This is a genomic window from Duganella sp. CT11-25, from assembly GCF_047302815.1.
Taxonomy (GTDB): Bacteria; Pseudomonadota; Gammaproteobacteria; order Burkholderiales; family Burkholderiaceae_D; genus Rugamonas.
Genome location: NZ_JBKBFD010000001.1, coordinates 3,590,849 through 3,821,534, shown reverse-complemented (window position 1 = coordinate 3,821,534; position 230,686 = coordinate 3,590,849). Strand labels below are relative to the sequence as shown.

Here is a 230,686-nt window from a genome sequence, read left to right as displayed (position 1 = left end):
TGCGCGGTGCGCTTGGACCAGGCCAGCGAGAACAGCGCGCCGAACTGGCCGGCCGGGGTCTTCCAGCGGTCCGAATACAGCGCCGTCATGCGCGGCTCGGTCTTCTTCGACAGCGAGTTGTTCAGCGCCTGGCCGCCGAGGCTGAAGGTGCGGTCCTTGAAGTCGAACGGGCGCGCGGTGCGCAGGTCGACGGTGGCGCCGAGCGAGCCTTCCTCGACCGCCGCCTCGGACGTCTTGCGCACCTCCAGGCTGTTGAACAGTTCCGAGGCGAACACGCTGAAGTCGAAACCGCGCCCGCGGTTGGTGCTGCCGTTGATGTCGGAGGCGCCGGTGGCGGTAACACCTTCGATGCCGTTGATGCGCACGCGGGTGAAGCCGGCGTTCAGGCCGCGCACGGTGATCTGCTTGCCCTCGCCGCCGTCGCCGCGCGTCAGCGACACGCCCGGCACGCGCTGCAGCGACTCGGCCAGGTTGGCGTCGGGGAACTTGGCGATGTCTTCGGCCTTGATGACGTCGACGATGCCGTCGCTGGAGCGCTTGATGTTGAGCGCGCTGTTCAGACTGGCGCGGAAGCCGGTCACAAAGATCACATTCGGGTCGTCGGCGGCGGGCGCCTGCGGCGGCGCCGGGGTCTGGGCTTGCGCGCCCATGACGGCCAGCGCGCCCATGATGGCGAGGACGGACGGCTTGAGCGGACTGCGGGTGTTCCGGTTTTTCATGCTGATCCTTTATAGTTTTTACGCACTGATTGGACGTCTCTCCCTGAGGGAAAGCCGATCATAAGCGCGATCGCCGCGCGTAAAACCGGGCCGCCGGAAACACTCAACGAGTTGATTTTCTGGCAGCGCGAACGTTGCTGGCGTACTACAGCGGAATGGGCGGCAGAGCGATGTAGCACGTTTGTGCTACATACAACTTTCCTGCTAGGAAATATGATCCGCGCTTTCACACAATAACAATCGGCCGCCCCCCTGCGCGCCGCCACAGTCCACACCCGTCCATACCCAACCAAGGAAGCGACCTCCATGAAGCTCTACACGCGCGCGCTTTGCAGCGCCCTGCTGGCATCCACGTTCTGCCTCGCGGCCCACGCCGCGGCGCCGGCCAAGCCGTCCCGGCCGGCCACCGCCCTGACCCCGGCGCAGATCGAAACCATCGTCCACGACTACCTGTTGAAAAACCCCGGCATCCTGCGCCAGGCCAGCGATCTGCTGCAGCGCGAAGACATGGCGCGCGCGCAGCAGCAGGCGGCGCAGTCGGTCGAGGTGTTGAGCAAGGAACTGCTGGCGGGCGCCGCCTCGCCGGTGGCCGGCAATCCGCAGGGCGACGTCACCGTGGTGGAGTTCTTCGATTACCACTGCGGCTATTGCAAGCGCGTGGCGCCGGCCGTCAAGGCGCTGTTGGACAGCGACCCGAACGTGCGCCTGGTCTACAAGGAACTGCCGATCCTCGGCCCGGACTCGATCGTCGCCGCGCGCGCCGCGCTGGCCGCCGACCGCCAGGGCAAGTACCAGGGTTTCCATGACGCGCTGTTCGCGGCCGACTCGCTGGCCGAGCCCGCCGTGCTGGCGCTGGCCGCCGCGCAGGGGCTGGATGTCGAGCGGCTGCGCGCCGACATGGCCGACCCGGCCGTCACCGCCGAGCTGGAAAAAAATGTCGCGATGAGCACGCCGCTGGGCATCAACGGCACGCCGGGCTTCGTCGTCGGCAACACCGTCGCACCCGGCGCGCTGGACCTGAACGGCCTGCGCCAGATGGTCGAGGCCGCCCGCAAGGCGCAGCAGCGCCAGGCTTCCGTGGCGCCCTAAGCCGCTCACTCTTCGATAGGAACCACCATGTTGAAACGATGGATATTGACGGCCTGCGCGCCGGTGCTGGCCCTGGCCCTGATGCTGACGCTGCTGCCGACGACGGCCAGCGCGCAGACGCCGGAATTCTGCTGGAAAGACAGCTATGGACGCGGCGTCGGCACCATACCGCCGAGCTGCAACTCGGACCGCGTCAAGCAGACCGGCATGTGCTACACGCCGTGCCGCGACGGCTACGAGGGCACCGTCACGATGTGCCTGCGCAGCTGCCCTTCGGGCTACAGCAACTGGGGCATGACCTGCCACATCGATAAGGCGCTGCTGGTGCCGGCCAAGGTCGACTTGTGCAACGCCTCGACCAGCTGCCCGAGCGGCTACACCAACGCCGGCCTGTTGTGCGGCCTGAACACGCCGGGCGTGCCGGCCGGCTGGAAAGCAGCCGTCAGCGGCCCGGCCGGCTCCGGCCTGGACCTGTCGCGCGAACTGTACGACCGCGGCATCGGCCTGGCGCCGTCGGTATGCGACGGCGACAAGGTCAATAGCGGCGGCCTGTGCTATCCGAGCTGCAAGCCCAACTTCTCCGGCATCGGCCCGGTGTGCTGGGGCACCTGCCCGGCGGGCTGGACCGACTGCGGCGCCGGCTGCGCGGAAAACGCCGGCCAGTGCGTCAAGGTGATCGGCAACCAGGTGTATGGCGTGATCAGCGCCGCCAAGGACATCGCCAAGCTGGTGGCGACGCTGGGCGCGGCGGCGGCCACCAAGCCGGCCGAGAACTCGTCGGCCATCGCCAAGGCGGTCGCGGACCTGAAGAAGCTGTACGAACAGAACAAGGCCTACCTGGAGGCGACCATGGGCGCGGCCACCTACGCCGCCGCCAACTACCAGCTGGCGACGGCGGTGACGCCGGAGGAAATGGCCCAGGCCTCGCTGCGCATCGCCGGCCTGGTGGATCCGACCGGCCTGGCCGCGGCGACCGCCAATTTCGTGTATCCGAAGTGCGACAAGGTCTCGCCGCGATGAACACGTCCAACCCACAGGAGATCCACAGCATGCCTTACTTCTCATTTTCCCGCCTGTTCGCGCTGCTGGCCCTGCTGCTGGCCAGCGCGGCCGGCATGGCCCAGAGCCTGCAGGTCAACGCGGCCTGGTATGGCACGGAAAGCAAAAACACCGGCGCCGTCAACAACGCGGCGATCGTCGACAAGCTGCGCGCCAGCGTCGTCAACGGCGTGCTGTCGGTGCCGTCCAACATCAATGTGTTCCTCGGCGGCGACCCGTATCCGGGCGTGAAGAAGGTGCTGGCGGTGCAGGTCGTGCATAACGGCCGCGTCTACAACATCCGCCAGGAAGAGGGCCGCAACCTGGTGTTCCCGGGCACGCTGGGCGACACCTGGCTGCCGGCGCCGGCCGACGCGCCGGTCGAGGTGGCGGGCGCCTGGTACGGCATTGAAGGCGGCGCCATTTCCAACGGCACGATGGCGCTGGACAAGGTGCGCAAGGGCATGGTCAACGGCAACGTCTACGTGCCGGCCGACATGAACGTGTTCTTCGGCAGCGATCCGGCGTCGGGCAAGGTCAAGCGCGTGGCGGTCGCGGTGCGCTACAAGGGCCAGTCGCTGAACCTGCGCCAGACCGAAGGCAAGGCGCTGGTGTTCCCCGGCGTCGAGGGCGTCGACTACATGGTCAAGAAGGAAGTGCCGCTGGCCGAGATCCAGAAATACTTCAAGCCGGACTTCTACGTGCTGAAGAATCCTGACCTGCAGGAAGCGTTCGGCAACAACGCCGGCGCCGCGTGGGACCACTACATCAAGTTCGGCGCGCGCGAAGGCCGCGACCCGGCGCCGGACATCAGCATCGCCGCGCTGAAGATGCGCTACCCTTACCTGGCCGAACTGTACGGCGACGACAACGCCGGCTACATCCACCATTTCGTGGCGTCGCCGAACCAGTTCAACGCCGATCCGTCGGCCACCGGCTTTGCCGACAGGGGCATGTTCTCCAGCCCGAAACTGGCGTACCTGGACGCCGACTACTACTTCCGCAAGAACCAGGAAGTGTGCTCGGACCCGGAGATGAGCATCCCGCGCGGCAGCAGCAACTGCAACGGCGGCAACGGCGTGCTGCTGATGAACGTGGTGCGCGTGACCGAGCACTTCCTGCTCAAGGGCGCGGCGGCCGGCTACAAGCCGAACAATATCGCCAGCGCCAACGCGCCGCAGTCGGCCAACGGCAAGGAAACCATGCGCGCCGGCGACTGGCTCGGCGTCAACGAGTACCTGATCTCGCGCAACGGCACCTTCATCGCGATCATGCAGGCCAACGGCGACTTCGCCGTCTACCACCGCAAGCCGGGCTCGAATCCGCCGACCAACGGTAACTACGCCGACGTCCACACCGGCGTCAACCTGCCGGCCAGCGCCGACAGCTATTTCGTCACCATGCAGGCCGACGGCCGCCTGTGCACCTACAGGGGCACCAGCCCGAGCAACAACAAGGGCTATGTGGCGTGCTCGGCGCCGGAGCAGGCCAAGGGCGAGTACTACCTGCACCTGCAGAGCGACCACAACCTGGTGATCCGCGCCGGCACCTCGATGTTCAACGACCGCGGCTATGTGTGGGACTTCATCTCGACCCGGCCGTCGAAGAGCATCTGGTCCAAGATCATCAATCCGATCAAGGTGCTGGTCGGCTGTAACTAAGGCAGCGCCGCCAACCGGCCCAGGCCGGTTGGCATTTCTTTTGCAACTCTGGACAAGACTATGGCTTCCCCTCTACAGAAGCGTCTGCGCCCCTGGGCCCGGACGCTTTGCTGCATTCTGATCGTGGCGCTTCCCGTCCACGCGCAAACCCAGATGGCGGTGGCGCCGCCGGCCGCCGCGCCGCTGCACGGGCCGGCGCTCGGCAGCAGCGGCCGCACGATCCCGCTGGCGCGCATCCCGGAAAGCCAGATCCGCGAACTGATCGGCGACCTGGTGACGTATTTCGAAACCAACCAGAGCCTGTACCGCATGGCCGGCAGCGGCAGTCCGCTGTCGGCGCCGCCGGTGCCGGAACCGGTCAAGGGCCTGGTCAACCTGGCCGCCGACGCGGCGCCGGGCGTGCCGGCGCTGCGCATCGGCTACGTCACCATGCCGCGCCGCATCCCGCAGCTGTGGGTGGACGGCGCCAGCGCCGCGCTGTTCGACGACGGCCTGCGCAAGGTGCTGGAAGAGCGCGGCCAGACCCGCTCCAACCTGCGCCTGCGCGAGCTCGAGTCGCAGATCATCCACCTGAGCTATATCGACGCCGACGACGCGCTGTTCGCGCTGCGCGCGATGGGCTATTCGGCCATCACCGACGAGAACTCGCCGCTGGCCGACGAGGTCAACAGCCCGGACGTGGTCGAGGTGCCCGGCTATGCGCCGGCCGCCGGCGCCGGCGGCGGCTGGAGCAACGGCAACGCCAGCATGAGCAACGGCGCCCAGGGGTTCAACGGCGGCGGCGGGCCGGCGTATCCGTCGTCGGCCGACCAGTCCTCGTCCAAGTTCAAATCGCTCAAGAGCCTGCCCAAGAGCATCGGCATGGACAAGCTGCCGCTGGTGATACGCATGCCCAATCCGGAACGCAAGGAGGTCGGCCTGGTCGGCGGCGTCGAGGGCGCCGGCAACCAGGTCCAGCGCGACCAGCTGGGCATGACCAACATCCTGCCGAACGCGGCCTCCGACCTGTCGCAGACGGTGGCCAACGGCACCAATGAATTGCTGGTGCTGTACCACCCGGATTCGCCGGAGCAGTTCCAGCGCCTGCGCCACCTGGTGGAAACCACCATCGACCGGCCGGCGCGCCAGGTCTACATCGAAGGCCTGGTGCTGGAGATTAACAGCGATACGCTGCGCGACCTCGGTGTGCAATGGTCCGGCAAGCGCGGCAGCTACGGCCTGACGCTGGGGACGCTGACCGCGCTGGGGCCGGGCGGCACGGCGATGACGGCCAGCCGCAACACGCTGCAAAGCATCAGCCCGATCGAGGTGCTCAACCGCATCAACGCGCTGGTCGAGACCAACAAGGCCGAGGTGCTGTCGCGCCCGAGCGTAATGACCATCGACAACCGCCAGGCCACGATCCGCATCGGCACCGATATCCCGATCGCCACCAGCATCGATTCCGGCACCGGCGGCACCGGCGGCCGCGTCTCGTTCAGCTTCCAGTACATCCCGACCGGCATCCTGCTGAACGTGCGCCCGCGCATCAACGAGGATGGCAGCGAGGTCAGCATGCTGATCGACGCCAGCGTCTCCGCCTCGGTGCCCAACCAGGACCTGAAGGTGCTGGACTCGACCACCAACGCGGTGCTGGCCTCGGCGCCGACGATCTCGACCCGCCGGGTGCAGACCTATGCCCGCATCCGCGACAACATGCCGCTGATTATCGGCGGCCTGGTCAGCCGCAACGCCAGCAGCAGCAGCGACAAGGTGCCGGGCGTCGGCGAGGTGCCGCTGCTGGGCAAGCTGTTCGGCCACGAAAGCAAGGAGGAAAACAAGCGCGAGGTGATCGTGGTGCTGACGCCGTCGGTGGTGACCGAGGACACGCACCAGACCAAGTCGCAGTATCCGAAGGACGACAACCGCTTCGACCTGACCGACACCGCGCTGATGCGCGAGCACTTCCGGATCCAGGCCGAGGACATCGTCGACGCCCAGTTCATCCTCGGCAACCCGCGCTTCGCCAAGTACCAGCAAGTGGTCAAGCAGGTGATACGGCGCCAGCCCGGCCTGGCGCAGCAACTGCCGTTTTCCGCCTTCGTCGACGACCACGTGCCGGCCGAGTTCATTTTCGTCTCCGGCCTGATCGACCGCCTGCTGATGCGCCACAAGGAGGGCGGCGACAACCTGGACATCAACCGCATGATCTTCTTCGAGGGCTTGCGCGGCGCCGATTTCCATCCGCAATCGCTGGGCGGCCTGATGGCCAGCATGGGCGACGGCAAGGACCCGATGAGCTTTTTCGCGCGCAACAAGGGGCGGGCGCTGGCGCTGACCTTCCGGCCGCTGGCCGGGGCGGCGCACGACCTGTCGGACATGTTTGCCGAGCCGGTGCCGGAAATCAGCCTGATCGATTGTCCCGACCGCGCCACCTGGCGCCGCAAGCTGTGGGAGCTGAACCACCCGGCCTCCGGCACCCGCTTCACCATCCTGATCCAGGACGAGACCGACCTGGCGCGGGTCAGGCTGGCGCTGGCGCTGAAGAACACCATCACCGTCAACGGCAAGGAGCCGGCCATCACCTTCCACAACTTCCAGCCGGGGCGCATGGTGCAGATCCAGCGCTCGCAGCCGAACTGGGAACAATCGCTGGAAGGCACGGTGGCGCGCAACTTCTTCATCGGCGAATACTTCTATCCGTATTTCATCGAGGAGCACGAGCGCATGCTGCGCGAGCTGGACGCGGCCCTGCGGCGGCCGGAGCTGAAGCCCTACCTGGACGGGCTGCAGCTGCCCTAGACCGGCGCGGACCCGCTACAGTTCGCCGTAGCGGTTGCGGATATGGGCCAGCACGCCCTGGCGCTCCAGGCGGACGATGGCGGCGTCGATGCGCGCCAGCTCGGCCTGGCTGGTGCTGCGCTGGTTGAGCATCAGGTGCACCGGCGCCCGCCGCACCACCAGCGGCAGCGGGCTGATGGCCACGCCCTGTTCCCTGGCTTCGTGGCGCAGCGCGGCGCGGTCGCCCATGATCAGGTCGGCGCGCCCGGCGTCCAGCATGCGCATGCCCTGCTGGAAGCTGGTGAAGGTGCTGAGCTGGCCGGCCGCCGCCAGCGCCGGCTGCAGGCGCGCGTAGGCGGGGCCGTACCAGCCGAGCTTGGGCGCCAGCAGCGGCAGCTTGCGCTTGAGCAGCGCGTCCAGGCTGGCGATGTTCTGGTACTGCGGCAACAGGTTGCTGCGGGTGAACAGGCCGACCGACTCGTGGCGGTAGGCGATGCTGAAGCGCGCGTTGCGGCGCCGCTCCGGCGTGGCCGACGCGGCCAGCAGCAGGTCGATGCCGCCCTGCTCGAACAGCACCTGGCGGCGCGCGGCCGGCAGTTCGGGCAACAGCTGCAGCGTGCAGCCGGCTTCCTTGAGGATGGCTTGCGCCAGTTCCAGGTCCAGCCCGGACGGCGCGCCCTGGGGCGGGCTGAAAATATAGGGCGGCCATTGCTCCAGCGCCATGCTCAGCCGGCAGGCCTGGGCCTGCGCGGCAAGTGCCATCAACGCCATGGCGGTTACAACGTGACGCGCTTGCATGGCGAAATCCCTTCTTGATCTATGGCTACAATTTGCCAGATATGCGGGGAATGTCAAGCGTGCGCAAAACGCGCTGCTATTGTGCGCCGCGATACGTTACAGTTGCTACTATTTGTCTTTCTGGTCACGGACTCCTTATGCCGGCTCACTCCCTCACGTCTCTTCCCTGTCCGGCGCGCGAAAGCGGCTGGCGTTTCATCGGCGCCGGCACGCCCATGCGCGACCTGGTGCGGGCGTTCCGCTGGGAGGACACGCCGCTGGGCGCCATCGCCGATTGGCCGGTGTCGCTGCGCACCAGCGTCGGCGTGGTCATGCACTCGGTGCATCCGATGTTCCTGTGGTGGGGCGAGCAACTGACGCAGATCTACAACGACGCCTATGTGCCGTGCTTCGGCGAGGGCAAGCATCCGGCCGCGCTGGGGCAGGCCGGGCGCGCATGCTGGCCGGAGATCTGGTCCATCATCGGTCCGCAGATCGACGAGGTGCGCAACGGCGGCGAGCCGCGCTGGTATGCGGACAACCTGGTGCCGATCTGGCGCAACGGCCGCATCGAGGACGTCTACTGGAGCTATACCTATACCCCGGTGTTCGACGAGGACGACCGGGTCGGCGGCGTGCTGGTGGTGTGCACCGAGACCACGGCCCAGGTGTTGGCCGAGCGCCGCCGCCATGCGCTGGACTTGCTGGCGCGCCGGCTGCTGGGTTGCCGCAGCGAGCAGGACGTGCGCGACAGCGTGGCGCAGTCGGCGCGCGACCATCCCGGCGACCTGCTGGCGGCGGAACTGCGGCGCGGCGAGGCCGGCGGCGGCGAGACCGGGGACGGCGTGGTGCTGATACGCGGCGCCGAGCTGCAGCTGTGCGCCGAGCTGGCGCTGGCGTTCCGCGTGTCGCCGCGGCTGCCGCTCGACAGCGCTTATCGCCAGTTCCTGGAGCAGTTCACCGCCGCCGTGTGCGCCACGCTGAGCCGGCTCGAAAGCGACCGCGCGCTGGCCGAGGCGATGGCCGAGAGCGAGCGCCTGAACCTCGACCTGAACCTGTCCTCGCGCATCAAGGATGAATTCCTGGCGATGCTGGGCCACGAGCTGCGCAATCCGCTGGCGCCCATCGTCACCGCGCTCAAGCTGATGAAGCTGCGCGGCGACAGCGGCGACACCGTGCACGAGCAGGCCGTGATCCAGCGCCAGGTCGACCACCTGGTGCGGCTGGTGGACGACCTGCTGGACGTGTCGCGCATCGCCAGCGGCAAGGTCGAGCTGCGCAAGGAAACCGTGCCGCTGGCCGAGGTGCTGGACAAGGCGATCGAGATGGCCAGCCCGCTGCTGGAGCAAAAGCAGCACCGGCTGCTGGTCGACGTGCCGGCCGTGCGCTGGCACGGCGATCCGGCGCGGCTGGCGCAAGTGGTGTCCAACCTGCTGAGCAACGCGGCGCGCTACACGCCGGCCGGCGGCCACGTCACGCTGGCCACCCGCGTCAAGGGCGCGGCGGTGCAGATCCAGGTCACCGACGACGGCAACGGCATTGCTCCGGCCTTGCTGCCGCATATCTTCGACCTGTTCGTGCAGGGCAACCGCCAACTGGACCGCGCCAAGGGCGGGCTGGGCATCGGCCTGGCGCTGGTGCGCAACCTGGTGCAGATGCACGGCGGCGAGGTCAGCGCCTACAGCGCCGGCGAGGGCCGCGGCAGCACCTTCACCATCACGCTGCCCGGCGCCGTGGCGGACGAGGCCGACACGCCGGCCGCGGTGCTTGCCGCGCCGGCGCCGGCCAGCGGCACCCGCGTGCTGGTGGTGGACGACAACCAGGACGCCGCCGATTCGCTGGGCGACCTGCTGGGGGCGCTGGGCTACCGCGCCGAGGTGGCCTACGATCCGGTCCAGGCGATCGCGCAGGCGTCGGCGGCGATGCCGGAAGTGGCCATCCTCGATATCGGCCTGCCGGGCATGGACGGCTTCGAGCTGGCCGGCCATTTGCGTCGCTTGCCGGGCGGCGCCGGACTGAAGCTGGTGGCCCTGTCCGGCTACGGCCAGGAGAACGACAAGACGCGCAGCCGCGAGGCCGGCTTCGCCGCCCACCTGGTCAAACCCATCAATATCGCCGATCTGCAGGTTTCGTTATCATAAAGAGTTGCTTTTATTTTAAACAATCCAGTAAAATAGCCCCGGGGAAACTTTTATCGCATCGGGAGCTGTATGGAATTGGTTTATAAGAATGAGAAGACCTTGTTCGGCATCATGCTGGCCGGTTCCATCCTGATCTGGGCGGTGCTGGTGATCGGCACCGTCGGCATGGCGCTGCTGTATGTGCTGCTGTTCTTCATTTCCTACTGCTTCGCGCAATCGGCGCTGGTGTCCTACCTGAAGGGCACGGCGGTGCGCATCACGCCGCAGCAATTCCCCGACCTGCACCAGCGCATCGAGGTGTGCTGCCAGCGGCTGGGGCTGGAGGTGGCGCCGGAAGCCTATCTGCTGCAGATGGGCGGCATGTTCAACGCCTTCGCCACGCGCTTCCTCGGCAACAACTTCATCGTGCTGTATTCCGACGTGGTCGACGCGCTGGAGGACAAGCCGGACGCGATCAACTTCTACATCGGCCACGAGATCGGCCACATCAAGCGCAACCACCTGCGCTGGTCGGCGCTGCTGGCGCCGGCGGCGCTGGTGCCGCTGCTGGGCGCGGCTTATGCGCGGGCCCGCGAATACACCTGCGACCGCCATGGCTTCCACGCCTGCGACGACTTGAAAAGCGCGCAGCTCGGGCTGGCGGCGCTGGCCGCCGGCGGCAAGCGCTGGCGCCACCTGAGCGCGAGCAACTATGCGGCGCAGGCGCAGCAGACCTCGGGCTTCTGGATGTCGTTCCACGAGCTGGTCGGCGACTATCCGTGGCTGGTCAAGCGCATGGCGGTGGTCAAGGGGCTGGCGCAGGGCGCCGAGACCGTGCAGCCGGGCCGGCACGGCCTGGCCTACCTGCTGGCGCTGTTCGTGCCGCGGCTGGGCGTGGGCGGCGCCGGTTCGGTGCTGGCGGTGGTGGCGCTGGCCGGCGTGCTGGCGGCGGTGGCGATTCCGGCTTACCACGACTACACGGCCAAGGCCCGCATGGCGCAGGCGGTCAATGTCGGCAAGGAAGCGACCGACGTCGTCGAGCGCTACATCTACGCCAACGGCAGCGCCCCGGACACCCTGGGCCAGGCCGGCTATGCGATGGACGATCCCAGCCACGCGGTGCTGACCATCGACATGATCGAGGGCAACGGCGTGGTGCGCGTGTTTCCAGCCGACCTGAACTATCGGGGCAAGGCTATTGTGTTCACGCCGCGCGTGGACGAGAATAAGCGCGTCGTCTGGCGCTGCGCCAGCGACGAGATCCCGGCCCGGCTGCTGCCGCCGGAGTGCCGCCACTAGCCTGCAAGGACGCCGTGTTGACCTCAGCCCTGGAAATCGCCGCCAACGCCGTCATGGCCATTTCCATTGTTTTATCCGGGCGCAACAACCTGCATTCCTGGTGGATGGGCATCATCGGCTGCGCCATGTTTGCCGCGCTGTTCTACAGCGTCAACCTGTACGCCGACGTCGCGCTGCAGCTGTTCTTCATCTCCACCTGCATCGTCGGCTGGCTGCAGTGGCGGCGCGGGGCCGGCGGCGCGCCGCTGCCGATCGCGCGCGCGCGGCTGACGGCGCTGGCGTGGATGGCCGGCATCGGCGTGCTCGCCACCGCCGCCTACGGCTTGATGCTGCAGGCCTGGACCAACGCCTACGCGCCCTTCATCGATTCCGCCGTGCTGATGTTCAGCATCGTCGCCCAGCTGTTGCTGATGGGGCGGCGGCTGGAAACCTGGCCGTTCTGGCTGCTGGTCAACACCATCTCGGTGCCGCTGTACGCCAGCCGCGGCCTGCACCTGACCGCCGTGCTGTACGCCGGCTACTGGCTCAACGCGCTGCTGTCGTGGTTCTTCTGGCGCCGGCAGATGCGGGCGCGGCCGGCCGTCTAGCCGGGGCTGGTCTTTTTCTGCTGCTGGATCGCCTGGCGGAAGGCGCTGGGGGTGACGCCCATGCGCTCGCGGAAGGCGGTGGCGAAATTGCCGGCGTTGTTGAAGCCGATCAGCAGGGCGATGTCCTGGACGTCGATATCGGTATCCCTCAGCAATTCCTCGCCGCGCCGGATGCGCTCCTCGCGGATAAAGCCGAACACCGTCATGCCGGTCTGCTCGCGGAACACCTGCGACAGTTTTTCGCGGTAGGTGCCGACGCTGCGGGCGATGTCCGCCAGCCCCGGCAGCGTGGCCAGGTTGTCGGCGATCAGGCGCTTGACGGCGCTGACGATGACGGCGTCCGGGTCGCTGTCGGGTTCGGCCTGGCCGTCGTCATCGGCCTCCGGCGGCGGCTGGTGGCGCCGCGCCAGGTTCAGGTGGACCTGGATGCGGGCCGCCAGTTCGCCCGACGAGAACGGCTTGGAAACGTAGTCGACGCCGCCGATCGACAGGCCCATGATGCGCTCTTCGTCGGCGTCGGCGCCGCTGAGGAAAATCACGGGGATGTCCTCGGTCGCGGGATTGGCCTTGAGCAGGCGGCAGGCGGTGTAGCCGTCCATATTCGGCATGCGCACGTCGAGCAGGATCAGGTCGGGGCGCTGGGCCAGCGCCAGCTGGTAGCCCTGCAGGCCGTTGAACGCCACCGACACCTTGTACGGCAGTTCGCTCAGCAGATCGACCAGCATGCGCTGCTCGAACGCGGAATCATCCACGATCAAGATCTTGCGCTGCTTGCGGTCGAGGGTGGTCGGCATGGCCCAGCCTTAAAACATGGTTGATAAAGTTTTATCACGCCCTGTTGCGTATTATGCCTATCTTTTAAATATTTTTAATAGTTTTCTACTCGTACAGAACTTCTGTCTCTTGTAGCAAAAGCATGGATTTTTTAGATCATTAATAATGGAATCGAGTGTTGTATGGGAGCAATGTTGAGCATTCCCGATGGATTCCTGGAGGCTGAATGGCTGGCATGCGGGCGCGGATAACGAGGTGGATCGTGGGCGCCGCGCTGGCGCTGGCGGGCATGCCGCTGCCGGCGGCCAACCTGCAGATTTCGCCTGTCATGATCAACCTGCGCGCGGGGCAGGGCGCCACTGGCATCAATATGCAGAACCTGGGCGAGGCCCCGGTCTACGGCCAGGTGCGCGTCTACCAGTGGGAGCAGGCGGGCGGCGACGACGTGCTGACGCCGACCCAGGACGTGGTGGCCAGCCCGCCCATCATCCAGATCGGACCGAAAAGCAGCCAGGTGATACGGCTGGTGCGGCGCAGCGAGCAATTGCCCAGCAGCGAGCTGTGCTACCGCATCCTGATCGATGAAATCCCCGGCGACGGCAACGGCCCGGCCAGCGGCGTCGATATCCGCCTGCGCTATTCGGTGCCGATGTTCGTGCTGCCGGCCGACGAGCGCGGCGCGCCGGCGCTGGCCTGGTCGGTGAGCAAGAAAGAGGGCCATTGGACGTTGCGGGTCCGCAACAGCGGCACGCAGCGCGCGCAGATCGGCGCGCTGGAGTTGAGCAACGCCGCCGGCCAGCAGTTTGTCATCGCGAGCGGGCTGTTCGGCTACGTGCTGGCGGGGCGGGTGCGCGAGTGGCGCTTGCCGACGCCGGCCGAAGCGGATTTGAGCGGGGCGCTGGCGGTCAAGGCCAACATCAATTCCCGGCCCTTGAGCGCCAGTACCGTCGCCAGGGTGGAATAGGCCGGCATGTGGCGCCGGCTGATCTGTCTGACGCTGCTGGCATGGATGGCCGTGGGCGAGGTCGGTGCGCAAACGCCGGCGGCGCCACCGCCGCAGGAGGAAGAGCTTTTTCTGGAGGTAAGCTTGAACGGTGAAGTGACCGGCCTGATACTGCGATTTACCCGAGGCAAGACCTCGGGGCTGCGCAGCAGCGTGCAGAATCTGCGCGACCTGGAACTGGACCCGAAGCTGTTCGGCGTCGAGGGCTGGGACGCGTTCGATCTCGACCAGGTCAAGGGCCTCGGCTATGCCTACGACGCCGCGCGCCAGAGCATCGCGCTGCGCGTGGCCGACGCGCTGCGGGCGCCGGTGGCGCTGTCCGGGCGCGCGGTGCGGCAGACCAGTCCGGCCGTGGTCACGCCCGGCGCGGTGATCAACTACGACGCCTTCACCCGCCTGGGCCAGGACGCCAGCCTGTCGCTGGCCAACGAGGTGCGCTACTTCAACGCCGGCGGCGTGCTCACCAGCACCGGCGTGTTCAACTACAGCCGCCAGCTGCGCCAGTTCATCCGCTTCGACACGGCCTGGGTGCATGCGGATCCGGAAACACTGGAAACCTGGCAGGTGGGCGACCTGATTTCCTCGTCGCTGACCTGGAGCCGTTCGCTGCGCATGGGCGGCGTGCAATGGCGCAAGAGCTTCGACCTGCGGCCGGACCTGCTGACCTTCCCGGCCGCCACGCTGGCCGGTTCGGCGGTGGTGCCCAGCGCGGTCAGCCTGTACATCAACGGCGTGCGCCAGGTCGAGACGGCGGTGCCGTCCGGTCCCTTCGTCATCAACCAAGTGTCCAGCATCAACGGCGCCGGCCAGGCCACGCTGGTGACGCGCGACAGCGCCGGCCGCGCCGTCTCGACCACGGTGCCGCTGTATGTCGACACCCGCATGCTGGCCGAAGACCTGACCGATTACTCGGTCGAGCTGGGCGTGCTGCGGCGCCGCTACACCACCGATTCCTTCGGCTATGCGCGCACGCCGGCGTTGAGCGCGTCGCTGCGGCGCGGCATCAGCGACAGCTTCACGCTGGAGGCGCACGGCGAAGCGGGACAGGGCGTGGTCAACGGCGGCGTCGGCGCGCTGCTGCGGCTGGGACAGGCCGGGGTGGTCAGCGCCGCGCTGGCCGGCAGCGGCGGCGACGGCCGGGGCGGCCAGGCCACGGTCGGCTATCAATACCTGAGCCCGCGCTTCAGCATCGATGTGTCCAGCCAGCGCGCGTCGCCGCGCTACAGCGACCTCGGCACGCGCGAGAGCGGCGGCGGCACGCTGGCCAGCGACCGCGTCAACTTCAACCTGTCGCTGTGGGGCGGCCAGGGCGTGGGACTGAGCCTGGTGAACTTCCGCGCGCCGCTGCTGCCGCCGGCCCGCATCGCCGCGCTGTCGTACACGGCCAGCCTGGGGCTGGGACTGTACCTGAGCGCCAGCGCCTTCCGCGACATGCGCGACGACCACGCGCGCGGCGTGTTCTTCAGCCTGAGCGGCTCGTTCGGCGACCGCATTTCCGCCAATGCCAGCCGCGGCCGCCAGAACGGCGTGCAGACCACCAGCATGACCTTGCAGCGTTCGGCCGATTACGGCGGCGGCTTCGGCTGGGGCCTGCAATCGGTGGACACCAACGGCTCGCCGTTGCGCCAGGCCCAGGCCACCTACCTGGGCAACTATGGCCAGCTCACCGCGCTGACGCAGGAAAACGCCAGCACCCGCAGCACCTCGCTCGACGCCGCCGGCGCGCTGGTGCTGATGGACGGCAGCGTGCACGCGGCGCGCCAGGTCGGCGCCGGCTTTGCGCTGGTGTCGACCGACGGCGTCGGCGGCGTGCCGGTGCTGCAGGAAAACCGCGTCATCGGCAAGACCGGCGGCAGCGGCTACCTGCTGGTGCCCAACCTGAATCCCTACCTGGCCAACCAGGTCGCCATCGACACCAGCGCGTTGCCGCTCGATGCGCGCATCGCCAGCACCCGCCAGACGGTGGTGCCGGCGCGCCTGTCCGGCGTGCTGGCGCACTTCCCCGTGGAGCAATACCAGGCCGCCAGCGTGATCCTGCACGGCGCCGACGGCAAGCCGCTGGCGGCCGGCACCGAGGTGCTGCATGTCGAGAGCGGCGCCGTCACCGTGGTCGGTTTCGACGGCGTCGCGTTTATCGACCATCTGGCGCCGTTGAACCACCTGCGGCTGAATGTGGGCGGCGCGCGCTGCATGGTGGAGTTCCCGTATGTGCAGGCCAGGGGGCAGGCGATGTCGACCATCGGCCCCTTCGTTTGCCGGAGCGTGCAATGATGGGCGCGCCGTTTTCCGGCATGGCGCGGCGCTGGCTGCCGGCGCCGGGTTTGCTGCTGGCGCTGCTGTGCGGCCAGGCCCGCGCCGACAGCTGCTCGGTGGCGCAGAGCGACATCGTGTTCCCCACGGTCAGCTCGATTTCCGCCACCCATGTCTACGCCAGCGCCAACTTCAAGGTCACCTGCACCTGGACCAGTTTTGCCGCCAGCCTGCTGTTCCCGAACGCCACGGTGTGCCTGTACCTGGGCGCGGGATCGAATTCGTCGGCGACGGTGACGGCGCCGCGGCAGCTGGCCAACGGCGCCAGGGCGGTCAACTACAACATCTACACCGACGCCAGCTATGCGGCGGCGAAGGTCTGGGGCGGCTGGGCCGGCACCAGCACGCCCGCCAATCTAATCACCTTCACGCTGACCAAGACCGGCGGCGTCGGCACGCTGACGCAGGACGTCAACCTGTTCGCCAGGCTGAACGCCGACAGCACGCTGTCCGGGCTCGATGTCGGGCCGGACAATCTGGTGCTGAATTCGAATTTCGGCGCCGGCAGCGTGCTGATGCGCTATATGTTTTTCCTGACCGGCCTGGGCGACTGCACGCTGGGCACGTCGGTGGCGATGCCGTTCCAGGTGAGCGCCAATGTGATCAATGACTGCAATTTCAATGTCGGCAACCTGGTCTTCCCCAACAGCAACCTGCTGACCAGCGCCTTGCGCACCACCTCGAGCCTGGCGATCCAATGCAGCAAGAACACGGCGTATCGGATTGTGTTCTCGGCCGGCGTCAACGGCGGCGGCATGAACGCGCGCAAGATGAAAAATACCGGGACCACGGAAATGGTGTCTTACCAGCTATCGAACACGCTGGACGGCGCCAGCCTGGGCGATGGCAGCGGCGGCACGGTGATGTTGAGCGGAACGGGGGACGGCGGCACCAGCAGCCAGACCGTGTATGGCCTGGTGCCATCGCAGAATACGCCGTCGCCGGGAGATTACAAGGACACCATTACGGCCACGGTGTCGTTCTGAGAGAGGGCGCCGTTGCGGCTTAGAAGGTGATGGTCCAGTCCTGGGCGCCGGCTTCAGGGCGGATCGCCATGCCGGTGTCGCTGGAGGTGCTGGCCGCGGCGGCCTTGTCGGCGCCGCGGGTGATTTGGTAAGGCGTGTTCAGCTGGCAGGTGACGGCCGGGGTTTTGGCGGCGGCGGTCGTGGTCGATTGCACGGTGCACGCTTCCTTGACCACGAAGCTCACCTGCATGGTGCTGGTCGCGACCTTGCCGGCGGCGCTGGCCAATAGGGGCAGGCTGAGTAGAACGAGGGCAAATGTTTTAACAGGAGTTTTCATTTTTCACACACGTTTTTAAGGTGCGCAGCAATCAGGCGATGGCTACGGGAAGTCCGGGGGAGATCGCATTCCGGGTTCCTGCGGGGTAGCCAGCAAGTTCGCGGGATGAATCTACAGGAAGAATTTTACCGTAGGTCAACATTCTCGCGAATGTTCACATATTACACGTAAATTGACGTGCGGAAATATGGTGATTTTTGGAGAGTTTTTAGTGTCGTTTTTTGGCCTATTTTTGAAGGTGGATCTCTGGCCGGGAAACAGATTTTTTCATAGGGGAAATAACGCTTAACGCAACGGAAAAAAGGAGACGAAATTGGCACGCCAATATACACACATTGTCACAGCTGTTCCATCACCTAAAAAAGTCACACTTTCTTGCATCTAACATGCAAGTCGCCCTAACTGGATAACCCTGGAACCGAGGAGTTGAAAATGAAACATACCGATTTTGGCCGCATGCCTTGCCCGATCGCCCGCAGCCTGGGCAAGGTGGGTGAATGGTGGAGCATCCTGATCCTGCGCGACGCCTTCTACGGCCTGTCGCGCTTCGACGAGTTTGAAAAGAGCCTGAAGATCGCCCCCAACATGCTGACCCGCCGCCTGGCCGGGCTGGTCGAGGGCGGCCTGATGGAGCGGCGCCAGTACAGCACCCGTCCGCCGCGCTATGAATACGTGCTGACCAAGTCCGGCCGCGACTTCAAGCCGGTGCTGCTGGCCTTCATCGCCTGGGGCAACGATCACCTGGCGCCGGAAGGGGCCAGCCTGCTGGTGGTGAGCCGCGAAACCGGCAAGCCGGCCGACCAGGTGCTGGTCGACGCCAACAGCGGCCTGGCCATCAACGACGAGGACTATATGTTCGCGCCGGGCCCGGCCGCCAGCGAGGTGATGCGCTCGCGCCTGATCGAGATCAGCAAGCACGCCTAGCCCTCAGGCGGCCGGTTCCAGCTGGGCATAGACGGCGTTGGCCAGGGCGGCCAGCGCCGCCTTGTCCAGGCTGCCGGAAAGGGCGTAGCCGAACTTGCCGTCTATCCAGTAGAACACGCCCACCTCCCCCTCCTGCGCAAAGCGGAAGCCGGTCTCGCGGTTGCGCGTCTGCTCGGTCGAGACGTACAGCGTCAGGCGCGCGCCGCCGGCGTCGCGGTACATGAATTGCGCCACCGGCCCGCTCTGGCCGGGCAGCAGGCGCCCCCCTTCCAGTGCATAGCCCTGCGCTTCCAGCCGCGGCGGCTTGAGTTGCGCGCCCAGCCGTTTCGACAGCCAGGCCACCAGGTGCGCCTGCTGGTCGGCGCCCACTTCCACCGGGTGCCGGATTTCCGGCGTGTAGACCGCATGCGCCAGCGCGGCGCGGGCCGGCAGGGCGGCCTGCCCGTCCATGGCGGAAGGCTCGGCGGCGTCGCGCGCCAGCCAGCCGGCGGCGCCGCCGGCCAGGGCCAGCGCCAGCATGGCGGCGGCGCGCAGCGAATTGGCGCGCCAGCGCGGCGGCAGGCGGCGCAGCGCCAGCGCCGGCGGCACGGGCTCGTCCAGCACCGGGCTGTAGCGCGCGCGCAGGGCCACCGCCTGTTCGCGGTAGGCCCGCAGGCGCGCCGCTTCGGCCGGGTGCAGCGCCAGGTAATCGTCGATGGCGGCGCGGCGCGGCGGCGGCAGTTGGCCGTCGACCCAGGCTTGCAGTTCGGCTTCGGTTACGGGGGCGCTCATTTGATCACCTTCAACGGCGAGGGCAGCGGCTGGCCCTCCATCAGCAGGCGCAGCCGTTCCCGGCCGCGCGACAGGCGCGACATCACCGTGCCCAGCGGAATATCCAGCGCGGCGGCCACCTCGTCGTAGCGCATTTCCTCCAGCGCCACCAGCAGCAGCACGGCGCGCTGCTCGGGCGGCAGCAGGCGCAGCGCGCTGTCCATGTCGCGCAGCGCCAGGCGGGCGCCGGCGACGTCGCCGCCGGGCGCGGCCAGCGGCAGTTCCTCGTCCAGCGGCTCGGTCGCCAGCGCGGGCCGGCGCTGCTGGTCCACATGCAGGTTGTGCATGATGCCGAACAGCCAGGCCCGCATGTCGCTGCCGCGCCGCCACGAGGCCAGCTTGTCCCAGCCGCGCTCGACGGTGTCCTGCACCAGGTCGTCGGCATCGGCGCGACCGCCCAGCAGCGCCCGCGCGTAGCGGCGCAGGCGCGGGATGCAGGCGATCAGGCGTTCGCTGTCTTGCATGGGATGCGCCGAACCTTGCGCTTAGTCCTTGACCACGTGCCAGATGTCCTTGAAGTTGTCGCCGTTGCGGTCGCCGGGCTTGACGTCCTTCTTGAACAGGTACAAAGGCTTGCCCTGGTAGGCCAGCTGCCTGGCGCCGTCGTCGCGGGTGACCACGGAGTAGGGCGCGGCGACCGTGGCCGGCGCCGCCACGGCCGGCCAGGCTTCGGCGCAGCCGCCGTTGCACACGCTCTTGCCGCTGTTGGCGCTGTCCTTGTCGAAGGTATAGACGGTCATGCCGGCGGCGTTGACCAGCACGCCGTCCTTCTTCATGACGTCGTCGGCCAGGGCGGCGCCGGACAACAGCAGGGCGGCGGCGCCGAATGCGATCAGTTGTTTCATGGTCAGTCTCCTTGAGGGTGGGTGGTACTTGCGTAAACGTAAGGTGTGTCCGGTTTATTCCATCGTCCGTAAAATTTATCGCATTTCGACGGGAGACTCACATGCATCACAAGACACTGCGCATCGCGGCCGCGTGCCTGGCCCTGCTGGCCGCCACCGCATCCTACGCCCAAACCCTGAGCAAGGGCGATCAGCGCATCCTCAAGCAGCTGGCCCAGGCCAATATGGCGGAAGTGGCGGCGGCCAATATCGCGCTGAAGAAATCGCCGACGCCGGAAGTGAAGAGTTTCGCCCAGCAGATGGTCGACGACCACACCAAGGACTTGCAGGCGGTGCAGCAGGTGGCGCACAGCAAGAACGTCACGCTGCCGACCGAGCCCGACGCCCGGCACAAGAAGATGGCGGCCCGCCTGGACAAGCTGAGCGGCGCGGCCTTCGACAAGGCTTACCTGGCCAACGCCGGCGTGAGCGACCACAAGGCGGCGTTCAAGGCGGTGGTCGAGGCGCAGAAAAAAGCCAGCGATCCCGACGTCAAGGCGCTGGCCGCCAAATTGCAGCCGACCATCGACGCGCACCTGCAAAGAGTGCAGGTGCTGACCACCGAATAGCATTGGTTGCAATATTTCATTCACTATATTAATTTCCTTGAGGGACTAAAATCGCTTTGATTTCAGCCACTTAAAGTGGGTATATAGTGCCGTCCGTAAACTGTGGAATAATGCTGCAACAGCACACAACGGTGCTGGGGCAATGACGCCTACCGGACCGATATGGAACGGGCAGTACACAGCAGAAGGATTCATTTGGTGGACATGTTTGCGCTCGACGAAGAGCTGGCGCGGTGGGACGCGGCGTTGCCGGAAGTGCAAGGCGCGGCGCGCATGCCATTGCTGGCGGCGCTGGCCTGGCATGCGCGCCAGCGCGACCCCGCACGCGCGCGGCAACTGTCATCCGAGATCGTGCCGCTGCTGGCGTTGCTGCCGGCCGCCGAGGCCGATCTGCTGCGCGCCCGCCTGCTGCTCATTTCCGCCGAGTCCGAATGGCTGCACGGCGAACTCGATACCGCCCAACACCAGGCCGAACAGGCGCTGCAGCTTTGCCTGCAGGCCGCCGCCTTGCCGGCCGACGCCGCCGGCTGCCGCGCCGACGCCTGCTGGGTGCTGGCCTGGGTGTCCAACGACCGCGGCAGCAGCGCCGCCGGCGACCGCTGGCTGGAGCAGGCGGCCGCCGCCGCGCGCGATGCCGCCGACCCGGTGCGCATCGACGTCATCGACGCCGCCGCCGGCATCTGCGACGCCTTCGGCGACTGGCAGGCCGCGCAGCGGCAATGGAGCGGCCGCTTCGGCACCGACCTGGGCGAGGTGCCGCTGATCGCCGCCGGCTGGATCAGCGACTACTTCGGCACCTGCGCCTTCCAGCGCAGCGAATACGGCCGCGCCATCGGCCACCTGATGCTCAGTTTTGAAACGGCGCTGGCCACCGGCCAGATCCGCCGCGCCATCATCGTCGCCACCAATATCGGCAACGGCTTCACCAGCCTGAATGCGCACGAGGCGGCGCTGGACTGGATGCAGCGCGGCCTGGACCTGGCGCGCCCGACCGGCTGGCCCCTGAGCATCGGCATGTGCCTGATGCAGACCGCCGAAACGCTGCGCCAGCTGGGCCAGCGCGAAGCGGCGCAAAGCCTGCTGCGCGAAGCGCTGGCGACGCTGTCGCCGCTGTCCGGCTCGCGCGCCTACGCGGTGGCGCTGGAATACCAGGGCGACCTGGCGCTGGACCTCGGCAACCACGCCGCCGCGCTGGACAGCTTCACCCGCCTGGCCTCGCGCGGCGACGCCTTGTGCCAGAAGGACTTCCAGAGCAGTGCGCGGCGCGGCCAGGCGCACGCGCTGTCGCACCTGGCGCGGCCGGACGACGCGCTGGCCGCAGCGCAAGGCGCGCTGGCGCTGGCGCGCGAGCACGGCGACGCCTCGAGCCAGATCGCCGCGCTCAACGTGCTGGCCGACATCCATGCGCGCCACGCGCTGCCCGGCCCGGAGCTGATGGTGGCGCCGAACCCGGTGCTGCATTACCTGCTGCTGGCGCTGGAGATCGCCGCCACCATCGAGGGCTATACCGTGCCGGGCGCGCTGCTCGACGCGGCCGCGCGCGAGTACGCCGCCATCGGCGACTACGAGCGCGCCTATTCGATCGCGCTGCGCGCCGGCGCCTCGCGCGACCTGACGCACAGCCAGCAGGCCACCAACCGCGCCATCGCGATGCAGGTGCAATACCAGACCGAGCGCGCGCAGACCGAGGGCGAGCATCATCGCCAGCTGGCCGCCGCCGAGGCGCAGCGCGCCGAAGTACTGCAGCAGACCAGCGGCACGCTGGAGCACCTGAGCGCGATCGGCCAGGAGATCACCGCCCACCTGGACGCGGCGGCGGTGTTCCGCGCGCTGGACCGCCACGTGCACGGACTGCTCGACGCCACCCACTTCTCGGTGTTCCTGCTGGAGCCGGACGGCGAGACGCTGGTGTGCGCCTTCGGCATCGAGGCGGGCAAGCCGCTGCCGGCGGTGCGCGTATCGGCCGCCGACCCCAACGCCAATTCGGCGCGCTGCGTGCGCGAGCGCCGCGAGATTTTTATCGAGCTCGATGAGGAGGGCGTGACGCCCAACCTGATCCCCGGCACCTTGCCGACATTGAGCCTGCTGTTTGCGCCGCTGCGCGTGGGCCAGCGCGTGCTGGGCGTGATGACGGTGCAGTCGCTGCACGCCTGCGCCTACGGCGAGCGCGAACGGCTGATCTTCCGCACCCTGTGCGCCTACGGCGCGATCGCGCTGGACAACGCCAGCGCCTACCGCCAGGTGGCGGCGACGCAGAACCAGCTGCTGGAGAAAAACCTGGAACTGGAGCGCGCCTACAAGGCGCTGGAGGACGTCAGCCTGACCGACCAGCTGACCGGCTTGCGCAACCGCCGCTTCTTCCTGCAGAACGTCGACGCCGACGTGGCCATGAGCCTGCGCGGCTACGACGCCGGCCAGCATCGCGAGTTGACCGAGTGCGACCTGATCGCGGCCAAGGACCTGGTGTTCTTCATGGTCGACCTGGACCACTTCAAGGAAGTCAACGACCGCTATGGCCACGCGGCCGGCGACTCGATCCTGGTGCAGATGCAGGAGCGCTTGCGCGAAGTGTTCCGCGAGTCCGACTACGTGATCCGCTGGGGCGGCGAGGAATTCCTGGTGCTGGCGCGCGCCACCCACCGCGATGAAGCGCGCGCGGTGGCCGAGCGCATGCGCCGCGCCGTGGCGGAACGCGACTTCGAACTGCCGGACGGCATACGGCTGGCCAAGACCTGTTCGATCGGCTTTGCCTGCTTCCCCTTCATCCCGGAGCAGCCGCGGTTGCTGTCCTGGTCGCAGGTGGTGGAGCTGGCCGACCAGGGCCTGTACATCGCCAAGCGCTCCGGCCGCAATGCCTGGGCGGCGCTGTACAGCACCGAGGCCACGCGCCCGGACGGCATCTTCCCGCGCCTGATGCAGCAGCTGGACCAGGCGGTGGCCGACGGCGAGGTGCGGCTGCTGACCAATCTGACAGGACCGCTGGTGCTGGGCGGCGAACGGCGCCGCGTCGGTTTGTCCAGCGATCTGGAACTCGGCTAGACCATGACGAAAACACGCTGCGGCTGGGCCAATCCGGCCAATCCCCTGTACCTGGAATATCACGACACCGAGTGGGGCGTGCCCTGCCACGACGAGCGCCGCCTGTTCGAGATGCTGAACCTGGAGGGCGCGCAGGCGGGCCTGAGCTGGGAGACGATACTCAACAAGCGCGAGAACTACCGCGCCGCCTTCGACCAGTGGGACGCGAAGAAGATCGCGGCCTACGACGCGGACAAGGTGGCCGAGTTGCTGGGCAATGCCGGCATCGTGCGCAACCGGCTCAAGGTGGCGGCGGCGATCACCAATGCGCAGGCTTACCTGCGCCTGGTCGACAGCGGCGGCAGCCTGGACCAGCTGCTGTGGTCCTACGTGGGCGGCAAGCCTATCGTCAACGGCAAGGGGCCGCGTCCGGCCAAGACGGAATTGTCGGACCGGATCTCCAAGGACCTGGCCAAGCTGGGTTTCAAGTTCGTCGGCTCGACGATCGTCTATGCCTACATGCAGGGCGTCGGCATGGTCGACGACCATGATCCGGCCTGCTTCTGCAAGAAGGCGCGCAAGTGAATGCAAGGCGTGTCGTGCTCGACACTGGTTTCGGTGTCGAGCGGTTCATGGCCGAGCGCGCGCGCGGCGGACGCCTGCATTACCTGGCTGTCGCGCCGCAGGTGCCGGCGGTCGACGATCCCGGGCTGCGCGCCTTATGGCCGCTGAATGTCCCTGGTTTTCATCGCATCGTGCTGGACGACGGCCGCGTGCTGCTGGATCTGCTGGTCGGCGCGCCCGATGCGGTGCTGCCGCAGATCGATGCGCGCGTGGACCACTTCCATATCCCCGACGCCGCCCCGGCAGCGTTGGCGCGCGCGCTGGCGAAACTGGCGCTGCATGGCGCTACGCTGCACGCGCAGGCGCCTGACGAGGCCTTGGTCTGGGCGCTGACGGCGGCGGGTTTCGTCTGCAAGACGCTCGAAGGCACGCGGGATGTCGCCGCGGTGTATCAAAGCCGCCGGCCGCAGCCCGTCGTGCCGCCGGCGCCCGACCGCCGCGCAGTCGTGATCGGCGCGGGGCTGGCCGGCTCCGCCGCCGCGCATCGCCTGTGCGCGAACGGCTGGCAGGTGACGCTGATCGAACGTCACGCGCAGCCGGCGCAGGAGGCTTCCGGCAATCTGGCGGGCATCTTCATGCCGCTGCTGTCCAAGGACGACAATATCCCGACGCGCCTGAGCCGCGCGGCATATCTGTTCGCGCTGCGCGAATGGCGGCGGCTGGGCGGCGTCGGCAGCGCGTTCGATGGCGCCAGCTGCGGCGTGCTGCAATTGGCGCGCGATGGCGGGCACGCGCAGGTTCAGCAGGATGTGGTCGCGGCCTGGGATTATCCACAGGAGTATGTGCGATGGCTGGATGCGGATGCGGCCAGCGCGCGCATCGGCGCACCGACGCCACATGGCGGATGGCTGTTCGAACAGGGTGGGTGGGCGCGCCCGGCTTCGTTGTGCGAGGCCATGCTTGGTGCCTGCGGCGAGCGCTTGCGGCGTGTGTTCGCCACCGAGGCGGTGGTTTTGCAACGTGCCGATGGCGAGTGGCAGGTGCGCGGCGAAGATGGCGCCCTGATCGCGCAGGCGCCGACCGTGGTGCTGGCCAGTGGCGCCAGCGCGGTCAGGATCGCGCAGGCGGCGGAGCTGCCGCTGTCCGCGTTGCGCGGGCAGGTGACGCATCTGGCGGTCGCCGGCAGCGCCGACGGCCACGGCGCGGCACCGCCGCAGCTGTCGCTGGTGGTGTGCCGCGAGGCCTACGTGACGCCGCCGTCGAACGGCATCGTCTCCGCCGGCGCGACCTACGACGACGACGACGACCCCGCGCTGCGCGCCGCCAGCCAGCTGGAAAACCTGACCCGCCTGGCCGGGATCATCCCCGGCGACGAAGTGGCCGCGCTGGCCTCGAGTGCGCCGCTGGCGGGCCGTGTCGGCTTCCGCTGCGCCGCGCCGGACCGCTTGCCGCTGGCCGGCGCGCTGCCCGACTATCCATCCGCAGGCCGCCTTGAACGGCTGCGCGACGTGCCGCGCCATCCCGGCCTCCACGGCTTGCTGGGCTACGCCTCGCGGGGCCTGATCTGGGCGCCGTTGATGGCCGAACTGCTGGTCTCCCAGCTGGAAAACACGCCGCCGCCGCTGGAAACCACGCTGGTCGAAGCGCTGGATCCCGGCCGCTTCCTGCTGAAGCAGCGCAGGCGCAGCCAATAGGCAGACCATCGGTTTGTTGCGTTCGCGCAAACGCTTGGCGTTGGCCTTGCCATGGTCAACAGGCTATAATCCATACCTGACAACAATCCAAGCGCGCCAGGCGCCGTCCACGGAGAACAGTACGATGGATGAAGAAGAAGCGCAGCAGCACGAAGGCTCCCCGGAGCTGTTCATGTTCCTGGCGTCGACCGTTCATGACATGAAGAATTCGATCAGCGTCCTCAGTGGCACGCTGGAGAATCTGCTGGCCGCACCACAAGCGGCGGCACCGGAATCGCCCCAGTACGGCGAGATGGCGCAAATGCTGTACCAGACCAAACGCCTCAACGACAACCTGATCCAGCTGCTGGCGCTGTACAAGGAAGTCGGCAAGCCCGGCTATCCTTTCGATCCGATGCCGCGCAGCGTGCGCGAACTGGTCGAGCAGGCGGCGGGGCAGGCGCGCATCCTGCTGCAATCGCGCGGCATCACGCTCGATCTCGATTTCCCGCAGCACGCCATCTGGACGCTGGACGAAGACCTGATCATCGGCGTGCTGGTTCACGCCATCAACAACGCCATCCGCTACACGCGCGACCGCATCCTGCTGTCGGTCAGGATCGACGGCGACTACCTCGAACTGCGGGTTGAAGACAACGGCGCCGGCTTCCCGCCTTCCATGCTGGAAGCCGGCGTCAGCGCGATGGCGGCGCAGCGCAAGAACGTCAATTTCATCAGCAACAGCAGCGGCCTCGGACTGTACTTCTCCAGCGAGGTGGCCAAGATGCACAAACACCGCCAGCGCAGCGGCGGCATCGCGCTGGAAAACGGTGGCACGCTGGGTGGCGGCTGCTTCGTGTTGCGGCTCCCATGACGGCGAACGGAGCGATCGACATGAACACCGCCGTCTCCACGCATCCAGCCGCCGAAGGCGATATCGACTGGGCGGAAAAGCGCTATCTGCTGGTCGACGATTTCGTCGGCATCCGCCAGCTGCTGCGCGAATCGCTGCGCAATCTCGGCGCCAAGCATATCGACCAGGCGGCCAGCGGCGGCGAGGCGATGGTGCTGTTGTCGAAGACCCGCTACGACGTGGTGCTGTGCGACTACAACCTGGGCGACGGCAAGAACGGCCAGCAGGTGCTGGAGGAGGCGCGCATCCGCAACCTGATGCTGCCCAGCAGCGTGTGGCTGATGGTGTCGGCCGAAAAGAGCGTGGAGTCGGTGATGGGCGCGGCCGAGCACCAGCCGGACGCCTACATCATCAAGCCGATCACCGAGGGCGTGCTGTTGACGCGCCTGAACCGCGTGTGGCACAAGAAGCAGATCTTCCGCGAAATCGACCAGGCCTTTGCGGACAAGGATTACCTGCGCGCCGCCCGGCTGTGCGAAGAGCAGATCGCCCACAATCCGCTGCACGCGATCGACCTGCTGCGGATGAAGGCCACGCTGCTGATCAAGAGCGGCGAGCCGGTTCAGGCCAGCACCGTCTACGAGAAAGTGCTGGAGGAGCGCGACTACAACTGGGCGCGCTGCGGCCTCGCCAAGATCCGCATGGCCAACGGCGAGCTGGAATCGGCGCGGCTGATGTTCCAGGCGGTGATCGCCGACAACCGCTTTTATATCGACGCCTTCGACCAACTGGCGCAATCCTATCAGCTGCAGGGCAAGACCGAGGAAGCCTTCGACGTACTGGAGAAGGCCGCCAAGCTGTCGCCCAATTCGGTGCCGCGCCAGCGCGCGCTGGGGCAGACCGCGCTCAAGCTGGGCAACATCCCGGTGGCGGAAAAGGCCTTCCGCAAATGCATCGAGATCGGCGAGTTCTCGGTGATGAAGACGGTGGACGCCTATCTCGGCCTGGCGCGCGTGTGCGGCCAGAAGAACGACACCAAGGAAGCCATACGCCTGCTCAACGCGGCGGTCCACCAGTTCGGCGGCGACCAGGTCGAGCTGCGCGCCAAGATCACCGAGGGACTGGTGTATCACGAGAGCGGCGACTACCGGCGCGCGCGCAAATCCGGCGACGAGCTGGAGGTGATGCTGGCCGACGAAAGCAAGCAGCGCCCGGACGCCGGCACCTGCCTCGACATGGCCACGCTGCTGTTCGCGGTCGGCGTCAAGGAAGCGCCGGTCGGCCTGCTGTGCTACGTCACCCGCAACAACCATGATAATTTGCCGCTGCTGGAGGACGTGCAGAAGATCTTCGACAAGGCGCGCATGGGCGACGAGGGCATGGAGCTGATCAAGGCTTCGCGCCAGGAAGCGGCCGACATGATGAACAAGGGCGTGCTGCTGTGGAAGACCGGTAAGCTGGTCGAGGCGGTCGAGTGGATGCGCGTGGCGCGCAAGGCGCTGCCGCACAATATGCGCATCCTCTTCAATTCGGCGCAGATCTTGATCTCCCAGTTGCAGCAGACCGGCTATGTGCGCGAGCTGGCGGAGGAGGCGATCGGGGTGCTGATGCATGTCGATGCGATCGCGCCGGGGCAGCAGCGTTTCGCCCAGTTGATGGAGCAACTGGCCTTGCTAGCGCCGGTGTCCGGCGTGGTGGCCGCGGCCGCGGCCAGCGAGTACGAGGCGGCCAATGGCGCCATACCAGGGTAGGTGAGGAACAGGCGCGGAATCAGCGCGCGGCAGGTGCGGTGACGGTTGGGCGCAACAGCGCGCTTGTTTCCGGATCGGCAAATGATTACACTGAATCGCGGTGCAGCCCCGTCTGCGCCTTGATTCGCTGTCAATATTGAGGGCAAGTAAAGGGCACAAAAAATATGCGCGATATCGCCAAGGAAGTGTACGTGAAGATGAAGGTGGGCAGCGTGGCCTGGATACGGCCGGTCGCTGCCAAAGGAGATACCCTGGACAGTTTCCAGTCCGCCCACGACGGCGCCAAGCTGCTCGAAGAAGAGGGCCTGATCGATATCGAAAAGGTGCAGCGCCAGGCTGATGGCCTGATCGACGCCATCCGCATCCAGCGGCTGGCGTAGCTCCCGTTACGGTTTTTCCGCGGCCGGCCTGGCTGGCTTGGATGGCGCGCGCTTGGCAGCGGCTTTTTTCGCCGCCGGGCCGGCGTCCGGCTGGTCCTTGGCGGCCGGCGTCGCCGCCGCCGTGGATTTGGCGCCCGCCGCCGCCGCCGTCGCGAACTTGACCGCGGCGTCGGTCATCATCGACTCGGACGCCATCGCGGTCGATACCGCCTGCTTGAACTGGTCCTGCAGCATGTTCCACCAGACGGCCGGATTGGTCATCTGGGCGGCGGCGTCCGCGCCCGGCTTGGCTTCGGGCTTGGCGTCGGCCTGCGGCTTGGGCGCTTCGGCGGCCGGCGCCGCCGCTGCCGGCTCCGCCTCGCGCGCGTGGTGGAAGAAGGCCGAGGCGTAGGGATTGGCGTCGAAGATCGACTTGTCGTTGGCGCCCTGGTTGACGGCAGCCGCCAGGCTGGCGCCGACCGATTTCAGCGTGGCGATGGTGCCGCGCTGCACTTCCAGCGCCTGGATACTGCCGCGCAGCATGCTCATGTTGAGGTTGAGCCAGGCTTCGACGGCCTTCAGGTCGTTGATCTTCTTGTCCAACTCTTCGACCGACAGCGTGGGCGCCGTCAGCCCGGGCACGCTCATGCTGCCCCACAGGTTCTTGACGAAGTCCAGCGTATCGGTCATCACTGCGGCGCCCGGCATTTGCGTATTGGCCATGAAAGTCTCCTCTAGGAACAACGTTCAGCGTAGCAGATATCGGCTGGTCATTCAAAAGGTTTTGACAACATTTCTGCGGTGGCGCAGCCGATTTCCTTGAACACGTTAAACTAGCGGCCATGACGATTGTTTCCTACCTCTTCCAGCGCCGGCGTTTGCTCGTCTTGTGTGCCGCCACGCTGGCGTTGCACTATGCGACGATAGACTGGGTCGGTGGGCGGCTGAGTTCTCAATCGCAGCGACCGTCGCCGTTGCCGGCCTCGCTGATGACCGCGCAGCTGCGGCTGACGCTGCCCAAGCGCGTCGACAGCGCGCCGCTGGCCGAGGTGGCGCCGCTGGTCCAGGCCCGCACCTCGGCAAGAAAGCCGATCGCGCCACGGCCGGCCGCGCAGGCCGGGTCGGTGCTGGCGCCGGTGGCCGACGGCGCCGACGACGCGGCTGCCGCGATGTCGGTCGCGGTGGCGGCCGCCATGGCAAAAACCGAGGTGGCCGTGGCCTTGGCCGAGCAGTCCGGCGCCGCGCAGGCGCAGAGCGGCACGCCCCCGGTGCCGGCGGCAAGCGAGGCGCCGGCGCGGGCGGCGCCGGTCGAAGTCGTGCCGGGCGAGGCCATGCGCCGCTACCGGGTCAACCTGCCGCCCTCGGCCGCCTTCGACATGACCGTGGCCCGCGTCGACGCCGACGGCACCAAATGGACGGGGGCCGCGGCGATGACGTGGCATACTGACGGCAGCCGCTATCGGGCATCGGTGGAGGCGGGCGTCAGCCTGCTGATCACCCGCCTGAACCTGCTGGTGATGCGCAGCGAAGGCACGATCGACGACTACGGCATCGCGCCGGACATCGCCACCGAAAAGCGCGCGCGCCGTTCGGAGACCGCGACCCACTTCAACCGCGACACGCGCACCATCAGCTTCTCCGCGTCCGAGCGCCGCTATCCGCTGCTGGTGGGCGCGCAGGACAAGGCCACGGTGCCGTTCCAGCTGGGCGGCATCGGCCGGGCCGACCCCAACCAGTTCGGCAGCGATATCGACATCCAGGTCGGCGAGGAAAAGGAAGCCACGGTGTTCCGCTTCCAGCTGGTCGGCGAGGAAGAACTTGACACCAGGCTGGGCAAGCTGGCGACGTGGCACCTGACCCGGCCGCCGAAGCCGGGCAGCTACTCGTCGCGGCTGGACATCTGGCTGGCGCCGGGCCTGAACTGGTACCCGGTCCAGATCCGCAACACCGAAGCGAACGGCGCGCTGACGACGCAAACCGTCTCCCACATCACCATGACACCATCCGGACAATAAGATGAAAAATATGATCACCCTGAGCGCCGCGGTCCTGCTGGCATGCTCGTCCCTGGCGCAGGCCGGCGAGACCGCCGTCGAGCATCCGAGCGTCAAGCGCCCGGCCAGCATGCCGCCGTCCGCCGACCTGAACTACAGCATCAAGGCCAGGCAGCACGGCCTGTCGATCAACGGCACGGCCAGCGTGCAGTGGCGCGCCGGCGACGGCAAGTACTCGATCGCCACCGAAAGCCGCGCCGCGATCTTCGGCAAGATCCTGGAGCAGCGCAGCGAAGGCGCGCTCGACGATTTCGGCCTGGCGCCGTCCACGTTCTACGAAAAGCGCTTCCGCAAGGACCCCAGCACCACCACCTTCGGCCGCGACGCCAAGACCATCAGCTTCAGCGAGGGCGACGCCAGCTATCCGATCAAGGGCGGCGAGCAGGACCGCAGCAGCGCGCAGTGGCAGCTGGCCGCGCAGGCGCGCGCCGCGCCGGACAAGTTCAAGCCGGGCAGCGAATGGCAATACTTCGTGGCCGGCCGCCGCGACGCCGAGCCGTGGAGCTTCAAGGTGGTCAAGACCGAGGCGGTGCAGATCGGCGGCGGCGAGGTCCAGGCCGTGCACCTGGTCAAGGCGCCGCCGGCCGACAAAGAGGGCCAGCAGGTCGACCTGTGGCTGGCGCCGTCGCTGGACTGGTACCCGGTGCGGGTGCGCTTCAACGACGCCGACGGCGACTTCGTCGACCAGACACTGGAAAAGGTCGTGAAAAAGTAGGCTCCTGCTATACTGACGCCCCCGCGATGATGATGCTTTGTTGCAATATTTGCAATCGTGTTGCGTACAGAATGGTAGAGAATGATTGATCCTATAATAAGTGACCCGGTGCCCGAGCAGGCGCTGGATCAAGAACAGCAGCAAGACAGCCTGCAGGCGCACTTCCAGCCGAATATCTCGGCCGACGAGATCGAACAGGTGTATCACCTGAAGCGCGCGCAGCCGCTGTTGCAAGTGTTCACGGCGCTGTTCCACGGCGGCTTCGACGGCGTCCTGGTGCGCCTGCTGGTGCTGCGCGAGCTGGCGGCCGACACCGCCTCGTCCAGCTTCACCCGCGCCGACATCAATACCCGCCTGGCCTATCTGCTGCCCGAATCGCTGGAGACGGTGCTGATGCGGCTGCGCTCCAACCAGCTGCTGGCCTGGGATGCGCAGCAAGCCGTGTACCGCGTCACGCCGATGGCGCGCAACGTGCTGTCGGCGATCGACGGCCTGCTGACGCTGGGCAAGGAAGAGGACGAGGCCGACATGGGCTTCCTGCTGTCGCAGGTGGCCGGCGCCCAGGTCATGGGCGGCGTCACCGTCGACCAGCTGAACCACCTGCTGGGCCGCCTGGTCGATCTGACCGAGGAGTTTTCGGACGCCATCGCCTCCGGTTCCGAGTTCCGCCTGCGCACTTCGCAAGCGAAATGGCATATGGCCTGCGACTGGGTCGAGAAGGGCTCGGAGATCCTGCGCGCCATCACCACCGATGAAAACGCCGACAGCGCCACCCACCGCGCGGCGCAGGCCATCGGCCGCGCGCAATCGGCGCTGCTGAACATGCAGGGCATGTTCTCGCGCGCGCTGAACCAGATCGAACGCCAGCGCGTGCACCTGGGCCAGTCCGGCCTGTCGACCACCGACATCAAGCGCTGGCTGCTGGAACACGACAACCTGGCCTCGCTCGCCGAGGGCGCGATCGACCAGCCGGTGGTGCCGCTGTTCATCACGCCGGCCGAGATGATCGACGTCGCCGAGACCGAGCTGCTGGCCGACCGCGCCAGCAACGTCGTCGCCAACGGCCTGCCGGCCGGCACCGACGCGCCGACCACCATCAACGACGGTCCCGCCATGCAGCAGGAGCTGGACGACTGGCTGGCGCGGCTGTCCGACTTCGCCGCGCTGGGCAACTTCCCCAGCATCGCCGACGAGGGCCCGAAATCGATTCCGGTCCAGGATTCGCTGCTGCCGGCCACGTTCGCCGTGGCCTCGTACCGCGCCTCGCTGCTGCCGCTCTTGGGCGACGCCGACGAAGCGCGCCTGCAGGGCGCGACCGCCGAACTGGCGCGCCTGCCGGTCAAGTTCACGCCGAGCGACGAAATGATCCAACTGCCCGATCTGCATGTGGCCGCGATGTCCCTTGCCTCCCTCTCACTTTCTTTGAATCCGGAAGGCGACAAGTCCGATGAATGACGATTCCCAAATCCTGATCGCGCGCCTGCTGACGCATCAGCACCTGCGCCGCGACGACAAACTGGTCAAGCGCGTGCTGTCGGACGAATTGTTCCGCGCCGAAGTCGACGCGCGCCTGCAGGCCACCGGCCTCAAACTGCTGGACAACGTCTATGCCGACCACGTGACGCTGGCGCTGCACCGCGCCATCGAACCGAAGGTGTTCGGCGCGCGCGACGTCTGGCAAAACAATAACTTCGGCCTGTCGCGCGACGGCGTGGCCCTGCTGGTCGTGCTGTGGGCGCAGATCATCCTGCCCAAGCGCGAGCGCCAGGAAACCCACCAGCACGCGGAGGACGACCAGAACGATATGTTCGGCGTAGAGAAGCCGCTGCCGCGCGCGGAAGACACCTCGATCGGCATCGCCTACAAGGCGCTGCTGGCCGACTTCGGCGACAAGCTGGGCAAGAAGACCCGTCTCGACATGAACCTCGGCATCCTGGCCAAGCTGGGCTTCATCGAGCGCCGCGGCGACATCATCGTCGAGGGCCCGCTGCTGGACCTGATGATGGATACCGACCAGCTGAAGGAACGCATCATCAACGGCGCGCTGGCCGACGTCTTCAAGCGCTCGCCGGCGCAGATCATCCCGGTGCCGCGCAGTTCGCCGCCGATCGCCGCCAATGACGAGGAGCCGCTGCCCGAAGCCGGCATCGAAGACCCGGAGATCGACGCCATTCCGGCCTTCGACATCCCGGTCGACGCCTTGCCGCCGGCCGACGCCGGCGACACCGAACTTCCAGCCAAGGACTAAGCCATGTTTCACATCAAATCGTTAGAGCTGGTCCACTGGGATTACTGGCAGCGCATCAAGAACATCCCGCTGGACGCCAAGATCATCACCATCGCGGGCCAGAACGGCTCCGGCAAGACCACCTTGCTGGACGCGCTGCGCACGCTGTTCGGCCTCGATTGCTCGATGGGCCGCACCTACAAGCACTACGCGCGCCACAGCGGCCAGCAGACCGCCTGGCTGCGCGCCGTGGTCGACAACAAGAACGTCGGCAAGCAGCTGTCCAACCGTCCGTTCCGCAGCTCCGGCTTCTTCAGCGACGACGAGGTCACGCTGTTCTGCCAGATCCAGAAGAACGGCGGCGACTGGAAGCGCCAGTACCTGATGCGTCCCGGTAACGTGCAGATCGAAGACATCGGCGAAGCCGGCAACGACTGGCTCGGCGTCGAGAACTACCGCAAGCGCCTGGCCAACGCCGGCCTGTCGCCGGCGATGGCGAAAGTGCTGGCGCTGGAGCAGGGCGAAACCGACAAGCTGTGCGAATACGCGCCGCGCCAGTTGCTGGACCTGGTGTTCCAGGTCTTCGGCGACAAGGAAGTGCTGGACGCCTACGACGAAGCCAAGCGCCACCAGCGCGACACCGAAGTCGAACTGAAACGCTTCGAGTCCGAGCTGGAAGCCTCCAAGACCAACCTGGAGGGCTTGCGCCTGCGCGTGGCCAACTACCACCAGTGGGAAGACCTGAACAAGGAACGCCGCAACCTGCAGGAAGAAGTGCTGCCGACGCTGGAGTACAACGAGGCGCGCGAGAAGCACGCCAACATCAGCCGCCAGCTGCGCGAGGCGCGCAAGCCGCTGATGCAGGCCGACCAGCAGCTGACCGACAAGCGCAACGCGCTGGCCGCGCAAGCCAAGGCGCTGACCGACGCGCAGCAGCACGAGACGGTGCTGGAGCAGGAATCGACGTCGCTGCAAACGCGCCTGACGCACATCAACGGCAAACTCAAGCCGCTGGACAGCCTGCTGGAACAGAAGGCGCGCCTGCAAAAGCTGGCCGCCGACTCCGGCGAGGACCTGGCCGAAGTGGCGCGCCAGCTGCAGGAAAAAGAAATCGAACTGGCGCGCCAGCGCCAGGCGCGCGATGCCGTCGCGGCCAAGATCGCCGGCGAGCTGTCGACCATCGCCGCCTTGCAGGGCAAGACCGCGATGCCGGAACCGGAAGCCCAGCGCACCATGCGCCGCGCGCTGAACGACGCCGGCATCGGCCACGCCATGCTGTCCGACATCGTCGAAGTGACCGATGCGCGCTGGCAGGGCGCGATCGAAGGCGTGCTGGGCGGCTATGCCTCGGTGGTGCTGCTGGATAAATCGTCCGACGCCTCGGCGGCCTACCGCCTGGCGGAGAAGGAACGCTATCGCCACTTCATCGTGCCGGACCTGGTGCATGCGCCGTCGGTCAAGGACGACTCCTTGATGTCGGTGGTGAAGTTCTCGGCCAAGGTGCCGTCCTGGCTGGTGGAGCAGCTGTCGCGCATCACCCGCGTGGACACCGTCGACGCCGGCGCGAAGCTGGGCAGCCACGAAGAGTGGATCACGCCGGAAGCCTACCACCGCGAACGCCGCGGCGGCCGCTCGCTGTTCGTCGAAGTGTCGCGCTACCGCTTCGGCTCCGCCGGCCGCACGCAGCGTATGGAAGCGATCCAGAAATCGCTGCCGGCGCTGGAAGCGCAGGAAGACGGCCTGACCTTGATCGTGTCGAAGCTGGCGACGGAAATCAGTTCGCTGAAGACGCGCCTGGCCGGCGTCGACGCCGCCAAGGAACTGGCCGCGCGCCAGGAGGAATTCGACGAGGCGGCGCGCAACGCCGTGCCGTTGAAGGAAGAGCGTACCGAAGTCGGTTCGCGCCTGGGCGAGCTGCAGACGCTGATCAAGAACGCCGTCGTCACGCGCACCCGCGCCGACACGACCTGGCAGAACGCGCGCTTCGCCTTGTCCGAGGCGGAAGCGGGCTTGCGCCTGAATAACAAGCGCCAGATCGAGCAGCGCGGCGATCACGCGACCGCCTTGCTGGCGCTGCGCAAGACCTGGCGCCACCTGCCGAAGAGCTGGCGCCGTCCGGCGCGCCGTTCGGCGCTGGTGAAGGAGCATCAGAACTCGCACCAGGTGGTGCTGCGCATCCACTCGCTCGAAGCCAGCCTGGCCCGCAGCGACTGGGAACTGGACGCCACCGTGATCGACCAGTACCAGCGCCTGAACGACCAGCTGCACGGCCGCCAGTCGGAAACCGAAGAGCGCCGCTACCAGAACAACCGCGCGATCGAAGCGACCGGCAACGCGCGCGGCGCCTACATCGAGCGGCTGCGCTACACCATCAAGACCTACTCCAAGAACATCAAGGAGCTGGGCGAGCTGGCGGGCATCGAGGTGCACTCCGATCCGGTGCGCCTGGAGAACGACGATACGCAGCTGTCGCAGGCGGGCCTGCACGTGCGCTTCAAGTTCGACGGCAAGGGCATCATCGGCATGAACGACGGCGAAGCGTCCGGCGGCCAGCAGGTGATGAAGTCGCTGGTGCTGCTGATCGGCCTGCTGAAGTCGGAAGACGGTTCCGGCGGTTTCGTGTTCATCGACGAACCGTTCGCCCACCTGGATATCCGCAACATCCAGCTGGTCGGCGAGTTCCTGAAGAACACCGAGGCGCAGTACCTGATGACGACGCCGCTGACGCACAACACCGACGTCTACGATCCTTCCGAACTGACGCTCATCACGAGTAAAAAGAAGAAGGATACGGAGTGGGCCGCGCCCATCTTCGTGCTGCAGCGCCGTCCGGTGGAGGTCGCCGAGAAGGCGGCCTGAGAAGCGGCCTAGGCGGCCGAGTCGCCGCCCAGCAGATGATCCAGTTGCTGGGCGAGCTGGATCGCGGTGTCGCGGCCCTTGGCCTTCTGCACCGCTTCCAGGTAGGGATCGCGCAGTTCGCGCAGCTCGTCGACCGAGCCGGCTTTTTCCACCTTCAGCTGCAGGGTGAAGCCGCGCAGGCCCATGGTGCTCTTGATGGTCTTGTTGTAGAAATCATAAACCGATTGAAACTGCTGGACTTGCGACACGGTGGGAACGCTGGTCGTTTCGACCGGTGCCGGTTCGGCCACCGGCGCTGGCGCCGCCACCGGTTCCGGCAGCGCGGCGTAGCTGGTCGCCAGCACGATAAACTCCTGCGCCAGCAGCTCCTGCATGGCGCTCGCCGTCAAGCCCAGGCCCGCCACATTGCGCAGCAGTTCCTCTTCCGGCTTGTTGCCGTCCACCAACACCAACAGGGTGCGCAAACGCGGGGCAAGCTGGTACTTGCGGGTCGCGATCTCTTCCCTGCCTTTAACGGTCTTGTCGTAAATGGACGTATTCATGGAAGCGCACTTTAGTTGCCGTATGGATATACCCAGCATACCACCAAATGCGGCTTATTTTATATCGAAGATGTCTATCGGACGCGGCACCGGCTTTTGTGTGCGGCGCCACTGGATCAGCAGGCAGGAATAGGCGCCGTAGAAGCCGCCCAGCAGGCCGAACAGCACCGAGCTGACCGGATTGCCCAGGAAGTCGGGATCCAGCGGGATCTGGTTGTGCATATGCAAATATGCCTCGAACAGGCGGTAGATCAGGCGGCTGATGAACAACATCACCACCAGCAGGCCCAGATTGCGGTTCGGCGTGTAGAAAAAACCGTCCGGCCGGTTTTCCAGGCGGGTCAGCTTCATGTTGCGATGGCCCAGGATCACGCCGACGACGGTGCCGGCGAGCAACGCGCCGAAGGCCGGCCAGTTGCCCAGCAGCTTGACCACCAGAAACAGCACGACGCCGATGGTGACCACGGCGGTAGCATAGTGGCGCCACAGTTCGGACTTGGTCCGGGTCATCATGCGCTTCAGGCGCGAATAGATACGCCACACCGCCAGCGGCACCAGCAACAGCAGTGTGAGAGTGGTCATTTCCATAATCTGTCCAAAACGGCGGAATTCAAAGAACAGCGATTGTACGCCAGACCGCAGCGTTACAGAATGTCACGGAATAAGCGGCATTGATTGACAATCACGGATAGCATAAGCAAACTGAACCGCAGCAGCCCCGCTTCTGGACCGAAAGGATATCCATGAACAAACCGTTACCGATGCTGCCCCTGAATCTTGGCCTGATGGCGGCCTCGCCGCAGGCCGGCGCGCAGGAGGGCGGATACCGTCTCCCGCCCGCCGCCCTGCAAGCCATCGTCGACGCGCCGCGTGCGCCTGCCCTTAGCCTGAGCCCCCAACGCAACCTGGTCGCCGTGGTGCAAACGCCGCCGCTGCCCGGCATCGCCGAGGTGGCGCAGCCGGAGCTGAAACTGGCCGGCCTGCGCATCAATCCGCGCACCTGTTCCTCGTCGCGCTTTTCGTTCGGCACCGATCTCAGCCTGATGGAGATCGCCACCCGCAAGCAGATCCGCCTGCGCGGCCTGCCGCGCAACCTGCGCCTGGCGGACCTGAGCTGGTCGCCGGACCAGCGTCACCTGGCGTTCACGCACATGAGCTTCAAGGGCGAGCGCGGCGCGGTGGAACTGTGGCTGGTCGATATCGCGTCGCGCAAGGCCGGCAAGCTGTCGGCCCAGCCCTTGTCGGCGGTGCTCACGCGCGGCTTCAACTGGCTGCCGGACAGCAGCGGGCTGCTGGTGCACTGGCGTCCTGCCGGCATCGGCAAGCCGCCGCTGTCGACCGGGATTCCGTCCGGTCCGATCCAGCAGGACAGCGAGCCGGGCGGCAATGTGCGCCAGCTGCGCACCTACCAGGACCTGCTGAAGAACGAGGACGACGCGCGCCTGTTCGAGTACTACGTCACGGTGCAGATGGTGCTGCTCGACCTGCACGGCAAGGCGCGGCCTATCGGCGCGCCGGACCAGTTTTCGCGCACCTCGGTGGCGCCGGGCGGCGCCTACCTGCTCACGCAAAGCATCACGCGGCCGTATTCGTACATCGTGCCGGCGTCCAGCTTCGGCGAGCGGGTCGACGTGCGCGACTTCGACGGCAAGGTGCTGCACACGGTGGCCACGCTGCCGCTGGAAGAGGGCCTGCCGCCGGGGAACGACGCGGTGTCGGAAGGCGTGCGCCATGTGTCGTGGCGCGCCGACGCGCCGGCCAGCCTGGTGTGGACCGAGGCGCAGGACGGCGGCGATCCCGCGCGTCCGGTGATCGACGGCATCCGCGACCTGGTCTACCTGCATGCGGCGCCGTTCGCCGAACCGCCGCTGGTGCTGGCGCGGCTGACGATGCGCTATGCGGGCATCGCCTGGGGCAGGGAAGATGTCGCGCTGATCAACGAGCGCTGGCACAAGACGCGCGACTACAAGCAGTGGATGATCGCGCCGGGGCATTTGTCGACGCCGCCGGAGCTGATCTACGCCGGTTCGTACGAGGACCGCTACAGCAGTCCCGGCTCGCCGGTGATGCGCGCCGACGCCAGCGGCTTCCCGCGCCTGCTGATCGGCCCCGGCACGACGATCCTGCTGGACGGCGCCGGCGCCACGCCGGAAGGCGACCGGCCCTTCATCGACCGCCTGAGCCTGACCACCGGGCAGAAGGAGCGCTTGTTCCAGAGCCAGGCGCCGTATTTTGAAAACGTCGCGGCGGTGCTCAACGACGAGGGCACGCTGCTGCTGACGACGCGCGAATCGCCGACCGAGCGGCCGAACTACTATCTGCGCGACCTGGCGCAGCCGGAGCACAGTCAGCTGCGCGCGCTGACCGACTATCCGCATCCGACGCCGCAGTTGAAGGATGTGCGGAAGGAGCAGATCCGCTATCCGCGCCACGACGGCATCGAGCTGACGGCCACGCTGATGCTGCCGCCGGGGTACGACCCGGCGCGCGACGGCCGCCTGCCTTTGCTGATGTGGGCGTACCCGCAGGAGTTCAAGTCGGCCAACGCGGCCAGCCAGACCACGGGATCGCCGTACCGGTTCAACTCGGTCAGCTACTGGGGGCCGGCGGCCTTCCTGGCGATGGGCTATGCGGTGCTGGACAATCCGTCGTTCCCGATCATCGGCAGCGGCGAGGATGAGCCGAACGATACCTATCTGCCGCAGCTGGTGGCCGATGCCGAGGCGGCGGTGGACGAGGTGGTGCGGCGCGGCGTCGCGGACCGGCATCGGATCGCGATCGGCGGGCATTCCTACGGCGCCTTCATGACGGGGAACCTGCTGGCGCATACGCGCCTGTTCCGCGCCGGGATCGCGCGCAGCGGCGCGTACAACCGCACGCTGACGCCGTTCGGCTTCCAGTCCGAGGAGCGGCAGTATTGGCAGGCGCAGGCGGTGTACCAGGCGATGTCGCCGTTCAATAACGCCGACAAGATCAAGGATGCGATGCTGTTGATCCATGGTGAGCAGGACAGCAACTCGGGAACTTTCCCCTTGCAGAGCGAGCGCATGTTCCAGGCGATCAAGGGGCTGGGCGGCACGGCGCGGCTGGTGATGCTGCCGAACGAATCGCACGCCTACCGCGCGCGCGAGTCGATCCTGCACATGCTGTACGAGACCAATGCGTGGCTGGATAAATACGTCAGGCACGCTACAATGTCGGTAAGCCATCCACCGGAGTGATCGCCATGAACACCTCCCACCGCGCCCCCGATCCCAAGCCGGTCGACGATCCATCGCCGCCGGATGCGCCGCATCCGGTGCCGCAGGACGATCCGGTGCCGGACCATAATCCCAGCTAGTCGAACGCCCAGGTGTACAGCACGTCCAGCGCGTTGTTGGTGCCGGTCTGGAACTGCAGCGTGATGCGCGGGTTCAGCTTGTATTTGAGCTTGACCAGGCTGGTCGCCGTGCCCGCACCCTGTTCAAAACTCAGGTAGGCGCGCGACGAAATCCGCTTGCCCACCGTGACCACCGTGGTCTGCAAACCGGTCGCCGCACCGGCGGTGCTGCCGGCGGCCTGGCTCACGCCCAGTTCATCCACGCCCAGCGCGCTGGCCAGCTTGCCCTGGCCGCCGCCGAACAGCGCGCCCGCCGCGGTGCTGAGCAGCGCCATGTCATTGCCCGCCGTGTTGTCGATGCCATGCCCCAGCACCAGCCACGCCAGCTTGTCGCTGTCCGACACCGACGGCGTCGAGACCAGCTTGGCCGACGGCGCCAGCGCGGTGCCACGCACTTCCACGCCCGCTTCCACATTGGTTTCGCTCAGCGCCTCGCCTTCGGGGCGGCGGCGCACCGCGAGGATGTTCAGGCCGGGGTTGTCGTAGGCGCCGGTGAAGTTGATCACGCCGCGGTCGATCGCCAGCTTCTGTCCATACGCCGCATAGGTGCCGCTGACCACGCGGATGCTGCCGTTGACGCGCGGCGGCCGGCGGTCGGCGATGCGGATGCGCAGCGCGCCGGCCAGTTGCGCGTCCAGCCCCTTGCCCTTGAGCGTGAAGTTGTCGCCCAGGTCGGCCTCCACATCGACGTTCAGTGGCATGCCTTGCGCGGCCTTGACCGGCGGCGCACCCTTGCCGACGATGACCACGTCGTCGCTGAGCGTCGGCGTGTCGGCGCCGGCCAGTTCGATGTTGGCGCGGTCGGCGCGGAACTTGCCGTCCAGCGCGAAGCGCTTGGCGTCGCGCGTCAGCGTGCTCTGGCCGCTGACCACCAGGATGCGGTCCGGCCGCGACAGCACTTCCAGCTTGTCGGCCGCCAGCTTGAGCTGCATGGTCGCCTCATTGCCGGCGTAGCGTATCCAGCCGTCGGCCTGTGCATGGCCCTGAGTGCCGTCGAAGGCCAGTTTTTGCAGCTGCAGCTGGTCGCCGGTCAGGCGCGCCTGCAACTGGCCGTTGCGCAGCTTGATGCCCTGGTCGACCCAGTTGACCACCAGCTTGTCGCCGGTGATGTCGCCGTTCAGCTGCGGCGCACCGATGGTGCCGCTGCCGTTGACGGCCAGCTTGAGCGTGCCGTCGATTTCCAGGCCCGGTTGGCCGGCCAATGGCGCCAGCCAGGCCAGCGAGCCCATATTGGCGTTGCCGTTCAGCGTGAAGGGGCTGTCGCCCGCGAGGCGGCCGTCGTGTAGTTGCGCACTGCCTTCGATGCGGGCCTGGCCGGCCCGCGTACCGTCTACGTTGAGCTGGACGCGCAATGTGCCGTCGTTGACGTCGGCGCGCGCATCCAGCGTGCTGAGGCCGAGCGGCTGCGGCAGGTCGGCGCCGACGATGGTGAGGTCGCCCTGTTCGCGGAACACGTGCACCATGCCGCCCAGGACCGGAGGCGTGGTCTTGCTGGCCGCCTGCAGGTTCATGCCCCATTCTGCGCCGATGGTCATGTTGCTGCGGACGTTGTCGCGCCAGGCGTCGGAGAGCTGGGCCAGGTAGTTGACCGGGACGCCGGCGGCCTGGCCCTTGCTGCGCCATGCGGCGCCGGCTTTTTCCAGGCTGTCGATGCGGATGCTGCCTCGCGGCAGGTTGATGGTGGCGTTGCCCAGGACGATCTGCTCCGGCTTGGCCAGCCCGGCGACGCCGGTGCCGTCGGGCGCCGTCAGCTTGAGCGGCGCCGGTGCCGCCAGCGTGAGGGCGAAGCGGCCACGGTTTTGCAGCGTGTCGATGGCGCCGGTCCAGGTGTCGTCGCTCCAGCTGCCCTTGACGCGCAACGCGGCGTCGAAGTCGGGATTGCTGGCGCTGGCCTGCAGCACATGCGCGCTGCGCGTGCCGCTGGTTTGCAGCCGCGCCTTGTCGAGCGAGAGGGCGGAGGAGATGTAGCGCGTGATCTCGATGTCGCTGACCAGCGGCACATCGGCCATCGATTCCGTCGCGGTGCCGCCACGCGCAGCCTTGCGGCGGGCCGCGGCGCTATCGATTGCCGCCGCGCCGGCGCTCGCCATCGCGACCGTGTTGCCCAGCGTGGCGCTGCCGCGTATCGTGCCGATCTGCTGCTGGCCCGGCATGCGCAGGTTGGAGCCATCGAGCGTGAGCGCAACGGCCGGCCGAACGGTGGTGCCGGACAAAGTGCCGCTGGCGCGCAGCACGCCGGCGAACTGCGGCCCGAGCGAGCCCAGTTGCGGCGCATCGAGCTTCCACTCCAGCTTGTCGAGCGCGCTGCCGAAACTGCCCTTGGCCTGCAGGCTGTTGGCCGCCAGATGCAGATCGATATCGGCGTTGCTGATTTCGTTCTTGCTGGCGGAGAGCCTGGCGTAGCCGGACAGCGGCGCGTTGGCCAGCGTGGACGGCTGCAGCGCGAGATTCAGCCCGGCGCGCCAATCGCTCGCCAGCCGTGCATCGGCGGTGAAGGTGGCGTTGACGGAGCCCGCCTGCGCCGCGCCGAATGCGGCGGGATTAAGGCGCTGTATGCTGCCGTTCATGGTCAGCTCCGGCGTGCCCTTGGTCATCACGACGTCGCCGCTGGCGTGTATCAGGCTGTCCGGGGCGGGGCGTTTGGCCGAGGCCAGCGCCAGGCCCTTGGCGTCCGCCTCGAAGCTGCTGCGCGGCGCCGCCATGGTGCCGGTGACGACGCCGCCGGCGGCGACCGCGCCCAGCAGGTCGCCGCTGACGGCGGACAGCTGGCGCGCGTCGACCTTCCATTGCAGGCGCTCGCCGGGCGCGCCGAAGCTGCCGCTGGCGTCGATGTTGTTCTGCGCCAGCGACAGGTGCGCATCGACGCCGCTGATATGCTGGGCGTCGGCGCGCAGCTTGCCGTTGCCGGTGAGCGGCTGGCCGAACAATTTGCTGGCCTTGATCTGGAAGCCCGCCGCGACCTGCCATGCCGGTGCGACGACGCCGTCGGCGGTGATGTCCGCATTCAGGTCGGCGATCGGGTAGCCGCTGCCTAGTGCCGATGGATCGAAATGGTCGGCGCGCAGCTTGGCGCTGAAGGCCTGCTTGTCTTTCAGGCTAAGCTGGCCGGTGGCGCTGATGCTGCCTTTCTTCGCTTGCAGGCGCGCCTGGTGCAGTCGCAGCAGCGCGTCCGCCAGCGTGGCTTGCAGGTCGAGTCGCATGCCCTTGTCCACCAGCGCGGCGCTGAGCGCCTGCTGCTTCGGCGTGCTGGTGAGCGAGATGTCTCCGGCCACGGCAGTCTTGTTGATGCTGCTGTGGATGGCCTTGAGGTCGATGCGGTCGGTGTGCAGCTTGAAGTCGGCGGCGTCGATGCCGGCGTCCGGGCCGCTGCGCTGGACCTTGCCGCCGCCGGTGAACTTGCCCGCCGCGCCGAGATCCAGCAGGACGTTATCCAATATCGAAGCGGTGAGGGTGCCGTCCAGGCGGCCGCTGAAGCCTTGCAGCGGCAAGCCTTCCTGGTCCAGCGCTGCGGCCTTGCCCTGGTTGAGCAGCGCGAATTGGCCGGACAGCTTCTGGTCCCTGGCGATGGCGGCGCTGAGCTTGAGGCTGAACTTCGCTTGCGGCAGGCCGGTGCTGAAACCGGCGGGATCGAGATCGCGGCCGGTCAGGTCGATGCTGCGCAGGATGATGGGATCGAACGGCGCCAGCGCCACGACGGCTTCGCCGCTGGCGCCGTTGGCCGAGCCTTGCGCCTTCAGGTTCAGCAGCGCCAGGTTGCCGCCGGCTTGCGCCGCCAGCCGCGCGCCACCATCGGCGCCTTGCGCCAGCGAGGCCTTGCCTTGCAGCGCGAACGGCTTGTCGCCGGCGATGGTCAGGTCGGCCTTGATGTCGCCGAACGCCGTATGCGCGGACGCGTCCTGCAGGTCCCAGCGCTGCTTGTCGCCATCGAGCTTGAAGCGCAGGCGCTCGATCACGTTGCTGCCCGTATCGCTCAGCAGCGTCAGTTTGTCGAGCCGTCCGGAGGAGATACTGAGCTTGATCGGCGACGCCAGCGAGTCCGGCATCTTGGCCGGCTCCGACGGGCCGCTGCTGTGCACCGTCAGGCTGGCCGCATGCAGTTCGCTGATGGTCAGCCCTTCCGAGAAATACTGCAGCGGCGACCAGTTGATGTCGATGTTCTCGGCCGTGACCACGCTGTCCTTGCCGCGGTACACCAGCCTGTCGATGTGCATGCGGTGGTACAGCGAGCCGCTGACGCCGGTGACGGCGATCTGTCCGCCGCTGGCGCTGGAGATGCGCTGCACCAGCTGCTGCAAGGTCGATTCGCGGCCCAGCAGCCAGAACGCGCCGGCCAGCAGCGCCACCAGCACCGCCAGCGCAATCAGCACGCGGCGCGGCCACTTGCGGCGCCGCGCCGCCGGTGCGGCTGCTTGAGGAGTGTCGTTGTGGTCGGCCATCAGAAGGTGAATCCCAGCGAGAAGTGCAATCGATATTTATGCACCGCGTGTCCATAGGCGACATCGACGTTGATCGGTCCCACGGGGCTCTTCCAGCGCGCGCCGACGCCATAGCCGGACTTCGGATGCAGCGCGCTCACGGTGTCGCCCGCGTTACCGGCGTCGTAGAACACCGCCGCGCCCCATGTCGGCTTGAACCAGTACTGGTACTCGGCGCTGGCGGTGGCCAGGTAACGGCCGCCGATGGTGGCGTCGCCCTGCTGCACGCCCAGCTCCTGGTAGGCATAGCCGCGCACCGACTGGTCGCCGCCGGCGCGGAACTGGTACACGGCCGGCACGCCGTTCTTGTCGCGCGAGGCCAGCGCGCCGGCCTCGCCGCGGAAGATCGCGTTCGTGCTGGTCCCCAGCGGCAGGTACAGCACGCCGCGCAGGTAGCCGCGCACGAATGATTCGTCGGTCAGCAGCGGCGCCACGGCGCCGCCCAGTTGCGCGTTGAGCGCGTAGCCCTTGGTCGGGAACAGCAGGTTGTCCAGCTTGCGCCAGGTGACGCCATACGTCAGCGGCAAGCTCTTGCTGGTGCTGGACGGCGTGCCGTTGACGGTCTTGGTCTCGCTCAGCAGTTCCAGCGTCAGGCTGCGTTCCAGCAGCGGCGTGCCCCAGGCGCGCTTGGCGGCGATGCTCGATACGCTGGTCACCTCGCCCGAGATGTCGCTGCGCTCGAACGACGCGCCTATGCTGTCGTTGTAGCCTTCCGGCGTGACGGGAAAATAGAAATTGCTGCTGGCGGTCTGCTTCTTGGTCTCCAGCGTCAGCGCGCTCTTCATGCGCAGGCCGAAGATCGCCAGGTCGTCATACGTCAGCGACGCGCGGTTGCCGGTGTTGGTGCTGTAACCCAGGCCGGCGCTGACGTTCTTGCGCTTGTTCTCGGCCACCTTGACCAGCAGCGGCAGCGGCGCCATCGGCGCGGCCGCGTTCTGCTCCGGCGTCAGGGCGGCGGCGTCCAGCTGCTCGTTGAGGATGGCGCTCATGTCGGCGCTCACTTCCACGCTGGCGAAGTAGCCGGTGTCCTGCAGGCGCGATTGATAGGATTGCAGCGCCGCCTCGCTGTAGTAGTCGCCGGGATGGATCTGATTCAGGTTGCTGACGATGCTGGGCGGGTAGCGCTTCAAGCCCTCGATGCGCAGTTCGCCGAAGCGCATCTCCGGGCCGCTGTCGAGCGCCACGCGCAGGTTGGCCAGGTGCGCCTCCGGATCCACCGTGGCCTGGCTCTCGGTCAGCTGCGCGCGCGGATAGCGCGTCTGCACCACCTGGCGCAGGATGGCGCGCTTGGCCGACTCCCATTCGTCCTGGCGGAACACCGCGCCCTTCTTCAGCGGCCAATTGTTTTTCAGCGCATTCAGGTCGAACTGGCGGTCGGCCGGCAGCTCGGGATTGGGGGCGAAGCCCTGGAACACCAGGTCGACCTCAGCCACCCGTACCGGCTCGCCCGGCTCCACCTTGACCTGCACCACCGGTGTGGCGGCCTCGCGGTCGTAGGTCGCGCTGACCACCGGCGAGTAATAGCCGTCGGTCGCCACCAGGGTCTTGATCTGCGCGGGCGCCACCCGCACCAGCCGTTGCAGCTGTTCGCGGTCGATGCGGTCGTTGCCGCGAAAGCGCACCAGGTCCAGGTTCTGTTCCAGCAGCTCGCGCAAGGGGCCGGGGGCATCGATGCGCACCTCGTATTTGACGCCGTCGGCCGCGTATGCGCCGGCCGCCAGCATGAACGTGGCGAGGCAGGCGGATACTTTTGCCACAACTTGTGCCAAAATTCGTGATCCTGCCCGTTTTTTTGCTGGCAATGCCGGTAACATGAGACTCCATCTAGGTGTACTTTAGTGTACGTTAGCAGCATGTTACCGGATTGCCCCAAAAGATGGCGTACTAATAATATTGCAACATCTGGAAAGAAAAGTAATGCTGCCTACCGATTCCGCTCTGGTCCTGTTTAGCGGTGGACAAGACTCCACCACCTGCCTGGCCTGGGCGCTGAAAAACTATGCGCGCGTCGAGACCATCGGCTTCGACTACGGCCAGCGCCACGCCGTCGAGCTGACCGTGCGTCCGACCGTGATCGAGCGCCTGCGCGCCCACTCGCCCGAGTGGAACGCCAAGCTGGGCGAAGACCACATGATCGACCTGTCGCTGATTTCCGAAATCTCGCAGACCGCGATGACCCACGATATCGCCATCGAGACCCAGGCCAACGGCCTGCCGAACACCTTCGTCCCCGGCCGCAACCTGCTGTTCATGACGGTGGCCGCCACCGTGGCCTATCGCCGCGGCCTGACGGTGCTGGTGGGCGGCATGTGCGAGACCGATTTCTCCGGCTATCCGGACTGCCGCGACGACACCATGAAGGCGCTGCAGGTGGCGCTCAACCTCGGCATGGACACCCGCGTCAAGCTGGAAACGCCGCTCATGTGGCGCGACAAGAAGCAGACCTGGGAGCTGGCGCGGGAACTGGGCGGCCAGCCGCTGGTGGACCTGATCCGCGACGGCACCCACACCTGCTACCTGGGCGAGCGCGGCGCGCTGCACGATTGGGGTTATGGCTGCGGGACCTGTCCCGCCTGCGCGCTGCGCGCGCGCGGCTACCGGCAGTTCGTGGGCGCCGAGGTGTAGATGGCTCCCCACGCCCAGGCACGGCTGCGCCGGCTGCTGCAGGACCTGCTCTCGCCGGGCGTCCTGCCCGCGCTGGTGCTGTGCGGATGCCTGGGCGTGACCGCCGTCCTGTGGCAAGGCGCGCGCGCCGACGCCGAGCTGGACGCGCAAGCGGACTTCGATACCCGGGTGCGCGAGCTGGTCAACAATCTCGACCAGCGCATGCAAACCTATGTGCAGGTGCTGTACGGCACGCAGGGGTTGTTCGCCAGTTCGCAGGCGGTCGAGCGCGACGAGTTCCGCACCTACATCGCCGGCCAGGACCTGAACCTGCATTTCCCCGGCATCCACGGCGTCGGCTATATGCGCCTGGTCCATCGCGGCCAGATCGACGCCCTCAATGCGCTCGTGCGGCGCCAGGGCTATCCCGACTACCATGTGTTCCCGGCCGGCGAGCGCGACTGGTATTCGCCCATCGTCTACCTGGAGCCGTTCAACGACAGCAACCGCCGCGCGCTGGGCTTCGATCCCGCATCCGAACCGACCCGGCGCGCCGCGCTGGAGCTGGCGCGCGATTCCGGCCGGCCCGCCATGAGCGGCAGGATCCGGCTGGTGCAGGAAGCCGGCGAGGTGACGGAGCAGGCCGGCTTCCTGATCGTGCTGCCGGTGTATAACCAGCCGCAGCCGCTGCGCACGCTGGCCGAGCGGCGCGCCGCCATCGATGGCTGGGTCTACGCGCCGTTCCGCGTCGGCGACCTGATGGCGGGACTGGGCGGCCCGCGCGCCGCCGCGCTGGACGTGGAAATCTACGACGGCGACAGCATCGTGCCGGCGGCGCGCATCTACGACAGCGCACCCGGCGCGGGCGGCCTGCGCTCGACGCGGCAGCAGATCAGCATCGCCGGCCACCGCTGGACGCTGCGCATCGCCATGCTGCCCGGGGCGCCGGCGGCGCGCGCCGACAAGGCGCTGCAACTGGCCTGGTCGGGCGCCGCCCTCAGCGCGCTGCTGGCCTGCCTGACCTGGCTGCTGGCGCGCGGCCGGGTGCGCGCGCGCCAGGCGCTGGCCCGTTCCCGCACGCTGGCCGACGAGTTGAAGGATGGCCAGACCACGCTGATGGTGCTGGCCGACAGCGCCCAGCGCAGCCAGGCGGTGTTGCGCAGCATCCTCGATTCCACCATCGACGGCATCCTGGTCGACAACCTCAAGGGCTCGGTGCTGAACTCCAACCGCCGCTTCCGCGAGCTGTGGAACGTGCCCGAGTACCTGGACTGGCAGAGCGACGGCGCGGTGCTGATGACGCATATGTGCGCGCAGCTGCAGCATCCCGAATGCGGGCTGCGGCTGGACGAGCCGCCGCAGCTGGTCCTGCCCGGACTGCAGCGCGGCACGCCGCTGGCCGAGGAGCATGAAGTGCTGCACCTGAAGGACGGCCGCGTGATCGAGAAGCATACGCGCGGCCTGCAGCTGGGCAGCGAGCCGGCCCGGCTGTGGTCGTTCCGCGACATCACCGAGCGCACCCAGATCGAGCAGCGCGAGCAGACCCGGCGCCACGTGCTGGAACTGCTGGCCACCGGCGCGCCGCTGCAAACCATCCTGGAAAGCGTGGTGCAGGGTGTCGAGGCCGACAACGAGGAAATGTTGTGCAGCATCCTGCTGCTGGACGAGCAGGGCGACCACCTGCTGGTGGGCGCCGCGCCCAGCCTGCCGGCCTTCTTCAACGCCGCCGTGCACGGCAAGTCCATCCACAGCGGCCTGGGCGCCTGCGGCCAGGCGGTGATCACGCGCAGCCGCGTGATCGTCGAGGATATCCGCAGCGCGCCGTCGTGGGCCGAGTACCGCGACCTGGCCTTGCAGGCGCGGCTGGGGTCGTGCTGGTCCGATCCGATCTACGGCGCCAACGGCAATGTGCTGGGCACCTTCGCCATCTACCACCGCGACGCGCGCCGGCCGAGCCTGGCCAATATCGCGCTGATCGAGCAGGCCGCGCGGCTGGCCGGCATCGCCATCGAGCAGGCGCAGGCGGCCGTGGCGCTGCGCGCCGGCGAGGCGCGCTTCCGCAGCCTGTACGACCACGCGCCGGTGGCGCTGTGGGAGCAGGACTGGTCGGCCGTGCGCGCCGCGCTGGCCGAGCTGGAGCTGTCCGGCATCGAGGACCTGGCGCGCTACCTGCAGGCCAATCCGAGCCAGCTGCGCCGGCTGGCCTCGCTGGTGCGCATCCTCGACGTCAACGCCGCCGCGCTGGAGCAGGTCGGCGCGCCGCCGGGCCGCAAGGATCTCGCCGCGCTGAGCCTGGCGCAAAACTTCGACGCCGCCGCCATGCCGAATTTCGCGCTGGCGGTGACGGCGCTGGCGCAGGGCAGCCACTTCTTTGCCTGCGAGGGCAGCTTCGAGCGGCTCGACGGCGTGGCCCGCCTCAACGAACTGACCTTGCTGGTGATGCCGGGCCATACACACAGCCTGGACTTCGTCATCGTCTCGACCCTGGACATCACCGAACGGCGCCGCATGAACGACGAGCTGCGCGTGCTGGCCACCACCGATTTCCTGACCGGCCTGCCGAACCGGCGCGAGTTCATGGGCCGGCTGGCGGACGAGCAGGGCCGGCTGCAGCGCGACATCGGCGCCTGCGCCGCCGTGCTGCTGCTGGACATCGACCACTTCAAGCGCATCAACGACGAGCACGGCCACGCGGCCGGCGACGCCGTGCTGCGCCAGTTGGCCGAGCTGATGCGCGACGGCCAGCGCAAGATCGACATGCTGGGCCGCATCGGCGGCGAGGAGTTTGCGATTTTGCTGCCGGGGACCGAGCTCGATGCGGCGGCGGTGTTTGCCGAACGGCTGCGCCTGCGGGTGGCCGAGACGCCGATGCTGCTCGATGGCGGCGCCAGCCTGCATGTCACGGTGAGTATCGGCCTGGCGGCGATGGGCGGCAAGCATCCGGGCGGCGACGCGGCCCTGATACGGGCCGACCAGGCTTTGTATTGCGCCAAGCGCGGCGGCCGCAACCGGGTGGAACTGATGGATGTCGAGGCGGATCGGCCGGGAGTTCAGGTCCCGGCCGCTTCCGGTTGAAACTGGTCGTAACGTTTTAGACGGCGTGTTCCATCATGGCGCGCTCGCGCTGCTTGCGGGAGCGGGCCGAGAAGAACCAGTAGATGCCGATGGGGATCAGCAGCGGCAGCAGCAGGGGCGACACCGCCGCCACCACCAGCACGGCCGCCAGCGCCATGCCGCCCACCATCAGGATGCCGAGGCCGGCGAACAGCAGGCACAGGAAGATCGCCACGCAGACCACCACCACGCCGCCGATCAGCATGCCGGCGCCGCCGAACAGCACCGCCAGCACCGCGCCCAGCGGGCCGTCGATCTCGTCGCCGTCGATGTTGATGTTCAGGCTGTCACCGAAGATCGACTGCCACGCCATCACGGCCAGCAGGAAGATGAGGGCGGCGAGTATCAGTTTTTTAGCTTTGGTGTTCATGGCTTACCTCGGTCGGTGGTGGTTGTCGTTGTTCGTTTGCCGTTTGGCATGGTTGAACTGTACCGAGGCCGCCGCGCAGCGGCCAGCGGATTGCGACAGACCGGCTGATTTGCGGGATGGAATGACATTCAGCGGCGACGAGCGGCACGAAGCGGGGGCAATTGTTCCTTGATTTAAAGTTATCACGACCTATACTGATAACCTGACTTGCGCAGGGAGGGTTCTAACATGGCTTGGCTAGAAATGAGCGAGGGTCAATCGATATCCTCGGTATGCAACAGAAGCAAGCGCCAGCGTAGCGCTCAGCACCTTACTGGCGGGGGACAAAAGGGCCCGCCATCGGCGCCGCCTGCGATACCGCCTATCATCATTACGCCATTCAGCTACCAGATGCCGGAACCGGCCATCGATCCGCGTATCACGCCGCTGAAGCCGCCGATCACCGAACGTCGGCCTTGCATCACTTGTTAATGCCCGGTGAGCGCCGGAAAAAGCCCGCTGGATGGCGGGCTTTTGCGCTGTGCCGCACGCATTAAATGTCAATTAATCAATATTTCATCAGAACGCGTGGCGCATGCCCACCGCCATGCCCTTGAGCGTGGCGCCGGGCGGCGGCGTCAGGCTGTTGATGGCGAAATCCACCACGCCGTTGCGCTGGTTGGCCAAGTGCGTGTAATACGCAAACACGCTGGTGCGCCGGGAAAAACTGTAGTCGTAGCCGGCCGTGTAGTGGGTGGCGCCGGTGTCCGCGCCCTTGACGATATAGCCGATGCGCGTGCCGTCCGGCGCGCTGCCGCCGCCGTCGCCGGCGCGCGCCGCACCCAGCTTCAGCCCGTGCGGACCGATCTGATGCGTCAAGGAAAGATACGCGCCATGGCGCTCCAGCGTGCCGGCGGCGGTCTCGTACCGGAGACGCTCGGCGACCAGCGCCACGCGCGTGTCGCCGAAGCGGTAGGCCGCCGCCAGCTTGGCGCCGCTGTCGTTTAACCCCGCCCCCTGGTATTCGTGATGGCGCTCATAGCTGGCGGCCGCGTACCACGGTCCCTGCTCGTAGACGGCGGCGGCCGAGGTCAATGACGGCCGGGCGCCGCCGGCCGGCCGTTCCTCGTTCACGCCCTGTGCGACGCGCAACTGCAGGCCGCGCCACGGCGGCGTCCAGTAGTGCACGCTGTTTTGCTGGCGGCGGTCGAAGGACGCGGTATCGCTGGTGTTGCCGGCGGTGGCGGCGGCGCCGTTGCCCATGATGCTCATGTAGCCGGCGGTGGTCGGATACCAGGGATCGAGGCCGGCGGTGGCGCCGTTGTAGGGCGTGACCCAGTTGCCGGCGAACAGCGTGCCGGCCGCGCCTTCGAGGCCGATGCGGGTGTCGCGCGCGGCCGGGCTGCCGGCGCCGGTGTCGGGCGACAGCGTGCCTTCGACCTGGAAGATGGCCTTCAGGCCGCCGCCCAGGTCCTCGCTGCCGCGAAAGCCCAGCACCGAACGGTAGTTGCTCAGGCGTGTGACGCGGACATCGTCGCCGCGCAGGCTCTCCAGGCCGAGGTTCAGGCGGCCGTACACCTGGACATTGCCGCCGTCGGCTTGGGCGGCGCCGCAGGCGGCAAGGAGGGCGAGGCAGAGATTGCGCATGATTGCAGACTTTCTATTGTTGTTACGGTGCTTGCCGCTTATTATTCCACCCCGACCTTTTTTTCGACACGAGCCATAAGCATGAGTAACGACTACCCCGATCAGGATGAAGCCCAGGACGACGACGCACCGATCCAGGAGGCGCGCGTATGGCAGGGGAACGGCTGGACCGCGCGCGTCATCAAGAACGATGACGACGAAGGCTGGGCGGTGGCGATGATCAAGGATGGCGAGCCGGAACCGGCGCTGGTCGGGCCATGGACCATGGGCCGCGACAAGAAGAACCCGAAGCCGCTGGACGTCAACGCCTTCAACACGCTGGTCAAGACCGCCAACGAGGTGATCCGCCGCCACGAGCAGCAGCTGCACGCGCAGCTGCACAAGAACGTCTTCGTCAATACCGACGACGGCGGCCAGGTCAAGGTCAACCTGGACATCGTGCCGGACGAGGACGACGCCTACGCCACGCTGACCGCCTTCGACCAGTACGGCGAAGAGCTGGCGCAGGTGCGCGTGGCGCCGACCTTCAAGCTGAGCGTGGCCAGCGCGTCGGCGTGGATCGAGAACGGCTACAGGAAGCCGTAGTCAGCTTTCCCAAAAGCCGCGCCGCACGGCCAGCGTGACCGCATGGGTGCGGTCGCGGGCGCCGAGCTTGGCCAGGATGGTCTTCATGTGGGCCTTGACGGTGTCCTCCTTCAGGCCCAGGCGCTCGGCGGTGCGCTGGTTGCTATTGCCTTCCGCCACCACTTTCAGCACCTCGATTTCCCGCTTCGACAGCGTGTCGGCCGGCAGGTTGTAGGCGACGGCGCGCGCCATCTCCGCCGGAATGCGGCGCTCGCCGCCGTGCACGGCCAGCACATAGTCGATCAGCTCGGTCCGCGCCATGTTCTTCAGCAGGTAGCCGGCCGCGCCGGCCTTCAGCGCGCGCATCACCTGCATGTCGCCGCTGAAGGTGGTCAGGACGATGATGCGGGCCTGCGGCGCGATCGCCAGGATGGCGCCGATGGCCTCGATGCCGCCCAGGCCCGGCATCTGCAGGTCCATCAGCGTGATGTCCGGCCGCTGCTGGCGGAACAGCTCGACGGCCATGTCGCCGCTCTCGGCCTCGGCCACCAGCGCCACGCGCTCGCTGCAGGCCAGCACGGCGGCGATGCCGCTGCGCAGCAGGGGGTGATCGTCGGCGATCATCACGCGGATAACGCCCTCGTCCTTCTCCAGCATGTACGGCTCCCGATCCATTGTGCTTGATGAAACACCCATAGTAACCGATGCAGGCGGCGCTCCGGCCCTCTCCCTAAAGTCCCATACACACGATAGGGTGTATGGATGCGGCGGCCCAGCTTGTAGTCTGGGGATTTCTTTCACCAGGAGGATTTGTCCCATGAAACACTACTTCACATCCCTGTGCCGCGCGCTGTGCGCCGGCTTGCTGCTGCTGGGCGCCATGCAGGCGCAGGCGCAGGCGCCCGCCAGCAACTACGCCGAGGTCAACGGCGTGCGCCTGCACTACCTGTCGGCCGGCAAGGGCGATCCTGTGATCTTGCTGCATGGCTACACCCAGTCCAGCCATATGTGGCTGCCGCTGATCGCCGAGCTGGCCAAGGACCATCTGGTGATCGCGCCGGACCTGCGCGGTTTCGGCAAGTCGGGCACGCCGTCCGGTCCGTACACCAAGTCGGTGATGGCGCAGGACGTGCACGCGCTGGCGGCCAGCCTGGGCATCAAGTCGGCCAAGGTGGTCGGCCACGACATCGGCCTGATGGTGGCCTACGCCTACGCCGCGCAGTATCCTGCGGAAGTCGGCAAGATCGCGCTGCTGGATGCCTTCCTGCCGGGCGTGGGCAACTGGAAGGATGTCTGGCTGCTGCGCGACCTGTGGCATTTCCATTTCTACGGCGAGACGCCGCTGGCGCTGGTCAAGGGCCGCGAACGCACCTACTTCGAGCACTTCTGGAATGACTTCGCGGCCGACAAGACCAAGTCGCTGAGCGAGGCGGACCGCAAGTTCTACACCGCCGAATACGCCCGTCCCGACCATATGCGCGCCGGCTTCGAAGTGTTCCGCGCGTTTGAAAAGGACGCCGCCGAATTCGCCGTCTACGCCAAGACCCCGCTGCCGATGCCGATGCTGGTGCTGACCGGCGAAAAGGCCTCGGGCGATTTCCTGATCCAGCAGGGACGGCTGGCGGCCACCAACGTCGAAGGCGTCGTCATCAAGGGCAGCGGCCACTGGCTGATGGAAGAGGCGACCGCCCAGGTGGTGCCGAAGCTGGCCGCCTTCCTCAAGTAAGCGTCAGTCCGGCGCGCCGGACGGCCGGCGCCAGGACCAGCGCGGCGGCGCCTGCTGGTAGGCCAGGTCGGCCGCCAGCGTCAACTGCCATTCGGTGCCCGCGCCGGGCGTGCTGTGCAGCGCCAGTCTGGCCTTGATGCCGGCGGCGCGTTCGCGCATGCCCTGCATGCCCCAGTGGCCGCCGCGGCCGCCGGCCGCCAGCACGTCGGCCGGCACGCCGGCGCCGTCGTCGCGCACCACCAGCCGCAGCTCGCGGGCGCCGTAGCTCAGTTCCACCGTGATGTGTTGCGCGCCGCTGTGCTGCAGGGCGTTGGCCAGCGCCTCGCGCGCGATGGCCAGGATTTCCTCGCAGGCGATCGGATGCAGGCAGCGCGGCCCGCCGCTGGTCCGCACCTCGACCGGGACCGGCGCGGCGCCGGCGCCCTCCATGCCGGCCGCCAGCGCCGCCGCGACCGCCGTCAGGCGTCCCGCCAGGTCCTGGCCGGCGCTGCCGCTGGCGCGCAGGTCGCGCACCTTGTCGCGGCCTTCCTCCAGGATGTCGTCGGCGCGCTGCAGCGCCGTCTCCACCATCACCCGCACCGGCTCCTGGCGCGGCACGCGCAGCACGGCGGCCTGGATGTGCAGCATCATGCCTTGCACCGCCTGCAGCAGCGTGTCGTGCAGTTCGCGCGCGATGCGTTCGCGCTCGACGACCCGCTCGTCGAGCCGGGCGTGGATCTGGCGCGCCATCTGGCGCAGCCGCAGCCGGTACAGCGACCACAGCAGCATGGCGGCCGCCGCCGCGCACAGCAGCCGGAACCACAAGGTCTGGACCATGGTCGGTTCGATGCGGAAGGCCAGCTCGGCGCCGCTGTCGTTCCACACGCCGTCGTTGTTGCTGGCCTTGACGCGGAAGCGGTAGTCGCCGGCCCCCAGGTTGGTGTAGTAGGCGCTGCGCTGCGGGCCGCCGGTTTTCCAGTCGCTGTCGACGCCGTCGAGCCGGTAGGAGAACTGCATCCGTTCGGCCATGGTCAGGCTGAAGGCGGTGTAGTCGAGCTGCAGGTTCCGGGTGCCGGCGCGCAGCGCCATGCCCGGCTGCGGCGCCAGCGCCTGCCCCTCGGCGCGCAAGGCGGTGATGGCCACCGGCGGCGCCAGGCCGTTGCGCTCGATGTGCGCCGGATCGATCCAGTGCACGCTGCTGCTGGTGCTGAACCACAGCTTGCCGTCGGCGCCGCCCAGCATCGACGGCCGCGGCAGCAATTGCGCCGCCGTCCCGGCCAGGCCGTCCTGGAAATCCAGGCGCTCGTAGCGCACCCGGTGTTGCGGGTTGCGGTAGAACTGGTCGAGTTCGGCCGCGCTGATGCGGGCGATGCCCAGCGCGCCATGCACCCACAGGTCGCCGTTGGCGGTGTCGACGATGCCGGAGGCGCCGGCCAGCGCGTCGTCGTCGGTGGTGCGCAGCGGTACGAAGCGGGTGCCGTCGTAGCGGACCAGGCCGCGTTCGCCGCCGGCCCAGACCTGGCCGCCGCTGCTGCGGATGTCCAGCACCGCGCCCAGCCGCAGTTGCTGTTCGACGCCGAAGTGGCGCACCTTGCCGTTGTCTATCAGCGTGATCTTGTTGACGGCGTAGCCGAACCAGACGCGCCCGGCGTTGTCGGCGGTGATCACCATCGGTACGCTTTGCGGGCCGTCGGCATAGGGCGAGCCCTTGTGCCACTGGCCATCCTGGTAGCGGAAGATGCCCTTGATGCGGACCGACACCCACAGCGTGCCGCCGGGTTCGCGCGCGATGGCGAAGATGACGTTGCCCTCCGCTTCGGGCGGCAGGGGGAAGGGCTCCCATTTGCCGCCGACGCGGCGCAGCAGTTTACCGCGGTCGGCCATCCACACCGTGCCGCCGGGGTCGGTGTACAGGACGTCGACGAACTGCTCGCTCATGTGCGGCACCACGCTGGCGGCCAGCGAGGCGGTGTACGGCGCCGGCAGGTACAGGCCGTTGAGCCACAGGCCGCCGCTACCGTCGAGCGTCATGGCGCGCGCCTCGCCCTGGAACTTCGGCAGCTCCAGCGTGTGCAGCTTGTTGGGACGGAAGCGGTCGACGCCCTTGTCGGTGCCGATCCAGATGTTGCCTTCGCGATCCTGCAGCAGGCTGTTGACGGACGATCCGGAAAAGCCCTGCGCCGGCGTCAGCGCGCGCGTGACGTGGGCGCCGGCCGCGCCGCTGACCTGCTCGATGCCATCCTTGCCGGCGCGCCACATGGCGCCCAGGCGGTCGAACATGAAGTCGCCGCCGCTCGGGTCGCCTTCCGACCACCACTTTGGCGGCGCGCCGGACGCCGCGCCGTCCAGCAGGATCAGGCGATTGTCCGGGACGTCGAAATCCGAGGTCCACAGCGTGCCGTCGGGCGCCGGCACCAAGGGGCCGCGGCCGATGGCGCGCGCCAGCCGGCGAAACTTTTTCTCGCCGCGCGGCAGGTACCAGGCCCCGGCCGGCGTCCGCATCCACAGCGTGCCGCGCTGGTCCAGCAGGGCCGAGGTGATGTTCTCCGGCGGCTCCCAGCTGGCGGGCACGGCCTGCCAGCGCTGCTGCCCGGCTTCCATGAAGTACAGGCCGCGCGCGGTGCCGGCCCACATGCGTCCCTCCGCGTCCAGCGTCAGGTTCCAGACGGTGGTCATCGGCAGGCCCTGCTCCGGCCCGTAGTTGTGCAGCACGTTGTCCTTCCACAGGCTGGCCGTGCCGAGGCGGTAGCCGATCCACAGGCCGCCGTCGGGCAGCGCGGTCAGGGTCGAGATGTTGGACGAGGGCAGGCCGTCCGGTCCGGGAGAGAAGCGTTCGAAGCGCACGCCGTCAAAGCGGACCAGGCCGGTGGGCGAGGCCAGCCACAGCCAGCCGTCGCGGGTCTGCTCGATGGCGAGGATGAAGCCGGGCACGCCGTCCTTGGCGGTCCAGCTGGTGTGGTGCATATCGATCGCCGGCAGGGCGGCCTCGGCGGCCAGCACGGTGGGGGTGGGCACGCTGGCGCAGCAGATGGCCAGCAGCAGGCAGGAAAGTAGGGTTCGCATGTTGCCGAATGCTACACGAATGGCGGCCGTTGTCCGGCCTAAATTTTTGCCGGCGGCGGTTTCTGCGAGAAGCGCTGGCCCGGAAGGGGCATGACCTGCTAGTATTTCCCATGCGCATGTACCCACTATAGGAAACCTGATGGAAAGTCGTCTCTCCCGGCTGGAAGCCGTTCAAACCATGCTGCTCGAAATCGGCCAGAAATCGAGCAGCTGTACCGATATCAGCGAATTCCTGCAGGCCGTGCATGCGGCGCTGGGACGCATCATGTACGCGGCCAACTTCTTCGTGGCGCTGAGCGACCGCGACGGCGCCGCCAACAAGGTGCGCTTCGTGTATTTCGTCGACGAGGTGGACGAGGCGCCCGGCCGCGACGAGCTGTTCGAGCTGGCCGAGGGCGAGTCGCCGACGGCGACCGTGATCCTGAGCCGCAAGAGCATGGTGATGACGGCGGCCGAGCACGTCTCCAAGCGCGAGGACAACGCCGACTTCGGCATCGGCACCATCGCCGAGCACTGGATGGGCAGCCCGCTGCTGGACCAGAACCACCAGGCGCTGGGCGCCATCGTGATCCAGAGCTACGACAAGGAACACACCTTCAGCGAGGAAGACCATGCGTTGTTCGAGCTGATCGCCAACCACGTCTCCAGCGCGCTGCAAGGCTTGCAGAGCATGGACCGGCTGGAACGCGCGGTGCTGGAGCGCACCGCCCAGCTGCAGCACGAGGTGGCCGAGCGCCGCCGCGCCGAGAACATCCAGCGCGCGCTGTACGAGCTGGCCAACCTGTCGGCCACGGCCACCGGCGGCAGCCGCCTGAACATGCGGCTGCACCAGATCATCAGCGAGCTGGTGCCGGCGCAGAATTTCCTGATGGCGCTGTATCACGCCGACACCAAGGAAATCAGCATCCCGTACTTCGTCGATGAAAAGGACGAGCATGCGCCGGTCAAGCGCTTCGACTACGGCGTCGGCATGTCCTCGTACATCCTGCAGCGCAAGCAGGCCATGTTGCTGGACAAGGCGGGCTTCCAGGCGCTGGTCGACAGCGGCGAGATGGAGCATCCGCTGGGCAATGTCGACATCGCCAGCTGGATGGGCGCGCCGATGCTGCTGGGCGACCAGGCCTACGGCGTCATCATCGTGCAAAGCTACGACGACGCGGTGCTGTACTCGCAGGCCGACCTCGAGATCCTGGCCTTCATGGCCAGCCACGTCGCCGTGGCGATCGCGCGCATGCAGGCGGACCGCGAGATCCGCCGCGCCAAGGAAGCGCTGGAGGAGCAGAACGCGGCGCTGGAGAGCGCGCTGACCTCGCTCAAGGATGCGCAGGGCGAACTGGTGCGGCAGGAGAAGCTGGCTTCGCTGGGCCGGCTGGTGGCCGGCGTGGCGCACGAGATCAACACGCCGCTGGGCATTTGCGTGACGGCCACCAGCCACCTGGTGGAAGAGCTGAAGCTGACGCGCGAGGACATGGCGGCCGGCACGCTGGACGAGGACGGCTTGAACCAGTTCTTCGACATCATCGACCAGTCGCTGCGCATCATGACCACCAACACGCAGCGGGCGGCGGCGCTGGTGCGCAGCTTCAAGCAGGTGGCGGTGGACCAGTCGTCGGACGATATCCGCAGCTTCAACCTGCGCAAATACCTGGACGAGGTGCTGCTGTCGCTGCAGCCCAAGCTGAAGGGCAAGCCGGTCACCATCGACATCGATTGCGACCAGCACATCAACCTCGCCAGCTTCCCCGGCGCGGTCTCGCAGATCGTCACCAACATGGTGGTGAACTCGCTGGTGCACGGCTTCGAGGAAGGGCAGTCGGGCAAGATCAGGATCACCGGCAAGGTGGACGGCGACTTCGTCGAGTTCGACTACAGCGACGACGGCATCGGCATGGACAGCGCCACGCTGGCGCAGCTGTTCGATCCCTTCTTCACCACCAAGCGCGGCTCGGGCGGCAGCGGGCTGGGCGCGCACATCCTGTACAACCTGGTGACGGGCGCGCTGGGCGGCACCGTCAAGGTGGTCAGCGCGCCGGGCATGGGCCTGCACTACAAGCTGCGCTTCCCCAAGGTGCGCCGCAAGTAAGTATGGCATCCTCGGGGCGGGAACCAAATGGCGGGGCCTGGTGACTCAGGATAGGTCTTCATACATCCTATCCCATCAACAAGCCGATTGCCGACATGCCTATCCCTCATAACTTTACCGCACATGCGGTACCGGTCTTTCAACAGCCCGACGTGCCTGTCGACCCCTCTGCTTCACCGGTCGCCGACACGGCCAGGGAGGCGGTATCGCGTCCTTCAACACCGGCCACGCCGCCCCGCGTCATCCGGTCGGCGCTACAAAAATCACTCACCGAGCAGCTGCAGTCCCAGCGAAAGGCTGAGGCTGACGACGCCGGCTTGCCTGCGGAGCTGTGGTTGAAAGTCGCCGACCATGCCGCTGCATCGCCCAAATCCCTGGCTCAGCTCAGCAGCACAAGCAAGGCTTTTCGCGGATTGCTGGCAAACCACGTCAAACTGGCGTCGATCCTGGGCAATGCCGATAAGTTACGCGACGTGAGTCATTTCAAGGCATTGCTCACCGGGGAAGACAAGGCAGGGCAAGGCGTGACCTACTGCGTCCACGATCTCCAGACCGACGCGGAGAAAACGGAAGCGCTTGAGGTGCTGGGTTCCCATTTGATCAACCTGAGTCACGATTGGGCGCTGGTTGAAGCGATCGATGCATTCAATGAGGCGATGCAGAGTTACCAGGGACCGCGCTCCACGCTGCTGGACGAACTGGAAAAGGCCGGAAAAAAAGCCGTACTACCAGGGAAAATGACTCCCGACATGAAAGATATTCTCCAGATGAGGCAGACCGTACACTTTACGGAAATAATCGAGCGCGCCAAAAAAGGGGAGCCGTTGGAGGCGCTGATGAAGGAGTTTGGCATCGCCACTGATTCCGCCCAAAGATTCCTGGCGGCGGAAGCGCAAAAATAATCGGACTCAGGCCGTGCACTGGCGAATCGCGCTGAATTCGGCGCCGTGATGTCGATGGCTGGCGTCATGGCGCGTTCCTTGGTAAGTTGAGGCATGCTGTATCCTACGGTTGTCGGCATTGCCAGTGGTAGCGCCATCCTCGTAACCTGATGCCGGCTATCAAAGCCCGTCGCATTTCAGCCGCGTGTACGGGCTGCCGCCGCAGCGCGACGTGGAGCGGCTGCGAACGGCGGCGTGACGCCTTCCTCTGCCTTATTGCAGAGCAAACGCCGGCCGGATGGCAGTATCATTTTGTCAGCCGCGCCGCCACTTTCATTTTTGACGGGATTCTCATTTTGGGTAGTACTTTGACGAGCGGGGCCGGTCGCTTCGCCATGTGGCTCGCGCTCGTCACGGGTTCGCTGGCAGGCGTGTCCCACGGCGCCGCCATGCCGCCGCCGCTGCCTTCCTGGCAGCCCAGCCTGTATCACAAAGGCTGGACCAGGCGCGACGGTGCGCCGTCGGCCGTTTTTTCGATGACGCAGGATCGCTTCGGCAAGCTCTGGTTTACCTCCAACAGCGGCCTGTACGGCTTCGACGGCGTCAAGTTCGAGCGTACCGATGAGATCGACGGCAATAAGCTGTCGTCGCCCACGACGTCCGCCGTCACCGCCATCGGCGATGCGCTGTGGGTCGGCTACAGCTTCGGCGGACTCAGTGTGTTTCAGAACGGCGAGGTGCGTCACTATGGCGCGGCGCAAGGCTTGCCGGAGCACACTGTGTTTCAGGTAGGCGAGGCCAAGGATGGGACCATATGGGCGACCTGTGCCGAGGGACTCTACTGGAAGGATGGCGATGACTGGCGCAAGGTGCCGGCGTCGGATGGCTTGCCGGCCGCCGGCCTGTTCCGGTATTTCACCGTCTTGCGCGATGGTAGCCTGCTGGCATATCACCAGCAGGGCGTGTATCGCAACGCCGCCGGGACGCGGCGGTTCCGGCGGGTGCTGGCCCATCTGGATGTGGAAAACGGCATGCTGCGCCGGGATGGCAAGGTGCTGGTCTTCACTTCGCAACATCAAATGCTGCTGTTCGATCCAGACAACGGCCGCGCCGAGCCGCTGCCGCTGCCCAAGGGGAGCGCCACCCCCATCAATGTGACGCTGGACAGCCGCGACGCGATCTGGATCAACACTGAACAGGGCTTGCAATTGCTGGGGCCCGACCTGCGGCCGATACGGACCTTCCTGGCGCCCGACCGGCTCACCGGCAAGCTGGTCTACCTGGACTTGAGCGATCGCGAAGGCAATGTGTGGTTTGTCACCGAGAATGGCGTCGACCAGATCCGCGAAGCACGACTGGGCACGGTCGAACTGCCGCCGCGCATGATTGGTGGACTCAGCGTGGTGGCGGCGAAGGATGGCACCGTATGGATCGGCAATCACCCCACCACCGGCAATTACAACGACACCAGTTTCGGCCTGGCCGGCGATGGGCGCCGTATCGCCACCGATATGCAGGATGTCACCAGCACGCTGCGCGACCCGGATGGCAGCAGCTGGTTTGCCAGCGACCAGTTCCTGTGGCATCAGCAGGGGATGCGGCGGCGCCGGTGGCGCCTGCCGGCAGCGGTCGGCAGGGACCAGGCGCAAGCCATGGCCATGGGGCGCGACGGCAGGCTGTGGGTGGGGATGGCGCGTCACGGACTGTACACCTTCAAGGACGGTGTCTGGGTGGCCGGCGGCGGCGAACCGGCGCTGGTGGGACGACGTGCCGTTGCGCTGCATGCGGATGCGGCTGGCGGTATCTGGTTCGGCTACCCCGGCAATCGCGTCGAGGTGTTGAAAGATGGCTTGCTCAGGCGCTTCGGAGCCGATGCCGGTCTCGCGGTGGGCATCGTGAAAGTCATCTGCATGTCGGCCGGACGGCTGTGGATCGGCGGCGACCAGGGCATAGCTTATATGCAAGGACAACGGTTCATCAAGCTGGGTGGCGATGGCGGCGTGCCATTGGGCGGCATCACCGGCATGGTGATGACCGCGGGCGGCGAGTTGTGGTTGCATGGAAACGATGGCCTGATGCGGATCGGCGCGCCCCAGCTTGCCGCCGCCGTGCGACCTGGCGCGTCCGCGGTCCACCTTGAGCGCTTCGACTACCTGGATGGCCATGAGGGGCAGCCCAGTGCGATACGTCCGCTCAACAGTTTGGCGGAGGGCGCCGACGGACGGCTGTGGTACGCGACCAGCAGCAGCGTCGGCTGGATCGACCCGGCCCGCATAGCCCGCAATCCGCTGGCGCCGGCGCCACGGGTGACCGCGCTCAAGACCGACCGCGGCGCCTACCAGCTGCGCGACGGGCTGCGCTTGCCCGAGCACTCGGCCGATGTGCAGATCGATTTCACGGCGGCCGCCCTATCGATGCCGGAGCGGGTACGTTTCCGCTATCGCCTGATCGGCCTGGACGCGGGATGGCGCGAGGTCGGCGCGCGGCGCCAGGCTTTCTATACCAATCTCGGCCCCGGCGACTACCGCTTCGAGGTGATCGCGGCCAACGAGGATGGCGTGTGGAGCAAGGAGGCGGCGCACCTGGCTTTCCATATCGAACCATCCATCACCCAGACGCTCTGGTTCAAGCTGCTGTGCGTGGCGCTGGCGCTGGGTGCGTTGTATCTGCTGTATCTGCTGCGGGTGGCGCAGATCACCGCCCGCGTCGCCGAGCGCTCGCGCGGGCGGCTGCTGGAGCGCGAGCGCATCGCCCGCACCTTGCACGATACGTTCCTGCAGAGCGTGCAGGCGCTGATCATGCGCTTCGATCTGATCAGGAACACGCTGCCCGCCGGCGATCCGGCGCAGCAGCGGATCGACGCCGCGCTGGACATGGCGCAGATGGTGGTCGACGAAGGCCGCGAGCAGGTACTGGATCTGCGCGTCGGCGATATGCATCCCGGCGACTTGCGCGACGCGCTCGACGCGGTGGGGCGGGCCACGGGCGAGCAATACGGCCTGGCTTTTTCGCTGGCGCTGCAGGGCGCCGCGCGGCCGCTTTCAGCGGCGGTCAAGGCCGAGGTGCTGGCCATCGGCAAGGAAGCGATCTACAACGCCGCCCGCCATGGCGGCGGCGCCGACGTGATGGTCGAGCTGGCGTATTCGCCCGGTGAGTTCCGGATGACGGTCCGCGATCATGGACCGGGCCTGGACGCCAGCGTGCGGGAGACCGGGAAACGCCCCGGGCATTGGGGACTGGAGGGCATGCGCGAACGCGCGCAGCGGATCGGCGGCAAGCTGTCGATAGACAGTGCGCCGGGCGCCGGCGTCACCGTCTCGTTTGCGATCGCGGCCAGGCGGGCCTTCGGCTAGCGCCTGATGGCGGCGCAGAGTTTGGTTGCTGGAATGGTGACTCAACTCTGCGTTCGCGGTACGCTTACTTCTTGCTGATCTCGACTTCCCAATCGACGCCGGAATCGATCTTGTGTTTGGCGGCGTAGTTGCCCTGGCTGATGGCCACGGCCACTTCCAGCAGGCTGTTGAGGTAGACCAGCGGCTGGCCCTTCGCCACACCGCCGAAGGTATGCTCGAACGGCGCAACAACTTTATTCACCAGTTTTCCCTTGTGCAGGATGCGCACCTGCACCTTGTCGTGCAGGCCGATGTTCAGCTCGTTGAACAGCGGCTTCGGAATATTGGTCCAGACGTTGCCGTACTTGACGTCCAGCACCGGCACGATGCCCTTGATGACGTTGCCGCTGCGGACCGCCTTCTGGTAAGGGATCTTGACCACCGACTCGCTCGGCAGCAGCGGGCCGACCTGCTCGAAGCTGATCGCGCCCGACGCCAGGCGGGCGCCGACATAGGCGTACACGTCGCGGCCGTGGAAGGTGTAGGACTCGCCGGAGCCGGCCAGGCGGTTGACCTTCTCGTCGATCTCGCGCAGCTCGGCCACGCCGTCGCGCTCGGCGATCAGCGTGAACAGGCCGTTGTCTGGGCCGACGAAGTAGCGGCCTTCCTTGGTCTTCAGCACCACCGACTTGCGCTCGGTGCCCACGCCCGGATCGATGACCGAGACGAACACGCTGCCCTTCGGCCAGTAGTTGGCGGTCTGGTACAGGCGGTAGGCGCCGAGCCAGATGTCGTAGTCGGGGATGTTGTGCGTCAGGTCGGAAACCTGCAGCGCCGGATCGACGCCGAAGGCCACGCCGTGCATCGCGGAGACCGCGCCGTCGGAGGTGCCGAAGTCGGTCATCAGCACCAGCGCGTTCTTGTCGGCGGCACAGGCTTGCGCGGCCAGCAGCGTGCTGAGGCAGGCGGCTGCGAATAATCTCGTTACATGCTTCATGGTGTCCTTGTTGGTAGTGGGCGGGCTCAGAAAGTGTAGCGCAGGCGGCCGTAGAAATATGCGCCGTTGACGCCGATCGGATTAATAAAATTGTAGGGCAGCGCGCCGCCGTAGGTGGCGTTGTTGGTCTGCCGTACGCGCTGCGGGTAGCGGTCGAGGAGGTTGTCGGCGCCGGCGGCCAGCGTCAGCTGCCTGGTCAGCTTGTATTGCGCTTCCAGGTCCAGCGTCCAGACGGCGCCGAAGCGCTGCGCGTGCACGCCGTCGATGACTTCCGCTTCGTCGTCGTAGGAAAAGTCTTTCAGCGGGCCGAAGCGGGTGGCGCGGGCCAGCAGGCTCCAGCGCGCGGCTTGCCAGTCGGCGCTCAGCACCAGCTTGCTTTTCGGCGAGGCGTTGCGGATACGGAACAGGCTGGTGTCGGTCAGCAGCGTGAGGTCGGGATCGATCCTGGCCAGCGCGGCGGAACGCTGGCGCACGCCGTCGATGCGGGTCTGGTTCAGGTTCAGCGCCGCGTTCAGGTCCAGCTTGCCGCCGGCGAAGCCCAGGTCGTGGTTCAGCACCGCGTCGAGGCCGGTGGTGCCGGTGTCGAGCAGGTTGGCGAGGTAGGCCACCGACTGGATGTCGCTGCGGCCGGTGCCGGCCAGGTAGGCGGTGGCGGCGTCGCTTTGCAGGTCGCTGGTGCGGGTGATGCGGTCGCGGATCTTGATGCGGTAGGCGTCCAGCGTGAAGCTGGTGTTGCGTTCGGGACGCCACGCCAGGCCCAGCGACAGGTTGGTGGATTTCTCCGGCTTCAGCGCCTCGGCGCCGAAGGCGCGCGCCAGCGCATCGCTGGCCGGCAGCAGCGACGCCGTTTGCAGGCCGCTGCCGTCGCTGTTGAAGTTCAGCGTCGAGAAGCGGAAGCCGGTTTGCACCAGCGCCGGTGCGCGGAAGCTGTTGGACAGGGAGCCGCGCAGCAGGAAGCCGTCGCTCAGCTTGTAGCGCGCCGACAGCTTGCCGGTGCTGGCGTTGCCAAAGTCGCTGTAGTCGGCATAGCGGGCGGCGGCGCCCAGCAGCAGGCGGCTGGTGACGTCGCTTTCGATGTCGGCGTACAGCGAGCGGATCGAACGGCTGCCGTCGAACGCATCCTGCGGACGCAGGCCCGGACCGGCCTGGGCGCCCGGCGGGGCGTCGGTCACCGGGCCGGCCGCGTACGAGGCGGCGTCGCCCGGCGTGCTTCGATACGTCTCGCGGATGTATTCCGCGCCCAGCGCCAGGTTGACCGGCGCACCGATGCCGAGGTCCAGCGCGCGCGTGAGGTCGGCGTTGACCGCATTCTGGCGGAAATCGAAGGAGGCCAGGTGGAAGCTGGTCGGGCTTGGCGCGCCCAGCGAGGCGTTGAGCGAGTTGACCAGGTCGTAGCGGAAGAGGTTGCCGCCGTGGCGGGCGCCGAGGTCCCAGTTCCAGCCCGCGCCGGCCAGGCGCACGCCGGCCACCACGCTGGTGTCGGTCATGTCGCCCTGGGTGCTGGGCCGGTAGCCGTTCGGGTAGATCGCTTCCACATTGGATGGATCGCCCGGATAGCGGAAGTAGGCGCTGCCGTCGGACTTGCGCTGGTTGACGGTGGCGAACGAGTAGGCGTCGACGCCGGACGCCAGCGGCAGCATGGCGTTGTAGAACAGGTAGTTGTTGTGCGACTGTGAGTCGCCGGACTTGAAGACCACCTTGCCGTCCAGCGCCTGGTCGGCCGGCGTGAAGTTCCACGAGGTCCAGCCGGCGTCGCTGAAGCCGGCGCGCTGGGTCGGGTTGCGGCTGCGCGTTTCGGCGCCGAAGCGCAGGAAGCCGGCGTCGCCCAGCGGCACGCCGTAGTCGGCGCTGGCGATCCTGGTCTGGCCGTCGGTCTTGGTGTCGTCGGTCGGCTTGAAGTCGGTGTGGTTGGCGCCGTAGCTGACCGAGGCCGAGCCGCCTGTGCGGTTCTGCTTCAGCACGATGTTGATGACGCCGGCCACGGCGTCGCTGCCGTACTGGGCGCCGGCGCCGTCGCGCAGGATCTCGATGTGGTCGATGGCGCCCGGCGGGATCGCGTTGACGTCGACCGGCACCGTGCCGGCGTAGCTGCTTTCGGTGTCGAGCACGGCGCTGGCGTGGCGGCGCTTGCCGTTGATGAGCACCAGCACCTGGTCCGGCGCCAGGCCGCGCAGCTGCACGCCGCGCACCGAGTCCGAGGCGCCGCTCGATTCGATGCGCGGGAAGTTGATCGATGGCGACAGCGCCTGCAGGGCGGCGCCCACTTCGCCACTGGACAGGGCGTTCTCCACCTCGCGCTGGCCGAAGCGGTCGATCGGCACGGCGCTGTCGAACACGGTGCGGTTGCGCGCGCGCGAGCCGACCACGGTGACCTGGTCGATGGCGGCGGTGTCGCCTTCAGGCTGCGCTTGCTGTGCTTGCGCGGCCGGCAGCGAGGCCAGCATCAGCGCGCAGGCGATCACGCTGCGGCGCAGCGGCAAATCAGGTAGGGCGTGAGGCATCGTGCATTCCTTGCATGGTCCGGGGCGGACCATGATCTTACTGGCAAGGAATTCTCTCTAACAACGACCGATTGCGAATATGCTTATGAGGCGGTCAGTCCGGGAAGCGCTCGTTGATGGCGACGGCCTTGTCGATGTTCTTGATCAGCAGGTCGACGTAGACCGGGTCCAGGTGCTGGCCCGATACTTCGCGCAGGTGCTCGACCACCTTGCCGATCGGCCAGGCGTCCTTGTAGCAGCGCTTGTGCATCAGCGCGTCGAACACGTCGGCCACGGCGACGATGCGCGCGTACAGGTGGATGTCGTAGCCCTTCAAGCCTTGCGGATAGCCGCTGCCGTCGAATTTTTCGTGGTGCTGGTGGGCGATCACGGCGGCGGCCTTCAGGATCGGGCGCTGCGAGCCGTCGAGGATGGACAGGCCGACGGTCGGGTGCTGCTTCATGATTTCCCATTCGGCGGCGTCGAGCTTGCCCGGCTTGAGCAGCACCGCGTCCGGCGTGGCGATCTTGCCGATGTCGTGCATCGGCGCGGCGTGGCGCAGCACGGCCGTTTCATCGTCCGGCATGCCCGATTCCCGGGCCAGCAGGTAGCACACTTCCGACATGCGGCGCACGTGGTTGCCCGCTTCGTTGGAGCGCGACTCGACCACGTCGCCCAGGCGCAGGATCAGCTCGGCCTGGGTGTCGGTGATTTCCTGGGTCAGCAGGATGTTGTCGAAGGCGATGGCGACGCCGGAGCAGAACACTTCCAGCAGCTTGGTGTCGATCTCCGAGATTTCTTCCACGCCCTTGAGCACCAGCAGCGAAGCCTTGCCGCTGTTGTTGGGGAAGTAGCCGATGTAGGTGTCGCCTTCGACGCGCGAAATCTTGTTGCTCTTGGCGGCGTCGAGCTGGGCCATGACGTCGGGCGTCAGCAGGGAGCCGTCCTCGTCGCCGATCTGGGCCAGGATCTCATAATCGTTCTCGCCGCTGATGGCGGTGGCGCCGCGCAGGCGCAGCAGCATGCTGTGCTCCAGGCGCAGCAGCGCGACCACCTGCTGCAGCAGGCCGTTGGCGAAGTCTTTCAGGTTGCGTTGCTGGAAGATGTGGGCCGAGGCGGCGATCACCCGTTCCAGGCCTTCGCGGTAGTTCAGTTGCGCGCGGCGGGCTTCTTCCACCTTCATGATGTCGCGGTAGGCGCGCAGCGCGGCGAAGGTGGTGGTGAACAGCTTGGTACGGTCGAGCTCGGTCTTTTCCTTGTAGTCGTTGATGTCGTAGTTGACGATCACGCGCTCTTCGGGGGCCTGGCCGGGCTGGCCGGTGCGCAGCACGATGCGGGTGAACTGGTTGTCGAGGTCTTCGCGCATCCAGCGCGCCACTTCGAGGCCGCTGTCTTCCTTTTCCATCACCACGTCGAGGAACACCAGGGCGACATCGGTCTCGCGCGCCAGCACTTGCTTGGCTTCGGCGCCGCTGTAGGCGTGCACGAAGCTCAGCGCGCGGCCGTCGAGGCGGAAGCGGCTCAGCGTCAGTTTTGTGATGTCGTGGATGTCCGGCTCGTCGTCAACCAGCAGGACTTTCCAAGGTGCTAGCTTGGGCGAAGCAGAAGACAAAAAAGACATAAGGGCGAGTTCCGCAAAATGGCACTACTGAGTGAATTTTTTCGATTGTAGTCTTACACACAGCTATTAACAACAGGCAATAAAAATTCCTGCTGCTCTGCACAACACTCCCCGGTTTTTGCCGGGCTGATCTTTATTGTACGTCGCGATTCCAGGCGACGGCGCGGCGTTAGTCTTCTGTAACGCCGATATGCACTCACAACAATACTTCGTTTTTAGCAATATTGCTATCATTAAACAAAGATTTTTGTAAAATTGCCATACCGGCGTTGCCGGGCGGCTTCAGGGCGCGGGGGCGCTCAAGAGGCGGTCGTCGCCGGACCGCGGTGTGCCCCGGCCGTCGGTGTTGTTGGTGAGGATGTACAGCCGGCCGTCGGGGGCTGCCACGACATCGCGCAGGCGGCCGTATTGCCCGACGTAGAACTCGGTCGAGGTGGCGCTGGCCGACAGCGGCACCTTGCGCAGGCGCTCGCCGCGCAGGTTGGCGATGTAGAGGTTGCCGCCGCTGATGGCGATGCCGCTGGGGCTGGCATCGGCGGTCGGCCATTGCTGGAGCGGATCGATGTAGCTGGCGTTGCCCGCCTTGCCTTCCACCGCCGGCCAGCCGTAGTTGCCGCCAGCCCTGATGAGGTTCAGCTCGTCCCAGGTGTTCTCGCCGAACTCGGACGCGTACAGCGTGCCGTCGGCCGCCCACGCCAGGCCCTGCACATTGCGGTGGCCATAGCTGTACACGTAGGAGGCGCCGAAGGGATTGTCGGCCGGGATGCGTCCATCGGGCGTCATGCGCAGGATCTTGCCGGCCAGCGAGCCGAGATCCTGCGCGCGGCTGGAGGTTCCCGCGTCGCCGGTGGTCGCATACAGCATGCCGTCGGGGCCGAAGGCGATGCGTCCGCCGTTGTGGTTGCTGCGCGACGGAATGCCGCCGAGCAGAAACTGGGCGGCGCCCAGGCGCGCGTTCGCGCCCTGGCCGGTGAGCGGATAGCGTTCGATGCGGTTCTCGGCGCCGGCGGTAAAGTAGGCGTACAGGTAGCCGTCGCGGACGGCGATCCCCAGCAGGCCGCCTTCGCCGGCGCCGTTCACCCCGGCGATGGTGGCGATGCTGGTGAGGTTGCCATTCGCGCCCACCGCGAGGATGCGCGCCGAGCCGCGCTCGCTCACCAGCGGCGTCGTCCCATGAAAGGTGATGGACCAGGGCGCCTGCAGGCCGGTGGCCAGCACCGTCGGGCTGGCGGACGGCGTTGTCGGCGTTGCCGGCAGCGACGGCGTCGCGCCGCCGCCATCCCAAGCGCCGCCGCAGCCGGCGGGGCCGAAGACCAACACGGCGGCACAAACGGCCGCTGCCGAACCGGCTCCTTTCCACATGATAGCTCTCCCCGGAAAACTCGCTCGACCATTGCGGCATGGCTGCGCAAGTGTGCATTATCGGCCGCATCGGACGGCAAGCGCCGCACGGTAGGCAGGCATGTGCATAAAAAAACCCGCAAGGAGCATGGGCTCGTTGCGGGTTGAGGGAGTGATACGGTGTTAGCTGAAGCTCAGTGCCGGGAAGCCGGTCAGGTAGCCGACGGCGGCGCCGTAGCGGTCGCGGTAGTTGGCGCGGATCAGCGGATCGAGCGTGGTCTGCACCTTGGCGTGCAGCGTCGCATCCCAGTCGCCCGCGTGCTGGAAGTTGCTCATGATGTAGGCGAAGCCGTTGATGTCATCGACCGCGTGCAGGCCGGTCGATTCTGCGCCCGACGGCGTCGACAGCAGACGGGTCAGCACCTTGGTGTCGACGTTGTAGGCCCACAGGAAGTTGTTGACGTGGGTGCCGCTGTCCTCGCCGACGAACAAGGTGCGCAGCTTTTCCGAGAACTTGATGTTGTCCGGATTGGCGACCTTGTCCGGGTTGGCCAGGTTGCCCAGCGCATCGGCGGTCTTCAAGTCTTCGCTGACCAGCGCAGGCACGGCGGCCATGTCGACCGGCACCCATTCGCTGTTGATCGCGGCGCCGGTCTCGTCGACCTGGCCGGCCTTCATGTTCAGCGCGTACACGGCGCCGGCGCTCGGGCCCTTGATCGCGATGCCGCCCGAACCGTTGGTCATGGCCGAGCCGATCGCGGCGATCGCCGAGTAGGCGATCTTGTCCTTGGCGTTGACGGTCGTGCCTTCCATCTTGGTGAAGCCCATGCTGCCGCCCTTGAACGCGGCGTAGCGGTGGGTTTCCAGGAAGGCGGCGGCCTTCTCCATGCCCGGCACGATCTTGATCCAGTTGAACTTGCCGTTGAAGGCGATCTTGGTGTAGCTGGCGTCCGCCGGATCGGTGGTCTTCACGTCCATGATGTCGGCGGCCTTCAGCTTGTCGGCCAGGGCCTTGATCTCGGCGCTGGTGGCGCTGCCCAGCTTGATCCACGACAGCGTGGCCGAGCCGCCGTTGTCGGTGGTCTTCTGGTTCCACTTGGCGATGTACAGCGTGCCGCTCGACAGGTCCTTGGCCTTGTCGGCCACGAACATGAACAGGCCGCCGTTGGTGGCGTCGTCGCCCATCAGCGCGGTGCGCTCGTCCGGCATCACCTGCACCAGCTCGTGCGAGATGCGGCCCATGCAGTAGTGCTTCTTGGCGCTGCCGGTGCCGTCCGGGTTGACGGTGATTTCCGGCATGTGGCCATAGTGGTAGGGGTTGGCCTTGGTGGCGTCGCCGTACAGGTTGGTGCTGAAGGCGGCGAACTGGGTGTTGCTGGCGATGGTGGTCGCGTCCGGCTCGTACTCTTCGCTCGACAGGTGGGTGTTCCACGGCGAGCGGCTGGCGCCGCAGGTGATCCACAGGCCGTTGGCCGGGCTGGTGTCGACGTTGTGGTATTTCACCAGCGTCAGCGCGCCGGTGGTCTTGTCCTGGTCCAACGTCAGGATCGCGATCGGCGACGGCAGCATGCCGTACACCGAGTCGCCCTTGACGTTGCGGCTGGTGTATTCGAACTGCACCACGGCGAACACGGCGTTGCCCTTGATGCCGGACACGGTCGGCGCGGCCAGCTTCAGCAGCGAGGTGCCGTCCGGCGCGTCGGAGAAGAACTGGCGCGAGTTCGCATCGGTCTTGTCCAGGATGGGCTTGTTGTTGATGTCGTAGTAGCCGCCGGCCAGGATGGTGCCGCCGTTGCCGTTGGAGACCATGGCACCGGTGATGAAGAAGGTCTGGTAGGCCAGCGAGTACGGCACGTTCTTGCCGTCGGAGTAGGTCGCGACCATCGCCGACGAGACCGAGGTGGTGGCCATTTTCGGTGCGTCCGCCAGCGACGGCGCGGCCATGCCGGAGAAGCTCACGGACATCAGCTGCGGCGCAGGGTTGGCCGTGTCGCCGCCGCCGCAGGCGGCCAGCAGGGCGGCGGTGGCGCTGCCGCCGGCCAGCGGCAGCAGCGGCGCGCCGGACAGGAACTTCAGAATGCTGCGGCGGGACAGATCGAGGGACTCGGTCATGATAAATCCTGTTGTAGTTGTGGCCATTCCATGTGCCTGGCAGGTGCGGCGGCATCATGCGAAGCGGTGGCGTCGCTTCGACGGGCGCAATATTAGCTATTCGATATGACAAGGGCGTGACATTAAGATACAAAGCGATACAAACGCGGGGCTGGCCGGCGACGGCGTAAGTTTGGTAACAAACTTATTCAGCGCGGGCGCGCTGTGGGGAAAAGGTCTATATTGTTTCCATGAACTGACTGGAATGAAGGAGTAGCACATGCGCCTGATGACCCGAACCATGCTGGCCGCCGCCGTGGCGCTGCTGGCCACCAGTGCCGCCTGGGCGGAAGTGAGCGTCACTTACGTCAAGCCGGACGACTACACCGATGTGCCGCGCAGCGTGATCGAGCGCGACCGCGTGCTGAAGGATTTCAGCGAGTACTTCGCCAAGCTGGACAAGAAGCTGCCGGCCGGCCAGTCGCTGAAGATCGAGGTGCTGGACATCGACCTGGCGGGGCGGCTGTACCCGCGCTACAGCGGCGGCGACGATATCCGCGTCTTGAAGGGCGGCGCCGACTGGCCGCGCATGCACCTGCGCTACACGCTGACCCAGGACGGCCAGACGCTGCGCAGCGGCGACGAGCAGCTGTCGAACATGAATTACCAGATGAGTATGACCCGCTATGCCGACAGCGAGCCGCTGCGCTACGAAAAGCAGATGCTCGACGACTGGTTCAAGAAGACCATCGCGCCGACGGTGGCCTCGCGCTAGACGCGTCTAGTCGATGCGGTTGACCTTGGGGAACTTGGCCAGGAACTCCGGCGCCATCGGGGTGACCTGGCTGCTCTTGTAGTTGAAGAAGACAAAGCCGGACTTGGCCATCGCGATCAGCTTGCCGTCGCGCGGCCGCGTGACGCGGAAGGTGATGTCGCCGCCGTACTGGTTGAAATCCATCACGCCCACTTCGAACACCAGCTGGTCGCGCGCATGGGCTTCGGCCTTGTAAGTGGTGGCCAGGTCGGTGACGATGATGCCGACGCCGTCGGCGCCGGTTTCCTGCACGCCGAACTCGAACAGGAAGCGCGCCCGCGCTTCCGAGATCATCGAAATCATCGAATCGTTGCCCAGGTGGTTGGCGCCGTTGATGTCGGTCACGCGCACGGTCAGCTGGGTGGAAAAATACAGTTGGTCTTCGGGGAAATCCAGGTGCAGACGGGCCATGATGAGCTTACCTCGTGAGTGATGCCGACATTTTACAATAGCCCTTTAGTGGTAAGACCGAGGCCAGGATTGTGTGTACTATCAAAGTATCAACTTTGAAAGGACATGTCATGTATGGACTGACTCAGCTGGGCGTTATCCACACCTTGATCAGCCTGGTTGCTGTGTTTGCCGCCCTGATCGCCTTTGTGCGCGACAAGGGCATCAATCCGGCCAGCACGCTCGGCAAGGTGTACATCTGGACCACCATCCTGACCTGCCTGACGGGCTTCGGCATCTTCGAGCACGGCGGCTTCGGCAAGCCGCACGTGCTGGGCATCGTCACGCTGCTGACCTTGGGCGTGGCGTGGTGGGCCGACCAGGGCCGGTTCGGCGCCAGGTCGCCGTATGTGTCCACGCTGAGCTATTCGCTCACCTTCTTCTTCCACATGATACCGGCGGTGACCGAGTCGACCACCCGCCTGCCGCTGGGCGCGCCGCTGCTGCCCGGCCACGAGGCGCCGGAGCTGAAGGCCATCACCGGCGCGATGTTCGTGCTGTACGTGATCGGCGCGACGCTGCAGGTGCGGCGCCTGAAGGCGCAGGGCAAATAGCCGCCGGCGTTGCGCGGACGCCTCCCCGAGGATGCAACAATTGCATTTCTATGTCACCATGCAAGTTAAGCTATATGGTCACTTCATCGGGGCGGGAAGGGCAGTCAAGCATGGACAGCAGCGCGTTACAGCAAGAGCCCGAGGCCGATGCCGAACATCGCCGCCTGGCCGAACTATCCCGCTACGCCATCACGCTGGATGAATCCGATCCCAAGCTGGACCTGATCACCAGCCTGGCGATCAAATCGGTGGGCGCCGACATCGGCGGCGTCAGCATCGTCTATCAGTCGCAGATCTGGCTGCCGTCGCGGGTCGGGCTGGAGGCGCGCCATGTGCCGCGCGCCGGCTCGTTCTGCACCTGGGTGGTGGGCGCCGCCACCGAGGCCGATTTCTTCGAGGTCGAGGATGCCGGCAAGGATGCCCGCTTCCGCGGCAATCCGCTGGTGGTGCACGCGCCCCACTACCATCACTACGCCGCCGTGCCGCTGCACGGCGCGCGCGGCTACCTGCTCGGCACGCTGTGGGTGATGGGCACGGACCCGCGCCGGCTCGACGCCGGCGAGGTGCTGATGTTGCAGGGCATGGCCAGGCTGGTGGTCGACACGCTGGAGCTGCGCTATTGCAACGACGTCACGGGCATGTCCAACCGCAGCGTGTTCCTGCACCATCTGCAGCTGGGGCTGGAGCAGACGCTGCGGCCGCACGTGGTGGTGGGCTTTGTCGACCTGGCCGGCTTCCGCCGCCTGAACGACGTGTTCGGGCGCGAGCAGGGCGACCTGGTGCTGCGCGAGATGGGCGAGCGGCTGGCGGGCTGGGCCGGCGCCGACAACCTGGTCGGCCACCTGGGCGGCGACCGCTTCGCGTTTGCGCTGTTCGGCGAGCGCGAGCCGCACGCGGCCATGCTGGAGCGGCTCACGGAGTGCATCAGCCGGCCGTTCATGCTGGGGCAGGGCGGCGCGCACGTGCTGCACGCGCGGGTCGGCGTCGAGCACCGCGACACGCCGTACGGCGGCTCGGCGGTGGCGCTGCTGGACGCGGCCGACACGGCGGCCTCGTCGATCGCCGGCAATCTGCTGCGCACCACCGTCAAGCAGTATGGCTCGGAGCTGCTGGCGCGCTCGCACATGGTGTTCGAGCTGCAGGCGGCGCTGGACGGCGACGCCCGCCACGGCGCGCTGGCGGTGCATTACCAGCCGCAAGTCAACTACGCGCAGGGCACGCTGATCGGGCTGGAGGCGCTGGTGCGCTGGCAGCATCCGCAGCGCGGCATGGTTTTCCCCAACAGCTTCATTCCGCTGGCCGAGAGCACCGACAAGATCTACCAGCTCGACCTGCTGGTGCTGGCGCAGGTGTGCCGCGACATGCGCGGCTGGCTGGACGCCGGCCTGCCGGTGGCGCCGGTATCGCTGAATTTTTCGCGCCGCTCGCTGCTGCATCCGCAGGTGATCGACGAGCTGCGGCGGGTGCTGGAATGCTACGGCATCCCCGGCCACATGCTGGAGCTGGAGGTGACCGAGAGCCAGCTGCTGGAAACGGTGGAGCTGGTGGCGCCGCGCGTGGCCGAGTTCCGCGCGCTGGGCGCGCGCATCGCGGTCGACGATTTCGGCACCGGCTATTCCAACCTGGATGCGATCAGCAGCTTTCCCTTCGACCGGCTCAAGGTGGACCGCCAGTTCGTCAACGGCGTGGCCGGCAGCGACAAGGTGGCGGGCTTGTTCCACCTGATCCAGGGCATCGCGGAATTGTTCAAGGCCGAGCTGCTGTGCGAGGGCCTGGAGGAGGAGGCCGACCTGGCCTGGCTGGCGCAGCGCGGCGCCGTGTGCGCGCAGGGCTGGTACTTCAGCGCGGCGCGCACGCCGGACGCCATCGTGCGCATCCTGACGGCGCTGCGCGACCGCGCCGCCGACGCGCCGCCGTTGACGGTGCGGCAGTTGCGCGATCTGCTGAAGGCTTAGAGCTGCTCGCCGAGGAAGACCAGCGAGTTGCCGTGCGCCTGCGCGGCGGCGCGCTGGTGGTAGCTGGCGCGGTGGTTGCAGTTGAAGCCGTGCTCGGCGCCGTCGTAGACGTGGATCTCGACCTGCTCGTTGGATTCGAATTTTTCCGCGATGCTCTTCACGGCGTCCAGCGGGATATGGCTGTCGGCGGCGCCGAAGTGCATCACCACCGGCACCTTGATTTCCGCTGCGCGGTCCAGCGCGTTCTGGATGCCGCCGCCGTAGTAGCACAGCGCCGCGTCGACCAGGCCGTTGGCGGCCGTATGGTAGGACAGGCGGCCGCCGAAGCAGTAGCCGATCGAGGCGATCTTGTCGCCGACGCCGTCTTGTGCGCGCAGCACCTTGATGGTGGCGGCGATGTCGGCCTGCGCCTTGGCGAAGTCGGTCGCCTGCATCAGTTCGACGGCGCGCTTCCAGCCGGCGTCGTCGTAGCCCAGTTCGATGCGGGCGCCGTCACGCCAGAACAGGTCCGGCGCCAGCACCACGTAGCCGTCGGCCGCGTACTGGTCGGCGACGTTGCGGATATGCTGGTTGACGCCGAAGATCTCCTGCAACAGCACGATGCCCGGGCCCTTGCCGCCGCGCGGCAGCGACAGGTAGGCGCCGAAAGTGCCGTCGGCGGTTTCGATATCGATCCACTGGGAATTGGTTTCCATGATGTTCCTTATGCGCTGGTTCAGAAAGCGGCCATCGTACTCCGTTTTGCGCCGCCGTGCAGAGCCGCCCGGCCCGGCTTCAGTTATGCACTTCGCGCGTGTAGATCACCGGGCCGGAGCGGTAGATGCCGAAGGTCTCGCGGCCGGTGCTGCTCGGTAGGTAGTCAAAGATCAGGCCGAGCGATACATTGGCCGAGCCGATCCCGGTCAGCGTCGGCGTCGGCGCCGCCATCCGGAATGTGCCCTTGCCCTTGTCCAGGGTAAGAACGTCGTTGGGGTTGGCGACCTTCAGCGATGCCGGGCAGATCAGGCCGCCGTTGCCGCTGATGTCCAGCGCCTTCTGGCATTTGCTGAACGTGATCTTGCTGGCGACGGTGGCGGCGCTGACGGCGTTGACCTGTGAATTGAACACGTAGCCGGATGGCATGTAGTACTGGGCGCTGGCGTCGATCGGCAGTGGCGAGTTCTGCGAGCCGTAGGCGTTGGCCACCAGCAGGCGGCCGCTGACCACGGTCAGCGGCGCTTCCACCGAATTGGCGCTGACGCTGCGCAGGGAACTGACGTTGTCGGTGTCGATGGCGCGCAGGTAGATCGTGGCGGGCAGGATGTCGCTGGCCGGATAGGCCGAGGTGAAGGTGAAACGCGGCAGGTTGGTGCTCGACGGGCCGGGGGCGGCCGGCGTCCCGCTACCGGCGGTGAAGCTGAACTTGGGGTCGGCCCCGCTCCAGGCCAGGGCGCCGGAGGCCGCAACGGCGCCGCCGGCGGCAGTCCAGGCGGTGGTGGTGATCGGCTTGGCCAGCGATCCGGCATAGTTGCTGGTCAGCCCGGGCGTGGGCGACGCGCCATTGTAGGCCAGCACTTTCAGGAAGAAAGGCTGTCCGGAATGGATGAAGCCGGTGCTGGTGCCCGTGCACGGATTGACGCCGGCCACCAGGCCGCTGCAGTTCATGGTGCGGCCGCCGGTCTGCGTGGGCGCCAATGTGGAGATTTCGTTGTCGGTCATCAGGACCGTGTCGAAGTGGTCCGGGATGAAGCGGGCGATGGTCAGCGTGCCCTTGGTGACGAAGCCGGTGAGCGGGGTGTAGCCCATGTAGTAGGTGCTGGCGTTGGTCAGCCTGGCGTCCAGCTTGATGGCGCCGACATCGCTGAAATTCCACTGGCCGGCGCTGCCGCTCTTGCTGTCGGCGACGCCGTTGCTGAATGCGTTGAACTGGCCCTGGCTGATGGTGCCGCTGTTGCCGGCGTCGACGGGGTTAACCACCGTGGGCGGCAGGAAGGTGACACTCTCCGGCGTCGCCTCGCGGCCGAAGTTCCTGGTGACGTTGCCCAGCGCGTTGACGGCGCTGACCTTGACCGTGAACGGCTCGCTGGCCTTGGCGAAGATGTCATGCGTGACCGCCGTGCTGACGCCGGTGACGGCGTTGGTGGCGACGATCAGGAACTCCTTGGGCGCGGCGATGAAGCTGTTGTTGCCGGTCGCGCTGAAGGCGGTGCCGCCGCTATAGGTGTAGCCGGCCGCCAGGTTCACCTTGCCGGCGTCGGCGTATTCCAGCGCGGCGGAGGCGATGCCGCTGGCGTTAAAGCTCATCTGCACGCCGGTGGTGCCGCCGCCGCAACTCAGGCTGGTCGAGCCTATCTTGGGCTGGATCGTGCCGCTGACCGGGTCGGAGTAGGTGCAAGCCATATCGATGCTGACCGTCTTGCTGGCGACCAGCGGCACGCAGCTCTGGTTGTTGCCCGATGCGGTCAGCGCCTGGATGGTGACGGTGGCGCCCGCCATCGAGACGTGGTTGGGGGCGGTGACGGTCAAGCCGGACGTCGTGAATTTCATCTCGCAGGGATGGGCGGGATCGCCGCTGTTGACGCAGCTGTAGGCATGGCTGCTGGACGACAGCAGGGCGGTGCCCTGCGCGCCCTGCTCCACCGTGGCGGCGCTGTTGACGCCGCCGGTGACGGTGAACACCTTGCCGCCCGGCTGCAGCGTGACGGCGGTGGCGGCGGTGTAGTGCGGCGCGGTGCAGTTGGCGTTGGCGCAGGCGGTCAGCGTCACGGTCTGCGGCTGGCAGGTCAGCGCGCTGCCGCTGTGGCTGATCTGTATGTGGTGCGGGCCGGCCACCGGCGGCGCGCCGCAGGTCGGCTGGTAGCTGCTGTCGGCCTTGGTCACGCAGCTGCAGACCGGGGCGCCGGGGGCGGCGCCGGTGCAGGTGATGGTCTTGCTGACGCTGGCGCCCCAGTCCAGGTAGATGGCGTTGACGGCGGCGTTGCCGTTGATGGTGGCGCCGCTGGAGTGGGTGGTGACGTTGTGCGCCGATAGGTCGCCGTTGATGGTGTCGCCCGAGCCCATGTCGACGTCGCCGGTGAACGTGACATTGCCGTTGACGGTGACGCCGGAGGCGCGCAGGTTCAGCGAGCCGCCCGTCAGGTTGCCGGTGACGGTGGTGCCGCTGCCGATGTCGAGCGAGCTGGAGGCGGCGATGTCGCCCTTGACCGTGACGCCCGAGGCGTTCAGCTTGACGGTGGGCGAGGTGATGTTGCCGGTCACCGTGCTGCCCGACGACAGCGTGAACGAGGTGCTGGCGCTGACGTTGCCGGTGATGTTGACCGGCGAGTTGGTGGTGATGGTGGTGCCGCTGACATTGCCGCCGACGGTGACGCCGGAGCCGAGATCGACGGTGCCGGCGGCGGTGATGGCGCCGCCGATCTGCGCCGGCGAGTTGGTCTTGACCGAACCGGCGCTGACGCTGCCGCTGATCTTGATGCCCGAGCCCAGGTCGGCCAGGCCGCTGACGCTGACCGAGCCGCTGACGACCAGGCTGGAATTGGTCTTGATGTTGTTGGCGCTGATCGAGCCGTTGATGGTGTTGGACGAGCCCAGGTCCACCGTGCCGGTGATGCTCAGCGGCCCCATGGTGACGCTGGAATTGGTGCTGATCGAGGCGCCGCTGACGGCGCCGTTGATGGTGTTGCTGGAGCCGAGGTCGATCGCGCCGGTGATGGTCAGCGGTCCCAGGATGACGTCGGAGTTGGTCTTGATCGAGCCGCCGCTGACGGCGCCGGTGATGGTGGTGCTGGAACCGAGGTCGATCAGGCCGGTGGCGGCCACGGTGCCGGTGATCTTGGCCGACGAGCCGCCCGTGGTGACGCTGGCGGCGGTGACGTTGGCGGTGATGGCCTGGGCGTTGGAGCCGAGCTTGAAATTGCCGCCGGCCGCCAGCGAGCCGCCGCTGACGTTGAGATTCTGGGAGCCGGACAGGTCGAGCGCGTTGCTGCCGCTGGTCTGCAGCCTGGCGCTGCCGCTCATCTGCAGGCCCTGGCCGGAACTGAACGAGACGCCGTTGTTGACCACCACCGTGTAGCCGCTGGCGATGACGGCGCTGTCGTTGGCGCCCAGCGCCAGGGTGCTACAGGTGTAGGTCTGGCTGGCGCTGGCGTAGGTGCAGGAGGCGACGGCGCCGCCGTTGAAGCCGAGGTTGGCCGCCTGCGCGGCGCCGGCCAGCATCAGCAGCGCCGGCACGGCCCGCAACATGGTCAAAACGATAAGCCATACGGAATTGAAATTCATAATCACACCTGAACACGCCTGCCTGAATTATAGGCGGTTCGGGTGAGTTTCCGTGTGGCAGTTTTTTAACGTTGAGCCTGGCGCTTGACCTTGCCGAAGGCGTCGCCCGCTTTCCAGGTCTGCATTTTCGGCGCATTGGCCACCGCGTAGCCCAGGTTCAGCGTGAATTGCGCCTGCTGCACCATGCCCGACAGGTCCCAGTCGGCGTGGTATTCGTCGCTCGGCTGGTGGTAATCCTGCTTGAACGCCACCAGGCGCGCGCGCGATTGTTCATGGTTCTTGATGAAGTCGAAATAGCCGTCGCCCGAGAACACCGCCGAGCCGACGTTGAACGCCGGCACGCCGGCCTTGGCAAAGCTGAAGTGGTCGGCGCGGAAGTAAGCGCCCGACAGGTCGGGGATGGCCGGCGCCAGGGTCAGGCCCATCTGCTTTGCCACCGCGCCGGCGGCGGCGTACAGGCTGCTGCGCTCGGCGCCGGCGACGCCGATGTCGCGGGTCTTGCCGACGAAGTTCATGCTGTCCAGATTCAGGTCGGCCGTGGTCTTGTCCAGCGGCCAGGCCGGGTTGCGGATGTAGGCGATGCTGCCGAGAAAGCCGGTTTCCTCGCCGGCCGGCCACAGGAAGACCTGCGCGCGCCTGGCCGGATGCTTGACCGCTTCCTGCGCCATCGCCAGCAAGGCGGCGACGCCGGAGGCGTTGTCGATGGCGCCGTTCCAGATGTTGTCGCCCGGCTTGCCCTCGTCGATGCCCAGGTGGTCCCAGTGGGCGGAGTAGACCACCGCCTCGGCCTTCAGCTTGGGATCGGTGCCGGGCACGATGCCGACCACGTTGAACTGTTCGATCTGGCGGATCTTGCTCTTCACCTCGGCGTGCATCGTGACCTTCAGGTCGACCGGGCGGAAGTCGCCGCGCTCGGCGTCCGCGCGCAGCTTGTCGAGGTCGAAGCCGCCGGCGGCGAACAGCGCGCGCGCCGTGTCTTCCTGCAGCCAGCCTTCGAGCGGGTTGCCGCTGCCGGCCAGGTGGAAGCGCTCGTGCGAGAAGCTGGTGGCCGGCACGCTCCAGCCGTAGGAGGCGGAAGGCGTGGTGTGGATCAGCAGCGCGCCGGCCGCGCCCTGGCGCAACGCTTCCTCATACTTGTACATCCAGCGGCCATAGTAGGTGTAGGCCTTGCCGGCAAAGCGCTCCGGTTCCTCGGCGGTCGGCTGCGGATCGTTGACCATCATGACCAGGATCTTGCCCTTGACGTCCACGCCCTTGTAGTCGTCCCACTTCTCTTCCGGGGCGACGGCGCCGTAGCCGACGAACACCAGCGGCGCGTCGACGGTGAGGTTTTCCTTGCCGCTCATGGTGCCGAACAGGATCTCGGCGCCGGTGGCAGGGCTGAGCGTCTTGCCGCCCTCGGCGGTGAAGCGGGCGACGCTGCCCGGCAGCAGCTTGGTGCCTTCGGCCTTGACCGACTGGCGATAGGTGCCGTCGGCCAGCGGCTTGAGGCCGAGCACCGCGGCTTGCGTTTCCAGGTAGCGCACGGTGAGGTCGCCGCCGCGCTGGCCGGTGCCGCGGCCTTCGAACAGGTCGTCGGCCAGCAAGGACAGGTGGGCGCGCAGCGGCGCCTCGGCGACGACGGCTTGCTGGGCGTGCGCCTGCAGGGCGAGGCCGGCGGCGAGGGCGAATACGGGAAGACGCATATTTACTCCGTGTGGATGGTGGTTCCGGGGCTGAAGCCGGTTATCTTACTGTAATTCGACAAAAATACAGGGAGACATATGAAAGTCATCATCATCACCGGCGCGTCGGACGGCATCGGCGCGGAGATGGCGCGACAGCTGGCGCGCCGCCACGGCGCCGGCGTGGCGCTGGTGCTGGCGGCGCGCAACCGGGCCGCGCTGGAGCTGGTGGCCGCCGACTGCAGCGCCGCCGGTGCGCAGGCGCTGGTGGCGCCGACCGACGTTTCCGAGCAGGCCCAGTGCCTGGCGCTGGTGGCCGCCAGCGTGGCGCGCTTCGGCCGCATCGATGCGCTGGTCAACAACGCCGGCCGCTCGGCCCATGCGCTGCTGGAGGAGGTCGCGGACCTGGGCTGGTACGAGGAGCTGATGAAGATCAACCTGTGGGGCAGCGTGTGGTGCACGCACGCGGCGCTGCCCCACCTGAAGCGGTCGCGCGGCAGCATCGTCGCGGTGTCGTCGCTGGCGGGGCTGGTCGGGGTGCCGGGGCGCACCGCCTACAGCGCCACCAAGTTCGCCATGGGCGGCTTCTTCGAGGCCCTGCGCGCGGAGGTGAAGGCGGCCGGCGTCAGCGTCACCGTCGCCTACCCCGGCGTGGTGGCGACCCGGATACGCCACTGCGGCTTCAACGCCGCCGGCGGGGCGCTGGGCAGCAGCAGCCTGAAAGAGGACAAGGCGATGCCGGTCGAGGAATGCGCGGCGCTGATCGTCGCCGGCATGGAGCGGCGCCGGCGCGAGGTGGTGATGTCGGCCAAGGGCAAGCTGGGACGCTGGCTCAAGCTGATCGCGCCGGGCGTGGTGGAGCGGATCGCGCTGGCGGCGCTGAAGGACGATGTGCGGCCTTGATTGTAAGCAAGTGTAAATGCCGTCAACCCGGTGCTCACGGGCCGCGTTTTTTGCTCATGCGACACGGGATTGTCCCGGCGCCGAAACCCGAAAAGGAAATACATCATGACCAAAATTATCGCTACTCTGATCGCCGGCCTGTTCGCAACCGCAGCATTCGCACAAGCGCCTGCAGCATCGGCCTCCGCATCGGCCTCCGTGCCTGCGGCATCGGCAGCAGCGTCGGCGCCAGCCGCCAGCGCACCGGCAGCCAAGAAAGCGCATCACACCAAGAAAGCAAAACCAGCCAGCGCATCGGCTTCGGCATCGGCGGCTGCTTCGACTCCTGCCGCAGCGGCACCAGCCGCCAGCAAGTAATCAGTCAGCTAGCGCTTGACGTGCCGCCCCGGACCCTCAGGGCCTGGGCGGCGCAAGAAGAGAGACGGCCTCCAAACCGTCTCTTTTTCTATGGGCGCGCCAGTTCTTCCAGCAGCGCGCGGTGGAAGGCGTCCGGGTCTTCCATCTGCGGCGCGTGGCCCAGCCCCTTGAATTCCACCAGCCGGCCGTGCGGGATCAGCTTGACCGTCTGCTTGCCCAGCACCGCGTACTTGCCGATTGCCGCCTTGACTTCCGGCGGCGCGATGTCGCTACCGATGGCGGTGGTGTCGGCGTCGCCGATCATCAGCGTGGCCGGCACCTTCAGCAGCGGGAACTCGTAGATCACCGGCTGCGTGAAGATCATGTCGTAGATCAGCGCCGAATTCCACGCCACGGCCTTCTTGCCCGGACCCGCGTTCAGGCCGGCCAGCATGTCGACCCACTTTTCGTATTCCGGCTTCCAGCGGTTGACGTAGTAGGTCGATTTTTCATACGCGCGCACGCCGTCGGCCGACAGCTTCAGCTCACGCTCATACCATTGGTCGACGCTGCGCGACGGCACGCCCAGCGCTTTCCAGTCTTCCAGTCCGATCGGATTGACCAGCACCAGCCGCGACACGGCGTCCGGATACATCAGCGCGTAACGGGTGGCCAGCATGCCGCCGGTCGAGTGGCCGACCATGGCGGCCTGCTTGACGCCGAGGTGCTTGAGCAGCGCGTCGGTATTGGCCGCCAGCTGCTGGAAGGTGTATTGATAGCGTTCCGGCTTGGTCGAGGCGCAGAACCCGATCTGGTCCGGCGCCACCACGCGGTAGCCGGCCGCGCTCAGGGCTGTAATGCTCTGGTCCCAGGTCGCGCCGCAGAAATTCTTGCCGTGCAGGAGAACGGCGGTCCTGCCGTTGGCCGCGCCGGTGGGTGCCACGTCCATATAGGCCATCTGCAGGTTCTGGCCCTGCGAGCTGAAAGAGAAATGGCGCAGCGGGTGCGGGTAGGCGAAGCCTTCCAGTTCGGGGCCGTAGGTGGCGGCGGAGACCGGGCCGGCGAGGGCGGCGATGGTGTAGAGCAGGGCGCGCATTGAGAGGTTCACTCCATGACAGGAAAGACGTCAATATAGTGGAAAACCGCAAAAATCGTCGCTGTTCGGCGATAAAGAGTAAACTACGCACAAATTTCTTTCGCAATTAGGCGATTCGAACATACTTGTGAGTGACGCCATGTCTGAAACCCCATCCTCCCCCATCACCCTTTTTACCGACCTGAATCTCAGCGCACCGCTGATCAAGGCCCTGAAAGAGGTGGGCTACGAGTCGCCATCGCCGATCCAGGCCGCGACCATCCCTTCGCTGCTGGATAACCAGGACGTGCTGGGCCAGGCCCAGACCGGCACCGGCAAGACCGCCGCCTTCGCGCTGCCCATCCTGTCGCGCATCGATATCAAACAGACCACGCCGCAGGCGCTGGTGCTGGCGCCGACGCGCGAACTGGCGATCCAGGTCGCCGAAGCCTTCCAGACCTACGCCGCGCACATTCCCGGCTTCCACGTGCTGCCGATCTACGGCGGCCAAAGCTACGGCCCGCAGCTGTCGGCCTTGCGCCGCGGCGTGCACGTGGTGGTCGGCACCCCGGGCCGCGTCATCGATCACCTGGACAAGGGGTCGCTCGACCTGTCCAAGCTGAAGACGCTGGTGCTGGACGAAGCCGACGAGATGCTGCGCATGGGCTTTATCGACGACGTCGAGCGCATCCTGCAGGAGACCCCGGACTCGCGCCAGACCGCGCTGTTCTCGGCCACCATGCCGTCGGCCATCCGCCGCATCGCCAATACCTACCTGCGCAATCCGAAGGAAATCACGGTGGCGGCCAAGACCGGCACCAATGAAAACATCCGCCAGCGCTACTGGCTGGTGTCCGGCATGCACAAGCTGGACGCGCTGACCCGCATCCTGGAAGCGGAAAACTTCGACGGCATGATCATCTTCTCGCGCACCAAGCTCGGTACCGAGGAACTGGCGCAGAAGCTGCAGGCGCGCGGCTTCTCGGCCGCCGCCATCAACGGCGACATCCAGCAGGCGCAGCGCGAGCGCACCATCCAGCAGCTCAAGGACGGCAAGATCGACATCCTGGTGGCGACCGACGTCGCCGCGCGCGGCCTGGACGTGGAGCGCATCAGCCACGTGGTCAACTACGACGTGCCGCACGATCCGGAAAGCTATACCCACCGCATCGGCCGCACCGGCCGCGCCGGCCGCAGCGGCGAGGCGATCCTGTTCATCACCCCGCGCGAGAAGAACCTGCTCAAATCGATCGAGCGCGCCACCCGCCAGCCGATCGGCATGCTGGAGCTGCCGACCATCCAGGCGGTCAACGATGTCCGCATCGCCAAGTTCAAGTCGCAGATCAGCGAGACCCTGGCGCAGGGCGAGCTGGAACAGTTCCAGTCGCTGATCGAGGACTTCGAGCGCGAACAGAATATCCCGGCGATCGAGATCGCCGCCGCGCTGGCCAAGATGGCGCGCGGCGACGTGCCGCTGCTGCTGGACAAGAAGCAGCAGGCGGCCGCCGCGACCTGGGACGAGCGCCCGGGCCGCCAGGTCGGCTTCGAGCGCCATGGCGGCCAGGATCGCGGCGACCGCGGCGACCGTTTCGAGCGCGGCGACCGTCCGGACCGCGGCGAACGCAGCGAGCGCTTCCCGAAAAAGGAACGCATCGTGCGCGCGCCGGACGCCGGCATGCAGACCTTCCGCATTGAAGTGGGCTACCAGCACGGCGTCAAGCCGGGCAACATCGTCGGCGCCATCGCCAACGAGGGCGGCATCGACTCCAAGAACATCGGCCGCATCGAGATCTACGACGACTACAGCGTGCTCGACATGCCGGACAACCTGGGCGCCGACGTGCTGAGCCACCTGGCCGGCATCAAGGTCGCGGGCCAGCAGCTGCGCATCAGCGCCGACAAGGGCGACGGCGCGCCGGCTGCCGCGTTCGCCCCGGCGCCGGCGGCCCGTCCCGCATCCGCCCCCGCCCCGGCCCGCGCGCCGGCGGCCGCGCCTTCCGCCTCGCCGCTGGAAAAGGTCGCGCGCGTCAGCGCCGCCGACCTGGACGACGCCGCGCCGAAGAAGAAAAAGGAAAAGCCGAACAAGGTCACCCTGCCGATGAGCGCCTTCCGCATCGAGGTGGGGAGCAACCACTCGGCCACGCCGTCCAACATCGTCGGCGCCATCGCCAACGAGGCCGGCCTGGAAGCCAAGCATATCGGCCGCATCGAAATCTTCGACACCTACAGCATGGTTGAGCTGCCGGACGGCATGCCGCCCGAGCTGTTCAAGCATCTGGGCAAGGTGTGGGTAGGCGGCGCGCAGCTGAAGATCAGCCACGCCGACCGCATGCCGCCGGAGTCGGGCAAGTCGACGCCGCCGAAAAAACCGATGCCGGGCGCCAAGCCGAAATCCAGGAAGTACTAATACCACGGGGCCGCAAGGCCCCGTTTTCATCCGGCCACCGTGCACGCGCCCGGTGCGCATCGCTGCTGCGCCGCACCAAAACAAAGCTTGGCGATACTGAAATAGTGATCGCAAGAAATCCCATATGAATCGCTCTCATAGGAGAAGCCGCTGTCCTTGAGCGCTGGCCCGCTTATTGCATATGTGACAGTACATCCTTATAAAAGACGCGTCGTCGAGCGTCTCCAACCTGGAGACAAGTCGTTATGCATTGGAGCATTGAAATGACATCATTCAGGAAGCTGTGGGCCACGTTTGTCGATTCGATCAAGCCGCAAATGCTGCGCGAGCCGGATCAAGTCGGGTTGCATTCGATCGTAGTGAATACCCGTCCGTTCAACGTTTCTTCCTTCTCGAACAAGGGGCGCTGATGCTACTGCGGAACGACCTGCTGCACTACACGCATCCGTCTCCGCGCACCGTCCGCATCCTGTGGATCGCTCCCGAGCAAAGCCACGCCTATATCTTCGACGTGGCGGCCCGCTCGGCCGATGTCGAGTTAATCCAACTGTCGGTGCTGCATGCCGACATCCGGTCCGGCCACGCCAGCGTGCTGCCGGCCGACCCTTACCTGCTGGTCGTCAGCCAGGACCTGCTGCCGCCCAAGCACCTGCAACTGCGCGCCCGCGCGTGGGAGATCATCGAGCCGCTGGTGGCGCTGGAACCGGGCATCTACGAAGCGCGCCAGCGCGGCCAGCTGATCGCCCAGGCGACGGCGGCGCACGGCGTCTCGCATCCGACCATCTACCGCTACCTGCGCCGCTACTGGCAGCGCGGGCAGACGCCCAACGCGCTGCTGCCGGACTACGGCAACTCGGGCGCCAGGGGCAAGGTGCGCCAGGCCTCGGCCGGCGTCAAGCGCGGCCGCCCGCGCAAGAACGGTGCCGGCGACGGCCCGGGCCTGAACGCCGACGAGGAAATCCGCCGCACCTTCCGTGTCGCCACCGCGCACTACGCGGCCGGCCATGGCAAGTTCTCGCGGCTTGGCGCCTACCAGCAGATGCTGGCCGAGTTCTTCGTCGAGCGCCGCATCGACGCCGAATCGGGCCGCGTGCTGACCACGCCGTCCAGCCAGAAGATCGAGCTGCCGACCTTTGGCCAGTTCAACTACTGGCTCGACCACGACGACGACCGCCCGCCGGAAGTGGCGCGCCGCAGCGCCCTGGCCTTCACGCCGCCCGAGTCGCCGCCGCTGGCGGCCGGCGCGCTGCCGCCGGGACGGCCCGGCGCCGGCTTCTACCTGGACGCGGTGCGCGCCGAGGTGCAGCTGGTTTCGCGCGCCGACCGCAATCAAGCCATCGGCCGCCCGCTGATCTATCTGGTGCTGGATTCCTTCAGCCGCCTGGTGACCGGCATGTATGTCGGCATGGGCGAGGCCAGCTGGCCGCAAGCGATGCTGGCGCTGGCCAACTGCAGCGCCGACAAGCAGCGCTACAGCCAGCAGTTCGGCCGCCGCATCGAAGCCGAGCAGTGGCCCTGCCGCCACCTGCCGGAAACCCTGTTCACCAATGCCGCGCTGACCTGCGGCTGGAGCGGCGAGACGCTGCTGAATAACTTCAACCTGCGCTGCGTCGCCGTCGACGACGGTCCCGACGATTGCCGAGCCGTGCTGGAAAAACGCTTCCGCCTGCTGGCGCCGGCCGCCGAAGGCGCGGCCTGCCGCCTGGACGGCGTGCTCGACCTGGAGCAGTTCACCCGCATCGTCATCGACTGCGTCCTGTACTACAACAGCCGCCAGGCGCTGCCCCACGCCGGCGGCGCCACGCCGCGCCGGCTGTGGGACTGGGGCGTGACCCATCGCGGCGGCGGCTTGAAGATCTACCCGGAGCACCTGATCCGCTGCAGCCTGATGCCGGTGGCGCCGGCCAGCGTGACCGGCGACGGCATCGCGCTGTTCGAAAGTCTTTACACCTGCGCCCGCGCCATCAACGAACGCTGGTTCGAACGCGCGCGCCTGCGCGGCCAATGGAGCGTCAGGGTCGCCTACGATCCGTCCAACCTGGACATGATTTATTTGCTGGATCCGGCCGCGCCGATGCAGTTCCACGCCTGCCACATGGCGGACGCCAGCGCCGCCCATCGCCACCTGTCGGCGGCGGAGATCGGGCGCATGCCGCGCGGCCAGGCCGCCGCGCCGGCGCTGCCCCTGCGTACCACTACGCACAGCCTGGCCAGCTTCGCCGGCTGATTCCCTTCTGCGATAGCGCGCGGCGCGATCCAGCGTCGTGCATACCACTCCTGCCTTTTCCGGTGCGTGCATCTTAACGGTGCGATGCGCGTAAACGCGCGTGGAAGCGCTTGCGCGGAACGCTCCCGGGCATCGCAAATCGTCCGTAAATAAAGTCTGTTCCGCGCAAATAAAGTTTGTCGCCCGCGCCGCTTGCTTACCTGTATGGACAATGTTTTCGAGGCTTATGAGCGGACATTGTTTTATATCGTTTAGCCTGATTCCATAAGGCTTCCTTGCTCCACGAAGCATGTTTATTTTCTTTCAATCCGTGGCACGCGGATTGCTAGATGGGAACTATGGGATAGCAAGTCTCCCAAGGATCTTTCAGCAGACTGGTGAGGAAGCAGATGGATAGTAAAACAGTAAAACCGTTTAAATCGTTTAGTTCATTTACCCGCAGGGATTTCCTGTACCGGGCCGCCGCCGTTGGCGGCACCGGATTGCTGTTAAATACCATGAACGCCTGGGGCATGGGCATCGCCTCCACGGCGTCCGCGCCGCCCGCGCTCAGCGGCAGCGGCAAGGGCAAGAAGGTATTGATCCTGGGCGCCGGCCTGGCCGGCATGACCGCCGCCTACGAGCTGGGCAAGCTGGGATACCAGTGCCAGATCCTGGAAGCGCGCGCCTTCGCCGGCGGCCGCTGCCAGACTGCGCGCAAGGGTTTCAGCCTGACGGAACTGGGCGGCGAAAAACAGACTTGCACCTTCGACGAGGGCCACTACATCAACCACGGTCCGTGGCGCATCCCGCTGCACCATCAATCGACGCTGCACTACACCCGCTTGTTCGAGGTGCCGCTGGAGGTGATGGTCAACGATAACGACCACGGTTACGTGTATTCGGAGAACGCCGGCCCGTTCGCCGGCAAGCGCATGCGCATCAAGGAGATCAAGTCCGACATGCGCGGCCACGTCTCCGAGCTGCTGGCCAAGTCGGTCAAGAACAAGCAGCTGGACCAGGAACTGACGGCGGACGACCAGCGTTTGCTGCTGGACTACCTGGCGCACGAAGGCCACCTGGCCGGCGCGGACCTGCAATACAAGGGCCGCAGCGGCCGCGGCTTCGCCGTCAATCCGGGCGCGGGCCTGTCGCCGGGACCGGGTGCCTTGTCCGATCCGCTGGGCTTCAAGGACCTGCTGGCCTCCAAGCTGGGCAACGTCTACAGCGCGGTGCAGGACTTCCCGATGCAGAACACCATGTTCCAGCCGGTGGGCGGCATGGACGCCATCGCCAAGGCGTTTGAAAAACGGGTCGGCAAGAATATCCGCTACAAGTCGGAAGTGCAGACCATACGCCAGAACGACAAGGGTGTGACGGTGACCTACAAGGACACCGGCACCAACAAGGTCGGCACCATCAGCGCCGACTACTGCCTGTGCGCGATACCGCTGTCGGTGCTGCGCCAGATCGACACCGATTTCACGGACAAGTTCAAGCAGGCCGTCGCCACCGTGGCGTATGCGCCGGTCGGCAAGATCGGCCTGCAGATGAAGCGCCGCTTCTGGGAAGAGGACGACCATATCTACGGCGGCCATATCCTGACCGACCTGAAAGGCATCAACACCATCTCCATGCCTTCGTATAACTGGCAGAAGAAGAAGGGCGTGCTGCTCGGCTACTACCAGTACCAGACGGCCGCGATTGAAATCAGCGCGCTGTCGCCGAAGGAACGCGCCGAGTTCGCGCTGGCCGCCGGCCAGAAGATCTTCCCGCAGTACCAGGAATCGTTCGAGAGCTCGTTCTCGGTGGCCTGGCACCGCGTGCAGTACAACCTGGGCGGCTGGGCCGAGTGGACCGACAAGACCCGCGCCGCGGCCTATCCGACGTTGGTCGAGGGCGAGGGCCGCATCCTGCTGGCCGGCGAGCACCTGAGCTACCTGACCGGCTGGCAGGCCGGCGCCATCGAATCGGCGTGGCAGCAGATCGCCAAGATCCATGAAAGGGCCAGCGCATGAAGGAGACCCTGATCAAGGCGGCGATGGTGGTGGTGGCGGCATTCGCGGCGGCCGCCAGCGCGCCGTCGCGCGCCCAGGAGATGGACGGCAAGGCGCTGTTCCTGAAGAACTGCGCGGCCTGCCACCAGGCCAGCGGCAAGGGCATACCGGGCGCCTTCCCGCCGCTGGCCGGCAGCAAGTTCGTGCAGGGAAAAAGCGTCGATGTGGCCACCGTGCTGCTGAAAGGGCGGGGCGGCATGCCCGACTTCAGCGACAGCCTGAACGACCGCGATATCGCCACCGTGCTCACTTTTGTACGCAGCAACTGGGGTAACAAGGCCGACGGCTTGAGCGAGGCCGAGGTGCTGGCCCTGCGCTCCTCGCTCGGCCTCGACGCCTTCGGCAATACCACGATGTCCAACAAACACTGAGAGATAAGAGACCATGAAAAAAGCACTCGCAACCCTGCTGATCCCGGCCGCACTGGGCCTGCTGTCCGGCGCCGCCGCCGCCGCGCCGAAAGCGCCGGCCAAGGCCGACATTGTGCGCCACAAGATCCCCGGTTCCGACTTCCCGATCGCGCTGGCCGTGACCATCCCGCCGACCGCCACCATCCACTTCATCAGCGGCCAGGTGCCGGCGGTGGTCGACGCCGCCGCCGCGCCGGACTCGCTGGCCGCCTTCGGCGACACCAAGACCCAGTCCGAAACGGTGCTCAAGAAGATCAAGGAGATCCTGGCCGGCATGAAGCTGGAGATGTCCGACGTGGTCAAGATGCAGGTGTTCCTGGTCGGCGATCCGGCCAAGGGCGGCAAGGCCGACACCAAGGGCTTCATGGAAGCCTACACCCAGCACTTCGGCGGCGCCCAGCCCAACCTGCCGGCGCGCGCCGTGGTGCAGGTCGCGGGCCTGAGCAACCCGGGCTGGCTGGTCGAGATCGAGGTGGTCGCCGCCACCAAATAAGCCGTCGTGAAGGAAGGCGGCACACCAGGTTTTTTGTTTCGGGTCTTACTTTCTATGTTATTCAAAAATGGGGATTTAAATATGCATAAGGCCACACTCAAGATCGGCGTCGCAGCCGTGCTGTCCACACTGGCAATCGGCGTCTACGCCGCTCCCGCGGCGGCCGACGACGCCGCCGCCGTCGCGGACGCGGCGGCCGATGCCGGCGCCACGCCGGTCGGCTCGGTCATCGTCACCGGCACCCGTTCCAGCGGCATCAAGGCCGAGAACAGCGCCTCGCCGATCCAGGTGCTCGATGCGGCCTCGCTGCAGCGCACCGGCCAGCCGGACCTGATCCAGGCGCTGGCGCAGAACCTGCCTTCCTTCACGGCGCAAGCTTTCGGCGGCGACACCGCCAACCTGACGCTGTCGGCCCGCCTGCGCGGCCTGAGCCCGAACAACACGCTGGTGCTGATCAACGGCAAACGCCGCCACGGCACCGCCAACCTGGCCGTGCTGGGCGGACCGTACCAGGGCGGCGCGGCGGCCGACCTGAACTTCATTCCGGTGGCGGCGATCGACCACATCGAAGTGCTGCAGGACGGCGCGGCGGCCCAATACGGCTCCGACGCCATCGCCGGCGTGGTCAACATCATCCTCAAATCGAACAACCACGGCGGCACCGCCACCGTCACCGGCGGCGGCTACTGGGACGGCGGCGGCCGCACCGGCGACGGCGCCGCCAACATCGGCCTGGAGCCGTTCAAGGACGCCTACCTGAGCCTGACGGCGGAATCGAAATACCACGGCTACAGCGACCGCGGCGGCATCGACCCGCGCGTGATCAACCCGGCCAACTTCCCGGCCAATAACGGCATGCTGCAGCAGCCGGGCTACCCGCACGTCAACAAGATCGCCGGCGACGCCCAGTACCACCTGCACGTGTTCGCGGCCAACTTCGGTTGGGACATCACGCCGGACAGCCAACTGTACGCCATCGCCACCTACGGCAAGAAGAAGGCCAGCGCGTTCGAGAACTACCGCCTGCCGACCCGCCTGCCGGTGCTCTACCCGACCGGCTTCTCGCCGCGCGAAACCATGAAGGAGGACGACTTCGCCTTCACCGGCGGCATCAAGGGCAAGCTGGGCGACTGGAACCTGGACCTGAGCTCGACCTACGGCCGCGACAAGGCGGAAATCGGCGTCGCCGATTCCGGCAACGTCTCGCTGTTCAACGACACCGGCGCCACGCCGACCGTGTTCCGCGCCGGCGCCTTCATCGCCAGCCAGTTCACCACCTCGCTCGAAGCCAGCCGCGAAGTCAACATCGGCTGGGCCAAGCCGCTCAACATCGCCGCCGGCATCGAGCACCGCACCGACAAGTACGAGATCGAAGCGGGCGACGCCGCCTCGCGCTACAAGGAAGGCTCGCAGTCGTATCCGGGCTTCTCGCTGACCGACGCCGGCAGCCACAGCCGCAACAACAAGGCCGCCTACCTCGACGTCGCCGGCACCCCGCTGGCCGACTGGACGGTGGACCTGGCCGGCCGCTACGAGAAGTTCAGCGACTTCGGCAACGCCAAGGTCGGCAAGCTGACCTCGCGCTACGACTTCTCGCCGGCCTTCGCGCTGCGCGGCACGGTGTCCAACGGCTTCCGCGCGCCGACGCTGGCCGAGGAATACTACTCGGCCACCAACGTCGGCCCGACCACCGCCTTCGTGCAGCTGGCGCCGAATTCGGCCGGCGCCAAGCTGGTGGGCGTGGACGGCCTGAAGCCTGAACGCTCGAACAACCTGAGCCTCGGCATCGTGCTGAATCCGGCCAACAACCTGTCGATCACGCTGGACGCCTACCAGATCAAGATCCGCGACCGCATCGTCGGTTCCGGCTCGCTGTACGGTTCCGGCGGCTCGGTCAACTCGCCGGCGGTGACGGCCGCCATCAAGGCCAACGGCAATGTGCTGGACAGCACCGTCAGCCAGACCGGTATCAACATCTTCTCGAACGCGGTCAACACCCGCAGCCGCGGCCTGGAATTCGTCGCCACGCTGAACGAGAACTACGGTACCGCGGGCCGGGTCGACTGGTCGGCCGCCGCCAACTACAACAAGGTTGAAGTCACCAAGATCAACCAGGCGCCGACCCAGCTGCTGCCGCAGACGCTGCTCGACAAGACCGCCATCGCCGACCTGGAAACCGCGTCGCCCAAGCTGCGCGTCAACCTGGGCGCGCTGTGGAAGATCGGCAACTGGACCGTCAACCTGCGCGAAGCGATCTACGGCAAGTCGACCGGCTACGGCAGCGAAGACGGCGCGGTCTATCACAAGACCGAGATCTCGACCAAGGCTTTGACGGACCTCGAGATCGGCTACAAGGTCAGCCCGGCGCTGTCGCTGGCGGTCGGCGCCAACAACCTGTTCAACACCTATCCGAACGGCGTCAATCCCGCGCTGCTGGCCGACCAGCGCGCGGCGGGCGACAACGCGGCGGTGAACGTGCTGCCATCGTTCTCGCCGTTCGGCATCAACGGCGGCTACTACTACGTGCGCGCCAATTACAAGTTCTAAGCGGGGGCTTGGTGGTAAGTGTAGTAAATGCAGTAAATGCAGCAAGCGGGGCCGCCCTTCGGGGCGGCCTTTTTTTTTATCGCACGGTGCGCGGGTCGGCGCGCCATTCCTGCAGCGCGTCCTGGATCATGCGCTCCGGCGCGCCGGTCTTGACCAGCTGCGCCAGGCGGCGGTCGAACTCCTTGTAGTAGCGCATGCAGGGGCTCTTGCTGTAGAAGGCGATATGGTTTTCGGAGTCGTTGACCGGCGGCTGCAGCGCGGTGAACTGCTCCTGCTGCCGGTGCGCCTCCAGGTAGGCGATGCCGTTGTAGTAGCCGGTGATCAGGTAATCAATGCGGCCGACGGCCAGCTTCTTGAAATTCGATTCCAGGCTGCTGCTGGTTTCGATGCGCAGCTTCTGCTGCAGGAAGGTGTCGAACGGCTCGCCGAAGCGGGTGCCGCTGGCGATGCCGCCGGTGTGGCCCTGCAAGTCGTCCCAGCCGGCGTAGCGGAAGCTGTGGTTGCGCGGGACGAACACCGACACCGGGTTGGAAAACGCCGGCACGGTGGTGAAGGTCAGGAAGGCGTCGCGTTCGGGCGTGCGCTTCAGCGTCGCCACGACGTCGATCTGGCCGCGCTGCGCGTTGGCCATCAGGCGCGGGAAGGGGCCGACATAGCGCAGCTCGACCGGCACGCCCATGTCGGCGAAGATCTTCCGCGCCAGCTGCACGCTGGCGCCGCGCAGGGCGGTGCCGTCGTACCAGTGCAGCGGCGGATAGTCCGGGCCCGCACCCAGCACGACCTTGGGGCATGCGGCCGGCGGCTCGGCCGCGCGCAGCGGGCCGGCCAGGGCGAGGCCAGCCGCCAGGCAAAGCCGGAGGTAGAGGTTTGTCTTCATCTGTCTTTTGAGTGTAGCATGCGCCATCGGCCGATCTGGTTAGACTAGCTTCATGGGAGCGTACAAGCATGCTGAAAAAAATGGGCGGGACTCTGCTGGCCGCGGCCATCGCGGGCAATGTGGGCGCGGCGGCCGGTGGGGCCGGAATCGCGCCGATGACCTTGCAGGATTACCTGGCCCTGAACGGCCCGGCGCCCAGCCGGCACGTGGCCTACGGCGCGGCGCCGTCGCAGTTCGCCGAACTGTTCCAGCCGGCCGGCGACGGCCCGTTCCCGGTCGCGGTGATCATCCACGGCGGTTGCTGGACCAGGGAATTCGGCGGCATCACGCAGATGCGCAACATGGCGGGCGACCTGGCCGGGCAGGGCATCGCGGTATGGAACGTCGAATACCGTCGTTACGATGAGGCGGGCGGCGGCTATCCGGGCATGTACCACGACGTGGCGGCGGCCATGGACCGCCTGCGCGTACTGGCGCCCGAGCACCAGCTGGATTTGTCGCGCATCGTGCTGGTCGGGCACTCGGCCGGCGGCCACCTGGCGCAATGGGCCGGTGCGCGCGCGCGGCTGCCGCGCAGCAGCCCCCTGTTCGTCGCCGATCCGCTGCCGGTGCCGACGGTGATCAGCCTGGGCGGCCTGGCCGACCTGCGCAACGAAGCGGCGCTGATCAAAAGCAGCTGCGACCGCGACACCGCGCAACTGGCGGGCGTGGCCAGCGCCGAGCGTCCCGACGTCTATGCCGACACCTCGCCGGCCGAGATGCTGCCGTCGGGCGTGCGCACGGTGCTGATCCATGGCGAGCTGGACACGATCTCGCCGTTGCGCGCGGGCCGGGACTACGCGCGCCGCGCGCAGGCCGCCGGCGACGCCGCCGAAGTCATCGTCCTGCCGGGCGGCAGCCACTACGACGAAGTCGCCGCCACCTCGCCCTCGTGGAGCATCGTCTCGGCCCAGATCCGCAAGGCGCTGGGCCTCTGAACTCCGGGGTCAGGTCTAAAACCTGGACACGAGCTCTGCCGCTAGCAGTTGAGTCCGTGTCCAGGTTTTGGACCTGACCCCGGAGTTGGGTATTTGATGGCGTTGAGGCGCATTTTTTCCAGCGCGGCGGCGTGCAGGTCGACGCCGTGCTTGTCGGCCAGCTGCACCAGGTAGAGCAGCACGTCGGCCAGCTCGTGGCGGATGCCGGTCCGGCTTGCGTCGCTGAGCTCGGACTCGGCGCCGGTCGGCAGCCATTGGTAGTGCTCGGCCAGTTCGGCCACTTCCACCGAGAGCGCCATCGCCAGGTTCTTCGGCGTGTGGAACTGCTCCCAGTCGCGGTCACGGGCAAACCGGCGCGTCAGGTCGCGCAGTTCGGTCAGGCTGTCGGGGCGGGTAGAGGTCGTCATGGCCGCTATGGTAGCACCGCTGATTCTGCGTTTCATCCCCCTTTTTCGACCGTTTGTCGCATCGGCCGGGCGCCGGCCGGGGCCGCTGACTATAGTGGCGACACTATAACTTCCAACAGGACACCCCATCATGCGCCGTTCCGCCCTCGCCCTCGCCGCCATCACCGCTTTCGCCACCCTGGCCGGCTGCGCCATCATCGTCGTGCCGGACGACGCCAACGGCAACGTGCAGTTCAAGTCGGCCTTCGGCGGCAATGCCGTGCAGGGCAACGGCCAGACCGCCGTGGAGCGCCGTGAGATCGGCAGCCTGGACGGCATCGACATCAACGGCCCGATGCAGGTCGAGGTGCGGGTCGGCGCGGCGCCGTCGCTGCAGGTCGAGGGCGACAGCAACCTGCTGCCGCTGCTGCGCACCGACGCCAGCGGCGGCACGCTGCGCGTGTGGGTCGAAGGCAGCATCAGCACCCACAATCCGCTGCGCGTGACCTACACCACGCCGCAGCTGCGCCAGATCAATTCCAATGGTTCAGGACGCCTGACCGTCAGCGGCTTGAACGGCGGCCCGCTGAACGTGTCGCAGAACGGTTCGCGCTCGCTGCAGCTGGCCGGCAACGTCAGCCGCCTCGACGCCCGCCTGAACGGTTCCGGCAGCCTGTCGGCCGCCGGCCTCGAGAGCGGCACCACCGTGGCCAGCCTGAACGGTTCCGGACGGCTGGACCTGGGCCGCGTCAACGGCGACACCCTGAGCCTGGAGTTGCACGGCTCCGGCGGCGTCAACGCCAGCGGCAATGTGCGCAGCATGAACGTGCGCCTGCACGGTTCCGGCAGCGCCGACCTGGCCGGCCTGACCAGCCAGAGCGCGGAACTGAGCGCCAACGGCTCCGGCAGCATCTCGGCCGCCGTCACCCAGTCGCTGGTGGCCGACGCCAACGGCTCCGGCCGCGTGACCGTCTACGGCAACCCGGCGCAACGCAATATCAGCGGCAAGCGCGTGACCGTGCTGCAGTAAGCGCCGCCGCGATCAGCGCACCCTGAAGAAGGCCATCGAGCTTTGCAGCTGCTCGGCCTGGCCGCTCATCTCTTCGGCGGTCGCGGCCAGCTGCTCGGAGCTGGAGGCGTTCATCTGCGTGGTCTGGCTGAGCTGGCTCATGGCCGAGTTGATCTGCCCGGCACCGGCCGACTGCTCTTCCGACGCCGCCGTGATTTCCTGCACCAGGTCCGAGGTGCGCTTGATATTCGGCAGCATGGTGTCGAGCAGCGCACCGGCCTTTTCGGCCAGGTTGACGCTGCCCGACGCCACCTGTTCGATTTCCTGCGCCGCCACCTGGCTGCGTTCGGCCAGCTTGCGCACCTCGGCCGCCACCACCGCGAAGCCCTTGCCATGCTCGCCGGCGCGCGCCGCTTCGATCGCCGCGTTCAGCGCCAGCAGGTTGGTCTGATACGCGATGTCGTCGATGATACCGATCTTCTTGGCGATTTCGCGCATCGCCATCACCGTCGAGCGCACCGCTTCGCCGCCTTCGCCCGCCTCCTGCGCGGCCTTGCCGGCCATGCCGTCTGTGACCTTGGCGTTCTCCGTGTTCTGCGCGATCGAGGCCGACATCTGCTCGATGGCGGCGCTCGACTCCTCGGCCGCCGCGGCCTGCTCGCTGGCGCCTTGCGACAGCGACTGCGCAGTGGCGCTGACTTCGCCCGAGGCGCTGGCCAAGGCCTCGGCGCCGTCATTGACTTCGCCGACCACGCGCGACAGGTTGCCGACCATGGTGTTCATCGCCGCCAGCAGGCTGGTGGTGTCGCCCGGCTTGATCCGCACCTGAACGGTGAGGTCGCCGTTGGCCACGCGGTTGACGATGTCGGCGGCGTAATCCGGTTCACCGCCCAGCTGGCGCAGCAGCGCGCGCGTGATGACGGCGCTGATCGCCGCCACCGCCAGCAGCGTGCAGACCGCGATGATGATGGAATTGCGGGCGGCCTTTTTCTTCAGTGCCGCCGCCGCGTCGGCGCCTTGCTTGCCCAGTTCGACGTTGTAGTCGAAGTGCTGGTCCATCAGCGCCTGCATCACCTGGATTTCGGCGCGCGCCTGTTCCAGCAGCACGCGCGCCTTGTCGTTGCGGTTGGCGCGGGATTCGACCAGCACCGCCTCGATCTGCGGTTGTACCTTGACCCACGATTCCTTTTCCTTGTTCAGGATGGCCTTGTCCTTGTCGTCGGCCAGCAGCGCCTCGTATTTTTTCAGGCTGTCGTCGACCAGCTTGCGCATGTCGACGATGGAGCTGTCGATCTCGCCCAGCTTCTTCTCGTCGGTGTTGAGCACGTGCTGGTTGACGCGGATGCGCATGCGCAGGAAGCTGTCGCGCAGCTTGTCCAGCACCACCAGGCTGGGCACCGTGTTGATGGTGGAGTAGTTGGCCGAATCGTAGACTTCTTCCATCTGGTATTGACTCAGGCCCGCCAACAGCACGATGCCCGCCAGCGCGGCGCCGGCCAACGCCAGCATTTTTTGTGTGACGCTCAGTTTCATTGCATGCTCCCCAGTCAAAGGTGCTGTCATGTGGCTTAAACGACGGCTGCCACTGCCGTGCTGCTGCTTTGTAAGCGTTCGATCAGCGCCGCCAGCGGCATCGGCCGCGCGTACAGGTAGCCCTGCATGCAGGCGCAGTCGTTGGCGATCAGGAAGTCGGCCTGGGCTTGGGTCTCCACGCCCTCGGCCACTACGCGCAGGCCCAGGTGGCCGGCCATCGCCAGGATGGATTGCACCAGCGCCGTGCTGTTGGCGTCTTCCGGCGTGTCCATGATGAAGCTGCGGTCTATCTTCAATTCGTACAGCGGCATCTTCTTCAGGTAGGCCAGGCTGGAATAGCCGGTGCCGAAATCGTCGATCGAGAAGCGCAGTCCCAGCGCCGCCAGCTGGTGCATGCGGGCGATGGTGTCCTCCATCTTGTCGATCAGCAGGCCTTCGGTCACTTCCAGCACCAGCATGGCGGCCGGCGCGCCGGTCTCGCTCAAGGTGCGCTGCACCTGCGCGACGAAATCGGCCTGGCGGAACTGGGTCGGGCTGACGTTGACCGAGAGCGGCATCGCCAGCCCGGCCGCGTCCAGCCGCAGCACCGCCACGCAGGCCTGGCGCAGGGCCCACGCGCCCAGTTCGACGATCAGCCCCGATTCCTCGGCCACCGGGATGAAGACATTGGGCGGCACCATGCCGCCGCCCGCCTGCGGCCAGCGCATCAGCAGTTCGCCGCCGACCGCGCGGCCGCCGCGGTCGACCTGCGCCTGCACGTGCATCTGCAGCTCGCCGGCGGCCAGCGCGGCGGCCAGGTCGCGTTCCATGGTCAGGCGCCGTTCGACTTCGGCCTGCATCGCGGTCTCGAAGAAGGCGATGCCGTTGCGGCCGTCCGACTTGGCGCGGTACATCGCGGTGTCGGCTTCGCGCAGCAAATCCTGCGCGGTCTGGCCGGTCTTCGGCAGCATGGTCACGCCGATGCTGGCGGTGGAGTTGTAGCTCTGGCCTTCGATCTCGAAATCCTGGCCGATGGCGCGGCGGATCTTTTCCGCCACCGTCGACGCGGCGTGGGTCGCGCCTTGCAGCTCGTGCGACAGATGCCCCAGCAGCACGACGAATTCGTCGCCGCCGATGCGGGCCACGGTGTCGGCCTTGCGCATCAACTGGCTGAGGCGGTCGGCGGCGTTGCACAGCAGGGCGTCGCCGATGGCGTGGCCGCGCGCGTCGTTGATGGTCTTGAAGCGATCGAGGTCGATGAACATCACCGCGCTGTAGGTGGCGCCACGCTCGGAGCTGGCCAGCAGCTTGTCGATGCGGTCCATCAGCAGGCGGCGGTTGGGCAGGCCGGTCAGCACGTCGAAGAAGGCCAGGCGGTGGATGTCGTCCTGCGATTTCTTGCGCTCCGTGATGTCGCGCTCGACCGCCACCCAGTGCGTGTTGACGCCGCCCTCGTCGGCGAACGGCACCAGCTCCGTCTCCACCCAGTACGGTTCGCCGGCCTTGGTGTAGTTGAGCAGCTCGGCGCGCACGGTCTCGCTGCGCGCCATCGCCCGCTCGATGTGGTCGACCACCGCCTGTTCGGTGTCCGGCCCGCGCAGCATGCGCAGGTTCTGGCCGAGCACTTCCTGGCGACGGTAGCCGGTGCGGCGCTCGAACGCTTCGTTGACGAAGATGATGTGCTGCGCTTCCTGCGGCGATCCGGCGCCCCGGTCCACCTGCGCGATCAGCACCATGTCGTTCAGGCGCGACACGGCGGCCGAGGTCAGGCGCAGTTCGGCGTTGAGGGTCGACAGTTCTTCCTGCCGCAGTTCGAGCTTGTCGGCGGTGTCGCGCAGCCGGTCGAGCGAGCGCTCCAGATGCTGCAGCAGCACCGCGCACGACAGCGTCAGCACCGCCGTCATGAACATGAAGTTGAGCGAGATGATGGCGGCCTTGAGGAAGCCGTAGTCCGGCATGCCTTCGATGTGCAGCCTGGAGTTTTCCTCGAAGCCCAGCACCATCACCACCAGCCCGGCCAGGGCCAGCGTCCACAGCGCCGGGCGCAGCCCGAGCAGCAGCGCGGCCAGCACCGGGATCGCCATCAGGTAGATCTGGCTGACCGGCCCGACCTTGAGCAGCAGGGCGATGCCGACCATGAAGGCGATCGCCAGGAAGTTGGCCACGCGGGCCGTGTAGGAGAGGCGGCGCCAGCGCCAGATGAGGCCCAGCCAGGCCAGCGCCAGGGTGTCGACGATGACGATCGACCACATGCCTTCGCTGGCCGCCAGCAAGACGCTGGGGATGGCCGTGGCCAGCCCGAGCAGGAACACGACCAGCAGCAGCTTCGCAAAGATCTGCGCGCGCCAGTGCGCTATGTCGTTTGCCACTGCCACTATGGAGGCCTCCGGAGTGCGTTGCGGTGCTTCAATTCGTTATGAATCTGATAGTAACCGCAATCGCATCCGGTGTCACCGGGGCAAGTAGTTCAGGAATTAATCACCGGCGCGCACGTTGCCGATGCCGGCCACCGATTTGTTGATGGTCTTCGGATGGCCGTAGTAGGTCAGGCCGCCGATGCCCTTGGCGACCGCGTTCAGCAGGTCGGTGGCATGGACGCTGACATTGCCCACGCCTTCGAAGTTGACGTCGACCCGTTCGGCCACCAGCGCCTTGGCGTCGACCTCGCCCACGCCCTTGGCGTTCAGGCGCAGGTACTTGATCTTGCCGTTGGCGACCAGGTGGCCGGCGCCGAGGTAGCTGATGTCGAGGCGGTCGCTGTTGACCTTGTTGATCACGGTTTCGCCGGCGCCCTCCACCTTGACCCGGCTCAGCGACGGCAGGGTGATGGTGATGTGCGGATCGCTCTTGCTGGACTTGAAGCTCTTGTCCGGCATGGTGATCTGCAGTTCGTTGTCGATCACTTCGGTGCGCAGCGCGGCGACGAATCTGTCGTCGCCGCTGACCGTCACCGACTGCGCCTTGCCCACTTCCACGGTCATCAGGAACGCGCCCTTGGCGTTGACGGCGATGAACGAGGGCAGCTGGCGCACCGATTCGGCGGCCGGCGCGGCGGCGCTGACGGCGAACAGGGCGGGGATCAGGACGGCAACAACGGAACGGCGCATGATAATTCCTTGGTAAGTTAACAATTGTGACAACGTTAATTTTACTGAACTTAGGCGCATGCGCCGACAAGTTTGCGACGAACTGCAAAAAACCGTGCTTGTGTTGCGTGGCGGCTACGCCCGCAGCCGCGCGAACAAGCGTTCGATGCAGATTTCCTGGATCAGCACCTCGCCCTGGTTGGCCTTGATCAAGCGCGGCGCCAGCGCCGACCCGCCCGCGCCCAGCGGCGACTCGGTCATGTCGGCGGCGTCGAACTGCTGCACCGAATGCAGGTCGTCGACCAGCAGGCCGATGGTGCTGTCGCCCAGGCGCACCAGCATCACCTGGCTGTTTCCGCTCACCACGCCCGGCTGGCCGGTGGCCAGCAGCGCCAGGTCGAACACCCAGACGAAATGCTGCTTGCCGCCGGCCAGTGGCACGTCCAGCATGCCGATGCGGGCCGGGTTGTTGCCGGCCGCTTTTTGCACCTTGGCGAACGGCACCGCCTCCTGGATCCGCGCCGCGCGCAGCGCCATCAGCGTGCGGCCGGCGTAGAAGATGGCGAAGTCGGGGCCGGTGTCGCCGCTGCGCTCGATGCGCACGGCGGGCTGGGCCTGCCGCAGGCCCTCGCGCACCGGGCCGAACGATTGCAGCAGCACCGCCAGCACCGGCTCCTCGACGCCGTCGGCGGCGCGGAACTCGCGGTAGCCGGCCGCGCGCGTGCAGGCGGCGATCACGTACTGGCCGCCATGCTGCAGGATGCGCGCCACGCTGGCCTGGGCGCCGGTCCCGGCCGCCGCCAGCAGGCCGGGGTCCAGCGCCAGCTGGCTGCCCGGCGCGCAGGCGGCGTCGGTGCTGGCCAGCACGCGGCCGGACGGCGTGACGAAACAGGCTTGCATGCTGGGCCGCGCCGCCACGCCGCTGAGCAGCATGTTGAGCAGCTCGGGCCGCGCGTCGAAGACGATGCCGATGCCGCCGATCACGGTCGCGCCTTGCTCGGGATGGCGGATCGCCGCGTGGTAGATGAAGGTCGCTTCGCCGCCGTACAGCGGGGACGGCGCGAACGGTTCCGGGTAGTGGTCCAGCTCGCTGCGCAGCGCGCACACGCGGCCCAGCGTCTCGGCGGCGATGCTGCCGCCGACCGCGTCCTGGCCGCCGGTGCTGGCGATGATGCGGCCGCCGCGGTCGTAGACGAACAGGCGCGCGTACACGGTGTACAGGCTGTTGATGTAGGAGAGCACCTCGCCGATGGCGGCGGCCTGCGCGGCCGAGGGCTGGGCCAGGCCGCGCCGCAGTTGCGCGCTCAGGGCCCACCAGCGGCAGTCGTTGGCGCGCTCGTACAGGTTGCGGTCCAGCATGTCGACCAGCAGCTGCGAGGTCAGCTCGGCCTCGCTGATGCTGGAGGTCAGCACGGTCTGGTACAGGTCCTGGATCGAGTGCGAGAACAGCGCGTCGCTGCGCTCGCCGGTTTCGGTGATCTGGTCGAGCACGGTGTTCAGCTTGTTGACGCCGCCGCTGTGGCTGCCATCGGCGGCGGCCGGGGCGTTGGCGGCGCTGGTGACCTTGCCGTTCCAGACGATGCGCTCGATGGTGCGGGTGGTGCGGGTCACTGAGCTCATCAGCTCGTGCAGTTGCGGGCTGAACGCTTCGGCGTGCGACAACAGGCCCTGCATCAGCCGCGGCTCGGCGCCGGCCAGCGTGGCCGAGCCGGCGCCGTGGCCGCGGAAGGCCAGGTCGACCGGGATCATCAGCTGGCCCTTCCAGCCGGCCGGGCCGGGATAGCCCTGGTAGCCGCCGGAGCTGAAGGTGCGCACCAGGTATTCGCGGCCGCCGAACATCAGCAGCCGCGGGGCGCCGTCGGCGTTGGTCGGCACGTGCACGCCGGCCGGTATCCACAGCGGATCGGCGCTGCTGATGACGCGGTCCTGGGCGTCGAGCAGCAGCATGTTGGCGCGCTGCGACGGATCGCGGTAGGCGCGGAAGATGGCGTCCATCTCCTGCTCGAAGTTGAAGCACAGGCACAGCACGCCGGCCGGCTCGCCGGTCGCCGGATGCAGCATGCGGTGCGAATAGACCAGCGCGCGCGACTTGCCGGGCCGCAGGTCGGTGGCGCGGAAGGTTTCGACATAGCCGCCGGCCTCCAGCGTCTTCTGCAGCAGCGGATCGGCGCTGCGCGCCACCGGCGCCGACGGATCGGCCTGCACCAGCACGCGGCCGTCCAGGTCCAGCAGCAGGATCTCGTCGTAGACGGTGTACTTGTCGCGGTAGTCGGACAGGCGCCGGCGCGCGGCGTCGCCATCGCCGTCGAGGCCGGCGACAAAGCGGCACAGGTCGGCGTCGGTGGCGAGGAAGCCGACATCGGCGGTACGCTCGAACAGGTTGCGCACCAGGATGTCGATCGCGTAGCGCGCCTGGGTGCCGAGGTTGGCCAGCACGTGGCGCAGCTTTTCCTGCACCAGGTTGGACACCAGCGCCTGTTCCAGGTGCGCGAAACCGGTGCGGGTGGCCACCATCGCCGGCAACAGCAGGCGCGCTTCGGTGGGGCAATTCATCTTCGCGGACGACTCGATCAGTCGCCACATCTGATTCAGTTCCCGCAGTGATTGTTCACAGCGGGCGACGTCGGGCATATGGGGTAGGAATATGTCCGAGCTGGCTTCATGATGGGTGGTCATTGGCATTCAGTGGTCACAAAAAGAATATTCTTAAAGCAATAAATGTGCCATGGAAATATTTCGTGCCCATAAAAAACGCCATCCGCATGGGGATGGCGTGTTCGGGGGTGTTGCCGGCCTTATTTGTTGCTCAGGCACTCCTTCATGAAGGCCTTGCGGTCGTCGCCTTTCTTGCCGGTGGCGTCCGCATTACATTTTTTCATCTTGTCCTGCTGGGTCAACTTCGGCGCCGCCGCCGGCTTGGCGCTCAGGCATTCCTTCATGAAGGCCTTGCGCTCATCGCCTTTCTTGCCGGTGGCATCGGCATTACAGGTTTTCATCTTGCTTTGCTGGGCGGTCGGCTCGGCGGCAAACACCGCGCCACTCAGGGAAAGGATCAGGCTGGCAACGAACAGTTTTTTCATTTTCATTTCCTTGAAAGTTGAAGGCATGCTGACTATACGTGAGTTGTCCGCCGCCAGCTACTGTCCGCGATATTGATTGACAGCATGTTGCGGCGACGCCAGACTGGCCGCTGATTGTGTGGACAGCCTCGCGGCCTGATGAACGATGATAGCTAAAGCTTTCCTTGCCGCCGGCGCGCTGCGCCTGGGCGCCGTCGCCTGCCTGCTGGCGCTGGCCGGTCCGGCGCTGGCCGCGCCGACCTCCGAGCTGCGCTTCCGCAAGCTGGTGGCGCCGGGCGCCGACGACAAGACCATCGCCGCGCTGCTGCAGGACCGTCAATCGTTCATCTGGGTCGGCGCGCTGAACGGCGGCCTGTACCGCTACGACGGCTACCGCGCCGTCAAGTACGCCTACGATCCGGACAACCCGCGCAGCCTGCCCAGCGACCGCGTCTCCATCGTCTACGAGGACCAGCGCGGCCGGATCTGGATCGGCACCTACGACGGCCTGGCGCGCTTCGACCCGGCCACCAACGATTTCACCCGCTTCAACATCGGCACCCTGGTCGGCGTGCCGCGCCTGGTGCGCAACATCATCTCCGACGGCAAGGACGGCCTGTGGCTGGGCACCTGGGCCGGCATCCAGCACTTCGATCCCGACACCGGCAAGTTCACCCAGTACCTGCACAAGGATGGCGATCCCGACAGCCCGGCCAGCAGCGGTGCCGATTCGATGGCGCTCGACGCGCGCGGCGGCCTGTGGTTTGAAACCTGGCCGCGCGGGCTCGACTACCTGCCGCCCGGCGCCAAGGCCTTCCAGCACTTCCGCGTCGACAGCGAGGCGGCGCCGGACGAGCAGTCCAACGCCGTGCACGCGCTGCGCATGGACAGCGCGCAGCGGCTGTGGATAGGCACCGGCAACGGCGTCTACCGCTGGACCGACGGCAGCGACTGGGGCACGCGGGTGCGGGTCGAATCGCCGGACAGCCGGGTCAGCAACTTCTTCGAGGACAAGGAGGGCACGATGTGGGCCGGCACCTGGACCGCCGGCCTGCTGCGCTGGCGCGCCGGCAGCGACCGGCTGGTGCAGTTCACCACCCGGGGCGGCGATCCGCACAGCCTGCACATACCGGGCGTGGCGGCGGTGATGCGCGACCGCGCCGATACGCTGTGGGTCGGCACCTTCAATGCCGGCATCAGCGTGTCCAATCTCGGCAGCCAGGGCTTTGCGCGCTTTGTGCTGCCGCTGGAGAATACCCCCGATCCGCAACCCAACGTCACCACGCAGGCGATCGCGCCGGCCGGCGGCGGCCGCATCTGGATGGGCGGGCTGAACGGCTTGTCGCTCAGCGACATCGCCAGCGGCACCATGCTGCGCAACTTCCGCATGCAGGCGGGCAAGCCGGGCGCGCTGGCGTCGGACCGCATCAACCACCTGTACCAGCAGCCCGGCGGGCCGCTGTGGGTCAGCACCAGCGCCGGGCTGGCGCGGCTGGACAGTCCCGACGGGCCGTTCAAGGTGATCCATTTCGGCAGCGGCGCGGCCGACCTGGTGGCGGTGGTCGCGCCCGGCAGCGACGGCATGCTGTGGATAGGCACGGACGCCAGCGCCATCCACTACGATCCGCGCACCGGCAAGCGCCGCGTCTACGCCGTCGACAAGGCGAATCCGGACGGGCGGCGCATCATCGGCGCTTCGGTCATGCTGGAGGACCGGCAGGGACGGGTCTGGATGGCGTCGCAATGGCGGCGCGGACTGGAAATGCTGGACCTGCGCAGCGGCCGCTTCCAGTTCTTCGAGCGCGGCGACGGCGCGGCCGGGGCGCTGTCGGACGACGCCGTCTCCAGCCTGCACGAGGATGGTCAGGGGCGGCTCTGGGCCGGCACCGCCAAGGGGCTGGACCAGATCGTCACCGCGGCGGACGGCGGCATCCGCTTCGTGCCGCAGTCGGCGCGCAGCGGCAGCGGGCGCGTGTTCGCGATCCGCAGCGAAGCGGGCGGCCGCTTATGGCTGAGCACCGAGGAGTCGTTGATCCGCTACGATCCGGCCAGCGGCAAGGCGGACCGCTACACGGCGGTCGACGGCCTGATCGACAATTTCAAGGTGGGCGCGGCGTTTACCGCCGACGACGGCACGCTGTATTTCGCCGGCGCGCCGGGCGTGACCATCGTGCGGCCGGCGCTGGTCAGCGTCGCCTCGGTGGCGCCGGTGGCGGCGATCACCGACATCAGCGTTTTCAACCGCTCGCTGGCGGCCGGCCTGCCGGAGGGCGTGCGGCTCGACGGTCCGCTCACCGCGCCGCGCGGCGTGCAGCTGCCGCCGGGCCAGTCGGTGCTGTCGATCGAATTCGCCGCGCTGCACTTCACCAGTCCGGGCCAGAACCGCTACGCCTACATGCTGGAAGGTTTCGACCGCGACTGGGTGCAGGCCGACGCGGCGCACCGCATCGCCACCTACACCAACCTGGCGCCGGGCAGCTACACCTTCCGCGTCAAGGCCAGCAACGACCGCGGCGTCTGGAGCGGGCAGGCGGCCAGCCTGGCGGTGACGGTGCGGCCGGCCTTCTGGCAGACCTGGTGGTTCCGGGGGATGGCGGCCGTCGCGCTGCTGCTGGCGCTGGCCGGCGCCTACTGGGTCCGCGTCGGCGCGCTCAAGCGCATCCAGCGCAGGCTGGCGGGGCTGGTGGCCGAGCGCACCGGCGAACTGGAGCACAGCAACCGCCAGCTGGCCGAGAGCAACGCCAGGCTGGCGCTGTTGTCCAACACCGACGGCCTGACCGGCGTGACCAACCGGCGCGGCTTCGACACGGCGCTGGAGGCGGCCTGGGCGCGCGCCATGCGCAGCGGCGAACCGCTGGCGCTGGCGATCGTCGACGTCGACCACTTCAAGCTGTACAACGATACCTACGGCCACCAGGACGGCGACCGCTGCCTGCAGGCGGTGGCGGCCGCGCTGGCGGCGCAATGCCGCCGCCCGGACGACATGGCGGCGCGCTATGGCGGCGAGGAATTCGCGCTGCTGCTGCCGCTGAACGACGAAGCCGGCGCGCTGCGCCTGGCCGCCGACGCCTGCGCCGCCGTGGCCGCGCTGCGCATGCCGCACGCGGCGTCGTCGCACGGCATCGTCACGGTCAGCATCGGCATCGCCTTCATGACGCCGATACCGGGGCAAGCGGCCGAGCTGCTGCTGCGGCGCGCCGACCAGGCGCTGTACGACGCCAAGCGCAGCGGCCGCAACCGCGTCAACACCGCCGCCGAGTGCCTCGACTAACACCGAGGTTTCTAGTCGTCCTCGTCTTCGTGCGCGCCTTTTTCGACGAACACCACCGTGGTGCGCGGCGGGATGGTGAAGCTGCCGTTGCCGCTGTTGTACACCGCCGTGCGGGCCAGCGCGTCACTGTCGGACTTGCGCTGCACTTTGTGCACCTTCAGCTTGCGGCCCGCCAGTTCAGGCACGGCGATGGTCTTGGCGACCTTGTCGACGTTGAACAGCGCCACCACCGATTGATAGTTGGCGTCGTCGTAGCGACGCGGATGCTGGCCGTCGATGCTCATGACGATCAGCCCGGCAACCTGCGCCGGCCCGGTGTTGTGGAAGCGCAGTCGCTCCGCGACATCCCTGGCGCTGCGCAGGCGGAACAGGCTGCTGTCCCGGCGGATCGCCAGCAGATCGTTCATGTAGTCGCGCGCGCCGACGATGGCGTTGCTGTTCGGCTTGATCAGCGGGTTGGCCAGAATGGGCGACATCAGCGGCCAGTTGTCCTGGTTGACGCCGGCCATCGGCAGGCCGACGCCGAAGTTGTTCGACTGGTAGCTGTAGTCGAGCTTGTTGAACCAGTCGCCGGCGTCGTAGCTGTCGCGGTCCATCGACTTGGAGCGCAGGATTTCCTGGCCCGCGTGCAGGAAGGGCACGCCCTGCGACAGCACGGTGATCGCCGCGCCCAGGTTCTGCACCCGCACGCGGTCGGCCAGGCTGGTGTTCTGCGGCAGCTTGTAGGCGTTCAGGTCGAACAGGGTCTGGTTGTCGTGCGCCTCGACATAGTTGATGGTTTCCGACGGCTGCGCCGCGAAGCCGGCCTGCTGGCCGAAGTAGTCGATCTCCGAGTTCTTGCGCAAGGCGCCGGTGCGGTCGACGAAGCTGTAGTCGCGCAGCGTGCCGGACAGCGCCACCTTGGCCAGGTCGCCCAGCCGCAGCAGGTCGTCCCTGGTCTGCGTCGATTGTCCGTTCGGATCGTAGAACACGCCGTTGATCAGGCCCTGCTGGCTGAGCAGGCTGGCGCCGCTGTCGCAGCAGCCGCCGCCGCGCACGGTGTCGCGGATGCGGTCGTTGAACGAGCCGATGCCGCTGCCGTACATATTGGCCTGGCGCGCCTGCACGAAGCGGCTGTCGTTGGCGACGGTGCCGAAGTTCCAGGCTTCGCCGTACAGGTAGATGTCGCGGCCGGCGGCCTGGTTGACGGCGGCCTGCAGCTTCTTCATCACCGACAGCGGCGCGAAGCCCATGATGTCGAAGCGGAAGCTGTCGACCTGGTAGTCGCGCGCCCAGGTGCTGACGGAGTCGGTCATCAGCTTGGCCATCATGACGTTTTCCGCCGCCGTGTCGGCGCAGCAGCTGTCGTTGGTGATGCCGCCGCCCGCGTTCAGGCGGTAATAGTAGGTCGGCACGATCTTGTCCAGCACCGACAGCGGTCCCTGCTGCGAGGCGCTGGTGTGGTTGTAGACCACGTCCATCACCACCCGCAGGCCCTGCTCGTGCAAGCCCTGCACCATGGCGCGGAATTCGCGCACCCGCACCGCGCCGTCGTTGGCGTTGGACGAGTAGCTGCCTTCCGGCGCCGTGTAGTGGACCGGGTCGTAGCCCCAGTTGAAGCAGTCGGTGCCGCGCGTGGCTTCGACCGCCGCCTGCTGTTCCGCCGAGTTGGCCGCCGCGTTGGGGATGGCCGGCGTGGCGCAGCCGGTTTCGTTGACGCTGGCGATGTCGAAGGTGGGCAGCAGGTGGATGTGGGTCAGGCCGGCCTGCTGCATGCCGCGCAGGTGGCGCATGCCGTTCGAGCGCTCGTCGGTGAAGGCCAGGTACTTGCCGCGGTGCGCAGCCGGCACCGTGCTGTCGCCGACGCTGAAGTCGCGGATGTGCAGCTCGTACAGCGCGATGTCGGTCGGGTGCGCCAGGCGCGGCACGCTGTGGTGGTCCCAGCCGTCCGGCTTCAGCGCGCGGCTGTCGAGGTTGGCGACGAAGCTGCGCTGGCTGTTGGCGTTCAGGCTGAGCGAGTACGGGTCGGTGACGGTGTTGCTGACCAGCGTGTTGCCGGCCCAGCGCGACAGCACCTGCACGTTGTAGGTGTAGTAGTAGCGGTTGACCCAGCCGGCGTCCGGCGCGGTGTAGCTCCACACGCCGCTGGCGGCGTTTTTCGTCATCGGGCGCGCGACGGTGCTGGCGCCGTTGGCGTCCGGATACAGGTTGAGGCTGACCGACTTGGCGGTCGGCGCCCAGACGCGGAAGGTCGGCGCGCCGTTGCGCTCGTAGCTGACGCCCAGCGTGGTGCTGGCGGCGGCGCCGGCGAAGACGCTGTCGAGCATGCCGCTCATCTGCAGCGAGGTCACCTGCACCAGCTGGCCGGCGGCGTCGAACTGCGCGATCGCGAACTGGCTGCTGGCCTTGGCGGCGATGCCGGCGGCGTCGGCGGCCGACATGGTCAGCGCGGTGGCGCCGGCCAGGTGCGGATATTTTTGCTGCAGGGCCGGGGGCAGGGCGCCGGCGCTGCTCAGCGCGATGCTGCCGTCGGCGCCGGAGACGCCGTCCACGCTGGAGCCGAGGCCGCCGTTGGCGGCGTAGTACAGCTGGTAGCTGCCGCCGGCCGGCGCGCCAGGCCAGGCCAGCGTGGCGGCGTTGAGCCAGTGCGCGCTGGCGCTGTTGAGATTGCCGAAGCTGATGGCCGGCTGCGTGTTGTAGACGGTGCAATCGCCTTCCAGCATCCAGACTTCCTGGCCGGCGCTGGCGATGCCGGCGCTGAAGGCGGCCGACTGGTCGTTGCCGCAGTTCTTGTTGCCGCCGCCATCGGTGACCAGGAACCAGATCGCCGACTTGGCCGTGTCGACCGGGATGTCGACGTAGCCGCCGAAGCTGTCGCTCTGGGTCATCATGAAGCGGCCGCTGATCCAGGCCGGGCTCGGATTGACGGGTCCGTCCCACGAGTAGACGCCCCACTGGGCGGTATCGCCCTGGGCGCGGTGGTAGTGCATGCGGAGGCTGCCGGCCGCGGGGGGCGTCGCGGCGGCCGCCGCGCCCATGGCGACCCGGCCGCCCAGCCTGGTGGCGGCCGGCGTGGCGGCGCTGTCGCCGCCGGTCCCGCCGCCGCAGGCGGTCAGCGCGGCCAGCGTGCCGGTGGCCACGAATAATTTCAGTTGTGAAACTAAACTACATTGCAGTCTCATGCTTGTCTCCGGTGTCTTTGTGATTTTTACCTCCAATCGTCTGTGGACTGGATGGGTTTGTAATATTACTACTTAAAAAATAATGGAATGATAAATATTTTTGACCAGTGTTGCAGGACCGGCACAGCAAAAAAAACGCCACCCGAAGGTGGCGTTGCGTGGCGCGGCGGTGGATCAGGCGGCCTTGATCGCCGATTCCGGCATGCCGCAATAGCGTTCGACATAGGCCTGGTGGGTCGGCAGTTGCACCACCGTGCGGTCGATCCGGGACTTGATGCCGCCGAGGAAGCCCTTGAGTTCCTCGTCGCCCATCAGGTCGGCGGTCTGGTGGTGCGACTTCGGCATGATGCCCTGGCCCAGCATGACCTGGATCCACGAGTTCTCCGCGAACAGTTCGTTCGGGATGCGGAACACGCGGCCGGTTTCGCGGAACAGGTCGATGCGGTGCTTGAGCGAGGCCGGGATGCTCATCTCGCGCGCGTCGATCCAGAACTGCGAGTCGGTGCGGTGGTTGACGTGGTAGTGCAGGATGATGAAGTCGCGGATGTGGTCGATCTCGCGGTTGCACTGGGCGTTGTATTCGTCGATGTCGGCCTGCTGGATGCCGTCCGACGGGAAGGCTTGCATCAGGCGCGTCACGCTGCGCTGGATCAGGTGGATGCTGGTCGACTCGATCGGCTCCAGGAAGCCGCTCGACAGGCCGATGGCGACCACGTTGCCCTTCCAGGTGTTGCGGCGCTGGCAGGGCTGGAACTTGATCACGCGCGGCGTGATCAGGGTCTTGCCTTCGACATTGGCCAGCAGTTGCTTGCGCGCGCCTTCCTCGTCCAGGTGGCGGCTCGAATACACGATGCCGTTGCCGACCCGGTGCTGCAGCGGAATGCGCCACTGCCAGCCGGCCTGGTGCGCCATCGAGCGCGTCAGCGGCAAGGCGTCGGCCACCGATTCCGTCTGTACCGCGATCGCGCGGTCGCAGAACAGCCATTCCGACCAGTCTTCCACCGGCTCTTCCATCGCATCGCCGATCAGCAGCGCGCGGAAACCGGTACAGTCGATGAACAGGTCGCCTTCGATTTCCTGGCCCGATTCCAGTATCACCGAGCGCACGTCGCCGCTGTCTTCATGCTTGGTGAAGCGGACGATCTTGCCTTCGATGCGCTGCACGCCGCGCGGCTCGCTCAGGCGGCGCAGGTATTTGTGGTAGCGGCTGGCGTCCAGGTGGTAGGCGTAGTTCATGCCGTTGTTCGGCAGGTGGGCGAAGCGGTGCTCCTTGGACGCCTTCAGCTCCAGGCAGTAGTCGCCGTAGTCGCTGGCCAGGCCGCGCTGCATGCCCTTGTGCCAGAAGTGCTGGAAGCCGGCGGTCCAGTGGTCGGTGCCGGTGATGCCGAAGGAGTGGATGTAGTCTTGCTTGACGTCGCGCCAGCCCTCGAAGCTGATGCCCAGCTTGAAGGTGGCCTGGGTCTCGGCCATGAATTCCTGCTCGTTGATCTCCAGCAGGTTGTGGAAGTTGATCAGCGTTGGGATAGTGGCCTCGCCGACGCCGACCGTGCTGATCTCGTCGGACTCGATCAGCTTGATGTCGAGCAGCCTGCCCAAGACCTTGGAGATGCCGGCGGCGGCCATCCAGCCGGCCGTGCCGCCGCCGACCACGACGACGCGGCGTATCGGTTTGCGATTGTTGGGGTCACGCATGTACTAGTCTCCTTTGTTCGTAGCTCATTAACGGTTCATTTTTTTCAGCAATTGTGCGCGCAACGCGCGGGCGCCGTCGTCATCCAGCGGCGCCAGCACGCCGCGAGCCTTGGCCGGGATGTGTGCGGCCGTTGCGTCGTCGGCTTCGAAAATATAATGGCGGAAGATTTCCTGCCAGGCCTTGCGCTGTTCCCGCGGCAGGTCGCGCATGGTGAGGAAGGCCATCATCAGCGCGTTGGTCGGCGTGTCCATATAGCCCGGCGACTGCCGCCACCAGTAGTTGACCAGCACGTTGAACGGGTCCAGCGCCTCGATGTGATGCCACCACATGCTGGGGATGAAGATGGCGTCGCCCGGCCCCAGCGTCGCGCTTTGCGCGTGCTCCAGCGCTTCGGCGTATTTCGGGAAGCGCTCGAAGTCCGGCTTCAGCATGTCGACCAGGCTGATGGCCTGGCCGGCCGGCGTGAAATCCAGCGGGCCGACGTACAGGTTCTTCAGCTGCGCCGGCGGGAACAGCGTGAAGCGGCGATGGCCGGCCGCCACCACCGCGACGTTGTCCGGCAGGTCGTAGTGGGCGGCGATGCGGGTGCGGTTGCCGATCCAGATGCTCATCAATGCGTCGCGATCGCCGAGGTCGAGGTCGTTCTGCTCGCGGAAGCCGGGCAGGCAGGTTTCCACCGTGGTCGAGCCGACGTAGACGGTGGGCGCCGGGTTCATCGCGCGCTTGGCTTCGATCTCGTCCAGCACGCCGGTCAGCTTGGCGTGCACCGGATAGAAATTGAAGCCGCTCAGGTCGTCGTTGTAGAAGAAGCGGCCGGCCGCATCCGGCGCGCCCAGCATGGCGCCGACGGTGGCGTTCTGGTAGTGGCGGCGCAGGTAGGCGTCGCCTTCCTTGTCGGAAACCAGGCCGGCTTGCACCATCGGCCAACTGGCGGCCAGGCCGCGCAGTATCAACGGTTGCGTGGCGGCCAGGATCTCGTCGCCCAGGTCGCGGGGACCGAGGCCGCTGACCTCGCGTATGGCTTTAGGCATGGCGGGCGTTCTTGCGGTCGATGAGGGCGCGGAAGTTCGACAGCGAAGCGATCACCAGGTAGATCGCCTGCAGCATGCCGTCCTGGTGCAGCTTGGCGACGGCTTCGCCGCTGAGTGCGGCCAGACGGTCTTCGTTGATGGTGTAGAAGCCGACCAAGCGGTTTTGCGAACCGTCGTCCAGCTCCACGTCCAGCACGAAGCTTTCCAGCAGTTCATGCTCCAGCAGCGCGGCCAGGAACAGCGGCGTGGCCTGCAGGCCCTGGTGGATGGCGAACAGCAGCGAGGTGGTCTGTTCCAGGAATTCGGTGTTGCCGCCGTGCGGCTTGAAGACTTCGTGGCCGTCGGCCTGGCTGACGCGCGCACTCTCGATATCGATATGCACCATCATCTCGGTGCCGTTGATGCCGATCTGGAACGGCTGGCGCTCGATCAGCATCGGCAGGTAGGGCGCATCCCAGCGGTCGCCCTGGAGGAACAGGTTTTCCTCTTCCTGGAAGCCGAACAGCGCGATCGGTTCGAAGCCCAGGCCGTCCGTGGTCTTGCGGAAGACGATGGGGTAGCAGGCTTGCACGTCGCGGAATTCGGACGGGAAGGTCGGGGACGACATGATGTTGTCACCAAACTCGGCGCCGCGGCGGGTGATGACGCGCAAGTCCTTGTGCTCGACGTTATTTAACAAAACTGATTTAGGCATACTTGTCTCTTATATTTTCTGCAAGCCGTGACGCTTGATATGATCGATGAGCGCGCGGTTGTCGGGCAGCGCGCCCAGCATTTTTTTCGTTAGTGTAGCCGCTTCGTGGAAATAACCGTCGGCCGCGGCCGCTTGTTGCGGCTTGACCACAGCGCTGAACGCGCTGCGATGGCCCATGCCGTACAGGATGTACTGGTAGCTGGCCGACGGGAAAACCTCCTCGATGCGGTAGAAATCGCTGCGCGACGGCGCCCGGTGGCGCCACAGCGTCAGCAGCTCGCCCAGGCGCTCCGGCACGGCCGAGGTGTTGTCGCGCCAATAGGCGGTGTCGCGGCGGCGGCTCAGCACATAGTGCAGCTTGAGGAAGTCGATCACCCGTTCCCAGCGGTAGATAAAGGCTTCGTTGAAGCGCCTGGCGACGATGTCCATCGCCTCGCGCGTGGCCGGCAGGTCGTCGCCGACCATGGCGGCCGACATTTCCACGATGGCCAGGGCGGACGCCTCCAGCGGCTCGATGAAGCCGGCCGACAGGCCGATGGCGACGCAGTTGCGGTGCCAGAATTTTTCGCGGTAGCCGGGGTTGAAGCTCAGCTTGCGCGGCTGGGGGATGTCTTGCGGGCCGCCGGTCTGCACGATGTAGGCGCGCAGTTCGGCCTCGGCCTGGTCGTCGCCGATGTGGGCGCTGGAGTAGACGTGGCCGACGCCGCGCCGGGTCGGCAGGCCGATGTCCCAGATCCAGCCGGCGCTTTGCGCGGTGGACGAGGTCTGCGAGGCGATCGGATGGTCTGCGCTTGGGTAGGCGATTTGCACCGCCAGCGCCGAGTCGTTGTACAGCACGTGTTTTTGCGAGATGAGCGGGATCTGGTAGTGCTGGCCCAGCAGCAGCGATTGCATGCCGGTGCAGTCGATGAACAGGTCGCCTTCGAGCGCGCCGTGCTTTTGCGTCTGCAGCGAGGCGATGTCGCCATTGTCGTGCGGGTTGACGGCGGTGACGTTGTCCGGCACATGGCGCACGCCCAGCTTTTCCAGGCAGTGCTTGCGCAGGAAGGTGCCGAACTTGCCGGCGTCCAGGTGGTAGCCGTAGTTGGCCACGGCCGCGAATTCCGGCGTGACGACCTGCTTCGGCGCGCGGCCCTGCACGCACAGGTGCGGCTGGAAGCTGACCAGGTCGGCGAACGGGATGGTCGGGTGCTGCGCCTGCCATTGTTCCGGCAGGTTCACCTCGCCATAGCCTTGCGGCAGCACGAAGGGATGGAAGTAGTAGTCGTTGTCGCCGCCGTCGACCCAGCGGTTGAAGCGCGAGCCCTGCTTGAAGGAGGCGTCGCATTCGCGGAAGAAATCGGATTCGGACACGCCGATGCGGGCCAGCGTGTCGCGCATGCTGGGCCAGGTGCCCTCGCCGACGCCGATGGCCGGGATGTCGGGCGATTCGATCAGGGTGACCTGTATGGACGAACCCTGATGTTCGGCGGCGATCAATCCGGCCGTGAGCCAGCCGGCCGATCCGCCACCCACAATCACGATGCGTCGGATCATGTTGCTAGCCTTGTAGTGAAGAGATTGCTTTAAGTTTAACCTAAAAAGGCCGCTGACTGGCAGCGGCCTTTTCGGTATCGACAGGCTCGGATTAGAACTTGTAGCGCGCGCCGATCATGTAGCGCGGACCGGCCTGCGTCACCGATTCCACAGCTTGCGTGGTGCGGCCGTGGACGCGGGTGATCGAGTTGCCGACGTTGATGCCTTCCACCTGGAAACTCAGCTTCTCGTTGTAGTTGTAGCCGATGCTGATGTCCACCTGGCCGTATGCCTCGACGTACTGAGGATTCGGGCCGGCGCCGTCGAAGGTCGACGACAGGAACTCGCCGCGCCAATTGTAGGCCAGGCGCGCCGTCCACTTCTTGTCCTCGTAGATGCCGACCACGTTCGACGAGTTCGACAGGCCGACCAGCGCGAACTGCTCGCCGATCTTGGCATTGTCGTACTTCAGGTTCGAATGCACGTAGGTGTAGTTGGTCGACACTCCGAAGCCGCTGCTGCCGAACATGTGCTGCAGGTTCAGCTCGACGCCGTTCACGCTGGCCTTCTTCTGGTTGGAGAAAGAGGTGATCTGGAAGTTGGCGACTGGATCTCCCGGTTGGCCGACGATGGTGCCGGTGGCGTTGCCCGAGGCATCATCCGCGCCGCGCGTCACGCCCGCCGCGGTCGGATGCGTGCGGAAGATGTAGTTGCGGATGCAGGTGGTGTCGGTATTGGCGCAACCCTTGGTCAGCGCTTCGTTCCACAGCGCGCCGCCGACCGGCGTGTGCAGGTTGAACGGCGTGGCGTTGACCATCGACTGGCCGGCGTAGTTCTCCAGGTTCTTCTTGAAGTAGCCCAGCGAGAAGAAGTTCTGCTGGCCGTAGTACCACTCGTAGGACAGGTCGATGTTCTTCGACTTGACCGGCTTCAGCGCCGGGTTGCCGGCCGAACCGGTGCCGCCGTTGGTGCGCACCAGCGAGTTCAGCGTGGTGCCGCCCTGGATCTGGTCGTAGCGCGGGCGGCCGATGGTTTCGCCGTAGCTGAAGCGCAGTTTCTGTTGCTGCGTCAGCTCGATGTCGGAGTCAAAGCTCGGCAGGAAGTGATGGTACTTGCCGGTCAGCGTGGTGAAGGTCGGATCGCCGAAGGTGATCGGCAATTCGTTCTGCGCCACCCAGTTGATGCTCAGCGCGGCCGGCACCAGCGCGGTCGAGACGACGTCGGTGGTTTCATAGCGGCCGCCGATGGCGGTGCGGATCGGCAGCGCGGTATCCCAGTCGGTGTTGAACTGGATGAACGCGGCCTTGGACTTCTCTTCGGTGCGGGCGTCGTTGTCGAAGGTCTTCTTCGGCAGGTACAGGTCGGGCAGGCCGGAGGCGGCCGCCGCCAGCTTGCGCACCTGGTCGAAGTTGAAGGTGTAGAAGGTGTTGAACAGGTTGGGGTTGTTGCTGCCGTCGATCTTGTCGAAGTACTGGCGCACCGATTCCTTGTGCCACACGCTGCTCGGGTAGTCGGACGGCTTGGTGGCGCCGCCCCAGGTGTCGCGCTGCTGGTTGGAGAAGGCCGAGCGGTTGTCGACCTTGGTCGCGGTGGCGCCGAATTTCAGCTCGGACGATTCCAGCAGTTTCCACGCGCCCTTGACCTGGGTCTGGTCGATCTCGCCCTTCATGTAGCCGTTGGTGAACACCGAACCGGTGACTTGCTGGCCGGCCTTGACGAAGTCGGCGCCGTCGATCATCAGCACCGGGAAGTCCTTGCTGAAGTCGGCCGTGGTGTTGCCGCGGCTGAAGCTGGCGGTGCCCAGGGTGTTGCTCGAACCGAAGGGGCTGTCGGCCATGGATTCGGCGGTCGAGTGGTGGGTGTCGAGCTCGAAGCGCAGGTCGCGGGTCGGCTTCCAGACGGCGTTGAAGCCCAGCGATTTGTTCTGCGTCTTGGTGGCGAAGTCGGCCGCGCCCATGGCGATGTCGCTGTTGTTGCCAGGGATCAGCTCGGTGTACACCAGCGGGCTGGAGACCGGGCCCTTGGTCCACGAGCTGGTCGACGGACCGAAGTTGAACCAGGCCGACAGGTCGTTGCGCTTGGTCTGGATCTTGTTCTCGGAATAGGTGTAGTCCAGCGTGGTGACCAGCGTGTCGACCGGCTTGTATTGCAGGGTCAGCTGGGCGTTGGTGCGCTGGCGTTTGACGCCGTTGAAGTTGTAGTTCAGGTTTTGCGGCACCGAGTAGATGTCGGTCGGGCCTGGACGGTTGGTGATGCCGGTGTTCCCTTGCGGGATGGTGCCCCAGTTGTTTTCATCGCCGCGGAACGGGCCGCGCCAGCCGTTCGAGACGGCGGCGGTGTTGTAGCCCAGGTTGCGTTCCTGGTAGCTGCCCGACACGGCCACGCCGAACTTGTTGTCGGCGAAGGTGTTCGAGTAGATGCCCGACAGTTCCGGCGTGGCCGAGTTGCTGGCCTTGACGTCGCCCGGCAGGTTGTCGTTGGAGGTGTCGTACACGCCCTTGACGCCGACGCTCGAGTGCATGCCCGGACGGTCGAACGGACGCGCGGTCATGACGTTGATGGTGGCGCCGATGCCGCCGGTAGGCGCTTCGGCACGGCTGGTCTTGTACACCTGCAGCTGGGAGATCGCTTCCGAGGCCAGGTTGGCGAAGTCGAAGGCGCGGCCGTTCAGGTCGCCCAGGTTGGAGGTCGGCATCTGGCGGCCGTTCAGCAGCACCAGGTTGAAGTCGGGGCCGACGCCGCGCACGGTGATCTTGGAGCCTTCGCCGATCGAGCGGTCGATCGACACGCCCGAGATGCGCTGCAGCGATTCGGCCAGGTTGGTGTCGGGGAACTTGCCGATGTCTTCAGCGACGATGCCGTCGACGATACCGTCGGAGTTGCGCTTCAGGTTCATCGACGAGAACAGCGACGCGCGCAGACCGGTCACCACCACGCTCTGGACCGGCGTGTCCTCGCCGGCCTTGGCCACCGCCTCCTGGGCGAAGGCCGGTGCGGCCGCCGCCGCGCAGGCGCTGGCGACCGCCAGGCTCATTAATTTTTGTCGTGCTTTTGGATAATGCATGTTATCTCCTGTGTTTTTATAAACAGCTCGCTTGCCACTTCTCTACCCGTCTTCACCTGCGCTGTGATGCCTGGAAAGACACTTGGAAAGGTTTCCATTCGATGTGGCAAATATAGCACCGAACGAATTTCAAAGTCAATTTGCAATGCCACAAAAATGTGCACAGGTTTTCGTTGACATAGGTAGCATGCGGGTGCACCATGATCTGGGAACGTTTCCAAAATGAGACACTTCGCATGAAAAAGAGTATTTATTTCGCGCTGGCGGCGTTGCTGCCGGCCTGCCACGCGGCGACCGCCGCCGACGGCTTCCATTGGCCGCGCGGCGCCAGGGCGGCGGTCAGCCTGGCCTACGACGACGCGCTCGATTCGCAGCTGGACCACGCCATCCCGACGCTGGACAAGTACAAGCTCAAGGGCAGTTTCTACCTGCAGCTGTCGAATCCGGCGGTGGACCACCGGATGGCCGCGTGGCGCGCCGCCGCCAGGCACGGCCACGAGCTGGGCAACCACAGCCTGTTCCATCAATGCTCGCTGAAGGCGCCGGGCCACGAGTGGGTGCAGCCGCACCGCGACCTCGACACCACCAGCGTGGCGCAGATGCGCGACCAGGTGCTGATCGCCAACAGCATGCTGTACGCCATCGACGGCAAGCGCGAGCGCACCTACACCGTGCCCTGCGGCGACGTGATGGCCGGCGGCGCCAGCTACCTGCCGGCGATCGCGCCGGAGTTCGTCGCCATCAAGGCCGGCGGCGGCGACGCGGTGACGGCTTCGATGGCCACGCTCGATCCGTACGCGGTGACGGTGCTGGCGCCGGTGGGGCTGAGCGGCAAGCAACTGATCGCGATGGTGGAGCAGGCGGCCGCCAAGGGGACGATGGTCAACTTCACCTTCCACGGCGTCGGCGGCGACTACCTGACGACCAGCGCCGCGGCGCACGAGGAACTGGTAAAGTACCTGGCGGACAACCGTAAAATCTACTGGACCGATACCTTCTTGAACATCATGACCTACGTGAAAAAACAACGCCGTGGCGACCATTAAAGACGTGGCCCGCCTCGCGGGCGTAGGACTGGGCACCGCTTCGCGCGTGGTCAGCGGCAAGGGATCGGTCTCGCCGGCCACGCTGGCCAAGGTCCGCAAGGCCATCGACGAGCTGGGCTTCCGGCCCTCGCACGCGGCGCGCACCCTGCTGTCCGGCTCCAGCCAGATGATCGGCGTGTACATCCCGGTGCTGAGCGGCACCTTCTACACGCCCATCCTGCAAATCATCGACACCGAGCTGCGCGCGGCCGGGCTGCACATGGTGGTGGCCTTCGGCGCCGGCCTGGGCGGCGCGCGCCAGCAGGCCATCGAGGGCACCGAGTTCCTGATCGAGCGCGGCTGCGACGGCCTGATCCTGATGACCAACGTGCTGCTGGAGCAAGACATCGCCGCGCTGGCGCCGCGCCAGACGCCGATGGTGGTGCTCAACCACGCCTTCGACAGCATCGCCGCGCAGTGCTTCACGGTCGACCACACGCTGGGCGGCAAGATGGCGGCGCGCGCCTTGCTCGATCACGGCCACCGCGATATCGCCGTGGTGTCGGGGCCGGCCAGCCTGCCCGACAACGTGGTGCGGATCGGCAGCTTCATGCGCGAACTGGCGGCGGCCGGGATCGACACGGAAAAAATGTGGGTGGTGGAAAAGGACTTCTCGCCGGCCGGCGGCTGGTCGGCGGCCAAGGAGTTGATGGAATCGGGCCATCGCGCCACGGCGATGTTTTGCGCCAATGATGAAATGGCGGTGGGCGCCTTGTCGTATTTCCAGGAGGCGGGCATCCGCGTGCCGCATGAGCTGTCGGTGATCGGCTACGACGATACGCCGAGCGCCGAGTTCTCCGCGCCGCGCCTGACCACGGTGCACATGCCGTGGCGCGAGATGACGCAGAACGGCGTCAGCGACCTGCTCAACCGCTGCTACGCGCTGCAGCGGCCGGTGACCCGCAACTTCCCGGTCAGCGTGACCTTGCGGGCGTCGTTGGCCAAGGCCGGCGGCGGCAAGTGATATGCTATCGCCTTTCCGTGGGGAGTAGCAGATATGGTTACGTTGGCAGAGCAGTTATTGAAAGCTGGGTTGGTCGAAAAGAACAAGGTCAAGGTCGCCAACCAGCAAAAGAGCAAGCAGAAGAAGGAAGAGCGCCGCAGCGGCACCGAGAGTGTCGACGAGGCGCGCCTGGCCGCGCAGGAAATCCAGCGCAAGAACGCCGAGCGCGCCCGTGAGCTGAACGCGCAGCGCGACGCCGCCGCCCAGCAAAAAGCCATCATGGCGCAGATCGTCCAGATGGTGCAGCAGAACCGCCAGGGCAAGGGCAACAACGGCGAGATCGCCTACAACTTCACGTTCGGCACCAAGATCGAGCGCATCTACGTCACCGCCGCGGTGCGCGAGCACCTGGTGGCGGGGCGTCTGGTGATCGTGGGCTTGAACGGCAGCTACGAGCTGGTGCCGCGCGTCATCGCCGACAAGATCGCCGAGCGCGACGCCTCGCTGGTGGTGCGCGTCAACAAGACCACCACCGAGGTGGAAGAGGACGATCCATACGCCGCCTTCCAGATCCCCGATGATTTGATGTGGTAAGGATTACTCCAGCGCTTCGCTCAGGCCGGGTGCGAACTCGGCGCCGTGCTTGACCTGCGCGGTCGATGCCTTGAGCGACTTGCCGATCGGCTCGCTGCGCCCGTTCAGGCATTTGGCCAGGAAGTTTTCCGTCACCGCGTTGAAGGCGATGTTGTTGTTCGGCCGCGCGAAGCCGTGGCCTTCATCCGGGAACACCACGTAGGTCACCGGAATTTTCTTGGCCGCCATGGCCGCCACGATCTGGTCCGACTCCGCCACGTTGACGCGCGGATCGTTGGCGCCCTGGCCGATCAGCAGCGGACGCTGGATGTTGCCGGCGTAATTCAGCGGCGAGCGCTCCTTCAGCAGCGCCTTGCCTTCGTCGGTGGTCGGATCGCCCATGCGCTTGTAGAACTGCTGCTTGCCCGCTTCCCAGTACGGCGGTATCGTCTGCAGCAGGGTGAACAGGTTGGACGGGCCGACGATGTCGACGCCGCAGGCGAACGCGGTCGGCGTGAACGTCAGCCCGGCCAGCGTGGCGTAGCCGCCGTAGGAGCCGCCCATGATGGCGACCTTGTCGGCGCTGGTGACGCCGCTCTTGACCGCCCACTGCACGGCGTCGATCAGGTCGTCGTGCATCTTGCGGCCCCACTGCAGGTCGCCGGCCGAGATGAAGTTCTTGCCGAAGCCGGTCGAGCCGCGATAATTCACCGACAGCACCGCGTAGCCGCGGTTGGCCAGCCACTGGTGGTAGCCGTTGTAGCCGTAGCCGTCGCGCGCCCACGGGCCGCCGTGCACCAGCAGCACCATCGGCACCGGCTTGCTGGCCTTGCCCGAGCCGTCGGCGTTGACCGACTTCGGCAAGGTCAGGTAGGACACCAGCGTCAGGCCGTCGCGCGCCTTGATTTCCTGCGGATACATCTGCGCCAGCGGCGCGCCTTCCAGCTCCGGCCGGGTCACGTACAGCTGCGTCAGGCGCCTGGTCTTGCGCTCGTACAGCCAGGTGGCCGGCGGCGCCGTGACGGCGTCGACCGAGACCAGCCATTTGTCGTCGGCCTCGGTGCGCGAGGCGATGGTGAACTGGCCCTTGGTGTTTTTCTTCAGAAATTCCAGGTCGCCCTTCAGCGCGGCCGACAGCGGCACGTATTCCTGCTTCAGGTAATCGACATTGTAGGCTTGCACCTCGCCGGTCCTGGTGTCGTACAGCGCGTTGGCGATATCGGCGCGCGGGTCCTGGGCGATGACGGTGGCCTTGCCGGTGGCCACTTCCTGCGCCACCAGCGCCGAGGTGTTGCGGCCGCGCGAATCGGTCCAGTACAAGGTCTTGCCGTCGACGGTGAAGGTCAGCGGCGCGGTGGTTTGCGAATCGTCCAGGCCGACATCGGCCAGCGGGTCGCCGTCGGCCTTGCCGTCCTTCAGGCGATAGTAGGTGGAGCCGCCGTCCGGACGCGATTTCTGCGCCACGCGCAGGTTCAGCAGCTCGTCGGCCAGGAAGCCGCCGTAGCCGTCGTTCTGCAACAGCAGCGTCAGCTTGCCGGTGGCCAGCTCCAGGCTGTAGACATCGTGCCAGCGCGGATCGCGGTTGTTGAGACCGATCAGGATGCGGTCCTTGACCTTGCTGCTGTAGGCGATCGGCATCACGCGGGTCTTCTCGAACGGCGTGAAATTGGTCTGCTTGCCGCTTACCACGTCGACGCCGTACAGCAGGAAGTTCTCATCGCCGCCCTTGTCCTGGATGAACAGCAGCTGCTTGGAATCCGGCGACCAGAAGGCGCTGCGGATCGGACGCACTTTTTCCTCGGTCAGCGGGCGGGCCTTGGATGGATCGGCGGCCGGCGCGACCCAGACGTTGAGCACGCCGTCCCGCGGCGCCACCCAGGACAGCCACTGGCCGTCCGGGCTGATGCGGCCGCCAGTCTTGCTGGGATTGCCGAAGATCTTGGCGCGCTCGATCAGCGGCACGTCGGACGTCGGGGATTGGGCTTGGGCCGGCAGGATGGCGGCAAGTACGGCGGCGGCTAAAACGGAGCGAATCATAAAGACCTCATCGTTGTGGAGGGAATGAAAACATTGCCCAGCCATGTTAGTCGAATATTAAGTTGCCATGTTTATCACGCGACAGACTGCGTAATCCGGGGTATGGGCGGCGTCAGCGAAGGATGGAAATTCCATGTACGCTATGCGCACTATTTCCTGGAGAATCCCATGAGCAAGCTGTCCGACTTTTACATCACCGAAAAATGGCGTGCCGAACATCCTGAGCGCTTGCAGCTGTATTCGCTGCCGACGCCGAACGGCGTCAAGGTCTCGATCATGCTGGAGGAAACCGGCCTGGCCTATGAACCGCATCGCATCACGCTGGACCAGGACGGCGTGCAGACGCCGCAGTTCCTGTCGCTGAATCCGAACAACAAGATCCCGGCCATCATCGACCCGGACGGCCCGGGCGGCAAGCCGCTGGCCTTGTTCGAGTCCGGCGCGATCCTGCTGTACCTGGCGGAAAAGACCGGCAAGTTCCTGCCGTCCGACGCGGCGGCGCGCTATGAAACCATCCAGTGGCTGATGTTCCAGATGGCGGGCGTGGGACCGATGTTCGGCCAGGTCGGCTTCTTCCACCGCTTTGCCGGCAAGGAGTACGAGGACAAGCGTCCGCTGCAGCGCTACGCGGCCGAGGCCAAGCGCCTGCTCAACGTGCTGGAGCAGCGCCTGGCGGGCCGCGCGTGGATCATGGGCGACGACTACACGATCGCCGATATCGCCACCTTCCCGTGGGTCCGCAACCTGGTCGGTTTCTACGAAGCCTCGGACCTGGTGGGCTTCGAGAACTATCCGAATGTGGCCCGCGTGCTGGCCGCCTTCGTGGCCCGTCCGGCTGTCGCCAAAGGCTTGACGATACCGTCGTAAACCCTCAGGCGGCGCGGATCAGGCAACCATGCGCGGCCAGCTGGCCGCGTGCCGGGTCCCAGCCATCGGCGTACAGGATGGCGCCGTCCATTGCCGGCAGCGGCACCGGCCGGCCCGACAGGTTCGCCAGCACGGTGACGGACTCGGCGCCGCCGCCGCGCCGCATGCCGATCACGCCGTCCGGCAGCGCCTCGATGAAGGCGGTGGCGCCGTGGCGCAGCGCAGGGTGCGCACGCCGCAGCGCGATCAGGGCGCGGTAGTGCTGGTGCAGGTCCTGGTTGAACGCCTCCCAATCCAGCCGGTACGCATCGAACAGCACGGTCCAGTCGCGCCAGCTGGGTTCGTCGAATTCCTGGCCCATCAGGATGTGCGGCACGCCGTCCATCGTCAATATCAGTGCCGCCGCCGCCCGGTGCGCGCCGGCGCCCAGCACCTTGCTGGCGCGCGGCTGTTCCTTGTCCTCCAGCCAGCGCATGCGCACGGCGCCGCGCGGGAAGCTGTAGGTCGATTCGTTCCAGTATTGCGCGAAGGCGTGCGCGTCGGCCTGGCCGCAGGCGACGCGGCGCAGCATCTCGCGCGTGCCGCCTTCGTAGGTCAGGTCGCAGCTGCGCAGATGGTGGAACTCGTCGCAGGACTGCGAGATGAGGGCGATGTCGGGCCGCAGCGCCGCCAGCGCGGCGCGGATCTCGTCGAGGAAATCGGTCGGCGTGATGTCCGAGTCGTCGAAGCGCAGGCCGTCGAAGCCGAAGCGCTGGAGCCAGCACTTCATCGAGCCGATCAGGTAGCCGCGCAGCGCGCGGTTGCGGAAATCAAAGCCGGCGAAGTACTCGCGCTGCGGCACCGCGTAGTAGATCCGGCCGTCGGCGTCGCGCGTGTACCAGTCGGGATGGGAGACGGTCAGCGGATGGTCGGCGCTGCTGCGGTTGAGCGTCCAGTCGAACAGGATGCGCATGCCGCGCGCGTGGATGGCGTCGACCAGCGCGTGCAGCGCGGCGGCGTCGCCCAGCGCCGGATCGATGGCATCGAAGTCGCGCACCGCGTAGGGATCGCCCAGCGAGCCGCGGCGTGCCGCGCTGCCGATCGGATGGATGGGCATCATCCAGATGACATTGATGCCCAGTTGCTGCAGGTAATCGAGGCGGGCGCGCACACCGTCGAAGTCGCCGCCGAAAGCGGGCACCGACAGCTGGTAGATCACCGCGTCGCGCAGCCACGCGGGACTGGCCAGGGCCTGGTGGCGGCGGTACAGCTTGCCGGGAGCATCGGCGTCCAGGCCGCGCTGGCGCATCAGCACTTCGCCGTGCTCGTCGACCGTCAGGCAGGAGTTGTTCTGGCCATCCTCGGAGATCCAGGGATTGGCGGGATCCGGGATCCACTCCGTGCCGTTGACGACGAATTTGTACAGGTGGCGGCCGGCGGCGATCGGCAGCGTGCATTGCCAACGGGTGGGCGTCACCCGCTGGAGCAGGCAGGCGTCGCCCACCCAGCTGTTGAAGGTGCCTGCCAGCGCGACGCTGTGCAGGTCCGGCGTGATGGCGTCGAAAATGAAGCGCACGCCCTCGGCGCTGCGCTGGGGAAGCCGGTCGGCGGAGGTTTCGAATTGTAGGTTCATTGTGTTATTCAACTACATAAATGCATTAAAGTAAACATTTTATGTGCTATCTATCTCAATTTAAAATAAATTGATGTGTAGTTTGAATACATTTTCGAGATTTTGAGTTCGAATTTGATTTGCTGGCGGCGATTCCGTACATGCTAATATTCCCGCATGTCCGAACGCAGACGATTAATTTTGGGAGGAATGCTGGCGCTGGCCTGGCCGCAAGCACGTGCCGCCACGCTGGTGCGCTATCCCCAATCCGAGCCGCAAGGCCATGGGGACCGCTCCGAGCACTATCCGGTCCGCCTGCTGCAGATGGCGCTCGCGCGTTCCGGCCAGGACTATACGCTGCAATCGACCTCGGTCATGATGCGGCAGAACCGCGGACTGGCCGAACTCCGCAACGGCCGCGCGATCGACGTGATGTGGACCATGGCCTCGCAGCAGCGGGAGCGGGATCTGCTGCCGGTCCGCATTCCGCTGGACATGGGGCTGATCGGCTGGCGTTTGCTGCTGATACGCAAGCGCGACGCGGCGCGCTTCGCCGCCATCCGCAAGATGGCGGAGCTGCAGGCGCTGGATGCGCTGCAGGGGCACGACTGGCCCGATACCGAGATCTTGAGCGCGAACGGTTTCCGGGTGCAGACCGCGTCCGACTATGCCGGCATGTTCAAGATGCTGGAGACCGGGCGCGTCGACTATTTTCCGCGTGCCGTATTCGAAATCTGGAACGAAGCGGAGGCGTTCGCGGAGCAGGACTTGATGGTCGCTCCCGGCCTGGCGCTGCATTACCCCAGTGCGTTCTACTTTTTCGTCAGCAAGTCGAAGGCCGAGCTGGCGGCGGCGATACAGCGCGGGCTGGAGCGCATGCTGGCGGACGGCAGCTATGAGCGCCTGTTCCAGGATTATTTCGGCGAGATGGTGACGCGCTCGGCCCTGGGCGCGCGCCGGGTGTTTGAGCTGCGCAATCCATTGCTATCGGAGGCCACGCCGCTGGCGCGGCGGGAACTCTGGTACCGGCCGGCGTCGCGCGATCGATAATCGGCCCTTGACTTTATGGTGTATATGCACCATACTGGGTTCATGATGACGCACACAGAACCCGCAAACCCCGATATCGGCCTGACGAAAGAGGTGACCAGCCAGTGTCTGTTGACGCGCAGCCGGTCGATCGCGCGGGTCATCACCAGCATTTACGACCAGGAACTGCGCTCGTTCGGCGTGAATGCTTCCCAGTTTTCGATGCTGATACTGATCGCCCATATGGGGGGCGCCAGCCGCGCCCGGCTCGGCCGCGCCAACCACCAGGAGCGTTCGACGTCGACCCGCAATTTGCAGCTGGTGCTGGCCGAGGGCTGGGCCGAGGAGCAGCAGCCGGAGAAGGGCCGCAGCCGCCCCATCGTGTTGTCGCAGAGCGGACGCGAGTTGCTGGCGTCGGCCATGCCGGCCTGGCGCGCCGCCCAGCACAAGGCCAAACTGTTGTTGGGCGAAGACGGCGCCGCTTCGCTGCTGAACCTGGCTGCCAACCTGCCGCCCGGATAGGCAACTGCCGTAGCGGGAACCGCCGTTCCGTTTTTTTTATCTAGTATGGTGTATATACACTATTAATTGAAAGGAAATTTATCATGACCATCGTGAGAGCTGCCGCCGTGCAGATCAGCCCCGTGTTGTACAGCCGCGCCGGCACCGTCGAGAAAGTCGTCGAGAAGATCAGGGAACTGGGCCGGCAGGGCGTCCAGTTCGCCACGTTCCCGGAAACGCTGGTGCCGTACTACCCGTACTTCTCCTTCGTGATGCCGGCGTATGCGATGAGCAAGGAACATCTGCGCCTGCTGGACCAGGCGGTGACCGTGCCGTCGGCGGAAACCGAGGCCATCGGCGCCGCCGCGAAGGAGGCCGGCATGGTGGTGTCGATCGGCGTCAACGAACGCGATGGCGGTTCCATCTACAACACCCAGTTGCTGTTCGACGCCGACGGCACGCTGATACAGCGTCGCCGCAAGATTACGCCGACCTATCACGAACGCATGATCTGGGGACAGGGCGACGGCTCCGGCCTGCGCGCCGTCGATAGCGCCGTGGGGCGCATCGGCCAGCTGGCCTGCTGGGAGCACAACCTGCCGCTGGCGCGCTATGCGCTGATCGCCGATGGCGAGCAGATTCACTCGGCCATGTATCCGGGCTCGTTTGGCGGGCCGCTGTTTGCGCAGCAGATGGAGATCAACGTGCGCCAGCATGCGCTGGAATCGGCCGCCTTCGTGGTCAATGCCACGGCCTGGCTCGACGCCGACCAGCAGGCCCGGATCGCGCTAGACACGGGGGCGCCGATCGGCCCGATTTCGGGCGGCAGCTTCACGGCGATCATCGGCCCCGACGGCCGCATCATCGGCACCCCGATCACCGAGGGCGAGGGCAGCGTCGTCGCCGACCTCGACTTCGCCGAGATCGACGCCCGCAAGCGGCTGATGGACGCGCGCGGCCACTACAGCCGCCCGGAACTGCTCAGCTTGCTGATCGACCGCAGCCCGGCGCCGCATATGCACCAGCGCGGCGCCGGCGAGGCGGAACGCGGCCCGGACATCCTTTAAGTAGCAGCATCAATTTTTCCAACCACCACAAACAGGCAAACAAAATGACGACTTCCAAACAACATGACAAATCCACTTTCGTAGCGGCAGCCATCGCGCTGCTGCTCGGCGGCGTACTGGCGACCCAGGCGGCACAAGCCGAAGCGCCGAAGGCGGCCGTTGCCGGCATCGGCCGCACCGAGGCCCTGCGCCATGATTTCGGCGACGCCGGACGCGAGGTGGTCCAGGTACGGGTGGACTTTGCGCCGGGCGCGTCCTTTCCAAAGCACACCCATCCAGGCGAAGAGATCGCCTACGTACTGGAGGGCGCGGTGGAATACCAATTGGGCGACCAGCCTCCCGTGATGCTGAAAGCCGGCGACGCCCTGTTTATCCCGGCGGGCGCGGTGCACTCGGCAAGAAACCTCGGCAGCGTCCATGCTGCGGAGCTCGCGACGTATGTGATTGAAAAAGGCAAGCCCAGCGTCGTCATCGTAACGAAGTAAGCCCCACCCAACACCTCCATTGAAAAAGGAAACAAGATGTCTATCGCTAAAAAAGTACTGTACACCGGCAAAACCCGCACCACCGGCGGCCGCCAGGGCGCTTCCCGCAGCTCGGACGGCAACCTGGATATCGAACTGTCGCCTATCGGCAGCGGCGGCAAGGGCACCAATCCGGAACAGCTGTTTGCCGCCGGCTGGTCGGCGTGCTTCCTCGGCGCCATCGGCAAGGCGGCGGGCGCCATGGAGCTGGCGCTGCCGGCCGGCGCGGCGGTGGATGCCGAAGTCGATCTGTGCAATACCGACGGCGCGTTCACGCTGCAAGCCCGCTTGAACGTCAGCCTGCCGGGCGTGGCGCCGGATGCGGCGCGCGCGCTGCTGGACATGGCGCACCAGACTTGCCCGTATTCCAAAATGAGTCGCGACAACATTGCCGTTGAGATCAAGCTTGTCTGACGGCGTGCGCAGGCGGGCCAGGATCTGGTATTTATTGCGGCGCATACCTGCTATTGTTAAGTTGCATCGATAGGGAGGTAATCAATCATGCCGTCGCTCTTGAGGTATTGGACTGCCGCCGCGATTGCGGCCTACTGTGCCGCAGCCTGGGCACAACCGGGAGCGGACGCCATCAGGCCGCCCGCCGTGTTGCCGCAGGCGTCGGAGCCCGCTCCGAAGCTGATCGCGTATCCGCCGATCGCCGACGCGCTGGCGCGTGGCGTGGTGATCATCCAGTTCCGGACCGAGCATCTGCGTGTCATGCCGGTGTTCGGCAAGACGGCGGTGGAGGTGTCGCCGCATCTGGGCCACCTGCATGTCACGGTCGACAACTGGCAGGGAACCTGGGCCCATACCAGTGAAGATCCGGTCATCGTGGTCGGCCTGGCGCCGGGCCCGCACAAGATCCTGCTGGAGATCGCCGATCCGAACCACAAGATCCTCGCCAGCGACACCGTCAGTTTCGCGGTGCCGCCTGGCAAAGAGGAAAAGGCCCACGCGCATTAGGCGCGCGGCCAAAGAAAAAGCCTTCGGGACTGGCGGTCCCGAAGGCTTTGGTCGTTTACCGCCGGCTGGCGATCAGAACTGGTTCATGGTGTTGTCTTTGCCAGCCGCCTTCAGGGCCGCTTCGCCGCTGAAGTAGTCCTTGTGGTCGTCGCCGATGTCCGAGCCGGACATGTTCTGGTGCTTGACGCAGGCGATGCCCTGGCGGATTTCCTTGCGCTGCACGCCGGCCACGTAGCCCAGCATGCCCTGCTCGCCGAAGTATTCCTTGGCCAGGTTGTCGGTCGACAGCGCGGCGGTGTGGTAGGTCGGCAGCGTGATCAGGTGGTGGAAGATGCCGGCTTCGCGGGCCGCGTCGGCCTGGAAGGTGCGGATCTTCTCGTCGGCGGTGATCGCCAGTTCGGTCTGGTCGTATTCCACGCTCATCAGCTTGCTACGCTCGTAGGCCGAGACATCCTTGCCCGCTTCCTTCATCGCGTCATACACCTGCTGGCGGAAGTTCAGGGTCCAGTTGAACGATGGGCTGTTGTTGTACACCAGCTTGGCGTTCGGGATCACCTTGCGGATTTCGCTGACCATGCCGCCGATCTGCGAGATATGCGGTTTTTCGGTTTCGATCCACAGCAGGTCGGCGCCGTTTTGCAGCGAGGTGATGCTGTCGAGCACACAGCGCGCTTCGCCGGTGCCGGCGCGGAACTGGAACAGGTTGCTTGGCAGGCGCTTGGGACGCAGCAGCTTGCCGTCGCGCTTGATGATCACGTCGCCGTTGCCCAGCGCGTCGGCCGACACTTCTTCGCAATCGAGGAAGGAGTTGTACTGGTCGCCCAGGTCGCCTGGCGCGTTGGTCACGGCGATCTGCTTGGTCAGGCCGGCGCCCAGCGAGTCGGTACGGGCGACGATGATGCCGTCGTCCACGCCCAGCTCCAGGAAGGCGTAGCGGATGGCGCGGATCTTGGCCAGGAAGTCTTCGTGCGGCACGGTGACTTTGCCGTCCTGGTGGCCGCATTGCTTCTCGTCGGACACCTGGTTTTCGACCTGGATGCAGCAGGCGCCCGCTTCGATGAATTGCTTGGCCAGCAGGTAGGTCGCTTCGGCGTTGCCGAAGCCGGCATCGATGTCGGCGATGATGGGCACGACGTGGGTCACGTGGCCGTCGATCTTGGCCTGGATGGCCGCCTTGGCAGGACCTTCGGCGGCGTCCAGTTCGCGGAACAGGCCGCCCAGTTCGCGTGCATCGGCCTGGCGCAGGAAGGTGTACAGTTCCTTGATCAGCGCCGAGACGGCGGTTTTCTCGTGCATCGACTGGTCAGGCAGCGGGCCGAACTCGGAGCGCAGCGCGGCGACCATCCAGCCGGACAGGTAGAGGTAGCGACGGTCGGTGCTGTTGAAGTGCTTCTTGATCGAGATCATCTTCTGCTGGCCGATGAAACCGTGCCAGCAACCGAGCGACTGGGTGTACTTGGACGAGTCGGCATCGTAGGCGGCCATGTCGGCGCGCATGATCTTGGCGGTGTACTTGGCGATGTCCAGGCCGGTCTTGAACTTGTTCTGGGCGCGCATGCGGGCGGCGGACTCGGGATTGATGGCGTTCCAGGCGCTGCCTTGTTGCTCTTTCAAACCAGCAACTGCCTTGATGTCGTCTTGATATTGGGACATGTGAATCTCCTAAAGAATAAAGCGCGTTTTGAGAAAATCGTCGAGTTGCCGCTACGTCCTGTCGAAGCAAACTGCATGACTAAATAGTAGGCGATTCTGGTGCACTGCATCAAGGTCTTATATAAGACATATAACTTAAATTTACTCTATATATTTCAATGACATAGGATTAAAATCCCGGGATGCGAAATCAATTTTCAAAAAATGAGATGGCGGAGCCGACAGGTTTCCGAGCTCGGTTCCGCGATGTGAAACGAGTTTTCAGCTTTTGAGGTGGTGCTAGTTGGCGGGGCGGATGTTCTGGTTATTGCGGAACACATTGTCCGGGTCGTATTTCATCTTGATCTGCGCCAGGCGCCGATAGTTGTCGCCATAGGCGTCGGCCACGCGCTCGCCCTCGTCCTGGGTCAGGAAATTCACATACACGCTGCCCGTTGCGTATGGCGCGGAGGCGGTGAAGAATTCCCGGGCCCAGGCGATGCAGCGGCTGTCCTCGTCCGGAGTTTCCCAACGCGTGTGCACGTTCATCACATACAGCGCGTCGCGGTGCGGGTAGGCCGTTTCCTGCGGAGCGGGCCGCCCCGCCTGCGCGCCCAGCAAGCCGAGGAAGATCTCGCATTGCGGCGTCGGCAAGTTGCCCGCATAGCGGATGACGGTATCGATGGCCTGATCGCTGAGCTGCGTGAAATTGTGCGATTTCCAGTAATTGCGCGAGCCTGGCGTCAGCAGCGGGTCGAACGCCTGTTGCCAGGCGGCGTAGGGCACGGCGCCGACATGCATGCCCAGCGGCTGGCCGAATTTGCCGATGCGGTCTATCGCATACTGCGCGGTGGCCGGCTTCAAGGGCGAGAAGACGGGCAGCACCAGCACGTCCTGTCCATGCACCTCCGGCGGCAGGAAGGGCAGCGGCGGCGCCTTGCGCAAAACCGCCCAGACCGTCATGTCGTCGGGCATGCCCGTGACGAAATCGCGGTACTGCGCCAGGACGGTCTTGGCCTGGTTGAACGGGAAAACGATCAGTCCGGCGGTGATTTCCGGCCCGACCGGATGCAACTGGAATTCGAAGCGCGTGACCACGCCGAAGTTGCCGCCACCTCCACGTATGGCCCAGAACAAGTCGGGATGCTGGGTTGCGCTGACGTGCAGGCGCCGGCCCTCGGCGGTGATCAGGTCGGCCGACAGCAGGTTGTCGGCCGCCAGGCCCAGCGTCCGGCTGAGCCAGCCAAAACCGCCGCCGAGCGTCAGCCCCGCGACCCCGGTGGTGGAGTTGATGCCCAAGGGCGTGGCCAGGCCGAAGGCCTGCGCTTCGTGATCGAAGTCATGCAGCGTCGCGCCGCCTTCGACGTAGGCGCGGCGTTGCTCCGGGTCGATCTGAACCGATTTCATGTCCGACAAATCGATCACCAGCCCATCGTCGCACAGCGCGTTGCCGGCGATATTGTGGCCGCCGCCACGTATGGCAAGGCCCAGGCCGCGCGCGCGCGCGAAGGCCAGCGAGGCGCGCACGTCCGCCGTGCCCGCGCAGCGCACGATGAAGGCCGGATGCCGGTCGATCATCGCGTTCCAGATCGTGCGGGCCTGGTTATAGCCCACATCTTTTGCTTGCAGCAGTTCTCCTCTTAATGAGGCTCGAAATCCATCGACTTGGTCATTCGTCAAAGTATTCATAACGCATCTCCATCTCCAGGTTAGTGAAACCGAGGTTGTCTTTCAACGTGCCGGTTTGCTATCAGCGCGTCGCTTCATGATAGGAAGGCGGCGCGCGCTCACGCAAGCACAGGCGGCTGAAAAGGAGGATGGAGGGCGGGACTGGAGCAGCGCAGCCAGTTCTGCTGAGTTCAGTAGCTCAGGGTGATCAGCGAAACGGCCTGGCGTGGCAGTTGCATTTTGACGGTCGCCTTGCCATTGTCCGTTTGCAGCGTTGCCGCAGTCCCCAGTTGCGCAAGTTCGCTGGCCTGTTGCAACTGGGCGATCTGCGCCGCCGTCGGACTGGCCGGCGAGCCCATGCGTTTCCAGGCGCTGTAGGAATTGCTGGTGTCGTTGTCGACCCGGAAATGGCGCAGCTGTACCTGCCGGGCAGGAATCCCCGCGATATGCAGTTCCACCGGCGAACCGGCGTCGATGATATCGTCGTCGTGGTAGTTCCATACCATCACCGTAATGCTGTGCTTGTCCCTGGCCGCCAGCGCGTTGATGTCGGTACGCTCGCCGCGTACCCCGTCCGCCATGATGCGCGCCGCATCGTAGGCCTGGTCGCCGCTCACCGCCACGCGGTCGCCGCGCATCATGCCGAGCATGCGGAACACGTTCAGCACCGGCTTGTTGACACCGTTGGTCGCCAGGTCGCGGAAACCGGCGTACCACGGCTGGTCTTCGAACTCGAACGACCAGTTCACGGCGCCGATCAGGTTGACGCCGCGCCGGGCGGCCAGATCGAACTCGCGCGCGATCGAGGCCGCCGTATAGCTTGAATACAAGGTCCCGTTGCGGTAGGCGTTTTCCGGGTTGGTCTGCATGCCGCAGGCGGCGCAGCCTTCCGGGTCGGATTCGCCGATGATCACCGGAATGCTTTTGAGTTCCGGATATTTTTCAACCAGCGCGAAGCCTTCGTCGAGGTGCTTGAAATGGGTGTTCATGCCCATCCGCACCACGCCGTTGACGACCTTGGGCGCGCCCTTGGCGTGGAAGGCCACGAAGTCCAGCGGCGAGCCGGTCTTGCCGGTCGCAAGGTTCTTGCCGTGCAGGCAGTGCTGCAGGAAGTCGTCCATAAAACGTCCAGCCCCCGCCGTGTGCGGCCCGCCCATGCGCGCCGTCGGCAGCGCGCGCTTGACGGCATCGGCGGCGTAGTCGTACATCTTGAAGTATTCCAGCTTGGTATCGGGCGCGATCAGGTACAAGCCGTCCGGCTCGTTCCACACTTCCCAGTACCAGCTCTCCACCTCCTGCCGGCCGTAGCGCGCCACGCTGTGCCTGACCCACTGGTAGATCAGCTCGGCCCACTTGTCGTAATCATTGGGCGGCGTGGCCCAGCCGGTCATGATCTCCTTGTAGGGCGTGCCCGGCTTCCAGTGGTGTTGATAGGGTTGCGGCCGTTGCGACAGCGCCTGCGGCATGAAGCCGATCTGCGCCAGCGGCTTCATCTTGCGTTCGACATAGGTGTCGAAGATCTGGTCGATGATGGTCCAGTTGTAGACCGGCTTGCCATCCTTGTCCTCGCTGTACATGCCGGTCGAACCCCATTTGAGCGCATAGCTGCCATCGCCGGAGGTCATCAGGTTATGCGCGCGCACATACACCGGGACCGGGCTCAGGGCCGCGATATCGCTGAGCAGCTTCTTGCCGTTGGGCGCGGTGGTGTAGTTGGGCTCGTCGTAGCCGAACCATGCCCAGATCGGCGTCATCGGGCCTTGGACCCGGGCCGCGTCGATGGTCAGCTGGACCGGCGCCGGGGAGGGCGGCGCGGCAAGGCATAGCTGGGCGCTGGCCGCAAGGCTCAGGGAGGCAAGGAGTCGCTTCATTTTTATCGCTCATGGACGGGGCCGTTGCGCGATGGTAGGCCGCTCCTGTGGAGCGGTCCAATGAAAGTTCTTGCATCCCTGATATCGAATTGGATATCGATACGCCGCGAATATATGTTGTGGCCGATGCCGGTATCAGCCGAAAAGCTTGCCACGCAGAAGGTTCATGCCTTGCGCCAGCAATTCGTTTTGCGGCACTTGGCCATCCGGCGTCAGCTTGTCGATGATTTGAGGCAGCAACTGGGCCAGCCCGGTCGCCGCGTGTTCGGGTTCGACGCCGGCATGCTGGGCGATCTGCGTGATATTTTCCGCGCCCAAGGCGTCAGCGATCTGGTTGCCGGAAACCGGATGGTTCTCGCCGGTACCGATCCATGACGCCACTTGATCCGCGATGCCGCTGGATTGCAACTGCTGCACGATCCCTTGCAGGCCGCCTGCGTTGTTAATCAAATTCATCACGCCGCCGAGTAAATCGCTTTGCGACACGGGATCCTGTTTCTGGGCGCCCAGTGAACCGATGACTTGTCCTGCCAGTTGATCGAGTAATCCCATCATATGCTCCCGAAAGTGGTTTGGAAAAACGACGAAATGACAATGCAATTTCTACAAGCAATTAAAGCATAAGTACTGGCTTGCAGGGGTTGTTGTGGGCAAACGAACCGTGTGTTCGTTGGCTGGCCGGCCGCTCCTGGCGGCCCGGGGCGGAATCGAACCACGGGCACAGGGATTTTCCATCTTCGACGTTAGTGATGCATTTCGGCGGTGCTGGATTGTTGGCCAACTTGTCCGGGCTGGAACGCTCTTTCGGCGGCCGCCGTATCGTAAAACGCCTCAAACCGGGCTACTTTGCCGTCTCGCAAAGAGAACATATGCACCCAGGAACTGTCATACTGCCGGCCTGTTGGCTTGGCCACCCAGTTCGCTTCACCGGTGACGACGACCTGGTCGCCCTCCGCGATGAATTGGGTCGGTTCAAACCGGATGGTCTGCACCGCGGCGTCGAGTTTAGCGAAGAATTCCGCAATTCCCGACTTGCCGTGGAAGTCGCCGGAGAATGGTAACAGCTCCGATTCCGGAGTGATCCACTCGGCATCCTCGTGATAGCGCTCCAGCAAAGCCTGGATCTCGCCGTTTTGGTATTGTTGATAGGCCTCTATCACCAATTGCTTGTTTTCCTGCGTGCTCATGTAAGCCTCCCGATGTTGTCGGCTAGCCGACGACAGTCGCGGATGGTCATGTCGCGGATAGTCGATTCAGACAGCCTAATACTCCGCCAGGGGAAGTCAAGCTAGCGCGGGCTTGGTGTGCGAGGGTGGGGAGGCCCAAAACAAAAACGCCAACCTGCATGGGTTGGCGTTCGTTTGACACTGTTCTTGGTGGCCCGGGGCGGAATCGAACCACCGACACAAGGATTTTCAAGACGCACGTACCGGCTATATTTGTCGCGACCACTCCACGAAATCGTGAACATCAAGGAGGACTATGGGTTGCCACATCATGCGAGAATTCGCGTGGATATCCTTGATATTACTGGCTCACCTTGGTATGTGCTGGAGGACGTGCTTCGCCGCGCAAATGGTTTCGAAAGCCAAGCATATAATGTTGCTCACTTTGTCGCCGTCTGTCGGGAAAAGACCGGCGAAATTCCCAATACGGAAACGGTATTTTTTCTGGAGTTTCCCGGCCTAAATAGCTGTCAGCTCGCGCCTAGCGCATCGAGCAAAGGCCGAATTTTCACAAGCAAAATGTCGGACCAACCTTTTCCCGTTACCACCATTACCCACGAACCGTAGCGTGTGAACCAACCCGAGCGGGAAGGGATGGGATCGAATTGCGCTTAGCCCATGGAGGTCACATTAGGTCGGAAGGGGGAGGTGCTCATGAAAAATCCCCACTAAAACCCTTCCCTTGCTGATGGGGGTAGGCGCATGAATGTGAATTCTATTTTGGTGAGCTTGCAGTTTTCCATGCCAGCCAAAATAGAGTAGGTCCCCTGACACCTGAACTTCGCGCGCCTCCCTGCAATCCTTATTCTTATAAACGTCCGGGTTTTCAGGCGTCACATCTAGCTGAAGGCGGATAAACCTCTGGATCACCAATTGAGCAGTAGGAGACTGCGTTGACTCTCCTTGTGCTTCTGAGCGGACCTGAGCAGGAGGAGGAGCGGTGAACGCCCAAGTGCCATCATCACTTAGGATTGCCAAGTAACGCCTCAGCTCTGCGCTGTTTGCATAATATCCGCCACTGAATCTTCCTAGACCGGCCCAAACATCGTCTGTGAAATAAAGTCCCGGGTATGCCATTGGCGCAAGGCGACGAAGAGTTTCTGGGCTGTCTCTTTCGACATCGATAGCCTCTCTCCAAAAAACAGAGCAGGATCTCTCATCGTGGGTCCAGTGTAAATTCGCTATGCCTTTTTCTGATTCGGTGGCAAATCGCCCTTTCCGTTTGAGTCCAAAACAAGCTACGGCTTGACCACTTCTTACTTTATGATGTGCCCATGCTACGTCGGGATTCTCTGTGGCCGCATTGCCGTCAATAGAAATTAAAAAAGAATCAAATCCATCGGGCCAAGTCGATTCATCTAAATATCGTTGAGCTTTACCTAAAGCCGCAGACATCTCCTGCCAGATGTCATCGGGGATTTTTATTGGTGAGTCTCCAGACCTGAGACTCCACAAATCGAGATCGCCGAAAACTAATTTCGTTTGTAGATCATCACCAATCCATACAACTTCTTTGCGCGCGAATGCACGATCAAATCGGTCTAAAATGTCTTCGAAGGCAGAGATTACTTGCTCATTAGTCCAGCCATCAAATAGCCATTCTTGCGAATCGACAACGCAGGCCATCTTATACTGCTCCTCGTCGGACTCGACCTAGTGCCGCAGTGTCGATTTGATACTGATCAAAGAACCCTGTGGGCCAGTGTGAAATCCCTCCGATCGGAGTGAAATGCAACTCCTCCACTGAAGCCATTTCGCCAGAGTCGAAAAAATGAACTACTGCCTCGGAGGCAGGCAAGTACTTATACTCCCCAATTGCACGCCGAATACCATTTAGGACATGGTCAGAGTGGGTTTCAATAAGAACCTGAACCCCCTTTGATGCTAACCAAGCTAAGAAAATTCCCATGCGAGATTGTCCAGCAGGGTGTAAGTGGGCCTCAGGATTTTCGACAATTATCAATCCGCCGCGTTTGGCAGTTAGACCTGCAAGAATTACCGGTAGGGCGTAGGAGACGCCAAATCCCATATTAGTAGCACGAACCCATGTCTCACCAGGTGCACGAAATTTCAAAGCATAAATAGTTGAGCCAGAATAGCGGACAGCATCAATCTCTATTGGTCTAGCAATTTCGCTGAGCCAGCGCTCAACCTCGTACTTTAAGAGCGACGGCGCTGAGGATTCTGGATGCAGGCGGTCTTCAAACGCGGGTTTGTTTCCGTGCGCCTCCAATATTTGCGCGCAATGTTCTCCCCGTACACCTATCCCCAACCCAGCAGCAGGAAGAGGCGAGGCGGGGAAGCTGTCTCGAGGGCCGAGTCGTTCGGCCGATAAATACTCAAACGAATTGGATTCAAAACCAAAAGCAGAAGGGACGGTCGAAGGTACTTCGTCAGCAATAAGATGCATCGCGTCGTTTGCTGTTGCATGCAAGTCCCAAGAATAAGTGCCATTCTCATCAGAAATTTTGAAGGCAATTTTTTCCTGCCCTGACCAATTAATGACATCTTCAGCTGTTCCTAGTTCTAGCTCAAAAGGACCATTTAATCGGACTACACCGTTGCCGACACCATGAAGAGCTTCATGCATAATAAGCATCGCATGAAGTACTGAGGTTTTTCCGGAGCCATTTAAACCTGTCAGCACGGTTAGTGGACGTAATTTAAATGGTTCAGTTTCAAACCGTTTGAATCCCGCGATCTCGATGGATTGCATCATGGAAATATCTCCCGGAGCATATCCTTTGCTCTCGCTAGTCTAGTTTCGACGCGACGGGGATCGCCAGTACCTACCGTTACAGATCTTGAATATTCAGACTCTTCAAATAATTTTCTGAATGAAGTAAGTATTTGCTCCTGCTTTGGTAGCAATTCTTGAAGCGTGTAACCTGCTAAAGCTAATGCTTGAGATTCGAACACAGCTCTGTTAATTGGCCCTCGTCGTGTCACGTTAAGAGGCCAACGGCGGAAAGCTGCTTTTCCCAAAATAGTCGATGCGTTAACCATAGCGCGCTGAAATTCCTGCTTCATTTCGAGCAGATCATGGTCTGTGATATGAGCCGCGCGCTCTGAGCGACCATCCAAGCGCCGCGTGAACTCAACCAAGTACGAGTCGAGACTTGGATACGACCGATATTCCTCACTGGAAAAATTTCTAAAAGCACAAAAACGCAACACCAATTCGCGATTCATCATGCGTCCAGTGTCGCGAAGGAATTTCCCTGGGACTTCTGGATTTCTAATCCAAAAATTTTGACCTGTAGCCAAATCGAATTCGGACATCTCTGAGAGATCTTTCAAGAAATTTCTTGAACGAGATTTACTCATTGCATGTCGAATTTCTTGAGTTGATAGTGGACTCCCTAGGGTATTGACTCGTCCGAAAATATCATACTTTACTTCATCAGGTGTCTGAGGCTCGATTACGTGCACAACTATCTGCGCACTTCTAAATCTACGCAGCGCTGCGGGATCAAGTTCTGAAAATTTTAAGCCGTTAAGGTCTTTCAGATACTCGAGATCATTTGCCTCCAAGACATGACCATCCTCCATAAAGAGATGAATTGTGGAGAGGCGCTGAACCCCATCCACTACTTGATATGTGCCATCATCATCTTGGTTAAAGTAGAAAGCGGGCAGTGGGATTCCGAGCAATATAGATTCAACTAAACGGGTTCTTTGGCGTCTTTTCCATACATATTCACGCTGAAAGTCCGGCGATAAGTCAATATCGTCATCTCGAATTTGATCAACCACTTCTCGGAGTGAGAAATTTTTCGTTGTAATTCGAATCTTTGCGGGATTCCAAGGTTTTGCATTGAATATGGAACTACTTGTGTCCTCGTCATCAACGATTTCTGCGGAAAGGTTCTCTTCGTCTAGCTGCGCAGCGAATAAATTTTCAGTAGCCATATGTATTTTTAGGGCAATGATTTGGGGATGTGACCATGATAGCAGGTACGTGGTCACCGATCATCAAGATGCATTGTATGCAAATCAAGTAAAGCTGCTCCCGAACGGACAGGACGCCGTTCGGGGAGGTGGGCTGTTATGCTGTTGCTCTGTCTTGATCGCCTTGAACTGTCGCCGCGTTGATTGCGTTTGCGACGGACTGGCTGGCGCGTCGAAGTCCGTTGTCGGCCAGGTGAGCGTAGCGTTGTGTCATCTGCGGAGAGCTGTGACCAAGCAGGCTTTGCACCTCGTATAGCGATGCGCCGTTTCCGACTGCCAAGCTGGCGAATGAATGGCGCAGATCGTGGATGCGGACATGGTCAACGCCAGCCGCCTCTAAGATCCGAGTAAACGCTTTGCGAGGGTTATGCAGTGGCTTATCGCCATCGCGTCCAGGAAAACCCCATGGTGACGTGCCGAGGCTTGGTTGTGCTGCCAGCAGCTGCTTAGCCTGCTCGTTCAGCACCACATAGCGCCCTCTGCCCGACTTGGTCTGTGGCAGCCACCACTGGCCGCTTTCCAAATCAACATTGGACCACAGGGCGCTAAGGGCTTCCTGTCGACGAGTGCCCGTGAGGAGCAATAGTTTAAGGGCGGCGACGGCGGTTTGATTTACTTCAGTTGCCATGGCGTCATACATCCGTCCGATTTCGTCTGGCTTCAGAAAGCGCTGGGAACCGTTACTTTCCTTGAACATCTTGCTCGCGCTGACTGGGTTGCGATCGATCTTTCCCCATTCAACGCCTTTGCGGAAGATAGCACTCAGCAGGGCCAGGTGACGATTGGCCGTTGCTGCACTATGGCTGTCACGCATAGCGGCATGATGCAATTGAACATCACGTACCGTGATCTCGGAGAGTTTCATTGTGCCGAACTTGGGTAACAGATGGCAGCGCAGCTTGGAGGCGTCGTCTTTCCAGGAGCGTTTAGCGGCTTGGGCATAAGGCATGTAGTGATCGGCGACGAAGTCCGCAAAAGTTGGCATTGCGCGCACGCGGTCAACGCCGTCCAGTGGGTCTCCGCCACGGTCTACTATCGCGCGCATTTCCAATGCAAGTCGCCGCGCCTCGGCCACATCGATTGCAGGGAAGGTGTCAACACCGCCCCCTGTTTCCCCTGTTTCCAGGATGGCGAAAATCGAGAAGTCAGATAGCCTGCAGTATACGGCGGTCGTACTCGACAACCATATGTCGTCGATTCTCAATCGAAAAAACCACGTCCCCCGGTTTGGTAATCTGACTCTCGTGCATTACGGAGTAAACAGGTCGGTACAAAATTGCGCATTCGAGAGGAAGCGGAAAGAGATTTTTGAGCATTCCAACCTCCACCTCAATCGCGGCCTGATGCAACTTCCTACATGGGACGAGGCCGCGATTCAGGCACGCGGTGAGCAGCAGTGTGCAGTCGCGCTGCGGATCTGGCATGGCCCGGAGTAAAAAAATCAATCATCACTGCGATGCACATTTGACACCAAGGCCTGCGAAACACCAAGCTTCAATGCAACCTCTGCCTGTGTCAACCCGTTAGCGAGCAATGTTCGGATGTTGTGGTCTCGCTCGTCCTTAGAGTTTTTACTTGGGTCATACGTTACCGTCTCTTCCAAACCAGGGCCGAGATATGTCCGAGTCATAGTACGGCCATCAACGTTTTGCGCGTTCAAGCGTACTAGCCCACTCTTCTTATTGACTTTGATATCAAAGTTCTTGATCTTCTCGTTGCGTGCCAGTTGATTGACACTCTCCGTGATTTTCTCGACCAGCTGCGCTGTGTTGGAGGCTGAGGTGTATTTGGCAGGCGCCTTGGTTCTCGTGACCATACGATGAATCCTTTTGTGATAATGTGATATCACGTTATCACGCAACTTGGTTTATTTCAACAGCTTTCTGAAGGGGATTTGGTCTGGATGCTCAGACCGGCAATGGAAGTGCTACTTGAACCGGGAATTTACCGACACGAGGATTTTTCGCCGCACAAACAAAAACGCCAAGCTGTATGGCTTGGCGTTCTGTTTGGGACTGTTCTTGGTGGCCCGGGGCGGAATCGAACCACCGACACAAGGATTTTCAATCCTCTGCTCTACCAACTGAGCTACCAGGCCAAGGGCCGCAATTATAGCAGACGGCCCCCGGGGTTTGGCAAGGGCATGAACCCACTTTCTTGACATCAATAATGTCGAGGTATAAATTTGATTGATTGTGCAATCAACCTGGACTGGGGCGATATGAAGCGGACGACTTGGATGTTGGCGGAACTGGGGCTGGGACTGGCGCTGGCCGGGGCGGCGCACGGCGCGGACCTGACGCCGGTGCAAAAACAGATGCGCGAGATCTATCAGGAGCTGGTGGAAACCAACACCACCAACTCGGTGGGCTCCTGCACCGTGGCCGTGACCAAGATGGCCAAGCGCCTCAAGGCCGCCGGCTACAAGGATGCCGACCTACAGATCATCGTCCCGCCCGGCGGTCCGGCCAAGGGCAACCTGGTGGCGCGCCTCAAGGGCGACGGCAGCAAGAAGCCGTTGCTGTTGCTGGCCCACGTCGACGTGGTCGAGGCCAACCGCGAAGACTGGACCCGCGACCCGTTCAAGCTGATCGAGGAAGACGGCATGTTCTACGCGCGCGGCTCGTCGGACGACAAGGCGATGGCCTCGGCCTTCGTCGCCAATATGATCCGCTACAAGAAGGAAAAGCTGGCGCCCAAGCGCGACGTCGTCATGGCGCTGACCTGCGACGAGGAACTGGTGCCGTCCAAGTTCGACGGCGTGGAGTACCTGATCAAGCATCACCGCCAGCTGATCGACGCCGAGATCGCGCTCAACGAAGGCGGCGGCGGCCTGCTGGACAAGGAGGGCAAGCCGGTGCGCCACGGCATCCAGGCCGGCGAGAAGGTGTACCAGAGCTTCCAGCTGGAGGTGACCAATCCGGGCGGCCACAGCTCGGCGCCGTATCGCGACAACGCCATCTACCACCTGGCCGACGGCCTGTCGCGCCTGGGCCAGTTTGCGTTCCCGTTCAAGCTGTCGGAAGTCACGCGCGCCTTCTACGAGCGCATGGCGACGGTGGAGAAGGGCCAGGTCGCCGCCGACATGAAGGCGATCCTGAGCGATCCGCCGGACCAGGCGGCATTGGACCGCTTGTACGCGGTCAGCCCGGCGCATAACTCCACCGTGCGCACCACCTGCGTGGCGACCAAGGTCGACGCCGGCCATGCCGACAATGCCTTGCCGCAGCGCGCCCGCGCCACCGTCAACTGCCGCATCCTGCCGGGCGAGCCGATTGAGCAGGTACAGGCCACGCTGCAGCGCGTGGTGGCCGACGACAAGATCAAGATCACCCGCATCGGCGACGGCGTGATCAGCCCGATGCCGCCGCTGACGCCGGCGCTGATGAAGGCGGTGGAAGAGATCAGCAACGATATGTGGCCGGGCGTGCCGGTGATCCCGACGATGTCGACCGGCGGCACCGACGGCCGCTTCCTGAACAACGCCGGCATCTGGACCTACGGCATCAGCGGCATGTTCAGCGGTCCGGAAGGCAGCGGCGCGCACGGCTTGAACGAGCACATCCGCGTCAAGTCGCTGTACGACGGCCAGGACTATCTGTACCGCCTCGCCAAGCGCCTCGCCACCGAGTAAAGCCAATCCGGGGTCAGGTCCAGAATGCGGACACGGCCTCTACCGTAGCGTCGCTACGGTAGAGGCCGTGTCCGCATTCTGGACCTGACCCCGTTTCTTAGGGCAGCGTGATGACGATGCTGCGGAATTTGCGCTGCCCGGGCGGCTCCGATTCCTTGCAGGCGACGCCGTGGATCTTTTCGTCGCCGTCGTCGCTCAGCAGCTGGAAGGACTTGCCGTCGGCCAGCGCGAACAGCGCTTCCGGCCGCAGGCTGCCGTCGATCTCGACCGGCAGCAACAGCGGCGGCGACGCTGCGGCGCCGGTCCATTTGTAGAGCTTGAAATCGCCCTTCTTGCCGTGCGGGCCGGCTACGATCAGGTAGGCGCGCAGCCTGGCCGCGTAGCCGATGCTGCGGATGCCGCGCCCGCCCAGGTCAAGTTCGACCGGATCGCCAAATTGCGGCTTGGCCACCGCGCCGGACGTCGGCGCAACCAGTTCGTCGGGATTGAGCAACGGCAGCAACAGCGCCTTGTCTTTGTGCAGCGGGCCGCGGAAGCCGATCAGCAGATGGTTGTCCGGCGTGGCCGCCAGCCCTTCGATGTTCAAGCCGCCTTTCTTCTCGGGCGCGATGGTGGCCGCTTTCAACAGATCGTATTTCTTCATCGGCGGGTGCGCGGCCATCGCCTCGAGCAAGCCGGTGTAAGGCTTGCCGAAGATGGTCACGCTGAGCGCGCCGTTCTTGTCGTCGAGGTCGGTGGCGAACAATTGCCGCCGTTCGGGCTTGAATTCGGCATCGCTGTTGGCGCCGTGGGAGCCAATCCAATAAACGCGCCGGCCGATTTGCGCCGCGCCTTCGAGATCGGCTTCCCGTTCCGTGCCATCCTTTTTTTTCTTCGCGCCCGGAAGGCGCAGCGTTTCCGATTCGTCGTACACGGGATCCAGCGCCGGGCCGGAAATGTCGCGCCGATACAGGCGGAGGATGTTGTCCTCGTCATTGGCCACCAGGAAGCGGTCGCCGCCGATCGCGACGGCCGCGGAGGCGTCGCACATGCCGAAGTGTTCCAGCGGGGCCGCGGCCTGCGCGCACGCCATGCCGGCGCAGGTGGCAACAACAAAGGCCATACGTACTGGGGTGTACATGATCTTCCTCCGCTAGTCCGGTGCATCGAGGCTAACAGGGGGATGTAAAAAAATCAATGATAAAAAAACGCCAAGCGGTCAGGCTTGGCGTTGTGTCGTCATTCCGGCACGATGATGCGCCAGCGCCATGGCTTGAGCACGGCCGGGCCGTCGTCGCCGGCCAGCTTGTACTTCTGCAGCGTGGCGGTCGGGTTGACGATCACGCGCACGTTGTTGGCACCCTGCTGGCGCTTGAAGGCGAACAGCTGGTCGTTGCCGACGTCGAGCAACTGCACCGCGCCGCCGGCCGCGCCGTTCCACAGCGCCGGGTTCTGTTTCTTGAGCGTGTTCAGGCCCGCATAGAAACCTTCCAGCTCGTAGGTCTTCCAGTCGATCGGGTCTTTTTCAAAGAACTCCAGCTTCTTCTCCTGCCGCGCTTCCTGGCCGCTGTAGACCAGCGGCATGCCGGGCAGGGTGTAGCTCAGCACCGTCATCGCGCCCCAGGCCGGGCCGTACAGATCCTTGTCGCCGCCCTGCCACGAGTTGATGTCGTGGTTGCTGGTGAACTGCAGGCGGTAGGCGTCGCGCGGCCAGGCTTTGGGCGCGTTGACGGCGTAGGCTTTCAGTTCGGCCGCGCCGGCCTGGCCCTTGCCGATCTTTTTCATGATCTCGTTGAGCGGCCAGTCGTAGCTGGCGTCGAACGCTTTCTCGTGCAGCGCCGGCGCGTTGGCCTCGGCCAGCATGAACACCGGCTTGATCTTGTCCAGCTGCGCGCGCGCCTGGTCCCAGAATTCGACGGGCACGAAGCCGGCGGCGTCGCAGCGGAAGCCGTCGACGCCGGCATCCTTGACCCAGAACGCCATGGCGTCGGTCATGCCCTGCCACAGCGCCTTGTTGCTGTAGTCGAGGCCGACCACGTCGTTCCATTCCTCGGTCTCGCCGGCTTCGTTCTTGATCGTGACGGAGTGGATTTCGCCCTTGTCGTTCTTCTTGTACCAGTCCGGGTGCTGTTCCACCCACGGATGGTCCCAGGCCGTGTGGTTGCCCACCCAGTCCAGGATCACCTTCATGCCCAGCCCGTGCGCTTGCTTGACCAGCTTGCGCAGGTCGTCCATGCTGCCGAATTCCGGATTGACGGCGGCGTAGTCCCGCACCGCGTAGTAGCTGCCCAGCGTGCCCTTGGCGTTCTTCTTGCCGATCGGGTGGACCGGCATCAGCCAGATCACGTCCACGCCCATCTGCTTCAGGCGCGGCAGCTGGGCGCCGAAGGCGTTCAACGTGCCTTCCTTGCTGTACTGGCGCAGGTTGACTTCATACACGTTGGCGCTGCGGGACCAGGCCGGGTGTTTGGGCTCGGCGTGGGCCGCGAGCGGTGCGCTCATCGATACACACAGCGCGGCCAGCGGCAGCAAGGCGGCAAGTTTTTTCATACGTCTCCTGTCTTATTTGAGCGTGCGTTCAAACAGTTCGTAGATGCGGCGGTATTCGTCGTACCAGCTTTCCGGATGCACGAAGCCGTGACGCTCCATCGGATACGGCGCCAGTTCCCAGTTGGCTTTCTTCAGTTCGATGAAGCGCTGGGCCATGCGCACCGAGTCCTGGAAGAAGACGTTATCGTCGATCATGCCGTGGGCGATCAGCAGGTTGCCTTTCAGCTGGTCGGCGTATTCGATCGGCGATGAGATCTTGTACGCCTCCGGATCCAGGTCCGGCGTGTTCAGGATGTTGGCGGTGTACTCGTGGTTGTAGGTGGTCCAGTCGGTCACAGGACGCAGCGCCGCGCCGGATTTGAACTGGTCCGGTGCGCGCAGCAGCGCCATGAAGGTCATGAAGCCGCCGTAGCTGCCGCCATAGATGCCGACGTTCCGCGCGTCGCCCTGCTGGTTGGCCACCATCCAGTTCAAGCCGTCGACGTAGTCTTCCAGTTCAGGATGGCCCATCTGGCGATAGATCGCGGTGCGCCAGTTGCGGCCATAGCCCAGCGATGCGCGGTAATCCATGTCCAGCACGATGTAGCCCCGCTGCACCAGCAGGTTGTGGAACATCTGCTCGCGGAAGTAGACCGGATAGCGCTTGCTGACGTTTTGCAGATAACCGGCGCCGTGCACGAACATCACCACCGGATACTTCTTGCCGGCTTCCAGCGTGGCTGGGCGATACAGCTTGGCCCAGACCGGATCGGCGCCATGGGTGGACGGTACGGCGACGATTTGCGGCGTGACCCATTCGCGCGCCTTGAAGTCGGCGCTGCGGGTGTCGGTCAGCTGGGTGACCGCGCCGCCGGTGCTGGCGACGGTGCCGATCTGCGCCGGCATGTAGGAGGTCGAGTAGCGCACCAGCAGCTTGCGGCCGTCCGGCGACAGGGTGAAGCTTTCGACGCCGCCCAGCGAGGTCAGTTCCTTCAGCGCGCCGTCCTTGGTGGCGGCGGAGCAGACTTCATAGGTGCCAGGCAGTTTTGGATTGCACAGGAAGTAGGCGGTGCCGCCGTCGGCCGACCAGGTGACGTCGGAGGCTTCCCATTTGCCGGAGGTCAGCGCGCGCGCCTTGCCGTCGGCGGCCTGGGTGTAGATGTGGGCGTAGCCGCTTTCTTCCGATTCGTACCACAGCGTGCTGTTGTCCGGCTGCCAGCCGAAGTCGTTGCCGCGGTTGTTGACCCAGGCGGCGTCGGTCAGGCGGTGCACCGGCTTGAGCTTGGCGCCGGCCAGGTCGACGGTGGCGATCCAGCGGTCCTTGTTGTCGATCGATTGCGCGACCACCGCCACCTGCGCGCCGTTGGCGCTCCAGCGGATCGATTCCTCGCGGCGCTCGAAGCGCACGCCGCGGTTGCCCTTGAGCGCATCGAGCTTGTGCGCGGCGCGCAGTTCGGCCAGCGGATCGACGTTGATGCCGGGCAGGGCGTCGAACGACAGGTCGGTGATCTTACGGGTCGCGACTTCAACCAGTTTCAGTTGGTGCGGCAGCGGGCCTTCGTCGCTGACGCGCTTGCGCTCGTCGTCGGTTTCTTCGTAGCCCGATTCGGTCACGTACTTCGGCATCTTGCCGACGCGGCGCTTGTCGCCGTCCTTGGCGCTGGTGACCACCAGCAGGTAGCGGCCGTCCGGCGACAACGCGCTGGTTTCGATGACGACCTTCTCGCCCAGGTAGACCGGCAGCGGCGCGCGGGTGGCGTCGGCGCTGCGCTCCTCGTTGCGGCGCTCGCGGCTGGCGTCCTTCTCTTCCTTCAGGCGCGCCAGCGTGGACATCAGGCGCAGTTGCAGGTCACGGCGCGAGCTGGCGTCCGGTGCGGCGTCCGGGTCCTTGGCGGTGCGCAGCTGCACCACCGGCGACACCAGGCGCTCGCCGCGGCTCCAGCTGAACCAGTCGCTGCCGACGCGGAACTGCACGTGGGCGCCGTCGGCCGCGTATTGCGGATCGGCGGCCGGCGTGGTGCCGCGCAGGATCTGCGTCAGCGCGCCGGTCTTCAGGTCGCGCTCGAACAGGTCGCCGTTGCGCAGCAGGACGGCGCGCGTGCGGTCGCGGTTGTAGACCGGATCGGCGCTGTCCAGGTTGGCCAGCTGCTTGTCGTCCACCAGCTTGGGGGCGCCGGCGGCGATCTGCCAGGTGTCGCGCAGCACGGAGCCGTTGCGCTTTTGCTTGAAGTAGACCTGGCGGCTGTCCCAGCCCCACCATGCCGATTCGACCGGGTTGCCGATCCAGTCGGGGTTGGCCATCGCTTGGTCGAGCGTGATCGGGGTTGGGGGGGAGGTGACGGCGGCGCCGGCGTTGGCGGTGACCGCCAGGGCCAGTAGAGGCAGAACAAAACGCATCGGTAGTTTCGCTTTGAGGTTGGGTGATCGGAAGCGCCGGATCGCGGCGCATCCCGGATTCTAGCCCAACCTTTAGCTGCGGGCTATCTTGTCGGTCTGACCATGTCCTGCGTCCGGGCCACCGCGCCGTGGCGCCAGCCGCAGCGCCAGCATCAAGACCGCGCCCGCCGCGACGTACAGCACGATCAGCGCGGCCAGCATGGCGGCGCTGCCGCCCCACGCCATCGCGCGTTCGCCCAGCGCGGGACCGAAGGCGGCGCCCGTCAAACCGAAGCTGCCGACCAGCGCGATGCCGGCGGCGGCGCGGCGCCGGTTCAGCAGGTCGGCCACGATCGATATCAGCAGCGGCGAGGCCGAGGCGATGCCCAGCGACGCCAGCGACAGCCCGGCCAGCGACCAGGCCAGCACGTTGTCGGCGGCGATGGCCAGTCCCAGGCCGCCGGCGGCCAGCACCATGCAGGCGATGAAGTGGCCGCGCCGCTCGCGCCGGCGGTCCGAGTCGTAGCCGATGGCGATCATGCCGACCACGCCGGCGATGTTGGGCAGCGCGGCCAACAAGCCGAGCTGCATGTGGCTGGCCGCGCCCCAGCGCTGCATCAGCGTCGGCGCCCAGAACACCAGCGTGTAGCTGGCGCCCATCAGCAGCAGGTTGGAGACGGCCAGCAGGCCGATGGCGGGATTGCGCAGCAGCGACCAGGTGATGGCGAAGGCCGACGGCGGATCGTCATCCTCTTCCTCGCCGGCGTTGGCCGGCTGGCCGCAGGCCGCGGCCAGCAGTGCTTCGTCGCGTTCCAGGTCCTGCGCTATCATCTGCTGCTCGAACGGCGACAGCCAGCGGGCGTCCTCCGGCCTGTCGTCCAGGTAGAACCAGGCGACCACCCCCAGCAGCGCGGCGGGCAGGCCCTGCATCAGCAGCAGCCATTGCCAGCCTTGCAGTCCTTGGTGCAGGTGCAGGTATTGCAGCGTCGCCCCGCACAGCGGGCCGGCCACCACGCCGGCCATCAGCGCCGCCGACGCGAACACGGCGATCACGCGCGCGCGCCGTCCGGCCGGATACCAGTAGGTGAAGTAGAGGATCACGCCGGGGAAGAAGCCCGCCTCGAACACGCCCAGTAAAAATCGTATCGTGTAGAACTCGACCGGCGTGCGGACGAAGGCGCCGGCGGCGGCCGTCGCGCCCCACAGCAGCATGATGCGCAGCAGCGTCTTGCGCGCGCCGATTTTTTCCAGCAGCAGGTTGCTGGGCAGTTCGAACAGGCAGTAGCCGACGAAGAAGATGCCCGCGCCCCAGGCATACACCTGGTCGCTGAAGGCCAGGCTGTCCTGCATCTGCAGCTTGGCGTAGCTGATGTTGACGCGGTCCAGGTAGGCCACCGCGTAGCACAGCATCAGCAGCGGCAGCAGGCGCCAGCTGATCTTGCGATAGATCGCATCCTTGCCTGCGGCGCCGCGCAGGTGCAGCAGCGTGGCGCCGTGGCTCATGACGCCACCGCCAGCTGCGCATCTTGCGCGTCCTGCGCTTTCTGTTCGACCTTCCAGTGCGGACGGCGCGCGCGCAGCGTGAAGCGCTCGCGGTAGACGCTGGGGTTCATGCCGGTGGCCTGCTGGAACAGCCGGCGGAAGGAGCTGGCGTCCGCATAGCCGCAGGCGGTGGCGATGGTGTGGAAGTTGTGCAGCGAGACTTCGATCATCACCTTGGCGCGTTCCACGCGCAGCTTGTGCAGGTATTCCAGCGGCGTCATGCCGGCCGCCTGGCGGAAGTGGCGCAGCAGGGTGCGCTCGCTGGTGGCGGCGGCGACGGCCAGCGCTTGCAGATTGTAAGGCTGGTCGAGATTGGCCTGCAGCCATTGGGTGGCGCGGTAGACCGGGCTGTCGGAAGTCGGCGTCAGCCACTGGCTTGCCATCTGCGATGTCACTTGCTGGCGGCGCTGCTGGTACAGCATCACTTGCAGGATCGCTTCCATCAGGTCGGCGTCGAGCAGGCGGCCCAGCAGCGCGGCGACGAATTCGGTTTGCATGCCGGGCGCGACGCAGGTGTACACGCGCTCGTGGAAGGACATCGGTTCGTCGGCGCAGAAATCGCCTTGCGGGAACATGCGGCTCATCCACGATTGGTAGGCCCACGGCGCGGCGCAGCTGGCGCCGTTCAGCAGGCCGAGGCGGGCGGGGAACACCATGCCGGTAAAGCTGGCGGCGATCAAGCCGCCTTGCAGCGCGTGGTCGTTCAGCAGCGATAGTACGGCCGGATGCTGGTCGGCGACCTCGCCCATGTGCGGCGCGTTGCGCGTGGCCAGGCCGGGGACCAGGATCAGCGTGCGTTCAGCCGGCAGCGCTTGCGGCGGCAGGCGTTCGTTGTCGGCCATGCCGCCGGCGCTCAGCGGGACCTCGACGCCGGGCGGCGTGAGCATGCGCCAGGTCAGCGGCGACGGGCGGTTCGGCTTGCGCAATTGCAGGATGCCGGCGGCGACGCGCAGCACGTCCATCGCCGCAAACAAGGTGCCGGGCATGACCTCGGGAAGCCACAGCAGGTGCACATCCAGTGGGGTGAGGTCGGTGGCGGGATTGGTCTGCATATTGGCGATATTAGCTGCACGATAATCCTTAGGCAAGCTTTAGAATCGTTTGCAAGAACTCAAAACAACAGTGCCGGAAACGCACCAATCTGGCGCGTTTCCGTGGCCTTCATTTTTTGGATTTATATCGTATGTTTAAACGAATATTGTTGGCGGTCGCGCTGGTGTTGGCCGGGATGGTGGCGGTGGTGGCGGTCAATACCTTGCGGCTGACATCGCGCCAGATCGAGGCGAAGCCCGCGCCGGCGCTGGCGTTGGACCGCGATGCTGCGGCCGCGCGACTGGCCGGCGCGCTGAAGTTCCGCACCATCTCCGATGCCGCCTCCGAGCAAGCCAACAGCGGGGAGTTCGAGCGCATGCAGGCTTACCTGGCGCAAGCCTTCCCGCGCATGCATGCAACGCTGAAGCGCGAGATGATCGGCCACAGCATGCTGTTCACCTGGCCCGGCAGCGATCCGGCGGCCAGGCCGGTGATGTGGCTGGCGCACCAGGACGTGGTGCCGGTGGCGCCGGGCACGGAGCGCGACTGGCAGCAGGCGCCGTTCGACGGCGTGGTCAAGGACGGCTATGTATGGGGCCGCGGCTCCTGGGACGACAAGGGCAGCCTGGTGGCGCAGATGGAGGCGGTGGAGACGCTGCTGGCCGCCGGCTACCAACCGCGCGGCACCATCTACTTCGGCTTTGGCGCCGACGAGGAGGTGGGCGGCCGGCGCGGCGCCACCGCCATCGCGGCGCTGCTGAAGTCGCGCCGCGTGCGGCTCGACTACATACTCGATGAAGGCATGCTGGTCACGCAGGGCATCATGAGCGGCATCACGCGGCCGGTGGCGCTGATCGGCGTGGCGGAGAAGGGCTACGCCAGCGTCAACCTGGCGGTGAGCACGGCGCCGGGCCACTCGTCGATGCCGCCGCGGAAAACCGCGATCGGCATGATGAGTGCGGCGCTGGCGGAACTGGAACGCAAGCAGATGCCGGGCGAAGTGGGCGGCGTGGCGCGCGAGATGTTCGATGCCATTGCGCCGGAGATGCACGGCGTGAACCGCGTGGTGCTGGCCAACCTGTGGCTGTTCGCGCCGGTGCTGCAGCACCAGCTGGAGCAGTCGGCCGGCACCAACGCCATGCTGCGCACCACCACCGCGCTGACGGTTTTCCACGCCGGGAACAAGGACAACGTCCTGCCGGGCAAGGCCGACGCCGTGGTCAACTTCCGCCTGCGTCCCGGCGACAGCGTGGCCGGCGTGATGGAGCACGTCAGGCGGGCCGTCGACAACGACGCCGTGCACGCCACGCTGGACGCGGGCCAGTCGGAACCGTCGCGGGTGTCGCCGGTGGCGTCGCCGCAGTATGCGCTGATCAACCGCACCATACGCGAAGTGTTCACTGACGCGGTGGTGGCGCCGGGCATCGTGGTCGGCGCCACCGATGCGCGCCACTATCGCGAGGTCAGCGACCACGTGTACCGCTTCTCGCCGGTGCGCGCCGGGCCGGACGACCTGGCGCGCTTCCACGGCACCAATGAGCGCATCGGCGTCGACAACTACGTGGAGGCGGTCCGCTTCTACGTGCAACTGGCCAGGAACCGCTAGGCCGCTCACCCACCAGCACCGATAGCACGATCCGGACCGGGCGGCCACAAGCTGCCCGGCGGGGATTCCTGCGCCTTATAAAACCCCGCCTTATAAAAACCATCAACGATCACACAGGGAGTAGAGCATGATGAAGGAAACCGTACTGGCGCACGCGATGCGCATGATGTTTGCCGGCGGCGTTGCCGTGGTGGGCGCGTTGCCGGCCTGGGCGCAGCAGGAGCAGGGAGAGAAGATCCAGCGGGTGGAGGTGACCGGCTCCTCGGTCAAGCGCGTCGATTCCGAAACCGCGCTGCCGGTGCAGATGATCAGCAAGCAGGATATCCAGCGCATCGGCGCCACCAGCACCGAGAGCCTGCTCAACTCGATCGCCTCGCTGTCTTCGTCGGGCGCCAAGTCCGGCGCCAGCGGCGCATCGTCGGGCACCTTCGGCCTGTCGTCGATTTCACTGCGCGGCCTCGGTTCGGACCGCACGCTGGTGCTGGTCAACGGCCGCCGGCTGGCGGCGTTCGCGGGCGGCGGCGGCGCCACGGTCAACGTCAACGTGATCCCGCTGGCGGCGATCGAGCGCATCGAGGTGCTGAAGGACGGCGCCTCCGGCGTCTACGGCAGCGACGCGGTGGCGGGCGTGGTCAACTTCATCCTGTCGAAGAATTTCGAGGGCGTCGAAGCGAGTGCGGGCGGCGGTTCGCCGACCACCAGCGGCGGCGGCCAGAACAAGAAGGCCGCCATCACCGGCGGCATCGGCAATCTCGATACGGACCGCTACAGCGCCGTGGTCTCGGCCTCGTGGGAGAAGGACAAGGCGCTGTTCGGCGCCGACCGCGATTATGCGAAGAGCGGCAACAAGCCGCCGTACTACGTCTCCGGCGCGACGGGGCAGGGCAATATCGAGGGCGTGGTGATCCCCGGCGCCTATCCCAACGACCGCGGTCCCGGCTTCGGCAACTCGCCCGCCACCGGCTACGGCAATCCGCTGGCCGCCGGCGGCAAGTGCGCGGACATCCAGATGTTCCAGAACCCGACGCCGACCAGCAAGGGCGCGCCCTACTGCGCCTTCGACAGCGCCGGCTACACCAACCTGATTCCGTCGCGCGAGCTGGCCAACCTGACCGGCAATGTCAACTTCAAGCTCAGCGACCAGCACCAGCTGTTCGCCGACGCGCTGCTGTCGCGCAGCGTGGTCGTCAACACCATCCAGACCAGCCCGGAGCGCCGCAGCTTCCTCGCCATCGACAGCGCCTTCGCCAGGCAGGGCGTCGATCCCTCGCTGATACTCTACCCGAGCAATCCGGTGTACCAGTCCATCGTCGTGCCTTACCTGACGGCGCAGGGCTTCGGCGCCCTCATCGGCCAGCCGCTGGCGATCACCACCCGCGTGTTCGACTACGGCCCGCGCCAGTCGCGCGACGTCGCCACGCAGTCGCGCCTGGTCGGCGGCGCGCGCGGCACCGCGTGGGGCCAGGACTACGAGGTGGCGTATTCGTCCAACCGCAGCAAGGTCGGCGGCACGCTGCCGCAGGGTTACTTCCTGCAGGTGGCGTACGCGAAGATCATCAACGATCCGGCCAACAACTGGAACCCGTGGGCGCCGGGCGGCATCCAGACCGGCGCGCTGGCCGACAAGCTGAAGACCGCGCAGTACACCGGCAAGACCATCGACGGCTGGTCCGACAGCAATATCTTCGACGGCAAGATCACCGGCGACCTGTTCCAGCTGGACGGCCGCGCGGTGCAGTACGCGGCCGGCGCGCAGGCGCGGCGCGAGAGCTACCGGATTGCGCCCAGCGCCGCGCTGCTGAGCGGCGATGTCGGCGGCGCCGGCGGCGCGCTGGCGGCGGTGGACCGCAGCCGCAGCATCCGTTCGGTGTTCGGCGAGCTCAACGCGCCGCTGCTGAAGACGGTGGAAGCCAACCTGGCGCTGCGCAGCGACGACTACAACGATGTCGGCGCGTCGACCAACTACAAGGCCAGCCTGCGCTGGCAGCCGGTGCGCAGCGTGCTGCTGCGGGCGTCGGTGGGCAGCGGCTTCCGCGCGCCGACGCTGAACGACCTGTGGACGCCGCAGGTGCTGGGCACCACGGTGGCCTTCAGCGATCCGAAGACGGGCCAGAGTTCATTGCAGGTCAACGGCTTGACCGGCGGCAACCCGAACCTGAAGCCGGAAGCATCGCGCCAGGCCTCGGTCGGCCTGGTGCTGTCGCCGGCCAACTGGCTGACGGCGGGCGTCGACCTGTTCCGCATCAAGGTCAGCGATATCCTGGCGACGCCGTCGGCGCAGGAAGTGGTGTCGCGCTTCCGCGCCGGCGATCCGGCCTACGCCGGCCTGGTCACGCTGAACGGCAACGACGTCGACCTGGTCAAGACCATCCTGGCCAACACCGGCAACGCCACCATCGCCGGCGCCGACGTGTTCGTCACCGGCCGCAGGAATTTCGGCGCCGGCCGGCTGGACATGGCGCTGAACGGCACCTATATGGACCAGTACGACCAGACCAGTCCGGGCGGCGTGGTGTCGCATAAAGTGGGGCGGCTGGTGGACGCCAAGGGCGTGCCGGTGATCGGCGCCGACGCGGGCGGCGTGGTGCTGCGCTGGAAGCATACGCTGAGCGCAGCGTGGACGGCCGGGCCGCTGTCGGCCACGCTGATCCAGAACTACCGCGCGCGCTACGAGGCGGCGCGCGATTTGCTGGGCAACCGGGTGTTCATGGGGGCGGAGGCGACCTACGACGCCAATCTGGCATGGCGCGGCTTCAAGGACACCACGCTGACGCTGGGCGTGCGCAACCTGTTCGACCGCCAGCCGCAAGTGTTCGTGCCGGTGGCGGCGCAGTTCCAGTACGGGTATGACGTCAGCACCTACGATCCACGCGGGCGCTTCGTCTATCTGAACGCGAGCTACGCCTTCCGCTAGGCGCTCAGGCGGTCGCCGGGCCGCGCCCCATGTGGTAGTCGCCGGGGTTGCGGCGCGGGCGCAGTTCCGGCTGGGAAGCGGCGTCGCCGTCTTCCTGCGCCAGGAACTTGCTGCCGATCTCGAACCATTCCTCGCTGGAGATGACCTTCTGCGCCAGCGGCAGCAATTCCTGTTCTTCCTTGTCCAGCCGCTTGAGCAGGTTCTGGCAATACAGGTCCACCGTGCGGCACAGGAACTTGCCCTGCGAAGCGCTGCGGCGCATGGCGCGGCGCAGGCACTTATGCACGGCGGTCAGCATCGCGCTGCCCAGCCGGCTCAGCGATTCCATGTCGTTCATCAGGGCCGTACAATTGGAGTCGGCCGCGCGCACGGCCGGCATCAGGCAGGCCTCGACCTTGCGCTGGTGGCGCGCCTCGGCAAAGCTGGTCAGTTCCTTGAGCTGGGATTCAATGAACACAGGATCGATTTCCTGCGGGCGGCGCGCGATCGACTGCACGTATTGCAGCAGACGCGAAATGAAATGGCGTTCCTTCTTTTGTTCGATCGACAGTGTCAACAACACATAGGTGGCAGTAAGCATGGCGTTTCCCGTATTTCGTCTGACTTCGGCTGCGCGGCAAGCGTTGGGGTGGCCGACGCGCTCCGAGGTGAAGACTTCTACCTTAGCGCTGTGGCGGGCTCATTCAACGTCGATTTACAATTGTTCACAACTGGTTGTGAGGCAATAACATTCGAAGATTACCGGCGGGGAAAACGAGTTGCGCGCACGTCAAGCCGGCGGAAAACGGGCGCACTTCACTTGGCTGAGTGAATGATTATGCACCTTTTCCGCGCTTGAAAATACGCGATTTATTGCGTCGATCAAAAAAAATTTCTATCGGCCGCGGCCCTTTTTCGCCGCGGCCTCAATGCTGCATTGCGGTATGGGTCAGGCCGCGCGCGGCGCGCCCAGGTAGGCGCTGCGCGGGGCGGCGAAGCCCTGCTTGACCTGGCGCGAAGTCTCGTCGGTCAGCACCTCGTCCTCGCCGGCGTGCAGCGCGTTGACGATGGACTGGGCGATGTCGGCCGGCGCGGATTTCGGCGCGTCGATGCCGGCGGTCATGTCGGTGTCCATATAGCCCATGTGGGCGCCCAGCACGTGGGTGTTCTGGGCCGCCAGTTCGCCACGCAGGCCGTTGGTCAGCGCCCAGGCGGCGGCCTTGGAGGCGCTGTAGGTGCCAGTGCTTGGCAGGCTGATCCAGCTCAGCGCCGACAGCACGTTGATGATGGCGCCGCCGCCGTTGCGGCCCAGCACGGGCGCGAACGCATGGCTCAAGGCCAGCGGGGCGAAGAAGTTGGTTTCCAGTTCGGCGCGGGCGGCGGTCAGCGCGTCCGGGGTGCTGACGCCGCTGCCGGTGGAGATGCCGGCGTTGTTGACCAGGATGGTCAGGTCGGGGATGGCCTGCACGGCGGCGGCGATGTCGGCGGCGTTGGTCACGTCCAGCTTGATCGGCGTGACGCCGGGCAGGGTGACCGATTCCGGATTGCGGGCGGCGGCGTAGACCTTGCGGGCGCCGGCCGCAAGGGCGGCTTGCGCCAGGGCTTTGCCCAGGCCGCGGTTGGCACCGGTAACGAGGACAACGGCATCTTTGAAGTTCATGATATTTCCTTTCAGTGGGTAGATCGAAGGTAAGTCGAAGGTGAAACAATATGACCGGTCATCTTGAAATCGGTCGAAAAAAAATCACGCCAAAATACGGCCCAATACTATGCGGGCAAAACGGTCCAGCGGCGCACGGCTGTGCTCGACCTTGGAGCGCAGCACCGCGCCCTGCCAGGCGTCGACCACGAAGTCGGCCAACTCGGCCGCCGTGCATGCCGTGCCGATGCTGCCGTCCCGCTGGCCCGCGGCGATCACGCCCGCCAGCGCGCCGGCGGATTTGCCGAACGCTAGCTGCATTTCCTCGCGTATCGCCGGCACCTGCGTGGACAGCTCGGTACTGAAGTTGCCCAGCAGGCAGCCGCAGTTAAAATCATCCGCGACATTCGATTCAATATAATCGCGGAAATACTGCTGGATGCGCTCCAGCGGCGTCAGCGAGGTGTCGTGCAGCGCCGCGCCCAGTTCCGCCGCCTTCTCCGAATAACGCTGCAACACCTCCAGGCCCAGCGCTTCCTTGCTGGCGAAGTGGTTGTAGAACGAACCCTTGGGCACACCGGCAGCCGTCGTGATGTCTTGCACACTGGTGGCGTTGAAGCCCTTGCTGTGCAGCAGGCCCAGGCTGGTGGCGACGAGTTGCTCTTTGACGTTAGGTTTAGGCATGCATGTAATATGACCGGTCGTCTTAAATATGTCAAGCACTTTTTGTTGTTGCAGTGCGATAGCGGCCGATAAATAGTTTGAGACAATCGGCGGGCACCCAGCTATATTGATGATACTTCGGGTCTTAAAATGGAAAATACCATGCGTTACAAGCTTCTGCCGCTGCTGCTGGCTTTCCCACTGTTGGCGCAGGCCGCGCCGTTGGCCTTGAAGATGTGCGTCTTCGACCATCCGTTCCCGCCGATGACCTTGCCGGACGGCTCGGGCCAGGCGCAGGAACTGCTGCGCCGCGCATCGAAACTGCAGCCGGTGACGATCCAGAACGTGGTGAGGCCGCGCTTCCAGTGCATGGAGCAGCTGCGCACCGGCGAGGTCGACGCCATGCTGGCCGCCTTCATCGAAGACCGCACGTCCTACAGCGCCTATCCGATGAAGGCGTCGCAGCCGGACACCAGCCGCGCGGTCGGCGACCTCAACTTCACGGTATCGCGCCGCCAGGGCGGCAAGGTCGGCTGGGACGGCAGGCAGTTCATCGACCTGGGCCGGCAACCGGTCGGTACCCAGCCGGGCCTGCTGCACGTATCGCGGCTGCGCCAGCTGAACGTGGTGATCGACGACAGCGCCGCCAGCCCGGAGCAGGTGTTCGCCATGCTGGCGCAGAACCGCGTGGCCGCCGTGGTGACCCAGCAGGGCGAGGGCGAGCAGCTGATCGCGCGCAAGTACCGCGGCCAGATCGAGATGCTGCCGACGCCTTTCGACGTCACGCCGATGTACCTGATCGTCAACAAGGGCTTTTATCAGCGGCACCGGGCGCAGATCGACGCCTACTGGGACGCCATCCGCCAGGCGCGCGCCGGCAAGTAGCATAAAGTAACAGTTTTGCTTGCTGCGCCGCACTCTTGGTATCATGTCCGACAGCCGGCCACCAGCCGGTATTTTTCTTATAACGTCGGAGATCACCGAATGAGATTACCACTGCTGCTGCTTGGGACCGCCATGGCGGCGTCCAGCGCAATGGCCGCGCCGCGCGGCTTCACCGTAGAAGACATGGTCAAGATGGAGCGCGTCGGCAGTCCGGTGCTGTCGCCGGACGCCACCCGCGTGGTGTACACCGTGCGCTCGACCAATATGGACAAGAACCGCGGCAACACGCAATTGTGGCTGCTGGACCTGCGCGCGGCCAAGGCCGCGCCGGTGCGCCTGACCCAGGCCGACGCCAGCAGCAGCGATCCCGAATGGTCGCCGAACGGCGACGCCGTCTACTTCCTGTCGGCCCGCTCCGGCTCGAACCAGGTGTGGCGTTTGCCGCTGGCCGGCGGTGAGGCGGCCAAGGTCACCGACCTGCCGCTGGACGTGGAAAACTTCCGCCTGTCGCCGCAGGGCGACCGCCTGGCGCTGAGCGTGGCCGTGTTCCGCGATTGCGCCGACCTGGCGTGCAGCAAGGCGCGCCTCGACGCGCAGGCCAAGAACAAGGCCAGCGGCAAGGTCTACGACAAGCTGTTCGTGCGCCACTGGGATACCTGGGCCGACGGCCGCAACAACGTGCTGTACTCGGCGCCGATCGACGCCAGCGGCAAGGTCAGCGCGCAGCCGGTCAGCCTGTCCGGCATGCTGGACGGCGACGTGCCGTCCAAGCCGTTCGGCGACCACGACGAATACCACTTCAGCCCGGACGGCAAGACTGTGGTGTTCTCGGCCCGCATCGCCGGCAAGACCGAGGCGTGGTCGACCAACTTCGACGTCTACACCGTGCCGGCCACCGGCGGCGAGCCGAAGAACCTGACCGCCGACAACCAGGCCTGGGACACGAAAGCGATCTACTCGCCGGACGGCAAGACCCTGGCCTACCTGGCCATGGACAAGCCGACCTTCGAGGCGGACCGCTTCCACCTGGTGCTGCTCGATGTCGCCACCGGCAAGAAGCGCACCGTCGCCGACGGCTGGGACCGTTCGATCGCCGACTACCAGTGGACGCCTGACGGCAAGGCGCTGCTGGCGACCGCCGACGATATCGGCCAGCACCGCCTGTTCGCGATCGACGCCGCCAGCGGCAAGGTCAATGCGCTGACCGGCAAGGGCTATGTCAGCGGCTTCGACGTCGCGCGCGACACCATCGTCATGGCGCAGGCCAACCTGTCGTCGGGCGCGCAGCTGTTCAAGTTCAAGCTGGGCGCGCCGGGCGAGAAGGCTGCCCGGCTGACCACGCTGAACGAGGCCGCGCTGGCCGACGTCAAGTTCGGCGAGTACGAGCAATTCTCCTTCACCGGCGCCAACGGCGAGACCGTCTACGGCCACGTGATGAAGCCATGGAACGCCACGGCCGGCGCCAGGTACCCGATCGCCTTCCTGGTGCACGGCGGCCCGCAGGGCAGCTTCGGCAACTCGTGGAGCTACCGCTGGAATCCGCAGGTGTACGCGGGCGCCGGCTACGCGACCGTGTTCATCGACTTCCACGGCTCGACCGGCTACGGCCAGAAGTTCACCGATGCGATCAGCGGCGACTGGGGCGGCAAGCCGCTGGAGGACTTGCAAAAAGGCCTGGCGGCGGCGGTGCAGAAATTCCCGTGGCTGGACCGCGAGCGCAGCTGCGCGCTGGGCGCGTCCTACGGCGGCTTCATGATGAACTGGATCGAAGGCAACTGGTCGGACGGCTTCAAGTGCATCGTCAACCATGACGGCGTGTTCGACACGCGCGGCATGGCCTACGCCACCGAAGAGATCTGGTTCACCGAATGGGAAAACGGCGGCGCCTACTACGACGTGCCGGAACTGCACGAGAAGTTCAATCCGGCGCTGAAGGTGAAGAACTGGAAGACGCCGATGCTGGTGGTGCAGGGCGACCTGGACTTCCGCATTCCGACCTCGCAGGGCCTGGGCACCTTCACCGCGCTGCAACGCCGCGGCATTCCGAGCAAGCTGCTGATGTTCCCGGATGAGAACCACTGGGTGCTGAAGCCGGCCAACTCGGTGCTGTGGCATCACACCGTGATCGACTGGCTCGATAGCTACCTGAAAAAGTAAAACACGACGCCCGCCGATGCGGGCGTTTCCACATTCAAGGACATCTCATGAAGAAATGTATCATCGTCGCCGCCATCGCGCTGGCCTTCGGCGCCGCGCAGGCCGCGCCGGCAACCGCCGCGCGCGCGGAAAACGCCTACCTGTCGCAGGAAGACGCGGCAGCCCGCTCGGCCCGCGTCAGCAATGTCGACTACACGCTGGCGTTCGCGCTGACCGGCAAGGAAAGCTTCAGCGGCGCCACCACGCTGAGCTTCGACCTGGCCGACAAGCAGCAAGCGCTGACCATCGACCTCGACAAGGCCAGCATCGCCAGCATGACCGTCAACGGCAAGGCCGTCACGCCGCAATACAACCAGTGGTTCATCACGCTGGCGCCGCAGGACCTGGTCGCCGGCCGCAACACCGTCAGCATCGTTTATGAGCGCTTGCACAGCACCAACGGCGAAGGCTTGCACCGCATGGTCGATCCGGTCGACGGCCGCGTCTACACCTACTCGCATTTCGAGCCGGCCGCCGCGCACCAGATGTTCCCGGTGTTCGACCAGCCCGACCTGAAGGGCACGTACCAGGTCACCGTCACCACGCCGGCCGACTGGGTGGTGTCGTCGACCATGCGCGAGAGCGGCGTGGAGGAGCTGGCCGGCGGCAAGCGCTGGACCTTCCCGCGCTCGAAAAAGCTGAGCCCGTATAACTTCTCCATGCACGCCGGTCCGTACAAGGTATGGGAAGACAACAGCGGCAAGTATCCGATGCGCTTGTTCGCGCGCCAGTCGGTGGCGGCGCAGGTGTCGCCGCAGGACTGGTTCACCTACACCAAGCAGGGGCTGGGCTTCTTCGACCAGTACTTCGGCATTCCTTACCAGTTCGAGAAATACGACCAGTTGCTGGTGCCGGACTTCCTGTACGGCGCGATGGAAAACGCCGCCGCGATCACCTTCGCCGAAGGCAGCTTCCTGCACAAGGAAGAAATGACCACGGCGCAAAAGCAAAGCCTGGCCGGCGTGATCATGCACGAGATGGCGCACCAGTGGTTCGGCGACCTGGTCACCATGAAATGGTGGAACGGCCTGTGGCTGAACGAAAGTTTCGCCTCCTTCATGGGCACGCTGGCGACGGCCGAATCCACCGAGTTCGGCAATGCCTGGCAGGGCTTCTACTCGGGCGGCAAGCAGGCCGCCTACGTGCAGGACCAGCGCGTGACCACGCACGCGATTGAAACGCCGGTGCCCTCCACCGCCAACGCCTTCGACAACATCGACGCCATCACCTATTCCAAGGGCGCGTCGACGCTGAAACAGTTGCGCCACCTGCTGGGCGAGGAAGTGTTCCGCCAGGGGGTGCACAACTACCTGGTCAAGTATGCGTACCGGAACGCCAGGCTGGACGACTTCATCGGCAGCCTGGGCGAGGCCGCGCACCGCGACCTCGGCGGCTGGACCAAGGAGTGGCTGTACGAGCCGGGCGTCAACACCATCGCGGCCGAGTTCAGCTGTGCAGGCGGCAAGGTCTCGTCCTTCACGCTGCACCAGAGCGCGGCCGGCAAGGCGATGCCGACCCTGCGTGAACAGCGCGTGCAGATCGCGCTGTTCAACCTCAACGCGCAGGGCCTGGGCCTGAGCAAGAACCTGGCCGTGACCTACCAGGGCGCTCGCACCGCCGTGCCTGAACTGAAAGGCGCGGCCTGCCCGGACCTGGTCTATCCGAACTACCAGGACTGGGGCTTTGCGCAAGTGCAACTGGATAAGAAATCGTTCTCGACCGCGCAATCCAGCCTGGGCAAGGTGGAGGATCCGCTGCTGCGCTCGATGTTGTGGCAAAGCCTGTGGGATGGCGTGCGCGGCGCCAAGCTGCCGCTGAATGCATTCCTGGCGACCGTGCTGGCCAACGCGCCGGCCGAGAAGGATTACACGCTGCTGGGCGATATCGTCGGCAAGGTGCGCGCGTCGGTCGACTACCTCGATGCGATGGGGCCGTCCGCGGCGGCCTACAAGGCCAGCACCGGCGTGCAGCTGGAGCGGATGGCGTTTGCCGCGACGCAGGCGGCCAGCGCCGACAAGAACTTCCAGCGCCGCTGGTTCGCCACTTATCTGGGCGTGGCCAGCAGTCCCGCCGCGCTGAAGCAGCTGGCCGCGATCCTCGACGGCACGCTGGTGGTGCCGGGCCTGAACGTCGGCCAGGACCTGCGCTGGGAGATCGTCAACCGCCTGAACCGTTACGCCTATCCGGGCAGCGAGGCCTTGCTGGCGGCCGAGCAGGCGCGCGACAAATCCGACAGCGGCCAGCAGGCCGCATTGGCCGCCACCGTGGTCCGTCCGGACGCCAAGGTCAAGGCGGAATGGCTGGCCAATATCGGCGACCTGCAGACCAAGCTGCCGTTCTCCAGGATCCGTACCGCGATGTACAACCTCTACCCGGCCGGGCAGGCTGCGCTGAGCGAGTTGAGCGCGGAGCGGCGCCTGTCCACGCTGGCCGCAGTGGACGGCGCCGCCGGCCCGGTCTACATGCGCGCCTACGCTGCCGCGATGCTGCCGGCCAGCTGCACGCCGGCCAGCGTCCAGCGCTTGCAGGCGGCGATTGTTAAATCCTCAAATTTGTCGGCCGGCACTCGACGTTCCCTTCTGGTAACTCATCAGGAAGACGAACGTTGCGTTGCCATTAAGAAAGCATTGACGATACATTAATTGCCGCTTGTTTTTAGCTACCAAGCCAGCGCGTGCGCTGGCTTTTTTTCGTCCCGATTTTTTATCAACTATTGGGCTAGATTAGAAAGAAGATGCCTGCCTGTTGCTGGAATTTGCATGCACTTCACTGGATTTTAAAAACGATACGGATTTCCTGTTCACAACAATTTTTTTGTAAAAGCACAACAGAAATTCAACTATATCAGCACAATTTGATGACTTGTTGATGACCTCGGCTTCATAGTGCAATCCGTATATTGTTTGGTTTTGTGTAAAGATAATTAAACAATAAACGTTAATATTTCGTTACTTTAACTTTGCGGTTTGTATATATTAATTGTTACTTTTAAAAAAGTAGACAAGGGCACCAGCTAGGCGGACCGACCAGGCGGGCCATGGCTCCATCACTCACAACCACAAGGCAAGAGAAATGAACCACATCAAGCAACTCCAGGAAGGCCCGTCCGTTCGCGGGCTGAAAAAAATGACCGCCGCCGCACTCGGCGCCCTGGCGCTGATGAGCGCGGCGCCGGCGATGGCGGATGTCATCAACTTCGAATCCATCGGTTCCGCGACCTACAACGGCACCGAGCTGTTTGGTGAGAACGGCTACACGATGGAAGTGATCGACACGCCGACAGCCGGTCCTGGCGGCACAGGCTTCGCCGGCGGCGTCGGCAACGGCAGCGACCCCTATCTGTGCGCCATCGCCGCCTGCCCGACAGGCAACGGCAGCTACTTCTACATGGGCGTCAACGACGGCGGCCTGAAAATTTCGCGCGACGACAGCCATGCCTTCCGCCTGTATAGCCTGCAGTACGCCTTCCTGGCGCCGGTCGGCGGCTTGCCGAGCTATTCCTACGGCCAGCTGACCGTGGTCGGCCAAACCGTCGGCGGCGGCTCGGTCTCCGCCAGCTTCGACTTCCCTATCCTGAACGCGACCGGCAACTCGCCGTTCCTGACCGCCGGCCTGAATTCCGCCTTCGGCAGCACCCTGTTCAACAACGTGGTCATCAGCTCTTGCCTGTGGGACGCCAACGGCGCTTGCGTGAACCCGGCCGACAACCAGGCCCAGTTCACCCTCGACAACCTGACGCTGGCGCCGGTGCCCGAGCCCGAGACCTACGCCATGCTGGGCCTGGGTCTGGCCGCCATCAGCCTGGTGTCGCGCCGCCGCGCAAAAAAACAAGCCAACGCCTAAGCAAGGGAACTCCACAATGAAACTCCGTCCTATCTCCACCGCCGTCCTGCTGCTGTTGTCCGCGCTGGCGGCCAACGCCTCCGCCGACACCGAACGCCGTTCCTACATCGTGCAACTGACCGACAAGCCGGTCGCCACCTACACCGGCCAGGTCAGCGGCCTGGCCGCCACCATGCCGGCCCAGGGCCAGCGCCTCAATGTCGACGCCGCCGAAGTGCAGGCCTACATCAACTACCTGGACGCCAAGCAGGCCGCCGTCATCAGCACCGTCGGCGCCGCCGAGATCACCAACAAGTACGACGTCGTCTTCAACGGCTTCTCGGCCCTGCTGACCGACGACGAAGTGCGCGCGCTGAAGAAAAACTCCGGCGTGGCCGCCATCACGGCCGACTCCATCATGCAGATGGACACCAGCTACACCCCGGCCTTCCTCGGCCTCGACAAGGCCGGCGGCCTGTGGGAGCAACTGGGCGGCAAGGGTTCGTCCGGCGAGAACATCATCATCGGCATCGTCGACGGCGGCATCTGGCCCGAGCAGCCGAGCTTTGCCGACCGCATCGACAGCAACGGCAATCCGAGCCACAGCGGCTCGACGCTGGCCTACGATGCGCCGCCTTCGACATGGAAGGGCGGCTGCGATACCGGCGAAGGCTTCAGCGTCGCCAATTGCAACAACAAGCTGATCGGCGCGCGCTTCTACAAGTCGGCCGGCCAGGCGCTGCACTGGACCGAGTTCAACTCGGCGCGCGATTCGATCGGCGGCGGCTCGGGCGAGGGCGGCCACGGCGACCACACCGCCAGCACCGCCGGCGGCAATGCCGGCGTGACCGTGCTGACCAACGGCCTCAACCTGGGCAAGATCACCGGCATGGCGCCGCGCGCGCGCATCGCCGCCTACAAGGTGTGCTGGACCGACGCCGCCACCGCCAAGAACGGCTGCGCCACCTCCAACAGCGTGTCGGCGATCAACCAGGCCGTCAAGGACGGCGTCAACGTCATCAACTTCTCGATCGGCCCGAGCGCCGGCGGCGGCACCTTCAACGAAGCCACCGAGCAAGCCTTCCTGGGCGCGGCGGCGGCCGGCGTGTTTGTCGCCGCCTCGGCCGGCAATTCCGGTCCGACCGCGACCGCGCCGGCGCCGGCGTCGCACATCAGCCCATGGCTGACCACGGTCGGCAATTCGACCCATGACCGCATCTACCTGGCCGACGCCGTGCTGGGCAGCGGCGCCACCGTCACCGGCGCGTCGAGCAACGCCAACACGCCGTCGGCGCCGCTGATCCTGGCCAAGGATGCCGGCCTGCCGGGCGTCGATCCGGCCAACGTCAGCCTGAACCAGTGCTTCGGCCCGGCCGACACCGTCGCGGCGCTGCTGGATCCGGCCAAGGTCAGCGGCAAGATCCTGGTCTGCGACCGCGGCAACAACGTGCTGGTCAACAAGAGCGCGAACGGCAAGACCGCCGGCGCGGCCGGCGTCATCATCGCCAACGTCGAGGGTGGCAACGCGACCATCATCAACCAGCCGCACAGCGTGTCGACGCTGCACATCACCAAGGAAAACGGCAAGATCGTCAAGGATTACATCGCCGCCACCGCGGCCTCGGCCACCGGCCTGCTGAGCAACCTGCGCGCCACCTTCGATCCGGCCGTCAAGGCGCCGATCATGAACGGTTCGTCGTCGCGCGGACCGAACGTGGCCAGCGCCAACATCCTGAAGCCGGACCTGACCGCGCCGGGCACCGACATCCTGGCCGCCGTCAGCGCCGACCTGACCCAGGCCCAGCGCAACGCCATCGCGGCGGGCGGCGTCGCACCGGCCACCGACTGGGCGTTCTACACCGGCACCTCGATGGCGTCGCCGCACGTGGCCGGCGTGGCCGCGCTGCTGAAACAGCGTCATCCCGACTGGACGCCGGCCGCCATCAAATCGGCGCTGATGACCACCGCCACCGACACCTTCAGCGACGGCCTGAACGGCGCGATGGCGTGGGACGCCACCGCCAAGACCACCGGCACGCTGCCGTGGGGCCAGGGCGCCGGCCACATCGCGCCGACCTCGGCCGCCGATCCGGGCCTGGTGTACGACATCCAGCCGATCGAATACGCACGCTTCCTGTGCGGCCAGGGCCTGATCTACACCGCGGCCCAGTGCACCTCGATCGGCGGCGGCATCGCGGCGCAGAACCTGAACCTGGCGTCTCTGACCGCCGGCAACATCCTCGGTTCGATGACGCTGACCCGCACCGTCACCAACGTCGGCGCCACCAGCGCGACCTACAACGCCACCGCCGCCGTGCCCGGCTACTCGGTCGTGGTGTCGCCCGCCACGCTGACGCTGGGCGCCGGCGCCAAGGGCAGCTTCACGGTCAAGGTCACCCGCACCACCGCGCCGATCGATACCTGGGCCTACGGCAAGCTGAGCTGGACCGACGGCGTGCACACCGTGCGCAGCCCGCTGACCGTGCGCGGCAGCGCGCTGGCCGCGCCAGCCGGGGTGTATAGCGAAGCGACCACCGGCAGCAAGATCCTGACCGTCGGCACCGGCTTTGCCGGCGCGATGAGCGCGGTCAAGGCGCTGGCGCCGGCCACCGTCGACACCCGCGTCATCGAGCAGGCCAACACCGCGCTCAACACCAGCAACCAGTGCTACGCGGGCGGCGCCAAGGGCGTCAACCTGCACACGGTGACGATTCCTGCCGGCACGGTCGCGGCGCGTTTCTCGCTGTACGATGCCGATACCACCGGCGCCGAGTCGGGCCTGTCGGACCTGGACCTGGTGGTGATCACCGGTACCTCGGTGGTGGGCAGCAGCGGCGGCGCGACCGCCAACGAGGCGGTGGTGCTGAACGCGCCGGCGCCCGGCGAATACAAGGTGTGCGTGATCGGTTACGAGCCGGCTGGCGGTTCGGCGACCTACGCCCTGTCGAGCTGGATCCTGCAGCCAACCTCGACCGCCGGCAACTTCAAGGTCAACCTGCCTAGCTCGGCCACCATCGGCGGCACCGCGTCGGTCGGCATGAGCTGGTCGGCACTGCCGGTGGGCAAGCGCTACTTCGGCGTGGTCAACTTCCTGCTGGGCGGCGTCAAGCAAGGCATGACCCAGGTGGAGATCGACACCACCGATCCGCTGCCGCTGTTCCAGAACTCGCGCAACAAGGAAACGCTGGCTTTCTGATCGCGGCGTTGATGGCGAAACCGCGGCCTCGGCCGCGGTTTTTTTATTGCTGGATGCCGGGTCCGCCGGGGCTGCCGCGGTTGACGGCATCGAGTTCGCAGCGGCCCGCGCGGCACACGGCGCCGGGATCGCTGACCAGCGAGCAGGTCGACATCATGTGCTCGCGCGCATCGTCGGCGCGGCGCGCGGCGCTGTGCTGTTCCACCAGCGCCTTGAGTCGGGCGCCGTCGCCTTGCTTGCTGGACCAGGCCAGGTAGCGCTCCGGTCCGCCGCAGGCCTTGGCGCCGACGCCCAGGCTGTGGCACTGGCTGTCGCTGTCGCAGGCGGGGTTGGCGTTTTCCGCCTGGATCTGCTGCCATAGCGTGGCGCTGGTGGCCGGCCCGGGTTCCGGCGCGGACGGACGGGCGCCGGCGCAGGCGGCGACCAGGATCAGCATGCCTGCCGGGGCAAGGCGCAACAGGGAACGGGCGGAGGTCTTCATGCGCCCATGATGATCCAATGCCGCGGCCATTACAAGCGATCGCTCAATCGTGCCTTGCGGGCCATGCCGTCGGGGCCGAACAGGATCACGAATTCCGCATCGCCTTGGCGCGCCGCCGGGTAGCGGTAGCGCCAGACCTGGTAGCCGCTGTCGAAGCCGATCACCTGCGCGGCCGGCCCCAGCCTGGCGCGCATCTGTTCGACGCTGCGGTGGTCTTCGGCGACGCCGACGTCGCCGGGGCCGGGCGGATCATCCATGTAGTCGAACGCGAGCAGCGTATCGTCGGACCAGCCGCGGTCCCATATCGGCGCGTAGTAGCTGCGGTCCAGCAACACCTGGCAATCGCAGAAGGGCAGGGTGGACGGCGTCTGCGTGCCGCCCGCATACAGCGCGGCCAGCGGCAGCGCGGCCGCGCGGGCGCCGTCGCGCAGCGTGACGCCGAACAGCGGGCGTTCCGAGAACAGCAGGTAGTTGCCGTCCGGCGAGGAGCAGACGCGGTCGGCATCGGTCAGCACTTCGCCCAGCCAGGCGAACAGGCGGGAGTTGTTCGACAGCAGTCCGGCTTCCACGCCGACCAGGCATTCGAGCCGCAGGTCGCCCAGGCGCCGCATGCCCGCCGGCACGCCGGGGCTGCGCACCTGGGCGCGCCAGGTCAGCGTGGCGGTCTTGCTGCTGGCGACCAGCGCGGCGTCCTCGTCCAGCGCGCGGGCGTCGCGCGCCAGCGTGAAGCTGTGGTCGGGCGCCACCGCGACCGGCAGCGCCACGGTGTCGCCCAGCACGCGCAGGGTGATGCCGTCCAGCCGCGTGGTGGGCAGGCGCGGCAGCAGCTGGAAGCGCAGCGACGCCTGCGGCGCCAGCGCATGGTCGCGCTCGAAGCGGTCCATGCCGGCGATCATCTTGCGGTAGGATTTATCGACCGGGTCGCGCGTCGCCCTCAGCGTGACCTGCACGGGAGCGGACGCCTGCTGGCCGAAGGCGCCGCCGGCGGCCAGCGCCGCCAGCAGCGCGCAGCAATGCAAAGTCGAGCGCACGGCCAGCCTCCTCGAACACGATGCGTCCATGGTATGCCCTGCCGCGCCGGCGCGGCGCGCCGCTGGCGGACCAATAGTATTTACTTTTAGTTAACCACGTGGGATGATGTTGCTTCAACTTAACAGGGAGCGGGTATGGCAGGCATCGACGATTACGGTAGTAATCTGACCGGGGCGGGATTGTTGACGGTAGGCGGCCAGCAGACCGGCAGCTTCGAGGCGCCCGGCGACAGCGACGCCTTCTGGGTGAGCCTGGACGCCGGCAAGAGCTATACCTTTTCCGCCAGCGGCGCCAACGATGCCGCCGGAACGGCGCCGCACATCGGCCTGACCTTGTATGGCGTGTATAACGGCCAGACCTACAAACTCGATTCCAGCGTGGCCGGCGCGGGCAGCTTCAGCGCCACGGCCTCGCTGGGCCCCAACGCGGTGTACTACGTGGTGGCCGCCGACCGCGACGCCCTGCACGGCAGCGGCGGCTACGTGATCAAGGCCGGCGTCATGGCCGACGACTACCAGGCCAACCCGGGCGGCGCCGGCAGCATCGCCATCGGCGCCGGCGCGAACGGCGTGCTCAACGCCGCCGGCGACATCGACTGGTTCAAGGCCGACCTCAAGGCCGGCCAGTCCTACACCTTCATCCTTGACGGCACGCAGGGCAGCCTCGGCTTCGACATCGTCGACGACAAGGGCAACGTCGTCAGCGGCGGCAAGAGCCTGCTGGCCGACGGCGGCACCATGCTGGCCTACACGCCGGCCTCGGCCGGCAGCTACTATGTGCAGATCAAGGGCGGCACCGGCGCCTACCAGCTGCAGGCCGCGCTGTCCGAGCCGGACGACTACAGCGCCACCGCCAAGACCAGCGCCGTATTGCCGGACGCCGGCAGCATCAAGGGCCGGCTTGAGATAGCGGGCGACCACGACTGGATCAAGGTGCACATGGAGGCGGGCAAGGCCTACACCTTCGGCATCGCCGCGTCGATCGACAGCGTCGATCCGCAACTGGTGACCGGCTTCGACCTGCTCAGCGGCGACGGCGCCACGCTGGCCTTCGGCTCCAGCCGCTTCGACAGCCACGACCAGACGCTGACCTACCGTCCCGCCACCACCGGCGACTATTACATCCAGGTGGCCGGCTCGGCCGGACTGGCGCGCAACGATTACACGATCACGTCCTACGCGCAGCCGAAGGATGCGGTGGCCGGCGACGCCAGCACCACCGGCCTGCTGGCGGCGGGCCTGAAGGAGACCGGGAAGATCGATAGCGCCGGCGACCTGGACTGGTATCAGCTGGACCTGAAGGGCGGCGAAACCTATACCTTCGTCATGGCGGCGGCCGGCTCCGGCGGCGGCACGCTGGGCGACGCCCACGGCGTGGCCGATCTGTGGCTGTACACCGCCGGCGGCGGCAGCGTGGGCCACGGCACGGCCACCGATACCCAGGGCGCGACCCTGGTGTTCAGCCCGACCGTCAACGGCACCTACTACCTGCAAGCCGGTTCCACCGGCCTGAACACCGGCAGCTATACCTTGCTGGTGGGCGATTCCGCGCATGCGATCCCCGACATCCAGCCGCCGACCTTCCGCAGCATGACCGGCGCCACCGCGGTCGACGGCCTGGCCGACAACCTGCGCCTGGATTTCTCCGAGAACCTGGCGCGCGGCGACGGCCTCATCAAGCTGAAGCTGGCCTCGGGCGAAGTGGTGGAAACCTATAGCATGGCCACCAGCGACCGCATCTCGATCAGCAACGGCCAGCTGACCATCGACCCGACCAAGAACCTGGTGGCCGGCAAGGACTACGTGATCGAGATCGGCGCCGGCAGCCTGAAGGACGGCAGCGACAACGGCTATGCCGCCGCCACCACCCACACCTTCCACACGGCCGACGCCGCGCTGAACCTGCAGGGCGGCGCCGGCAACGACGTGTTCCACGCCGGCACCGGCAGCGACACGATCAGCGGCGGCGCCGGCGTCGACACCGTGATCTACGGCGGCGCGCGGACCGGCTACACCATCACCCAGGGCAACAGTGGCAGCCTGGTGCTCAACGGCTACGCCGGCACCCTGGAGCGCGACGCGCTGACCTCGGTCGAGCGCCTGCAGTTCAGCGACACCGGCCTGGCCTTCGACACCGACGGCGCCGCCGGCCAGATCTTCCGCCTGTACCTGGCCACCTTCGGCCGCCAGCCGGACGAGCAGGGCATGGGCTTCTGGCTGTCGTTCTCGGACAAGGGCATGACGCAGGCGCAGATCGCCGACTTCTTCGTGAGCAGCCCGGAGTTCTCGCAACGCTACGGCGCGCAGCCGAGCGAGGACGCGTTCATCGCCGCGCTCTACGACAACGTGCTGCAGCGCGCTCCGGACGCCGACGGCCTGGCCTTCTGGCACAAGGCGCTGCAAGAGGGCACCACGCGCGTGCAGGCGCTGACCTTCTTCGCCGACAGCCCGGAAAACTTGGCGGCCTCGGCCGAGCTGTACTACGCCGGCATCCACTACACGCCGTTCCTTTGATCTGAAATCCAGCGTATCAGCGTGCGCCCGAACACCCGGGTGCGCGCGGTGTCGACCTGGCGCCGCTTGTAGGCGTCGTGGCTGGCCGGGCCGGTCAGGCTGCGCTCGTAGCTGGCCTGGTCCATCAGCTGGATTTCATACTCGAAGAAGAAGCCGACGTCGTAGTCCTGCTCCGGCGCCGCGTCGAGCTGCTGGACGTGGATCATCTTGCGCACCGTCACCTGGATGCTGCTGAAGCCGGCGCCGCTGTGGGGGTTGTCGCAGCGGGTCTGCGGCTGCGACAGCTCGGCCAGTTCGGCGTCCATGACTTTCAGCAGTTCGACCGGGTACTCGTCGCTGTGCTCGATCCGCGCGCGGTACTTGACGAAGATCTGCTTGGCCGCCTCCAGGTCCAGCAGGGTGTTGCGGGTGCGCTCGGCGTCGACGTTGGTGACCGACAGCAGGTGGGCGCGCTGCAGCGTGCGCAGCGCCAGCAGGCATTCGAAGCGGGTGGCGAACACCAGCCGCACCCCCAGGTGGTCGAAGATGTCGGCGGCCAGGTAGGCGGCTTTCTGCAGCAGCTTGAGCAGGATGCTGTTGCGGCCCTTGTTGTCCTTGCGGTCGTAGTGCAGCATCGGCAGGCAGACTTCGCCGTCGGTCAGGTAGTGGCGGTCGCCGTCGTGCAGGATCACCTCGTCCAGCGTGCCGAACACCTGGGCGCGGATGGCGTGGAAGTGGCGCAGCTTGAGGTTGTTGTCGATGTAGAAGATGCCGTGCATGACCTTGAGCACGGCGCAGGCCCACATGCGCCGCGCATCGACGTGCTGGCCGCGCAGCGAGGCGTACACCAGCAGCTGCAGCGGGTCGTCGGGATGGCTGACCTCGGGCGGGATCAGCGCCGCCTCGCCGGGTTCGAGGAAGGTGCAGGCGATGAAATCGACCGCCTCGCGGTGGGCGCGGCCGATCAGCGCGGCCGCGGCCGGCTGGTCCAGGTCGAAACCGTATTCGCGCACGAACTGGCGGGCGTCGTGCAGATTGCGCAAGGCCAGCGCCCCCAGGTCGATCGCCGACACCCCGCTGGCGATCGCGTTGAGGTAACTCCAGTTAAGCGAAAACTTGCCCCCGCTCTTGAGCGAGGCTCGTAATGCAGTCATGGCATCCAGTACTAGCTGCGATATCTCAGTATTGCAGTCCAGCCAGTGAGCGTCAATCAATATCCTGTGCTGTCCGGAAAGCATCATCCGACAAGTTTTACTTTTATATAAGCAGTTGTGGGATGGAACTATAATAGTGGCCTTGTCTACTGAGAACGACCCGCATCATGCACACACTCCGCGACGCGCGCATCGCCATCCTGGTGCCTTGCTATAACGAGGCGCTGACGATCACCGCCATCGTGCGCGATTTCAACGCCTGCCTGCCGCAGGCGCAAGTCTACGTCTTCGATAACAATTCCACCGACGGCACGGCGCGCATCGCGCGCGAGGCCGGCGCCATCGTGCGCAACGTGCCGGCCCAGGGCAAGGGCAGCGTGGTGCGCCGCATGTTCGCCGACATCGAGGCCGACGCCTACGTGATGGTCGACGGCGACGATACCTACGACGCCAGCGTGGCGCCGCAACTGGTCGAGCAACTGCTGCGCGACGGCCTGGACATGGTGGTCGGCAACCGCGTCAGCACCGAGCAGGCCGCCTACCGTCCGGGCCACCGTTTCGGCAACGCCATGCTGACCGGCTGCGTATCGTTCATCTTCGGCCGCACCTTCACCGACATCCTGTCGGGCTACCGGGTGTTTTCGCGCCGCTACGTCAAATCGTTCGCGGCGCACTCGGCCGGCTTCGAGATCGAAACCGAACTGACGGTGCACTCGCTGGCGCTGCGCATGCCGGTGGCCGAGGTGTCGACGATTTATAAATCGCGGCCGGAAGGCTCGGTCAGCAAGCTCAACACCTACCGCGACGGCGTGCGCATCCTGGGCACCATCTTCCGCCTGTTCAAGTCGGAGCGGCCGCTGGCGTTCTTCTCGATCGGCGCGGCGGCCAGCGCGCTGCTGTCGCTGGTGCTGGCCGAGCCGCTGCTGGCCACCTATCTGCGGACCGGCCTGGTGCCGCGCCTGCCGACCGCGACGCTGTGCGCCGCGCTGATGCTGTTCGGCGTGATCCTGCTGGTGTGCGGCATCATCCTCGACGCCGTCACCAAGGGCCGCATCGAGCAAAAGCGCTTTGCCTACCTGGCCCTGGCCGCGCCATCGCTGCCCGAGCATGGCTAGGACCGGCACGCAGCTGCTGCGCTTTGCCGTCACCGGCGTGATCGGCCTGGTGGCCGACGTCGCCGTGCTGTACGGCGTGCTGGCGCTGGGCTGCGATCACTATACCGGCCGCCTGCTGTCCTTCCTGGCGGCGGTGGTGGTGACGTGGCGCATCAACCGCCGCTATACGTTCACGCCGTCCGGCTCCCAATGGGGCGAGTGGTGGCGCTACCTGGGCGCGATGAGCGGCGGCGCGCTGCTCAACCTGGGCGCCTACACGCTGACGCTGTGGCTGCTGCCGCCGGCGGTGTGGCTGCCGGCGCTGGGCGTGGCGTTCGGCGCGCTGGCCGGCATGACGCTCAACTTCCTGAGCGCCAAATTCTTTGTCTTCAAATCCTGAGCGAGCCGCATGAATTTTTTCCCTGCACGGTTGGCGGCGCTGGACGCATGGTTCGCGCGCCGAACCGCCTTCCTGAATCACCCGCGCGCCGGCCTGGCGGCCGCCATCCTTGTGCCCTTGCTGCTGGGGCTGTTGTCGCTGGCCAGCGGCCAGGACGATGGCTGGGACATGCGCAACTACCACCTGTACAACGTCTACGCGCTGCTCAACGGCCGCATCGGCTTCGACATGGCGCCCGGCGCCTTCCAGAGCTATTTCAATCCGACCATCGAGCTGCCCTATTACCTGCTCAACAGCTGGTTGACGCCGCGCGTGGCGGGCTTCTGCATGGGCGTGCTGCACGGCTTGAACTTCGTGCTGCTGGCCGCGCTCGCGCGCCAGTTGACCGGCAATCTCCGCGTCGCCTTGCTGCTGGCCGCCGCCGGCATGTTCACTCCCGGCTTCCTGAGCGAAGTCGGCAACACCATGGGCGACAACCTGACGGCGCTGCTGGTGCTGGGCGCGTTGCTGCTGCTGGTGCGGCACTGGGACACCATGCGGCGGCACGGCGCCAGGGCTGCGCTGGCGGCGCTGGGCGCCGGCCTGGTGATGGGCATGGGCACCGGCCTGAAGCTGACCAACGCCATCTACGCGGTGGCCATGTGCCTGGCCTTGCTGGCGATCCCGCTGGCGTACCGGCGGCGGCTGTGGCTGGCGTTCGTGTTCGGCATCGGCGTGCTGGGCGGCATCGCGCTGACGGCCGGCTGGTGGTTCATGAAGATGTGGCAGGTGTTCGGCAATCCGCTGTTCCCGCAATTTAACAACCTGTTCCACAGCCCGCTGGCGCCCGAAGCCGGCGTGATCGAAAGCATCTTCCTGCCGAAAGGGCTGGTGGAGAACCTGCTGTGGCCGTTCATCTTCGCGCTCGATCCGGTGCGCGTGGGCGAGCTGCCGATGAAGCTGGCGCTCTGGCCGGCGATGTATCTGCTGGGCGCGGCGTTCATCGTGGTCCGGCTGCTGCGCCGGGTGCGCCGCGCCGGTGTGCCGGCGGCCCCGTCCGTGCCGGATGCGCAAGGCACGCGCGCCGCCTTCGTGCTGCTGTTTGTCGGCATCGCCTATCTGGTGTGGATGCGCTTGTTCAGCATCCAGCGTTATGTGATTCCGCTGGAGCTGATCGCGCCGCTGGTGATCTGGCTGCTGTGGCATGGCGTGGTCAGGTCCGCGCCGCTGGCGCGGCGCCTGGCCGGCGTCACGCTGGCCGTGCTGGCGCTGTCCGTGTTCCCGGTCGCGAACTGGGGTCACGCGGCCTGGGCCGGGCGCAGCGTCAGCGCCGACGTGCCGCCGATGGCCGCGCCCGCATCGAGCGTGATCTTCATCGCCCATTTGCATCCGCCGATGGGCTGGATGGCCATGTTCATGCCGCCGCAGGCGCGCGTGGTGCGGCTGGGCGGCATGCCGGAATCGCCGGGCTACCTGCAGCGCCTGCGGGCGGCGATCGCCGAGCGGCCCGGTCCGCACTACGTGATGCTGGGATCGAGCAAGAATGAGAAGCTGGGTGCGCTGCAGCGCAAGCTGGCGGCCGCGCAGTCGCTGGGCCTGACCGGTGACGCGGCCGGCTGCGGCAGGCTGGCATGGCTGATGCGCCATGTCCGCTTCCAGGCCGCGCTGCGCACCTTGCCGTCCGGCGGCTGCACGCTGGACCTGCTGCCGCAGCACCGGCAGGACCTGGCCGCGCTGGACCGCGAGATCGTCGGCGACGCCGCCAGGGACATGGCGCGCTTCGGCCTGGGCATCGACGCCGCCAGTTGCAGCGTGTACCAGGCGGCGGTCGGCAAGGAACCGTATCCCTACCAGTGGTGCCGGGTGACGGCCGTTCCGTAGCGCGCATCCCTATTTGCTGTGCCGCGCGACGGTGTTGGCGAAATAAAATCGTGCGCGCCGCCGGAATGGTGCGCAATTGTTTTGAACGCTTGCCAATGGCATTTGTGACATTGTTCTACCGATAGTTTCGTGGCAGTATGGCCGATCGGTTTAACGGGGGTACGATGCAATTACACGTCAAGCTGGCCTGCGCGGCCTGGTTCCTCAGCGGCTGTGCGGCGGCGCAAGCGCCGTCGGCCGAGGTGCGCAAGTTCATCCAGTACGATCAGCCGCTGATCGCCTTGACCCATGTGCGGGTGATCGACGGCAGCGGCGCGCCGGCGCAGGAAGACCGCACCGTGCTGCTGCGCGACGGCCGCATCGACGCCGTGACCGATTCCCGCAGCGCGCCGCCCAAGGGCGCACACGTGATCGACCTGACCGGCCGCAGCGTTATCCCCGGCCTGGTCGGCATGCATAACCACCTGATGTACGTCGAGTCGATCAACCGCGACGAGGACGGCAAGACGCCGCCGCCCGGCGTGTTCGTCACCGAGATCGCCTTCAGCGCGCCGCGCATGTACCTGGCCGCCGGCGTCACCACCATGCGCACCACCGGCAGCGTCGAGCCGTATACCGACCTGAATATCCGCCGCCAGATCGACGAGATGAAAATCCCCGGTCCGCACATCGACGTCACCGGCCCCTACCTCGAAGGCAAGGACACCTTCTTCCCGCAGATGGCGGTGCTGACCGAGACCGAGCACGCGCGCCGGACCGTGGACTTCTGGGCCGGAGAAGGCGCCACCTCGTTCAAGGCCTACGTGAAGATCTCCGAGGCGGTGCTGGGCGCGGCCATCGACCAGGCGCACAAGCATGGCGTCAAGCTCACCGGCCATCTGTGCTCGGTCGACTACCGCCAGGCCGCCGCGCTGGGCATCGACAACCTGGAGCACGGCCCGGTGTTCACCGACACCGAATTCGTCCCGAACCGCAAAAAGGACGTCTGCCCGTCCAGCGCGGAGGTGGCCGCGTCGTGGGAAAAAATGGAGATCGACGGCCCGCAGGTGAAGGCCTTGATCGCCGACCTGGTGGCGCGCAAGGTGGCCATCACCTCGACGCTGCCGGTGTTCGAGGCCTTTGTGCCGACCCGGCCGCTGTTGTCGCGCAAGCAGATGGCGATGATGTCGCCGGAGGCGCTGCGCAGCCATCTGGAGGCGCGCGCGCTGTCGGCGGCGGCGCCGGGCTACGCGGCGCGCCAGGAAGCGCTGCTGAAAAAGGAGATGGCGTTCGAAGTGGCCTTCGTGCGCGCCGGCGGCCTGCTGATCGCCGGTCCCGACCCGACCGGCAACGGCGGCACCTTGCCCGGCTTCGGCGACCAGCGCGAAGTGCAGCTGCTGGTGGAGGCGGGCTTCACGCCGGTCGAGGCGATCCGCATCGCCACGCTCAACGGCGCGCAGTACATGGGACGCCAGGACAGCATCGGCAGCATCGCGCCCGGCAAGCACGCCGACCTGGTGGTGCTGAAGGGCGATCCGACGCAACGCATCGCCGATATCGAAAATGTGGAAATCGTGTTCAAGGACGGCTACGGCTACGACCCGGTCAAGTTGAATGCGTCCGTTCGCGGGATGGTCGGCATACGCTGACATTTTTTTTGTTTGAACCTAGGGAGGCTTGTTTGAAGAATACTATGCTTGTTATGTCGCTGATCGCCGCTGCCTCCGCGCATGCAGCCAGCGGTCCGGAGTTTGACGCCAAGCGCCTGTCGCAGGATGTCAAAGTGCTGTCTTCCGACGAATTCGAAGGACGCGGCCCGAACACGGCCGGCGAGACCAAGACCGTCGCCTACCTGATCGAGCAGTTCAAGGCGGCCGGCCTGCAGCCGGGCGGCGACCTGGTCAAGGGCAAGCGCGTCTGGACCCAGGACGTGCCGCTGGGCCGTTTTGAAATCAAGGGTCCGGTCAAGCTGACCATCAACGACGGCAAGGCCGCGCAGGAACTCAGGCAGGGCGACGACATGGCCGTGCGCGCGGCGATGAACGGTTCCAAGCTGGTCGACTTCAAGAACGCGCCGCTGGTGTTCGTCGGCTACGGCGTCACCGCGCCGGAGCGCAAGTGGGACGACTTCAAGGGCCAGGACCTGAAGGGCAAGCTGGCGGTGGTGCTGATCAACGACCCGGACTTCGAGACCGGCGCCGGCGAATTCGGCGGCAAGGCCATGACCTACTACGGCCGCTGGACCTACAAGTATGAAGAGATGGCGCGCCGCGGCGCGCTGGGCACCATCATCGTGCACGAAACCGCGCCGGCCTCCTACGGCTGGAACACGGTGAAGAACTCCAACACCAACGTCATGTACGACATCGTGCGCAAGCAGCCGAAGGAAGCGCACGCACCGATGGAATCGTGGATCCAGCGCGACCTGGCGGTCGACCTGTTCAAGCGCGGCGGCCAGGATTTCGAGGCGCTGAAAAAACTGGCGCAGACGCGCGACTTCAAGCCGGTCGAGCTGAAAGGCGTGACCTTGTCGGCGCACTACGCGGTGGACGCGCAGGTCATCACGTCGAAGAACGTGGCGGCCCGCATCGCCGGCAGCAAGGCGCCTGGCGAGACCGTGATCTACAGCGGCCACTGGGACCACCTTGGCATCGGCCTGCCTGACGCCAAGGGCGACAAGATCTACAACGGCGCGATCGACAACGGCACCGGCATCGCCGCGCTGCTGGAACTGGCGCGCGCCTACGGCAAAGCTCCCGCGCCTGCGCGCAGCGTGGTGTTCCTGGCGGTGACGGCGGAAGAGAAGGGCCTGCTGGGCTCCGAGTACTACGCGGCCTATCCGCTGTATCCGCTGGCGACCACCGTCGGCGTGATCAACATGGACGCTCTGAGCCCGAACGGCCTGGCGCGCAACTTCACCATCTCCGGCAGCGCCAAGCTCGATCTGCTGGACCAGCTGGTGGCCAAGGCCAAGCAGTGGAACCTGGTGTACGCGCCCGATCCGAAACCGGAAGCGGGCCACTTCTTCCGCTCGGACCACTTCCCGTTCGCCAAGCGCGGCGTGCCGGCCATCTCCTACGGCTCGGGCGACGACCTGGTCGATGGCGGCCTGGCGGCCGGCCACAAGGTGGAAGAGGACTATGTGACCAACAACTACCACCAGCCTTCGGACGAGTGGAGCGCCAAGTGGACCTTCGCCGGCATGTCGCACGACCTGGGCATGCTGTATGCGCTGGGCCGCGACCTGGCCGAATCGAAGGACTGGCCTAACTGGTCCAAGGACGCGGAGTTCCGCGCCACCCGCGACGCCAGCGCGGCCAAGCGCAAGTAGGCGTCAACCAGCATAAGTAGCCGGATAGCCCCTCGCGGGGCTATTTTTTTGCCCGCTCAGCAAAGATTTTCGTTTGATGCTAATATTTAGCATCCTAAGTATATTCAAGCGAGTCTGAAATGAGCGGCTACGACAAAACCCTGATGTCCCTGACCCATACGCTGGTCCACGTGGCGCGCGCCTACAAGGCTGCGGCCGACGCGCTGGCAGCCGATTTCGACCTGTCGCACGCCAGCGCCTGGCCGATCGTGATGATTTCGCGGCTGGGCGAGGGCGCGCGTCCGGGCCAGGTGGCCGACGCCGTCGGCATCGAGCCGCCATCGCTGGTGCGTATCGTCGACCAGCTGGTTAACGCCGGGCTGGTGCTGCGCAAGGACGATCCGAGCGACCGCCGCGCCAAGACGCTGTCGCTGACGGCCGAAGGGCGGCGCATCGCGGAACGGCTGGAGAAGGCGCTGGTGCCGTTCCGCCGCGAGCTGTTCAAGGATATGCCGCAGGCCGACGTCGAAGCCTGCGTGCGCGTGCTGACCCGGCTGGACGAGGTATTGAGCGGCCAGGACGCCGCTTGATCGCAGGGTGCCGCCGTGAAGATGCCCTCGTCCAGCGAGATGCTGTTCTCGCTCAAATGTTTCATCGCCTCGATGCTGGCGCTGTATGTCGCGCTGGCGGCTGGCTTGCCGCGCCCGTTCTGGGCCATGATGACGGCGTATATCGTCGCCAGCCCGTTCTCCGGCGCGGTGCGCTCCAAGGCGCTGTTCCGCGTCTGCGGCACACTGATCGGCTGCGCCGCCACCATCGTCATGGTGCCGCGCATGGCCAACGCGCCCGAGCTGCTGTCGCTGGCGCTGGCCTGCTGGGTGGGTCTGTGCCTGTACGTCTCGCTGCTGGACCGCACGCCCCGCTCCTACATCTTCATGCTGGCCGGGTACACGGCGGGCCTGATCGGCTTCCCGGCGGTCTCCGATCCATCGACCATCTTCGATACCGGCCTGGCGCGGGTTGAGGAAATCACCATCGGCATCCTGTCGGCGACGGTGGTGCATTCGCTGGTGTTCCCGCAGGGCGTGGGCCCGGTGCTGCTGGGCCGCCTGGACCGCGCCATCGCCGACGCCCAGCGCTGGGTGGCCGAGGCGCTCAAGCCGGCCGCCGGCAAGGCGCAGTCCACCCATACGCGGCTGGCGCTGGCCGGCGAGATCAGCGACCTGCGCGTGATGTCGACCCACCTGCCGTTCGATACCTCGCAGCTGCGCTGGACATCGAGCATGGTGCATGGCCTGCACGACCGCCTGACCATGATGGTGCCGTTGCTGCTGGCGGTGGAGGACCGCTTGCAGACGCTGCGCGAAGTCGATCCCGCCAGCCTGACGCCGCGCTGGACCAAACTGCTGGACGATATCTCCTGCTGGGTACAGGCCGGCCCGGACGCCGATCCCGCGCGCGCCGCGCTGCTGCGCGCCGAACTGGCGCAACTGACACCGGCGCTGGCGCCCAACGCCAGCTGGAGCGAGATCCTGCGCCTGAACCTGGTGCAGCGCCTGGACGCCCTGGTCGAAGCCTGCGAAGACGGCCTGGAATTGCGCGGCAACGTCAACGCCGCGATGCAGGGCGGCGCCGCGCCCTACACGCCGCACCTGGCGCCGTCGGTGCTGCATCGCGACCACGGCATGGCGTTCCGCTCCGCGCTGGCGGCGGTGGCGGCGATCCTGGTGTGCAGCGCATTCTGGATCGCCACCGCGTGGCCGTCCGGCGCCGCCGCGCCGATGATGGCGGGCGTGTTCTGCTGCTTCTTCGCGACGCAGGACGATCCTGTCCCGGCCATCAAGATGTTCCTGAAGTATACGCTGCTGTCGATGCCGGTGGCTGCGCTGTACATCCTGTGCGTGCTGCCGGCGGTGCACAGCTACGAGATGCTGGTGCTGGTCATCGCGCCGGTATTCCTGGTTGCCGGCGTGTTCGTGCCGCGCGCCGCCACCGGCGGCCAGGCGATGGCCTTCTTGATCGGCATGGCGGGCACGCTGTCGCTGCAGGATACCGGCACGCTGGACATCCCCAATTTTTTGAACAGCATGCTGGCGCAGCTGTTCGGCTATATCGCCGCCGGCGTCATCACCGGCTTGATGCGATCGGTCAGCAGCGACTGGATGGCGCGCCGCATGTTGCGCACCGCGCGCAGGGAACTGGCGCAGATGGCGCAATCGCAGTCGACGCAGCCGCTGCTGAATATCTCGGCGCGCATCGTCGACCGCATCGGCCTGCTGATGCCGCGCCTGGCGGTGGCCCATCCGACGCCGGAGGCGCGCGCCGTGGCGATCGAAGCGCTGCGCGAACTGCGCGTCGGCCTGCACATCGCCCAGCTGCGCGGCTTGCAGCGGCAACTGGAGCAAGCCGGCGTGGCGCTGCGCCCACTGCTGCAAAAGCTGGGCAGCCATTTCGGCGGCGCGATGGACGGCGCTGCCGCCGCGCCGACGTCATTGCTGGAAGGGCTGGACGCCACACTGCGTGCCGTTTGCGCGGCCGGCGGCGCTGCCGCAGGCGAGGCGCGTCCACTGGCCGCCGCCGCACTGGCCAGCATGCGCCGCGACCTGTTCCCGGGCGCGGCCGCTTATCAACCGGAGATCGCATCGTGACCGCTGAGCTCAGTCTGTACGGACTATACGTACCCACCTTGCTGCTGCTGGCCATCCTCGCGCTGATTTGCACGCGCGTGCTGGGCAAGCTGCTGATGCGCGTGGGCTTCTACCGCCTGGTGTGGCATCCGGCACTGTTTGAATTTGCGCTGTTCTTTATTTTCCTGGGCGGCTTCTCAACACTATTAACGAATCGGGGCTGAAGATGAACCTCAAAACTCCCTTGGTGGCCACTGGCCGTTTTATCGTCACGATGGCGGCGGTTGCCGTCGCCGGCCTGCTGGCATGGCGTTTGTGGCAGCACTATGAAGTCGAACCGTGGACCCGCGACGGCCGCGTCAAGGCCGACGTGGTGCAGGTGGCGCCGGACGTCACCGGCCAGGTGACCGCGGTGCTGGTCCACGACAACCAGCAGGTCAAGGTTGGGCAGGTGTTGTTTGAAGTCGACCGCGCGCGTTTTGAGCTGGCCCTGCGCCAGGCGGAAGCGGCGCTGCAGGCGCAGCAGGTGGCGCTGTCGCAGGCGCAGAAGGAAGCGCGCCGCAATACCGACCTGCGCGACCTGGTGGCGGCGGAAACCCGCGAGCAGGGCGTGTCGCGCGTCGACCAGTTGCGCGCCGCGCTGGCGCAGGCCGTCATCAGCCGCGATGTCGCCAAGCTCAATCTGGACCGTACCCGTGTGGTGTCGGCGGTGAACGGCACCGTGGCCAATCTCGATCTGCGCGCCGGTTCGTATGTCAGCGCCGGACGCGCGGTGATGGCGCTGATCGACAGCGACTCCTACTATGTCGAAGGCTATTTCGAAGAGACCAAGCTGCCGGCCATACAAATCGGCGATGCGGTCGCGGTGCTGCCGATGGGCGATACGCTGCGCCTCAAGGGCCATGTCGAAAGCCTGGCCGGCGGCGTCGCGGACCGCGACCGCAGCACCTCGGCCAACCTGCTGTCGAGCGTGAACCCGACCTTCAACTGGGTGCGGCTGGCGCAGCGCATCCCGGTGCGCATCAAGCTCGATAAGCTGCCCGCCGGCGCACGCCTGGTGGCCGGCCAGACCGTGACGGTCGACGTGCAGACCAAACATTCGTGATGCGGAGGATGCGATGAACGCTGTGAAAACAATAAGCGGACTTGCGCTGGCGGCCGCGCTGGCCGCTTGCGGCACTGTCGGCCCCAATTACAAGGTACCTGAGCAGGCCGTGATCAAACGCGCCGAAGCGGGCGCGCCTTTCCTTGGCGCGAGCGAAGCGATGTACAAGCCGGAGCCCTTGCCCGCGCAGTGGTGGCGGCTGTACCAGGATCCTGTGCTCGACAAGCTGATACAGCAAGCCCTGAACGCCAACACCGATCTGCGTGTGGCTGCCGCCAACCTGGCGCGCACCCGTGCGGTGGCGCAGGAAACCGGGGACGGCAGCAAGCCGGTGGTCAGCGTCGGTGCGGCGCCGGGTGTCGGCCGTTCATCGGGCGCGGCGAAAGGTTCGCCAACCGCGTTGCACGACGTGTGGAGCTACGACACGGGCGTCAGCGTTTCTTATCAGGCCGATATGTTCGGCAAGATCGCGCGCGCGATGGAATCAGCCAACGCCGACACGCAGGCCGCGCAGGCCGGCTACGACCTGGTGCGCGTCACGGTGGCCGCCGACACGGCGCGCGCTTATGCGGACGCCTGTTCGGCGGTGCGCCAGATGACGGTGGCGCAGCAGTCGGTGGACTTGCAGCAGAAGTTTGTCGCGCTGACGGACCAGCGCACCCGCGCCGGCCGCGGCACCACCATCGACGGCACGCGCGCCCGCAGCCAGCTGGCGCAATTGCAGGCGGCCTTGCCGCCGCTGCAGGCGCAGCACCGCATCGCGCACTATCGGCTGGCGGCGCTGACCGGCCTGACGCCGGGCGAAATGAATATGCATCTGCTGCAGTGCCAGGCCGCGCCGCGCTTGACCACGCAGATTCCGGTCGGCGATGGCGCCGCGCTGCTGCGCCGCCGGCCCGACATCCGCCAGGCCGAGCGCAGCCTGGCGTCGGCCACCGCGCGCATCGGCGTGGCCACGGCCGACCTGTATCCGAGCATTAGCCTGGGCATGTCGGCCGGCAGCACCGGTTTGCTGGACCACTTCGGCGCCGCCAACGCCTTTCGCTGGAGCCTGGGGCCGTTGATTTCGTGGACCTTGCCGTCCACCGGTTCCGCGCACAGCCGCATTGCGCAGGCCGAGGCGGGCACCGACGGCGCGCTGGCGCATTTCGACGGCGTGGTGCTGAACGCGTTGAAGGAAGTGGAAAGCGCGATGACCGTCTATGCGCGCGAACTCGATCGCAACGCCGCGCTGAAGACCGCGCGCGACGAAAGCGCGCTGGCATCAGAACAGTCGCACCGGCTGTACCAGTATGGCCGCACCGACTTCCTGTCCGTTCTGGACGCCGACCGCACGCTGGCCGCGACCGACGCCGCCTGGGCCGCGTCGGATGCGCAACTGGCCGGCGACCAGATCGCGCTGTTCCTGGCGCTGGGCGGCGGTTGGGAGACGCCGCTGGCGCACTAAGCCGGCCGGCTCAGAGCCGCGACAACGCTGGCCCGTCCCGTTGGCCGAGCCAGGTGGTGGCGAAGCGCTTGCGCGTCGCTTCCAGGGCGGCCTTGTCGCCGCGCTGGCGATACAGCTCCATCAAGCCGCTGAGCGCCCAGCCATTGCTGGGCGTGCGCGCCAGCGAAGCACGCAATACCTGTTCGGCTTCATCCAGCCTGCCGGCGCGCATCAAGGCCACGCCCAGCGATTGCCGCACCGGGTAGTACCAGTACGGCGGCTCGGTATAAGGCAGGCCATCCTGGACATCGACCGCTTCCTGGTACGCCTTGATGGCGCCGGCCAGGTCGCCCTGGGCGTCGGCCAGCCGGCCGTTGGCGACGGCGCGCGCGGTGTGTGCGATCTCCTGCGCCGGCACCTTGGCATCGACCACCGGCTTGAGCGCGCCGCTGCGCTCGATCGCCTCGATCGCGGCCACCTCCTTGCGTCCCTGCTCGACGGCGCCCTTGCGCGCATAGCCGACGGCGCGCGCGTAGTGCCACATGGCCTTCACCAGCGCCAGATCGGATCCGGGATCGGGCAACGCCAGCAGCGTATCGGGCTGGCTGAACTGAACGTGCGAGAAGTACAGCGCCGCTTTGACCGGCTGCATGACGGCGAAGTCCTTCAGCAGTTCCGGCGACAGCGACTTGTCCAGTTTGGCCGCCGCGCCGAGTGCCGTCCTGCCGTCGCCGCCCATCAGCGCCGACACCATCACGAAGTGGATGTTGTGCGGGTAGTAGGCGCCTTTGTAGACCGGATCGCTGGCGGCGCCACGGAGGTATTTTTCATCGACGGCGATGGCGTCGATATTGCTTTTCAGGGCCTCCTTGTAGTAGCCGAGGCGGTAGTAGATATGCGACGGCATGTGCACGATGTGGCCGGCGCCGGGCGTCTGCGCGGCCAGCCGGCGCGCATGGGGCAGGGCCCGTTCCGGCTGCGTCGAGGCTTCCACCGCGTGGATGTAGTAATGGATGGCGCCCGGATGGTCCGGGTTGCGCTTGAGGACAGTTTCAAGCGCCGCCACCATGTCGGCGGTACTCCCCTTGGGCTGCGCGCCGCCGGCGGCCCAGTAGTCCCACGGCGACAGGTCCATCAGCGATTCCGCGAACAGCACCTGGATGGTGTCGTCGGCAGGGAAGGCGTGCGCGGCGGCGGCCATGGCGTCGGCATACGCCTGGTCCAGCGGCGCGCGGTCTTGCGGCGGGTTCTCGGCGTAGCGTTTCGATACCGCCTGGATCAGCGCCTGCTCGACGGGCGCGGCGCGCGCGGCCAGGCTGACTGCGCGCGCGGCGGCGGCAGCGGCCGGCGCTACCGCGTCCGGGAACATCGGCGCGTTGATGTTCGGTCCCAGCACCAGCGCCTCGCCCCAGTAGCACATGGCGCAGTTCGGATCGAGTCGCTGCGCGGCGCGGAAGGCGCGTGCCGCTTCGGCATGATTGAAGGCGTAGGTCAGGCGCATGCCCTGATCGAAGTAGGCCTGGGCCCTGGGGCTCGCGGTCGTGATGGAGACGTGCAGCTTGCCGAGGTCCCGGTACAACGGCGGCATGCCGCCGGCCGCCGGCGCCGTCGCTTGCTGTCCGGGCTGGAACGGCTTGGTTTCGGCTTGTGCCAGAACGAGGCGGTCCAGCAACGGCGGGCGTCCGGCCTGGGCGGCGGTGCAGACGCCACCGCCGTCGAATAGCGGGTCGAAGGGGGCGGCGCCCGGCGTGGACGGCAGTAGTGCCAGCGTCAGGCCGCCGGCGCCGGCGGCCGCCGCTGCCGCAATGCGCATGATTCTTGGGATATTCATGTTGTCTCCTGCCTGGCCTTATAAGGCCTTTAGACCCGGTTAGACTGTGCGCTGGCTGCCGGAGTTCCTCCGCTGGCTAGCGCGGCTTGCCGAACACCTGCGTCCAGTAGACGATGCCCGGGCGCTGCTCGGCCGTCACGCCGTAGGCCGCGCCCATCTCGGTGAAGTCGCGATTCATGATGTTGGCGCAGTGGCCCGGGCTGGTCAGCCAGCCGGCCAGCGCGGCCTGCGGCGAGTTCTGGCCGAAGGCGATGTTCTCGCCGATGCGTAGCCAGGCATAGCCGGCGCGCTGTGCGCGAAGGCCGACCGTGCTGCCATCCTTGGCGGTGTGGTTGAAGTAGCGCTGCGTCGCCATGTCTTGGCTGTGGGCCAGTGCGGCCGCGCCCAGCGCCGGATTCCAGCGCAGCGGCGGCGCCGGCGGGAACTGCTGCATGCCGCAAGTGCGGGCCTCGGCGCGGGCGGCGTTGACGCCGTCAAGAATGCGCTGCCCGGCGTCCTGCCATTCCGGGTATGTCGCCGACGGCAGCGGCGGCGCGGGCCGGGCCAGCACCACGGTCCAGCTGGCGCCATCGCGGTAGGCGCCGATCGCGGCATAGCGGGTGCTCAGCAGCGTGGCGCAGTAGTTCTTCTGCAGCGCCTCCATCGCCGCGCCGGCGTCCTCGGCGCCGCCGACGAACATGGCATAGGCCTGCTCGGCGGCGTAGCCCGCGCGCTCCAGCGCCGCTTCGATGATGATGCCCGCACCGATGCGGATGGCGGACAGCGCCGGCTGCGGCGTCAGCGGCCCCACCGGCTGCGCCGGACGGCCTTCGCAGGTACCGGGCGCGGCGCGGTAGGCGTTGACCAGCGCGGTCAACTGGCTCGCATCCTGGGCGGCGGCGGCCGGCAGCGCGGTGCAGACGCAGGCGCCGACGCCAACGCCAACCAGTGCGGCAAGCCGCGCGATCACTCTGATTTTCATTGCTTCCTCGTTGGACTGCGAACCGCCGCGTTATCTCCCGGTCTAACCTATCCTTTACCGGGAGAGTGCCATGAATGCTGATTTTAACGCCATCAAGCAACGCCAGCAGGCTACATGGGCCAGCGGCGACTTCGCCGTCGTCGGCGTCACGCTGCAGATCGTCGGCGAAATGCTGGCGGAGGCCGCCGACATCCGCGCCGGCGAGCACGTCATCGACATCGCTGCCGGCAACGGCAACGCCACGCTGGCCGCCGCGCACCGCTTCGCGCAAGTGACGTCCACCGACTACGTGCCGGCGCTGCTGGAGAAGGGCCGCAGGCGCGCCGAGGCGGAAGGCATGGTGGTGCATTTCCAGGAAGCCGACGCCGAGGCGTTGCCGTTCGAGGACGCCAGCTTCGATGTCGCGCTATCGACGTTCGGCATCATGTTCACGCCGGACCACCTGCGCTCTTCCGCCGAAATGCTGCGCGTGGTGCGGCCCGGCGGCCGCATCGGCATGGCCAACTGGACGCCTGAAGGCGTCGTCGGCCAGCTGTTCAAGACGATAGGCAAGCATGTGCCGCCGCCGGCCGGCCTGAAGTCGCCGGCGCTGTGGGGCACGGAAGATTATCTGCGCGAACTGTTCGGCGCCGGGACGGCGCAGATGCGGGTGGAGCGCAAGCACTTCAACTTCCGTTACGCATCGCCTGCGCACTGGCTGCAGGTGTTCCGCGACTACTACGGACCGGTGCACAAGGCCTTCGCCGCGCTCGACGAGCAAGGCGTGCTGGCGCTGGAGCAGGATCTGTTCGCGCTGCTGGACCGCTTCAACACGGCGGGCGAGGCGTCGCTGATCGTGCCGGGAGAATATCTGGAGGTGGTGATCACGCGCGCTTGATAGGGGGACGCGGCAGCGACAGAAATGAAAAAGCACCGGAAGCCGGTGCTTTTTTACATATTAAGAACTTCACTTGAGACATTTGGTGACCGGCGGCTTGCACCTGCGGATTCAATCGGTCAATGCAACACATCGTTCGAATCGTTGTGCTGGAGTTTCATAGTCTAACGTCTTTCTGGGGCGACCGTTCAGTCGGTTCGCCACCGCATCGAGCTGACCTTGTGAGTAGCCCGACAGATCGAGACCCTTTGGAAAATACTGTCGAAGAAGTCCGTTGGTGTTTTCATTTGAACCGCGCTGCCAAGGATTTTTCGGATCGCAGAAATAGACTTGGATATCGGTCGCCAACTTAAATCGTTTGTGATCAGCGAGCTCTTTTCCTCTATCCCAAGTAAGGGATTTGTAAAGTTCCTGCGGCAGTTTCATGGCATGCTGGATCAATGCGTCCACGACGGTTTGCGTGTCTTTGCCCGCGACCTTGACCAGCATAACGTAGCGCGTCTGGCGCTCGACGAGCGTCGCGATTTGACTGTTATGGCTGCCGAACAGCAGATCGCCTTCCCAATGCCCGGGGACCGCCCAGTCCTCCACAGAGGCGGGGCGCTCGCTAATCGATATCGCATTCTTGATCCTGCCGTGGTCATCCGTCTTCTGAGTATGATGACGGGAGCGGCGCATGGCGCGGGTCCGGCGTAGATGCTCAAGAAGCTCCTTCTTCAGCGCGCCGCGCGCCTGGATGTAGAGGCTGCGGTAAATCGTCTCGTGCGACACGTGATACCCCTCCGAACTTGGGAAGATGTGCTTGAGCCATCCAGCAATCTGCTCGGGCGACAACTCGAGTTGGAGCTTGCCGGCGACCAGTTCGGCCAGTTCCTGACTCTCGGTCAGCTTACAACGTTTGGGGCGACGCGCCTGATCCCAAGCATGCTGATCCGCCTGGACTGCGCGATATGCCGCGCGGCCACCGTTGCGATTAATTTCTCTGCTGACGGTCGACGGCGCGCGCCGTAGGCGCCGCGCGAGTGCGCGCACTGATTCCCCTGTGACGACCGACCGCGATATTTCTTCGCGTTCAGATAGCGTCAGAGCCCGCACGGATCGGCAACGCTGTGCTGGACGTATGCCGCCTGTCTCTGCAAAAATATGTTGGATCGATGAGTGGTTTCGATCGAACAACTGCGCAATCATCTGAAGGGAGTCACCTTGCTTCCAACGATCCCACATCAGAGCCTTCTGGCTTTCAGTGTAATAGATCCGGGGTCTCTGTTTCATGATCAACACTCCTCATGCTTATGCATTTAGGTTAGAGTGTTGCGACCACCGATTGAATCCGCAGCCGTTGACGGCCATACCGTAAAGTAGTAACAACGCTAGAAGTGTGGAACAATGCTCTCACGAACATACGGACCAAACCAGCGTCCAACTGGGTATGACGGCATAGTCCCTAAATTTTTCAAGTTGCCCAGATGGTGTCTCAGGCAATTGACTGCGCCGGAAACCGCGTGTTTTGAACAACCTTCAGTTCGGCAAATCGAGGCAGTCTCTGTGAACGCGCCGCGCGTCAGGAAATCATGCATAACAGCGGTGATCATTAGGAGGTCGTCAGGCTGCACATAAACCTCTGATTCCCAGCCGGTAGGCTCAACGGGCGGCACCCTGAAAAGATATTCCTCGTTGCCCCAATTCCACGCCCGACTACCTTGCCAGAGCTGACCGCATGCCGCGCAATGATAGAGCTTATGCTCACCGTCCAGATGCTTGGAAACCACGGTTAACGACTTCTTCAATTGGCGGCTGTCTTTGATTCTTTTCGTTATGGCCGCACGAAGAAACTCTAAATCATTGAACTGCGCGCAAAAACACATTATGACAATCCCAATTAAAAGCAAAATAAGCCAGTTCCACACTACGTTTTAAACGACGGCTTGTGGCCGTAGTCCGTCATCGGAGAGTAAGCAAGCCGTCTACCAATTGTCCAAGTGTCGCCTTCTCCATCGATTCCCAAAATGAACTTGGGGGAGTCAAAGAGTACTCTCGGCCAAGCATTTCCACAATATCTTCAAAGGCGCCGTCAGCGTCACTGAATGCGAACCGCGGACCATGAAAGGCTACCATTGCGACATCTTGAGGAATGAAAACAGCAGAACGCCAACCGAGCTGTTCGTGCAGTATTTGTGATATTTTACCGGCCAAAATTTGGCGTTCACCGCCTCCCCACTGTGACATCTCGGCTGCGTCCCGGTCTGCTTGGAGTTTTTTAAAGCGCTAAAAAAAGACAGGTCCGGGCCCAACCATCGGACGCCTATGAAAAACTTCTTCCACTTGTTAGTCGGTGGAAAATGTGCAGGAAATTCAAGAATATGCATCATCGCCATGCTCTTTATAATGGTCGCTGTCTGCTTCTGGCCGGTTCCGGTATATTCAGAGCGAGTATCAACCATCAGGACCGCGTCGAACAATTGCCACAGATTCTGCCAATGCTGACTCAAGGTCATTGGTATCAGAAGCGATTCGTCCTGGATAGCGTTCACACATCCACCGATACGTCTTGTCTCCGCGAGCTTCGTTTTCTTGTTTGAGTGATTCTTTCTGTGCATCGATAAAAGAACCGAGGTCAGCGCCATCTGGCGAAAGTGCGCGCAGGCGCTCGCTCGCCTTCGCTAAGTAGCCCTCCATTTCGTCAATAAACATTCTGTTTTTTTCCTTCCAAGCAAGGTATGACGAAGTGTTTTGGCCTTTCATTTCTGGAAACCGTTCGGAGCAAAGTTCTCCCATCCATCCCACATACCGAATCTGTGCTACTACATAACCCAGCGCGTGGGGATAGTTAGGAGGTGCACTATATACTGCCCCGATGTTAAATAAGAACGGGATGGAAATCAAAATGACGAGGGGATTACGAACATTCATCAATAACTCTTTGCATTGAAATTATTGCCGCCATCTGAAATTCAAATTCCGTTGGCAGGGGCTGACCCTACAATGACGGCTTCTGGCCGCGTGCCATCAGCTATCAACATTCCATAACGTCAGGTCATCAACTGGCTTCGGTAGTCGCTCTTCAAGCCACTTTGCTACCGTGCCAGGCTTAAAATCTTTATCCGAGCATTCAATGACCCAAGATAAGGAATCTCTCGGTCCACCATTCATGTACGGTGGAGGCGATACCGGAACAAAAGATGTTGGAAGCCGTTCGTTTATCGATAAGTAATTTAATACGTGCCCAAGCTCCTGCACAGCGTGCCAAGCCAGCGGATTGTCAATGTCAATCGCGAACTTTATCCACCAGCTACCATCATCTTCAACGCCATTGCCAAAGGGTTGAACAACGGCTGGAATTCTGGCTAGATAGCTTTCAAGTGTCTGGAAGGCCAGTTCCTTTTTCATCCGATTCCTTGTTCTAGTAGTCTTGGGCCGTCTGCTGTTGGCCGATAGCACTCATACTATATCTTGGCATAAGCGAACGGTTGAGTGGCGTATTTGTTCAACGCATTGAGAAAATCTCGTCGGCATTCTTCGGTTGTCCCATACGTTTGACTATCAGCGAGATGAATCCCGTCTTCAATGGAATCGAAAATATAGTAGAGGTCGGATGACCCCACTGTACGAGCGATCTGCGTTGCCTGACGTACTGGTCCATCGAGGTCGCCGTTCATGGACTGTACTGCCGCTGAAAGTGTTCCGAGTAGCCATCCGCAAACCAAGTTTAGATCAGGTTCACCCTTGACGTCATTGAGATCCAAGAGCAACGCTGCAAGCGGCTTTCGCCACGTGACCTCGATTATTTCACCGGGCGGCTCATCCATTTTATCAATGATAGAGAATGCCCAATCTCTAGCCTGATCTGGACAGCAAATTCCGACCTCTATACCAATGCGAAAATATTGAGCAAAACTTGCTAGCGATGGTGGCGTGTCTTCCGGGTCAAGCATGGAGATTCTCAATGGTTAGCAAAGTACGGAATGAACGAAATGTCGGTTTTTGGCCGAATTCTGCCATGCTCCTACTGTCGCGTGCGGTCTAAAGCCTAGTCGCAAATACCTACTTTATTCCGCGGCCCAAAAAGACAAAGATTCGAGCTCATCATACATCGGCATCTTGGAGGAAATATCCATTCCACCTGCCTCTATTATTGAGATGGCTCGCTGGCACACTTCTTCCTTTTTTCCTTTACTGAACCAATCTTGAACAGCTCCTCCGCCGTCTTTACTGATTGCATTTTGATAAGATCCAAGAACAGCCTTAACTCCGGCGTCGCCACCAGTGCTCTTTGCCTCGTCCAAGCGCTTCCCCATATACTTGATAGACGCGGACAGATATTTCGCGTTTCGCTGCTGCCAAACCGCCAAAAACTCTTTCGCGGTTTCCGGACGATTAAGGATAGGCAGGCAGTCTCGTGCCAACCGGCCAACCGTAAAATTCAAAGTACCGATGGCGGCGGATGAGGCATCTCGAGACTCGGTGACTACGCTCGCCGACACTTGAGACATAGCCGTGGCCGGCAATCCCGCAATTAGAAGGCATACTGAAAGTTGGACCCAGCTAAATATATCTTTGTTCATATTTCTTCAAATTCAAACGTAAAAATTTGTCTGGCAGTTGTCCTGCTATGACAAGGTTTTCGAACGGCCGTTGTTGGCCGATTTCCATCGATTTAGTCAGGAAGTGGAATTGGTACACTTGGGTTTGCTGAGTTTAAGTTCAACCCCTGGCTCACCAATTTCCGTCACCCTGTCTGCCCCGCCAGCTGGCCCATATCCTTGATAGGAGTTGGCTCCACCCCAGGTGTGGGTCAACTCCTTGGGCAGTTTATTTCGAAGGTCGTAGAGAGATATCTTCACCCATTCGGTGGGCGCGCGCGCCTCGCTTTTCTTTGCAATCTCTTGGTTTTTCTCAGGCGATGCTGGTTCAATCTTCAAACCCAAAGTGAAACCATTGGGTAGCGTAAATCGATGGATTTCGGAGGGCACGACCTCATAGTGTGCTATCTCAACTTTCCCGCTTGAGACGACCACGGACTGCGCGTTACACGCCGCGCTTGCAGATTGAAGCGCTGTCAGACCGCTGGAAACCAGAATCGCTAGACACATAGCACTTTTCATCTCAAACCTCCTTTTGGATAGAGAGCTATAGTTTAGCTTCGACAAGCACAGACAAAACTCGCGAAGTGTAAACGGCTTCAAGGAAAGTGACCGTCTGCAGCTGGCCGAACTCGGGCGTCAGCTTACAACTCCCAAGATGGCAGTTCATCGTTCTCGCCAAGTTCACAGCCGTAGAAGCTTGCGCCACAGGCTTTGACTTCCTCTAGTTTCGCGCCATTCGTCTTTATTGACTCGATTGCGGCAAGTTCGAGTATTGCGCCAGTGAGGTCGGCGGCTGAAAAATTAGCACATTTAAGATTGCATTCTCTAAAGCTCACGCCGCGCAAGCTAGCTCTAGAAAAATCAGCATCAAAAAAACAAGAATGCTTTTCGAAGTCAGCACCATCCAGTTTGATTCCAACAAGGGACTCGCCGCTCAAGTCGGTATTCGGGAAGTGCCGTTCTCCAGCAGCATATCGCAATTCAAGCTCGGCTCGGTTTTCAGGTGGATTGTAGCTTTCGGTTGAATGTGAATTCATATAAAAACTTTCTACAACGACAGGCAGCTTTTGGTCGAAATCGGCTGGCCCTATACAACGTAGCATCTTGCGTACCCGCAAGGCTCAAACTTTGTCACGTTTGATGTTGCCGCCCCAACTCGGACCTTCGTCGTCACCAAGACTCCGTGTGTCAATTTAATTGCCTAGGCCCCGTTGCAAATTTCTAGATTTATTCTAAAAACCAGAATTATCATTGGAAAAATTTTTCAATTTACGTTAGACGCCAATAGGTTAATTTAATAAACATGAGGTGCATATAGATTTGATTTATTAAGTGAAATGCTTTTAAGATCAAACCTTACTAAAAGCTCTTGCAAGTGTGGAATCAACCACTCATCGAGAGTAGGGGAGGTGTATACTTCATCAATTAGCACTGATAGGTCTACTGACAACGCATGACTGTCCCTTGGAGTTGATTCACCCTCCGGAATTTCCCAATGAAGTAGTCTTACCTCATTTTCATGCTGAAAGCTTTTTCTTTTCATGTAGGGAAGCCTAAGCATATTTAGTTCGCCAACATTGTCGCGTTCATAGTCTAGATATTGAACTCTACCTAAAAAGAAATTTTTTTCATCGGTTATGGCATGCTTTAATTTCCCCACCGTCGTCTTAATAGCAAATCCAGCTGACTTCGCATATTGATCCCACAAAGCAGCTGATTCAAATTTACTTTCGTGCCAACAACTAACAAAGAATGTTTGGCGAAGTGCCTGCGACGCTCCAATAAACTCAGTTACATGATCTTCCTTCCAGCTATCACCTATGTCAGCAACAAATTGCTTCGGCCAAACTCCCTCCCAGGGGTCTAAAAAGCTATCAGCCCTGTTAAGAAATAATTTCTTTGTGCAGAGCATGGAAAGTAGTTTTTCGAGGCTCATGTAGCGCCAAATAGTGGTGTCTTCATCTGGTGTTTTAATGGAACTATGGGCTTCGTACACTACATCTCCTCAAATAGAAAAAATCAATAACGTAAAGCTTCGCGTCATGCAAATTTATTAGCGAAACTTACGAAATCATGTGAAATTCCGACAGTCCATTTTTGGCCGCTATGTGCCATTAGCTTCGCTTTTCAATAATTCTTCATCGAACCAAACGTCTTCGTAATCCGGCGCGAGTAAAACTCGCCATCCTGGCGGGAGCCCTAGATACGGAACAATCCTATCGCAGTAGTCCGACACGTGGGCAGCGCATAGCGGCTGATAAAAATTAGGATCCTTAGAATGCTCGCCACCGTAGATGTACCAGCCACAATCCCCGTTCTCTGGCCGGACTCGAACCGCATGGAGAGGGACAGTCGCTAAAGTTCTCAGAGCGAGCCCGACCTTCTCATGCGCATCAGGCGGCATGTATTGGGCATTGAATCGCCGGCAAATTTGCTGTTGGGCAGTGAGCATTTCAAGGTATTAGGTTTGTAGTGATTTTCAAGGGCGGCTTCTGGCCGTACTTTGTCACCGAAGTGCAAGCAGTCCATCGACCAGTTGTCCAAATGTTGCATGTTCAGTGGACTCCCAAAATGAACGTGAGGGAATTAATGAGTAGTCCCGCTCTAGCATTTCAACAATATCATCAAAGGCGGCTTCAGGGTCGCTAAAGTCGAAACGCGGGCCATGAAAAGCAACAATTGCGACATCCTGAGGAATAAACACAGCAGAACGCCAATCGAGCTGCTCGTGCAATATCTGCGATATCTTTTCTGCCAAGGTCTGCCGCTCACCGCCTCCCAACTGAGACATATCTGCGGCAGTTCGACGCGCCTGAAGCTCTTTTAACGTTTTGAAAAAGGACAGGTCCGGCCCCAACCAACGTATGCCTATAAAAAATTTCTTCCACTTGTCAGTTGGCGGGAAATGCGGCGGAAATTCAAGAATGTCCTTAGTCGCCATACTTTTTCTGTCTATGAAGTCTGCTTCTGGCCGAACTCAGCCGAGGGAGTTCAGGATAGCAGCTTGCTTATCTGTAAAACTCACGAATTCTCACGCCAAACCGATGAAGCCTCATAGCCGACCAAAAGTGGCCGAGCAGACCGGCTTTGATAGCATAGACCTCGGCGGCACGATCTAATTTGCGCGTCTGGCTTATGACTATCGATGCCGCTTGGACTACGGCGGGTGACGTTATTCACGAAGGTGTCTGTCAAAGCCACCGCTGCCTCGCTCTGTGACGGTATACGGATTTAGCTGGCAAACCTACCGTAAGAAATACCGTCAGAAATCAGAGTTGGTGGGATTCAGGGGGAGACTGGCTTAGCCAATAAAAAACCCGCCGTCATAGGAGAGGGGCGGGTTCTTGACTGATACTGGCTTACATGGATTGTAACGATTGGTGCCTCGGGCCGGAATCGAACCGGCACGCCTTGCGGCGGCGGATTTTGAGTCCGCTGCGTCTACCAGTTCCACCACCGAGGCAACGCGACCAGCATTATCACTGATTTGCCCCCCTGCCGCAACCCTGGGGGTGTTTTTTTATATTTAAACAAGTTTTCTGCCCATCCGAAGCGGGTATCATCTCGCCTACCGCCAGACTTTGCCGGCTCCGCGCCGGCGCAAAAGCATGAAAAACAAGAAGATACGCGAGATTATCCTGGGCAAGCCGCTCGACCCGATGAAGAGCGAGACCCGCCATTCGATGGCGCTGGTGGCCTTCCTGGCCTGGGTCGGGCTGGGCGCCGACGGCCTGTCCTCCTCCGCCTACGGTCCCGAGGAAACCTTCCGCGCGCTGGGCACGCACACCCACCTGGGCCTGTACATGGCGATCGCCACCGCCGTGACGGTGTTCATCATCGCGCTGGCGTATAACCAGGTGATCGAGCTGTTCCCGACGGGCGGCGGCGGCTACCGCGTGGCGACCAAGCTGGTGGGGCCGTACATGGGCCTGATCTCGGGCTGCGCGCTGATCCTCGACTATGTGCTGACGATCGCCATTTCCATCGCTTCCGGCGTCGATGCGCTGGCCTCGTTCCTGCCGCTGGGCTTCCAGCCCTACAAGCTGTGGGCGGAGATGTTCTTCATCGGCTTGCTGATCGTGATGAACCTGCGCGGCCTGAAGGAGGCGATCCAGATCCTGCTGCCGATCTTCCTCGGCTTCGTGGCCACGCATCTGGTCTTGATCGTGTATGGCATTTTCGCCCACGCCTCGCACCTGCCGCAGCTGATCCCGGCGACGATGGCCGAGACCGGCGACCTGGCCAGCCAGATCGGCTGGGCCGGCGTGGCGGGCATGCTGCTGCTGGCGTATTCGCAGGGCGGCGGCACCTACACCGGGCTGGAGGCGGTGTCGAACAACGTCAACCTGCTTGCCGAGCCGCGCGTGCGTACCGGCAAGATGACGATGCTGTACATGGCGCTGTCGCTGGCCTTCACGGCCGGCGGCATCATCCTGCTGTACCTGCTGTGGGACGCGCGGCCGGTGCCGGGCGAGACCCTGAATGCGTCGACCTTCAAGACCATCATCGCCAGCATGGGCCTGGGCGGCGAGATGCTGAACCAGCTGCTGCTGGTGATCGTGCTGGCGTTCGAGGCCGGCCTGCTGTTCGTGGCGGCCAATACCGGTTTCCTCGGCGGGCCGTCGGTGCTGTCGAACATGGCGGCCGATTCGTGGGTGCCGCACAAGTTCCGTTACCTGTCGACGCGGCTGGTGACGCAGAACGGCATCCTGGTGATGGGCATCGCGGCGCTGGCCATCCTGTGGTGGACCGGCGGCAGCGTGACCCTGCTGGTGGTGCTGTATTCGATCTCGGTGTTCCTGACGTTCGCGATTTCGCTGTTCGGGCTGGTGTTGTACTGGTCGCGCAACCGCAGGAAGGGCACGCGCTGGAAGCGCCGCTGGCTGCTGTCGGCCACCGGCTTCGTGATTTGCGCCGGCATCCTGGCGATCCTGCTGATCGAGCGCTTTACCGAGGGCGGCTGGGCGACGGCGGTGATCATCGCCGCGATCGCCGCCTTGTGCGTCTACATCCGCCGCCACTACCGCGCCACCAAGCAGGCGATCCATTCGGTGGACGAGGTGTTCGCCAGCCAGCCCTTCGGCCCCGGCACCGAGCCGGTGGAGCCGGATCCGGAAGCGCAGACCGCCGTGTTCATCGTCGGCAATTCGCGCGGCGGCGGGCTGCACGCCTTGCTGTGGGTGCAGCGCATGTTCCCTAACCACTTCAAGAATTTTTTGTTCGTGAACGCGCGCACGGTCGATTCGCACGCCTACGGCGGCGAGGGCGCGCTGGAGCAGATGCGCGAGGAGGCGGCCGAGACGCTGGAGTACTTCGTCGATTTCTGCCACAGCCACGGCATGGCGGCCTCGTCTTACCTGGGCTTCGGCACCGATGCGGTGGAAGAGGTGACGCGCCTGTGCGAGGAGATCAGCCGCGAGTTCCCGCACGCGATTTTCTTCACGAGCAAGCTGATCTTCTCTTCCGATAACTGGTTCACGCGGCTGCTGCACAACCAGGCGGCGCTGGCTGCCCAGCGCCGCCTGCACCTGGAGGGGTTGCAGATGGTGATTCTGCCGATGAAGGTTTAGGCCGGCAGCAGGAAGTCCCAGTCCTGCACGCCGATCTTGTGCAGCTTCACTTCCTCGGACACCATGAAGTTCTGCGCCACCTGTTCCAGCGTCATGCCGTGCGCCATCTTGTCGGTCCAGTACGTCAGGCCGCCGGCATCGCTGTGACGGCTGAAGATGTTCTGGTACAGCAGCTCGACGTCGTGCGCGCTGTCGCCGTTGAACGCGGCCGCGTTCCGGCCTTGCGCTTCCGCCGAGCTGATCAGGTCCAGCGCGATCTTGCCCAGGCTGAGGCCGTTCTTCGCGGCGGTGGTCCAGAACTCGACGCCCAGATAGTCGGCCTGGCGTCCCAGCACGTCCTGGTACAGGCCGGCGATCGAGGAGATCGCGGCGTTGTTGACCACCGCCACCGTGGCGTCGCTGAATTTCAGGCTTTCCGCGTTGAGCACCAGCGCGTGCTGGTTGGGCTGCGCCTTGGCCGTCACGACGACGTAGCCGTCGTGGTTGACCACCGTGTAGTCGGCGCTGGCGCCGCTGAACACGGCGGTATCGTTGCCCAGCCCGCCATGCAGGATGGTCGTGTTGGCTTCCCCCGCCGCGCCCATGGCGCCGGCGCCGCCGGCGGCACCCTGCAGCGGCGCCGTCGTGCCGAAGACCAGGCTGTCGTCGCCGCCGCCCGAGAACACCGAACTGCCGCTGCCGGAAGACACGGTGAATTGCTGGCTGGCGGCGTCGCCGGTCAGGATCTGGCCGGTGGTGTTGCCGGTCACGTTGACGCTGCCGACGATGGCGGCGAAGTCCACCGAGTTCAACACCAGGTTGCTGCCGCTGGGGAGATTGCTGACGTCGATCACCAGCGCCGTGTGCTGGCCTTCGGTGCTGGTGCCGGTCAGCGTCAGCGCGCCGGTCGGCGCGGTGGTGCCGCTGGTCGGCGTGATGGTTTGGACCAGCAGCGGCACGGTGGAGGCCAGCTGGGTCAGGAAGGTCAGGCCGTTGCCGGTCAGGTGGCTCTGGTCGCTGGTCGGGTGGTCCGGCGTGGCCGCGCGGATGGCCTGGATCAGGTGGTCGAGCGAATCGCCGGCCGGCTGGCTGGCGCCGCCGGTGGCGGTCAGGCCGAAGCCCGGCGCGACCTGCGCCAGCAGCAGATTGGCGTTGCCGCTGGTGACCAGCGGGATGTCGGCCACGCCGGCGCTGCCGCTGGACTCGCTGCGGCCCGGGGTGACGATCGGGATGACGATCTGGGTGCCGCTGCCGCCGCCCGGCAGCGTGACGGGCTGCTGCGTGACCGGCACGCCGTCGACGGTGGTGGGCGGCGTGGTTGGCGGTTCCGGCGGCGATTCGATGGTCAACTCCAGCGACGGGCCGGCGACGGAGACGTTGCCGGCCAGGTCGAGCGCCTTGACCGTCAGCGTATGGCCGCCGACCGACAAGGCGCTGCTGGTGATGCTCCAGTCGCCGTTGCCGTCGGCGGTGGCGGTGCCCAGCACGGTGGTGCCGTCGGTGTCGTACAGCTTGACGGTGGCGTTGGCCTCGGCGGTGCCGGTGAAGGTCGGCGTGGCGGCGTTGGTGATGCCGTCGCCGACGGTGCCGCTGTCGCTGGCGGTGGCCAGCACCGGCGCGCCCGGCGCCGTCGGCGCCTCGGTGTCGATGAACAACTCCAGGCCGCTGCTGGCGGTGGAGATGTTGCCGGCGCGGTCGGTCTGCTTGACGGTCAGCGTGTGGTCGCCTTCGCTCAGCGTGCTGGAGACGATGCTCCAGGCGCCCGAGCCGCTGGCGGTGGCCGTGCCCAGCAGGGTGGTGCCGTCGGTGTCGTACAGCTTGACGGTGGCGTTGGCTTCAGCGGTGCCGGTGATGGTGGGCGTGGCGGCGTTGGTGATGCCGTCGCCCAGCGTGCCGCCGTCGCTGGCGGTGGCCAGCACCGGCGTGGCCGGCGCGGCGACCGTGGTGTCGATCCTGACCGTCAGGCCGCCGCTGGCGAGCGAGACGTTGCCGGCGGCGTCGGTCTGCTTGACGGTCAGCGTGTGGCTGCCTTCCGCCAGCGTGCTGCTGGTGATGCTCCAGTTGCCGGTGCCGTCGGCGGTGGTGGTGCCCAGCAGGGTGGTGCCGTTGGTGTCGTACAGCTTGACGGTGGCGTTGGCCTCGGCGGTGCCGGTGAACGCCGGCAGGACGTTGTTGGTGATGGCGTCGCTGCTGGAGGTGCCGGTGTCGGTGCCGGCGGTCATCGCCGGTGTGGACGGCGCCAAGGCCGCCGTGTGGTCCAGCGTGAAGGTCTGGCCCGCCGCGTAGCCGCCGATGATGCCGACCGCCGAACCGTTCTCGATGCCGGTGCCGCTGCTGTTCACATCCAGCCGCAGCGTGCCGTCGCCGCTGATGCCGTTGACGGTGACGGTGTAGGTGTCGCCGCTGCCGGTGATCGAGTCGATGGTGCCGGCGGCGCTGCCGCTGGTGGTGAGCGTGAAGTCGGAGGCGTCGACGCCGTTGACCGACTGGCTGAAGGTGACCGTGTAGGACACCGAGGTGGCGGCCGTCGGCACGGTGGACGAGGCGCTGGCGGCGCGCTCGATCGAGGCGACGCCGGGCGCGTCCACCACGTCGATGCTGAAGATCTGGAAGGCGTCGTTGCCGGCGGCGTCGGTGGCCTTCATATAGATGTGATAGGTGCCGGCGCTCAGGTTCTGCGCCGCCACCAGGTTGCTGCCGGAAACGGTGAACTTGCCGTTGTCGGCGTCGATGGTGCCGTTGCCGGCCTGGAAGCCGTAGGTGATGTCGGTGTCGTCGGTGGCCGACAGCGTGGCGATGGTGGCGCCGTTGGTGGCGCTGGACATCGTCACGTTGGTGGTGCTCAGTTGCAGGCCGACCGGGCCGATGGTGTCGAGGGTATAGGTGAAGCCGCTGGAGGCGACCGAGACGTTGCCCGCCGCGTCGGTCTGCTTGACCGTCAGCGTGTGCTCGCCGGAGGTCAGCGGGTTGCTGACGATGGTCCAGTTGCCGGCGCCGTCGGCGGTGCCGCTGCCCCGCAGCGTGGTGCCGTCGGTGTCGTACAGGCGCACGGTGGCGTTGGCTTCGGAGTGGCCGGTGATCACCGGCATGCTGGCGTTGCTGATGCCGTCGCCCAGGGTGCCGCTGTCGCTGCCGGCGTCCAGCGCCAGCGTGGTCGGCGCGACGACCGTGGTGTCGATGGTCAGCGTCAGGCCGGTGCTCAGCGGCGAGGTCAGGCTGCCGCCGTCGGTCTGGGTCACCTTCAGCGTGTGGCCGCCTTCGGACAGCGTGCTGCTGGTGATGCTCCAGTCGCCGCTGCCGTCGGCGGTGGTGGTGCCCAGCAGCGTGGTGCCGTCGGTGTCGTACAGCTTGACGACGGCGTTGGCGGCGGCGGTGCCGGTCAGCGTCGGCGTGGTGTCGCTGGTGATGCCGTCGCCCAGCGTGCCGCTGTCGCTGCCGCTGGAGACGGTCGGCGTCGGCGGCGCGGACGGGCCGGGGCGGCCGCCCATGACGATGGTGCTGGAACTGAAGGTGACGGAATCGGTGCCGTCCGTGCCCTGGATGGCGTTGACGTCATTGGCGCCGGTCGGGTCGCTGTAGGAGAACTCGATGATGTCGCCGGCGGTGAGCGCCGAGGCGCTGAAGGTCAGGGCCACGGTCTTGGCGGCGCTGTCGACGGTGACGCCGGTCACGGTGACGCCGCTGCCGTTGATCTGCATGTCGAAGGCGTTGGTCGGCGGCGGATTCGCGGCGTCCAGCGCGACATCGAAATGTATGGTGAAGAATTGTTCGCCGATGTAGCCGTCGGAACTGGAATAAGTGGGTTGCGTGATGGCAGTCATCTCTATCTTTCCTGGTGGTGGTCGGGAGTGACCATGAAGTCAGGCGAGTATAGGGCGATTTCACTGCGCAATTTGTGCTCAATTGTATCGCTGTAGACTGCTAGCAACAGCACCCTAAAGTACGGTAGTGCCGGCGGCGGCGTTCGTGATACGGAGCTTCTGTTGTGCAAGTAGCGCGAAGATGGCGTCCTTCGACAGCACGTACTGTTCCATCAGCACATCCTTCAGCTCGGCGATCTGCGGGCGGTAGTCGCCGATCGCTTCCAGCGTGTAGCTGTACAGCTCGTCGGCCTTGGCCTGCACCTGGTCGAGGTCGTGTTCCTGATTCTTGAACTGGCTGTAGTCCAGCTTGGAGCGCGAGTACATCGACAGCTTGTTGACCATCAGGTCCAGCATCGAGGTGGCCTTCTGGATATCGTTCTGGCTGCCGACCGAAATGCCGCGCGCGCCGTAGAACAGTTCCTCGGCGGCGACGCCGCCGTACAGCTGGATCACGTCGCGCTCCAGCTCCTCCAGCGTGCGCAGCGCGACGTCGTCCGAGGCCGACAGCACATAGCCCAGCGCGCCCAGCTTGGACACCGACTCGGTGCTGATCTTGAGCAGCGGCGAGCGCTGCTTGACCTGCTCCAGCGTCAGCCCCTGGCGCAGCCACGGGTCGATCTGCATGAAGAAGTGGCCCAGCTCGTGCAAGGCCACGCGCTCGCGCTGGCGGGTCTTCTCGGCGGTGGTGGCGCGGTCGGTGAGGCCGATGGTGGCGCGCTCGAAGGCGCGGAACATCAGGTCGGTGTTGATGACCGTGCTTTCCTGGATCGCGATCATGCTGGCCCGCTCGACCACCGTCTGCAGCAGCGCCGGGCTGAGGTTGGCGGTGATTTCCGCCACCTGGTCGAGGTTCAGCGCGTCCCAGTCGACGCAGCCGTCGGCCTTGCGCGCCAGGAAGGCCCGCAGCAGTTCGCGCCGCTCGGCCTTGTTCGGCAGGCGGAAGTTGATCTTGACCGAGAAGCGGCGCAGCATCGCCTCGTCCATCTGCGACGAGGCGTCGTCGAAGTTGGAGGCGACCACCCAGATGACGCCGGCGCCCTGGTCGCTGCGCACGCCGTCCAGCAGGCCCAGCAGCGTGTTGGCGGTATCGTCCTCCCATTTCTTTTCGCCGCGCCCGCGCGGCATGAACAGGCCCTGCGCTTCGTCGAGGAAGATGATGCAGCTGCCGCGCGCGCAAGCCTTGCGGTGCAGCGCGTGCAGCGCCTTGGAGCCGCCGCCGATGTAGCCCGATTCCAGCGCCGAGGCCGAGGCCTGGATCAGCGGCACGTTGAGGCGCTTGGCCAGGTAGCCGGCCAGCTTGGTCTTGCCGGTGCCGGCCGGGCCCGTCAGCATGACGTTGAAGGGCTTGTCGATGTCGTGCTCGCGGTAGACCGCGCGGTTGCGGATCATGTCTTCCAGGTGCAGGACTTCCTGCTTGATATCCTCCATGCCGATCAGGTCGTCCATGCTGCCGCCCAGCTGGTCCGGGGTCAGCACGGTGGCGGACACGCCCATGCCGGGCAGGCCGTGGCGCAGCAGGAACAGCGCCAGCCCCACCAGCAGCAGGTCGATCGCGTGGCGGCGCAGGAAGGCGCCGGCGCGCGCCAGGCCGCTGTCGTCCTCGTCCTGCAGCGCCGCCTTGTGCGAGGCCAGGTAGTCGTCGCGCGCGATGGCGTAGGGGATGTTATTGCGCAGCAGGATTTCGCGTTCCAGGCTCAGGTGCGTGCTGCCCGGCACCTTGACCACGTACAGCAGCGGATCGTCCTTCATCTTGAAGATGTAGCGCGGCGCCTCCGATTGCGGCATGGCCACCATCAGGTATTCCAGCTGCTCGCGCTGGGCCGCCAGCGCGGTGATCTGGGCGATGTCCTGCGAGCGCAGCATCGGGCTCGAATCCTGCGGCACCTCGGTGCGCCAGCTGAACAGGGCGAGCGCGGCCACCGCCAGCAGCGCCAGCGCGGCGCGGACGTAGTTGTTCCGCAGTGCGGATTGAAGTTTGTGAAGAGTAAACATAGTCGTTGCGATCCACCAAGGGAGGGGCGGCATGGTGTCGGGCTCAGCGCGGGGATGGGGCGCAGCAGCCGAGGCCGCCATTGGCCGGTGCGCAGAGCGGGGCGCGACCGGTATTGCTAACTTGTCTTGCGAAACGAACATGCCGTAGGGCAACTCGCTCTGTGCCCACTATAGCGGCATGCAGGGCGTTTGTCTCGGGTTGATCCAATAAAAAAACGCCGCCAGCAACAGATCCGGCGGCGCACGCCGTTCATCCCGTTTTTTTGCGCTTGGAGCACGCGCTTTTACCGCTCGTCGCATACGCCGGATATTGACGCCGGCCTTTGCTAATCTGTACATGTCTACCGCTGAACATCCTATTGCAGCGGTGGCTCCCAGCAGTTTATCGAGCACACAACCTTACGGAGCACACCATGAAAACCACCCTGTTCGGCATCGCTGCCGCGCTCGCTTTGACCTCGATGTCCGCCGTCCACGCGCAAGACCACAGCGTGCAAATCAAGCCGGTCCGCGCCTATCACATGGTGGCCGAGGATTTCCGCGACTTCCAGAACACCTATCTGCTGCAGAACGGCGAAACCATCGCCTTCAGCGCCCGCATGAACCACTTCTATACCCAGTTGGGCGACGGCGAGCGGGTGCGGATCTTCCCGGTATCGCGCAATGTGTTTGTGACCGGCAACGGCGCCCGCATCGAGTTCCGCGAGCAGGGTGAAACGGTGGGCATCGCCAGTTTCGAGAAGCTGTCGCTGGCCGGCGACCTGCCCGCCAATACCATGATGATGGCGGCGGCGCGCCGCTGAGCGCGCGGCCACAAACTTCTTCCCCACTTATTTGGAGCACTATCATGAAAAGCACTCTGTTGAGTATGGCTGTGGCCGCTGCATTGTCGATCGCGGCCGTCGGCGCCCAGGCCGCCCAGGACACCGCGGGCGATTCGGTCCAGATCAAGGCGCCGTCGGGTTTCCGTTTCGAACCCCAGGAATTCGCGGACTACCGCTACTCCTACGCGCTGAGCAATGGCGACACGATACGGTTCACCCAGCGCGGGGCCCATTATTACGCCCAGGTCGAGGACCATCCGAAAGTCGAAATCTTCGCCGTCGGCCCCGACAGGTTCGTGAGCGGCACCGGCGCCCAGCTGAAGTTCGACGACCAGGGCTACGCGCTGGCGATCGACAACTACGAGCGCCTGCCGATGGCCGCCCGGCTGCCGGCCAACACCATCGTCATGGCCCGGCGTTGAGGGCGGACGCCCGCTGCTTGGGCAAGGTCCAGTGTTCGTACTTGCGCTCCAGGCGCGCCATGGTGCCGTCGCGCCGCATCTCCGCCAGCGCGGCGTTGAGCCTGTCGATCAGCTCGTCCGGCACCGACGGGTTGCAGGCCAGGTAGACCTTGACGCGGTTGAACACCAGTAGCGGCACCACCTTGTCGGCCCAGTCGTACTGGCGCGGGCCGGGGCTGCCGTTGCGCATGCCCACCGCCCACAGGTCGATGCGCTTGAGCAGCACCTTTTGCGGATTGACCAGGTCGTTGCTGACCGACTCGACGTTGAAGCCGCGGCTGCGCAGGTAGTCGTCGCGGGCGTCGCCGATATAGGTGCCGATGCGCAGCTTGCGCGCGTCTTCCAGCGTCTTGAGCGGGAACTCGTGGTCGGCGCGGCCCCAGAACTGCCATTCGGCCTCGTCGGTCGGCCCCACCCATTTGAACAGCGCCTCCCGCTCCGGCGTGCGCGAGGTGGAATACACGCAGGTCTGGCCCTGGTTCAGCGCCATCATGTAGGCCCGTTTCCAGGGCAGCAGGTCGATCTTGTAGTCGGTGCCGGTGCGCGCCATCAGCTCGCGCACCTTGTCGGTCTCGCGGCCGGTGACGCCGTCCGCGCCCAGCATGCTGGACGGCGGCGAATGTTCGGTGGTGATGCTGAGCGGCGCGGCGAGGCCGTTGCCGGTGCAGCTTGCCGCCAGGAGGAATGTCAGGATAATAAGTCGCATGGGCTGGCCGCTTTCTGAAGAAAAGCATAGCAGCAATGCGAGCTGGACGACAACACCGCCGCCCAGCGGTGCGCTCAGTCCGCGCGGCGGTACAGGCGGAAGCGTTCCTCGCGGTCGGCCGGGCGCCGTCCTTCCCACAGCAAGATCCATTGGCGTCCCCGGTGCTGCGGCTGGATCTCGCGGTCGTCGCGCAGCTTGATGCTATCTTGCAACAGCAGCAGGTCGCACTTGCCGCCTTCGACGCCGGCGAACGGCAGCTGGGCGTAGTAGGCGAACGAGGCGCGCTGCGCCGGTCCGACGTTGGTTTCGATGCAGCCGCCGCCCGGCGGCAGCTTGTCGGCGATCTGGCGCGCGACGCTGGCGTAGCTCTTGCTGTAGTTGACGTCCGGCAGGAACAGGGTCATCAGCAGGATCCAGATCAGGATCAGGCCGCCCGACGACAGCACCACCGCGCGCCACAGCACCGACGGCCGGCGCGAGACGCGCCAGTGGACCAGCGCGAACCAGCCGGCGGTGGCCGCCAGCGCCACCAGGAAGGCGATCCAGCCCAGCTCCGGATGGAAGCCCGGCACCAGCTTGAGCGCGTTCTTGGCGGCCCGCGCCGGCCAGCCGGTCAGCTTGGCGATCCAGAAGATCCAGATCACGGCCGCGCACAAGGTCAGCGCCATCACCGAGAACCAGTCGATGGCGTTGATGGCGCCGCGCTTCATGGTCAGCAGGCCGAAGGCGGCCATGACGGCCAGCGGCGGCAGCAGCGGCAGCAGCTGGCCTTGCTCGGGCGTCGGATGGAACAGGGTCAGCAGCGTGCCCATGGTGACGAAGGCCAGCGGCACGACGATGTGCAGCACGCCGCGCTGGCGGCGCCAGGCCCACACGGCCCAGCCGGCGAACGGCCAGGCCGGCCAGAAGAACCAGAGGCCGACGCGGAAGAAGAATTTGAGCGAGAACAGGCTTGGCAGGCCGAGCTGCAGCCAGTTCCAGCCCAGCCAGGCGTTCAGCGGTTGCTGGTGGTAGGGTTCCAGCCATTGCGCCGGCGCCAGCCACAGCGCGGCGACGGCGGCGCCGACGGCGATCATGGCGCCCAGGTCGCGCACCGCGCGGATGGCGGGCTGGGCCAGGAAGCGGGTGCAGGCGAACAGGGCCAGCATCAGGAACACCGGCGTGACCCAGCCGCGCGTCAGGGTCAGCAGGCCGATCGCCAGGCCGCTCAGGGCGGCGTTGCGCAGCGACGGCTTTTCCACGTAGCGCACGGTGCGGTACAGCAGCAGCGCCGTCAGCGACACCTGCAGCGCTTCGGAGGTGGTTTCATGGCTGTGCAGCAGCAGGCCGAGGCAGCCGAGGTAGATCAGCACGGCGGCGTCGGCCAGCGTGCGGCCGAAATCGTCGGGCTCGGGCTGGCCGCCGAAGGCCAGGCGCAGCGGCTGCGCATCCTGGCGGCGGCCCAGGTTGAAGGTGGCGTACCACAGCGACAGCACGCCCAGCAGGAAGACGGCGACGGTGCCGACGCGCGCCGCCATCACGTCGCCCAGCAGCCAGCCGAACAGCTTGATGCCCAGCGCGCCCAGCCAGAAGGCCAGCGGGCCCTCGTCCGGCCACGACAGGCCGGCGACGTTGGGCCACAGCCAGTCCTGCCAGCCGCCGTGCGCCATCGTCCACATGATGCCGAAGCTGGCGGCGTCGTCGTTCTTCCACGGGTCGCGGCCGATCAGGCCGGGCAGGATGTAGAGCAGGCCGAGGGCGAACAGGGCCCAGCGCGGCAGTGCCAGGGTAGCGGCGGCGGGAAGACGGACTGGCTTCATCGATCAGTGTGTTTTAAGAGTAGAACCGGAGTATGAAGGAAACAAACAAAAAAAGCAGCCTGAGGCTGCTTTTTTGAGAGCGACTGGGAAACCCGGTTGCTTAGGCGTTGGCGACCGACGTTTTCGAACCGACGGTACCGAACTTCTGGCGGAATTTCTCGACGCGGCCGGCGGTGTCGACGATTTTGTGCTTGCCGGTGTAGAACGGGTGCGATTCAGCCGATACCTCGATCTTGATCAGCGGGTATTCTTTACCGTTGTGCTCGATCTTTTCGCGGGTCTGGATGGTCGAACGGGTGACGAATTTGAAGTCGCACGACAGGTCGTGGAACACAACTTCGCGGTATTCTGGATGGATTTCTGGTTTCATTTCGAAGCTTTCGGTTAGGTCGGTAGCCAAACAGCACTTCGTCGGTCGATCCTGCTTCTTGACCCGATTGCCGCTCACTTGCCAGTTTTAAAATAATGCGATCGGCGATTATACAGCCGTTAACGCAAACAGGCAACCGCGATGGTTGCCTGTTTAGCATGATTGCCTAGCGTTTAACCGCCTCGCCGCATCATGTCGAAGAACTCACCGTTGTTCTTGGTGGCCTTCATCTTGTCGAGGATGAACTCCATCGCCTCGATCTCGTCCATCGAGTACAGCAGCTTGCGCAGGATCCAGATCTTCTGCAGCTGGTCCGGCTTGATCAGCAGTTCTTCGCGGCGGGTGCCCGACTTGTTCAGGTTGATCGCCGGGTAGACGCGCTTCTCGGCCAGGCGGCGCTCCAGGTGCACCTCCATGTTGCCGGTACCCTTGAATTCCTCGTAGATCACGTCGTCCATGCGCGAGCCGGTTTCGATCAGCGCGGTGGCGATGATGGTCAGCGAGCCGCCTTCCTCGATATTGCGCGCGGCGCCGAAGAAGCGCTTGGGACGCTGCAGCGCGTTGGCGTCGACGCCGCCGGTCAGCACCTTGCCGGAGGCAGGGATCACGGTGTTGTAGGCGCGCGCCAGGCGGGTGATCGAGTCCAGCAGGATGATCACGTCTTTCTTCATTTCGACCAGGCGCTTGGCTTTTTCCAGCACCATCTCGGCGACCTGCACGTGGCGGGTGGCCGGCTCGTCGAAGGTCGAGGCGACCACTTCGCCGCGCACCGAGCGCTGCATCTCGGTCACTTCTTCCGGACGTTCGTCGATCAGCAGCACGATCAGCGTGCAGTCGGGATGGTTGGCGGTGATCGCGTGCGCGATGTGCTGCAGGATCACCGACTTGCCCGATTTCGGCGACGCCACCAGCAGGCCGCGCTGGCCCTTGCCGATCGGCGCGATCAGGTCGATGATGCGGCCGGTGATGTTTTCCGTGCCGTTGATGTCGCGCTCCAGGCGCAGCGGCTCGTTCGGGTGCAGCGGCGTCAGGTTCTCAAACAGGATGCGGTGTTTCGAGGCTTCCGGCGATTCGCCGTTGACCTTGTCTACCTTGACCAGCGCGAAGTAGCGCTCGCCGTCTTTCGGGGTGCGCACTTCGCCCTCGATCGAATCGCCGGTGTGCAGGTTGAAGCGGCGGATCTGCGACGGCGAGATATAGATGTCGTCGGTGGACGCCATGTAGCTGGCGTCGGGCGAGCGCAGGAAGCCGAAGCCGTCCGGCAGCACTTCGAGGGCGCCGTCGCCGAAGATCTGTTCACCGGATTTCGCGCGCTTTTTCAGGATCGCAAACATCAGTTCCTGTTTGCGCAGACGCGCCGCGTTGTCGATATCAAGACCGATGGCCATCTCCAGCAATGCCGAGACGTGTAAGGCCTTTAATTCAGATAGATGCATATGTGTTGAGTGTCCCGTGACGGGAAAGTAAAGGTAGGGGAGGGGACTGCGTGGTTGTCTCTATGTTATTCAACGGCGCCGCAGGCGCGGCGCCGTTGGTGCGGCGTGATGCTATCTTACTTAGATATTGCTGTCGATGAAAGAGGTCAGCTGGCCTTTTGCCATTGCGCCAACCTTTTGCGCGGCGGCGACGCCGTTCTTGAACAGGATCAGGGTCGGGATGCCGCGGATGCCGAACTTGGCGGGCACCGCCTGGTTCGAATCGACGTCCATCTTGGCGATCAGGATCTTGCCTTCGTATTCCTTGGCCACTTCTTCCAGGATCGGGGCGATGCTCTTGCAAGGACCACACCATTCGGCCCAGAAATCGACCAGCACTGGACGATCGGACTTCAGCACGTCTGCATCAAAAGAAGTATCGGTAATGTGTTTGATATTTTCGCTCATATATTCCTCAATCGAGGTCTGTGGGATCAATAACGCCTGGGGATTATGCCATGTTGTCTGCAATCGCCTTCAACGTTGCCGGTAACAGGCAGCAGATGGTGGCCGATTGCGCGAATTCAATGTCTTGGAATGGGATGGCAACAAGGTCGGCAGGCGGGGATGGCTGAAATAATAACCCATTTTTTAAAAATGTGCGGCAGATTGTCGAAACCCCCTAAACTATTTGCCATGATGGCCGGCCGGGCCCGGGCAGCGTGCTGCGGCGCGGTCCATCAGCGCGGCCAGCGTGTCGAGCCCCAGCGGCTTGGCGCAGGCGTCGAGGATCGCCAGTCCCTGCGCCTCGGCCAGCCGGGCGGCGGTCTTGAGCACGGCGCCGTCCACGCCCGACAGCAGCACCACGCAGCCGGCATATTGCTGCGCCGCCGCAAGGCGCAGGAAGTCGATGCCGTCCATCACCGGCATCGACAGGTCGCAGATCAGCAGCTCGGGCGGGCGCAGGCGCAGCTCGATCAGCGCCCGGCGGCCGTCGGTTTCCCGTATCACCTCGTGCGGCCCGAAGCCGCCGATCATGTCGGCCAGCAGTTCCAGCATGAACGCGTCGTCATCCAGCAGCAGTACCCGCATGCGCTTCCTTGGTGTGTCAGCCCGGCGGCTCAATTGTCGTCGGCGAAGGTGGTGTTGGTCATGATTTGTTCGGTGATGCGTTCCAGCAGCGGCCACAGTTTCTGCAGCACGGCCTGGGCCCGCAGCGCGTTGTCGGCGTCGCTGGCCTCGGGCGGCAGCTGCTCCATCTGCAGCATCAGCTCGCCCATCCCCAGCGCGCCGACGGTGCGCGCCGGCGACTTGAGCCGGTGGCCCAGCTCGCGCAGCGCGGCCAGGTCGCCGCGCCCCAGCGCCGTCTCCATCTGGTTCAGGCCATCCTGCGTATTATGCAAGAACTTGAACGCGAACTTGCGCACCTTGTGGGGATGATATCCCAGCAGCTTGGCGAGGATGGATAAATCGATCACCGCCGGGTCGCCGCCCAGCGTGGTCTTGAACGCCGGCCGCGCCGGCGCCGGCGGCGCCTCGCGCGGCGCGCCTTCCGCGCGCTCCGGCAGCCAGTTGGCGATGGTCTGGTACATCAGCGCCGGCTGGATCGGCTTGGAGATGAAATCGTCCATGCCGGCCTCGATGCAGCGCACCCGGTCCTCGCTGGTGGCGGTGGCGGTCATGGCCAGCACCCGCATGTCGGCCAGGCGCGGATCGGCGCGGATGCGGCGGGTCGCCTCGAGGCCGTCCATCAGCGGCATCTGCACGTCCATCAGCACGCAGTCGAAGGCGGTCTGGCGCAGCAGTTCCAGCGCCTCCATGCCGTTGGCCGCCAGGCACACCGAGGAGCCCACTTCCTCCAGCATCTCCAGCGCGATCTGCTGGTTGAAGGTGTTGTCCTCGACCAGCAGGATGCGGGCGTTCTTCAGCGCCGCCATGACGGCGGCGCTGCGCGAGGAGGCCAGCAGCTCGGCGGCGGCGTCCTTGACGCGGTCGATCAGCGCCGGCACCGTGGCGCTGCTGATGCCCAGGCGCGCGGTGAACCAGAAGGTGCTGCCCTGGCCCGGCCGGCTGCGCACGCCGACCTCGCCGCCCATCAGCTGCGCCAGCTGCTTGCAGATCGCCAGGCCGAGGCCGGTGCCGCCGTATTCGCGGGTGGTCGAGGTGTCGGCCTGCTGGAACGACTGGAACAGCTTGTCGATCTCGGCCTCCGACAGGCCGATGCCGCAGTCGCTCACCTCAAAGCGCAGCAGGCAGCCGTGGGCGTCGCCGACCACCTGGCGCACCCGCACTTCGATGCGGCCCTTTTCGCTGAACTTGATGGCGTTGTTGGCGTAGTTGATCAGCACCTGGCCGAGCCGCAGCGGATCGCCGCGCAGCACCCTGGGCAGGGTCGGATCGAGATCGTAGACCAGTTCCAGATCGCGGCTGGCCGCCTTCGGCGCCACCACTGTGGTCAGGGTCTGGATCACGTGGTCGAGCGCGAAGTCGACCTGCTCGATTTCCAGCTTGCCGGCCTCGATCTTGGAGATGTCGAGGATGTCGTCGATGATGCCCAGCAGGTGCTCGCCGGCGAAGCGGATCTTTTCCAGGTAGTCGCGCTGGCGCGGATCGAGCTCGGTCTTGAGCGCCAGGTAGGCCATGCCGATCACGCCGTTCATCGGCGTGCGGATCTCGTGGCTCATGTTGGCCAGGAACTGGCCCTTGGTCTGGTTGGCTTCCTCGGCCACCTGGCGCGCGTGTTCCAGCTCGCCGGTGCGGATCGCCACCCGTTCCTCCAGGTGTTCGTTCAGTTCGCGCAGCGCATCCTCGCCGCGCTTGCGGTCGGTGATGTCGGTCAGGCTGGCCACCACCAGCTGCACCGCGCCCGACTGGTCGGGGATCGGTTCGGCGTTGACCGACAGCCAGTGCCGCGCGCCGTCCGGCCGGGCCAGGCCCATCACCACGTCGCGCACCGAGATGCCGGTCACCAGCGCCAGGCGCACCGGATGGCTGGCGCCGTCGTAGGGCGTGCCGTCCTCGCGCACGCCCTGCCACAGGCCGTCGCCGGCCAGGTCCTCGGTATGCGCCAGCATGCGCGCGGCGGCCGCGTTGCGCTCGATGACCGCGCCGTGGCCGTCGACCATCACCAGGCCGTTGGTGACGGCGTTGAAGATCGAGGCCAGGCGCTGGCTGGAGTCGCGCAGCGCGCCCTCGGCCTGGCGGCGCGCGGTGATATCGGTCAGCATGGCCAGCGTGCCGGCGTAGTGGCCGGCGTCGGAGTTGATCACGGTGGTCGACAGCAGGCACCAGACGCTGCTGCCGTCGCGCCGCAGGAAGCAGACGTCGCCCTGGCTGGCCTCGCCCGACAGGCGGTGCTGCAGGTGCTGCTTGAGCAGCGCGCGGCCGGCGTCGTCCATGAAGTCGGTCATGGCGCGGCCCATCATCTGCTCGACCTCGTAGTCCAGCATCTGCGCCAGCGTCGGATTGACGAAGGTGGTGCGGTCGTCGGCGTTGGTCATCCAGATGCCTTCGGCGGCGGTCTGCACGATCTGGCGGTAGCGCTCGGAGCTGGCCTGCAGCGCTTCCTCGGCGCGCTGGCGCTGGGTCATGTCGCGCAGCGTCATGATGACCAGGTCCTGGCCGGCCAGCTCCACCGGCGAGATGTGCACCATGGCCGGGAAGCTGCTGCCGTCGGCGCGGATCGCGCACAGCACGCGGCCCGGCAGGTTGGGGCGCGAGAACAGTTCGCGCGCGCGGCCGTTGCTGCGCATCGCTTCCGGCGCCAGCTGCTCGACCGAGCGGCCGGTCATCGCGCCTTCGTAGCCGAAGCAGCGGGCGCAGGCCGGATTGGCGTGGCGCACGCGCCCGCCCTTGTCGGCGATCAGCGCCGCGCCGGGCGTGGCGTCGACCACGGCCCACATGCGCGCCTCCTCGGCGGCCGCGCGCTCGCTGATGTCGGCCATGGTGCCGGCGGCGCGCAGCGGCCGGCCGGCGGCGTCGCGCTCGATGATCATGCCGCGCGCCAGCACCGACTTCCAGCTGCCGTCGCCGGCGCGCATGCGGTGCTCGCTGCGGATTTGGCCGCTGTCGCCGCCGCTGCTGGCCAGGTAGTCGCGGATGGTGCGCTCGACGCGGGCGCGGTCGTCCGGGTGCACGTAGGTCTGCCATTCCTCCAGCGTGGGATGGAACGCGCCGGGGTCGTAGCCCAGCAGCTCGCAGTAGCGCGGCGACAGCTTGAGCGTGCCGCTGTCGATGCGCCATTCCCACATGCCGGCGCCGGAGCCCTCCAGCGCGAAGCCGGCCATGCGTTCGGCGCTGCCCAACTCCGCGCGCGCCGCCCGCAGCGCCGCGGCCTGCCGGCGCAAGCGCCAGGCGCCGGTCAGCGATACCAGCAACAGCAGCCCGCCCAGCATGGCGCCGCTGTAGCGCAGCAGCGCGCTGTCGGCCGGCGGCTGGTACAGGAAGCCGTCCAGCTTGAAATCGGCCGGCAGCATGCCCTGTTCGCTGTAGGCGAGGGCCAGCGCGCGCCAGCGCTCCGGGTTGCTGTAGCCCAGCTCGATCAAGCCCTGTTCCAGCAGCGGCGCGGTGCGCTGGGCCTCGAACATCAGGTGTTCGCGGCTGTGGCGCTCGGGGTAGCGGGCCCGTATCAGGTCGGCGATCTCGCCCGGATGCGCCATCGCATAGCGCCAGCCGCGCAGCGTGGCCTCGCGCAGCGCCTGGGCGCGCGCCGGATGCTCGCGCAATTCGCTCTCGGTGGTGTACAGCACGTCGCCGTAGAAATCCAGGCCCTGGCTGCGCGGCGACTGCAGTTCGTAGGACAGGTTGAGGCGGTCCAGCACATAGGGCGCCTCGGTGACGTAGGCCGACATCGCCTCGACCCGGCCCTCGGCCAGGTCGTCGAAGCTGGAGCTGTGGGCGACCTGGTGCAGGGTGTCGAGGCGCACGCCCTGCTGCTTCAGCATGACCGTCAGTTCCGTGTCGCTCGGCGCCAGCATGACGCGGCTGCCGGGCCAGGGGACCGGCTTGCCGTCGGCGCCGAGGCGGCGCAGCAGCACCGCGGCCGAATGCTGGAACACCGAGGCCAGCACCACCACCGGCTGGCCCATGCCGCGCGCCAGCAGCAGCGTGCTGTTGCCGACGCCGTACTGGGCGCGGCCGTCGACGACGTTTTGCAGCGGATCCTGGCTGGGACGTGCTTCGAGCAGCGTCACGTCGAGGCCGGCGTCGCGGTAGTAGCCCTGGTCCTGCGCGGCGTAGTAGCCGGCGAACTGGAACTGGTGCCGCCATTTGAGCTGGAGCGAGACTTTTTCCGCCGCCGCCGCAGGCTGCAGGCCGCAGGCCAGAACGAGCGCGCAGGCCGTCAGCCTGAGCGGCAGGCGGTGCCAGGAACCCTGGCGAAGGCGCGGACGGCAGTGAAACAAGAGCTTCCCTTTCGGTCGACATTGCAGTGCTTGCTGTATCCAAGCAACTATAGCATCGAAGTTTTGGCGGTAGTCGAGAAAGTGAACCGGACGCGATTGCGACGCCGGTTCGCGCAAAAGAACGCCGGAATTAACAATCGGGACCGGATTCCGTGACAATCGGTGAGAATGCCCGGCGCCGGCGGAGGCCGGGGTGGCTTGCGGTGTGCTAGCCGGCCGCCTACTGGTTGAAGCTGCCGGCGAACTGGTAGCGGTGGCCGGGATGCCACATGGTGGCGATCGAGGCGATCTGGCCGCCGGAGCGGGTCTGGCGCTTGAGCACCAGGCAGGCTTGCCTGGTGTCGATGGCCAGCATCTCGGCGATGTCGCGTGGGGCCGCCAGCGCTTCGATGCTGTAGGTGGCGCCCTGCAGCGGCGCCGCCTTCATCAGGTATTCGTTGGGCGTGATGCTGGCGTAGTCCTGCTCCATGTAGTCGGGCGCGCACAGCGGATTGGCCCAGCGGTCCTCGACCTGGATCGGCACGCCGTTCTCGAAGTGGACGATCACCGAGTGGAACAGCGTGTGGCCGGCCGGCAGCTCGAACTGCTTGGCCATCAGTTCGCTGGCCTTGACGCGCTCCAGCTGCTGCAGGCTGCTGCGGTGGGCGTGGCCGCGCGCGCGGATCTCGTCGGCGATGGATTTGATCTCCAGCAGCGTGGCCTGGTATTTTTGCTGGGCGACGTAGGTGCCGGAGCCCTGGCGGCGGGTGAGTACTTGCTCCGCCGTCAGCTCGCGCACGGCGCGGTTGACGGTCATGCGGGAGACGCCGAACTGCTTGACCAGCGCCTGTTCGGAAGGGATCACGTCGCCTTCCTTCCAGGTGCCGGCGGCGATTTCCGCCAGCAGGTAATCCTTGATGCGCTGGAAAATAGGGGTGCTGTCTTGTGGTGCTTGATCGTCCAAACGGCTTCTCCGAGGGCACGCCTCCGCAGGCGGCAGAGCGGGCATTTTAGCATCGCAATGCTTGCCTGTTGAACATCTTTACGCGGTTTTGTGGCGGCGGCCTTACAATTCAAAAGCAAGAGGCGGAGTGTGTGTCCAGGCGTCGATGAATAAGATGGCCTCATTCCAATCAAACCATGGAGTTCGAGATGGGCAACGAGATAGACAAGACGGCCAACAAGGCGGTGCGGCAGGCTAGCTACGGCAGCGACGAGTCGCGCTGGGCCGCCGTGCGGCAACGCGACGCCGGCGCCGACGGCGTGTTCTGGTATTCGGTGCGCAGCACCGGCGTGTATTGCCGTCCATCGTGCGGCGCGCGCCCGGCCTTGCGCAAGAACGTGGCTTTCCACGGCAGCCGCGAGGAGGCCGAGGCGGCGGGTTTCCGGCCCTGCATGCGCTGCAAGCCGGAGCAGCCGCCGCTGGCCGAGCGCCAGGCCGCCATCGTGGCCCAGGCCTGCCGCCTGATCGATGGCGCCGAGGAGGCGCCGGACCTGGACAGCCTGGCGGCGGCGGTGGGCGTGAGCCGCTTTCATTTCCACCGCATGTTCAAGGCGGTGACGGGGATTACGCCGAAAGCCTACGCCAACGCCCAGCGCGCGCGCCGCATGCAGGCCGGGCTGGCGCAGGAGGCGTCGGTGACGGAGGCGATTTATGCGTCCGGCTTTAATTCAAGCGGACGCTTTTACGCGCAGACGCCCGCGGTGCTGGGCATGACGCCGACAGCCTTCCGCGCCGGCGGCAAGGGCGCGCAGATACGCTTCGCCATCGGCGCCTGTTCGCTGGGCGCGATCCTGGTGGCCAGCACGGAGCAGGGCATCTGCGCGATCCTGATCGACGACGATCCCGACCTGCTGGTGCGCGACCTGCAGGACCGCTTCCCCAAGGCGGAGCTGATCGGCGCGGAGCCGGCGTACGAACAGGTGGTGTCGCGCGTGGTCGGGCTGGTCGAGCGGCCGGAGATCGGACTGGACTTGCCGCTCGATGTGCGCGGCACGGCGTTCCAGCAGCGCGTGTGGCAGGCGCTGCGCGAGATCCCGGCCGGGTGCACGGTCAGCTATGCCGAGCTGGCGGAGCTGGTCGGCCTGCCCAAGGGCGCGCGCGCCGTGGCCGGGGCGTGCGCGGCCAACGCGCTGGCGGTGGCGATACCGTGCCACCGCGTGGTGCGTAACGATGGTTCGATCTCCGGCTACCGCTGGGGCGTGGACCGCAAGGCCGCGCTGCTGGACCGGGAGGCGGGTCAATGAAGAACGGCGAGTTCGATTTCAGCGACGGCGCGGCCGCGCGCAAGCCGCGCAGGACGCCGCCGGTGAGCGTCGCTCCCGCCCCTTCCGCCGCGCCTGCGGATGCGCCCGACGCCGCCGCCATCGCGCAGGCGCAGGCCAGCGCCCGCAAGCTGGTCGCGGCGTCGGCCGGCATCGGCGTGCACGTGGCGGGGCTGGACTGGCAAGCCATCGCCGATGAGCTGAACGCGCACGGCTACGCCATCGTTCCCGGCATGTTGACCGCCGACGAATGCGCAGCGCTGGCCGCGCAATACGCCCAGCCGCAGCTGTACCGCAGCCGCGTGGTGATGGCGCAGCACGGCTTCGGCAGCGGCGAATACCAGTACTTCCGCTATCCGCTGCCGTCGATGATCTCGGCGCTGCGGCAGTCGCTGTATGGCCCGCTGGCCGCCATCGCCAATCACTGGCACGAGGTGATGGACATGGAAGCGCGCTTTCCGCCCGACCACGCCGACTTCCTGGCGCGCTGCCATGCCGCCGGCCAGACGCGGCCCACGCCGCTGATGCTGCAATACGGCAGCGGCGACTACAACTGCCTGCACCAGGACCTGTACGGCGAGCACGTCTTCCCGCTGCAGGCGGCGATCCTGCTGAGCGAACCGGGCAAGGATTTCGAGGGTGGGGAGTTCGTGCTGACCGAGCAGCGCCCGCGCATGCAGTCGCGGGTGGAGGTGGTGCCGCTCAAGCGCGGCGACATGGTCATCTTCCCCGTCAACCACCGCCCCGCGCAGGGCACGCGCGGCGTCTACCGGGTCGCCATGCGGCACGGCGTCAGCCGGCTGCGCGCCGGGGCGCGCCATACGCTGGGGATTATCTTCCACGACGCGAACTAGATCATTTGGTCCATAATACGGGTATTCACCATTCCAAGGAATACCCGTGGCAAGGCAAAGAGAGTTCGACCGCATCGACACATTGAACAAAGCGCTGGAAGTGTTCTGGCAAAAAGGCTATGCCGCGACCTCCACCGCCGACCTGCTGGAAGCGATGCAGATCGGCCGGCAAAGCATGTACGATACCTTCGGCGACAAGTACTCGCTCTACCTGGAAGCGTTGCGGCAATATTGCGACACCAGTACCGTCGAGCTGCTGCGCGGCCTGAAAGGCGACAGCGCGCTCGGCGCCATCGACAATATGCTGCAGGCTTTTGCCTCGCGGCCCAAGCGCGACAACGCCAAGGGTTGCATGGGCGTCAATGCGGTCTGCGAATTCGGCACCAGCGACGCCGGCATCAACGCCCTGCACCATAGCAGCGGGGCGCAGGTCAACGACGCCGTCGAGCGCATGCTGCGGGCCGCCGCGGCCGCCGGGGAAATCCCGGCCGGCACCGATATCCAGCAGGCGGCCGCCTTCGTTGTCGCCACGCTGTCCGGCATGAAGGTATGCGCCAAGGCCGGCGGCAGCATCGCGACGCTGCGCGCAATTGCCAAATTCGCCATCCAGGGATTGCGCGGCGGCTGAAACTTATCACGGAATTTTTTACTTGACTGATTGATCCAGTAAGCCTACCATGCGATCTATTCTGGACTATTCGATCCAGAAATAACCCATGAAAGGCATTCCCATGACTACCTCATTGAACAACAAAGTTGCGCTGGTTACCGGCGGCGCGCGCGGCATCGGCGCGGCTACCGTGAAGCGCCTGGCACAGGACGGCGCGGCAGTGGCGTTCACCTATGTCTCTTCGCCCGGCAAGGCGAACGACCTGGCGGCCACCATCAACGCCGCCGGCGGCAAGGCGCTGGCGATCCAGGCCGACAGCGCCGATCCCGCCGCGCTGCAGGCGGCGGTCGAGCGGACGGTGGCGCATTTCGGCGCGCTGGATATCCTGGTCAACAGCGCCGGCATCCTGCAACTGGCGCCGATCGAGGACTTTGCGTTGGCGGATTTCGACCGCATGGTGGACGTCAACGTGCGCGCCGTGTTTGTCGCCGTGCAGGCGGCGGCCAAACACATGAAGGAGGGCGGGCGCATCGTCACCATCGGCAGCGTGGCCGGCGTGCGGGTCGGTTTCTCCGGATCGGGCGTTTATTCGATGACCAAGGCGGCGGTGGCGACACTGGTGCGCGGCATGGCGATCGACCTGGCGCCGCGCGGCATCACCGTCAACAACGTCCAGCCGGGTCCTATCGAGACGGATATGAATCCGCCCGATGCGCCTTACATCGACCACGTGCGCGCGCTGATTCCGCTGGGCCGCTTCGGCCAGCCGGGCGATGTGGCGGGGATGGTGGCCTACCTGGCCGGCGAAGAGGCAGGCTTCATCACCGGCGCCAGCTTCTCCGTGGATGGCGGCTATACCGCCTGAACGCTCTTCTGCGTTTGATACAGGCGGGCGTAGATGCCGTTCCGCGCCAGCAGCGCATCGTGGCTGCCGACTTCGGCGATGCGGCCGCCGTCCAGCACCACGATGCGGTCGGCGTTCTCGATGGTCGACAGGCGGTGCGCGATGACCACCGTGGTGCGGCCCTGCATCAGCACTTCCAACGCCGCCTGCACCAGCCGTTCGGATTCGGTATCGAGCGCGCTGGTGGCTTCGTCCAGGATCAGGATGGGCGCATTCTTGTAAAGCGCGCGGGCGATCGCCAGGCGCTGGCGCTGGCCGCCGGACAGGCGCAAGCCGTTTTCCCCCACCTCCGTCAGATAGCCCTGCGGCATGCGGACGATGAACTCGTGCGCGTGCGCGGCGCGCGCCGCCTCCTCGACGCGCTGCAGCGACGGTTCCGGATCGCCGTAGGCGATGTTGGCCGCCAGCGTATCGTTGAACAGCACCACGTCCTGGCTGACCAGGGCGATCTGCCGGCGCAGCGACGCCATCGTGTACTCGCGCAGGTCGGTGCCATCGAGCTTGATGCTGCCCGAGCCGACGTCGTAGAAGCGCGGCAGCAGGCCGGCCAGCGTGGTCTTGCCGCTGCCGGAGCTGCCCACCAGCGCCACCGTCTCGCCGGCCGCGATGTCGAGCGAGACGCGGTCCAGCGCCGGACGCGCATCGGGATCGGCGGTGTAGTGGAAGCTCACGTCTTCCAGCGATAAACGGCCTTCGGCGCGCTCCAGTTTTTTCGTGCCCAGGTCTGCTTCCGCTTCCGTATCGATCAGGTTGAACACCGATTCGGCGGCGGCCAGGCCTTTTTGCATCGGCTCGTTAATCTTGGTCAGGTTCTTGATCGGCGACTGCATTGCCATGAGCGCCGACATGAAAGTGACGAAGTCGCCCGGCGACAGCGCGCCGGCCTGGTTGCGCAGCAGCGCGAAGTAAATCACCGACGACAGCGTGGCGCCGATCAGCAGCATGATGATGCCGGAGTTGAGCGCCGACGTCGCCGCGTGCTTGACCGCCAGCTGGCGGTTCAGCTTCACGACCTGGTCGAAGCGGGTCTGCTCGTATTTTTGGCCGCCGAAGATCTTCACCACGCGCTGGCCGCTGATGCTCTCGTCCAGCACATTGGTCAGCTCGCCCATCGCGGACTGCGCGCTCTTGCTCAGGTGGCGCATGCGGCGGCCGGCAAGGGTGACGATGAGGGCCACCAGCGGCAGCAGGCCAAGGCAAAACACCGCCAGCTGCCAGTCGAAGATGAACAGCGTGGCCAGGTAGCCGATGGTCTGGACCGAATCGCGGACCGCGACGTTGACCACGGTCAGGCCGGCCTGCGCCACCTGGGCGGCGTCGAAGGCCACGCGCGACAGCGTGGTGCCGGTGGAGGATTGGTCGAAGAAGCCGTTCGGCAGGCGCATGATGCGGGCGAACATGGTCTCGCGCAGGTTGGCCTGGACGCGGCTGCTCAGCCACGCGGCGCCGTATTCGCCGACGAAACTGGAAAACATGCGCATCACGGCCAGGCCGAAGATCACGGCCGGAATCGACCATATTGCCACCTTGCCCGGGTCCTTGGGCAGCAGATGGCCCAGCCATTCCCGCACCTCGGCCACCATGCCGGTGGCCGGCGGACGGATACCGGTCAGGCTGTGCGGAGATGCCAGCGCATCGATTACGATCTGCAGTTGGCTGATCAGCAGCACGTCGGTGGCCGCGGCCAAGCCTACCGCGAACAGGGTGACGGCCGCGATCCAGGCATAAGGGCGGAACTCTTTGAGCAAGCGTAGGTAAAGGAGGCGGCTGGACACGTGATTGTGGTTTTAAAGCGGCGAAGCCTGCATTGTACCCGTCCTGACGGTCAAAACCGCCATGCCGGGGCGGGTTTGCGGCAGAGTTCGATTGACCACGGCCCAAACTTCGCTACACTCTGAATCTTGCTTCCGAATGGAGATATCGATGCGCACTGCCCCTTTTAAGTCTTCCCCGCTGGCCGCCGCCGTGACGCTGGCGCTGTCGGCATGCCTGCTGCCGGCGCAAGCCGACACCATCATCGACCACGCCAACGGCTACACGCTGAACGCGGCCGGCCAGCTGCAGCGCTTTACCTCGCTGGCTTTCGATGACCTGGGCCGCATCGTCGCGGTGGGCAGCGAACGGGAGACGGCGGCCGCGCTGCCGAAGGCGGAGCACATCGACGTGCAGGGCAAAACCCTGCTGCCAGGGCTGATCGACGCCCATGGCCACGTGTTCGAGCTGGGCGAGATCGCCTCCGGCGTGGAGCTGTACAGCTCCACCTCACTGAACGGCGCGGTGCGCGCGGTGGCGGAATTCAGCAGGTCGCATCCGAAGAAGGCCTGGGTGATCGGCTTCGGCTGGAACCAGGAGATCTGGAAGCTGGGCCGCTTCCCGACCGCCGCCGAGCTGGATGCGGTGGTCAACGACCGCCCGGTGCTGCTGCACCGGGTCGACGGCCATGCCGTCTGGGTCAACACCAAGGCGCTGGAGATGGCCGGCATCACGCGCGATACGCAGGATCCGTCGGGCGGCAAGATCGAGCGTGACGCCGGCGGCAGGCCCACCGGCGTGCTGGTGGACGCCGCGATGGAGCTGGTCAACAAGGTGGTGCCGCTGCCGACGCCGGCCGAAGCGCGCGCCACGCTGGATGTGGCGCTGACGTCGCTGTCCAGGGTCGGCCTGACCAGCGTGCACGACGCGGGCATCCGGGTGGTGCAGGACGACCTGTATCGCGACTATGCCGACCACGGCAAGCTGACCACCCGCGTCTACGCGATGATCGGTGATACGGCCGGCGATTTCGACGAGCTGTCCAAGGAAGGCCCGCTCAAGTCCTATGCCAACGACGTGTATGCGCTGGCCGCCGTCAAGCTGTACTCGGACGGCGCGCTGGGCAGCCGCGGCGCCGCGTTGCTGGCGCCGTACACCGACATGCCGTCGACCAAGGGCCTGCTGTTCTATCCGAACGAGGAAATGCTGGCCAAGATGAACAAGGCCATGAAGGCGGGCTACCAGGTCAACATCCACGCCATCGGCGACGCCGGCAACCGTCAGATCCTCGACGCCTACGCGAAGCTGATCCCTCAATACAACAACGTCGGCCTGCGGCATCGCATCGAACACGCGCAGGTGGTGGCGGTGGAGGACATCCCGCGCTTCAAGCTGCTGGGCGTGGTCCCGTCGATGCAGCCGACCCACGCGACGTCGGACCAGAACATGGCCGAGCAGCGCGTCGGCCACGACCGCATCAAGGGTGCCTATGCGTGGCGCACCTTCCTCGACCAGGGCTCGAAGATCGCCTGCGGTTCAGACTTCCCGATCGAATCGCCGAATCCGTTCGAGGGCATCCACGCCGCCGTCACGCGCCAGAACAACGCCGGCGTGCCGGTGGGCGGCTGGTACAAGAACCAGGCGATGACGCTGAACGAAGCCTTCCGCTGCTTCACGCTGGACGCCGCCTACGCCGCGCACCAGGAAAACGTCATCGGCTCGCTGGAGCCGGGCAAGTGGGCCGACTTCATCCTGGTCGACCGCGACATGTTCAAGATCCCCGCCGAGCAGATCGGCAAAACCACCGTGCTGCAAACCTGGATGGGCGGGAAGCGGGTGTATAAGAAGTAAGACAGGAACGGAGGGCCAGCAAGCGCAATTCCGACGCACGCAGGTGCGTCAGCTGGCGCGTCAGATGCGGCGTGGATCAAGGTGCCGAATGGTCCGTACGCTTTTAAGTGACTATCGTTTTGCCTTTCTTGTGTTCTCAGTTTTTTCAAGCAGCGCCACAATTGAAGGCGGCGAGGCCACATTTTTTGCATAGCCCAACACGTTGCGCTTGTAGTTGTTGGTAATGCTAGGGTCAGCGCCAGCTTTCAAGAGAAATGAAACCACCTCCGAGTTTTCTCCCATAACTGCATTAAAAAGCGGAGTCGCTCCTTGATCGCCTTTGGCATTTATATTCGCACCTGCGGCGACAAGTGTTTTCACTGCCTCCAGATCCCCCCAGCTGCAAACCGTATGCAGCACGGTATCCTCCATAAAATTTCGTTGATTAAAATCCTTTATCTCGATGCCATACCAAGCGCCTGTCTGAGAGCAAAGGCTATAAATTTCTTCAATGGTTTTCATTTTTGTGGGCGCGTATGGTATTGGCGGCACTGTTCGATCGTCAACTTTTTCGTGTGTACAAGAAACTCAAGCCATTCATCGAAGTGCGGACTCAAGGAATTCAATTCCTGTCTGGATACGTTCAGGTTCAGAATCGATCCAATAACTGTCTGTTGCACACCATTCCAGAAAATGGACTAGGCAAGCAATCTGATCTTGGTTCAATAGCGAAATTCGGCGCAGAGTATCGTCTTTGAACGTCGGGTGGGGACTCAACGCATAAATCAATGAGGCCGGCTCTACCCGACTAAATTGCTGGGCTGTCTCGGACCAGCAGAATTTCAAATATTGGGCAGTATCCACCGCGTGGCTTTGGCCGACAAGACGGGAAGGGGCCGCCGTTTTCGCACCCGCAACTGGCGCCGAGCGAATCGGGGCGCTGCATGCAAATGTATACGCCACGCGCCCTTTATTCCCGGGCTCTTTTGACTCAAGGCAACAAATTCAGGCCCGATGAGAAGTAAAAATGTTTGCAGTTTTTCGTGATTAATTCAAGTACTTACATGCGAAAATCGCGAAAAGTGCAGCGTGCGTAATGTGTGTGTTTCTAACGGGGTGCGGGTCCACCCGCGTTTGGCAAAAATGCGTTGGCGCTAGCCAAGGCCGATGGCTATCAGTTTTACGAAGAAATGCTGGCGAGCGCAGAAATGGAAATTCGGGATTTCGGATGCGCGGCGCTGGCGGCGCCGCGCATCTGCTCCCTCGGTCAGCTAGTGGAGAACGTCACTGCAGATGATCGATGTCGATCACCGCATCCACAAAGCCAGCAAATTCCGCCATTGAGGAGGGAATGATGATCGAAGGTACGAACGGAGACGAGCACGATACGGCCCGTCATCAACTGACGCTAATCGCCGCATCCTATGCCGCCTGTTCGCCCCGGCCGCTGCATATGTAATCAGCTTTTTCCAATATCGTCAGAAAATCTCCCATTGGAAGCCGCACTGACCAAATCAGAAATCCTAAGTGGACATAACTTTGCAGATTTCTCTTTGGTGAACAGCTCAACAAAAAACGCTATTGGGCCGCTTGCCGCTTCCGCACCAAAAAATTTCTGAAAATCAAAGCCTTCTAGGCTGACATTAAACTGTGCTGCAAATCCATTGATCAAGTCGGATGCGTCGTCTCCATCTACGCCCAAGTCATGAAAAAGACTTTTACTTAACGTGATTTTTTCGACAGGTGTAGAGCGCGCAGCAGCAACATATTCTCTTACAGCGTTCGCGATCACCGCACTACTTGACGGTACAGTTTTCATTCTTAATACATTCCTTAATGCAAGCCGCATATTGGGATACGTCGTTGGCAATGATGCCCCAACCAATAAATGGTGCCCAACGCCCAAGAACACGTCCAAGTACATTTGACGTCGCCAATGGTTTTGCCGTTGTCGGCGCAGGCGCAGCCATGGGCAACTTCTGCGGAAGCGCTTTCGACAAGCCCTTCGAAATTGGTGAAGTACCTGCCGATGCTCCTTTGGGCGAAAAATTCTTTGGAATCGTTGGCTGTCCGCCGACCCCTAACCGGCCAAGATCGGCCTTGAGCACATCTTCCGCCATGCGCAGCTCGATCGCCGCCTGGGCAATATAGCTAGCCCGCGCCCGCGCGTTGTACAGATCAAAAGTGTCGACGTGAAAGGCGTCGCCGTGCGAAGCCAGCACGTTTACCTTCAGCACATCGTAGGCCAGGTTCTTGGACAGTCCGCGCACCCGGTAGCGCCGCTCGCCGAAAGCCAGCACCACCTCGTTGTCCTTCACCTCGGCCTCGATGGCGAACGCGGGCGCGGGCATGGGCGACGCCGGCAGCGGCTCCGGCGCGACCGGCTCCGGCTCTTCTTTAGCGGCTAAAGGAAGAACGCTCATTGGCGCGGCTGCCGGCACGGGCGATGGTTGGGCCGGCGCTTCGCCGTTGCCCATCCAGACCGCCTTGCGGATCAACGCACCCAGGCTCTTGCTGGCCGGCTGCACCTTCAGGGCGTATTCGTTCGCATCCATCCCTTTCGGGAACACGATCCGGTAGCACTCGATACCGCACGCCAGCAAACGCTCGGCCAACCCTGGAAGCGCTGGTGAGGTTGGCCAAGGTCTTGCACCTGAGCCTGGACATGCTGGTCTTCGACGAAGCCGAGCGTGGACCATCGGACGACCTGGCCCTGCAGTTCGAGGCGGTGAGCAATATGCCCGACGAGGAGCGCCGCATCATCAAGGCACTCCTGGACGGCATGATCATCAAGTACCAGACCAAGCAGATGATGGGGAATTTGAGCAGCTGACGCTGCGGTGGGTTTTCCTCTTAGCCGCTAAAAAAAAGAAGCCGTACCCGGAACCCGCGCGCGAAGCAGCGGGTTGGGGACGGCTTTTTTTGTTTAAGAAGAACGTCGGCGGCGGCAGGCGATTACACGGACCGCCCGCAACTGCGGGCTTTCTAACCAGCTGCACCGCCGCTACATTGCATCTTCGGTGAGTGGTTCATTTCCCAAAGTAGGACTCTGCTTTAGCTGTCCTTTTGCTTACCGTGACGTACAGTTCAGAACCAGGTCTTGGTATCTGATCTTCATCTTCGACTACAAAAACCCAATCCTTATTATTGTCCTCAAGCAGGCGTACTGAAATATTCTTGGCTACCCCGTTAGATCGTTTCCGGAATTCCTTGATCGCGACCTTCTCGGCTTTACTCACAGCCATTCGTGACTCTCGCTGAATGGCGCCGTCGACTTTAGGCGCCGCTGAAGCTGCATCACTTAAGACCGCCAACACGAAGCTGGAAATTACCAATATCACTTTCATCCCATGATTCCTTTCTCAAAGTCCTAGCGATACGAAATTAGTGCTTTTTCCAGCTGCTGTAACTTTCGCAATAGTTTTTCTCGAACCCTCGCTTCCATCGTTGAGTTTCAACGGGGTCGTCGCACTTTTTAACGCAGGATTTTTCGGCTTCAAAGGCCCTACATTCGGAGTCGCGAAGGAAGTCTCGATAATTGTCCCCATTAACCGATGCTGTGGGCAGGTAGCCGGCTGGTTTGCCAACGCAGGAATTCTTGCCGTAGCGATCAACCCAATCGTCGATATGCGATTGCTCATGGATCTGAGTACAACCACTCGCGGGTCCCTTGTCATTATTCACGACAGTGTAATTGCCTTTGCCATCACAAATGATCGTGGACGCATCCGCCAAACCATATGGATCATAGCCCCTGAGCGGGTTTCCAAACACATAGGCGTAGGTGTTGATACCACCACGAAGTCCAATCGGGTCACTCTGGATGTACCGCCCCAGCGCCGGATCATAGTCCCTGAAGTAGTTGTAATACAAATAGCTCTCTCGGTCAAATACTTGCCCGGGAAAGCGCAGATTAAAAGTAAATCCTGGCGCGCCAGCAGGTGCGTCATTTGGTGGTTGAGCACCGTATGGATCGCTTTCCCATTTCCAGACCAGCACGTTGCTCTGATCCGTAATCGCGCGCGGCGTGTTCAATTGATCGGTCTGGATAAAGTAGATATCTGAGGCGCCCGCGATCTCCATACCCAGCACGGTCAATGCCAGGATCACGATCATTTTCTTCAGCATGTTCATCATGGCGTCCCTTATTTCAGCACTGCTACCGGGATATCGCCCAGGTAGATGTATTCTGTGATGACACTGTCGGTGCTCTCGGCAATGAGCTTGCCGCCGCCGTCATAGTGAAATACCGTGGTTGAGGTCGGCGTACTCTTTTGTACGCGCTGGCCCTGCGCGTTGATCTTGTAGCTCACCACACCAATTGCCGTGTTGGCCGATACCATGCGCCCGCGTGCGTCGTAGTTGAAGGTGCTGACGCCATTGCCAGTCGTGCTGCCATTTGCATCCATCGCGATGGCATTGGTCTGGCTGCCTGACACTTGCGTCAGGCGATTGCTATTGGTCGCGTAGGTATAGCTGGTGACGGCCCCGCCATTGGAGTGCTGCGTGCGGTTGCCCACGGCGTCATAGCTGTAGGCGAGGCTTAAATTAGAGCGTTGGTCGCTGGTGACACGGTCCAGCAGATCGTAGCCATAGCTGCGGCTATTGACCGCATTGCCTGCGTCAGCGACGCCGGTGATCCTGCTGCCCGCGTCGTAGCTGAGCGTTTGCAATTGTCCGTTGAGGGTGTAGCTGGTCACGCGCCCGTCCAGATCATAGGTGCGCGTATAGACCTGCCCGTTGCCAAAGGTGATCGACTTCAACGGCCCCAAGGGCTGGTAGCCCGCTTGCGTCACGACAGCGGCGGTGACGCCATCCCGGGTGGTGTTGATCGCGGTGATGCGACCCATGGCATCCAGGGTGTAATCCACAAGGCGCCCGCTGGGATAGATCAGGCCAACCAGGCGACCGTCCGTGTCGTAGCGGTAGCTGGTAACGTAAGCTTGGCCGCC

178 protein-coding genes, 2 tRNA genes and 1 pseudogene (2 of these 181 cut by a window edge) are annotated in these 230,686 nt (G+C 65.2%); 88 read left to right on the top strand and 93 right to left on the bottom strand.

Going from position 1 to position 230,686, the window contains the following annotated elements:
- Window positions 1-719: the start of a TonB-dependent receptor gene (locus ACEN9F_RS16385; RefSeq protein WP_413421321.1), read on the bottom strand. It extends 2,263 nt beyond the left edge of the window; 719 of the gene's 2,982 nt are visible here — the first part of the coding sequence; the start codon lies at window positions 717-719; its stop codon lies beyond the left edge, outside the window.
- Between the two features lie 306 nt (window positions 720-1,025).
- On the opposite strand from ACEN9F_RS16385, the gene ACEN9F_RS16380 reads away from it, so the two are divergent.
- From ACEN9F_RS16380 to ACEN9F_RS16365, 4 genes are all read left to right on the top strand, one after another.
- Window positions 1,026-1,808 (top strand): DsbA family protein, encoded by a 783-nt coding sequence (locus ACEN9F_RS16380; RefSeq protein ID WP_413421320.1) that lies wholly within the window; start codon window positions 1,026-1,028, stop codon window positions 1,806-1,808.
- A gap of 27 nt (window positions 1,809-1,835) precedes the next feature.
- Window positions 1,836-2,828 (top strand): hypothetical protein, encoded by a 993-nt coding sequence (locus ACEN9F_RS16375; protein ID WP_413421318.1) that lies wholly within the window; start codon window positions 1,836-1,838, stop codon window positions 2,826-2,828.
- Window positions 2,829-2,857: 29 nt separating this feature from the next.
- Entirely contained in the window at window positions 2,858-4,507 is a 1,650-nt protein-coding gene (locus ACEN9F_RS16370) for a hypothetical protein (protein ID WP_413421316.1), read from the top strand.
- Window positions 4,508-4,630: 123 nt separating this feature from the next.
- On the top strand, window positions 4,631-7,288 hold the full coding sequence (locus ACEN9F_RS16365; protein ID WP_413421314.1) for a type II secretion system protein GspD: 2,658 nt from the start codon (window positions 4,631-4,633) through the stop codon (window positions 7,286-7,288).
- A gap of 15 nt (window positions 7,289-7,303) precedes the next feature.
- On the opposite strand, the gene ACEN9F_RS16360 is transcribed toward ACEN9F_RS16365, so the two are convergent.
- On the bottom strand, window positions 7,304-8,065 hold the full coding sequence (locus tag ACEN9F_RS16360) for a substrate-binding periplasmic protein (RefSeq protein ID WP_413421312.1): 762 nt from the start codon (window positions 8,063-8,065) through the stop codon (window positions 7,304-7,306).
- 137 nt (window positions 8,066-8,202) lie between these two features.
- On the opposite strand from ACEN9F_RS16360, the gene ACEN9F_RS16355 reads away from it, so the two are divergent.
- The 3 genes from ACEN9F_RS16355 (at window position 8,203) to pnuC (ending at window position 12,050) form a co-directional block, all read left to right on the top strand.
- On the top strand, window positions 8,203-10,185 hold the full coding sequence (locus tag ACEN9F_RS16355; protein WP_413421310.1) for an ATP-binding protein: 1,983 nt from the start codon (window positions 8,203-8,205) through the stop codon (window positions 10,183-10,185).
- A 69-nt stretch (window positions 10,186-10,254) separates the two neighbouring features.
- Complete coding sequence (locus ACEN9F_RS16350; protein ID WP_413421308.1) at window positions 10,255-11,463, top strand: M48 family metalloprotease; 1,209 nt, start codon at window positions 10,255-10,257, stop codon at window positions 11,461-11,463.
- Between the two features lie 17 nt (window positions 11,464-11,480).
- Window positions 11,481-12,050, top strand: coding sequence for a nicotinamide riboside transporter PnuC (pnuC, locus tag ACEN9F_RS16345; RefSeq protein ID WP_413421306.1), 570 nt, complete (start codon window positions 11,481-11,483; stop codon window positions 12,048-12,050).
- Here pnuC and ACEN9F_RS16340 read toward each other — a convergent pair.
- Window positions 12,047-12,844, bottom strand: a complete 798-nt coding sequence (locus ACEN9F_RS16340) for a response regulator (protein ID WP_413421304.1) — start codon at window positions 12,842-12,844, stop codon at window positions 12,047-12,049. The genes pnuC and ACEN9F_RS16340 overlap by 4 nt on opposite strands.
- A 206-nt stretch (window positions 12,845-13,050) precedes the next feature.
- Here ACEN9F_RS16340 and ACEN9F_RS16335 point away from each other — a divergent pair, with 206 nt between their 5' ends.
- Genes ACEN9F_RS16335 through ACEN9F_RS16325 form a run of 3 tightly spaced genes read left to right on the top strand, consistent with a single transcriptional unit; the run spans window position 13,051 to window position 17,123 of the window.
- Window positions 13,051-13,788, top strand: a complete 738-nt coding sequence (locus ACEN9F_RS16335; protein ID WP_413421302.1) for a molecular chaperone — start codon at window positions 13,051-13,053, stop codon at window positions 13,786-13,788.
- A 6-nt stretch (window positions 13,789-13,794) separates the two neighbouring features.
- Window positions 13,795-16,098, top strand: a complete 2,304-nt coding sequence (locus tag ACEN9F_RS16330) for a fimbria/pilus outer membrane usher protein (RefSeq protein ID WP_413421300.1) — start codon at window positions 13,795-13,797, stop codon at window positions 16,096-16,098.
- A complete protein-coding gene (locus tag ACEN9F_RS16325; protein WP_413421298.1) occupies window positions 16,095-17,123 on the top strand; it encodes a spore coat protein U domain-containing protein in 1,029 nt (342 codons plus the stop codon). The genes ACEN9F_RS16330 and ACEN9F_RS16325 overlap by 4 nt, the downstream gene beginning before the upstream one ends.
- A gap of 19 nt (window positions 17,124-17,142) precedes the next feature.
- Here ACEN9F_RS16325 and ACEN9F_RS16320 read toward each other — a convergent pair whose 3' ends face one another.
- Window positions 17,143-17,439: a hypothetical protein gene (locus tag ACEN9F_RS16320; protein WP_413421296.1), complete on the bottom strand. Its 297-nt coding sequence runs from the start codon at window positions 17,437-17,439 to the stop codon at window positions 17,143-17,145.
- Between the two features lie 432 nt (window positions 17,440-17,871).
- Between ACEN9F_RS16320 and ACEN9F_RS16315 the strand changes: the two genes are divergently transcribed.
- Complete coding sequence (locus ACEN9F_RS16315) at window positions 17,872-18,363, top strand: winged helix-turn-helix transcriptional regulator (protein WP_413421294.1); 492 nt, start codon at window positions 17,872-17,874, stop codon at window positions 18,361-18,363.
- 3 nt (window positions 18,364-18,366) lie between these two features.
- Here the strand turns inward: ACEN9F_RS16315 and ACEN9F_RS16310 are convergent, their stop codons facing one another.
- Genes ACEN9F_RS16310 through ACEN9F_RS16300 form a run of 3 tightly spaced genes read right to left on the bottom strand, consistent with a single transcriptional unit; the run spans window position 18,367 to window position 20,018 of the window.
- The gene (locus ACEN9F_RS16310; protein ID WP_413421292.1) at window positions 18,367-19,134 is read right to left on the bottom strand and encodes an anti-sigma factor family protein; all 768 of its coding nucleotides are present in this window, start codon (window positions 19,132-19,134) and stop codon (window positions 18,367-18,369) included.
- Window positions 19,131-19,637 (bottom strand): RNA polymerase sigma factor, encoded by a 507-nt coding sequence (locus tag ACEN9F_RS16305; protein ID WP_413421290.1) that lies wholly within the window; start codon window positions 19,635-19,637, stop codon window positions 19,131-19,133. Before ACEN9F_RS16305 ends, ACEN9F_RS16310 begins: the two co-directional genes overlap by 4 nt.
- 21 nt (window positions 19,638-19,658) lie before the next feature.
- Complete coding sequence (locus ACEN9F_RS16300) at window positions 19,659-20,018, bottom strand: hypothetical protein (protein ID WP_413421288.1); 360 nt, start codon at window positions 20,016-20,018, stop codon at window positions 19,659-19,661.
- Window positions 20,019-20,119: 101 nt separating this feature from the next.
- On the opposite strand from ACEN9F_RS16300, the gene ACEN9F_RS16295 reads away from it, so the two are divergent.
- The 7 genes from ACEN9F_RS16295 to ACEN9F_RS16265 all read left to right on the top strand — a co-directional run bounded on the left by ACEN9F_RS16295 (window position 20,120) and on the right by ACEN9F_RS16265 (window position 28,865).
- The gene (locus ACEN9F_RS16295; protein ID WP_413421286.1) at window positions 20,120-20,626 is read left to right on the top strand and encodes a DUF4142 domain-containing protein; all 507 of its coding nucleotides are present in this window, start codon (window positions 20,120-20,122) and stop codon (window positions 20,624-20,626) included.
- Window positions 20,627-20,830: 204 nt separating this feature from the next.
- Window positions 20,831-23,665, top strand: a complete 2,835-nt coding sequence (locus ACEN9F_RS16290; protein WP_413427086.1) for a diguanylate cyclase — start codon at window positions 20,831-20,833, stop codon at window positions 23,663-23,665.
- Between the two features lie 3 nt (window positions 23,666-23,668).
- The gene (locus tag ACEN9F_RS16285; RefSeq protein WP_413421284.1) at window positions 23,669-24,229 is read left to right on the top strand and encodes a DNA-3-methyladenine glycosylase I; all 561 of its coding nucleotides are present in this window, start codon (window positions 23,669-23,671) and stop codon (window positions 24,227-24,229) included.
- 47 nt (window positions 24,230-24,276) lie between these two features.
- Complete coding sequence (gene mnmC, locus ACEN9F_RS16280; RefSeq protein ID WP_413427084.1) at window positions 24,277-25,902, top strand: FAD-dependent 5-carboxymethylaminomethyl-2-thiouridine(34) oxidoreductase MnmC; 1,626 nt, start codon at window positions 24,277-24,279, stop codon at window positions 25,900-25,902.
- 124 nt (window positions 25,903-26,026) lie between these two features.
- On the top strand, window positions 26,027-26,755 hold the full coding sequence (locus ACEN9F_RS16275; protein ID WP_413421282.1) for a sensor histidine kinase: 729 nt from the start codon (window positions 26,027-26,029) through the stop codon (window positions 26,753-26,755).
- Window positions 26,752-28,485 (top strand): response regulator, encoded by a 1,734-nt coding sequence (locus ACEN9F_RS16270; RefSeq protein WP_413421280.1) that lies wholly within the window; start codon window positions 26,752-26,754, stop codon window positions 28,483-28,485. Before ACEN9F_RS16275 ends, ACEN9F_RS16270 begins: the two co-directional genes overlap by 4 nt.
- A gap of 164 nt (window positions 28,486-28,649) precedes the next feature.
- Window positions 28,650-28,865, top strand: a complete 216-nt coding sequence (locus ACEN9F_RS16265; protein ID WP_413421278.1) for a hypothetical protein — start codon at window positions 28,650-28,652, stop codon at window positions 28,863-28,865.
- A gap of 6 nt (window positions 28,866-28,871) precedes the next feature.
- Here ACEN9F_RS16265 and ACEN9F_RS16260 read toward each other — a convergent pair whose 3' ends face one another.
- Entirely contained in the window at window positions 28,872-29,567 is a 696-nt protein-coding gene (locus tag ACEN9F_RS16260) for a PhaM family polyhydroxyalkanoate granule multifunctional regulatory protein (RefSeq protein WP_413421276.1), read from the bottom strand.
- A 119-nt stretch (window positions 29,568-29,686) separates the two neighbouring features.
- Here ACEN9F_RS16260 and ACEN9F_RS16255 point away from each other — a divergent pair, with 119 nt between their 5' ends.
- The 5 genes from ACEN9F_RS16255 to ACEN9F_RS16235 all read left to right on the top strand — a co-directional run bounded on the left by ACEN9F_RS16255 (window position 29,687) and on the right by ACEN9F_RS16235 (window position 36,699).
- Complete coding sequence (locus ACEN9F_RS16255; RefSeq protein ID WP_413421274.1) at window positions 29,687-30,859, top strand: DUF3108 domain-containing protein; 1,173 nt, start codon at window positions 29,687-29,689, stop codon at window positions 30,857-30,859.
- A gap of 10 nt (window positions 30,860-30,869) precedes the next feature.
- The gene (locus tag ACEN9F_RS16250; RefSeq protein ID WP_413427082.1) at window positions 30,870-31,613 is read left to right on the top strand and encodes a DUF3108 domain-containing protein; all 744 of its coding nucleotides are present in this window, start codon (window positions 30,870-30,872) and stop codon (window positions 31,611-31,613) included.
- An 81-nt stretch (window positions 31,614-31,694) separates the two neighbouring features.
- Entirely contained in the window at window positions 31,695-33,068 is a 1,374-nt protein-coding gene (locus ACEN9F_RS16245; RefSeq protein ID WP_413421272.1) for a hypothetical protein, read from the top strand.
- Entirely contained in the window at window positions 33,061-33,861 is an 801-nt protein-coding gene (locus ACEN9F_RS16240) for a hypothetical protein (protein WP_413421270.1), read from the top strand. Before ACEN9F_RS16245 ends, ACEN9F_RS16240 begins: the two co-directional genes overlap by 8 nt.
- Window positions 33,862-33,864: 3 nt before the next feature.
- Window positions 33,865-36,699: an ATP-binding protein gene (locus ACEN9F_RS16235; protein ID WP_413421268.1), complete on the top strand. Its 2,835-nt coding sequence runs from the start codon at window positions 33,865-33,867 to the stop codon at window positions 36,697-36,699.
- A gap of 8 nt (window positions 36,700-36,707) precedes the next feature.
- Here ACEN9F_RS16235 and ACEN9F_RS16230 read toward each other — a convergent pair whose 3' ends face one another.
- Together ACEN9F_RS16230 and ACEN9F_RS16225 are read right to left on the bottom strand one after the other, a co-directional pair.
- Complete coding sequence (locus ACEN9F_RS16230) at window positions 36,708-37,241, bottom strand: hypothetical protein (protein WP_413421266.1); 534 nt, start codon at window positions 37,239-37,241, stop codon at window positions 36,708-36,710.
- Between the two features lie 54 nt (window positions 37,242-37,295).
- The gene (locus ACEN9F_RS16225; RefSeq protein ID WP_413421264.1) at window positions 37,296-37,823 is read right to left on the bottom strand and encodes a hypothetical protein; all 528 of its coding nucleotides are present in this window, start codon (window positions 37,821-37,823) and stop codon (window positions 37,296-37,298) included.
- Between the two features lie 161 nt (window positions 37,824-37,984).
- Between ACEN9F_RS16225 and ACEN9F_RS16220 the strand changes: the two genes are divergently transcribed.
- Entirely contained in the window at window positions 37,985-40,462 is a 2,478-nt protein-coding gene (locus ACEN9F_RS16220; RefSeq protein WP_413421262.1) for a prolyl oligopeptidase family serine peptidase, read from the top strand.
- A 115-nt stretch (window positions 40,463-40,577) separates the two neighbouring features.
- On the opposite strand, the gene ACEN9F_RS16215 is transcribed toward ACEN9F_RS16220, so the two are convergent.
- Together ACEN9F_RS16215 and ACEN9F_RS16210 are read right to left on the bottom strand one after the other, a co-directional pair.
- The gene (locus ACEN9F_RS16215; protein WP_413421260.1) at window positions 40,578-45,056 is read right to left on the bottom strand and encodes a translocation/assembly module TamB domain-containing protein; all 4,479 of its coding nucleotides are present in this window, start codon (window positions 45,054-45,056) and stop codon (window positions 40,578-40,580) included.
- Window positions 45,056-46,909 (bottom strand): autotransporter assembly complex protein TamA, encoded by a 1,854-nt coding sequence (locus ACEN9F_RS16210; RefSeq protein ID WP_413421258.1) that lies wholly within the window; start codon window positions 46,907-46,909, stop codon window positions 45,056-45,058. Before ACEN9F_RS16210 ends, ACEN9F_RS16215 begins: the two co-directional genes overlap by 1 nt.
- 103 nt (window positions 46,910-47,012) lie before the next feature.
- On the opposite strand from ACEN9F_RS16210, the gene queC reads away from it, so the two are divergent.
- Window positions 47,013-47,720, top strand: coding sequence for a 7-cyano-7-deazaguanine synthase QueC (gene queC, locus ACEN9F_RS16205; RefSeq protein WP_413421256.1), 708 nt, complete (start codon window positions 47,013-47,015; stop codon window positions 47,718-47,720).
- The gene (locus ACEN9F_RS16200) at window positions 47,721-50,774 is read left to right on the top strand and encodes a CHASE domain-containing protein (protein WP_413421254.1); all 3,054 of its coding nucleotides are present in this window, start codon (window positions 47,721-47,723) and stop codon (window positions 50,772-50,774) included.
- Window positions 50,775-50,790: 16 nt separating this feature from the next.
- On the opposite strand, the gene ACEN9F_RS16195 is transcribed toward ACEN9F_RS16200, so the two are convergent.
- Window positions 50,791-51,183 (bottom strand): hypothetical protein, encoded by a 393-nt coding sequence (locus tag ACEN9F_RS16195; RefSeq protein WP_413421252.1) that lies wholly within the window; start codon window positions 51,181-51,183, stop codon window positions 50,791-50,793.
- A 558-nt stretch (window positions 51,184-51,741) separates the two neighbouring features.
- A complete protein-coding gene (locus ACEN9F_RS16190; protein WP_413421250.1) occupies window positions 51,742-52,809 on the bottom strand; it encodes a porin in 1,068 nt (355 codons plus the stop codon).
- A gap of 81 nt (window positions 52,810-52,890) precedes the next feature.
- On the opposite strand from ACEN9F_RS16190, the gene ACEN9F_RS16185 reads away from it, so the two are divergent.
- Window positions 52,891-53,394, top strand: a complete 504-nt coding sequence (locus tag ACEN9F_RS16185) for a hypothetical protein (protein ID WP_413421248.1) — start codon at window positions 52,891-52,893, stop codon at window positions 53,392-53,394.
- On the opposite strand, the gene ACEN9F_RS16180 is transcribed toward ACEN9F_RS16185, so the two are convergent.
- On the bottom strand, window positions 53,395-54,030 hold the full coding sequence (locus ACEN9F_RS16180) for a response regulator transcription factor (RefSeq protein WP_413421246.1): 636 nt from the start codon (window positions 54,028-54,030) through the stop codon (window positions 53,395-53,397).
- 160 nt (window positions 54,031-54,190) lie between these two features.
- Here ACEN9F_RS16180 and ACEN9F_RS16175 point away from each other — a divergent pair, with 160 nt between their 5' ends.
- On the top strand, window positions 54,191-55,099 hold the full coding sequence (locus ACEN9F_RS16175; protein ID WP_413421244.1) for an alpha/beta fold hydrolase: 909 nt from the start codon (window positions 54,191-54,193) through the stop codon (window positions 55,097-55,099).
- Window positions 55,100-55,102: 3 nt separating this feature from the next.
- Here the strand turns inward: ACEN9F_RS16175 and ACEN9F_RS16170 are convergent, their stop codons facing one another.
- Window positions 55,103-58,141 (bottom strand): two-component regulator propeller domain-containing protein, encoded by a 3,039-nt coding sequence (locus tag ACEN9F_RS16170; protein ID WP_413421242.1) that lies wholly within the window; start codon window positions 58,139-58,141, stop codon window positions 55,103-55,105.
- Between the two features lie 139 nt (window positions 58,142-58,280).
- On the opposite strand from ACEN9F_RS16170, the gene ACEN9F_RS16165 reads away from it, so the two are divergent.
- The 3 genes from ACEN9F_RS16165 (at window position 58,281) to ACEN9F_RS16155 (ending at window position 64,458) form a co-directional block, all read left to right on the top strand.
- Window positions 58,281-60,224, top strand: a complete 1,944-nt coding sequence (locus ACEN9F_RS16165; RefSeq protein ID WP_413421240.1) for a GAF domain-containing protein — start codon at window positions 58,281-58,283, stop codon at window positions 60,222-60,224.
- Window positions 60,225-60,319: 95 nt separating this feature from the next.
- A complete protein-coding gene (locus ACEN9F_RS16160) occupies window positions 60,320-61,126 on the top strand; it encodes a hypothetical protein (protein WP_413421238.1) in 807 nt (268 codons plus the stop codon).
- Between the two features lie 374 nt (window positions 61,127-61,500).
- Window positions 61,501-64,458 (top strand): triple tyrosine motif-containing protein, encoded by a 2,958-nt coding sequence (locus ACEN9F_RS16155; RefSeq protein ID WP_413421236.1) that lies wholly within the window; start codon window positions 61,501-61,503, stop codon window positions 64,456-64,458.
- A gap of 64 nt (window positions 64,459-64,522) precedes the next feature.
- Here the strand turns inward: ACEN9F_RS16155 and ACEN9F_RS16150 are convergent, their stop codons facing one another.
- From ACEN9F_RS16150 to ACEN9F_RS16130, 5 genes are all read right to left on the bottom strand, one after another.
- On the bottom strand, window positions 64,523-65,434 hold the full coding sequence (locus ACEN9F_RS16150; RefSeq protein ID WP_413421235.1) for an S-adenosyl-l-methionine hydroxide adenosyltransferase family protein: 912 nt from the start codon (window positions 65,432-65,434) through the stop codon (window positions 64,523-64,525).
- 26 nt (window positions 65,435-65,460) lie between these two features.
- Window positions 65,461-67,935, bottom strand: coding sequence for a TonB-dependent receptor plug domain-containing protein (locus ACEN9F_RS16145; protein ID WP_413421233.1), 2,475 nt, complete (start codon window positions 67,933-67,935; stop codon window positions 65,461-65,463).
- A 94-nt stretch (window positions 67,936-68,029) separates the two neighbouring features.
- Window positions 68,030-69,535 carry a DUF3369 domain-containing protein gene (locus tag ACEN9F_RS16140; RefSeq protein ID WP_413421231.1) on the bottom strand — a complete coding sequence of 502 codons (1,506 nt, stop codon included), beginning with the start codon at window positions 69,533-69,535 and terminating at the stop codon, window positions 68,030-68,032.
- Window positions 69,536-69,817: 282 nt separating this feature from the next.
- Complete coding sequence (locus ACEN9F_RS16135; RefSeq protein ID WP_413421229.1) at window positions 69,818-70,897, bottom strand: PQQ-dependent sugar dehydrogenase; 1,080 nt, start codon at window positions 70,895-70,897, stop codon at window positions 69,818-69,820.
- 162 nt (window positions 70,898-71,059) lie between these two features.
- Window positions 71,060-72,988 (bottom strand): PhoX family protein, encoded by a 1,929-nt coding sequence (locus ACEN9F_RS16130; protein ID WP_413421227.1) that lies wholly within the window; start codon window positions 72,986-72,988, stop codon window positions 71,060-71,062.
- A gap of 259 nt (window positions 72,989-73,247) precedes the next feature.
- On the opposite strand from ACEN9F_RS16130, the gene ACEN9F_RS16125 reads away from it, so the two are divergent.
- Window positions 73,248-73,742, top strand: coding sequence for a DUF3016 domain-containing protein (locus ACEN9F_RS16125; protein WP_413421225.1), 495 nt, complete (start codon window positions 73,248-73,250; stop codon window positions 73,740-73,742).
- 6 nt (window positions 73,743-73,748) lie between these two features.
- On the opposite strand, the gene ACEN9F_RS16120 is transcribed toward ACEN9F_RS16125, so the two are convergent.
- Window positions 73,749-74,192 (bottom strand): thioesterase family protein, encoded by a 444-nt coding sequence (locus tag ACEN9F_RS16120; RefSeq protein WP_413421222.1) that lies wholly within the window; start codon window positions 74,190-74,192, stop codon window positions 73,749-73,751.
- A gap of 110 nt (window positions 74,193-74,302) precedes the next feature.
- On the opposite strand from ACEN9F_RS16120, the gene ACEN9F_RS16115 reads away from it, so the two are divergent.
- Together ACEN9F_RS16115 and ACEN9F_RS16110 are read left to right on the top strand one after the other, a co-directional pair.
- The gene (locus ACEN9F_RS16115; RefSeq protein WP_413421220.1) at window positions 74,303-74,785 is read left to right on the top strand and encodes a hypothetical protein; all 483 of its coding nucleotides are present in this window, start codon (window positions 74,303-74,305) and stop codon (window positions 74,783-74,785) included.
- Window positions 74,786-74,895: 110 nt separating this feature from the next.
- On the top strand, window positions 74,896-76,740 hold the full coding sequence (locus ACEN9F_RS16110) for an EAL domain-containing protein (RefSeq protein ID WP_413421218.1): 1,845 nt from the start codon (window positions 74,896-74,898) through the stop codon (window positions 76,738-76,740).
- Here the strand turns inward: ACEN9F_RS16110 and ACEN9F_RS16105 are convergent.
- The 3 genes from ACEN9F_RS16105 to ACEN9F_RS16095 form a co-directional block, all read right to left on the bottom strand.
- On the bottom strand, window positions 76,737-77,435 hold the full coding sequence (locus ACEN9F_RS16105) for a dienelactone hydrolase family protein (RefSeq protein ID WP_413421216.1): 699 nt from the start codon (window positions 77,433-77,435) through the stop codon (window positions 76,737-76,739). The genes ACEN9F_RS16110 and ACEN9F_RS16105 overlap by 4 nt on opposite strands.
- A gap of 79 nt (window positions 77,436-77,514) precedes the next feature.
- Window positions 77,515-80,997, bottom strand: coding sequence for a DUF6701 domain-containing protein (locus tag ACEN9F_RS16100; RefSeq protein WP_413421214.1), 3,483 nt, complete (start codon window positions 80,995-80,997; stop codon window positions 77,515-77,517).
- 65 nt (window positions 80,998-81,062) lie between these two features.
- Entirely contained in the window at window positions 81,063-82,682 is a 1,620-nt protein-coding gene (locus ACEN9F_RS16095) for a M28 family peptidase (protein ID WP_413421212.1), read from the bottom strand.
- A gap of 78 nt (window positions 82,683-82,760) precedes the next feature.
- On the opposite strand from ACEN9F_RS16095, the gene ACEN9F_RS16090 reads away from it, so the two are divergent.
- On the top strand, window positions 82,761-83,564 hold the full coding sequence (locus ACEN9F_RS16090) for an SDR family oxidoreductase (protein ID WP_413421211.1): 804 nt from the start codon (window positions 82,761-82,763) through the stop codon (window positions 83,562-83,564).
- Between the two features lie 105 nt (window positions 83,565-83,669).
- Complete coding sequence (locus ACEN9F_RS16085) at window positions 83,670-83,921, top strand: hypothetical protein (protein WP_413421209.1); 252 nt, start codon at window positions 83,670-83,672, stop codon at window positions 83,919-83,921.
- A gap of 88 nt (window positions 83,922-84,009) precedes the next feature.
- Here ACEN9F_RS16085 and ACEN9F_RS16080 read toward each other — a convergent pair whose 3' ends face one another.
- On the bottom strand, window positions 84,010-84,996 hold the full coding sequence (locus tag ACEN9F_RS16080) for an alpha/beta fold hydrolase (protein ID WP_413421207.1): 987 nt from the start codon (window positions 84,994-84,996) through the stop codon (window positions 84,010-84,012).
- Between the two features lie 139 nt (window positions 84,997-85,135).
- Between ACEN9F_RS16080 and ACEN9F_RS16075 the strand changes: the two genes are divergently transcribed.
- The 7 genes from ACEN9F_RS16075 to ACEN9F_RS16045 all read left to right on the top strand — a co-directional run bounded on the left by ACEN9F_RS16075 (window position 85,136) and on the right by ACEN9F_RS16045 (window position 95,095).
- Window positions 85,136-87,382, top strand: a complete 2,247-nt coding sequence (locus ACEN9F_RS16075) for a DEAD/DEAH box helicase (protein ID WP_413421205.1) — start codon at window positions 85,136-85,138, stop codon at window positions 87,380-87,382.
- Between the two features lie 263 nt (window positions 87,383-87,645).
- On the top strand, window positions 87,646-87,792 hold the full coding sequence (locus tag ACEN9F_RS16070; RefSeq protein WP_413421203.1) for a hypothetical protein: 147 nt from the start codon (window positions 87,646-87,648) through the stop codon (window positions 87,790-87,792).
- The gene (locus tag ACEN9F_RS16065) at window positions 87,792-89,609 is read left to right on the top strand and encodes a Mu transposase C-terminal domain-containing protein (RefSeq protein ID WP_413421201.1); all 1,818 of its coding nucleotides are present in this window, start codon (window positions 87,792-87,794) and stop codon (window positions 89,607-89,609) included. Before ACEN9F_RS16070 ends, ACEN9F_RS16065 begins: the two co-directional genes overlap by 1 nt.
- A 389-nt stretch (window positions 89,610-89,998) precedes the next feature.
- Window positions 89,999-91,606 (top strand): flavin monoamine oxidase family protein, encoded by a 1,608-nt coding sequence (locus ACEN9F_RS16060; RefSeq protein WP_413421199.1) that lies wholly within the window; start codon window positions 89,999-90,001, stop codon window positions 91,604-91,606.
- Entirely contained in the window at window positions 91,603-92,016 is a 414-nt protein-coding gene (locus ACEN9F_RS16055) for a c-type cytochrome (RefSeq protein ID WP_413421197.1), read from the top strand. Before ACEN9F_RS16060 ends, ACEN9F_RS16055 begins: the two co-directional genes overlap by 4 nt.
- A gap of 13 nt (window positions 92,017-92,029) precedes the next feature.
- Window positions 92,030-92,548: a RidA family protein gene (locus tag ACEN9F_RS16050; RefSeq protein WP_413421195.1), complete on the top strand. Its 519-nt coding sequence runs from the start codon at window positions 92,030-92,032 to the stop codon at window positions 92,546-92,548.
- 81 nt (window positions 92,549-92,629) lie between these two features.
- The gene (locus ACEN9F_RS16045; protein WP_413421193.1) at window positions 92,630-95,095 is read left to right on the top strand and encodes a TonB-dependent receptor plug domain-containing protein; all 2,466 of its coding nucleotides are present in this window, start codon (window positions 92,630-92,632) and stop codon (window positions 95,093-95,095) included.
- 76 nt (window positions 95,096-95,171) lie between these two features.
- Here the strand turns inward: ACEN9F_RS16045 and ACEN9F_RS16040 are convergent, their stop codons facing one another.
- Entirely contained in the window at window positions 95,172-95,972 is an 801-nt protein-coding gene (locus ACEN9F_RS16040) for a substrate-binding periplasmic protein (protein ID WP_413421191.1), read from the bottom strand.
- A 68-nt stretch (window positions 95,973-96,040) separates the two neighbouring features.
- Here ACEN9F_RS16040 and ACEN9F_RS16035 point away from each other — a divergent pair, with 68 nt between their 5' ends.
- Complete coding sequence (locus ACEN9F_RS16035) at window positions 96,041-96,949, top strand: alpha/beta hydrolase (protein WP_413421189.1); 909 nt, start codon at window positions 96,041-96,043, stop codon at window positions 96,947-96,949.
- 41 nt (window positions 96,950-96,990) lie between these two features.
- Here the strand turns inward: ACEN9F_RS16035 and ACEN9F_RS16030 are convergent, their stop codons facing one another.
- Window positions 96,991-97,356, bottom strand: a complete 366-nt coding sequence (locus ACEN9F_RS16030) for a nucleotide pyrophosphohydrolase (RefSeq protein WP_413421187.1) — start codon at window positions 97,354-97,356, stop codon at window positions 96,991-96,993.
- 130 nt (window positions 97,357-97,486) lie between these two features.
- Between ACEN9F_RS16030 and ACEN9F_RS16025 the strand changes: the two genes are divergently transcribed.
- The gene (locus ACEN9F_RS16025; protein WP_413421185.1) at window positions 97,487-98,365 is read left to right on the top strand and encodes a head GIN domain-containing protein; all 879 of its coding nucleotides are present in this window, start codon (window positions 97,487-97,489) and stop codon (window positions 98,363-98,365) included.
- A gap of 12 nt (window positions 98,366-98,377) precedes the next feature.
- Here the strand turns inward: ACEN9F_RS16025 and ACEN9F_RS16020 are convergent, their stop codons facing one another.
- The 5 genes from ACEN9F_RS16020 to ACEN9F_RS16000 form a co-directional block, all read right to left on the bottom strand.
- Window positions 98,378-99,877, bottom strand: coding sequence for a methyl-accepting chemotaxis protein (locus ACEN9F_RS16020; protein ID WP_413421183.1), 1,500 nt, complete (start codon window positions 99,875-99,877; stop codon window positions 98,378-98,380).
- A 35-nt stretch (window positions 99,878-99,912) separates the two neighbouring features.
- Window positions 99,913-102,225 carry a putative bifunctional diguanylate cyclase/phosphodiesterase gene (locus ACEN9F_RS16015; RefSeq protein WP_413421181.1) on the bottom strand — a complete coding sequence of 771 codons (2,313 nt, stop codon included), beginning with the start codon at window positions 102,223-102,225 and terminating at the stop codon, window positions 99,913-99,915.
- Window positions 102,226-102,330: 105 nt separating this feature from the next.
- Window positions 102,331-102,963 carry a head GIN domain-containing protein gene (locus tag ACEN9F_RS16010; protein ID WP_413421179.1) on the bottom strand — a complete coding sequence of 211 codons (633 nt, stop codon included), beginning with the start codon at window positions 102,961-102,963 and terminating at the stop codon, window positions 102,331-102,333.
- 114 nt (window positions 102,964-103,077) lie between these two features.
- Window positions 103,078-105,525 carry a chemotaxis protein CheW gene (locus ACEN9F_RS16005; protein WP_413421177.1) on the bottom strand — a complete coding sequence of 816 codons (2,448 nt, stop codon included), beginning with the start codon at window positions 105,523-105,525 and terminating at the stop codon, window positions 103,078-103,080.
- Between the two features lie 212 nt (window positions 105,526-105,737).
- A complete protein-coding gene (locus ACEN9F_RS16000; protein WP_413421175.1) occupies window positions 105,738-106,022 on the bottom strand; it encodes a PsiF family protein in 285 nt (94 codons plus the stop codon).
- A 145-nt stretch (window positions 106,023-106,167) separates the two neighbouring features.
- On the opposite strand from ACEN9F_RS16000, the gene ACEN9F_RS15995 reads away from it, so the two are divergent.
- Entirely contained in the window at window positions 106,168-109,272 is a 3,105-nt protein-coding gene (locus ACEN9F_RS15995) for a diguanylate cyclase domain-containing protein (protein ID WP_413421173.1), read from the top strand.
- Between the two features lie 11 nt (window positions 109,273-109,283).
- Here the strand turns inward: ACEN9F_RS15995 and pulA are convergent, their stop codons facing one another.
- The 6 genes from pulA to ACEN9F_RS15965 form a co-directional block, all read right to left on the bottom strand.
- Window positions 109,284-112,433: a pullulanase-type alpha-1,6-glucosidase gene (gene pulA / locus ACEN9F_RS15990; RefSeq protein WP_413421171.1), complete on the bottom strand. Its 3,150-nt coding sequence runs from the start codon at window positions 112,431-112,433 to the stop codon at window positions 109,284-109,286.
- 174 nt (window positions 112,434-112,607) lie between these two features.
- A complete protein-coding gene (locus ACEN9F_RS15985) occupies window positions 112,608-114,125 on the bottom strand; it encodes a tryptophan halogenase family protein (protein WP_413421169.1) in 1,518 nt (505 codons plus the stop codon).
- A gap of 27 nt (window positions 114,126-114,152) precedes the next feature.
- Window positions 114,153-115,157: a cupin-like domain-containing protein gene (locus ACEN9F_RS15980; protein WP_413421167.1), complete on the bottom strand. Its 1,005-nt coding sequence runs from the start codon at window positions 115,155-115,157 to the stop codon at window positions 114,153-114,155.
- Window positions 115,150-115,851, bottom strand: coding sequence for a SapC family protein (locus tag ACEN9F_RS15975; protein ID WP_413421165.1), 702 nt, complete (start codon window positions 115,849-115,851; stop codon window positions 115,150-115,152). Before ACEN9F_RS15975 ends, ACEN9F_RS15980 begins: the two co-directional genes overlap by 8 nt.
- Before the next feature lie 9 nt (window positions 115,852-115,860).
- On the bottom strand, window positions 115,861-117,387 hold the full coding sequence (locus tag ACEN9F_RS15970; protein WP_413421163.1) for a tryptophan halogenase family protein: 1,527 nt from the start codon (window positions 117,385-117,387) through the stop codon (window positions 115,861-115,863).
- Window positions 117,388-117,478: 91 nt separating this feature from the next.
- A complete protein-coding gene (locus tag ACEN9F_RS15965; protein WP_413421161.1) occupies window positions 117,479-120,430 on the bottom strand; it encodes a TonB-dependent receptor in 2,952 nt (983 codons plus the stop codon).
- 236 nt (window positions 120,431-120,666) lie between these two features.
- Between ACEN9F_RS15965 and ACEN9F_RS15960 the strand changes: the two genes are divergently transcribed.
- From ACEN9F_RS15960 to ACEN9F_RS15950, 3 genes are read left to right on the top strand one after another with little or no spacing between them, the layout of a single operon-like run.
- Window positions 120,667-121,476, top strand: a complete 810-nt coding sequence (locus ACEN9F_RS15960) for a polysaccharide deacetylase family protein (protein ID WP_413421160.1) — start codon at window positions 120,667-120,669, stop codon at window positions 121,474-121,476.
- Window positions 121,463-122,479 (top strand): LacI family DNA-binding transcriptional regulator, encoded by a 1,017-nt coding sequence (locus tag ACEN9F_RS15955; protein WP_413421158.1) that lies wholly within the window; start codon window positions 121,463-121,465, stop codon window positions 122,477-122,479. Before ACEN9F_RS15960 ends, ACEN9F_RS15955 begins: the two co-directional genes overlap by 14 nt.
- Window positions 122,480-122,512: 33 nt before the next feature.
- A complete protein-coding gene (locus ACEN9F_RS15950; protein WP_413421156.1) occupies window positions 122,513-123,052 on the top strand; it encodes a DUF2058 domain-containing protein in 540 nt (179 codons plus the stop codon).
- A gap of 3 nt (window positions 123,053-123,055) precedes the next feature.
- On the opposite strand, the gene ACEN9F_RS15945 is transcribed toward ACEN9F_RS15950, so the two are convergent.
- Window positions 123,056-125,068, bottom strand: a complete 2,013-nt coding sequence (locus ACEN9F_RS15945; protein ID WP_413421154.1) for an alpha/beta fold hydrolase — start codon at window positions 125,066-125,068, stop codon at window positions 123,056-123,058.
- Window positions 125,069-125,236: 168 nt separating this feature from the next.
- On the opposite strand from ACEN9F_RS15945, the gene ACEN9F_RS15940 reads away from it, so the two are divergent.
- Complete coding sequence (locus ACEN9F_RS15940) at window positions 125,237-125,935, top strand: glutathione S-transferase N-terminal domain-containing protein (protein WP_413421152.1); 699 nt, start codon at window positions 125,237-125,239, stop codon at window positions 125,933-125,935.
- 4 nt (window positions 125,936-125,939) lie between these two features.
- Here ACEN9F_RS15940 and ACEN9F_RS15935 read toward each other — a convergent pair whose 3' ends face one another.
- A complete protein-coding gene (locus ACEN9F_RS15935; RefSeq protein ID WP_413421150.1) occupies window positions 125,940-127,547 on the bottom strand; it encodes an alpha-amylase family glycosyl hydrolase in 1,608 nt (535 codons plus the stop codon).
- Between the two features lie 189 nt (window positions 127,548-127,736).
- Here ACEN9F_RS15935 and ACEN9F_RS15930 point away from each other — a divergent pair, with 189 nt between their 5' ends.
- From ACEN9F_RS15930 to ACEN9F_RS15905, 6 genes are all read left to right on the top strand, one after another.
- Window positions 127,737-128,576 (top strand): substrate-binding periplasmic protein, encoded by an 840-nt coding sequence (locus ACEN9F_RS15930; RefSeq protein ID WP_413421148.1) that lies wholly within the window; start codon window positions 127,737-127,739, stop codon window positions 128,574-128,576.
- Window positions 128,577-128,618: 42 nt separating this feature from the next.
- Entirely contained in the window at window positions 128,619-129,077 is a 459-nt protein-coding gene (locus ACEN9F_RS15925) for a MarR family winged helix-turn-helix transcriptional regulator (protein WP_413421146.1), read from the top strand.
- A gap of 83 nt (window positions 129,078-129,160) precedes the next feature.
- Entirely contained in the window at window positions 129,161-130,123 is a 963-nt protein-coding gene (locus ACEN9F_RS15920; protein WP_413421144.1) for a nitrilase-related carbon-nitrogen hydrolase, read from the top strand.
- 44 nt (window positions 130,124-130,167) lie between these two features.
- The gene (locus ACEN9F_RS15915) at window positions 130,168-130,608 is read left to right on the top strand and encodes a cupin domain-containing protein (RefSeq protein ID WP_413421142.1); all 441 of its coding nucleotides are present in this window, start codon (window positions 130,168-130,170) and stop codon (window positions 130,606-130,608) included.
- A 36-nt stretch (window positions 130,609-130,644) separates the two neighbouring features.
- Entirely contained in the window at window positions 130,645-131,061 is a 417-nt protein-coding gene (locus ACEN9F_RS15910) for an organic hydroperoxide resistance protein (RefSeq protein ID WP_413421140.1), read from the top strand.
- Window positions 131,062-131,148: 87 nt separating this feature from the next.
- Window positions 131,149-131,607, top strand: coding sequence for a DUF6130 family protein (locus ACEN9F_RS15905; protein ID WP_413421138.1), 459 nt, complete (start codon window positions 131,149-131,151; stop codon window positions 131,605-131,607).
- A 72-nt stretch (window positions 131,608-131,679) separates the two neighbouring features.
- Here ACEN9F_RS15905 and ACEN9F_RS15900 read toward each other — a convergent pair whose 3' ends face one another.
- From ACEN9F_RS15900 to ACEN9F_RS15880, 5 genes are all read right to left on the bottom strand, one after another.
- Window positions 131,680-133,260: an isocitrate lyase gene (locus tag ACEN9F_RS15900; RefSeq protein ID WP_413421136.1), complete on the bottom strand. Its 1,581-nt coding sequence runs from the start codon at window positions 133,258-133,260 to the stop codon at window positions 131,680-131,682.
- A gap of 279 nt (window positions 133,261-133,539) precedes the next feature.
- The gene (locus ACEN9F_RS15895) at window positions 133,540-134,928 is read right to left on the bottom strand and encodes an FAD-binding oxidoreductase (protein ID WP_413421134.1); all 1,389 of its coding nucleotides are present in this window, start codon (window positions 134,926-134,928) and stop codon (window positions 133,540-133,542) included.
- Between the two features lie 170 nt (window positions 134,929-135,098).
- Window positions 135,099-136,778, bottom strand: coding sequence for a GH39 family glycosyl hydrolase (locus ACEN9F_RS15890; protein ID WP_413421132.1), 1,680 nt, complete (start codon window positions 136,776-136,778; stop codon window positions 135,099-135,101).
- A gap of 135 nt (window positions 136,779-136,913) precedes the next feature.
- Complete coding sequence (locus ACEN9F_RS15885) at window positions 136,914-137,333, bottom strand: YidB family protein (RefSeq protein WP_413421130.1); 420 nt, start codon at window positions 137,331-137,333, stop codon at window positions 136,914-136,916.
- Between the two features lie 188 nt (window positions 137,334-137,521).
- The gene (locus tag ACEN9F_RS15880; RefSeq protein ID WP_413421128.1) at window positions 137,522-137,965 is read right to left on the bottom strand and encodes a nuclear transport factor 2 family protein; all 444 of its coding nucleotides are present in this window, start codon (window positions 137,963-137,965) and stop codon (window positions 137,522-137,524) included.
- A gap of 276 nt (window positions 137,966-138,241) precedes the next feature.
- On the opposite strand from ACEN9F_RS15880, the gene ACEN9F_RS15875 reads away from it, so the two are divergent.
- Complete coding sequence (locus ACEN9F_RS15875; protein ID WP_413421126.1) at window positions 138,242-138,571, top strand: hypothetical protein; 330 nt, start codon at window positions 138,242-138,244, stop codon at window positions 138,569-138,571.
- 63 nt (window positions 138,572-138,634) lie between these two features.
- On the opposite strand, the gene ACEN9F_RS15870 is transcribed toward ACEN9F_RS15875, so the two are convergent.
- The 4 genes from ACEN9F_RS15870 to ACEN9F_RS15855 form a co-directional block, all read right to left on the bottom strand.
- A complete protein-coding gene (locus ACEN9F_RS15870; protein ID WP_413421124.1) occupies window positions 138,635-139,630 on the bottom strand; it encodes a hypothetical protein in 996 nt (331 codons plus the stop codon).
- A 1-nt stretch (window position 139,631) separates the two neighbouring features.
- Window positions 139,632-140,723: an AAA family ATPase gene (locus tag ACEN9F_RS15865; RefSeq protein WP_413421122.1), complete on the bottom strand. Its 1,092-nt coding sequence runs from the start codon at window positions 140,721-140,723 to the stop codon at window positions 139,632-139,634.
- Window positions 140,720-141,916 (bottom strand): DUF262 domain-containing protein, encoded by a 1,197-nt coding sequence (locus ACEN9F_RS15860; protein WP_413421121.1) that lies wholly within the window; start codon window positions 141,914-141,916, stop codon window positions 140,720-140,722. The genes ACEN9F_RS15865 and ACEN9F_RS15860 overlap by 4 nt, the downstream gene beginning before the upstream one ends.
- A gap of 136 nt (window positions 141,917-142,052) precedes the next feature.
- Complete coding sequence (locus ACEN9F_RS15855) at window positions 142,053-143,159, bottom strand: tyrosine-type recombinase/integrase (RefSeq protein WP_413421120.1); 1,107 nt, start codon at window positions 143,157-143,159, stop codon at window positions 142,053-142,055.
- On the opposite strand from ACEN9F_RS15855, the gene ACEN9F_RS15850 reads away from it, so the two are divergent.
- On the top strand, window positions 143,083-143,391 hold the full coding sequence (locus ACEN9F_RS15850) for an HNH endonuclease family protein (protein WP_413421118.1): 309 nt from the start codon (window positions 143,083-143,085) through the stop codon (window positions 143,389-143,391). The genes ACEN9F_RS15855 and ACEN9F_RS15850 overlap by 77 nt on opposite strands.
- A 5-nt stretch (window positions 143,392-143,396) precedes the next feature.
- Here ACEN9F_RS15850 and ACEN9F_RS15845 read toward each other — a convergent pair whose 3' ends face one another.
- Window positions 143,397-143,771, bottom strand: coding sequence for a hypothetical protein (locus tag ACEN9F_RS15845; RefSeq protein WP_413421116.1), 375 nt, complete (start codon window positions 143,769-143,771; stop codon window positions 143,397-143,399).
- A gap of 206 nt (window positions 143,772-143,977) precedes the next feature.
- A tRNA-Phe gene (locus tag ACEN9F_RS15840) sits at window positions 143,978-144,053 on the bottom strand.
- Between the two features lie 123 nt (window positions 144,054-144,176).
- On the opposite strand from ACEN9F_RS15840, the gene ACEN9F_RS15835 reads away from it, so the two are divergent.
- Window positions 144,177-145,589: a M20/M25/M40 family metallo-hydrolase gene (locus ACEN9F_RS15835; RefSeq protein ID WP_413421115.1), complete on the top strand. Its 1,413-nt coding sequence runs from the start codon at window positions 144,177-144,179 to the stop codon at window positions 145,587-145,589.
- A gap of 97 nt (window positions 145,590-145,686) precedes the next feature.
- Here the strand turns inward: ACEN9F_RS15835 and ACEN9F_RS15830 are convergent, their stop codons facing one another.
- The 5 genes from ACEN9F_RS15830 to ACEN9F_RS15810 all read right to left on the bottom strand — a co-directional run bounded on the left by ACEN9F_RS15830 (window position 145,687) and on the right by ACEN9F_RS15810 (window position 153,067).
- The gene (locus tag ACEN9F_RS15830) at window positions 145,687-146,709 is read right to left on the bottom strand and encodes a DUF3616 domain-containing protein (protein WP_413421113.1); all 1,023 of its coding nucleotides are present in this window, start codon (window positions 146,707-146,709) and stop codon (window positions 145,687-145,689) included.
- A gap of 98 nt (window positions 146,710-146,807) precedes the next feature.
- Window positions 146,808-148,118 (bottom strand): alpha-amylase family glycosyl hydrolase, encoded by a 1,311-nt coding sequence (locus tag ACEN9F_RS15825; RefSeq protein WP_413421111.1) that lies wholly within the window; start codon window positions 148,116-148,118, stop codon window positions 146,808-146,810.
- Window positions 148,119-148,130: 12 nt separating this feature from the next.
- Window positions 148,131-150,494: a prolyl oligopeptidase family serine peptidase gene (locus ACEN9F_RS15820; protein WP_413421109.1), complete on the bottom strand. Its 2,364-nt coding sequence runs from the start codon at window positions 150,492-150,494 to the stop codon at window positions 148,131-148,133.
- Between the two features lie 72 nt (window positions 150,495-150,566).
- Window positions 150,567-151,976 (bottom strand): MFS transporter, encoded by a 1,410-nt coding sequence (locus tag ACEN9F_RS15815; protein WP_413421107.1) that lies wholly within the window; start codon window positions 151,974-151,976, stop codon window positions 150,567-150,569.
- Complete coding sequence (locus ACEN9F_RS15810) at window positions 151,973-153,067, bottom strand: GlxA family transcriptional regulator (protein WP_413421105.1); 1,095 nt, start codon at window positions 153,065-153,067, stop codon at window positions 151,973-151,975. The genes ACEN9F_RS15815 and ACEN9F_RS15810 overlap by 4 nt, the downstream gene beginning before the upstream one ends.
- Before the next feature lie 131 nt (window positions 153,068-153,198).
- Between ACEN9F_RS15810 and ACEN9F_RS15805 the strand changes: the two genes are divergently transcribed.
- Complete coding sequence (locus ACEN9F_RS15805) at window positions 153,199-154,653, top strand: M20 family peptidase (RefSeq protein WP_413421104.1); 1,455 nt, start codon at window positions 153,199-153,201, stop codon at window positions 154,651-154,653.
- Between the two features lie 127 nt (window positions 154,654-154,780).
- Window positions 154,781-157,567, top strand: coding sequence for a TonB-dependent receptor (locus tag ACEN9F_RS15800; RefSeq protein ID WP_413421102.1), 2,787 nt, complete (start codon window positions 154,781-154,783; stop codon window positions 157,565-157,567).
- 4 nt (window positions 157,568-157,571) lie between these two features.
- On the opposite strand, the gene ACEN9F_RS15795 is transcribed toward ACEN9F_RS15800, so the two are convergent.
- The 3 genes from ACEN9F_RS15795 to ACEN9F_RS15785 all read right to left on the bottom strand — a co-directional run bounded on the left by ACEN9F_RS15795 (window position 157,572) and on the right by ACEN9F_RS15785 (window position 159,869).
- Window positions 157,572-158,147: a hypothetical protein gene (locus ACEN9F_RS15795; RefSeq protein WP_413421100.1), complete on the bottom strand. Its 576-nt coding sequence runs from the start codon at window positions 158,145-158,147 to the stop codon at window positions 157,572-157,574.
- Window positions 158,148-158,495: 348 nt separating this feature from the next.
- Window positions 158,496-159,206: an SDR family oxidoreductase gene (locus ACEN9F_RS15790; protein WP_413421099.1), complete on the bottom strand. Its 711-nt coding sequence runs from the start codon at window positions 159,204-159,206 to the stop codon at window positions 158,496-158,498.
- Window positions 159,207-159,290: 84 nt separating this feature from the next.
- Window positions 159,291-159,869 carry a TetR/AcrR family transcriptional regulator gene (locus ACEN9F_RS15785; protein WP_413421097.1) on the bottom strand — a complete coding sequence of 193 codons (579 nt, stop codon included), beginning with the start codon at window positions 159,867-159,869 and terminating at the stop codon, window positions 159,291-159,293.
- Window positions 159,870-160,010: 141 nt separating this feature from the next.
- Here ACEN9F_RS15785 and ACEN9F_RS15780 point away from each other — a divergent pair, with 141 nt between their 5' ends.
- From ACEN9F_RS15780 to ACEN9F_RS15760, 5 genes are all read left to right on the top strand, one after another.
- On the top strand, window positions 160,011-160,733 hold the full coding sequence (locus ACEN9F_RS15780; protein ID WP_413421095.1) for a substrate-binding periplasmic protein: 723 nt from the start codon (window positions 160,011-160,013) through the stop codon (window positions 160,731-160,733).
- A 99-nt stretch (window positions 160,734-160,832) separates the two neighbouring features.
- On the top strand, window positions 160,833-162,890 hold the full coding sequence (locus ACEN9F_RS15775; protein WP_413421093.1) for a prolyl oligopeptidase family serine peptidase: 2,058 nt from the start codon (window positions 160,833-160,835) through the stop codon (window positions 162,888-162,890).
- Between the two features lie 47 nt (window positions 162,891-162,937).
- A complete protein-coding gene (gene pepN / locus ACEN9F_RS15770) occupies window positions 162,938-165,571 on the top strand; it encodes an aminopeptidase N (protein WP_413421091.1) in 2,634 nt (877 codons plus the stop codon).
- A gap of 430 nt (window positions 165,572-166,001) precedes the next feature.
- On the top strand, window positions 166,002-166,772 hold the full coding sequence (locus ACEN9F_RS15765; protein WP_413421090.1) for an NF038120 family PEP-CTERM protein: 771 nt from the start codon (window positions 166,002-166,004) through the stop codon (window positions 166,770-166,772).
- A 16-nt stretch (window positions 166,773-166,788) separates the two neighbouring features.
- Window positions 166,789-169,947, top strand: a complete 3,159-nt coding sequence (locus tag ACEN9F_RS15760; protein WP_413421088.1) for a S8 family serine peptidase — start codon at window positions 166,789-166,791, stop codon at window positions 169,945-169,947.
- A 43-nt stretch (window positions 169,948-169,990) separates the two neighbouring features.
- Here ACEN9F_RS15760 and ACEN9F_RS15755 read toward each other — a convergent pair whose 3' ends face one another.
- Together ACEN9F_RS15755 and ACEN9F_RS15750 are read right to left on the bottom strand one after the other, a co-directional pair.
- The gene (locus ACEN9F_RS15755; RefSeq protein WP_413421086.1) at window positions 169,991-170,428 is read right to left on the bottom strand and encodes a hypothetical protein; all 438 of its coding nucleotides are present in this window, start codon (window positions 170,426-170,428) and stop codon (window positions 169,991-169,993) included.
- Between the two features lie 29 nt (window positions 170,429-170,457).
- A complete protein-coding gene (locus ACEN9F_RS15750) occupies window positions 170,458-171,459 on the bottom strand; it encodes a hypothetical protein (RefSeq protein WP_413421084.1) in 1,002 nt (333 codons plus the stop codon).
- Between the two features lie 135 nt (window positions 171,460-171,594).
- Here ACEN9F_RS15750 and ACEN9F_RS15745 point away from each other — a divergent pair, with 135 nt between their 5' ends.
- On the top strand, window positions 171,595-173,973 hold the full coding sequence (locus tag ACEN9F_RS15745) for a DUF4214 domain-containing protein (RefSeq protein WP_413421082.1): 2,379 nt from the start codon (window positions 171,595-171,597) through the stop codon (window positions 173,971-173,973).
- Here the strand turns inward: ACEN9F_RS15745 and ACEN9F_RS15740 are convergent.
- The gene (locus ACEN9F_RS15740) at window positions 173,955-175,106 is read right to left on the bottom strand and encodes a TIGR04552 family protein (RefSeq protein WP_413421080.1); all 1,152 of its coding nucleotides are present in this window, start codon (window positions 175,104-175,106) and stop codon (window positions 173,955-173,957) included. The two genes, ACEN9F_RS15745 and ACEN9F_RS15740, sit on opposite strands and share 19 nt — an antisense overlap.
- Before the next feature lie 167 nt (window positions 175,107-175,273).
- On the opposite strand from ACEN9F_RS15740, the gene ACEN9F_RS15735 reads away from it, so the two are divergent.
- The 10 genes from ACEN9F_RS15735 to ACEN9F_RS15690 all read left to right on the top strand — a co-directional run bounded on the left by ACEN9F_RS15735 (window position 175,274) and on the right by ACEN9F_RS15690 (window position 186,928).
- Window positions 175,274-176,221 carry a glycosyltransferase gene (locus tag ACEN9F_RS15735; RefSeq protein ID WP_413421078.1) on the top strand — a complete coding sequence of 316 codons (948 nt, stop codon included), beginning with the start codon at window positions 175,274-175,276 and terminating at the stop codon, window positions 176,219-176,221.
- Window positions 176,214-176,600, top strand: a complete 387-nt coding sequence (locus tag ACEN9F_RS15730; RefSeq protein WP_413421076.1) for a GtrA family protein — start codon at window positions 176,214-176,216, stop codon at window positions 176,598-176,600. The genes ACEN9F_RS15735 and ACEN9F_RS15730 overlap by 8 nt, the downstream gene beginning before the upstream one ends.
- Window positions 176,601-176,609: 9 nt before the next feature.
- Window positions 176,610-178,460 carry a hypothetical protein gene (locus ACEN9F_RS15725; RefSeq protein ID WP_413421075.1) on the top strand — a complete coding sequence of 617 codons (1,851 nt, stop codon included), beginning with the start codon at window positions 176,610-176,612 and terminating at the stop codon, window positions 178,458-178,460.
- Between the two features lie 164 nt (window positions 178,461-178,624).
- Window positions 178,625-180,088, top strand: coding sequence for an amidohydrolase family protein (locus ACEN9F_RS15720; protein ID WP_413421073.1), 1,464 nt, complete (start codon window positions 178,625-178,627; stop codon window positions 180,086-180,088).
- Between the two features lie 44 nt (window positions 180,089-180,132).
- On the top strand, window positions 180,133-181,770 hold the full coding sequence (locus ACEN9F_RS15715) for a M28 family metallopeptidase (RefSeq protein ID WP_413421071.1): 1,638 nt from the start codon (window positions 180,133-180,135) through the stop codon (window positions 181,768-181,770).
- A gap of 119 nt (window positions 181,771-181,889) precedes the next feature.
- On the top strand, window positions 181,890-182,339 hold the full coding sequence (locus ACEN9F_RS15710) for a MarR family winged helix-turn-helix transcriptional regulator (protein WP_413421070.1): 450 nt from the start codon (window positions 181,890-181,892) through the stop codon (window positions 182,337-182,339).
- A gap of 21 nt (window positions 182,340-182,360) precedes the next feature.
- Window positions 182,361-184,397 carry an FUSC family protein gene (locus tag ACEN9F_RS15705; RefSeq protein ID WP_413427081.1) on the top strand — a complete coding sequence of 679 codons (2,037 nt, stop codon included), beginning with the start codon at window positions 182,361-182,363 and terminating at the stop codon, window positions 184,395-184,397.
- The gene (locus ACEN9F_RS15700; RefSeq protein WP_413421068.1) at window positions 184,394-184,600 is read left to right on the top strand and encodes a DUF1656 domain-containing protein; all 207 of its coding nucleotides are present in this window, start codon (window positions 184,394-184,396) and stop codon (window positions 184,598-184,600) included. Before ACEN9F_RS15705 ends, ACEN9F_RS15700 begins: the two co-directional genes overlap by 4 nt.
- Before the next feature lie 2 nt (window positions 184,601-184,602).
- A complete protein-coding gene (locus ACEN9F_RS15695; RefSeq protein ID WP_413421066.1) occupies window positions 184,603-185,481 on the top strand; it encodes a biotin/lipoyl-binding protein in 879 nt (292 codons plus the stop codon).
- 13 nt (window positions 185,482-185,494) lie between these two features.
- A complete protein-coding gene (locus ACEN9F_RS15690; protein ID WP_413421064.1) occupies window positions 185,495-186,928 on the top strand; it encodes an efflux transporter outer membrane subunit in 1,434 nt (477 codons plus the stop codon).
- A 10-nt stretch (window positions 186,929-186,938) separates the two neighbouring features.
- On the opposite strand, the gene ACEN9F_RS15685 is transcribed toward ACEN9F_RS15690, so the two are convergent.
- The gene (locus ACEN9F_RS15685) at window positions 186,939-188,738 is read right to left on the bottom strand and encodes a hypothetical protein (protein WP_413421062.1); all 1,800 of its coding nucleotides are present in this window, start codon (window positions 188,736-188,738) and stop codon (window positions 186,939-186,941) included.
- Between the two features lie 76 nt (window positions 188,739-188,814).
- Entirely contained in the window at window positions 188,815-189,699 is an 885-nt protein-coding gene (locus ACEN9F_RS15680; protein WP_413421060.1) for a CAP domain-containing protein, read from the bottom strand.
- 70 nt (window positions 189,700-189,769) lie between these two features.
- Here ACEN9F_RS15680 and ACEN9F_RS15675 point away from each other — a divergent pair, with 70 nt between their 5' ends.
- Window positions 189,770-190,576 carry a class I SAM-dependent methyltransferase gene (locus ACEN9F_RS15675; RefSeq protein ID WP_413421058.1) on the top strand — a complete coding sequence of 269 codons (807 nt, stop codon included), beginning with the start codon at window positions 189,770-189,772 and terminating at the stop codon, window positions 190,574-190,576.
- A 111-nt stretch (window positions 190,577-190,687) separates the two neighbouring features.
- Here ACEN9F_RS15675 and ACEN9F_RS15670 read toward each other — a convergent pair whose 3' ends face one another.
- The 11 genes from ACEN9F_RS15670 to ACEN9F_RS15620 all read right to left on the bottom strand — a co-directional run bounded on the left by ACEN9F_RS15670 (window position 190,688) and on the right by ACEN9F_RS15620 (window position 198,622).
- The gene (locus ACEN9F_RS15670; RefSeq protein WP_413421056.1) at window positions 190,688-191,848 is read right to left on the bottom strand and encodes an IS30 family transposase; all 1,161 of its coding nucleotides are present in this window, start codon (window positions 191,846-191,848) and stop codon (window positions 190,688-190,690) included.
- 98 nt (window positions 191,849-191,946) lie between these two features.
- Window positions 191,947-192,483 (bottom strand): hypothetical protein, encoded by a 537-nt coding sequence (locus ACEN9F_RS15665; protein WP_413421054.1) that lies wholly within the window; start codon window positions 192,481-192,483, stop codon window positions 191,947-191,949.
- A 526-nt stretch (window positions 192,484-193,009) separates the two neighbouring features.
- Window positions 193,010-193,486, bottom strand: coding sequence for a hypothetical protein (locus ACEN9F_RS15660; protein ID WP_413421052.1), 477 nt, complete (start codon window positions 193,484-193,486; stop codon window positions 193,010-193,012).
- A gap of 96 nt (window positions 193,487-193,582) precedes the next feature.
- Entirely contained in the window at window positions 193,583-193,963 is a 381-nt protein-coding gene (locus ACEN9F_RS15655) for a hypothetical protein (protein ID WP_413421050.1), read from the bottom strand.
- A gap of 56 nt (window positions 193,964-194,019) precedes the next feature.
- Window positions 194,020-194,508: a hypothetical protein gene (locus ACEN9F_RS15650; protein WP_413421048.1), complete on the bottom strand. Its 489-nt coding sequence runs from the start codon at window positions 194,506-194,508 to the stop codon at window positions 194,020-194,022.
- A 114-nt stretch (window positions 194,509-194,622) separates the two neighbouring features.
- The gene (locus tag ACEN9F_RS15645) at window positions 194,623-195,138 is read right to left on the bottom strand and encodes a hypothetical protein (protein WP_413421046.1); all 516 of its coding nucleotides are present in this window, start codon (window positions 195,136-195,138) and stop codon (window positions 194,623-194,625) included.
- A 96-nt stretch (window positions 195,139-195,234) separates the two neighbouring features.
- Window positions 195,235-195,678: a hypothetical protein gene (locus ACEN9F_RS15640; RefSeq protein WP_413421044.1), complete on the bottom strand. Its 444-nt coding sequence runs from the start codon at window positions 195,676-195,678 to the stop codon at window positions 195,235-195,237.
- A gap of 122 nt (window positions 195,679-195,800) precedes the next feature.
- Complete coding sequence (locus tag ACEN9F_RS15635; protein WP_413421042.1) at window positions 195,801-196,196, bottom strand: pentapeptide repeat-containing protein; 396 nt, start codon at window positions 196,194-196,196, stop codon at window positions 195,801-195,803.
- A gap of 257 nt (window positions 196,197-196,453) precedes the next feature.
- The gene (locus ACEN9F_RS15630) at window positions 196,454-197,155 is read right to left on the bottom strand and encodes a DUF2971 domain-containing protein (protein ID WP_413421040.1); all 702 of its coding nucleotides are present in this window, start codon (window positions 197,153-197,155) and stop codon (window positions 196,454-196,456) included.
- Between the two features lie 510 nt (window positions 197,156-197,665).
- On the bottom strand, window positions 197,666-198,100 hold the full coding sequence (locus ACEN9F_RS15625; protein WP_413421038.1) for a hypothetical protein: 435 nt from the start codon (window positions 198,098-198,100) through the stop codon (window positions 197,666-197,668).
- Window positions 198,101-198,537: 437 nt separating this feature from the next.
- A tRNA-Leu gene (locus ACEN9F_RS15620) sits at window positions 198,538-198,622 on the bottom strand.
- A gap of 145 nt (window positions 198,623-198,767) precedes the next feature.
- On the opposite strand from ACEN9F_RS15620, the gene ACEN9F_RS15615 reads away from it, so the two are divergent.
- Window positions 198,768-200,729 (top strand): amino acid permease, encoded by a 1,962-nt coding sequence (locus tag ACEN9F_RS15615; RefSeq protein ID WP_413421036.1) that lies wholly within the window; start codon window positions 198,768-198,770, stop codon window positions 200,727-200,729.
- On the opposite strand, the gene ACEN9F_RS15610 is transcribed toward ACEN9F_RS15615, so the two are convergent.
- Both ACEN9F_RS15610 and ACEN9F_RS15605 read right to left on the bottom strand, forming a co-directional pair.
- A complete protein-coding gene (locus ACEN9F_RS15610; protein ID WP_413421034.1) occupies window positions 200,726-204,529 on the bottom strand; it encodes an Ig-like domain-containing protein in 3,804 nt (1,267 codons plus the stop codon). The genes ACEN9F_RS15615 and ACEN9F_RS15610 overlap by 4 nt on opposite strands.
- A 114-nt stretch (window positions 204,530-204,643) precedes the next feature.
- On the bottom strand, window positions 204,644-206,563 hold the full coding sequence (locus ACEN9F_RS15605; protein ID WP_413421032.1) for an AAA family ATPase: 1,920 nt from the start codon (window positions 206,561-206,563) through the stop codon (window positions 204,644-204,646).
- 413 nt (window positions 206,564-206,976) lie between these two features.
- Here ACEN9F_RS15605 and ACEN9F_RS15600 point away from each other — a divergent pair, with 413 nt between their 5' ends.
- On the top strand, window positions 206,977-207,366 hold the full coding sequence (locus ACEN9F_RS15600) for a gel scht (RefSeq protein ID WP_413421030.1): 390 nt from the start codon (window positions 206,977-206,979) through the stop codon (window positions 207,364-207,366).
- Between the two features lie 44 nt (window positions 207,367-207,410).
- On the top strand, window positions 207,411-207,809 hold the full coding sequence (locus ACEN9F_RS15595; protein ID WP_413421028.1) for a gel scht: 399 nt from the start codon (window positions 207,411-207,413) through the stop codon (window positions 207,807-207,809).
- Here the strand turns inward: ACEN9F_RS15595 and ACEN9F_RS15590 are convergent.
- The 8 genes from ACEN9F_RS15590 to hutC form a co-directional block, all read right to left on the bottom strand.
- Window positions 207,793-208,554: a substrate-binding periplasmic protein gene (locus ACEN9F_RS15590; protein WP_413421026.1), complete on the bottom strand. Its 762-nt coding sequence runs from the start codon at window positions 208,552-208,554 to the stop codon at window positions 207,793-207,795. The genes ACEN9F_RS15595 and ACEN9F_RS15590 overlap by 17 nt on opposite strands.
- A gap of 74 nt (window positions 208,555-208,628) precedes the next feature.
- Window positions 208,629-210,353: an ArnT family glycosyltransferase gene (locus ACEN9F_RS15585; protein WP_413421024.1), complete on the bottom strand. Its 1,725-nt coding sequence runs from the start codon at window positions 210,351-210,353 to the stop codon at window positions 208,629-208,631.
- 100 nt (window positions 210,354-210,453) lie between these two features.
- Window positions 210,454-210,723 carry a type B 50S ribosomal protein L31 gene (locus ACEN9F_RS15580; RefSeq protein WP_413421022.1) on the bottom strand — a complete coding sequence of 90 codons (270 nt, stop codon included), beginning with the start codon at window positions 210,721-210,723 and terminating at the stop codon, window positions 210,454-210,456.
- A 173-nt stretch (window positions 210,724-210,896) separates the two neighbouring features.
- The gene (rho, locus tag ACEN9F_RS15575; RefSeq protein ID WP_116991848.1) at window positions 210,897-212,159 is read right to left on the bottom strand and encodes a transcription termination factor Rho; all 1,263 of its coding nucleotides are present in this window, start codon (window positions 212,157-212,159) and stop codon (window positions 210,897-210,899) included.
- Between the two features lie 120 nt (window positions 212,160-212,279).
- Window positions 212,280-212,606: a thioredoxin TrxA gene (gene trxA, locus ACEN9F_RS15570; protein ID WP_413421020.1), complete on the bottom strand. Its 327-nt coding sequence runs from the start codon at window positions 212,604-212,606 to the stop codon at window positions 212,280-212,282.
- 219 nt (window positions 212,607-212,825) lie between these two features.
- Window positions 212,826-213,230: a response regulator gene (locus ACEN9F_RS15565; RefSeq protein WP_413421018.1), complete on the bottom strand. Its 405-nt coding sequence runs from the start codon at window positions 213,228-213,230 to the stop codon at window positions 212,826-212,828.
- 29 nt (window positions 213,231-213,259) lie between these two features.
- Window positions 213,260-217,540, bottom strand: coding sequence for a PAS domain S-box protein (locus tag ACEN9F_RS15560; RefSeq protein WP_413421016.1), 4,281 nt, complete (start codon window positions 217,538-217,540; stop codon window positions 213,260-213,262).
- A gap of 220 nt (window positions 217,541-217,760) precedes the next feature.
- The gene (gene hutC / locus ACEN9F_RS15555) at window positions 217,761-218,483 is read right to left on the bottom strand and encodes a histidine utilization repressor (protein WP_413421014.1); all 723 of its coding nucleotides are present in this window, start codon (window positions 218,481-218,483) and stop codon (window positions 217,761-217,763) included.
- A gap of 188 nt (window positions 218,484-218,671) precedes the next feature.
- On the opposite strand from hutC, the gene ada reads away from it, so the two are divergent.
- From ada to ACEN9F_RS15535, 4 genes are all read left to right on the top strand, one after another.
- Window positions 218,672-219,766: a bifunctional DNA-binding transcriptional regulator/O6-methylguanine-DNA methyltransferase Ada gene (gene ada, locus ACEN9F_RS15550; RefSeq protein WP_413421012.1), complete on the top strand. Its 1,095-nt coding sequence runs from the start codon at window positions 218,672-218,674 to the stop codon at window positions 219,764-219,766.
- Complete coding sequence (locus ACEN9F_RS15545) at window positions 219,763-220,638, top strand: 2OG-Fe(II) oxygenase (RefSeq protein WP_413421010.1); 876 nt, start codon at window positions 219,763-219,765, stop codon at window positions 220,636-220,638. Before ada ends, ACEN9F_RS15545 begins: the two co-directional genes overlap by 4 nt.
- 46 nt (window positions 220,639-220,684) lie before the next feature.
- Window positions 220,685-221,266: a TetR/AcrR family transcriptional regulator gene (locus ACEN9F_RS15540; protein WP_413421008.1), complete on the top strand. Its 582-nt coding sequence runs from the start codon at window positions 220,685-220,687 to the stop codon at window positions 221,264-221,266.
- A gap of 103 nt (window positions 221,267-221,369) precedes the next feature.
- Window positions 221,370-222,113, top strand: a complete 744-nt coding sequence (locus tag ACEN9F_RS15535; protein WP_413421006.1) for a 3-oxoacyl-ACP reductase family protein — start codon at window positions 221,370-221,372, stop codon at window positions 222,111-222,113.
- On the opposite strand, the gene msbA is transcribed toward ACEN9F_RS15535, so the two are convergent.
- The gene (gene msbA / locus ACEN9F_RS15530; RefSeq protein ID WP_413421004.1) at window positions 222,101-223,927 is read right to left on the bottom strand and encodes a lipid A export permease/ATP-binding protein MsbA; all 1,827 of its coding nucleotides are present in this window, start codon (window positions 223,925-223,927) and stop codon (window positions 222,101-222,103) included. The genes ACEN9F_RS15535 and msbA overlap by 13 nt on opposite strands.
- Before the next feature lie 148 nt (window positions 223,928-224,075).
- Here msbA and ACEN9F_RS15525 point away from each other — a divergent pair, with 148 nt between their 5' ends.
- A complete protein-coding gene (locus ACEN9F_RS15525) occupies window positions 224,076-225,755 on the top strand; it encodes an amidohydrolase (RefSeq protein WP_413421002.1) in 1,680 nt (559 codons plus the stop codon).
- A gap of 111 nt (window positions 225,756-225,866) precedes the next feature.
- Here ACEN9F_RS15525 and ACEN9F_RS15520 read toward each other — a convergent pair whose 3' ends face one another.
- Window positions 225,867-226,256, bottom strand: coding sequence for an ankyrin repeat domain-containing protein (locus ACEN9F_RS15520; protein WP_413421000.1), 390 nt, complete (start codon window positions 226,254-226,256; stop codon window positions 225,867-225,869).
- Between the two features lie 778 nt (window positions 226,257-227,034).
- Between ACEN9F_RS15520 and ACEN9F_RS15515 the strand changes: the two genes are divergently transcribed.
- The gene (locus tag ACEN9F_RS15515) at window positions 227,035-227,193 is read left to right on the top strand and encodes a hypothetical protein (RefSeq protein ID WP_413420998.1); all 159 of its coding nucleotides are present in this window, start codon (window positions 227,035-227,037) and stop codon (window positions 227,191-227,193) included.
- On the opposite strand, the gene ACEN9F_RS15510 is transcribed toward ACEN9F_RS15515, so the two are convergent.
- Both ACEN9F_RS15510 and ACEN9F_RS15505 read right to left on the bottom strand, forming a co-directional pair.
- A complete protein-coding gene (locus tag ACEN9F_RS15510) occupies window positions 227,194-227,553 on the bottom strand; it encodes a DUF1493 family protein (RefSeq protein ID WP_413420996.1) in 360 nt (119 codons plus the stop codon). It lies immediately after the preceding gene.
- Entirely contained in the window at window positions 227,531-228,349 is an 819-nt protein-coding gene (locus ACEN9F_RS15505) for a hypothetical protein (protein WP_413427249.1), read from the bottom strand. The genes ACEN9F_RS15510 and ACEN9F_RS15505 overlap by 23 nt, the downstream gene beginning before the upstream one ends.
- On the opposite strand from ACEN9F_RS15505, the pseudogene ACEN9F_RS15500 reads away from it, so the two are divergent.
- A pseudogene (locus tag ACEN9F_RS15500) lies at window positions 228,340-228,567 on the top strand (RstR family transcriptional regulator); the annotation flags it as partial. The gene ACEN9F_RS15505 and the pseudogene ACEN9F_RS15500 sit on opposite strands and share 10 nt — an antisense overlap.
- Window positions 228,568-228,763: 196 nt before the next feature.
- On the opposite strand, the gene ACEN9F_RS15495 reads toward ACEN9F_RS15500, so the two are convergent.
- The 3 genes in view from ACEN9F_RS15495 to ACEN9F_RS15485 are tightly spaced (at most 37 nt apart) and all read right to left on the bottom strand, a layout consistent with a single transcriptional unit that may run on beyond the window.
- Window positions 228,764-229,081 carry a hypothetical protein gene (locus ACEN9F_RS15495; RefSeq protein ID WP_413420994.1) on the bottom strand — a complete coding sequence of 106 codons (318 nt, stop codon included), beginning with the start codon at window positions 229,079-229,081 and terminating at the stop codon, window positions 228,764-228,766.
- A 37-nt stretch (window positions 229,082-229,118) separates the two neighbouring features.
- Window positions 229,119-229,871 carry an RHS repeat domain-containing protein gene (locus tag ACEN9F_RS15490; protein ID WP_413420992.1) on the bottom strand — a complete coding sequence of 251 codons (753 nt, stop codon included), beginning with the start codon at window positions 229,869-229,871 and terminating at the stop codon, window positions 229,119-229,121.
- Between the two features lie 8 nt (window positions 229,872-229,879).
- Window positions 229,880-230,686 carry the 3' portion of a hypothetical protein gene (locus ACEN9F_RS15485; protein WP_413420990.1) on the bottom strand. It continues 576 nt past the right edge of the window, so the window shows 807 of its 1,383 coding nt (coding positions 577-1,383); its start codon lies beyond the right edge, outside the window — the gene reads right to left on this strand; it ends in the stop codon at window positions 229,880-229,882.

What these genes read in the sequence shown, in the direction of transcription:
- ACEN9F_RS16080 (WP_413421207.1), bottom strand. Translation starts at nt 84,996, where the DNA reads ATGCGCGCCCTGCTCTACACCATCGCCGCCCTCGCCGGCCCGGTCTCC.
- ACEN9F_RS15975 (WP_413421165.1), bottom strand. Translation starts at nt 115,851, where the DNA reads ATGCCTAAATCAGTTTTGTTAAATAACGTCGAGCACAAGGACTTGCGC.
- ACEN9F_RS15940 (WP_413421152.1), top strand. Translation starts at nt 125,237, where the DNA reads ATGAGCAAGCTGTCCGACTTTTACATCACCGAAAAATGGCGTGCCGAA.
- ACEN9F_RS16355 (WP_413421310.1), top strand. Translation starts at nt 8,203, where the DNA reads ATGCCGGCTCACTCCCTCACGTCTCTTCCCTGTCCGGCGCGCGAAAGC.
- ACEN9F_RS15720 (WP_413421073.1), top strand. Translation starts at nt 178,625, where the DNA reads ATGCAATTACACGTCAAGCTGGCCTGCGCGGCCTGGTTCCTCAGCGGC.
- ACEN9F_RS16035 (WP_413421189.1), top strand. Translation starts at nt 96,041, where the DNA reads ATGCTGAAAAAAATGGGCGGGACTCTGCTGGCCGCGGCCATCGCGGGC.
- ACEN9F_RS15985 (WP_413421169.1), bottom strand. Translation starts at nt 114,125, where the DNA reads ATGCGTGACCCCAACAATCGCAAACCGATACGCCGCGTCGTCGTGGTC.
- ACEN9F_RS16295 (WP_413421286.1), top strand. Translation starts at nt 20,120, where the DNA reads ATGCATCACAAGACACTGCGCATCGCGGCCGCGTGCCTGGCCCTGCTG.
- ACEN9F_RS16115 (WP_413421220.1), top strand. Translation starts at nt 74,303, where the DNA reads ATGTATGGACTGACTCAGCTGGGCGTTATCCACACCTTGATCAGCCTG.
- ACEN9F_RS15910 (WP_413421140.1), top strand. Translation starts at nt 130,645, where the DNA reads ATGTCTATCGCTAAAAAAGTACTGTACACCGGCAAAACCCGCACCACC.
- ACEN9F_RS16380 (WP_413421320.1), top strand. Translation starts at nt 1,026, where the DNA reads ATGAAGCTCTACACGCGCGCGCTTTGCAGCGCCCTGCTGGCATCCACG.
- ACEN9F_RS16370 (WP_413421316.1), top strand. Translation starts at nt 2,858, where the DNA reads ATGCCTTACTTCTCATTTTCCCGCCTGTTCGCGCTGCTGGCCCTGCTG.
- ACEN9F_RS15785 (WP_413421097.1), bottom strand. Translation starts at nt 159,869, where the DNA reads ATGCCTAAACCTAACGTCAAAGAGCAACTCGTCGCCACCAGCCTGGGC.
- ACEN9F_RS15865 (WP_413421122.1), bottom strand. Translation starts at nt 140,723, where the DNA reads ATGATGCAATCCATCGAGATCGCGGGATTCAAACGGTTTGAAACTGAA.
- ACEN9F_RS15565 (WP_413421018.1), bottom strand. Translation starts at nt 213,230, where the DNA reads ATGCGGGTACTGCTGCTGGATGACGACGCGTTCATGCTGGAACTGCTG.
- ACEN9F_RS16275 (WP_413421282.1), top strand. Translation starts at nt 26,027, where the DNA reads ATGGATGAAGAAGAAGCGCAGCAGCACGAAGGCTCCCCGGAGCTGTTC.
- ACEN9F_RS16025 (WP_413421185.1), top strand. Translation starts at nt 97,487, where the DNA reads ATGCGCCGTTCCGCCCTCGCCCTCGCCGCCATCACCGCTTTCGCCACC.
- ACEN9F_RS16100 (WP_413421214.1), bottom strand. Translation starts at nt 80,997, where the DNA reads ATGAATTTCAATTCCGTATGGCTTATCGTTTTGACCATGTTGCGGGCC.
- ACEN9F_RS15845 (WP_413421116.1), bottom strand. Translation starts at nt 143,771, where the DNA reads ATGGTCACGAGAACCAAGGCGCCTGCCAAATACACCTCAGCCTCCAAC.
- ACEN9F_RS15950 (WP_413421156.1), top strand. Translation starts at nt 122,513, where the DNA reads ATGGTTACGTTGGCAGAGCAGTTATTGAAAGCTGGGTTGGTCGAAAAG.
- ACEN9F_RS15885 (WP_413421130.1), bottom strand. Translation starts at nt 137,333, where the DNA reads ATGATGGGATTACTCGATCAACTGGCAGGACAAGTCATCGGTTCACTG.
- rho (WP_116991848.1), bottom strand. Translation starts at nt 212,159, where the DNA reads ATGCATCTATCTGAATTAAAGGCCTTACACGTCTCGGCATTGCTGGAG.
- ACEN9F_RS16255 (WP_413421274.1), top strand. Translation starts at nt 29,687, where the DNA reads ATGACGATTGTTTCCTACCTCTTCCAGCGCCGGCGTTTGCTCGTCTTG.
- ACEN9F_RS16040 (WP_413421191.1), bottom strand. Translation starts at nt 95,972, where the DNA reads ATGAAGACAAACCTCTACCTCCGGCTTTGCCTGGCGGCTGGCCTCGCC.
- ACEN9F_RS16005 (WP_413421177.1), bottom strand. Translation starts at nt 105,525, where the DNA reads ATGTGGCGACTGATCGAGTCGTCCGCGAAGATGAATTGCCCCACCGAA.
- ACEN9F_RS15825 (WP_413421111.1), bottom strand. Translation starts at nt 148,118, where the DNA reads ATGAAAAAACTTGCCGCCTTGCTGCCGCTGGCCGCGCTGTGTGTATCG.
- ACEN9F_RS15870 (WP_413421124.1), bottom strand. Translation starts at nt 139,630, where the DNA reads ATGGCCTGCGTTGTCGATTCGCAAGAATGGCTATTTGATGGCTGGACT.
- ACEN9F_RS15930 (WP_413421148.1), top strand. Translation starts at nt 127,737, where the DNA reads ATGCTGGCGCTGGCCTGGCCGCAAGCACGTGCCGCCACGCTGGTGCGC.
- ACEN9F_RS15860 (WP_413421121.1), bottom strand. Translation starts at nt 141,916, where the DNA reads ATGGCTACTGAAAATTTATTCGCTGCGCAGCTAGACGAAGAGAACCTT.
- ACEN9F_RS16105 (WP_413421216.1), bottom strand. Translation starts at nt 77,435, where the DNA reads ATGGAAACCAATTCCCAGTGGATCGATATCGAAACCGCCGACGGCACT.
- ACEN9F_RS16060 (WP_413421199.1), top strand. Translation starts at nt 89,999, where the DNA reads ATGGATAGTAAAACAGTAAAACCGTTTAAATCGTTTAGTTCATTTACC.
- ACEN9F_RS16125 (WP_413421225.1), top strand. Translation starts at nt 73,248, where the DNA reads ATGCGCCTGATGACCCGAACCATGCTGGCCGCCGCCGTGGCGCTGCTG.
- ACEN9F_RS16215 (WP_413421260.1), bottom strand. Translation starts at nt 45,056, where the DNA reads ATGGCCGACCACAACGACACTCCTCAAGCAGCCGCACCGGCGGCGCGG.
- ACEN9F_RS15895 (WP_413421134.1), bottom strand. Translation starts at nt 134,928, where the DNA reads ATGAATACTTTGACGAATGACCAAGTCGATGGATTTCGAGCCTCATTA.
- ACEN9F_RS15820 (WP_413421109.1), bottom strand. Translation starts at nt 150,494, where the DNA reads ATGCGTTTTGTTCTGCCTCTACTGGCCCTGGCGGTCACCGCCAACGCC.
- mnmC (WP_413427084.1), top strand. Translation starts at nt 24,277, where the DNA reads ATGGCCGAGCGCGCGCGCGGCGGACGCCTGCATTACCTGGCTGTCGCG.
- ACEN9F_RS15775 (WP_413421093.1), top strand. Translation starts at nt 160,833, where the DNA reads ATGAGATTACCACTGCTGCTGCTTGGGACCGCCATGGCGGCGTCCAGC.
- ACEN9F_RS15690 (WP_413421064.1), top strand. Translation starts at nt 185,495, where the DNA reads ATGAACGCTGTGAAAACAATAAGCGGACTTGCGCTGGCGGCCGCGCTG.
- ACEN9F_RS15635 (WP_413421042.1), bottom strand. Translation starts at nt 196,196, where the DNA reads ATGAATTCACATTCAACCGAAAGCTACAATCCACCTGAAAACCGAGCC.
- ACEN9F_RS16090 (WP_413421211.1), top strand. Translation starts at nt 82,761, where the DNA reads ATGAAAGTCATCATCATCACCGGCGCGTCGGACGGCATCGGCGCGGAG.
- ACEN9F_RS16240 (WP_413421270.1), top strand. Translation starts at nt 33,061, where the DNA reads ATGAATGACGATTCCCAAATCCTGATCGCGCGCCTGCTGACGCATCAG.
- ACEN9F_RS15650 (WP_413421048.1), bottom strand. Translation starts at nt 194,508, where the DNA reads ATGCTTGACCCGGAAGACACGCCACCATCGCTAGCAAGTTTTGCTCAA.
- ACEN9F_RS15945 (WP_413421154.1), bottom strand. Translation starts at nt 125,068, where the DNA reads ATGATTCGCTCCGTTTTAGCCGCCGCCGTACTTGCCGCCATCCTGCCG.
- ACEN9F_RS16135 (WP_413421229.1), bottom strand. Translation starts at nt 70,897, where the DNA reads ATGTGGAAAGGAGCCGGTTCGGCAGCGGCCGTTTGTGCCGCCGTGTTG.
- ACEN9F_RS15900 (WP_413421136.1), bottom strand. Translation starts at nt 133,260, where the DNA reads ATGTCCCAATATCAAGACGACATCAAGGCAGTTGCTGGTTTGAAAGAG.
- ACEN9F_RS16310 (WP_413421292.1), bottom strand. Translation starts at nt 19,134, where the DNA reads ATGAGCGCCCCCGTAACCGAAGCCGAACTGCAAGCCTGGGTCGACGGC.
- ACEN9F_RS15740 (WP_413421080.1), bottom strand. Translation starts at nt 175,106, where the DNA reads ATGACTGCATTACGAGCCTCGCTCAAGAGCGGGGGCAAGTTTTCGCTT.
- ACEN9F_RS15715 (WP_413421071.1), top strand. Translation starts at nt 180,133, where the DNA reads ATGCTTGTTATGTCGCTGATCGCCGCTGCCTCCGCGCATGCAGCCAGC.
- ACEN9F_RS16250 (WP_413427082.1), top strand. Translation starts at nt 30,870, where the DNA reads ATGATCACCCTGAGCGCCGCGGTCCTGCTGGCATGCTCGTCCCTGGCG.
- ACEN9F_RS15780 (WP_413421095.1), top strand. Translation starts at nt 160,011, where the DNA reads ATGCGTTACAAGCTTCTGCCGCTGCTGCTGGCTTTCCCACTGTTGGCG.
- ACEN9F_RS16320 (WP_413421296.1), bottom strand. Translation starts at nt 17,439, where the DNA reads ATGAAAACTCCTGTTAAAACATTTGCCCTCGTTCTACTCAGCCTGCCC.
- ACEN9F_RS16360 (WP_413421312.1), bottom strand. Translation starts at nt 8,065, where the DNA reads ATGCAAGCGCGTCACGTTGTAACCGCCATGGCGTTGATGGCACTTGCC.
- ACEN9F_RS15835 (WP_413421115.1), top strand. Translation starts at nt 144,177, where the DNA reads ATGAAGCGGACGACTTGGATGTTGGCGGAACTGGGGCTGGGACTGGCG.
- ACEN9F_RS15915 (WP_413421142.1), top strand. Translation starts at nt 130,168, where the DNA reads ATGACGACTTCCAAACAACATGACAAATCCACTTTCGTAGCGGCAGCC.
- ada (WP_413421012.1), top strand. Translation starts at nt 218,672, where the DNA reads ATGGGCAACGAGATAGACAAGACGGCCAACAAGGCGGTGCGGCAGGCT.
- ACEN9F_RS16335 (WP_413421302.1), top strand. Translation starts at nt 13,051, where the DNA reads ATGGCTGGCATGCGGGCGCGGATAACGAGGTGGATCGTGGGCGCCGCG.
- ACEN9F_RS15965 (WP_413421161.1), bottom strand. Translation starts at nt 120,430, where the DNA reads ATGCATTATCCAAAAGCACGACAAAAATTAATGAGCCTGGCGGTCGCC.
- ACEN9F_RS16145 (WP_413421233.1), bottom strand. Translation starts at nt 67,935, where the DNA reads ATGCCTCACGCCCTACCTGATTTGCCGCTGCGCCGCAGCGTGATCGCC.
- ACEN9F_RS15995 (WP_413421173.1), top strand. Translation starts at nt 106,168, where the DNA reads ATGATAGCTAAAGCTTTCCTTGCCGCCGGCGCGCTGCGCCTGGGCGCC.
- ACEN9F_RS16235 (WP_413421268.1), top strand. Translation starts at nt 33,865, where the DNA reads ATGTTTCACATCAAATCGTTAGAGCTGGTCCACTGGGATTACTGGCAG.
- ACEN9F_RS15970 (WP_413421163.1), bottom strand. Translation starts at nt 117,387, where the DNA reads ATGATCCGACGCATCGTGATTGTGGGTGGCGGATCGGCCGGCTGGCTC.
- ACEN9F_RS15655 (WP_413421050.1), bottom strand. Translation starts at nt 193,963, where the DNA reads ATGAAAAAGGAACTGGCCTTCCAGACACTTGAAAGCTATCTAGCCAGA.
- ACEN9F_RS15960 (WP_413421160.1), top strand. Translation starts at nt 120,667, where the DNA reads ATGAAAAAGAGTATTTATTTCGCGCTGGCGGCGTTGCTGCCGGCCTGC.
- ACEN9F_RS15795 (WP_413421100.1), bottom strand. Translation starts at nt 158,147, where the DNA reads ATGCTTACTGCCACCTATGTGTTGTTGACACTGTCGATCGAACAAAAG.
- ACEN9F_RS15810 (WP_413421105.1), bottom strand. Translation starts at nt 153,067, where the DNA reads ATGCAGACCAATCCCGCCACCGACCTCACCCCACTGGATGTGCACCTG.
- ACEN9F_RS15520 (WP_413421000.1), bottom strand. Translation starts at nt 226,256, where the DNA reads ATGAAAACCATTGAAGAAATTTATAGCCTTTGCTCTCAGACAGGCGCT.
- ACEN9F_RS15815 (WP_413421107.1), bottom strand. Translation starts at nt 151,976, where the DNA reads ATGAGCCACGGCGCCACGCTGCTGCACCTGCGCGGCGCCGCAGGCAAG.
- ACEN9F_RS15850 (WP_413421118.1), top strand. Translation starts at nt 143,083, where the DNA reads ATGGCGAAAATCGAGAAGTCAGATAGCCTGCAGTATACGGCGGTCGTA.
- ACEN9F_RS16300 (WP_413421288.1), bottom strand. Translation starts at nt 20,018, where the DNA reads ATGAAACAACTGATCGCATTCGGCGCCGCCGCCCTGCTGTTGTCCGGC.
- ACEN9F_RS16065 (WP_413421201.1), top strand. Translation starts at nt 87,792, where the DNA reads ATGCTACTGCGGAACGACCTGCTGCACTACACGCATCCGTCTCCGCGC.
- ACEN9F_RS16020 (WP_413421183.1), bottom strand. Translation starts at nt 99,877, where the DNA reads ATGAAACTGAGCGTCACACAAAAAATGCTGGCGTTGGCCGGCGCCGCG.
- ACEN9F_RS15765 (WP_413421090.1), top strand. Translation starts at nt 166,002, where the DNA reads ATGAACCACATCAAGCAACTCCAGGAAGGCCCGTCCGTTCGCGGGCTG.
- ACEN9F_RS16305 (WP_413421290.1), bottom strand. Translation starts at nt 19,637, where the DNA reads ATGCAAGACAGCGAACGCCTGATCGCCTGCATCCCGCGCCTGCGCCGC.
- ACEN9F_RS15925 (WP_413421146.1), top strand. Translation starts at nt 128,619, where the DNA reads ATGATGACGCACACAGAACCCGCAAACCCCGATATCGGCCTGACGAAA.
- ACEN9F_RS15510 (WP_413420996.1), bottom strand. Translation starts at nt 227,553, where the DNA reads ATGAAAACTGTACCGTCAAGTAGTGCGGTGATCGCGAACGCTGTAAGA.
- ACEN9F_RS16030 (WP_413421187.1), bottom strand. Translation starts at nt 97,356, where the DNA reads ATGACGACCTCTACCCGCCCCGACAGCCTGACCGAACTGCGCGACCTG.
- ACEN9F_RS16095 (WP_413421212.1), bottom strand. Translation starts at nt 82,682, where the DNA reads ATGCGTCTTCCCGTATTCGCCCTCGCCGCCGGCCTCGCCCTGCAGGCG.
- ACEN9F_RS16140 (WP_413421231.1), bottom strand. Translation starts at nt 69,535, where the DNA reads ATGTCTTTTTTGTCTTCTGCTTCGCCCAAGCTAGCACCTTGGAAAGTC.
- ACEN9F_RS16325 (WP_413421298.1), top strand. Translation starts at nt 16,095, where the DNA reads ATGATGGGCGCGCCGTTTTCCGGCATGGCGCGGCGCTGGCTGCCGGCG.
- ACEN9F_RS16230 (WP_413421266.1), bottom strand. Translation starts at nt 37,241, where the DNA reads ATGAATACGTCCATTTACGACAAGACCGTTAAAGGCAGGGAAGAGATC.
- ACEN9F_RS16160 (WP_413421238.1), top strand. Translation starts at nt 60,320, where the DNA reads ATGCCTATCCCTCATAACTTTACCGCACATGCGGTACCGGTCTTTCAA.
- ACEN9F_RS16070 (WP_413421203.1), top strand. Translation starts at nt 87,646, where the DNA reads ATGACATCATTCAGGAAGCTGTGGGCCACGTTTGTCGATTCGATCAAG.
- ACEN9F_RS15610 (WP_413421034.1), bottom strand. Translation starts at nt 204,529, where the DNA reads ATGACTGCCATCACGCAACCCACTTATTCCAGTTCCGACGGCTACATC.
- ACEN9F_RS16085 (WP_413421209.1), top strand. Translation starts at nt 83,670, where the DNA reads ATGACCAAAATTATCGCTACTCTGATCGCCGGCCTGTTCGCAACCGCA.
- ACEN9F_RS15890 (WP_413421132.1), bottom strand. Translation starts at nt 136,778, where the DNA reads ATGAAGCGACTCCTTGCCTCCCTGAGCCTTGCGGCCAGCGCCCAGCTA.
- ACEN9F_RS15625 (WP_413421038.1), bottom strand. Translation starts at nt 198,100, where the DNA reads ATGGCGACTAAGGACATTCTTGAATTTCCGCCGCATTTCCCGCCAACT.
- ACEN9F_RS16130 (WP_413421227.1), bottom strand. Translation starts at nt 72,988, where the DNA reads ATGACCGAGTCCCTCGATCTGTCCCGCCGCAGCATTCTGAAGTTCCTG.
- ACEN9F_RS15935 (WP_413421150.1), bottom strand. Translation starts at nt 127,547, where the DNA reads ATGAACCTACAATTCGAAACCTCCGCCGACCGGCTTCCCCAGCGCAGC.
- ACEN9F_RS16210 (WP_413421258.1), bottom strand. Translation starts at nt 46,909, where the DNA reads ATGTTACCGGCATTGCCAGCAAAAAAACGGGCAGGATCACGAATTTTG.
- ACEN9F_RS15800 (WP_413421102.1), top strand. Translation starts at nt 154,781, where the DNA reads ATGATGAAGGAAACCGTACTGGCGCACGCGATGCGCATGATGTTTGCC.
- ACEN9F_RS15645 (WP_413421046.1), bottom strand. Translation starts at nt 195,138, where the DNA reads ATGAACAAAGATATATTTAGCTGGGTCCAACTTTCAGTATGCCTTCTA.
- ACEN9F_RS15725 (WP_413421075.1), top strand. Translation starts at nt 176,610, where the DNA reads ATGAATTTTTTCCCTGCACGGTTGGCGGCGCTGGACGCATGGTTCGCG.
- ACEN9F_RS16195 (WP_413421252.1), bottom strand. Translation starts at nt 51,183, where the DNA reads ATGAACACCAAAGCTAAAAAACTGATACTCGCCGCCCTCATCTTCCTG.
- ACEN9F_RS15710 (WP_413421070.1), top strand. Translation starts at nt 181,890, where the DNA reads ATGAGCGGCTACGACAAAACCCTGATGTCCCTGACCCATACGCTGGTC.
- ACEN9F_RS16270 (WP_413421280.1), top strand. Translation starts at nt 26,752, where the DNA reads ATGACGGCGAACGGAGCGATCGACATGAACACCGCCGTCTCCACGCAT.
- ACEN9F_RS16110 (WP_413421218.1), top strand. Translation starts at nt 74,896, where the DNA reads ATGGACAGCAGCGCGTTACAGCAAGAGCCCGAGGCCGATGCCGAACAT.
- ACEN9F_RS16190 (WP_413421250.1), bottom strand. Translation starts at nt 52,809, where the DNA reads ATGCGCAATCTCTGCCTCGCCCTCCTTGCCGCCTGCGGCGCCGCCCAA.
- ACEN9F_RS15790 (WP_413421099.1), bottom strand. Translation starts at nt 159,206, where the DNA reads ATGAACTTCAAAGATGCCGTTGTCCTCGTTACCGGTGCCAACCGCGGC.
- ACEN9F_RS16180 (WP_413421246.1), bottom strand. Translation starts at nt 54,030, where the DNA reads ATGCTGGAGAAGGACGAGGGCGTTATCCGCGTGATGATCGCCGACGAT.
- ACEN9F_RS16350 (WP_413421308.1), top strand. Translation starts at nt 10,255, where the DNA reads ATGGAATTGGTTTATAAGAATGAGAAGACCTTGTTCGGCATCATGCTG.
- ACEN9F_RS16010 (WP_413421179.1), bottom strand. Translation starts at nt 102,963, where the DNA reads ATGCGCCGTTCCGTTGTTGCCGTCCTGATCCCCGCCCTGTTCGCCGTC.
- ACEN9F_RS15495 (WP_413420994.1), bottom strand. Translation starts at nt 229,081, where the DNA reads ATGAAAGTGATATTGGTAATTTCCAGCTTCGTGTTGGCGGTCTTAAGT.
- ACEN9F_RS15590 (WP_413421026.1), bottom strand. Translation starts at nt 208,554, where the DNA reads ATGCGACTTATTATCCTGACATTCCTCCTGGCGGCAAGCTGCACCGGC.
- ACEN9F_RS15755 (WP_413421086.1), bottom strand. Translation starts at nt 170,428, where the DNA reads ATGAAGACCTCCGCCCGTTCCCTGTTGCGCCTTGCCCCGGCAGGCATG.
- ACEN9F_RS16120 (WP_413421222.1), bottom strand. Translation starts at nt 74,192, where the DNA reads ATGGCCCGTCTGCACCTGGATTTCCCCGAAGACCAACTGTATTTTTCC.
- ACEN9F_RS15980 (WP_413421167.1), bottom strand. Translation starts at nt 115,157, where the DNA reads ATGCCTAAAGCCATACGCGAGGTCAGCGGCCTCGGTCCCCGCGACCTG.
- ACEN9F_RS16290 (WP_413427086.1), top strand. Translation starts at nt 20,831, where the DNA reads ATGTTTGCGCTCGACGAAGAGCTGGCGCGGTGGGACGCGGCGTTGCCG.
- ACEN9F_RS16200 (WP_413421254.1), top strand. Translation starts at nt 47,721, where the DNA reads ATGGCTCCCCACGCCCAGGCACGGCTGCGCCGGCTGCTGCAGGACCTG.
- ACEN9F_RS16220 (WP_413421262.1), top strand. Translation starts at nt 37,985, where the DNA reads ATGAACAAACCGTTACCGATGCTGCCCCTGAATCTTGGCCTGATGGCG.
- trxA (WP_413421020.1), bottom strand. Translation starts at nt 212,606, where the DNA reads ATGAGCGAAAATATCAAACACATTACCGATACTTCTTTTGATGCAGAC.
- ACEN9F_RS15605 (WP_413421032.1), bottom strand. Translation starts at nt 206,563, where the DNA reads ATGTTTACTCTTCACAAACTTCAATCCGCACTGCGGAACAACTACGTC.
- ACEN9F_RS15490 (WP_413420992.1), bottom strand. Translation starts at nt 229,871, where the DNA reads ATGATGAACATGCTGAAGAAAATGATCGTGATCCTGGCATTGACCGTG.
- ACEN9F_RS15525 (WP_413421002.1), top strand. Translation starts at nt 224,076, where the DNA reads ATGCGCACTGCCCCTTTTAAGTCTTCCCCGCTGGCCGCCGCCGTGACG.
- ACEN9F_RS16265 (WP_413421278.1), top strand. Translation starts at nt 28,650, where the DNA reads ATGCGCGATATCGCCAAGGAAGTGTACGTGAAGATGAAGGTGGGCAGC.
- ACEN9F_RS16075 (WP_413421205.1), top strand. Translation starts at nt 85,136, where the DNA reads ATGTCTGAAACCCCATCCTCCCCCATCACCCTTTTTACCGACCTGAAT.
- ACEN9F_RS15640 (WP_413421044.1), bottom strand. Translation starts at nt 195,678, where the DNA reads ATGAAAAGTGCTATGTGTCTAGCGATTCTGGTTTCCAGCGGTCTGACA.
- ACEN9F_RS15880 (WP_413421128.1), bottom strand. Translation starts at nt 137,965, where the DNA reads ATGAGCACGCAGGAAAACAAGCAATTGGTGATAGAGGCCTATCAACAA.
- ACEN9F_RS15600 (WP_413421030.1), top strand. Translation starts at nt 206,977, where the DNA reads ATGAAAACCACCCTGTTCGGCATCGCTGCCGCGCTCGCTTTGACCTCG.
- ACEN9F_RS15615 (WP_413421036.1), top strand. Translation starts at nt 198,768, where the DNA reads ATGAAAAACAAGAAGATACGCGAGATTATCCTGGGCAAGCCGCTCGAC.
- ACEN9F_RS16045 (WP_413421193.1), top strand. Translation starts at nt 92,630, where the DNA reads ATGCATAAGGCCACACTCAAGATCGGCGTCGCAGCCGTGCTGTCCACA.
- pepN (WP_413421091.1), top strand. Translation starts at nt 162,938, where the DNA reads ATGAAGAAATGTATCATCGTCGCCGCCATCGCGCTGGCCTTCGGCGCC.
- ACEN9F_RS16165 (WP_413421240.1), top strand. Translation starts at nt 58,281, where the DNA reads ATGGAAAGTCGTCTCTCCCGGCTGGAAGCCGTTCAAACCATGCTGCTC.
- ACEN9F_RS16315 (WP_413421294.1), top strand. Translation starts at nt 17,872, where the DNA reads ATGAAACATACCGATTTTGGCCGCATGCCTTGCCCGATCGCCCGCAGC.
- ACEN9F_RS16170 (WP_413421242.1), bottom strand. Translation starts at nt 58,141, where the DNA reads ATGCGAACCCTACTTTCCTGCCTGCTGCTGGCCATCTGCTGCGCCAGC.
- ACEN9F_RS15660 (WP_413421052.1), bottom strand. Translation starts at nt 193,486, where the DNA reads ATGAATGTTCGTAATCCCCTCGTCATTTTGATTTCCATCCCGTTCTTA.
- ACEN9F_RS16340 (WP_413421304.1), bottom strand. Translation starts at nt 12,844, where the DNA reads ATGCCGACCACCCTCGACCGCAAGCAGCGCAAGATCTTGATCGTGGAT.
- pulA (WP_413421171.1), bottom strand. Translation starts at nt 112,433, where the DNA reads ATGAGACTGCAATGTAGTTTAGTTTCACAACTGAAATTATTCGTGGCC.
- ACEN9F_RS15580 (WP_413421022.1), bottom strand. Translation starts at nt 210,723, where the DNA reads ATGAAACCAGAAATCCATCCAGAATACCGCGAAGTTGTGTTCCACGAC.
- queC (WP_413421256.1), top strand. Translation starts at nt 47,013, where the DNA reads ATGCTGCCTACCGATTCCGCTCTGGTCCTGTTTAGCGGTGGACAAGAC.
- ACEN9F_RS16245 (WP_413421272.1), top strand. Translation starts at nt 31,695, where the DNA reads ATGATTGATCCTATAATAAGTGACCCGGTGCCCGAGCAGGCGCTGGAT.
- ACEN9F_RS15535 (WP_413421006.1), top strand. Translation starts at nt 221,370, where the DNA reads ATGACTACCTCATTGAACAACAAAGTTGCGCTGGTTACCGGCGGCGCG.
- ACEN9F_RS15670 (WP_413421056.1), bottom strand. Translation starts at nt 191,848, where the DNA reads ATGAAACAGAGACCCCGGATCTATTACACTGAAAGCCAGAAGGCTCTG.
- ACEN9F_RS16175 (WP_413421244.1), top strand. Translation starts at nt 54,191, where the DNA reads ATGAAACACTACTTCACATCCCTGTGCCGCGCGCTGTGCGCCGGCTTG.
- ACEN9F_RS15905 (WP_413421138.1), top strand. Translation starts at nt 131,149, where the DNA reads ATGCCGTCGCTCTTGAGGTATTGGACTGCCGCCGCGATTGCGGCCTAC.
- ACEN9F_RS15585 (WP_413421024.1), bottom strand. Translation starts at nt 210,353, where the DNA reads ATGAAGCCAGTCCGTCTTCCCGCCGCCGCTACCCTGGCACTGCCGCGC.
- ACEN9F_RS16185 (WP_413421248.1), top strand. Translation starts at nt 52,891, where the DNA reads ATGAGTAACGACTACCCCGATCAGGATGAAGCCCAGGACGACGACGCA.
- ACEN9F_RS16155 (WP_413421236.1), top strand. Translation starts at nt 61,501, where the DNA reads ATGTGGCTCGCGCTCGTCACGGGTTCGCTGGCAGGCGTGTCCCACGGC.
- ACEN9F_RS15595 (WP_413421028.1), top strand. Translation starts at nt 207,411, where the DNA reads ATGAAAAGCACTCTGTTGAGTATGGCTGTGGCCGCTGCATTGTCGATC.
- ACEN9F_RS15920 (WP_413421144.1), top strand. Translation starts at nt 129,161, where the DNA reads ATGACCATCGTGAGAGCTGCCGCCGTGCAGATCAGCCCCGTGTTGTAC.
- ACEN9F_RS15830 (WP_413421113.1), bottom strand. Translation starts at nt 146,709, where the DNA reads ATGTACACCCCAGTACGTATGGCCTTTGTTGTTGCCACCTGCGCCGGC.
- ACEN9F_RS15680 (WP_413421060.1), bottom strand. Translation starts at nt 189,699, where the DNA reads ATGAAAATCAGAGTGATCGCGCGGCTTGCCGCACTGGTTGGCGTTGGC.
- ACEN9F_RS16150 (WP_413421235.1), bottom strand. Translation starts at nt 65,434, where the DNA reads ATGAAGCATGTAACGAGATTATTCGCAGCCGCCTGCCTCAGCACGCTG.
- ACEN9F_RS16225 (WP_413421264.1), bottom strand. Translation starts at nt 37,823, where the DNA reads ATGACCACTCTCACACTGCTGTTGCTGGTGCCGCTGGCGGTGTGGCGT.
- ACEN9F_RS16000 (WP_413421175.1), bottom strand. Translation starts at nt 106,022, where the DNA reads ATGAAAAAACTGTTCGTTGCCAGCCTGATCCTTTCCCTGAGTGGCGCG.
- ACEN9F_RS15745 (WP_413421082.1), top strand. Translation starts at nt 171,595, where the DNA reads ATGGCAGGCATCGACGATTACGGTAGTAATCTGACCGGGGCGGGATTG.
- ACEN9F_RS15705 (WP_413427081.1), top strand. Translation starts at nt 182,361, where the DNA reads ATGCCCTCGTCCAGCGAGATGCTGTTCTCGCTCAAATGTTTCATCGCC.
- ACEN9F_RS15730 (WP_413421076.1), top strand. Translation starts at nt 176,214, where the DNA reads ATGGCTAGGACCGGCACGCAGCTGCTGCGCTTTGCCGTCACCGGCGTG.
- ACEN9F_RS15675 (WP_413421058.1), top strand. Translation starts at nt 189,770, where the DNA reads ATGAATGCTGATTTTAACGCCATCAAGCAACGCCAGCAGGCTACATGG.
- ACEN9F_RS15515 (WP_413420998.1), top strand. Translation starts at nt 227,035, where the DNA reads ATGTCGATCACCGCATCCACAAAGCCAGCAAATTCCGCCATTGAGGAG.
- ACEN9F_RS15805 (WP_413421104.1), top strand. Translation starts at nt 153,199, where the DNA reads ATGTTTAAACGAATATTGTTGGCGGTCGCGCTGGTGTTGGCCGGGATG.
- ACEN9F_RS16260 (WP_413421276.1), bottom strand. Translation starts at nt 29,567, where the DNA reads ATGGCCAATACGCAAATGCCGGGCGCCGCAGTGATGACCGATACGCTG.
- ACEN9F_RS15760 (WP_413421088.1), top strand. Translation starts at nt 166,789, where the DNA reads ATGAAACTCCGTCCTATCTCCACCGCCGTCCTGCTGCTGTTGTCCGCG.
- ACEN9F_RS16285 (WP_413421284.1), top strand. Translation starts at nt 23,669, where the DNA reads ATGACGAAAACACGCTGCGGCTGGGCCAATCCGGCCAATCCCCTGTAC.
- ACEN9F_RS16330 (WP_413421300.1), top strand. Translation starts at nt 13,795, where the DNA reads ATGTGGCGCCGGCTGATCTGTCTGACGCTGCTGGCATGGATGGCCGTG.
- ACEN9F_RS15695 (WP_413421066.1), top strand. Translation starts at nt 184,603, where the DNA reads ATGAACCTCAAAACTCCCTTGGTGGCCACTGGCCGTTTTATCGTCACG.
- ACEN9F_RS16055 (WP_413421197.1), top strand. Translation starts at nt 91,603, where the DNA reads ATGAAGGAGACCCTGATCAAGGCGGCGATGGTGGTGGTGGCGGCATTC.
- ACEN9F_RS15685 (WP_413421062.1), bottom strand. Translation starts at nt 188,738, where the DNA reads ATGAATATCCCAAGAATCATGCGCATTGCGGCAGCGGCGGCCGCCGGC.
- ACEN9F_RS15545 (WP_413421010.1), top strand. Translation starts at nt 219,763, where the DNA reads ATGAAGAACGGCGAGTTCGATTTCAGCGACGGCGCGGCCGCGCGCAAG.
- ACEN9F_RS15735 (WP_413421078.1), top strand. Translation starts at nt 175,274, where the DNA reads ATGCACACACTCCGCGACGCGCGCATCGCCATCCTGGTGCCTTGCTAT.
- ACEN9F_RS16050 (WP_413421195.1), top strand. Translation starts at nt 92,030, where the DNA reads ATGAAAAAAGCACTCGCAACCCTGCTGATCCCGGCCGCACTGGGCCTG.
- ACEN9F_RS16375 (WP_413421318.1), top strand. Translation starts at nt 1,836, where the DNA reads ATGTTGAAACGATGGATATTGACGGCCTGCGCGCCGGTGCTGGCCCTG.